At 66.2% G+C, this 225,017-nt stretch carries 203 protein-coding genes, 3 tRNA genes and 2 pseudogenes (1 of these 208 cut by a window edge); 115 read left to right on the top strand and 93 right to left on the bottom strand.

Going from position 1 to position 225,017, the window contains the following annotated elements:
* A protein-coding gene (locus tag DLM85_RS05640) for an Abi family protein (protein WP_111477064.1) crosses the window boundary here: on the top strand, nt 1–272 show its end. Its footprint begins 643 nt before the window's first position; the window shows 272 of its 915 coding nt (coding positions 644–915); its start codon lies beyond the left edge, outside the window; its stop codon occupies nt 270–272.
* 28 nt (nt 273–300) lie between these two features.
* On the opposite strand, the gene DLM85_RS05645 is transcribed toward DLM85_RS05640, so the two are convergent.
* From DLM85_RS05645 to DLM85_RS05655, 3 genes and pseudogenes are all read right to left on the bottom strand, one after another.
* Complete coding sequence (locus tag DLM85_RS05645) at nt 301–996, bottom strand: recombinase family protein (RefSeq protein WP_111477065.1); 696 nt, start codon at nt 994–996, stop codon at nt 301–303.
* Between the two features lie 371 nt (nt 997–1,367).
* A complete protein-coding gene (locus DLM85_RS05650; RefSeq protein ID WP_165822021.1) occupies nt 1,368–2,876 on the bottom strand; it encodes a Tn3 family transposase in 1,509 nt (502 codons plus the stop codon).
* A gap of 1,012 nt (nt 2,877–3,888) precedes the next feature.
* Nucleotides 3,889–4,338, bottom strand: a pseudogene (locus DLM85_RS05655) (DUF4158 domain-containing protein); the annotation flags it as partial.
* Between the two features lie 118 nt (nt 4,339–4,456).
* Here DLM85_RS05655 and DLM85_RS05660 point away from each other — a divergent pair.
* The 3 genes from DLM85_RS05660 (at nt 4,457) to DLM85_RS05670 (ending at nt 8,738) form a co-directional block, all read left to right on the top strand.
* Nucleotides 4,457–5,101 carry a recombinase family protein gene (locus tag DLM85_RS05660; protein WP_111477069.1) on the top strand — a complete coding sequence of 215 codons (645 nt, stop codon included), beginning with the start codon at nt 4,457–4,459 and terminating at the stop codon, nt 5,099–5,101.
* A 138-nt stretch (nt 5,102–5,239) separates the two neighbouring features.
* Nucleotides 5,240–5,788 (top strand): Riean_0653 family protein, encoded by a 549-nt coding sequence (locus tag DLM85_RS05665; RefSeq protein ID WP_111477071.1) that lies wholly within the window; start codon nt 5,240–5,242, stop codon nt 5,786–5,788.
* A 34-nt stretch (nt 5,789–5,822) separates the two neighbouring features.
* A complete protein-coding gene (locus DLM85_RS05670) occupies nt 5,823–8,738 on the top strand; it encodes a lipase family protein (RefSeq protein ID WP_111477072.1) in 2,916 nt (971 codons plus the stop codon).
* Nucleotides 8,739–9,332: 594 nt separating this feature from the next.
* Here the strand turns inward: DLM85_RS05670 and DLM85_RS05675 are convergent.
* Both DLM85_RS05675 and DLM85_RS05680 read right to left on the bottom strand, forming a co-directional pair.
* On the bottom strand, nt 9,333–10,904 hold the full coding sequence (locus DLM85_RS05675) for a T9SS type A sorting domain-containing protein (protein ID WP_111477073.1): 1,572 nt from the start codon (nt 10,902–10,904) through the stop codon (nt 9,333–9,335).
* Complete coding sequence (locus DLM85_RS05680; RefSeq protein WP_133256923.1) at nt 10,897–13,293, bottom strand: hypothetical protein; 2,397 nt, start codon at nt 13,291–13,293, stop codon at nt 10,897–10,899. The genes DLM85_RS05675 and DLM85_RS05680 overlap by 8 nt, the downstream gene beginning before the upstream one ends.
* 655 nt (nt 13,294–13,948) lie before the next feature.
* Between DLM85_RS05680 and DLM85_RS05685 the strand changes: the two genes are divergently transcribed.
* A complete protein-coding gene (locus DLM85_RS05685) occupies nt 13,949–14,335 on the top strand; it encodes a hypothetical protein (RefSeq protein WP_133256924.1) in 387 nt (128 codons plus the stop codon).
* A 116-nt stretch (nt 14,336–14,451) separates the two neighbouring features.
* Nucleotides 14,452–15,291 carry a mechanosensitive ion channel family protein gene (locus tag DLM85_RS05690; protein ID WP_243635870.1) on the top strand — a complete coding sequence of 280 codons (840 nt, stop codon included), beginning with the start codon at nt 14,452–14,454 and terminating at the stop codon, nt 15,289–15,291.
* A 74-nt stretch (nt 15,292–15,365) separates the two neighbouring features.
* Here DLM85_RS05690 and DLM85_RS05695 read toward each other — a convergent pair whose 3' ends face one another.
* A complete protein-coding gene (locus DLM85_RS05695) occupies nt 15,366–16,001 on the bottom strand; it encodes a response regulator (protein ID WP_111477077.1) in 636 nt (211 codons plus the stop codon).
* 165 nt (nt 16,002–16,166) lie between these two features.
* Between DLM85_RS05695 and DLM85_RS25720 the strand changes: the two genes are divergently transcribed.
* The 5 genes from DLM85_RS25720 (at nt 16,167) to DLM85_RS05720 (ending at nt 26,042) form a co-directional block, all read left to right on the top strand.
* Nucleotides 16,167–17,366: a hypothetical protein gene (locus DLM85_RS25720; protein WP_207890958.1), complete on the top strand. Its 1,200-nt coding sequence runs from the start codon at nt 16,167–16,169 to the stop codon at nt 17,364–17,366.
* Between the two features lie 213 nt (nt 17,367–17,579).
* Nucleotides 17,580–21,368, top strand: coding sequence for a glycine-rich protein (locus DLM85_RS05705; protein ID WP_111477078.1), 3,789 nt, complete (start codon nt 17,580–17,582; stop codon nt 21,366–21,368).
* Nucleotides 21,369–21,479: 111 nt separating this feature from the next.
* Complete coding sequence (locus tag DLM85_RS05710) at nt 21,480–23,291, top strand: histidine kinase (RefSeq protein ID WP_111477080.1); 1,812 nt, start codon at nt 21,480–21,482, stop codon at nt 23,289–23,291.
* 121 nt (nt 23,292–23,412) lie between these two features.
* Complete coding sequence (locus tag DLM85_RS05715) at nt 23,413–25,191, top strand: chloride channel protein (RefSeq protein ID WP_111477081.1); 1,779 nt, start codon at nt 23,413–23,415, stop codon at nt 25,189–25,191.
* Nucleotides 25,192–25,382: 191 nt separating this feature from the next.
* Entirely contained in the window at nt 25,383–26,042 is a 660-nt protein-coding gene (locus DLM85_RS05720) for a hypothetical protein (RefSeq protein ID WP_133256925.1), read from the top strand.
* Here DLM85_RS05720 and DLM85_RS05725 read toward each other — a convergent pair.
* Complete coding sequence (locus tag DLM85_RS05725) at nt 26,030–26,443, bottom strand: ribosomal maturation YjgA family protein (RefSeq protein WP_111477514.1); 414 nt, start codon at nt 26,441–26,443, stop codon at nt 26,030–26,032. The genes DLM85_RS05720 and DLM85_RS05725 overlap by 13 nt on opposite strands.
* 192 nt (nt 26,444–26,635) lie before the next feature.
* Between DLM85_RS05725 and DLM85_RS05730 the strand changes: the two genes are divergently transcribed.
* On the top strand, nt 26,636–27,415 hold the full coding sequence (locus DLM85_RS05730; RefSeq protein ID WP_111477084.1) for an oxygenase MpaB family protein: 780 nt from the start codon (nt 26,636–26,638) through the stop codon (nt 27,413–27,415).
* A 112-nt stretch (nt 27,416–27,527) separates the two neighbouring features.
* Entirely contained in the window at nt 27,528–30,386 is a 2,859-nt protein-coding gene (locus DLM85_RS05735) for a T9SS type B sorting domain-containing protein (protein WP_111477086.1), read from the top strand.
* Between the two features lie 90 nt (nt 30,387–30,476).
* On the opposite strand, the gene DLM85_RS05740 is transcribed toward DLM85_RS05735, so the two are convergent.
* The 3 genes from DLM85_RS05740 to DLM85_RS05750 all read right to left on the bottom strand — a co-directional run bounded on the left by DLM85_RS05740 (nt 30,477) and on the right by DLM85_RS05750 (nt 34,440).
* Nucleotides 30,477–31,604 (bottom strand): putative sensor domain DACNV-containing protein, encoded by a 1,128-nt coding sequence (locus DLM85_RS05740; RefSeq protein WP_111477087.1) that lies wholly within the window; start codon nt 31,602–31,604, stop codon nt 30,477–30,479.
* Nucleotides 31,605–31,763: 159 nt separating this feature from the next.
* Nucleotides 31,764–33,110 (bottom strand): sensor histidine kinase, encoded by a 1,347-nt coding sequence (locus DLM85_RS05745; protein WP_111477088.1) that lies wholly within the window; start codon nt 33,108–33,110, stop codon nt 31,764–31,766.
* The gene (locus DLM85_RS05750) at nt 33,100–34,440 is read right to left on the bottom strand and encodes a sigma-54-dependent transcriptional regulator (protein ID WP_111477089.1); all 1,341 of its coding nucleotides are present in this window, start codon (nt 34,438–34,440) and stop codon (nt 33,100–33,102) included. Before DLM85_RS05750 ends, DLM85_RS05745 begins: the two co-directional genes overlap by 11 nt.
* A 459-nt stretch (nt 34,441–34,899) precedes the next feature.
* Between DLM85_RS05750 and DLM85_RS05755 the strand changes: the two genes are divergently transcribed.
* The 3 genes from DLM85_RS05755 to DLM85_RS05765 all read left to right on the top strand — a co-directional run bounded on the left by DLM85_RS05755 (nt 34,900) and on the right by DLM85_RS05765 (nt 39,679).
* Nucleotides 34,900–36,153 carry an efflux RND transporter periplasmic adaptor subunit gene (locus DLM85_RS05755; protein ID WP_111477090.1) on the top strand — a complete coding sequence of 418 codons (1,254 nt, stop codon included), beginning with the start codon at nt 34,900–34,902 and terminating at the stop codon, nt 36,151–36,153.
* Nucleotides 36,154–36,435: 282 nt separating this feature from the next.
* Complete coding sequence (locus DLM85_RS05760; RefSeq protein WP_111477091.1) at nt 36,436–37,113, top strand: ABC transporter ATP-binding protein; 678 nt, start codon at nt 36,436–36,438, stop codon at nt 37,111–37,113.
* Nucleotides 37,114–37,240: 127 nt separating this feature from the next.
* Entirely contained in the window at nt 37,241–39,679 is a 2,439-nt protein-coding gene (locus DLM85_RS05765; protein WP_111477092.1) for an ABC transporter permease, read from the top strand.
* Between the two features lie 282 nt (nt 39,680–39,961).
* Here the strand turns inward: DLM85_RS05765 and DLM85_RS05770 are convergent, their stop codons facing one another.
* From DLM85_RS05770 to DLM85_RS05815, 11 genes are all read right to left on the bottom strand, one after another.
* The gene (locus DLM85_RS05770) at nt 39,962–40,915 is read right to left on the bottom strand and encodes an N-acetylornithine carbamoyltransferase (RefSeq protein WP_111477094.1); all 954 of its coding nucleotides are present in this window, start codon (nt 40,913–40,915) and stop codon (nt 39,962–39,964) included.
* A 91-nt stretch (nt 40,916–41,006) separates the two neighbouring features.
* A complete protein-coding gene (locus DLM85_RS24975) occupies nt 41,007–41,642 on the bottom strand; it encodes a hypothetical protein (RefSeq protein ID WP_133256926.1) in 636 nt (211 codons plus the stop codon).
* A gap of 33 nt (nt 41,643–41,675) precedes the next feature.
* Nucleotides 41,676–42,005 carry a hypothetical protein gene (locus DLM85_RS24980; RefSeq protein ID WP_133256927.1) on the bottom strand — a complete coding sequence of 110 codons (330 nt, stop codon included), beginning with the start codon at nt 42,003–42,005 and terminating at the stop codon, nt 41,676–41,678.
* Nucleotides 42,006–42,353: 348 nt separating this feature from the next.
* On the bottom strand, nt 42,354–45,602 hold the full coding sequence (gene carB / locus DLM85_RS05780) for a carbamoyl-phosphate synthase (glutamine-hydrolyzing) large subunit (protein WP_111477098.1): 3,249 nt from the start codon (nt 45,600–45,602) through the stop codon (nt 42,354–42,356).
* Nucleotides 45,603–45,663: 61 nt separating this feature from the next.
* Entirely contained in the window at nt 45,664–46,068 is a 405-nt protein-coding gene (locus tag DLM85_RS05785; RefSeq protein WP_133256928.1) for a hypothetical protein, read from the bottom strand.
* A gap of 107 nt (nt 46,069–46,175) precedes the next feature.
* Nucleotides 46,176–46,592, bottom strand: coding sequence for an Imm50 family immunity protein (locus tag DLM85_RS26335; RefSeq protein WP_111477100.1), 417 nt, complete (start codon nt 46,590–46,592; stop codon nt 46,176–46,178).
* Between the two features lie 97 nt (nt 46,593–46,689).
* On the bottom strand, nt 46,690–47,775 hold the full coding sequence (gene carA, locus DLM85_RS05795) for a glutamine-hydrolyzing carbamoyl-phosphate synthase small subunit (protein WP_111477102.1): 1,086 nt from the start codon (nt 47,773–47,775) through the stop codon (nt 46,690–46,692).
* 502 nt (nt 47,776–48,277) lie between these two features.
* On the bottom strand, nt 48,278–49,417 hold the full coding sequence (locus DLM85_RS05800) for an aspartate aminotransferase family protein (RefSeq protein ID WP_111477104.1): 1,140 nt from the start codon (nt 49,415–49,417) through the stop codon (nt 48,278–48,280).
* A 173-nt stretch (nt 49,418–49,590) separates the two neighbouring features.
* The gene (argC, locus tag DLM85_RS05805) at nt 49,591–50,571 is read right to left on the bottom strand and encodes an N-acetyl-gamma-glutamyl-phosphate reductase (protein ID WP_111477106.1); all 981 of its coding nucleotides are present in this window, start codon (nt 50,569–50,571) and stop codon (nt 49,591–49,593) included.
* 67 nt (nt 50,572–50,638) lie between these two features.
* Entirely contained in the window at nt 50,639–51,826 is a 1,188-nt protein-coding gene (gene argG / locus DLM85_RS05810; RefSeq protein ID WP_111477107.1) for an argininosuccinate synthase, read from the bottom strand.
* Nucleotides 51,827–52,051: 225 nt separating this feature from the next.
* Nucleotides 52,052–52,684 (bottom strand): GNAT family N-acetyltransferase, encoded by a 633-nt coding sequence (locus DLM85_RS05815; RefSeq protein WP_207890959.1) that lies wholly within the window; start codon nt 52,682–52,684, stop codon nt 52,052–52,054.
* Nucleotides 52,685–53,541: 857 nt separating this feature from the next.
* Between DLM85_RS05815 and argB the strand changes: the two genes are divergently transcribed.
* Entirely contained in the window at nt 53,542–54,324 is a 783-nt protein-coding gene (gene argB / locus DLM85_RS05820; protein WP_111477108.1) for an acetylglutamate kinase, read from the top strand.
* Nucleotides 54,312–55,382 (top strand): M20 family metallo-hydrolase, encoded by a 1,071-nt coding sequence (locus tag DLM85_RS05825; protein ID WP_111477109.1) that lies wholly within the window; start codon nt 54,312–54,314, stop codon nt 55,380–55,382. Before argB ends, DLM85_RS05825 begins: the two co-directional genes overlap by 13 nt.
* Before the next feature lie 53 nt (nt 55,383–55,435).
* Here DLM85_RS05825 and DLM85_RS05830 read toward each other — a convergent pair whose 3' ends face one another.
* Nucleotides 55,436–55,900 carry a VOC family protein gene (locus DLM85_RS05830; protein ID WP_111477110.1) on the bottom strand — a complete coding sequence of 155 codons (465 nt, stop codon included), beginning with the start codon at nt 55,898–55,900 and terminating at the stop codon, nt 55,436–55,438.
* Nucleotides 55,901–56,155: 255 nt separating this feature from the next.
* On the opposite strand from DLM85_RS05830, the gene argH reads away from it, so the two are divergent.
* The 3 genes from argH (at nt 56,156) to DLM85_RS05840 (ending at nt 58,568) form a co-directional block, all read left to right on the top strand.
* Entirely contained in the window at nt 56,156–57,382 is a 1,227-nt protein-coding gene (gene argH, locus DLM85_RS05835; RefSeq protein WP_243635893.1) for an argininosuccinate lyase, read from the top strand.
* Nucleotides 57,335–57,409 (top strand) — tRNA-Ser (locus DLM85_RS25365). The genes argH and DLM85_RS25365 overlap by 48 nt, the downstream gene beginning before the upstream one ends.
* 622 nt (nt 57,410–58,031) lie before the next feature.
* The gene (locus DLM85_RS05840) at nt 58,032–58,568 is read left to right on the top strand and encodes a TetR/AcrR family transcriptional regulator (RefSeq protein ID WP_111477112.1); all 537 of its coding nucleotides are present in this window, start codon (nt 58,032–58,034) and stop codon (nt 58,566–58,568) included.
* Nucleotides 58,569–58,651: 83 nt separating this feature from the next.
* Here DLM85_RS05840 and DLM85_RS05845 read toward each other — a convergent pair whose 3' ends face one another.
* Nucleotides 58,652–59,848, bottom strand: coding sequence for a cation:proton antiporter domain-containing protein (locus tag DLM85_RS05845; RefSeq protein WP_111477113.1), 1,197 nt, complete (start codon nt 59,846–59,848; stop codon nt 58,652–58,654).
* 115 nt (nt 59,849–59,963) lie between these two features.
* Here DLM85_RS05845 and DLM85_RS05850 point away from each other — a divergent pair, with 115 nt between their 5' ends.
* Complete coding sequence (locus DLM85_RS05850) at nt 59,964–61,190, top strand: BaiN/RdsA family NAD(P)/FAD-dependent oxidoreductase (RefSeq protein WP_111477114.1); 1,227 nt, start codon at nt 59,964–59,966, stop codon at nt 61,188–61,190.
* Between the two features lie 32 nt (nt 61,191–61,222).
* Here the strand turns inward: DLM85_RS05850 and DLM85_RS05855 are convergent, their stop codons facing one another.
* A complete protein-coding gene (locus DLM85_RS05855; RefSeq protein WP_133256929.1) occupies nt 61,223–61,477 on the bottom strand; it encodes a hypothetical protein in 255 nt (84 codons plus the stop codon).
* 223 nt (nt 61,478–61,700) lie between these two features.
* Between DLM85_RS05855 and DLM85_RS05860 the strand changes: the two genes are divergently transcribed.
* Nucleotides 61,701–63,152 (top strand): diadenylate cyclase, encoded by a 1,452-nt coding sequence (locus tag DLM85_RS05860; protein ID WP_111477116.1) that lies wholly within the window; start codon nt 61,701–61,703, stop codon nt 63,150–63,152.
* A 112-nt stretch (nt 63,153–63,264) separates the two neighbouring features.
* Here DLM85_RS05860 and DLM85_RS05865 read toward each other — a convergent pair whose 3' ends face one another.
* Both DLM85_RS05865 and DLM85_RS05870 read right to left on the bottom strand, forming a co-directional pair.
* Nucleotides 63,265–63,624, bottom strand: a complete 360-nt coding sequence (locus DLM85_RS05865) for a hypothetical protein (protein ID WP_207890960.1) — start codon at nt 63,622–63,624, stop codon at nt 63,265–63,267.
* A gap of 142 nt (nt 63,625–63,766) precedes the next feature.
* On the bottom strand, nt 63,767–64,765 hold the full coding sequence (locus tag DLM85_RS05870; protein WP_207890961.1) for an aldo/keto reductase: 999 nt from the start codon (nt 64,763–64,765) through the stop codon (nt 63,767–63,769).
* Nucleotides 64,766–65,003: 238 nt separating this feature from the next.
* Here DLM85_RS05870 and DLM85_RS05875 point away from each other — a divergent pair, with 238 nt between their 5' ends.
* The 6 genes from DLM85_RS05875 to DLM85_RS05900 all read left to right on the top strand — a co-directional run bounded on the left by DLM85_RS05875 (nt 65,004) and on the right by DLM85_RS05900 (nt 68,719).
* On the top strand, nt 65,004–65,516 hold the full coding sequence (locus DLM85_RS05875) for a DUF4112 domain-containing protein (RefSeq protein WP_111477117.1): 513 nt from the start codon (nt 65,004–65,006) through the stop codon (nt 65,514–65,516).
* Between the two features lie 68 nt (nt 65,517–65,584).
* On the top strand, nt 65,585–66,004 hold the full coding sequence (locus tag DLM85_RS05880; protein WP_111477118.1) for a hypothetical protein: 420 nt from the start codon (nt 65,585–65,587) through the stop codon (nt 66,002–66,004).
* A 56-nt stretch (nt 66,005–66,060) separates the two neighbouring features.
* On the top strand, nt 66,061–66,486 hold the full coding sequence (locus DLM85_RS05885; protein ID WP_111477119.1) for a hypothetical protein: 426 nt from the start codon (nt 66,061–66,063) through the stop codon (nt 66,484–66,486).
* A 4-nt stretch (nt 66,487–66,490) separates the two neighbouring features.
* Nucleotides 66,491–67,165 carry an SCO family protein gene (locus DLM85_RS05890; protein ID WP_111477120.1) on the top strand — a complete coding sequence of 225 codons (675 nt, stop codon included), beginning with the start codon at nt 66,491–66,493 and terminating at the stop codon, nt 67,163–67,165.
* Between the two features lie 3 nt (nt 67,166–67,168).
* Nucleotides 67,169–67,597, top strand: a complete 429-nt coding sequence (locus DLM85_RS05895; RefSeq protein WP_111477121.1) for a c-type cytochrome — start codon at nt 67,169–67,171, stop codon at nt 67,595–67,597.
* 84 nt (nt 67,598–67,681) lie between these two features.
* Entirely contained in the window at nt 67,682–68,719 is a 1,038-nt protein-coding gene (locus tag DLM85_RS05900; RefSeq protein WP_111477122.1) for an enhanced serine sensitivity protein SseB C-terminal domain-containing protein, read from the top strand.
* A 92-nt stretch (nt 68,720–68,811) separates the two neighbouring features.
* Here the strand turns inward: DLM85_RS05900 and DLM85_RS05905 are convergent, their stop codons facing one another.
* Complete coding sequence (locus DLM85_RS05905; protein WP_111477123.1) at nt 68,812–69,324, bottom strand: DUF2062 domain-containing protein; 513 nt, start codon at nt 69,322–69,324, stop codon at nt 68,812–68,814.
* A gap of 143 nt (nt 69,325–69,467) precedes the next feature.
* On the opposite strand from DLM85_RS05905, the gene DLM85_RS05910 reads away from it, so the two are divergent.
* Together DLM85_RS05910 and DLM85_RS05915 are read left to right on the top strand one after the other, a co-directional pair.
* Nucleotides 69,468–70,496 carry a YihY/virulence factor BrkB family protein gene (locus DLM85_RS05910; RefSeq protein ID WP_111477124.1) on the top strand — a complete coding sequence of 343 codons (1,029 nt, stop codon included), beginning with the start codon at nt 69,468–69,470 and terminating at the stop codon, nt 70,494–70,496.
* Nucleotides 70,497–70,724: 228 nt separating this feature from the next.
* The gene (locus DLM85_RS05915; protein WP_165822023.1) at nt 70,725–72,146 is read left to right on the top strand and encodes a DEAD/DEAH box helicase; all 1,422 of its coding nucleotides are present in this window, start codon (nt 70,725–70,727) and stop codon (nt 72,144–72,146) included.
* Nucleotides 72,147–72,226: 80 nt separating this feature from the next.
* Here DLM85_RS05915 and DLM85_RS05920 read toward each other — a convergent pair whose 3' ends face one another.
* Both DLM85_RS05920 and DLM85_RS05925 read right to left on the bottom strand, forming a co-directional pair.
* On the bottom strand, nt 72,227–75,820 hold the full coding sequence (locus DLM85_RS05920) for a gluzincin family metallopeptidase (protein ID WP_111477126.1): 3,594 nt from the start codon (nt 75,818–75,820) through the stop codon (nt 72,227–72,229).
* The gene (locus DLM85_RS05925) at nt 75,820–76,731 is read right to left on the bottom strand and encodes an ABC transporter ATP-binding protein (RefSeq protein WP_111477516.1); all 912 of its coding nucleotides are present in this window, start codon (nt 76,729–76,731) and stop codon (nt 75,820–75,822) included. Before DLM85_RS05925 ends, DLM85_RS05920 begins: the two co-directional genes overlap by 1 nt.
* Before the next feature lie 240 nt (nt 76,732–76,971).
* Between DLM85_RS05925 and DLM85_RS05930 the strand changes: the two genes are divergently transcribed.
* The 4 genes from DLM85_RS05930 (at nt 76,972) to DLM85_RS05945 (ending at nt 82,820) form a co-directional block, all read left to right on the top strand.
* The gene (locus DLM85_RS05930; RefSeq protein WP_111477127.1) at nt 76,972–77,280 is read left to right on the top strand and encodes a low molecular weight protein tyrosine phosphatase family protein; all 309 of its coding nucleotides are present in this window, start codon (nt 76,972–76,974) and stop codon (nt 77,278–77,280) included.
* A 347-nt stretch (nt 77,281–77,627) separates the two neighbouring features.
* Nucleotides 77,628–80,384: a glycoside hydrolase family 2 TIM barrel-domain containing protein gene (locus DLM85_RS05935; protein WP_111477517.1), complete on the top strand. Its 2,757-nt coding sequence runs from the start codon at nt 77,628–77,630 to the stop codon at nt 80,382–80,384.
* Between the two features lie 294 nt (nt 80,385–80,678).
* A complete protein-coding gene (locus DLM85_RS05940) occupies nt 80,679–80,930 on the top strand; it encodes a hypothetical protein (RefSeq protein ID WP_111477128.1) in 252 nt (83 codons plus the stop codon).
* Nucleotides 80,931–80,993: 63 nt separating this feature from the next.
* Complete coding sequence (locus DLM85_RS05945; protein WP_111477129.1) at nt 80,994–82,820, top strand: RICIN domain-containing protein; 1,827 nt, start codon at nt 80,994–80,996, stop codon at nt 82,818–82,820.
* Between the two features lie 228 nt (nt 82,821–83,048).
* On the opposite strand, the gene DLM85_RS25370 is transcribed toward DLM85_RS05945, so the two are convergent.
* Nucleotides 83,049–83,681 carry an IS5 family transposase gene (locus DLM85_RS25370; protein ID WP_341537758.1) on the bottom strand — a complete coding sequence of 211 codons (633 nt, stop codon included), beginning with the start codon at nt 83,679–83,681 and terminating at the stop codon, nt 83,049–83,051.
* Nucleotides 83,606–83,830, bottom strand: a pseudogene (locus DLM85_RS25915) (transposase); the annotation flags it as partial. The gene DLM85_RS25370 and the pseudogene DLM85_RS25915, both read right to left, overlap by 76 nt.
* A gap of 85 nt (nt 83,831–83,915) precedes the next feature.
* Between DLM85_RS25915 and DLM85_RS05960 the strand changes: the two are divergent.
* On the top strand, nt 83,916–84,854 hold the full coding sequence (locus DLM85_RS05960) for a M90 family metallopeptidase (RefSeq protein ID WP_111477131.1): 939 nt from the start codon (nt 83,916–83,918) through the stop codon (nt 84,852–84,854).
* 609 nt (nt 84,855–85,463) lie between these two features.
* Here DLM85_RS05960 and DLM85_RS25375 read toward each other — a convergent pair.
* Nucleotides 85,464–85,637: an SMI1/KNR4 family protein gene (locus tag DLM85_RS25375; protein ID WP_165822025.1), complete on the bottom strand. Its 174-nt coding sequence runs from the start codon at nt 85,635–85,637 to the stop codon at nt 85,464–85,466.
* A gap of 168 nt (nt 85,638–85,805) precedes the next feature.
* Here DLM85_RS25375 and DLM85_RS05970 point away from each other — a divergent pair, with 168 nt between their 5' ends.
* Nucleotides 85,806–87,656, top strand: coding sequence for a M2 family metallopeptidase (locus DLM85_RS05970; RefSeq protein WP_111477133.1), 1,851 nt, complete (start codon nt 85,806–85,808; stop codon nt 87,654–87,656).
* Nucleotides 87,657–87,738: 82 nt separating this feature from the next.
* On the opposite strand, the gene DLM85_RS05975 is transcribed toward DLM85_RS05970, so the two are convergent.
* Nucleotides 87,739–88,182, bottom strand: a complete 444-nt coding sequence (locus tag DLM85_RS05975) for a hypothetical protein (RefSeq protein ID WP_133256930.1) — start codon at nt 88,180–88,182, stop codon at nt 87,739–87,741.
* Nucleotides 88,183–88,444: 262 nt separating this feature from the next.
* On the opposite strand from DLM85_RS05975, the gene DLM85_RS05980 reads away from it, so the two are divergent.
* Entirely contained in the window at nt 88,445–89,290 is an 846-nt protein-coding gene (locus DLM85_RS05980) for an alpha/beta hydrolase (protein WP_111477135.1), read from the top strand.
* Nucleotides 89,291–89,382: 92 nt separating this feature from the next.
* On the opposite strand, the gene DLM85_RS05985 is transcribed toward DLM85_RS05980, so the two are convergent.
* The 6 genes from DLM85_RS05985 to recQ all read right to left on the bottom strand — a co-directional run bounded on the left by DLM85_RS05985 (nt 89,383) and on the right by recQ (nt 96,762).
* Complete coding sequence (locus DLM85_RS05985) at nt 89,383–90,102, bottom strand: pirin family protein (RefSeq protein WP_111477136.1); 720 nt, start codon at nt 90,100–90,102, stop codon at nt 89,383–89,385.
* A 457-nt stretch (nt 90,103–90,559) separates the two neighbouring features.
* Nucleotides 90,560–91,396: a LexA family transcriptional regulator gene (locus tag DLM85_RS05990; RefSeq protein ID WP_111477137.1), complete on the bottom strand. Its 837-nt coding sequence runs from the start codon at nt 91,394–91,396 to the stop codon at nt 90,560–90,562.
* A gap of 455 nt (nt 91,397–91,851) precedes the next feature.
* A complete protein-coding gene (locus DLM85_RS05995) occupies nt 91,852–92,718 on the bottom strand; it encodes a hypothetical protein (RefSeq protein WP_111477138.1) in 867 nt (288 codons plus the stop codon).
* A gap of 63 nt (nt 92,719–92,781) precedes the next feature.
* Entirely contained in the window at nt 92,782–93,570 is a 789-nt protein-coding gene (locus tag DLM85_RS06000; protein ID WP_111477139.1) for a hypothetical protein, read from the bottom strand.
* Nucleotides 93,567–94,280, bottom strand: coding sequence for a DUF2306 domain-containing protein (locus DLM85_RS06005; protein ID WP_111477140.1), 714 nt, complete (start codon nt 94,278–94,280; stop codon nt 93,567–93,569). Before DLM85_RS06005 ends, DLM85_RS06000 begins: the two co-directional genes overlap by 4 nt.
* 223 nt (nt 94,281–94,503) lie before the next feature.
* The gene (gene recQ, locus DLM85_RS06010; RefSeq protein ID WP_111477141.1) at nt 94,504–96,762 is read right to left on the bottom strand and encodes a DNA helicase RecQ; all 2,259 of its coding nucleotides are present in this window, start codon (nt 96,760–96,762) and stop codon (nt 94,504–94,506) included.
* A gap of 196 nt (nt 96,763–96,958) precedes the next feature.
* Between recQ and DLM85_RS06015 the strand changes: the two genes are divergently transcribed.
* The 4 genes from DLM85_RS06015 to DLM85_RS06030 are packed head-to-tail and all read left to right on the top strand — an operon-like array spanning nt 96,959 to nt 99,597.
* Nucleotides 96,959–97,360 (top strand): hypothetical protein, encoded by a 402-nt coding sequence (locus tag DLM85_RS06015; RefSeq protein ID WP_111477142.1) that lies wholly within the window; start codon nt 96,959–96,961, stop codon nt 97,358–97,360.
* 30 nt (nt 97,361–97,390) lie between these two features.
* The gene (locus DLM85_RS06020; RefSeq protein ID WP_111477143.1) at nt 97,391–98,110 is read left to right on the top strand and encodes an SIMPL domain-containing protein; all 720 of its coding nucleotides are present in this window, start codon (nt 97,391–97,393) and stop codon (nt 98,108–98,110) included.
* Between the two features lie 8 nt (nt 98,111–98,118).
* Entirely contained in the window at nt 98,119–99,150 is a 1,032-nt protein-coding gene (locus tag DLM85_RS06025) for a DUF4180 domain-containing protein (protein WP_111477144.1), read from the top strand.
* Between the two features lie 18 nt (nt 99,151–99,168).
* Nucleotides 99,169–99,597: a DoxX family protein gene (locus DLM85_RS06030; protein WP_243635872.1), complete on the top strand. Its 429-nt coding sequence runs from the start codon at nt 99,169–99,171 to the stop codon at nt 99,595–99,597.
* A gap of 118 nt (nt 99,598–99,715) precedes the next feature.
* Here the strand turns inward: DLM85_RS06030 and DLM85_RS06035 are convergent, their stop codons facing one another.
* A complete protein-coding gene (locus tag DLM85_RS06035) occupies nt 99,716–100,897 on the bottom strand; it encodes a THUMP domain-containing class I SAM-dependent RNA methyltransferase (protein ID WP_111477145.1) in 1,182 nt (393 codons plus the stop codon).
* Between the two features lie 115 nt (nt 100,898–101,012).
* Between DLM85_RS06035 and DLM85_RS06040 the strand changes: the two genes are divergently transcribed.
* The 3 genes from DLM85_RS06040 to DLM85_RS06050 all read left to right on the top strand — a co-directional run bounded on the left by DLM85_RS06040 (nt 101,013) and on the right by DLM85_RS06050 (nt 104,731).
* Nucleotides 101,013–102,419 (top strand): sugar MFS transporter, encoded by a 1,407-nt coding sequence (locus DLM85_RS06040; protein WP_111477146.1) that lies wholly within the window; start codon nt 101,013–101,015, stop codon nt 102,417–102,419.
* Between the two features lie 100 nt (nt 102,420–102,519).
* Nucleotides 102,520–103,560: a UDP-N-acetylmuramate dehydrogenase gene (gene murB, locus DLM85_RS06045; RefSeq protein WP_111477147.1), complete on the top strand. Its 1,041-nt coding sequence runs from the start codon at nt 102,520–102,522 to the stop codon at nt 103,558–103,560.
* A 127-nt stretch (nt 103,561–103,687) separates the two neighbouring features.
* Nucleotides 103,688–104,731 carry a hypothetical protein gene (locus DLM85_RS06050; RefSeq protein ID WP_111477148.1) on the top strand — a complete coding sequence of 348 codons (1,044 nt, stop codon included), beginning with the start codon at nt 103,688–103,690 and terminating at the stop codon, nt 104,729–104,731.
* 116 nt (nt 104,732–104,847) lie between these two features.
* Here DLM85_RS06050 and DLM85_RS06055 read toward each other — a convergent pair whose 3' ends face one another.
* The 3 genes from DLM85_RS06055 to DLM85_RS06065 all read right to left on the bottom strand — a co-directional run bounded on the left by DLM85_RS06055 (nt 104,848) and on the right by DLM85_RS06065 (nt 109,423).
* The gene (locus DLM85_RS06055; RefSeq protein WP_111477149.1) at nt 104,848–107,265 is read right to left on the bottom strand and encodes an endonuclease MutS2; all 2,418 of its coding nucleotides are present in this window, start codon (nt 107,263–107,265) and stop codon (nt 104,848–104,850) included.
* A gap of 181 nt (nt 107,266–107,446) precedes the next feature.
* Nucleotides 107,447–108,205, bottom strand: a complete 759-nt coding sequence (locus tag DLM85_RS06060) for a TIGR02757 family protein (protein WP_111477150.1) — start codon at nt 108,203–108,205, stop codon at nt 107,447–107,449.
* Nucleotides 108,206–108,367: 162 nt separating this feature from the next.
* Nucleotides 108,368–109,423 (bottom strand): LysM peptidoglycan-binding domain-containing protein, encoded by a 1,056-nt coding sequence (locus tag DLM85_RS06065; RefSeq protein WP_111477151.1) that lies wholly within the window; start codon nt 109,421–109,423, stop codon nt 108,368–108,370.
* A 213-nt stretch (nt 109,424–109,636) separates the two neighbouring features.
* Between DLM85_RS06065 and kdsB the strand changes: the two genes are divergently transcribed.
* Nucleotides 109,637–110,383 carry a 3-deoxy-manno-octulosonate cytidylyltransferase gene (gene kdsB / locus DLM85_RS06070; RefSeq protein ID WP_111477152.1) on the top strand — a complete coding sequence of 249 codons (747 nt, stop codon included), beginning with the start codon at nt 109,637–109,639 and terminating at the stop codon, nt 110,381–110,383.
* Nucleotides 110,384–110,437: 54 nt separating this feature from the next.
* Here the strand turns inward: kdsB and DLM85_RS06075 are convergent, their stop codons facing one another.
* The 3 genes from DLM85_RS06075 to gap form a co-directional block, all read right to left on the bottom strand.
* Nucleotides 110,438–110,776 (bottom strand): translation initiation factor, encoded by a 339-nt coding sequence (locus tag DLM85_RS06075; protein ID WP_111477153.1) that lies wholly within the window; start codon nt 110,774–110,776, stop codon nt 110,438–110,440.
* Nucleotides 110,777–110,876: 100 nt separating this feature from the next.
* Nucleotides 110,877–111,776: a diacylglycerol/lipid kinase family protein gene (locus tag DLM85_RS06080; RefSeq protein ID WP_111477154.1), complete on the bottom strand. Its 900-nt coding sequence runs from the start codon at nt 111,774–111,776 to the stop codon at nt 110,877–110,879.
* A gap of 133 nt (nt 111,777–111,909) precedes the next feature.
* Nucleotides 111,910–112,914: a type I glyceraldehyde-3-phosphate dehydrogenase gene (gap, locus tag DLM85_RS06085; RefSeq protein WP_111477155.1), complete on the bottom strand. Its 1,005-nt coding sequence runs from the start codon at nt 112,912–112,914 to the stop codon at nt 111,910–111,912.
* 346 nt (nt 112,915–113,260) lie between these two features.
* Here gap and DLM85_RS06090 point away from each other — a divergent pair, with 346 nt between their 5' ends.
* The 13 genes from DLM85_RS06090 (at nt 113,261) to DLM85_RS06150 (ending at nt 123,570) form a co-directional block, all read left to right on the top strand.
* On the top strand, nt 113,261–113,842 hold the full coding sequence (locus DLM85_RS06090) for a TetR/AcrR family transcriptional regulator (protein WP_111477156.1): 582 nt from the start codon (nt 113,261–113,263) through the stop codon (nt 113,840–113,842).
* Between the two features lie 85 nt (nt 113,843–113,927).
* On the top strand, nt 113,928–115,010 hold the full coding sequence (gene paaE, locus DLM85_RS06095) for a 1,2-phenylacetyl-CoA epoxidase subunit PaaE (RefSeq protein ID WP_111477157.1): 1,083 nt from the start codon (nt 113,928–113,930) through the stop codon (nt 115,008–115,010).
* Between the two features lie 208 nt (nt 115,011–115,218).
* Nucleotides 115,219–116,172 (top strand): 1,2-phenylacetyl-CoA epoxidase subunit PaaA, encoded by a 954-nt coding sequence (paaA, locus tag DLM85_RS06100; RefSeq protein WP_111477158.1) that lies wholly within the window; start codon nt 115,219–115,221, stop codon nt 116,170–116,172.
* A 205-nt stretch (nt 116,173–116,377) separates the two neighbouring features.
* Nucleotides 116,378–116,665, top strand: a complete 288-nt coding sequence (gene paaB, locus DLM85_RS06105; RefSeq protein ID WP_111477159.1) for a 1,2-phenylacetyl-CoA epoxidase subunit PaaB — start codon at nt 116,378–116,380, stop codon at nt 116,663–116,665.
* 11 nt (nt 116,666–116,676) lie between these two features.
* The gene (gene paaC / locus DLM85_RS06110; RefSeq protein WP_111477160.1) at nt 116,677–117,474 is read left to right on the top strand and encodes a 1,2-phenylacetyl-CoA epoxidase subunit PaaC; all 798 of its coding nucleotides are present in this window, start codon (nt 116,677–116,679) and stop codon (nt 117,472–117,474) included.
* Between the two features lie 111 nt (nt 117,475–117,585).
* The gene (paaD, locus tag DLM85_RS06115) at nt 117,586–118,095 is read left to right on the top strand and encodes a 1,2-phenylacetyl-CoA epoxidase subunit PaaD (RefSeq protein ID WP_111477161.1); all 510 of its coding nucleotides are present in this window, start codon (nt 117,586–117,588) and stop codon (nt 118,093–118,095) included.
* A 169-nt stretch (nt 118,096–118,264) separates the two neighbouring features.
* Nucleotides 118,265–119,461 (top strand): 3-hydroxyacyl-CoA dehydrogenase NAD-binding domain-containing protein, encoded by a 1,197-nt coding sequence (locus DLM85_RS06120; RefSeq protein ID WP_207890962.1) that lies wholly within the window; start codon nt 118,265–118,267, stop codon nt 119,459–119,461.
* Entirely contained in the window at nt 119,458–120,060 is a 603-nt protein-coding gene (locus DLM85_RS06125) for an acyltransferase (protein WP_111477162.1), read from the top strand. Before DLM85_RS06120 ends, DLM85_RS06125 begins: the two co-directional genes overlap by 4 nt.
* Before the next feature lie 388 nt (nt 120,061–120,448).
* Complete coding sequence (locus DLM85_RS06130) at nt 120,449–120,859, top strand: (R)-mandelonitrile lyase (RefSeq protein WP_111477163.1); 411 nt, start codon at nt 120,449–120,451, stop codon at nt 120,857–120,859.
* Nucleotides 120,860–121,031: 172 nt separating this feature from the next.
* On the top strand, nt 121,032–121,604 hold the full coding sequence (locus DLM85_RS06135; protein ID WP_111477164.1) for a sugar O-acetyltransferase: 573 nt from the start codon (nt 121,032–121,034) through the stop codon (nt 121,602–121,604).
* Nucleotides 121,605–121,643: 39 nt separating this feature from the next.
* Nucleotides 121,644–122,138, top strand: coding sequence for a (R)-mandelonitrile lyase (locus DLM85_RS06140; protein ID WP_111477165.1), 495 nt, complete (start codon nt 121,644–121,646; stop codon nt 122,136–122,138).
* A 12-nt stretch (nt 122,139–122,150) separates the two neighbouring features.
* Nucleotides 122,151–122,510 (top strand): cyclophilin-like fold protein, encoded by a 360-nt coding sequence (locus DLM85_RS06145; RefSeq protein WP_111477166.1) that lies wholly within the window; start codon nt 122,151–122,153, stop codon nt 122,508–122,510.
* A gap of 169 nt (nt 122,511–122,679) precedes the next feature.
* The gene (locus DLM85_RS06150; RefSeq protein ID WP_165822026.1) at nt 122,680–123,570 is read left to right on the top strand and encodes a helix-turn-helix domain-containing protein; all 891 of its coding nucleotides are present in this window, start codon (nt 122,680–122,682) and stop codon (nt 123,568–123,570) included.
* Between the two features lie 341 nt (nt 123,571–123,911).
* On the opposite strand, the gene DLM85_RS06155 is transcribed toward DLM85_RS06150, so the two are convergent.
* Both DLM85_RS06155 and DLM85_RS06160 read right to left on the bottom strand, forming a co-directional pair.
* Nucleotides 123,912–123,983 (bottom strand) — tRNA-Glu (locus tag DLM85_RS06155).
* Between the two features lie 21 nt (nt 123,984–124,004).
* Nucleotides 124,005–124,076 (bottom strand) — tRNA-Glu (locus DLM85_RS06160).
* A 528-nt stretch (nt 124,077–124,604) separates the two neighbouring features.
* Here DLM85_RS06160 and DLM85_RS06165 point away from each other — a divergent pair.
* From DLM85_RS06165 to DLM85_RS06185, 5 genes are all read left to right on the top strand, one after another.
* Nucleotides 124,605–124,931, top strand: a complete 327-nt coding sequence (locus tag DLM85_RS06165; RefSeq protein WP_111477168.1) for a hypothetical protein — start codon at nt 124,605–124,607, stop codon at nt 124,929–124,931.
* Between the two features lie 73 nt (nt 124,932–125,004).
* Nucleotides 125,005–126,822, top strand: a complete 1,818-nt coding sequence (locus DLM85_RS06170) for an ABC transporter ATP-binding protein (RefSeq protein ID WP_111477169.1) — start codon at nt 125,005–125,007, stop codon at nt 126,820–126,822.
* A gap of 343 nt (nt 126,823–127,165) precedes the next feature.
* Nucleotides 127,166–128,044 carry a M48 family metalloprotease gene (locus tag DLM85_RS25725; protein ID WP_207890963.1) on the top strand — a complete coding sequence of 293 codons (879 nt, stop codon included), beginning with the start codon at nt 127,166–127,168 and terminating at the stop codon, nt 128,042–128,044.
* 421 nt (nt 128,045–128,465) lie between these two features.
* A complete protein-coding gene (gene mutM / locus DLM85_RS06180; protein ID WP_111477170.1) occupies nt 128,466–129,281 on the top strand; it encodes a DNA-formamidopyrimidine glycosylase in 816 nt (271 codons plus the stop codon).
* Nucleotides 129,282–129,580: 299 nt separating this feature from the next.
* Nucleotides 129,581–130,087, top strand: coding sequence for a hypothetical protein (locus DLM85_RS06185; RefSeq protein WP_111477171.1), 507 nt, complete (start codon nt 129,581–129,583; stop codon nt 130,085–130,087).
* A gap of 115 nt (nt 130,088–130,202) precedes the next feature.
* Here DLM85_RS06185 and DLM85_RS06190 read toward each other — a convergent pair whose 3' ends face one another.
* The 8 genes from DLM85_RS06190 to phhA all read right to left on the bottom strand — a co-directional run bounded on the left by DLM85_RS06190 (nt 130,203) and on the right by phhA (nt 135,374).
* Nucleotides 130,203–130,481 carry a hypothetical protein gene (locus DLM85_RS06190; protein WP_111477172.1) on the bottom strand — a complete coding sequence of 93 codons (279 nt, stop codon included), beginning with the start codon at nt 130,479–130,481 and terminating at the stop codon, nt 130,203–130,205.
* A gap of 67 nt (nt 130,482–130,548) precedes the next feature.
* Nucleotides 130,549–130,824: a hypothetical protein gene (locus tag DLM85_RS06195; protein ID WP_111477173.1), complete on the bottom strand. Its 276-nt coding sequence runs from the start codon at nt 130,822–130,824 to the stop codon at nt 130,549–130,551.
* A gap of 48 nt (nt 130,825–130,872) precedes the next feature.
* Nucleotides 130,873–131,166 (bottom strand): hypothetical protein, encoded by a 294-nt coding sequence (locus tag DLM85_RS06200; RefSeq protein WP_111477174.1) that lies wholly within the window; start codon nt 131,164–131,166, stop codon nt 130,873–130,875.
* Nucleotides 131,167–131,169: 3 nt separating this feature from the next.
* Nucleotides 131,170–132,567 carry a radical SAM protein gene (locus tag DLM85_RS06205; RefSeq protein ID WP_111477175.1) on the bottom strand — a complete coding sequence of 466 codons (1,398 nt, stop codon included), beginning with the start codon at nt 132,565–132,567 and terminating at the stop codon, nt 131,170–131,172.
* Between the two features lie 33 nt (nt 132,568–132,600).
* Nucleotides 132,601–133,143: a YcxB family protein gene (locus DLM85_RS06210; protein WP_111477176.1), complete on the bottom strand. Its 543-nt coding sequence runs from the start codon at nt 133,141–133,143 to the stop codon at nt 132,601–132,603.
* Nucleotides 133,144–133,164: 21 nt separating this feature from the next.
* Nucleotides 133,165–133,719, bottom strand: coding sequence for a hypothetical protein (locus DLM85_RS06215; RefSeq protein WP_133256931.1), 555 nt, complete (start codon nt 133,717–133,719; stop codon nt 133,165–133,167).
* Nucleotides 133,720–133,737: 18 nt separating this feature from the next.
* Nucleotides 133,738–134,541 carry a prolipoprotein diacylglyceryl transferase family protein gene (locus DLM85_RS06220; RefSeq protein ID WP_111477521.1) on the bottom strand — a complete coding sequence of 268 codons (804 nt, stop codon included), beginning with the start codon at nt 134,539–134,541 and terminating at the stop codon, nt 133,738–133,740.
* An 89-nt stretch (nt 134,542–134,630) separates the two neighbouring features.
* Nucleotides 134,631–135,374, bottom strand: a complete 744-nt coding sequence (phhA, locus tag DLM85_RS06225) for a phenylalanine 4-monooxygenase (protein WP_111477178.1) — start codon at nt 135,372–135,374, stop codon at nt 134,631–134,633.
* Between the two features lie 464 nt (nt 135,375–135,838).
* Here phhA and DLM85_RS06230 point away from each other — a divergent pair, with 464 nt between their 5' ends.
* On the top strand, nt 135,839–136,663 hold the full coding sequence (locus tag DLM85_RS06230) for a helix-turn-helix domain-containing protein (protein ID WP_111477179.1): 825 nt from the start codon (nt 135,839–135,841) through the stop codon (nt 136,661–136,663).
* Between the two features lie 70 nt (nt 136,664–136,733).
* Complete coding sequence (locus tag DLM85_RS06235) at nt 136,734–137,192, top strand: nuclear transport factor 2 family protein (RefSeq protein WP_133256932.1); 459 nt, start codon at nt 136,734–136,736, stop codon at nt 137,190–137,192.
* Between the two features lie 157 nt (nt 137,193–137,349).
* On the opposite strand, the gene DLM85_RS06240 is transcribed toward DLM85_RS06235, so the two are convergent.
* The gene (locus DLM85_RS06240) at nt 137,350–138,405 is read right to left on the bottom strand and encodes an SDR family NAD(P)-dependent oxidoreductase (protein ID WP_111477181.1); all 1,056 of its coding nucleotides are present in this window, start codon (nt 138,403–138,405) and stop codon (nt 137,350–137,352) included.
* A gap of 179 nt (nt 138,406–138,584) precedes the next feature.
* Here DLM85_RS06240 and DLM85_RS06245 point away from each other — a divergent pair, with 179 nt between their 5' ends.
* The 3 genes from DLM85_RS06245 (at nt 138,585) to DLM85_RS06255 (ending at nt 140,574) form a co-directional block, all read left to right on the top strand.
* Entirely contained in the window at nt 138,585–139,073 is a 489-nt protein-coding gene (locus DLM85_RS06245) for a hypothetical protein (RefSeq protein WP_133256933.1), read from the top strand.
* A gap of 97 nt (nt 139,074–139,170) precedes the next feature.
* Nucleotides 139,171–139,722, top strand: a complete 552-nt coding sequence (locus DLM85_RS06250; protein ID WP_111477183.1) for an energy transducer TonB — start codon at nt 139,171–139,173, stop codon at nt 139,720–139,722.
* 222 nt (nt 139,723–139,944) lie between these two features.
* On the top strand, nt 139,945–140,574 hold the full coding sequence (locus DLM85_RS06255; RefSeq protein ID WP_111477184.1) for an HAD family hydrolase: 630 nt from the start codon (nt 139,945–139,947) through the stop codon (nt 140,572–140,574).
* 14 nt (nt 140,575–140,588) lie between these two features.
* Here the strand turns inward: DLM85_RS06255 and DLM85_RS06260 are convergent, their stop codons facing one another.
* Both DLM85_RS06260 and DLM85_RS06265 read right to left on the bottom strand, forming a co-directional pair.
* Nucleotides 140,589–141,008 (bottom strand): hypothetical protein, encoded by a 420-nt coding sequence (locus tag DLM85_RS06260; RefSeq protein ID WP_111477185.1) that lies wholly within the window; start codon nt 141,006–141,008, stop codon nt 140,589–140,591.
* A gap of 65 nt (nt 141,009–141,073) precedes the next feature.
* The gene (locus DLM85_RS06265) at nt 141,074–141,850 is read right to left on the bottom strand and encodes a sulfite exporter TauE/SafE family protein (RefSeq protein ID WP_111477186.1); all 777 of its coding nucleotides are present in this window, start codon (nt 141,848–141,850) and stop codon (nt 141,074–141,076) included.
* A gap of 436 nt (nt 141,851–142,286) precedes the next feature.
* Between DLM85_RS06265 and DLM85_RS06270 the strand changes: the two genes are divergently transcribed.
* The 5 genes from DLM85_RS06270 to DLM85_RS06290 all read left to right on the top strand — a co-directional run bounded on the left by DLM85_RS06270 (nt 142,287) and on the right by DLM85_RS06290 (nt 146,950).
* Nucleotides 142,287–142,523, top strand: a complete 237-nt coding sequence (locus DLM85_RS06270) for a hypothetical protein (RefSeq protein ID WP_111477187.1) — start codon at nt 142,287–142,289, stop codon at nt 142,521–142,523.
* A gap of 44 nt (nt 142,524–142,567) precedes the next feature.
* Complete coding sequence (locus tag DLM85_RS06275) at nt 142,568–143,641, top strand: hypothetical protein (RefSeq protein ID WP_111477188.1); 1,074 nt, start codon at nt 142,568–142,570, stop codon at nt 143,639–143,641.
* A gap of 149 nt (nt 143,642–143,790) precedes the next feature.
* Nucleotides 143,791–144,831, top strand: a complete 1,041-nt coding sequence (locus DLM85_RS06280) for a bile acid:sodium symporter family protein (protein WP_111477189.1) — start codon at nt 143,791–143,793, stop codon at nt 144,829–144,831.
* 101 nt (nt 144,832–144,932) lie between these two features.
* Nucleotides 144,933–146,312, top strand: a complete 1,380-nt coding sequence (locus DLM85_RS06285) for a T9SS type A sorting domain-containing protein (RefSeq protein WP_111477190.1) — start codon at nt 144,933–144,935, stop codon at nt 146,310–146,312.
* A 182-nt stretch (nt 146,313–146,494) separates the two neighbouring features.
* A complete protein-coding gene (locus tag DLM85_RS06290) occupies nt 146,495–146,950 on the top strand; it encodes an ankyrin repeat domain-containing protein (protein ID WP_111477191.1) in 456 nt (151 codons plus the stop codon).
* A gap of 245 nt (nt 146,951–147,195) precedes the next feature.
* On the opposite strand, the gene DLM85_RS06295 is transcribed toward DLM85_RS06290, so the two are convergent.
* Nucleotides 147,196–148,167 carry a DUF4886 domain-containing protein gene (locus DLM85_RS06295; protein WP_111477192.1) on the bottom strand — a complete coding sequence of 324 codons (972 nt, stop codon included), beginning with the start codon at nt 148,165–148,167 and terminating at the stop codon, nt 147,196–147,198.
* 118 nt (nt 148,168–148,285) lie between these two features.
* Nucleotides 148,286–148,741, bottom strand: a complete 456-nt coding sequence (locus DLM85_RS06300) for a hypothetical protein (RefSeq protein ID WP_207890964.1) — start codon at nt 148,739–148,741, stop codon at nt 148,286–148,288.
* A gap of 364 nt (nt 148,742–149,105) precedes the next feature.
* Here DLM85_RS06300 and DLM85_RS06305 point away from each other — a divergent pair, with 364 nt between their 5' ends.
* The 4 genes from DLM85_RS06305 to DLM85_RS06320 all read left to right on the top strand — a co-directional run bounded on the left by DLM85_RS06305 (nt 149,106) and on the right by DLM85_RS06320 (nt 152,116).
* The gene (locus tag DLM85_RS06305; protein WP_111477193.1) at nt 149,106–150,179 is read left to right on the top strand and encodes a sensor histidine kinase; all 1,074 of its coding nucleotides are present in this window, start codon (nt 149,106–149,108) and stop codon (nt 150,177–150,179) included.
* 178 nt (nt 150,180–150,357) lie between these two features.
* Nucleotides 150,358–151,041 carry a LytR/AlgR family response regulator transcription factor gene (locus DLM85_RS06310; RefSeq protein WP_111477194.1) on the top strand — a complete coding sequence of 228 codons (684 nt, stop codon included), beginning with the start codon at nt 150,358–150,360 and terminating at the stop codon, nt 151,039–151,041.
* 61 nt (nt 151,042–151,102) lie between these two features.
* Nucleotides 151,103–151,630, top strand: a complete 528-nt coding sequence (locus DLM85_RS06315) for a PPC domain-containing DNA-binding protein (RefSeq protein ID WP_207890965.1) — start codon at nt 151,103–151,105, stop codon at nt 151,628–151,630.
* 36 nt (nt 151,631–151,666) lie between these two features.
* A complete protein-coding gene (locus DLM85_RS06320; RefSeq protein WP_111477195.1) occupies nt 151,667–152,116 on the top strand; it encodes a hypothetical protein in 450 nt (149 codons plus the stop codon).
* Nucleotides 152,117–152,180: 64 nt separating this feature from the next.
* Here the strand turns inward: DLM85_RS06320 and DLM85_RS06325 are convergent, their stop codons facing one another.
* From DLM85_RS06325 to DLM85_RS24985, 3 genes are read right to left on the bottom strand one after another with little or no spacing between them, the layout of a single operon-like run.
* The gene (locus DLM85_RS06325; RefSeq protein ID WP_111477196.1) at nt 152,181–153,752 is read right to left on the bottom strand and encodes an ABC transporter permease/substrate-binding protein; all 1,572 of its coding nucleotides are present in this window, start codon (nt 153,750–153,752) and stop codon (nt 152,181–152,183) included.
* Nucleotides 153,749–154,699, bottom strand: coding sequence for an ATP-binding cassette domain-containing protein (locus DLM85_RS06330; RefSeq protein ID WP_207890966.1), 951 nt, complete (start codon nt 154,697–154,699; stop codon nt 153,749–153,751). The genes DLM85_RS06325 and DLM85_RS06330 overlap by 4 nt, the downstream gene beginning before the upstream one ends.
* 52 nt (nt 154,700–154,751) lie before the next feature.
* The gene (locus tag DLM85_RS24985; protein ID WP_133256934.1) at nt 154,752–155,177 is read right to left on the bottom strand and encodes a DUF3592 domain-containing protein; all 426 of its coding nucleotides are present in this window, start codon (nt 155,175–155,177) and stop codon (nt 154,752–154,754) included.
* A 232-nt stretch (nt 155,178–155,409) separates the two neighbouring features.
* Here DLM85_RS24985 and DLM85_RS24990 point away from each other — a divergent pair, with 232 nt between their 5' ends.
* Nucleotides 155,410–156,054, top strand: coding sequence for a YceI family protein (locus DLM85_RS24990; protein WP_133256935.1), 645 nt, complete (start codon nt 155,410–155,412; stop codon nt 156,052–156,054).
* Between the two features lie 103 nt (nt 156,055–156,157).
* Here DLM85_RS24990 and DLM85_RS06340 read toward each other — a convergent pair whose 3' ends face one another.
* The 3 genes from DLM85_RS06340 to DLM85_RS06345 form a co-directional block, all read right to left on the bottom strand.
* Nucleotides 156,158–158,638: a M1 family metallopeptidase gene (locus tag DLM85_RS06340; protein WP_111477198.1), complete on the bottom strand. Its 2,481-nt coding sequence runs from the start codon at nt 158,636–158,638 to the stop codon at nt 156,158–156,160.
* Nucleotides 158,639–158,845: 207 nt separating this feature from the next.
* A complete protein-coding gene (locus DLM85_RS24995; protein WP_133256936.1) occupies nt 158,846–159,139 on the bottom strand; it encodes a hypothetical protein in 294 nt (97 codons plus the stop codon).
* A gap of 21 nt (nt 159,140–159,160) precedes the next feature.
* Nucleotides 159,161–161,845, bottom strand: a complete 2,685-nt coding sequence (locus DLM85_RS06345) for an MGH1-like glycoside hydrolase domain-containing protein (RefSeq protein WP_111477199.1) — start codon at nt 161,843–161,845, stop codon at nt 159,161–159,163.
* Nucleotides 161,846–162,324: 479 nt separating this feature from the next.
* On the opposite strand from DLM85_RS06345, the gene DLM85_RS06350 reads away from it, so the two are divergent.
* Complete coding sequence (locus tag DLM85_RS06350; RefSeq protein WP_111477200.1) at nt 162,325–162,567, top strand: hypothetical protein; 243 nt, start codon at nt 162,325–162,327, stop codon at nt 162,565–162,567.
* A gap of 208 nt (nt 162,568–162,775) precedes the next feature.
* Here the strand turns inward: DLM85_RS06350 and DLM85_RS06355 are convergent, their stop codons facing one another.
* The 3 genes from DLM85_RS06355 to fdhD form a co-directional block, all read right to left on the bottom strand.
* Nucleotides 162,776–165,343 carry an FdhF/YdeP family oxidoreductase gene (locus DLM85_RS06355; RefSeq protein ID WP_111477201.1) on the bottom strand — a complete coding sequence of 856 codons (2,568 nt, stop codon included), beginning with the start codon at nt 165,341–165,343 and terminating at the stop codon, nt 162,776–162,778.
* A gap of 139 nt (nt 165,344–165,482) precedes the next feature.
* Entirely contained in the window at nt 165,483–165,824 is a 342-nt protein-coding gene (locus tag DLM85_RS06360) for a DUF7009 family protein (RefSeq protein ID WP_111477202.1), read from the bottom strand.
* Nucleotides 165,825–165,955: 131 nt separating this feature from the next.
* Nucleotides 165,956–166,819: a formate dehydrogenase accessory sulfurtransferase FdhD gene (gene fdhD, locus DLM85_RS06365; RefSeq protein ID WP_111477203.1), complete on the bottom strand. Its 864-nt coding sequence runs from the start codon at nt 166,817–166,819 to the stop codon at nt 165,956–165,958.
* A gap of 284 nt (nt 166,820–167,103) precedes the next feature.
* Between fdhD and moeB the strand changes: the two genes are divergently transcribed.
* Both moeB and DLM85_RS06375 read left to right on the top strand, forming a co-directional pair.
* Nucleotides 167,104–168,195 carry a molybdopterin-synthase adenylyltransferase MoeB gene (gene moeB / locus DLM85_RS06370; RefSeq protein ID WP_111477204.1) on the top strand — a complete coding sequence of 364 codons (1,092 nt, stop codon included), beginning with the start codon at nt 167,104–167,106 and terminating at the stop codon, nt 168,193–168,195.
* Between the two features lie 207 nt (nt 168,196–168,402).
* Entirely contained in the window at nt 168,403–169,566 is a 1,164-nt protein-coding gene (locus DLM85_RS06375; RefSeq protein ID WP_111477205.1) for a putative sulfate/molybdate transporter, read from the top strand.
* A gap of 109 nt (nt 169,567–169,675) precedes the next feature.
* Here DLM85_RS06375 and DLM85_RS06380 read toward each other — a convergent pair whose 3' ends face one another.
* From DLM85_RS06380 to moaA, 3 genes are all read right to left on the bottom strand, one after another.
* Nucleotides 169,676–170,101: a hypothetical protein gene (locus tag DLM85_RS06380; RefSeq protein ID WP_111477206.1), complete on the bottom strand. Its 426-nt coding sequence runs from the start codon at nt 170,099–170,101 to the stop codon at nt 169,676–169,678.
* Nucleotides 170,102–170,172: 71 nt separating this feature from the next.
* Nucleotides 170,173–170,976, bottom strand: a complete 804-nt coding sequence (locus tag DLM85_RS06385; protein WP_111477207.1) for an alpha/beta hydrolase — start codon at nt 170,974–170,976, stop codon at nt 170,173–170,175.
* 69 nt (nt 170,977–171,045) lie between these two features.
* Entirely contained in the window at nt 171,046–172,062 is a 1,017-nt protein-coding gene (moaA, locus tag DLM85_RS06390) for a GTP 3',8-cyclase MoaA (RefSeq protein ID WP_111477208.1), read from the bottom strand.
* 124 nt (nt 172,063–172,186) lie between these two features.
* Between moaA and moaD the strand changes: the two genes are divergently transcribed.
* The 3 genes from moaD (at nt 172,187) to DLM85_RS06405 (ending at nt 174,243) form a co-directional block, all read left to right on the top strand.
* Complete coding sequence (moaD, locus tag DLM85_RS06395; protein ID WP_111477209.1) at nt 172,187–172,429, top strand: molybdopterin converting factor subunit 1; 243 nt, start codon at nt 172,187–172,189, stop codon at nt 172,427–172,429.
* Nucleotides 172,430–172,585: 156 nt separating this feature from the next.
* Nucleotides 172,586–173,002 carry a molybdenum cofactor biosynthesis protein MoaE gene (locus DLM85_RS06400; protein ID WP_111477210.1) on the top strand — a complete coding sequence of 139 codons (417 nt, stop codon included), beginning with the start codon at nt 172,586–172,588 and terminating at the stop codon, nt 173,000–173,002.
* 200 nt (nt 173,003–173,202) lie between these two features.
* Complete coding sequence (locus tag DLM85_RS06405) at nt 173,203–174,243, top strand: RtcB family protein (RefSeq protein WP_133256937.1); 1,041 nt, start codon at nt 173,203–173,205, stop codon at nt 174,241–174,243.
* A gap of 98 nt (nt 174,244–174,341) precedes the next feature.
* Here the strand turns inward: DLM85_RS06405 and DLM85_RS06410 are convergent, their stop codons facing one another.
* Nucleotides 174,342–175,565: an XdhC family protein gene (locus DLM85_RS06410; protein WP_165822027.1), complete on the bottom strand. Its 1,224-nt coding sequence runs from the start codon at nt 175,563–175,565 to the stop codon at nt 174,342–174,344.
* A 264-nt stretch (nt 175,566–175,829) separates the two neighbouring features.
* On the opposite strand from DLM85_RS06410, the gene DLM85_RS06415 reads away from it, so the two are divergent.
* The 7 genes from DLM85_RS06415 to DLM85_RS06440 all read left to right on the top strand — a co-directional run bounded on the left by DLM85_RS06415 (nt 175,830) and on the right by DLM85_RS06440 (nt 181,119).
* Nucleotides 175,830–176,675: a class I SAM-dependent methyltransferase gene (locus tag DLM85_RS06415; RefSeq protein WP_111477213.1), complete on the top strand. Its 846-nt coding sequence runs from the start codon at nt 175,830–175,832 to the stop codon at nt 176,673–176,675.
* Between the two features lie 109 nt (nt 176,676–176,784).
* On the top strand, nt 176,785–178,488 hold the full coding sequence (locus tag DLM85_RS06420; RefSeq protein WP_111477214.1) for a tetratricopeptide repeat protein: 1,704 nt from the start codon (nt 176,785–176,787) through the stop codon (nt 178,486–178,488).
* A 122-nt stretch (nt 178,489–178,610) separates the two neighbouring features.
* The gene (locus DLM85_RS06425) at nt 178,611–179,366 is read left to right on the top strand and encodes a DoxX family protein (protein ID WP_111477215.1); all 756 of its coding nucleotides are present in this window, start codon (nt 178,611–178,613) and stop codon (nt 179,364–179,366) included.
* 97 nt (nt 179,367–179,463) lie between these two features.
* Nucleotides 179,464–179,802: a potassium transporter KefB gene (locus DLM85_RS06430; protein WP_111477216.1), complete on the top strand. Its 339-nt coding sequence runs from the start codon at nt 179,464–179,466 to the stop codon at nt 179,800–179,802.
* Between the two features lie 157 nt (nt 179,803–179,959).
* Complete coding sequence (locus DLM85_RS25380) at nt 179,960–180,118, top strand: hypothetical protein (RefSeq protein ID WP_165822028.1); 159 nt, start codon at nt 179,960–179,962, stop codon at nt 180,116–180,118.
* An 8-nt stretch (nt 180,119–180,126) separates the two neighbouring features.
* Nucleotides 180,127–180,474, top strand: a complete 348-nt coding sequence (locus tag DLM85_RS06435; RefSeq protein ID WP_165822029.1) for a hypothetical protein — start codon at nt 180,127–180,129, stop codon at nt 180,472–180,474.
* Between the two features lie 159 nt (nt 180,475–180,633).
* Complete coding sequence (locus DLM85_RS06440) at nt 180,634–181,119, top strand: hypothetical protein (protein ID WP_165822030.1); 486 nt, start codon at nt 180,634–180,636, stop codon at nt 181,117–181,119.
* Nucleotides 181,120–181,194: 75 nt separating this feature from the next.
* Here the strand turns inward: DLM85_RS06440 and DLM85_RS06445 are convergent, their stop codons facing one another.
* The 5 genes from DLM85_RS06445 to moaC form a co-directional block, all read right to left on the bottom strand.
* Nucleotides 181,195–183,432: a xanthine dehydrogenase family protein molybdopterin-binding subunit gene (locus tag DLM85_RS06445; protein ID WP_111477219.1), complete on the bottom strand. Its 2,238-nt coding sequence runs from the start codon at nt 183,430–183,432 to the stop codon at nt 181,195–181,197.
* On the bottom strand, nt 183,429–184,451 hold the full coding sequence (locus DLM85_RS06450; RefSeq protein WP_111477220.1) for an FAD binding domain-containing protein: 1,023 nt from the start codon (nt 184,449–184,451) through the stop codon (nt 183,429–183,431). The genes DLM85_RS06445 and DLM85_RS06450 overlap by 4 nt, the downstream gene beginning before the upstream one ends.
* 105 nt (nt 184,452–184,556) lie before the next feature.
* A complete protein-coding gene (locus DLM85_RS06455) occupies nt 184,557–185,078 on the bottom strand; it encodes a (2Fe-2S)-binding protein (RefSeq protein ID WP_111477221.1) in 522 nt (173 codons plus the stop codon).
* Between the two features lie 552 nt (nt 185,079–185,630).
* Nucleotides 185,631–186,788, bottom strand: coding sequence for an NTP transferase domain-containing protein (locus DLM85_RS06460; RefSeq protein WP_111477222.1), 1,158 nt, complete (start codon nt 186,786–186,788; stop codon nt 185,631–185,633).
* A gap of 159 nt (nt 186,789–186,947) precedes the next feature.
* Nucleotides 186,948–187,442: a cyclic pyranopterin monophosphate synthase MoaC gene (gene moaC / locus DLM85_RS06465; protein WP_111477223.1), complete on the bottom strand. Its 495-nt coding sequence runs from the start codon at nt 187,440–187,442 to the stop codon at nt 186,948–186,950.
* A 238-nt stretch (nt 187,443–187,680) separates the two neighbouring features.
* On the opposite strand from moaC, the gene DLM85_RS06470 reads away from it, so the two are divergent.
* Nucleotides 187,681–188,904, top strand: a complete 1,224-nt coding sequence (locus tag DLM85_RS06470) for a molybdopterin molybdotransferase MoeA (protein ID WP_111477224.1) — start codon at nt 187,681–187,683, stop codon at nt 188,902–188,904.
* Nucleotides 188,905–189,304: 400 nt separating this feature from the next.
* On the opposite strand, the gene ygiD is transcribed toward DLM85_RS06470, so the two are convergent.
* Complete coding sequence (ygiD, locus tag DLM85_RS06475) at nt 189,305–190,195, bottom strand: 4,5-DOPA-extradiol-dioxygenase (protein ID WP_243635873.1); 891 nt, start codon at nt 190,193–190,195, stop codon at nt 189,305–189,307.
* 276 nt (nt 190,196–190,471) lie between these two features.
* On the opposite strand from ygiD, the gene DLM85_RS06480 reads away from it, so the two are divergent.
* The 4 genes from DLM85_RS06480 (at nt 190,472) to eutC (ending at nt 193,792) form a co-directional block, all read left to right on the top strand.
* Nucleotides 190,472–190,927, top strand: a complete 456-nt coding sequence (locus DLM85_RS06480) for a carboxypeptidase regulatory-like domain-containing protein (protein ID WP_111477225.1) — start codon at nt 190,472–190,474, stop codon at nt 190,925–190,927.
* Between the two features lie 187 nt (nt 190,928–191,114).
* Complete coding sequence (locus DLM85_RS06485; RefSeq protein ID WP_111477524.1) at nt 191,115–192,500, top strand: ethanolamine ammonia-lyase subunit EutB; 1,386 nt, start codon at nt 191,115–191,117, stop codon at nt 192,498–192,500.
* 46 nt (nt 192,501–192,546) lie between these two features.
* Nucleotides 192,547–193,029, top strand: a complete 483-nt coding sequence (locus DLM85_RS06490) for a cupin domain-containing protein (protein WP_111477226.1) — start codon at nt 192,547–192,549, stop codon at nt 193,027–193,029.
* 1 nt (nt 193,030) lies between these two features.
* Nucleotides 193,031–193,792, top strand: a complete 762-nt coding sequence (eutC, locus tag DLM85_RS06495; RefSeq protein ID WP_111477227.1) for an ethanolamine ammonia-lyase subunit EutC — start codon at nt 193,031–193,033, stop codon at nt 193,790–193,792.
* Nucleotides 193,793–193,880: 88 nt separating this feature from the next.
* Here the strand turns inward: eutC and DLM85_RS06500 are convergent, their stop codons facing one another.
* The gene (locus DLM85_RS06500) at nt 193,881–194,480 is read right to left on the bottom strand and encodes a Crp/Fnr family transcriptional regulator (RefSeq protein WP_111477228.1); all 600 of its coding nucleotides are present in this window, start codon (nt 194,478–194,480) and stop codon (nt 193,881–193,883) included.
* A gap of 133 nt (nt 194,481–194,613) precedes the next feature.
* On the opposite strand from DLM85_RS06500, the gene DLM85_RS06505 reads away from it, so the two are divergent.
* From DLM85_RS06505 to DLM85_RS06515, 3 genes are all read left to right on the top strand, one after another.
* Complete coding sequence (locus DLM85_RS06505) at nt 194,614–195,645, top strand: LLM class flavin-dependent oxidoreductase (RefSeq protein ID WP_111477229.1); 1,032 nt, start codon at nt 194,614–194,616, stop codon at nt 195,643–195,645.
* A 230-nt stretch (nt 195,646–195,875) separates the two neighbouring features.
* On the top strand, nt 195,876–198,383 hold the full coding sequence (locus DLM85_RS06510; protein WP_243635874.1) for a TonB-dependent receptor: 2,508 nt from the start codon (nt 195,876–195,878) through the stop codon (nt 198,381–198,383).
* An 82-nt stretch (nt 198,384–198,465) separates the two neighbouring features.
* Complete coding sequence (locus DLM85_RS06515) at nt 198,466–199,764, top strand: PepSY-associated TM helix domain-containing protein (RefSeq protein ID WP_111477231.1); 1,299 nt, start codon at nt 198,466–198,468, stop codon at nt 199,762–199,764.
* A gap of 57 nt (nt 199,765–199,821) precedes the next feature.
* Here the strand turns inward: DLM85_RS06515 and DLM85_RS06520 are convergent, their stop codons facing one another.
* The gene (locus DLM85_RS06520) at nt 199,822–200,478 is read right to left on the bottom strand and encodes an outer membrane beta-barrel protein (protein ID WP_111477232.1); all 657 of its coding nucleotides are present in this window, start codon (nt 200,476–200,478) and stop codon (nt 199,822–199,824) included.
* Nucleotides 200,479–200,607: 129 nt separating this feature from the next.
* On the bottom strand, nt 200,608–202,218 hold the full coding sequence (gene dnaB / locus DLM85_RS06525; RefSeq protein ID WP_111477233.1) for a replicative DNA helicase: 1,611 nt from the start codon (nt 202,216–202,218) through the stop codon (nt 200,608–200,610).
* 548 nt (nt 202,219–202,766) lie between these two features.
* On the opposite strand from dnaB, the gene DLM85_RS06530 reads away from it, so the two are divergent.
* Both DLM85_RS06530 and DLM85_RS06535 read left to right on the top strand, forming a co-directional pair.
* Nucleotides 202,767–204,149 carry a UDP-N-acetylmuramate--L-alanine ligase gene (locus tag DLM85_RS06530; protein WP_111477234.1) on the top strand — a complete coding sequence of 461 codons (1,383 nt, stop codon included), beginning with the start codon at nt 202,767–202,769 and terminating at the stop codon, nt 204,147–204,149.
* 112 nt (nt 204,150–204,261) lie between these two features.
* Entirely contained in the window at nt 204,262–204,978 is a 717-nt protein-coding gene (locus tag DLM85_RS06535) for an alpha/beta fold hydrolase (protein WP_111477235.1), read from the top strand.
* On the opposite strand, the gene DLM85_RS06540 is transcribed toward DLM85_RS06535, so the two are convergent.
* The 4 genes from DLM85_RS06540 to DLM85_RS06550 all read right to left on the bottom strand — a co-directional run bounded on the left by DLM85_RS06540 (nt 204,950) and on the right by DLM85_RS06550 (nt 206,853).
* On the bottom strand, nt 204,950–205,231 hold the full coding sequence (locus DLM85_RS06540) for a hypothetical protein (RefSeq protein ID WP_111477236.1): 282 nt from the start codon (nt 205,229–205,231) through the stop codon (nt 204,950–204,952). The two genes, DLM85_RS06535 and DLM85_RS06540, sit on opposite strands and share 29 nt — an antisense overlap.
* Nucleotides 205,232–205,294: 63 nt before the next feature.
* The gene (locus tag DLM85_RS26170; protein ID WP_279387740.1) at nt 205,295–205,420 is read right to left on the bottom strand and encodes a hypothetical protein; all 126 of its coding nucleotides are present in this window, start codon (nt 205,418–205,420) and stop codon (nt 205,295–205,297) included.
* A complete protein-coding gene (locus DLM85_RS06545) occupies nt 205,417–206,043 on the bottom strand; it encodes a hypothetical protein (protein ID WP_133256940.1) in 627 nt (208 codons plus the stop codon). Before DLM85_RS06545 ends, DLM85_RS26170 begins: the two co-directional genes overlap by 4 nt.
* An 18-nt stretch (nt 206,044–206,061) precedes the next feature.
* Complete coding sequence (locus tag DLM85_RS06550) at nt 206,062–206,853, bottom strand: M48 family metallopeptidase (protein WP_111477238.1); 792 nt, start codon at nt 206,851–206,853, stop codon at nt 206,062–206,064.
* Nucleotides 206,854–207,108: 255 nt separating this feature from the next.
* Between DLM85_RS06550 and DLM85_RS06555 the strand changes: the two genes are divergently transcribed.
* From DLM85_RS06555 to DLM85_RS06565, 3 genes are all read left to right on the top strand, one after another.
* Nucleotides 207,109–207,723: a fumarylacetoacetate hydrolase family protein gene (locus tag DLM85_RS06555; protein WP_111477239.1), complete on the top strand. Its 615-nt coding sequence runs from the start codon at nt 207,109–207,111 to the stop codon at nt 207,721–207,723.
* 135 nt (nt 207,724–207,858) lie between these two features.
* A complete protein-coding gene (locus DLM85_RS06560) occupies nt 207,859–209,826 on the top strand; it encodes a M23 family metallopeptidase (protein WP_111477240.1) in 1,968 nt (655 codons plus the stop codon).
* Nucleotides 209,827–210,215: 389 nt separating this feature from the next.
* Complete coding sequence (locus tag DLM85_RS06565; RefSeq protein WP_111477241.1) at nt 210,216–211,925, top strand: glucose-6-phosphate isomerase; 1,710 nt, start codon at nt 210,216–210,218, stop codon at nt 211,923–211,925.
* 196 nt (nt 211,926–212,121) lie between these two features.
* On the opposite strand, the gene DLM85_RS06570 is transcribed toward DLM85_RS06565, so the two are convergent.
* Entirely contained in the window at nt 212,122–212,625 is a 504-nt protein-coding gene (locus DLM85_RS06570) for a cupin domain-containing protein (protein ID WP_111477242.1), read from the bottom strand.
* Between the two features lie 174 nt (nt 212,626–212,799).
* Between DLM85_RS06570 and DLM85_RS06575 the strand changes: the two genes are divergently transcribed.
* The 6 genes from DLM85_RS06575 to DLM85_RS06600 all read left to right on the top strand — a co-directional run bounded on the left by DLM85_RS06575 (nt 212,800) and on the right by DLM85_RS06600 (nt 218,444).
* A complete protein-coding gene (locus DLM85_RS06575; RefSeq protein ID WP_111477243.1) occupies nt 212,800–213,363 on the top strand; it encodes a lipocalin family protein in 564 nt (187 codons plus the stop codon).
* Between the two features lie 230 nt (nt 213,364–213,593).
* Complete coding sequence (gene bcp, locus DLM85_RS06580) at nt 213,594–214,043, top strand: thioredoxin-dependent thiol peroxidase (RefSeq protein WP_207890987.1); 450 nt, start codon at nt 213,594–213,596, stop codon at nt 214,041–214,043.
* Between the two features lie 172 nt (nt 214,044–214,215).
* Nucleotides 214,216–215,103, top strand: a complete 888-nt coding sequence (locus tag DLM85_RS06585) for a transketolase (protein WP_111477245.1) — start codon at nt 214,216–214,218, stop codon at nt 215,101–215,103.
* 219 nt (nt 215,104–215,322) lie between these two features.
* On the top strand, nt 215,323–216,729 hold the full coding sequence (locus DLM85_RS06590; RefSeq protein ID WP_111477246.1) for a vWA domain-containing protein: 1,407 nt from the start codon (nt 215,323–215,325) through the stop codon (nt 216,727–216,729).
* Nucleotides 216,726–217,454: a phytanoyl-CoA dioxygenase family protein gene (locus DLM85_RS06595; protein ID WP_111477247.1), complete on the top strand. Its 729-nt coding sequence runs from the start codon at nt 216,726–216,728 to the stop codon at nt 217,452–217,454. Before DLM85_RS06590 ends, DLM85_RS06595 begins: the two co-directional genes overlap by 4 nt.
* A gap of 33 nt (nt 217,455–217,487) precedes the next feature.
* Nucleotides 217,488–218,444, top strand: a complete 957-nt coding sequence (locus DLM85_RS06600; protein WP_111477248.1) for a transketolase family protein — start codon at nt 217,488–217,490, stop codon at nt 218,442–218,444.
* Between the two features lie 115 nt (nt 218,445–218,559).
* Here DLM85_RS06600 and DLM85_RS06605 read toward each other — a convergent pair whose 3' ends face one another.
* Entirely contained in the window at nt 218,560–219,006 is a 447-nt protein-coding gene (locus DLM85_RS06605; RefSeq protein WP_111477249.1) for a carboxymuconolactone decarboxylase family protein, read from the bottom strand.
* A 79-nt stretch (nt 219,007–219,085) separates the two neighbouring features.
* Nucleotides 219,086–219,661 carry a Crp/Fnr family transcriptional regulator gene (locus DLM85_RS06610; RefSeq protein ID WP_111477250.1) on the bottom strand — a complete coding sequence of 192 codons (576 nt, stop codon included), beginning with the start codon at nt 219,659–219,661 and terminating at the stop codon, nt 219,086–219,088.
* A 214-nt stretch (nt 219,662–219,875) separates the two neighbouring features.
* Here DLM85_RS06610 and DLM85_RS06615 point away from each other — a divergent pair, with 214 nt between their 5' ends.
* Nucleotides 219,876–220,613 (top strand): DUF481 domain-containing protein, encoded by a 738-nt coding sequence (locus DLM85_RS06615; RefSeq protein WP_111477251.1) that lies wholly within the window; start codon nt 219,876–219,878, stop codon nt 220,611–220,613.
* Nucleotides 220,614–220,681: 68 nt separating this feature from the next.
* Here the strand turns inward: DLM85_RS06615 and DLM85_RS06620 are convergent, their stop codons facing one another.
* The 3 genes from DLM85_RS06620 to DLM85_RS06630 all read right to left on the bottom strand — a co-directional run bounded on the left by DLM85_RS06620 (nt 220,682) and on the right by DLM85_RS06630 (nt 223,010).
* Nucleotides 220,682–221,338, bottom strand: a complete 657-nt coding sequence (locus DLM85_RS06620) for a zinc ribbon domain-containing protein (protein ID WP_111477252.1) — start codon at nt 221,336–221,338, stop codon at nt 220,682–220,684.
* A 161-nt stretch (nt 221,339–221,499) separates the two neighbouring features.
* Nucleotides 221,500–222,126 carry a hypothetical protein gene (locus tag DLM85_RS06625; RefSeq protein WP_133256941.1) on the bottom strand — a complete coding sequence of 209 codons (627 nt, stop codon included), beginning with the start codon at nt 222,124–222,126 and terminating at the stop codon, nt 221,500–221,502.
* Between the two features lie 107 nt (nt 222,127–222,233).
* Nucleotides 222,234–223,010, bottom strand: coding sequence for a hypothetical protein (locus DLM85_RS06630; RefSeq protein ID WP_111477254.1), 777 nt, complete (start codon nt 223,008–223,010; stop codon nt 222,234–222,236).
* 141 nt (nt 223,011–223,151) lie between these two features.
* On the opposite strand from DLM85_RS06630, the gene DLM85_RS06635 reads away from it, so the two are divergent.
* From DLM85_RS06635 to DLM85_RS06645, 3 genes are read left to right on the top strand one after another with little or no spacing between them, the layout of a single operon-like run.
* Complete coding sequence (locus DLM85_RS06635; protein ID WP_111477255.1) at nt 223,152–223,697, top strand: RNA polymerase sigma factor; 546 nt, start codon at nt 223,152–223,154, stop codon at nt 223,695–223,697.
* Nucleotides 223,698–223,727: 30 nt separating this feature from the next.
* Nucleotides 223,728–224,207, top strand: coding sequence for a hypothetical protein (locus DLM85_RS06640; RefSeq protein WP_111477256.1), 480 nt, complete (start codon nt 223,728–223,730; stop codon nt 224,205–224,207).
* A gap of 34 nt (nt 224,208–224,241) precedes the next feature.
* Entirely contained in the window at nt 224,242–224,721 is a 480-nt protein-coding gene (locus tag DLM85_RS06645; RefSeq protein ID WP_111477257.1) for a hypothetical protein, read from the top strand.
* Nucleotides 224,722–225,017: the final 296 nt, after the last annotated feature.

Below are 225,017 nucleotides of genomic sequence, written 5' to 3' on the forward strand. Positions count from 1 at the left end.
CCCGGTTGTGGAACCGCACCATCACAGCCACACCCCGCCACATCAAACGGATTCAACGTCCCGAGTTGCGGTACAATCCGATCAGCGACTCGCAGCGGCACAAGCTTTATGCGGTGCTGTGCGTGATGAACTACCTGCTGTATACCATCGAACCAGCGTACTCGCTGCGCCGTCACTTGGTGGAGTTGTTTGCTGAGTTCCCCGAAGTTGATACCGGCGCCATGGGTTTTCCAACGGATTGGCAGGAGCAGCCCTTATGGAAGAGCAGGTAGCATGAAGGGGTATGTGGCCAGTAGGGGCTTATGCTGCTGCAGTACCAACTACTACTGCCGGCTGCTCGGAGTCCAGTGGTAGTAACAAGCGCATCACCGTGGTCTTGTGGAACGACTTGCCTTGGCGCGTGCGGTAGCCGTGAGCGTTGAGTTCGGCCGCGATGGCGGCCAGTGTCAGGCCGTCCCGCCGCAGCAGCGTGGCCAGCCGGCGGGCCTGTTTATTGGGCAACGCCTCCTGCGCGTTACGCTGCACCACGGCCCGGCCCAGCGCCCGCGACGCAGCCGTAAAGTTCTCGGGCTTGCCGAGGGTAAAGCCGCGCGCCTTCTTGGCCGATAGCCCGCGCTTGGTCGACTCGGAGATGTCCTTGGCCCCTTTTTGGGCGACGGCCGCCAGGATGTTGATGGTAAATTCGTCGGCGTTGGGAATGTCGCAGGCCTTAAAGCGCACCCGCTCCTCCATCAGCTTGGAGGTGAAATACACGCTGCGCGCCAAGCGCGACATCTCCGCCACGAGCAGTGTCGCCCCGGCGGCCTTCGTCTCGGCAATAGCCTTGGCCATCTCCGGCCGGTTGTTCTTGCGGCCACTCTCCACTTCGATGTATTCGGCGACGATCCGGTCGCCCGGCTGCAGGAAACGGTGGGCAATCAGGCGCTGGCCTTCTAGGCCCAGGCCGCTCTGGCCCTGGCGCAGGGTCGAGGCCCGCAGGTAGAGAATGTAGTCCATTATATAAGGAGTCGACCCTGTAAACAGGCCCGTTGAATACCCAAGTTACATCCTAAAGACGACCGTTCTTAACTTGTAACCAGAGGTGCAAACGAACTCTGGTGCCTGCCAAGCTGACGTAGTGATGGGTGAGGTTAGGGCGTGAAGCCCAATGGCTAACTACTCTCGCCGTCCCCATTGGTGCCAATACCCATGATTTCCTCTTTCCCTTTGCATCCGGTTTGGCAATCCAAACTACTCTGTTACATTTATGTGAATATTTTCCAATAAAGTAGGAATGTGGTCTGATAGTGAAACCACCAATGATGGGGTTCTTCTTCCAACGGGGCGGATTTACACGCTAAGGAATTCGCCCGCTCTAGCCAAGGCTCTTACGGCCGGCGTAAGGGCCGGCGGTGCTGCGGGTCCACCTGGGCCGCATTCTCGAAGGAGTACTTGCCCAGCCGGTTGATGTGCTCGTAGCGGCTGGGCGAGAGGTACTCGAAATGAGTTTCGTCCACCGGGTAGCCCTCCGCTTGCAGCTGTTGCAGGGCCTCCTGCATGTAGACCGTGTTCCAGAGCACAACGCAGTTGGTGAGCAAGGTCAGGCAGCGGGCGGCCTCCGCCTGCTCTTCCTGCTGTTTGCGCCGGATCACGCCCTCGCTGCCGAACCAAAGCCAGGCCCGCAAAGCGTGCAACTCCTCGCCCTTGTTGAGTTGGGCATGAATGCGCCGCCGCAGCGGCTGGCTTTGCAGGTAGCGCAAAATGAAGTTGGTCTTGATGAGTTGGCCGTAAGCCTGCAGCACGTAGGTCAGGTGGTTTTGCCGGGGGTACGCCTGCAGCTTGCGGATGAAGAGCGAGGCCGTCACCCGGCCGGACTTGATCGAGCCGGCCAACCGCAGCAGCTCGTCCCAGTGCCGGCGGATGTAGTCCGGGTTAAGCGTGCCCGTGAACTTGAGGTCGGGATAGGTCCAGTCCTCGCCCCGGATTTTGTACAGCTTCTGGTCCGCCAGGTCGCGCATGCGGGGGCAGAAATACAGCCCCAGCAAATCAAACAGCGCGAAAATGATGTCCGAGTAGCCTGCTGTGTCGGTCGTGTGCTCGACGATGGCCAATTCCGTTTGGTTGTCGACGATTTCATCGAGCACGATGGTGGCGTCGCGCAAGGTGGCCGGCACGACCTTGCTGCCGTACTGCGCATATTGATCCGAGGAGTGCGTCTGCATGGTCACGCCCCGGCCCGTGCCGAAGTAGGTGGGCAGGGACCGGGCGTTGCGCACCTTGCCGCTGACGGCGAAGCGCTGCCCGTCCGAGGAGGAAAACGTGCCCCTGCCCCAGTACGCAGCCAGCCACTGCCGGTGGTGCTCGTTGACCAGGAGCGTATTGGCCGCTTTGAGCGTGTCGTCGCGCAGGTAATTGGCGGCCGTCCACCACAGCGACTGGTAGGGCAGCCCGGTGCTGCGGGCCATGTCGGTGAGCGGAATGTTGCAGCCCAGCGCGAGCACCCCGGCCAGCAGGCGCGTGTCGTGCCCGTCGCCGCGCGGGGCGTGTTCCAGCCCGGGCAGCTGGTCGGGGAAGCCCAGCCAGCCGTTGACCTCGACCAGGATGTCGGTCAAATCCACCACGGGCAGCCGGCGGCTGATTTCCTGCTGCAGGGCCTGGGCCCCGGCCGGCACCTCTTCCGCGCTGACCCGGCCCACGACCAGTTCCCCGTCCTCCAGGCGCACGTCGCCCCCGGCTTCCAGCAGTTGTTGCATCGGGGCCAGCAACTCCTGTAATTCCTGCAGGCGCTGCGTGAGGCGGTCGGTGGTCACCGGCGGCAGGTTCAACTGCGCGCATAGCTCCCCTTTTACCTGCTGCCATTCGAAGGGACCAATCAAATAGCTGCTCAGGATCGGCATATTGATGCGACGGGGCCACGTACACGTCGCCCGAGCGCAGCCGGTCGCGCAGGGTGGAGAGCACGCACAGCTCGTAGGCGTGGCGCACGTCCGGTTCCGGGCTGTCTTCCGCCACGACCAACTTGCGCCAGGTCGGTTTGAGAAAGCCCGTGGGCAGGGCCGCCGGCAATTTGCGGCGCCGGCCGGCCTGCAGGTCCGCGACCAGTTCCAACGCGGCCGGGAAGTCGTCGCCGGTAAAGCCGTGCCGGAAGTCCATCTGCGCCAGCAGCCGGGGCGTGAATTGCTTGAACAGGCTGTAGCGCTTGGCCAGGAACGTGAGGTGCGAATGGCGCGTCGGGTACAGCATGGTTTGCACGGCCTCCCAGGCCAGCACCAGCTGCTCGCGGGGAATGCGGGCAAACACGCTGGGGCGTACCTGCCCGGCCGGCGTCTGGTCCTCGTCCAAGACGATTGCCACGGCCTGGGCCAGCGTGCGCAGGGCCGTATCTTTGGCGGCGGCAATTTGCTGCTGGTACTGGTCGTGGGCACGGCGGGCTTTGGCCAGGCTGTGTTCCCAGTAAGCATCGAACAGGCCCAGCACCTCATCGGTCAGCGTCAGGTAACTCTCGCGCAGGAAGGCCACCAGCAGCGGGTAGCGTTTGGCTACGGGCAGGCGCTCGAGGTGGCGGTTGGAGCGGTTGCGGGCCAGCAACGCCAAGCGTTTCTGCCGGTTCGGGTGCAGGCTGCGCACGTCCCAGTCCGGCACGCCCAGTTCGCTCAGGTAGCGGAGTTTGTCCAGGGCCGTGGTGATGGCAGCCGGATTGCCGGCCGTGGCGGTCTGCACCAGCCAGCGGTGGCGGGTGATGCGCAGCGCCTCGTCCGGCACCAGCAACTGATCCAACTGCCGGCACACGTTTTCGCTCAGCAGCGGGGCCAACCGGCGGTAGGTTTCCTGGTGGGCCAGTTCGCTCAGGCTGCCGACCAGCCGCTCCAGTGTGCCGATGGCCGGGCGCACGATTTTCGCCTGCTGCAGGCGCAAGCAGGTCATGGCAAGCAGCCCCCGCTCGTCGTCGTGCTCCAGGGCCCGTTCCACCAGCCACGGTTCCAGCCACGCCAGGTCCAGCGGCTCCCACTTGCGAAAGCCCAGGTGCTTGAGCACCGCCAGAAAATGCTCGCTGCGGGTTTGCTGCCGGCGGCCGTACGCGCTCAGTTCCGGCGAGACCTCCTGCAACTGAGCGGCGACGAACGGCGGCACGTCGGGCGGCAGTTGCTCCCACCAGGTGTCGGGCAGAAAGCCCATCAGCCGCAACAGCCCCAGCTGCACCGCCACCCCCAGCCGGTTAGCCGCGCCGCGAAAGGCGGCGAGGAACAACCGGTCGGCCTCGGTGAGGTGGAAGTGTTGCCGCAGGTCGGCTTCGAGCAGGGCCGCGGGCACGGTCTGGTAGCGCGCCCGTTCCGGGGCGGAGAGGAAGTCGAGCGGCATGGGCGGCGGCCTATCGAAAAGGGTGTCCAAACGCACCCCGGTTTTTCGGGGTGTCCGGACCGATTTTACGCCTGAAAAAGTAGCTTTACAAAGGAGTTCCTTTTTGATAACCCTACCGATGCCTCTGAACCCGATTGCCCCGCCTCCGCGTGTGGCCCTCTACGCCCGCGTCTCCACCCTCGACAAAGGACAGGACCCGGAGACGCAGCTGCAACCCTTGCGCGAGTACGCCCAGCGGCGGGGCTTTGCCGTGGTCGAGGAATACGTCGACCAAGCCTCGGGCACCAGCGAGGAACGGACCCAGTACAAACGGATGATGGCCGCCGCCAAGAAACGGCAGCTCGACGCGGTGCTGGTCTGGCGCTACGACCGCTTCGCCCGCTCCACCCAGGCCTTGGTCAACGCCCTGAAGGAGTTCCAGAGCCTGGGCGTAGACTTCATCTCCTACCAGGAACACATCGACACGACCACGCCCATGGGCGAGTTGGTGTTCCACGTCATGGCTTCGCTGGCCCAGTTCGAGAGCGCGCTCATCAGCCAGCGCGTGCGCGCCGGCATGGCGCGGGCCAAGGCCCAGGGCAAACCCATTTCCCGGCCCGCGCTGCCGCTGCGCCAGCAGCGGGAAATTGCCCGCTTGCACGCGCAAGGCCTGTCGATGAACCAGATCAGCAAACAGGCCGCCATTGCCTACGGCACCGTGTACAAATACGTGCAGCTGCTCAAGGCCGAAGCACGGGCCCAGGAGGCATGCCGGGGCTCGTGAATGCCAAGGAATTACATCTATATTTGCTCGCCTCGCCCTTCCCGTCCTACCACTCCTTATTGCCAGCTGCCCTGCGTACCGCTCCCCGAGCCGGAGTGCGCCGGCTGCTGGCATTTGTATTTCACCACGTCCCTTACCATGAACCGCCTATATCTCTACGCGGCTTTGCTGCTGCTCACCCAATGTTCCAAGTGCAAAGACGACCCGCAGCCCAAGAATCCAGAGGACGCATTGCCCGCCGCCACGCAGGAAGGCAAGAACACCTTCGGCTGCCTCGTCAACGGGCAGGCTTGGACGCCCAAAGGCAGCCTAGGCGGCGTGCCCAACTTCTACGTCAGCTACGACCCCACCTACGCAGGGGGCACCATCGACATCCGTGCCTACCGTTTGCCTAACTCCGACGATAGTCGTAGGCAGCGCATTACCCTAGGTGGAGGTGATATAAGCCATGTAGGCACTTATGCCTTGGTTGTATCAGACGCAAGAGGCGCCTCTTTCTACGACGATTTCCGCCCCAGTAGCTGCCAAGAATACCGAAGCGCCGACCCTTTGGTGCATTGCCAGGGCACGCTGACGCTGACGCGCTTGGACGCGGCGGTGGCTTCGGGCACGTTCGAGTTCGTGCTGGCCAAGCCGGGCTGCGATACGATCAAGGTCACGCAGGGGCGCTTCGACCGCAAGCTCTGACCCTTCTTTTTTCATCCCGACTCCTTCGTCGCGTATGCGCAAAATCTACCTGTGTGTAGCCCTGCTCTGGCTGGGCCTTACTTCTGCGTGGGCCACCACCCCGCCCGACTCCTTGAGGCTGCGGCTAGATTACCTCTTCGCCCCGCTCGACAAAAGCCAGGTGCCCACCGGCTGCCTGGCCGAGTACGCCACGCCGCTGCTCACGCTCGCGCCCTTCGCCGGCGCGCTCACCGACAGCAGCCTGACCAACGCGCAGGCCTGGCGCATGCTCTACGCCACCTGGGGCAGCAGCCGCCTGGCGGGCAGCAGCGCCCTGCCCGGCCTGGAGGACGTCGACACCCGCTGGGACGCGGCCCAAACCGCTGCGCCTGCTAGCATCCCGGTGGCCGTGCAGCGCCTGGACTACGCTACGTTGCGGCCCGACGCGCTGACGGCCGGTCTGCTCACGGTGCAGAACGAGCAGTTCCACGACGTGGCCGGCCGTTCGCAAAGCCCCTACCTGCGCCGCACCCTCTTCGCCGCTGCCCCCCTGCGCAGCTACGACCGCGACGGCGTCCTCTCGCTGATTTTCCCCAGCAACCTGCACCTGCGCACCAGCGGCTACCCCACCGCCCTGCAGGTGGATTTCGGCGACGGCAACGGCTACGTGCCGGCGGCCCGGGACCAGCCCATCGAAGCCTCCTACACCACCGAGGGGGCCAAGCGCATCAAAGTGCGCGTGACCTACAGCAGCAGCGCGCCGCCCATGCCGGGCAGCATCCGGGTCGCGGCAGCAGCCCCGCAACCCACTTTTACGGTGCTGGAAAGCTGGTTCGACGTGCAACTCAACGGCATCGGCTGCGCCGGCTGCCGCTACGACTTGCGCGGTGATTCCGTCCTCTTTTCCCCTACCATCGACCGGCACGAAGGCGCCATCGCCTTCATTCGCTACGGCGGTAACCATACGCCAAACGCCCGGCCCATCCAGCTGGTCAAGCCGCTGATTGTGGTGGAAGGTTACGATGTATCCGGCATTGCCTCGAAATTCCCGAACCTTTCCATTCGGGACTTTTTGGATGATATAGATAACGATGGCCCTTTCAACCTTCGCAATGCGCTGGACAACGGCGCACTGGGCACCATCGGCAACTACGACATCGTCTACATCGATTTTTTGGATGGCACGGACGACATCCGCCGCAACGCGGCGGCGTTTGAGAAAGTCGTGCGCTGGGTGAATCAGCACAAAGTGCCCGCTACGCCGGGCGGGCCGCTGGAGCCGAACGTGGTGCTGGGCATCTCCATGGGCGGGCTGGTGGCCCGCTACGGCCTGGCCGAAATGACCAAGCGCGGCAACGACGATCCGCAGACGCGCCAGTTCGTGACCTGGGACAGCCCCCACCGCGGGGCCAACACCCCCCTGGGGGTACAGTCCTTTACCCGCGCCATGAATCATTTCCTGACGGCTTACACCATTGCCGGGCCGGCCGGCGGCATCGCCCTGAGTATTGTGTTTCCGCAGATTCGCCAGCTCAAAGACGTGCTGGAAGCGCCCCTGTCGCGGCAGCTGCTGCTGCAGTACGCCACCAACGCCAACGGCGGCTACGCGACCAACACCTTCCTCGACGGGGAGTACCGCTCGATGATTACCTTCGGCCCCGGCGACCCGGTGCCCGGCTACACCTTCAAGGCGGCCAGCCTCGGCTCGCAATGCGGCACCGACAACGGCTTGCAGTCCTACCACGAATTGGCCCGGCTGGAAAGCGGGATGTTTCTGACCCCGCTGCCCAGCATCGGCCGCAGCGACCTGCGCGTGCAGGCCATCATCAATTCGGTGCCGAACTTTGGGGGCGCCCAGCGCATTTCGCTGCTCAAGCTATACGCCAAGTACCGCATCCTTGGCGTCAGTGTACAGGCCAACCTGTTCCGCGAAGCCGCCGACTCGCCGCCCAACGTGCGCGACTGGGACCGGGTGCCGGGTGGCCTCTACAACGTAGCTGGTTATGCTGGAATTGAGCCAACCGCTCCTGATCCATTCAACTGGCGTAACCTGTTTGGGTTCGATTTGCGTCTGGACGCCGTCGACGCGTTCTGCTTCGTGCCCACCTTCAGCGCGCTGGACGTGCCGGAGCAGACCAACGCCAGCATCTTCGGCGTCTATGCCAACGGCGGTTCTTCCGCCCGCCGCCCGCTGGCCGAGCGGTTTATCGCCCAAGGGCCCTTGGGGGGACGTTTTAACCAGTTTCACCCCACCTTCAACGCCCGCAACAGCGAGTGGCTGTTCCGGGAAATCCAGAACCTGGGGCCGGCCGGCAACTTCTGCACCCTCGACTGCAACCCCTTCCCGGACCTGCGCATCGCCGGCGACGAGCTGATCTGCGCCAGCGGCCCGAACAGCGCGGGGCACTACACCATTGCCAACCTGCCGGCCGGGGCCACCGTGAACTGGTACGTCGACCCGCCCGGCGCGCTGACGCCCACCGGCCCCAGTACCGGGCCCGCGTTTGACGTGCAGTACGCCGGCCCCAGCGCCGCCGATGTCACCATCCGCGCGAACGTTGGGTTCTGCGGCACGCCGCTGGCTTTCCCCGTGGCCATCGGCCAGGGCCGCCTCGACATCGAGCCGATGGCGGACCCGGTGTGCGCCGGCGACAAAATCATTGCGGACGCGCGCACGGTGGGTGTCGGTTCCACCGCCCGCTATACCTGGAAGGTGGACGGGGTGGTCCGGGGGGCGCTGACCGGCAGCCACTTTGTGCACCAGCTCTACGACCTGAACGCCACCGGCTCGGTGCTGGTGGAGGTGAGCGTGGCCGATGACTGCGGTGGCCTCCTCACGGCCCAGCGCTACGTGCAGTTCGCGCCCTGCCCCGGGCCCACGGCCGGCCGTTACGCCGTCTACCCCAATCCCGCCGCCGACGACGTGACCGTGGAGGAAAGCCAGCAGGCCGCCTTCCAGGCCACCCTCTAGGACGCGCAGGGCCAGCCCCGCCGCCAGCACAGCGCCCCGCAGGGCCGCCTGCGCCTCGACACGCGCACGCTGCCCGCCGGCCTCTACCACCTGCAGCTGCGCCGCGGCCAGCAGGTGGAACACCGCCAGATTCAGGTCACGCACTAATGCGCAAAGGAAACGATCTGTTTGGCATACCCCAAGCCCGTCCCTCTCTGAGGGACGGGCTTTTTCGTGATGACTCCAGGTGCAGCAACCCACTAGGCATCGCTGGTCCACAGGTTATTCCAATGTGTTGTGCAGACCGGCTTGCCGGAGCAGCAAATGAGTCTGGCCCCGCACGGTTACGGCGGCGTGGTCTCCGGTCCGTTTGCGTTGATGGGCTACCGCTTCAGCCGCCGCTTGGCAGGCTAGCGCTTCTAGCGCCTGCAGAAGAGAACGATTGCGGCCCGCCCAATGAGCGAAGGCGCCGTATTGTCAGGGGTTCCACTAGAGTAGGAACGAAAACCGACGCTAAGCAATTCGGGCATTGGTAAAGGCACATGACTTCACCAAGACTGGGCGAGGCGGTCCCTTATTGGGTCCGCCTCGCCCAGCAAGCTAGTGAAAGGGCCGTTAGTGCGTGACGCTGAGTTTCTGGGTAGCCACGGGGCGGCCTTCCAACAGGAGCGAACAGGTATACAAACCCGCCGGCAGGCTGGCCAGCGGCACCGCTACCTCGGTCTGCCCTGCCACCACAGGGAATACGCGAATTGTGCGGCCGAGCGCGTCGCGCAGGGTAAGCGTGGCGCCGCGGCCCAGGCCGGGCGGCAAGACCACCTGCGCCGTGGCACCGGCGGCCGGGTTGGGGTACACGACCAACGCGCCCAGGCCAGTGGCGCCGCGCGCGGCGGTGACCTGGCGCGGGGTGGTGGCGCGCAGGCGCGCTATCCAGGCCGCGTTGGGCGTCAGCCCGCCCGCCGGGGCCGAGCCGCAGACCACGGCCACCGAGTCGCCGGCCACGGGCTGCCAGTCGTAAGCGCGCAGATAGGGCGTGCCCGCCGCGGCCGGCAGCTGGCGCCGGCTCAGCCACTGGCCCGTGGCCGAGAGCCGGTGCACGTACAGGTAAGGCGAGTACTGGGCCTCGGGGCGGTTGCCGCCGAACTCGTCGTAGGTGGCCGCCAGCAGCGTACCGTCGGCCTGCCGGTACACGCGCAAGCCAATGATAAGGGAGCTACGCCCGTTGGGCAGGCGCGTGCGCCAGAGCACGTTCAGGGCCGTGTCCACGGCCACCACCCACGCCTCGCTGTCGGTGGTGCCCGTGGGGCGGTTGGGCGCCTGCACGTCCACCCGGCAGTTGAGCACGTAGCCTTCGCCGTTGGGCAGCTCCAGGGTGCGGCCCCAGAGGCGGTTGTACAACTCCTTGCTGATTGAGTCCTTGAGGATAACCATCCGGCGGCGCCGCTCCCGGCCCAGCGAGTCGAGCAGCAGCAGCGTCGGGTGCGCGGCCACCTGCCGGTACTGCGTCGTGCCCGTGAGCAAGTAGCCCCCGCCCGGCCGGGCCAGGATGTCCGTGCCCACGGCGTTGCCATAAGATGTGAGCGAGTTGTAGGTAGCCTGCCAGCGCACGGCGCCGGCTGTATCGGTGCGCATCACCTGCATGCGTTGGGGGGTGATGCCGGAGCCGGCAATGCGCTCCAAGGCATAGCCCGCCAAGGTAAACCCACGCCGGTCGGGCAACACGCACGAGGGCAGAAAGCCGGCCGACGCGGCGTCACGATAAGTAATACCCGGCAGCGTGTCGCCGGTGGCCCGAATTTTCTGCAGAAAGGGCTGCGGATTGATTTGCCCGTTGACCGGCGGGCCGTGGCGGCTGCCGACGAACACCCAGCCGCCGCCCCAGGGCTGCACGTCCTGTTCGCCCGAAATCATTACCCGCCCGCGCCGCTGCCACACGACGTTGCCGGCCGTGTCGTAGCGGGCCAGCAGGTGCGGAAAGTTCGGGCTGGCCTGCGCGTTGCCGGTGGCCACGTAGCCACCCGCCGTCGGGCGCAGCCAGATGAAGAAGCTTTGCGTCACCGGCGCGGGCAGGCGGATGCTCTGCTCCCAGGGCGGCCCCACGCGCTGGGCAACCGCTTGGCCGCCGGCTAGCAGCCACAAGAACAGCGCGGGCAGCCACGCCGCCCGCGCCGGTAGGTACTTACTCATGGCCTACTTGCAACCGTTGTACGCTCACCGGACGGCCGCCGACCACCAGCGTGCAAACGTAGAGCCCCGGTGTTACCCCGGTCAGCTCCAAGGTCGTCTCCCGGCTGCCGGCGGCCAGTGGCAGCGTGCGCACGGCGTTGCCCGTGAGCAGGCTGCTCAGGCGCAGCTCCGCGCTGGCCACGCCTTTCGGCAACGCGTACGCCACCTGCACGCGCCGGCCCGCCGGGTTGGGGTATAGGTCCGTCAGCTGGCCTTCCACGGCCACGCGGCGCAGCCCGGCCGGGGCCGGCGCGGCTCGTTCGCTGGTCGGCAGCAGCTCCAGGCCGGGGCAGTAGTAGCGCAGCAGCACGGCCGCCGGCTCGGCCGCGCCCGTGCCGGTCAGGGCCACGTGGCGCAGGGCCAGGCTGTCGGCGGCGGCCAAGGCCTCGCCCGGCCCCGGCCGCACCGTGCGCAGGCGTTCCACCACGGCCAGGTAGCTGGCCCAAGCGCGGCTGTCGGCGGTGCCGTTGCTCACCAGATGCGCCCGCACGCGGGCGGCCCCGGCCACGTCGAGGCTTTCGTACGTGTAGTGGCGCAGCAACGGTAGCGCCAGCTCGTTGTACGCGGCGGCATTGGCCGTGGGCAGGCTCAGCGCGTAGGTTTCCAGAGCAGCCGTCAAGCCCAGCGCCAGGTGCTCCCGGGCAATAATGGCGGTGTATTGACGCAGGCGCTCGGCGGGCGCGGCCTGGCGGCGTACCGTATCCATCAGCGCGGTTACGTAGCTGCTGAGCGTGCCCGTGCCGCGGTTCACGCCTACCACGTCGCTGAAGCCGCGCCCCAAGCAGCCGTTGCCGGTGCCGCCGGGAGTAGGCGTAACGCCGGTATTGTTAACAAAACCGCTCGTACCACCATCAATGGCCAGGACCAATTCGTCACTTGAATTGTAACGATTGTATGTAAAGAAGCCATTTGTGCCATCATTGGTCACCTTCGAGAAGGTCCCACCCGAAGCAGGCACGAACTTATTGCCTGCCGGCACGGATGCCGTCCCCTGATCCTGCAAAAAGGCGCCGCTCTGAATCCAGAGGCCGCGCATGCCGTTGAGCGCGGGCGGGGCGATGGTGTTGCACTCCAGGGCAAAGTTGGCACTCACGCCGGGATTGGGCAGGATGCGGAAGCCATTGGCGCAGTTGCTGAGGACGTTGGTATTCACCGACACCGGCTGGCTCGTGCCGCGCAGGCTGATGCCGTAGGTCAGGTCGGTGAGCGTCTGGCCGGTGAGGTTGGCGGCCATGTCTTCCACCAGAATGCCCGTTTGGGCCCGTTTCTGATTAGTCAGTGTGTCCTGCCCCCCATCACCTTGCACCGTCACTTTCAGGAGCGGGTTGGTATGCCGGCGCAGTAGGGCGCCGTAGGCGGGCGTGGTGGCGCTCAGTTGGGGCGTGGTGACGTTGTTGGTGATCAGCTTCACCGAGCCGATCAGCCGGGAGGTCGGCGCTTCGTCCAGCCAATACCCCACTACCTGAATGCCTTCCAGCTGGTTTTGCTCGAAATCAATATCCGCCGACTTGGTCACGGTGTTGGAGATGCCGTACAGCGCGTTGTGAAGCAGGTTGTGGTCCACCTGCACGTCCGTGGCGCCGTCCAGCGGGCACAGCGCATTCAGACGCAGCCCTTCGTAGGTGAATATCAGGTTTGCCGCGCCACTGCCGGAGTTGCTGAAGGGCGCCAGCATGGGTTGGGAATCGGAATACAGCAGGTTGTAGGAAATGGTGCTGGCGCCTGGTCCGCCCGCGGCCCCGTCGTGGCGGCCTTCGTCGTACACGTGCTGGTAATTGCAATAGAAGACGTTGCGCTCCAGCTGGTAGTGGCTCACTTTGGAGCTGGGCAGCACGTAGACGGCGACGTAGGCTTGTCCGATCTGGCAATCCAGCAATTCCAGGCGCTGGCCCGCCACGTCCGGGTCGAGCTCGAAGCCGCGCCACATAAACGAGCACGCCGCCCGAAACTGCGCCTGCTCGGCGTGGAAGACGGCGTTCTTGCCCAGGCGCAGCTTCCGGCCGGTGACTTTGGCCGGCACGCTGCGCCCCAGCCCGTCGATGTAAAACACCGTGCCGGGCCGCACGTCGACGTAGCCGTTCTCAAACACCAGGTCGCCGACGACGTGGTACGTGCCCGAATACGTCTGGTTGCCGCTGATGACGGTGGTCGTCGTGGCGTTGCCCAATACCGGCACGTTGCTGGCGAACGTGCAGGGGCCGACGTTCCAGCTGACGTTACCGGGCACTTGCGCGGCCACCGGCGCGGTGCTTAGGTAGAGCAACCAGCCCAGCAGGCCAGCCAGCAGCCGTACCGAAACACGGGACGCGGTCTGCAGCCGCGTCGGGGGGGGGGTAATTCTGAAATGCATAAGCAGGAAAAAGATTGAGGGTGAAGACTAAATGCGGGCAAGCTAAGCGAAAAAAGATACCCAGCGTGCGTAAAAACGACTTGCGATCCCATTAAATCGCTCATTTCGGGCACAGTAATAAAACCGCCCGTTCCGTACGGTCTAGTGCGCTTACACGGGGCCGGGCAGTTCTCGTTTCCCGCTGCGGGACAGCAGCTGTCACCGCATTGTAAACGACGCACACAATCGCACCGCTCACCACGCGCCCTGTTCCGGCAACCAACCAGGAGGGGTTTACAATTGCGCCGCCATCGAGCGCATTATACAAGGGTAGGGTCGCCACGCCCAGGGACGTGTGTGGAGTATAGCCGGCACTGCTGAGCACGACTTCGCCAGCGAAGGTTGTCGTGTAGGGACAGCACCTGCCCACGCTGTGTGATGCGCTCTACGAGTGGCTTATGGCGTACCACCTGTAAACGAACCGGCCGCGTTTACGACTGTACGTTACCGGATCGCATTGCCGACGGGGACCTCCACCCGTTGCGCGACCCCGCCCGTTGGGAAGAACGCTTGGCCGAATTTCCTTAGCGTTGGTTTTCGTTCCTACTCTAGTGGAACCCCAGTACCTGGTGCGCGGCGGGCAGCTGCTGTTTGCGGCCACGGTGTCGTTTATCGTATGGTTTCTCACCGCGCTGGCCGGCTAGCCCTGGCCCCGCTGCGCCGTCCGCTGTTTGTGGCCGGCGCCGCCCTGTACGGGGGCTACCAGCTGCTCAGCCGCGGCCTGCACCAGCCGCTGCCCGGCTGGGTCACGAGCTGGCTGGCCGATGCGCTGGCCATGCCCGTCATTCTCACGCTGGCCCTGGTGGCCCAGCGCCTGCTGCGCCGCCGCCCGCGGTTTGTGCTGCCCGACGGCTGGCTGCTGGCGGCCTGGCTGTACGTGAGCGTGTGGTTTGAGCTGCTGGCGCCCTGGCTGCGCCCCGCCCGCTACACCGCCGACTGGCTCGACGTGCTGGCTTACGCCGCGGGCACCTGGGCCTTCCGCCGCTGGCTGAACCGGCCGTAAGTCCCGCGCCGCCTGCGCCCGGCCCAACCCCGGCCCCGGCCTTTGCCGTACAACCTTACTCCCGCCCGCCGCGCCCCGTGCGCGGCGGGCGGTTTGTTTCCCCCAATTCTTCACCCATGATTCTGACCGATTTGCACCGGGTCATCAATACTTACTGGACCCAGTTTCTGTACCTGCTGCCCAAGCTTGGCGTGGCGCTGGTGCTGCTCATCATTGCCATCTTCGTGGCCAACCGGCTTAGCCGCCTCATCGGCGGGCGGCTGCAAAACCGCTCCCACGACCCGCTGCTGGCCGAGTTTCTGACGCGCCTGACCAAGTGGGCCCTGCTGCTGGTGGGCCTGATGCTGGTGCTGCAGGTGCTGGGCATGACGGGCGTGGTGAGCGGGGTGCTGGGCGCGGCCGGCCTAACGGCCTTCGTGGTCGGCTTCGCCCTCAAGGACATTGCCGAGAACTTCCTGGCCGGCATGGTGCTGGCCTTCAACCGCCCCTTCCGCATCCACGACACCATTCAGATCAAAGACAACAAGGAGCTGATGGGCCGGGTGGCGGCCCTGAACCTGCGCACCACCGTCATTCAGACCTTCGACGGGCGCCACATCTACCTGCCCAACGCCATGGTGCTGCGCGAGGCGCTGATCAACTTCACCCGCGACGGCTACATCCGCCCCGATTTTCAGGTCACCGTCGACCTCGGGGCCGCGGGCAGCTCCGAGCAGGTGCAGCAGCAGATCATGCAGGTGGTGCGCGCCTCCCCCGACGTCATCGACGAGGAAGCGCACAAGTGCTACATCATTCTCGACAAGGCCGAGGGCTCCAAGCTGACGCTGCACGTGTATTTCTGGACCAGCGCCGAGGACTACCGCCGGGGCGTGCTGGAGCTGAAAAGCGAGCTGATGCAGGCCGTGCGCCAGCGCCTGGGCGAACTGGGCTACCCCGAACCGGCCACCGTGGGCTAAGCCCCGGCGGGCCAACGCACCCCGGCATTGTACCTCTGAACGTCAGCCCTTAACCACCGACAGCGGCGCCCGGCTCAGATCTGCCCGCGGGCGTGGCGGCTCACCAGCTCGGTGCGCGAGCTGACCTGCAGCTTGCGGTAGATGCGCTTGACGTAGGTGCGCACGGTTTCCACCGAGAGGTCGAGGCGAGTGGCCACCTGCTTGTCGCCGAGGCCGTCGACGATGGCCTGCACCACTTCCCGCTCGCGCTCCGAGAGCAAATCGGACTGCGTGGCGGGGCTGGGCTTGAAGTGGGCCAGCACCTTGCGGGCCACGGCCCGGCTCATGGGCGCACCGCCGCTCACCACTTCCAGCACGGCGGCCTTGATGTCGGCCAGGGGCGTGTTTTTGAGCACGTAGCCGGAGGCGCCGGCGCAGAGGGCGCGGTAGATACGGTCGGCGTCGTCGAACACGGTTTGCATCAGCACGTCGGCCTCGGGCAGGCGCTGCTTGATGATGGGCAGCGCGTCGAGCCCGCTCATGCCGGGCAGGTGGATATCGAGCAGGACAACCTGCGGGGCCGCCGCCAGATCGGGCAGCTCGGCCAGGAAGGCCTCCACCGAGTCGGCCACGAGCACGCAATTCAGCTCGGGCTGGCGGCAGAGGTAGCCGCGCAGCAGCTCGCGCACTTCGGGGTCGTCTTCGACCAGGGCCAGGCGGATGGGATTCATGGGGGCAAAGGACGGGGCTTCCAGGGGCGCAACCAAGCCGCGGCACGTCCCCAAATGCGGTACACGCGGGAGTTGCGAGTGGGATTTTGCCTTGCCAAGTTTGCACCGTCGACCCGCCCTGCCCCGGGCGCTTTCCCGGCTGCTTTTCTCCTTTCCCTCTCTTATATGAACCCACGCTTTACCCTGCTTCCCCTGGCCCTGCTGACGCTGCCGGCCCTGGCCCAGTCGCCCATCACGCTCACCCAGGCCACCTTCCCGGCTTCGGCCGCCACCGTGGAGCGCTACCAGGACGCGGCCCTGCCCGCGGGCCTGGGTGCCCCCACCACCGGCGCCAACCAGGCCTGGGACTACCGCGGTCTGACGCCCAGCGGCGCGGCCTACAACCTGCTCAACCTCTCGGTGCCGCCCAGCCCGGCCTTTGCCGGCGCGCAGTGGACGCGCGCCAACAGCAGCACCGTCGGCAACCTGTCCTACGTGCTGACGACGTACTTCAACCTGGCCGCCACCGGGCGCATGGCCCTGGGGCGCAGCATCATCCGCCAGCCGTTTTCGCTGGCCGCACGCACCGGGGGCGCCAACGACTCCATCGTGGTGAGCCGCCAGAACGTGCCCTACGGCGGGCCCGGCGGCATTGCCGACTTCCCGCTGCCGCTCACGGCCGGCAGCCGCTCGCAGCAGAGCTTCCGCGTTGGGGTGACGGGCACGCTGACGGTGGCCGCCGCGGGCCTGACGCGCGCCCCGTTTCGCCTGGTGCAGCGCTACACCTACGTCGACTCGGTGGCCGGCTGGGGCACGCTGCGCATCCCGGCAGCGGGCCGCCCCGCCGGCTCCGACCCGCTGCCGGTGCTGCTGGTGCGCAGCCGCACCATCCGGCAGGACAGCGTGTACCTGAACGGCCAGCCGGCCCCGGCCACGCTGCTGGCCGCCTTCGGCATGACCCAGGGCCGGGTGACCACCTTCTTCCTCGACCACTTCTGGCGCACGGGCTCGGCCCAGCCGCTGCTGGAGCTATTCTACCCCAACCGCCAGTACGCCACCCCGAGCTTCGCCGACTATTCCACCGAAAGCAACCTGCTGGCCGCGCAGGCCTCCTCGGCGCTGGCGGCGCAGTGGCAGGCCTGGCCCAACCCGCTCACGGCCGGCCAGCCGCTGCGGCTGGCCCTGCCCGGGGCCCAGGCCGCGCAGCCGGTGCTGCTGACGGTAGCTGACGCGCTGGGCCGCGTGGTGCTACGCGAGCAGCTGCCGCTGCTGCATGGCGGCGCTACGCTGCCGGCCGAGGCGACGGGGCAGCTGCGGCCGGGGGTGTACACCCTCACGGTACGGCAGGGCGCGCATCAGGCCCGCACGCAACTGCTGCGCCAATAGCAGGCGGCGGCAACCCGCGCCCTGCAAAGCCTCGCCGGACATCCGGCGAGGCTTTTTTGTGGGCCGGAGCCCACAGCGGGCCGGCCACGGACCGGATACCCCCATTTGCGGTACACCGAAAAATTGGCATTGACTTTCGCGGCGAGGAAGTTTGCGGCATCGGAGGCGGGCCGCAGCTGCTCGGCACCGGCCACGCACTTCTTCTCCACCTGTATGCAACGACTTTTACGATTCGCGTTTCCGCTGGCCGCGGCCCTGGGCTTGAGCTTCGCCGCGCTGGCCCAGACCGCGCCGGCCTCGGTGGGCATCGGCACGGCCGCGCCCGATGCCTCGGCCGTGCTGGACCTGACGTCGGTAACCCAGGGCCTGCTGGCCCCGCGCATGACGGCCAGCCAGCGCGCCGGTATCCAGGCGCCGGCCCCCGGGCTGCTGGTGTACCAGACCGACGGCCTGCAGATGGGCTTCTGGTACTACACCGGCGCGGCCTGGACCTACCTCAACCCCACCCCGGCCGGCGACAACCTGGGCAGCCACACCGCCACCCAGAACATGAACCTGGCCGATAAGCTGCTCGTGGGCAACGGCGGCACCCAGGGCCTGCGCCTCAGCAGCACGGGGCAGGCGGGCCTCGGCGGGGCGACGCCGGCCAACTGGCTGGACATCCAGGGGGCGGGGCGCACGGGGACGCACCCCAGCGGCCGGCCGCTGTACGTGACCGGGGACTTCGACCAGGCGGCAAACGGGGTGGAGTTCCGGCACTCCAACGCCACCCAGGGCGTGGGCATCGGCTACAACTCGCTCTACGCCGCCGGCACCAACACCGACCAGAACCTGAACCTGCTGCCCAAGGGCGCGGGCAGCATGGGCATCGGCACCGTGAGCCCGGCGGCTTCGGCGCTGGTGGACATGACCTCCACCACCAAGGGTTTTCTGCCGCCGCGCCTGACCTCGGCCCAGCGCGACGCCATCCAGAGCCCGGCGGCGGGGTTGACCGTCTTTAACCTCGAAACCCAGAAGCTGAACACCTATAACGCCGTGACGGGCCGGTGGACCGACGCGGTACAGAGCGTGACGCCGGGCACCACGGGCAACGCGACGTTCAACTACACCGGCGGCACCCAAACCTGGACCGTGCCCGCGGGCGTGACCAGCCTGCAAGTGGACATGGCCGGGGCGCAGGGCCGCTACTTTGTGCCGCGCTGCGGCAACTGCGCCGCCCCCGGCCTCGGCGGGCGGGTGCAGGCCACCTTGGCCGTGCAGCCCGGCCAGGTGCTCACCATTGAGGTGGGCGGGGCCGTGGTGAACGGCAGCGGCTGGCTGGCCGGCGGCTACAACGGCGGCGGCAGCGGTTCCTACCCCGGCGGCGGCGCCACCGACATCCGCATCGGCGGCACGGCCCTGACCAACCGGGTGCTGGTGGCCGGCGGCGGCGGCGGTGGCTTCAGCACCACCGGCCCCGGCGGGGCGGGCGGCGGCCTGACGGGCGGCAGCGCCGGCAACGCCACCGGCGGCAGCCAATCGGCCGGCGGCCAGCGGGCGGGCAACCCGGCCCAGTATTGCTATTGCACCTCCACCCCGGCCGACCTGGGCGTCGGCGGGGGCACCACGAGCACCCCGTGGGCCACGGCGGGCGGCGGCGGCGGCTACTACGGCGGCGGCGCCAGCCACTCCGACTACAGCGGCGGCGGCGGCGGCTCGTCGTACGCCGACCCCGGGCTGACCAGCAACGTGACGCACACCCAGGGCGCCCGCGGCGGCTCGGGCTTCGTCACTTTCAGCTTCAACGTGGGCCCCGAAGCGCCTTACCTCAGCCTCAGCAACGCCACTACTTCGCAGGCGGCGGGCAGCGTTATCTACAGCGACGGCGCGAAGCTGGCCGGCAACGCCGGGCAGCTGTATTGGGACGCGGTCGGCACCCGCCTGGGCATCGGCACGGGCAGCCCGCAGGCCAAGCTGCACGTGGCCGGCGAGGCCCGTATCAGCGGCCTGGCCGGCGGCGGCGCCCGCATGGTAACCACCGACAACAACGGCCAGCTCGCCGCCCAGCCCCTGCCGACGGACGCGCAGGCGCTGACGCTGAGCGGCCAGCAGCTGAGCATCAGCGGGGGCAACGCGGTGACGCTGCCCAACGGCGCGGATAACCTAGGCAACCACGCGGCGACGCAGAACCTGAACCTGGCCGGCAACAAGCTGGTCAACGGCGGCTCGGAGGGCCTGGGCGTGACCGGCACCGGCGGGCTGCTCGTGCCGGCCGGGGTGATTCAGCGCGGCGGGCCGGCCATTACGGCCACCTCCGACCTGGGCCTGTACTCGCGCCTGAACGGCAACTTCCTGCGCCTGGTCACCAACAACGCCCCCATCCGCTTTTACGCCGACGACGACGCGGGCACCACCGCCAACGTGAGCTTCGAGAGCAACGGCCACGTGGGCATCGGCACCGGCAACAACACGCCCGCCAACCGGCTCGACGTGCAAACCACCGCCGGGCGTTCCGGTAGCCACGCCTCGGGCCGGCCGCTGTACGTGACGGGCGACTTCGACCAGGCCGCCGGCGGCTCGGAGTTCCGGCACTACAACGGCACGCAGGGCGTGGGCATCGGCTACAACTCCCTCTACGCGGCCGGCTCCAACGCCGACCAGCCCCTGAACCTGATGCCCAAGGGCTCGGGCGGCGTGGGCATCGGCACCACCAGCCCCGCAGCCCTGCTCGACGTAAACGGCAGCCAGCTGGTGCGCGGCAGCCTGAGCTTCGGGGCCGCTACCCGGCAGATGATCAACCTCTGGAACCAGGATTATGGCATCGGCATCCAGGGCGGCACGCAGTACTTCCGCACCGGCGAAGCCTTTGCCTGGTACGCCGGCGGCAGCCACCACGACACGCAGTTCAACGCCGGCGGGGGCTCGACCCAGATGGTGCTGAAAAACAGCTTCCTGGGCATTGGGGCCGGTTACAGCAACAACTCCGGCCCGAGCGGACCGCTGGAAATCCGCCGCGACAACGCCAGCCCTTACCTCGTGATGCACGACCCGAACGACGCCTGGTTTTCGTTTGGCATGGACTTCAACGACGGCCGAAAAATCAAAATATCGGAGGGCAACGGCTTCGGCAGCACCAACTACATGACCTTCAGCGGCACGAACGTGGGCATCGGCACGACCAACCCCAGCTTCCCGCTGGACGTGCAGGGCACCGTGACGCCGGGCAACTACGCCTACGGCTGGTTTAACGGCAGCGGCGCCACCGGCTACTCGGGCAGCAACACCGGTCCGGTGAGTATCCGCGCCGCCGGCCGGGTGGTGGCCACCGAATTCAACGCCACTTCCGACCGCCGCCTCAAAACCGTCATCGGCCTCTCCGACAACGCCGCCGACCTGGCCCTGCTGAATCAGTTGCGCATCACCGACTACACCCTGCGCGACCGGGTGCAGTACGGCCCGCGCCGCTTCAAGAAAGTCATTGCCCAGGAAGTCGAGCAGGTCTTCCCGCAGGCCGTCACCCAGCACAGCGGCTTTCTGCCCGACATCTACGCCCAGGCCGCCCGGGCCACCCTGCTGCCCGGCGACTCGCTGCTGCAGCTGACGCTGCCCGCCGCCCCGGCCACGGCCCCCAAAGCCGGCCAGCGCGTGAAGCTCATCACCCAGACCGGCGAAGTCACGGCCACTGTAAAAGCCATCAACGGGCCCCAGCTCGTGTTGCGCGGCGCCCGGCAGCTGGCGGGCCAGCAGGTGTTCGTCTTCGGCCTGGAGCACCCGGACGTGCGCGCCGTCGACTACGAGGCCCTCTCGATGCTCAACGTGTCGGCCACCCAGGAGCTGGCCCGCAAGGTGGCCGACCTCGAAAAGCAGAACGCCCAGCTGCGCCAGCAAAACCAGGCCCAGGGCAGCCGCCTCGACCAGCAGCAGGCCTCGCTGCAAACCCAGGCCTCGCAGACGGCCGCGCTGGCCCAGCGCCTGAAAGCCCTGGAGAACCACCTGCTCGGCGCCCAGGCCCAGGCCCACTAATACCCGCTCAGCGGCGTTTTCCGGCGGCTGCCCCGGCTTCGGCCGGTGCGGCCGCTGTGTTTTTCCGGCGGCTCCCGGCTGCTTTGGCCGCTTCCGCCCTACCTTTCACTTATGTTGCCAATGCTCGGCTTCCTGTTGCGCCGGTTGGGCGCGGGGCGCGGCCGCCTGCTGCGGGTGGCCGGCCTGGGCCTGTGGCTGGGGCTGCTGGCCCCGCCGGCCCGTGCGCAGTACATCAGCCCGGCGCAGACCGACAGCCTGCGCCAGCTGCGGCGCTGGCCCCGGGCCACGCAGCACCGCCTGGCCCGGCTGCGCGCCTCCCGCCGCAGCGGCCCGGTGGCCCAGGCGCTGCTGCGCCGCCCCGAGCTGCCCCCGCCCCTGCGCGTCGATTTGCTGCTGCACCTGGCCGACTACTCCTTCCTGATGAACCGGCCCAGCAGCGTGGTGGTGCAGCTGCTCGAAGCCCGGCAGCTGGCCCTGGCCACCCCCGATTCGGCCCGCTGGAGCCGGCCCGCGGCGGGCCTGAGCTACGCCTACTCGCTGCTGCAGCAGCCCGAGCGGGCGCTGTTTTTCGGCCGCGAAGCCGTGCGCACCGCCGGTGGCCCCGACCGCCTGCACCTGCAGCTGCGCGCCTACGGCATGCTGGCCATTGCCGCCGAACAGGCCCGCGACTACACCCTGGCGCTGCGCTGCCACCGGCAGGTGCTGCGGCGCGCCCAGCTGCGCCGCGACTCGGTCAACGAGGCCATTTGCCGCAGCAACATCGTGCTGAACTACCTTCACCAGCAGCGCCTGCCCGAAGCGGCCCGGGAGCTGGACACCGTGCGGGCCCTCAGCCACGTGCTCGACGCGCCCGAGCGCGAGGGCATTCCGCTGCTCACCGGCATGCTGGCCCAGCGCCAGGGCCGCCACCAGGCTGCCGTGCAGGCGCTGCTGCCCACGCTGCGCGCCGCCCGCCGCTCCCACACCCAGTACCACGAGCTGGAGGTGCTGCGGGCGCTGATACCGGCCCTCTCGGGCCTGGGCCGCTACCGCGAAGCCCTGCAGCATCAGCAGCGCCTGACCGAGCTGCAGGACAGCCTGCACGAGGAGCGCACCCTGCGCCAGGGCCAGGAGCTGCAGACCCTCTACGAAACCGAGCGGCGCGAGCGGGAGCTGGCCCGCCAGCGCCAGCGCATCAGCTCGCTGCACGCCCGCGACCAGCAGCGCGAAGCCGAGCTGGACCGCCGCACCTTCCTGTTCGTGGCCGTGCTGGTGGGCGGTGGGCTGCTGCTGATCCTGGCCCTGGTGCGCCAGCGCGCCCGGCACCTGCTCAACTCCACGGCCGCCGCCCTGCGCATGCGCACCCGCATTGCCGCCGACCTGCACGACGAAGTGGGCACCCTGCTGACCCGGGTGAACCTGCAGGCCGAGCTGCTGCGCCAGACCCAGCCCCAGGCCGACGCGGCCCTGGAACGCCTGCTCGCCAACTCGCGCCACGCCGCCAGCACCATGCGCGACATCGTCTGGGGCATCGACGCCGAGGCCGATACGGTGGGCGCCCTGCTCGACCGCATGCGCGACCACCTCGACCAAACCGCCCCGCCCGCCGGGCTGGCCACCGAGCTGCACGTGCACGGCCTGCGCGACGAGGAATACCTGCCGCCCGAGCTACGCCAGCACCTGTACCTGATTTTCAAGGAGGCCGTCAGCAACGCCGCCCGCCACGCCCGCGGCGCCACCGAGCTGCGCGTCGGCCTGGAGCGCCTCGAGGGGCACCTGCGCCTGCGCGTGGCCGACGACGGGGCGGCCCCGGCCGTGCCCAGCGGCCGCAGCGGCCTGGGCCTGCGCAGCATGCAGCAGCGCGCCACCGCCCTGCGCGGCACGCTTAGCACCGGCCCCGGCCCCGAGCGGGGTTTCCTGGTGGAGCTGCTCGTGCCCCACTAAGCCGGGCCGGCCCGCCGTTTCGCCCCGCCGATTTCACCATTTCCGCAATTCCCCGTATCATGCGGGCAGCCCGCGACGTTAGGTGCCCTGTTGCCGCCCCGTCGCTCCTGCCGCGTACTGCATGTCCCAAAGCATTATTCACCGAATCCTGCGGCCCCTGCTGCTCTGGCGCCTGCGCCACGTCAGCGACCGGGTGTACCTGATTCTGGTGAGCGTGCTGGTGGGCGCCTTGGCGGGCCTGGCGGCGGTGCTGCTCAAAAATGCGGTGCACTGGGGCCAGGAGCTGCTCTACGGCTGGATTCCGGAGCAAAACCGGGTCTTCGCCCTCTTTCTCTACCCCATCATCGGCATCGGCCTGACGGTGCTCTTCGCCCGCTACGTGCTGCACGGCAACCTCGGCCGCGGCATCGGGCCCATTATCTACTCGGTGGCCCGGCAGAGCAGCATCGTGCCGCGCTCCAAGCTGTACTCGCAGTGGGTCAGCTCCCTGCTCACCGTCACCTTCGGCGGCTCGGCCGGTCTGGAAGCCCCGATTTCCGTCACCGGCTCGGCCATCGGCTCCAACGTGGCCCGCATTCTGCGCGTGAGCCGGCGCGAGCGGCGCCTGCTGGTGGGCTGCGGGGCGGCGGCGGGCGTGGCGGCCATCTTCAACTCGCCCATTGCGGGCGTGCTGTTCGCGGTGGAAGTGGTGCTGAGCGAGCTGTCGGCCCCGTTTTTCATTCCGCTGCTGATTTCCTCGGCCACGGCCACGGTGGTGTCCAAGCTGCTGTTTTCGGGCCAGCCCTTCGTGCTCATCACCACCCGCTGGGACGTCGACACCATCCCGTTTTACATCGTGCTGGGGTTGTGCGCGGCCCTGATGTCGGTGTACATGATCCGGGTGTACTTCGCCGCCGACAAGGTGTTTGAGCGGTGGAAGGGCACGTTTCGCAAGGTGGTGCTGGGCGGCGTGGGGCTGGGCGTGCTGGTGTTCGTGTTTCCGCCGCTCTACGGCGAGGGCTACAACATCGTGCAGGCCCTGCTCAGCGGCGAGCCGCGCCACCTGCTCGACGCGAGCATCTTCTCGGTGTACCGCGACGAGAACGTGTGGATTCTGCTCACCGTGGCCCTGTGCACCATGCTGCTGAAGGTGCTGGCTACCTGCATCACCATCGGGGCCGGCGGCAACGGGGGCATGTTCGGCTCCTCGCTGTTTTCGGGGGCGCTGCTGGGCTTTTTCATCGCCCGGCTCATCAATATCAGCGGCTGGTTTGTGGTGCCGGAGGTGCACTTCGTGGTGCTGGGCATGGCCGGGGTGCTGGCCGGGGTGGTGCACGCCCCGCTCACGGCCATCTTCCTCATTGCCGAAATTACCGGCGGCTACGCCCTGTTCGTGCCCCTGATGGTGGTGACGAGCTGCTCCTACCTCATCACGCGCTACTTCGAGCCCTACTCGGTGTACACGCGCAAGCTGGTGCAGCGCGGCGTGTACGTGCACCAGGACCGTGACCGGGGCCTGTTGGCCCAGCTCGACCTCTCCCGCCTGGTCGAAACCGACTTCGAGCCGGTGCAGCCCGAGGCCACCCTGGGCGAGCTGGTCGACATCTTTCGTCACGCCACCCGCAACCTCTTCCCGGTGGTCGACGACGACGGGGCCCTGGTCGGCATCATTTCGCTGGATCAGGTGCGCGACGCCCTTTTTGACGAGGAGCACTACACCACCACCCGCGTGCGCGACCTGATGACCGAGCCCCCGGCCACCGTCAACGTCGACGATACCTTGCTGGACACCTTGCGCTGCATGGAACAGCTGAACGTGTGGTCGTTGCCGGTGCTCAAAAACGGTCGTTACGTGGGCTTCCTGCTGAAATCGGCCATCCTGGCCAGCTACCGCAAGCAGCTTATCAAGGAAAGCGAGTAAGCCGGCTGGGCGCGCTGAAGTCTGATTGAACCGGCTGCCGCCAGCGCCAAAACCGGCCAAGCGGGTGCTGAACAGGCCCCGTCCCCGTCCCACCCACCGCCCGGCAAGGTCCGATCAGCTGCATTTATGACTGGCCTGGCAGCCGCGGAATAGGTTTATTGAGCCGTTGGTCAGCCCTTCCCCGTTGCCCTATGCTGTTGCTCGCGCCCGTTGAGGCCCCGCCCGCCGCCCCGTCCTTACCCCGCTGGAGCCTGGAGGTTGGGGGCTTGTATCAGCGCTATGCCCGGTTCGAGACGCCGTGGGGACGCGGGCGGCAGTCGGTGTTTTCCGTGCTGCCGGTGCACCTGCGCCTGGGCGTGCGCCTGAACGATGGCAACACCCTGTACCTGGGCTTGCAGTACCGGCATCGACGGACGCCCACGACGCTGCTGACAACCTACCCCGAACTGCCACGCTACTACTACTGGCAGACGACCCGGGAGGTAACCACCGTGGCCGTCCCGTTTGCCGTCGGCCTCCCCATTGCCTCCACCCGGCTGGCGCCTACTGCGTGGCGGGTGGAATTTCGGGCGGGCGTCACCCTGCTTGCGGCCCGGTACCGCCTGCGGGAGTATTCCACCACGACGAACAGACCCGAGCCGTACGAGCAGCACGCGGAAACCCCGGAATCCTCGGCCGATGTGACTTTCACCGCCGGTGGCCGAGTCGGCTACGGGCTGGGCAAGCACCTGGAGCTGACCGCTGACGGCGGCGCCAGCTTCTCGCCGCTGATCTTGCTGACCGTTGCGTTCGGGGCCGAAACGTCGCCTTTCGGCGGCGGCGGGTCCCTGGGTCTGACCTACCGATTCTGAGACGGGCGGCGGCGCAGCCAGCCATCCAACGCCCAGCCCAGCAGCACGCCCCCGGCGTAACACGCCAGATCAGACCACAGAAACCCGCGGCCCAGCACCAGCGCGCCCGGCGTGGTGCCCCGCAGTGCGTTCAGCCACGGCGCCTGCCACAGCTGGCTCAGCTCAATAACGAGGGCAAACGCGCTGGCTACCGCCGCTCGCCGCCGGGCCGGCCACGTCGGACGCAGCCCGCTCACCAGCCCGAACACCAGCAGGGCCCACAGCACGTCGCCGGCGTACAGGCCCACCCAGGCGGGCAGCCCCGCCCGAAACCGCCGCGACGCCAGCCCCAGCCCGAGCACCAGCCCCGAGAGGGCCGCGTAGCGGAGGCGGACGGCGCAGGCAGCGGGACGGACAAGCATGGTTTCTGAATCGATGGAAAACGCACCCGCCGCCCGCCCGGCGGCCGTTTGCATCGGCGGCGGGCCTGACGACCACGCGCGAAGCGGCTTCGGTAGTGGCACCGGCGGTTTTTAATAAACTTTGCATTACAAAGTTCTTTGATAACTTTGAATCACCAAACTTTCCTGGCTCCTTTTTCTGTTAGCTGCCATATGGATTACTTCGTCGCGCCGCACTCCATCGTGCGCACCATCTGGGGCAAGGCCGATACGGTCCTGTTCATTTTCGCCGGGGCCGCGGCCGAATTTGCCCTGAACAAAGCCGTCGATTGGCTGTACTTCACCGGGCGGCTGCCCGCCGACCCGCTGGGCCGGCTGTTTTCCACGGTCGAGTACGCCCGGCAGATCGTGTTTGCCGAGCGCGCCGGGGCCGAGCGCGCCATCGACACCATTGCCCACATTCACCGCGCGGTGGAAGCCAAGCGCGGCGCCCGCATCCCCGACTGGGCCTACCGCGACGTCCTGTTTATGCTCATCGATTACTCCATCCGGGCCTACGAGGCGCTGGAACGCCCCCTGACCCCGGCCGAGCAGGCCGAGGTGTTCGACGTGTTCGGGCGCGTGGGCCGGCGCATGGGCGTGCCCGACCTGCCCGCCACCCACGCCGAGTGGCAGCGCCAGCGGCAGCAGCACCTGGCCGCCGACCTGGCTCCCAGCCGCTACACCACCGACCTGTACCGCCAGTACCGCCGCCACCTCGGGCCGGTGCGCTACGCCCTGCTGCGGCAGGCCCAGGGGCTGGTGGTGCCGCCGCTGGTGCGCGCGCAGCTGGGCCTGGGCGCCGGCCACGCGCTGCGGCCGGTCATCGGCGTGTACCGCCGGGTGCAGCACCTGGCCCCGAGCCGCTGGGCCCGCACCAGCCTGCTGCCGGCCGCGTTTCGGGCCCAAATTGCGGCCCTCGATGTGCCATCCGTTCACTTCGTGCATCAATAGGCGGGGCGGCCCGAACTCCGGCCCGCCCCGTGCGTACGATTTTTGCGGGGGGCGGCGTAGGAATGTCGCCCTATCCTGCGTTCCTTTCCTGTTCTTACCCCCTGCAGTGCTTATGGAATCTTCCTTACTCCGCTATCTGCTGCGGCCCGCCCTGATGCCCCTGCTCCTGGCGCTGTGCCTGCTGGCCCTGCCCGGCCGGGCCAGCCACATCCGCGCCGGCGATATTCAGGCCAAGCCCGACACCACCCCGGCCCGTAACCCGTTGCGCATCTTCTTCAAGATGGTGACTTACACGGACTCCAATTCGCCGGCCGACACGCCCAGCCAGCAGTCGAGCAACGAGGCCACCATCTTCTTCGGCGACGGCACCAGCCTGGTGGCCGTGCGCCTGCCCCCGGTGCAGCTGGCCAACAACGTGCGCCGCAGCGTGTACTACTTCGAGCACACCTACAACGCGGCCGGCCTCTACGTGGTCAGCCACATCGGCGAGCTGCGGGCCACCGGGATTCGCAACGTGCCGCAGTCGGAAAACCGCAGCTTCTACATTCACACCCAAGTCAACATCAACCCCATTATCGGCATCAACCACTCGCCGGAGCTCAACGCCCCGGCCGTGGACCGGGCCGCCAGCGGGCAGGTGTACCTGCACAACCCCGCCGCCTCCGACGCGGACGGCGACTCGCTGGTGTACCGCCTGCGCGTGTGCCAGTACGAGCCGCGCACGGTGGCCTCCATCGTCTCGACCGACAATACCCCGCGGCCGGTGGACATTCCCGGCTACACCTTCCCGAACGTGTCGAGCGGGGGCAACCAGGTGCCTTACTCCGGGCCGCCGGTGAGCGGCAACGGCCCCTCCATCCTGGAAATGGACGTGCGCACCGGCCAGATGGTGTGGAATGCGCCCAACCTGACCGGCGACTACAACGTGGCCTTCGTGGTGGAGGAGTGGCGGCGCGACGCGTTCGGGGGCCGGCGCAAGATCGGGGAAGTGGTGCGCGACATGCAGATAACGGTGTTTGCCAGCAGCAACCGGCGCCCGGTCATCACCGTGCCGCGCGACACCTGCGTGGTGGCCGGCACCACCATTACGCGCACAGTCACGGCCACCGACCCGGACGACAACTTGCTGCGCCTCTCGGCCTACGGCGGCATGCTGCCCGCGCCGGCCAGCTTCCAGCAGATTGTCAACATCGCGGGCCGGGCGGTGGGCCGCTTCAGCTGGGCCACCAGCTGCGCGGACGTGGCCTCGGACCCGCAGCTGGTCGTGTTCAAGGTGGAGGACGTGCCCGCCTCGGGTCAGACGCTCATCGACGAGCGGCCCTGGCGCATCACCGTGGTGGGCCCGCCGCCGACGGGCCTGCGCGCCGTGGCCGCCGGCACCGCGGCCACGCTGACCTGGGACCGGTACGTGTGCCAGAACGCGACGCGCATCCTGATCTACCGCAAGGAAAACCAGTCGGGCTGGAGCCCGGGCAGCTGCGAGGCGGGCATCCCGGCCAGCGCGGGCTACACCCTGGTGGGGGAAGTGGCGGCCAACCTGCAGACCTATACCGACACCAACGGCGGGCGCGGGCTGGAGCGGGGCAAAACCTACTGCTACCGCATCTACGCCGAGTTTCCGCGCCCCGCGGGCGGGGCCAGCATTGCCTCCCAGGAAGCCTGCGTGCCGTTTGACGGCCGGGCCATGCTCTTCACCAACGTGACGGTGGAGCGCACCGACGCGGCCACCGGCCAGATCGGGGTGCGGTGGACGGCCCCGGCTCCGGCCGCCAATTTCGCCGCCCCGCTGGGCTACCGCCTCTACCGCGCCGAGGACCAGGGCTCCAACTACACGCTGGTACGCACGGCCACCAGCCTGACGGACACCACCCACACCGACACCAACCTGAACACCCGTGACCGGGCCTACACCTACCGCCTGGAGTTCTTCCGCGCCACGCCCGAGGTCGTGGAGCCCGCCGGGCCGGCCAGCTCCGTGCGCCTGACGGCCACGCCCAACCCGGGCGTGGTGCCCACCATCGGCGTCACCTGGGCGTACAACGTGCCGTGGAACAACAGCGGCAACGTGACGCGCGTCTACCGCAAAAACCCGGGCAGCGCCACATTCACCCTGATCAGCAGCACGGCCGCCGGCACCCGCACCGAGGGCTCGTACCTCGACAACGACCCGGCCCTGCGCCTGAACCAGACCTACTGCTACTACGTGGAAACCGTGGGCCGCTACGACTCGCCGCGCCAGCCGCAGAACCTCGTCAACCGCAGCCAGGAGCTGTGCGTGCTGCTGGCCCCGCGCCCCTGCCGCCCGGTGCTCAGCCTGCAGGGCCCCGACTGCGACCGGCTGGCCGAGCTGGCCCGGCAGTTTCCCTCGCCCCTGCCTCGCCCGCTCACCTTCACCAATAACCTGAGCTGGACACTGAGCAACCAGCCCGCCGGCTGCTCGCCCGACATCGTGGAGTACCGCGTGCTCTACAGCCCCGTCTGCGACAGTGCGGCCTTCCAGGAAATCGGCCGCGTGCCCGGCTCCTCCACCACGACCACGTTCACCTTCGCCCACACCAACCTGACCTCGGCGGCGGGCTGCTACCGCATTCTGGCCGTGGACGGGCAGGGCACCTCGGCCGCCAGCAACATCGTGACCAGCGACAACTGCCGCATCTTCGTGCTGCCCAACGTGTTTTCGCCCAACAACGACCAGCAAAACGACACCTTCCGCCCCATTTTCGCCAGCCCGGTAACGCAGGTCAACGTGAAAATCTTTAACCGCTGGGGCGCCCGCGTGTACGAAGGCAAGGCCAGCCAGGACCTGCGCCTCTGGGACGGCGGCGGCACCGGCACCCCCGACAGCGGCGGCCGCGACTCCGGCGCCAAAGCCACGGCCGGCACCTACTACTACCTGGTGGAAGTGGAGTTTGCCGACCAGGCCCGCACCCGCCAGACGTTCAAGGGCTGGGTGGAAGTCATCAGTCGCTAACCGCCTCTTCTGAACCACAAAAAACGCCCGGCCGCAGTCAGCGGCCGGGCGTTTTTTGTGGGCGGTGGGGAGTAACGGGCGCGGGCCGGCTCAGAGCAGCAGCACGTCGATGCGGTGGGCGTGCACCATGTTGTGCTTCGGCGACCAGGCAAACACCGTGAAGAAGCCGTCCTGCGAGGCCACCAGGGCCAGCGCGTCGCGCTGGTCGTGCACGAACTGGGCGGCGGCCAGGTGGCGGGTGCCCCCGTTCTGGGCCGGGTGCAGGCGGCGGGCCGCGCTGCCCACCACCGGCTCGGTTATCATCATCTCCTCCACGGCGGTGCTGCCCTTGGCCCGCGCCACCTTCGCCCCGAAGGCCAGCAGGTGGTAGTCCTGGGTGATAACCGTGGCCCCGTCGACGGAGGTGAAGCCGCCCACGATGCCGATGGCCCGGCGCAGGTCGCGGGGCCAGTCGGGGTCGTCGTGGCGCTGGGCCAGCACCTGGGCAATGGCCTCGTAGGCGGGCGTGACGGGGTACGACATGGGCTGCACGATGGAGTGCTGCCACTGCGCGGCCGCGGGCGGCACCACCAGCACCAGCCCGCCGCGGCCGTGGGCGCGCATCACGGCGGCCAGCTCCACCAGCACCTCGTCGGCCTCGTGGCCGGGCAGGCCGCTGCCGGGCAGAAAGCGGCGCAGGGCCTGGCAGTCGGCCACGCCGTGGTTTTCGGCATCGACCACCTGCAGCTGGTCGCCGCGCAGAATGGCCACGTTCACGAACTTACCGAAGCCGTCGACGCGCGGGTGCTTCACCACCAGCAGGCCCGGCTCGATGACTTCGAGCACGAAGCACAGCGGCGGCAGCTCCGTGACGGTGCCCCACACGTGCAGCCCGTCCTCGTCGGCCCACACGCCCAGGTGAATGCCGGGCTGCTCCACGGCCGGGGCCAGCTTGATCAGGCTTTGCGGGGTGAGGCGCTTGGGCTGCCCGAACACCAGCGGCTGCCGGGCCTGCCCGGGCGGCAGCAGGGCCAGGGTGATTTTGGGCGGATGGCCTTCCTCGCGCCGCAGGCTGGCCCAGAACGTAACGTCGATCAGGGCCTCAATGACGGCGCGCTCGGGCAGCGCGGCCAGCTGCAGCCGCTGCGGCGCGGTGGCCAGCAGGCGGTGGTCGGCAAAGTGCTGCGCGATGGTGGGCGCCGCCATGCGGGCGGCCAGGTAGGTAGGTTCGGAAAGCATGGCGGGGACGGGGGCGACTTGGAGCACGGGGCGCAACCTACGACGAGCAGGCGAGAAAGTGAGGGGCAGAATGCAACATCAACCGCCGGTGGCGCCGACTGTTTGCCGGCCGCGCCGGGCAGCCCGGCGCGGCCCCTTCCGCCCGCGGCCCGCGCCCGTTCAGCCCGGCTCCCCCGCGCTCAGCGTGAGCGTGATGACGGTGCCCACATCCGGGGCCGAGCGCAGCTGAATGCTGCCCTTGTGGAGCAGCATAATCTGCTTGCACAAGCTTAGGCCGATGCCGCTGCCGTTTTTCTTGGTGGTGAAAAACGGCACGAACACCTGCTCCTGAGTTTCGGCGTCCATGCCCGCGCCGTTGTCGGCCACGCTGAGCACGGTGCGGCCCGGCTCGGCGGCGCCCGTGAGCGTGATGCGTGGCGCGGCCCGGCCAGCCAGGGCATCGATGGCGTTGATAACCAGGTTGATCAGCACCTGCTCCAGCAGCACGCGGTCGGCCAGCAGGCGTAGCTGCGGGTCGGGCAGCACCACGTCCAGCCCGATGCCGCGCTCCTGCAGCCGGGGCAGCAGCAGGTGGTGCACGGTTTCGAACAGCTCGTACACCGGCAGGGGCTGGCGGTTGGGCGCGCTGATTTTGCTCAGGCTGCGGTAAGTGGTCGAAAACTGCAGCAGCCCGTCGCTGCGGCGCTTGATGGTTTCGATGCCCAGCTCCAGGTCTTCGCGCAGGTCGGGGTCGGCGGGGTCGGCGGCGTGCAGGCGCTGCTGCAGGGTGGCGGCCAGCGAGGCAATGGGGGCCACCGAGTTCATGATTTCGTGGGTGAGTACCCGCAGCAGCTTCTGCCAGGCGTCGGCCTCGGTTTCGTCGAGGGTGTCGCCCACGCTGTGCAGGGCCACCAGCTTGTACTGCCGGCCCTCGGTCTGAAACACGCTGGCGGCCACGAGCAGGCGCAGCACCCCGCTGCCCACGGCCACCGTGGCCACCTGCGCGGGCCCGGGCCGCAGCTCCGCCAGCTGGGCGGCCAGGGCGGGGTAGCGCCGGACCAGCCCGCTGAAGTGCTTCAGGTGCGGCAGGCGCAGCATTTCCTTCAGGGCCCCGTTCAGCCACCACACCGCCCCGGTGGCCGGCTCGTAGGACAGGATACCGGTCTGAATCAGCTCCAGGATGCTTTGCAGGTGCTGGTACTGGGTTTCCTTTTCCCGGCTGAGGCGGCGGAAAGCGGCGTTGATTTCCTGGAAGCCGGCGTGCAGCGCCTGCAGCTCGGGCCGGCCGCTGCGCCGCCCGTACTGCCGCGAAAAGTCGCCGTAGCGCACGGCGGCCGTGAAGTCCTGCAGCTCCTGCTGCAGCCGGGCCTGGCCGCGGTACAGGTCGGCCGCGGCCCAGAGCGCCGGCAGCAGCGCCAGCGCGGCCCCGCCCGGGCGCCCCAGCAGCAGCAGCCCGGCCGCGGCGCCCAGGGCCGCGGCCAGCAGCAGCACGGTGGCGGCCAGGCGGAAGCGAAAATCAGAGCGCATGCTTGTTGAGGCGGCGGTACAGGGCCGTGCGCGTGAGGCCCAGCTCCTGGGCCGCCCGGGTGATGTTGCCGCCGTGCTTCTCGATAACGCGCAGGATGGCGTTGCGCTCCACGGCGCTGAGCGTGAGGCCCTCGGCCGCGGCCGAAGCGGTGGACGCCGGCTCCAGCTGCGAGAACAGCAGGTCGTCGGGCTGCAGCTCGGCCGCGTCGGCCATGATGACGGCCCGCTCGATGGTGTACTGCAGCTCGCGCACGTTGCCGGGCCAGGCGTAGTGCTCCAGCTTGCGCAGGGCCGCCGGGCTGAGCGTGGGCGCGGGCCGGTGGTACTTGGCCGCGTACTGGGCCGCGAAGTGCCGGGCCAGCACGGCAACATCGGCCGGGCGGCTGCGCAGCGGGGGCACCAGCAGCTCCACGGTGTTGATGCGGTAGAGCAAATCCTTGCGGAAGCGCCGCTCGTCGGCCAGCTCGCTCAGCGGCACGTTGGTGGCGCAGATCAGCCGAATGTCCACCGGAATGGCCTGGTTGGAGCCCAGGCGCGTGACCTGCCGACTCTGCAAAGCGGTGAGCAGCTTGGCCTGCTGGGCCAGGCCCAGGTTGCCGATTTCATCCAGGAACAGGGTGCCGCCGTTGGCCGCCTCGAAGCGGCCGGCGCGGTCTTCGCGGGCGTCGGTAAAGGCGCCTTTGCGGTGGCCGAACAGCTCCGACTCAAACAACGAGGGCGTCAGCGCCCCGGCGTCGACTTTCACGAAGGGGCCGGCGGCGCGGCGCGAAGCCCGGTGCACGGCCTGGGCCACCAGGTCCTTGCCGGTGCCGTTTTCGCCCAGAATGAGCACGTTGGCGTCGGTGGGCGCGACTTTCTCCAGCGTGCGAAAAATCTGCTGCATGGCCGGGGACGAGCCCAATAAATCGGGGTCGGCGGGGGCCGCGGGGGCCGGCGCCGCCCCGGCGGGCCGCAGCGCGTCCTGAATGGTGGTGAGCAGCTTGTCGTTGTGCCAGGGCTTCACCACGAAGTCGGCGGCGCCTTCCTTGAGGGCGCGCACGGCCAGCTCGATGTCGGCGTAGGCCGTTATCATAATGACGGCCGCGGCGGAGCCCAGCTCCTTGATGCGCTTCAGCCAGAAAAAGCCCTCGTTGCCGGTGTTGACGGCGCTGTGGTAGTTCATGTCCAGCAGAATCACGTCGAACGAGCGGGCGGCCAGCAGGTTGGGCAGGGCCTCGGGGCGGCGCTCCACCGTCACCTCGCGCACCTGGGTCTTGAGCAGCAGCCGCACCGCCGTCAGGATGTCGGGGTCGTCGTCGAGCACGAGTACGGAAGCGGAGCGCAGGTTCATAGCGGAGCGGTAGTAAGAGCGGGAGCAGTGGCATGCCGGGGCGTTGTAGCGACGCGTATTGCGTCTTGCCGTCCGCATCACTTGGCGGTATGATCAAGAACGAGGCAATGCGTTCGAGCCTTCCGATTGAACGCCTGGGGCGGTAAACTCAACGAGGAGACGCGAGTACGCGTCGCTACGACGCCCCGACAACCCCAACAAAGCACGGCAATTTTCGAGGGCAAAATCAAGTCCCGCCGGAGCGGCTCCCGGCCAGTTTCGGCCGGGAGCTCCGCCCGCCGTCCGGACGACTGTATCAGCCCCGCACACTGATTGTATCAAAACCGAACACTGCCCGGAAACAGCTATTTAACAAGCTATTGAAAATAAGCCAATTGAATTTTCGGCACGGCGCTGGCAGCGCCCCAAGGGAAACCGGCTGAAAATATTTTCGGCCCGACGCAAAAAACTGCTGCCGCCGTGGACCGCGCTATTCCCCCCAAGAAATGGACAACCCGCAACGTGCTGCTGCTGGGCGGCCTGCCCCTGGCGGGGCTGCTGGCCGTGGGCGGCTACTACTACGGCGCCGGCCCCAGCCAGCTGAACGTGGACCCCGCGCGGCTGACGGTGAGCGAGGTGCGGCAGGGCAGCTTTCAGGAGTTTATCCCGGTGAGCGGGGTGGTATTGCCCGAAACCACCATCTACCTCGACGCGCTGGAAGGCGGGCGGGTGGAGGAAAAATACGTGGAGGACGGCGCCCTGATGAAGAAAGGCCAGCCCCTGCTGCGCCTCTCCAACGCCGACCTGGAGCTGAGCCTGGTGAACCAGGAAACGGCCGTGCTGAACTTGTTCACCCAGATGCAGATGTCGCGCAACGCGGCCCAGCAGAACACCAACGCCCGCCTCAACCAGCTGGCCGACGCCGACAACGCCTACCAGGAGGCCGAGCGGGTGTTCAAGCTCCAGAAAACGCTCTACGAGCAGAAGGTCATTGCCCTGCAGGACTTCCGGCAGGCCGAAAACGCCTACCACTACCAGACCCGCCGCCGCCGCCTGAGCCGCACCATGCTCCACCAGGACTCCGCGGCCACCCGCCAGGAAACCACCCAGGCCGCCCGCTCCTACGCCCGCATGCAAAACGCCCTGACCCTGATGCGCCGCAAAGTGGGCGACCTGGTGGTGCGCGCCCCCATCGACGGGCAGCTGACTTCGCTCGACGCCGAAATCGGGCAGAGCGTCAACAAGGGCGCCCGCCTGGGCCAGCTCGACGCGGTGACGGGCCACAAGGTGCGCGCCGACATCGACGAGCACTACATCTCGCGCATCTTCCCCGGCCTGCGCGGCGAGTGTACCGTGGCCGGCCGCGAGTATGCGCTGCAGATCCGCAAGGTGTATACCCAGGTGGCGCAGGGCCGCTTTCAGGTCGATATGATTTTTCCCGAGGCCGTGCCCAAGGCCATCCGCCGCGGCCAGTCGCTGCAGATTCGCCTGACCCTGGGCGACGAAACCCGGGCCCTGCTGCTGGCCAAGGGCGGCTTTTACCAGCAGACCGGCGGCACCTGGGTATACAAGCTCACCCCCGACGGCCGCCGCGCCTACCGCGCCGACGTGCGCCTGGGCCGCCAAAACCCCGACTACTACGAAGTGCTCGGCGGCCTGCAGCCCGGCGAGCGGGTCATCACCTCCGGCTACGACACCTACGGCACCATGCAGGAGCTGGTGCTCAGGCAGTAGCCCGGAGGCCTTCAGAACGGTCATCCTCACGAAGCAAGGCCCTGATTACTGAAGAACAACCTGGGCTGACCGGGCAAGGCCCTTGGCTCCGCCGGCCGCCGGCTCGCAATGCGCAGAATCATAGTCGAATAAACCCCAGCTCCCAAGGAACGCGCCGAAGCGGTGCTGCCCGGCAGTGACGCAGCCCCGAGTTGTGGTGAATGAGTGGCCCCGACCTTACCGGCCGCGCTGCTTCGCCGCTTTCCTTTTTTTTCCTTCTCTCTCAACCGCCACCTGACTCCGATGATCAAGATTACCAACCTGGAAAAAACCTACCGCACCGAGGACGTGGAAACCACGGTGCTGCACGAGCTGAACCTGCAGGTGCAGGAAGGCGAGTTCGTGGCTGTGATGGGCCCGTCGGGCTGCGGCAAATCCACCCTGCTCAACATCCTGGGCCTGCTCGACGACCCCGACGCGGGCTCCTTCGTCTTCGACGGCAAGGAAACCGTGGGCTACTCCGAGCGGCGCCGGGCCGAGCTGCGCAAGCACGCCATCGGCTTCGTGTTCCAGAGCTTCAACCTCATCGACGAGCTGACGGTGTACGAAAACGTGGAGCTGCCGCTGGTGTATACCGGCGTGCCCGCCGCCGAGCGGAAGCAGCGCGTGAAAGAAGTGCTCGACAAGATGCGCATCATGCACCGCCGCAACCACTACCCCCAGCAGCTCTCGGGCGGGCAGCAGCAGCGCGTGGCCGTGGCCCGCGCCGTGGTCAACCGCCCCCGCCTCATCCTGGCCGACGAGCCCACCGGCAACCTCGACTCCTCGAACGGCAACGAGGTGATGGACCTGCTTTCGGAGCTCAACGAGCAGGGCACCACCATCGTCATGGTCACCCACTCCGAGCACGACGCGCGCTACAGCCACCGCATCGTGCGCATGCTCGACGGGCAGACCGTGGCCGAGAACATCCTGACCTAGCCAGTACGGCGCCAACAGCACGTCCGGTCTCGCCAAGCCCGACAGGACGACCCACTAATTCCGCTGCTTTTTCCGCCCTGCCTTTCCGAGCTACCCGAAAACACGCTTCCCTCCTTCTCCAACCGCCATGCTCCGTCATTACCTCACCGTCACCGTGCGGAATCTGCTTAAGCACAAGCTGATAGCCGGCATCAACCTCTTCGGCCTGACCACGGGGCTGACTTGCTGCCTGCTGATTCTGGCTTACATCCTGCACGAAACCAGCTACGACCGCCGCGTGCCCGAGGCCGAGCGGATCTACCGCGTCACCCGCGACTTTTACAACCCCGACGGGGCCGCCACCCTGCAGCTGAGCGCGGTGGCGCCGGTGGTGGGCCCGCTGCTGAAAAACGACTTTCCGCAGATCGAGAAAATCACCCGGCTGCTCCTCTTCAGCCCGGTGGTGGTGCGCCACGCGGACCGCATCCTGACCGAGGACAGCCTGATGTTTTCCGAGCCGGCGTTTCTGGACATGTTCGCCGTGCGCATGCTCAGCGGCGACGCCCGCACGGCCCTTTCGGAGCCCAATTCGCTGATTCTGGAGCAGAGCGCGGCCCGCAAGTACTTCGGCGACCAGGACCCGATGAACCAGGAGCTGAAGCTGGACGGGCGCATTGCCTGCAAGGTCACCGGCGTGTACCAGGGCCTGCCCGAAAACAGCCACCTGCACCCGGCCGTGCTCGTGTCTTTCAGCACCCTGAACGACTCGACCGTGTACGGGGAGCGAAACCTGCGTACGAGCTGGAGCAACAACGCCTTTCACACCTACCTGCAGCTGCCCGCCGGCTACGACGCCCGCCAGCTCGAAGCCCAGTTTCCGGCCTTCCTCGACCGGCACCAGCCCCAGAACAAGCGCGCCACCGACTACGTGCGGCCCTCCAAGATGACCGCCCTGCAGCTGCAGCGCCTCACCGACGTGCACCTGCACTCCAACCGCGCCGACGAGCTGGAGCCCAACGGCGACGTGAACCGCGTGTACATCTTCGGCATCATCGCGCTGTTCGTGCTGCTGATTGCCTGCATCAACTACATGAACCTGAGCACTGCCCGGGCCGCCCTGCGGGCCAAGGAAGTGGGGGTGCGCAAGGTGGTGGGCGCGCAGCGCTCCGAAATCATCCTGCAGTTTCTGGGCGAGTCGGTGCTGATAACGGCCGTGGCCACGGGGCTGGCGGTGGGCTGCACGGTGCTGGCCCTGCCCTGGCTGAGCCGCCTGGCGGGCACGGCCCTGCCCCCGCAGTTGCTGTGGCAACCGGCGGTGCTGCTCGGGCTGCTGGTGCTGCCCTTGGTGGTGGGCGTGGTATCGGGGCTGTATCCGGCGCTGTTCATGTCCTCGTTCCAGCCCCAGCAGATTCTGAAGGGCTTCACCAAAATCAGCGGGGGCCTCGCGTTCCGGCGGGTGCTGGTGGTGGTGCAGTTCGTGGTGTCCATCGGGCTGCTGGTGAGCACCGCCGTGGTGGGCCTGCAGCTGCGCTACCTGCGGCAGGCCCCGCTGGGCTACGACCGGGCGCAGATTGTTACGCTGGCCTATCCGCTGCCCCTCAGGCCCCAGTACGAAGCCTTCGGCCAAGCCCTGCAGCAGCAAGCCGGCGTGCAGGCCCTGGCCCGCTCCTCGCGCATCCCGACGGGCCGCCTGCTCGACGCCAGCGACGCCGCGGCCGGCATCGGCGACTCGCTGCGGCCCACCTCGGCCAACGTGAAGTACCTCGGCATCGATGAGGGCTTTCTGCCCACCTACGGCATCAAGCTGGCCGCCGGGCGCAACTTCGACCCCAAGGCTTTCCCCACCGACACCCTGGGCTTTATCCTGAACGCCACCGCCGTGCGCATGATCGGCTGGAAGTCGCCGGCGGAAGCGGTGGGCCAGGCGTTTCGCTACGGCGGAGTGCTGGGCCGGGTGCTGGGCGTGACCCAGGACTACCACTTCGAGTCCCTGCACCAACCCATCGTGCCGATGGTGATGTTTCTGAGCTCGGCCACCTCCCGCTCGTCCTACAACTACGTGTCGGTGAAGCTGGCCGGGGGCAACGTCGCGGGTTCCTTGCAGCACCTGGAGCGCACCTGGAAGGAGTTTCTGCCCGACGAGCCCTTCACCTACACCTTCCTCGACGAGAGCTACGCCAAGCTCTACCAAGCCGAACTACGCCAGACCCTGCTCTTCAGCATCTTCGCCGGCATTGCCATCCTCATTGCCTGCCTGGGTTTATTCGGGCTATCGTCCTTCGCCATCACCCAGCGCGTGAAGGAAATCGGTATTCGCAAGGTGCTCGGGGCCAGCACCTCCACCATCGTCATGCTGCTCTCCAGCGACTTTATGAAGCTGGTGCTGGTGGCCGCGCTGCTGGCCTTTCCGCTCTCGTGGTACGTGATGCACCGCTGGCTGCAGGACTTCGCCTACCGCATCAATATGCCCTGGTGGGTGTTTCCGTTGGCCGGACTGGCCGCCGCCGGCGTCGCCCTGGCCACCATCGTGTCGCAGACGGTGAGCGTGGCCCGCGCCAACCCGGTTAAAAGCCTGCGCACGGAGTAGGCGGGCATCAGCTTTAGTTGCTGTTTTTACTTAAGAAAGGGTCGTCATCCTGAGCAGAGCGAACCGGAGGAAGGCGAAGCCAAGGAACTTCCTCCGAGCTAGCATCGCCGCTGAGGCCAACGAACAAGCGCTAATCCGCTGGAACAACAAAGCGCAGCCACCAACATCAAGGCGTTGGTGGCTGCGCTTTTCGCTTGTGCAGGGTCAGAGGAGGGTCCTTGGCTTCGCCTTCCTCCGGTTCGTCTGCGGCTCAGAATGACGGCCCTCTTTTCCGCTTAGCGCTTAGCCTTGCGGCTTCAGCATCTCGTGCAGCACCGTCTGCATGGAAAACACGCGGTTGCCGGCTTCCTGCACCACCAGGGAGTTGGGCGAGTCCAGCACCGCGTCACTCACTTCCACGTTGCGGCGCACGGGCAGGCAGTGGATGAACTTCGCGTCGTTGGTGAGGGCCATGTGGCGCGCGTCCACCATCCAGCTCGGGTCCTGGGTGATGACCTGCCCGTAGTTCTGGTAGCTGCTCCAGTTCTTGGCGTACACGTAGTCGGCGCCTTCCAGGGCCTTCTGCTGGTCGTACTCGATGCGGGCACCCTTGGTGAACTGCTCGGCCAGCTCATAGCCCTCGGGGTGGGTGATGACGAAATCCACCCAGTCGACTTCCGAGAACCAGTCGGCGAAGGAGTTGGGCACGCACTGGGGCAGAGCGCGCACGTGCGGGGCCCAGGTCAAGACCACTTTCACGCGCTCGGTTTTCTTGGTTTCGGCCACGGTGATGAGGTCGGCGAAGCTTTGCAGCGGGTGCAGGGTGGCGCTTTCCAGGCTGATGACGGGCACGGTGGCGTGCTGCAGAATCTTGTTGAAGACCACCTCATTATAGTCCTCGTCGCGGTCCTTGAGGCCGGGGAAGGTGCGCACGCCCAGCACGTCGCAGTACTGGCTCATCACGGCAATGGCTTCCTTGATGTGCTCCTGCGTGCTGCCGTTCATCACCGCGCCGTCGGCCATTTCCAGGGTCCAGGAGTCGGCACCGGCGTTGAGCACCCAGGCTTGGGCCCCGAGGTTGTAGGCGGCCTTGATGGAGCTGAGGCGGGTGCGCAGGCTGGGGTTGAAGAAAATCAGCCCGATGGTCTTGTTCTTGCCCAGGTGCTGGTAGCCGAAGGGGTTCTGCTTAATCTCCAGCGCCTGTTGCAGCAGGGCACGGTAGTCGGGTACGTCGGCGAACGAGGTAAATTTTTTCATGGGGTGTTCTACGGGATTTCAGAACGTCAGACGGCAAAGGCCGTCATCCTGAGCTTGTCGAAGCATCTCTACCGCTTCGTGGAACGCAGGGCTATTTCTGCTCTTTCTTGATTATTTCAACCTTGACATGATGCGTCCGACGGTTCTCATAGTACTGAAGGGCTTCCTTTTCAACCTCAGCCTTGGTCACGCTGGGCCGCCAAGATTTATCTAATGTGTAGCCGTCTTCTGAAACAGCGGGTTGCTCGAAGCTGACGGCGGCTTTCTCATCCTCTGGAATGAATTGATACAGCTGCCCCATCCGAATCATCGAATCCAGTGAGGTCAGTCCGTTTTTGTGCATTTCTTCCTCCGTCAACTCTTCACCGCAATTGTCACAGTGCTTTTCCTGCGCATTAAAGGCTATGTAGCCGCAGACTGGGCACGTGGAATATACAATACCGTCTTTGCTCATCACCTGGCCGGATTGCGGCATCAGAATAGTTGGTAGTGCCAATCCGATTACCAGAACTACTAGCACAACCACTCGGACGGTAACAGAACGCTTGCTGGTAAAATAATAACCGGCTACCCCTAATGCGCCAGCGACTAGGCCGGCTAGACCACTGTAAAGAACTTTCATGCCTTTATCAGTCGTGTATGCATCACCAAACTGCATAGCACTTATCAAGGGAAGCACTAGAAAGGCGACAAACCAGTACTGGTCTGTATTCAGTTTTGATTTCAAGATATGCGGCCGTTATGCTGGGAGATTCACCAATTACTTATCAGTACGTCTCGCTTGTGTCTGATACATGACTACAAACTCCTGCGCCTCCCGCATATTCTCCGGGTACTGGACATAGTTTTCAATCTTGGCATTTCGCACGGGGTTCTCATCCACATGATAGATGTGCTGATATGAAAAGCCGTTTTCAACAAGAAATTTCACGGTTTCCCATTTAGCCGTTTCCGTTTTCTTCGGCGGGCGAAACCGGTGTGGCAGTCGAATCATCTGCTGCCCACATTCTCTGCACGTCATTTCGCCAGTCACGCCAAAAGGCATATTGAATGCTTTGCGACAGTTCAGGCAGACGTTTTTGTGTCCCATAGCTGGTAAACAAGAATAAGAAGGTCAAACCTGGAAACGCGTGACGGCATGCTCCATCTGGCGTTCTTGTAAACACCGCTGACATAAGGTACACTGCGCTAAACTCGCGCCAACTTGGTTTCTGAGCACCTGTGAGGTCCCATGTGCTCAGAAACCATTGTTTTTAGGCACATAGGACGTCACACCTGCCCATAATCAATGGTTTTCGAGCACATGGGACCTTACACGTGCCTGAAATCAATGGTTTCCGAACACATGTGACCTCACACCTGGCAAAAAACGATGGTTTCCGAGCACATGTGACTTCACACTTGCCCGGAAACCATCGGTTCCTGCCGTAGGCCCCGCTTACAGCACCGGCTCGGTCTGCGCCTTGAACTCCTTCCAGCTCTTGATGCTCAAATCCTGCAGCTTCAGCGTGGTGAAGGCCTTGATAAAGGCTTTGGCCAGGCGGGCGTTGGTGATGAGCGGGATGTTGAAGTCGACGGCCGTGCGGCGGATTTTGTAGTCGTTGTCCAACTCGCCCTTGGTCAGGTTCTTGGGGATATTGATGACCAGGTCGATTTTCCGCTCGCGCAGGTAGGTCAGGGCGTTGGGCTCCTGCAGCTCGTCGGGCCAGTAGACCAGGGTGCTGGCCACGCCGTTTTCGGTCAGGAACAGGTGCGTGCCGTGGGTGGCGTAGATGGTGTAGTCCTTCTGCACCAGCAGCTTGGCGGCGCTGAGCAGGGCCACCTTGGAGAGCAGCGGGCCGCTGGACATCAGCACCGTCTTTTCCGGAATGCGGTAGCCCACCGACAGCAGGGACTTCAGCAGCGCTTCCTCGGCCGTGTCGCCCAGGCAACCCACTTCGCCGGTGCTGGTCATGTCCACGCGCAGCACCGGGTCGGCGCCCTGCAGGCGGGTAAAGGAGAATTGCGAGGCCTTCACGCCTACGAAGGGCAGGTCATATACCAGCTCGCTTGCGTCGCGCTCCACGTGCTGGCCCAGCAGCACCTTCGTGGCCTTCTTGATCAGGTTGTGGCCCGATACCTTGCTCACGAACGGGAAGCTGCGGGAGGCGCGCAGGTTGCACTCGATAACGCGGATGGCGCCGTTTTTCTCTAGGAACTGGATGTTGAACGGCCCGCTGATTTCGAAGCGCTTGGCAATCTTCTCGGCAATGACCTTGAGCTTGCGCACCGTGCCCACGTACACGCGCTGCGGCGGGTAGTACATGGTGGCGTCGCCGGAGTGTACGCCGGCAAACTCCACGTGCTCCGATATGGCGTACGACACGATTTCGCCCTTGTCGGCCACCGCGTCCAGCTCGATTTCCTTGGCTTCCTGGATGAACTCCGACACCACCACCGGGTACTCGGCGCTGACCTCCACGGCCAGTTTCAGGTACTCCTCCAGCTCCTGCGGGTTCGACACCACATTCATAGCCGCGCCCGACAGCACGTAGCTCGGGCGGATCAGCACCGGGAAGCCGACTTCTTTCACGAAGCCGTAGATGGCCTCCATCGTGGTCAGCTCGCTCCAGCGCGGTTGGGCAATGCCCAGCTCGTCCATGATGCTGCTGAACTTGTGGCGGTTTTCGGCCTCGTCGATGCGGGCGGCGGCGGTGCCCAGGATGGGCGCGCCGGCCTGCTCCAGGCGGGTGGCAATGTTGTTCGGAATCTGCCCGCCGGTGCTCAGAATCACGCCCTGCGGCGCCTCGAAGTCCAGGATGTCCATCACCCGCTCGTAGCTCAATTCCTCGAAGTACAGGCGGTCCGACACGTCGTAGTCGGTGCTTACGGTTTCGGGGTTGTAGTTGATGATGATGGACTTGTAGCCCTCCTCGTTCACCGTCTGGGCCGCGTTTACGCCGCACCAGTCAAACTCCACCGACGAGCCGATGCGGTACACGCCCGAGCCCAGCACCACCACCGACTTGTCGGTTTCGGGCGCCAGGTCGTTTTCGGTGCCGTGGTAGGTGAGGTAGAGGTAGTTGGTTTGGGCCGGGAATTCGGCCGCCAGCGTGTCGATTTGCTTGACCACGGGCAGTACGCCCAGGGCCTTGCGGCGGGCGCGCACCAGCATTTCGTTGGCTTTCACCTCGGCCGGGCCGAGCAATTGCACGGCCAGCTGCTGGTCCGAGAAGCCCGCTTTCTTGGCCTGGCGCAGCAGGTCGGTGTCGAGGGCATCGAGGCCGCCCTGCTGGCGCTTTTCGCCGAGCTGCAGGCCCAGCTGGTAGATGCCGTAGAGGCGCTGCAAAAACCATCGGTCGATGCGCGTCAGCTCGTACACGCGCTCCACGTCGTAGCCGGCCTGGAAGGCTTCGTTGATGGCGAAGATGCGCTCCTCGTTCGGCTCGCTCAGCAGCGTGTCGAGGTCCGAGAGGTCGATGGGCTCGGGCTTGTTGGCCACGAAGCCGCGGCGGCCTGTGTCGAGCATGCGCAGGCCCTTCTGCACGGCTTCCTCGAAGGTTTTGCCGATGGCCATAACCTCGCCCACGCTCTTCATGGCCGAGCCGATCTGGCGCTGCACGCCCGCAAACTTGCTCAAATCCCAGCGCGGCAGCTTCACCACCAGGTAATCGAGCGAGGGCTCGAAGAAGGCCGAGGTGGTCTGCGTCACGCTGTTTTTCAGCTCGGCCAGCGAGTAGCCCAGGCTCAGCTTGGCGGCCACGAAGGCCAGCGGGTAGCCCGTAGCCTTAGAAGCCAGGGCCGAGGAGCGCGACAAACGGGCATTCACCTCAATCACGCGGTACTCCTCCGAGTGCGGGTCGAGGGCGTACTGAATGTTGCACTCGCCCACGATGCCCAGGTGGCGGATGGTCTTGATGCCGATGCTGCGCAGCTTGTGGTACTCGCGGTTGCTCAGCGTCTGCGACGGAGCCACCACGATGCTCTCCCCGGTGTGGATGCCGATGGGGTCGAAGTTCTCCATGTTGCAGACGGTGATGCAGTTGTCGAACTGGTCGCGCACCACCTCGTACTCCACCTCTTTCCAGCCTTTCAAGGACTCTTCCACCAGAATCTGGTCGGAGGTCGAGAAGGATTTCTGGGCCAGGGTGCGCAGCTCGTCCATGTTGTTGGCGAAGCCGCTGCCCAGGCCGCCCAGCGCGAAGGCGGCGCGCACGATGATGGGGAAGCCAATCCGCTCCGCGGCCGCCAGCGCGTCTTCCATCGTCGTCACCGCTTCGCTGCGGGCCGTGAGCACGCCGATCTGGTCGAGCTTTTCCTTGAAGATGTCGCGGTCCTCGGTGTCGATGATGCTCTGCACGGGCGTGCCGAGCACGCGCACGTTGTACTTCTCGAACACGCCGGCGCGGTACAGGGCCACGGCGCAGTTCAGGGCCGTTTGGCCGCCGAAGGCCACCAGGATGCCGTCGGGCTGCTCCTTCTTGATGACTTCCTCCACGAAGTAGGGCGTCACGGGCAGGAAGTACACGTCGTCGGCAATGTCGTCCGACGTCTGCACGGTGGCAATGTTGGGGTTGATGAGGATGGTGCGGATGCCTTCCTCTTTCAGCGCCTTGAGGGCCTGCGAACCGGAGTAATCGAACTCACCGGCCTCCCCGATTTTGAGGGCACCGGAACCGAGGATGAGAACTTTCTGTGGTTTTTCCATTCTAGGAGTTAGCGTACCCGACCCGCGCGGGAGTCGTAGTGAAAAGTCTTGTGGAAGCTGACTACAGCTTGTTGAGTTCCGTGAGCGGCACGGTCCGCTCTTCGCGGAACAGCGTGTCGGTCTTAATCATGTCCCACTGCCCGGAGGGTCGCTTGACCATCCACATCTTGAGGGTGGCCTCGCCCCGCTCGCCTTGCAGCACAAACTGAAAAACGTTCGTGTCTTTCTTGGCCCCGAGCTGCTTCACCTTGAAGTTGGTGCCGCTTATTTCGCCGATGCGGTTGGTGATGCGCGGGGAGTATTTGGCCGACTTCATGGCCCGGGCCACCAAGTCGCCCGGCTCCCCGAGCACCGCTTTCAAAATGGTCTTCTGGCCCACGAACTTGCCGAACAAGTACACGGCCAGCACCAGGGCACCAGCTACGATAAACACCCAATTCGGCAGACCTCTACGTTTTTCTGGCATGTGGACAGTGCGGTTGAGGGAGCGAATTTAGAGGGTGAGTTTGTGTGGGGTGCAGACCGTCATGCTGAGCTTGTCGAAGCATCTCTACCGCTTCGTTAGACGCTCAACTAAGCTTGTTCTTTTTGGTAGCCCGATATGTTGTCGACATGTATCCAAGTAGCCGTTGCTTGAAAAACGACTCCTTGCGGCTGGGTGGTGAATGTTATCTGAAAGCGTGTCCCATCATGAATGATACTCAAGTCTCCTATGCCGCTTCCGCTAGGAATAGTGCACTGGATTAGCTCGGTTTGAATCAGGTTCAGGCTCAGTTGGACCGTATTGTACTTCCGCTGTACCCATTTGATTGGGGCATCAGTAGGAAAATCCTTCAAATCGAAGTGGAGCTTGCATTGTAGGTCACCGCCACAGACAATAGCCACCTCAGACAACTGCACTTGCGCTAACGAGGGCGGCTCTGCCGAGTAGATACTCGTTATCGTTTTGGGGTTTACAAGGTGCTCAATCCACATCGAGGCAGTGCTCATCAGGTTTAGCGGCTACAGGAAGCCAACGAAGCGGTAGAGATGCTTCGGCAAGCTCAGCATGACGTTCTTTTCCGTCGTGCTGAGCTTGGTCGTCCGGCTACTTACCAGCCTTGTATTTCTCTACCTCATCCAGGAACTGGTCGAACAGAAACTCTGTGTCCTGGGGGCCGCCGGCGGCTTCGGGGTGAAACTGGGTGGAGAAGAAGGGCTTGGTTTTGTGCTTGATGCCTTCGCAGGTACCGTCGTTGAGGTTCTCGAACAGCATGTCCCACTCGGCGGGCAGCGTGGCGGTGTCCACCGCGAAGCCGTGGTTCTGGCTGGTGATGTAGCTGCGCTGGGTGCCGGTGAGCTTCACGGGCTGGTTGTGGCTGCGGTGGCCGTACTTGAGCTTGAACGTGTCGCCGCCGGCGGCCAGGCCCATGAGCTGGCTGCCCAGGCAGATGCCGAAAATGGGCTTGTCCTGCTGCAGGGCTTTCTGCAGGTGCTCGATGGTGGGCACGCACATTTTCGGGTCGCCGGGGCCGTTGCTCAGGAACAGGCCGTCGTAGTCGAGCTGGGTGAAGTCGTAGTCCCAGGGCACGCGGATCAGCTCCACGTCGCGCTCCAGGAAGCAGCGGATGATGTTGGTCTTGGTGCCGCAGTCCACCAGCACGATTTTGTTTTTGCCGGTGCCGTAGTGCTGCACGCCTTCTGGGCTCACCTGCGCCACCAGGTTGTCCTGGTTGGGGTCGTGCATCGGAATGTCCTGCTCCGCCACGATTTTGCCGAGCATGGCGCCCTTCTCGCGCAGCTTCTTGGTGAGCATGCGGGTATCCACGCCGCAGATGCCGGGGATGTTGTACTCGGCCAGCCAGTCGCCGAGGCTCTTGGCGGCGTTCCAGTGGCTGTGCTCCTCGGAGTAGTAGTTGACCACCAGGCCCGCCACGTGAATCTTGTCCGACTCGAAAATTTTGGAAATCGACTCGTACAGCTCCTCGCCCGGCACGCCGTAGTTGCCCACGATGGGGTAAGTCAGCACCAGGATCTGCCCGGCGAAGGACGGATCGGTGAGGTTTTCGGGGTAGCCGGTCATGGCCGTGCTGAACACCACTTCGCCCGCGGCCGAGGTGAATGCGCCGAAAGATTGGCCCTGAATTTCGGTGCCGTCTTCCAGCACCAGCTTCACCGATTTAGCGTTTTCCACTCTGTTTTGCGAAAAAGGGTTTACTCTGTTGATTTTCTGCGGTGCGCCTCACCCCCCGGCCCCCTCTCCGAAAAGGAGAGGGGGAGCCTGACGGGAACTAGCGTCAGCCAAGGGAGCCAAGCGGCGGTGACCGGGCGCGGGGCGGCGGGTGTGCCGTGTGGCTACTGCCCGTTGTCGGAACCGCCCGGATACAATTTCGGCTGGAACAGAACCAAACATCAGGGGTCTATTCCAGCCGAACGAGGACTTAAGCCAAACGGGAGCGAAAGAAGGTAGATCAATCGGTCCCGCGCCCGGCCGCTCCCAGATGTCAGGCATCGGGAAATCGGGCGGGCAGGCCTGCTGGAAGAAAGGGGCTTGGGTGGCCGTTGTTTCAGGGAAAAAACCGGCCAGGGGCTGCGCAATTCCAGGAAACGGCAGCGTGCAGCTGATCAGAAGGTGAGCTTTGCTCGTGAACCTTGTGGTGCCACTCATTAAGGCCGCAAGTTAGGCCACAAGTCGCTTAACTCCTTACCTCCGCCGGAATAATTGCGTACAGCGCCCGCAAAAACTGGTCTACCTCCTCGCGTTTGATGTTCAGCGGCGGCAGCAGGCGCAGCACCCCGGGGTCGGAGGCGTTGCCCACGAAGATGTGGTAGTCGGTCAGCAGCTTGTCGCGCAACTCCTTGATAGGGAAGTCGTACTTGATGCCCACCATCAGCCCACGGCCGCGCACTTCCTGGGCGCCGGCATTGGCCAGCAGCTCCTGGCGCAGGTACTCGCCCATTTCCGTGGCGTGGGCCAGCAGATTTTCCTGCTCGATGACTTCCAGCACGGCCAGCGCGGCGGCGCAGGCCAGGTGGTTGCCGCCGAAGGTGGTGCCCAGCAGCCCGTACGAGGCCTGGAACTCCGGCGAAATCAGGATGCCGCCGATGGGAAAGCCGTTGCCCATGCCCTTGGCCACCGAGATGATGCCCGGCCGCACGCCGGCGTGCTGGTGGGCGAAGAACTTGCCGCTGCGCCCGTAGCCGCTCTGCACCTCGTCGGCGATGAGCACCGCGCCGTACTGCCGGCACAGCTGCTCTAGGCCCCGCAGGAACTCGTCGGAGGGCATGATGATGCCGCCCACGCCCTGAATCGGCTCGATGATGACGGCGCAGGTCTGACCCGCTTGCAACACCCGCTCCACGTCCGTCAGATCGTAGGGCAGAAAGCTGATCTGGTGCCCGGCGTTGAAGGGCGCCACGATTTTGGCGTTGTCGGTGGCGGCTACCGCGCCCGAGGTGCGGCCGTGAAACGCGCCCCGGAACGCAATAACGTGGCTTTTGCCGGTGTGAAACGACGCCAGCTTCAGCGCATTCTCGTTGGCCTCGGCACCCGAGTTGCAGAGGAACAGCGTGTAATCCTGGTAGCCCGATACCTCCCCGAGTTTCTGCGCCAACTCCCGCTGAATCGGGATGTGCACCGAATTGGAGTAGAACCCGATGTTCTGCAGCTGCTCGGTAATGCGCCGCACGTAATGCGGGTGGCTGTGGCCGATGCTGATGACCGCGTGGCCGCCGTAGAAGTCGAGGTACTGCGCGCCCTTGTCGTCCCAGAGCTGCGCCCCGAGGGCGCGCACCGGCGTGATGTCGTTGAGCGGATAGACGTTGAAAAGCTCCATTCTGTAGCGAGAAGTGAGACTGTGAGACATGAGAAGTGAGACGCGGCCGCCTCTACCGAACGTCATGCTGAGCTTGCCGAAGCATCTCTACCGCTTCGTCCGACTCCCCCTCTCCTTTTCGGAGAGGGGGCCGGGGGGTGAGGCGCAACAACTTGCATGATCGTGCTAATCCCTTAGAAAAGCACCGATTTGAGATTCAAACCCGTCGTTTCAGGCAGGCCGAACAGCAGGTTCATGTTCTGGATGGCCTGGCCCGAAGCGCCCTTCACCAGGTTGTCGATAACCGAGGTGATGAGCAGCTGCTTGCCGAATTTCTGCACGTGCAGCAGGCACTTGTTGGTGTTGACCACCTGCTTGAGGTGCACTTCCTTATCCGACACCGTGGTAAACGCGGCGTCGGCGTAGAACTGCTGGTACAGCGCCCGGGCCTCGTCCTGGGTCAAATCCGAGGGCGTGTAGACACTAGCGAAGATGCCGCGGGTGAAGTTGCCGCGGTAGGGCACGAAGTTGATGTCCAGCTCCAGCGGCGTCTGCAGCTGCGCCAGACTCTCCCCTATTTCGCCCAGGTGCTGGTGCGTGAAGGGCTTGTAAATGGACACGTTATTGCTGCGCCAGGAGAAGTGCACCGTGTCGGCCAGGCTCTGCCCCGCGCCCGTCGAGCCGGTAATGGCCGATACGTGCACATCGTCGGTGAGCTTGCCGGCCTGGGCCAGCGGCAGCAGCGCCAGCTGAATGGCCGTGGCAAAGCAGCCGGGGTTGGCAATGCTCTGCGCCTGCTGAATGCGTGTCCGGTTCAGCTCCGGCAGCCCGTACACGAACTCCCGGTCCTGGAACTCCCGGTCGGCCTGCAGGCGAAAGTCGTTGCTGAGGTCGATGACGTGGGTGGTTTCCGGCAGCGGGTGCTTCTCTAGAAACGCCCGCGAGTTGCCGTGGCCCAGGCACAGGAACACTACGTCCTCGTCGCCGCGGAGCTTGTCGGTGAAAATCAAGTCCGTGTCGCCCAGCAAATCGTCGTGCACGCTGCTCACGTCGTTGCCGGCGTTGGAGGAGCTGACGATGCTGGCAAACTCCACGAACTCGTGGCGGAGCAGAATGCGAATCAGCTCGCCCGCCGTATAGCCGGCCCCGCCGACGATGCCCACCTTGATTTTCACCCCGTCCGGCGCGGGCGCAGTGGTACCACGACTCTGAGTCGCAGTACCACTATCGTTGAACGACTCGTTATTCATCGAAAGAGGAGTGAATGCGCAGCTGGTTGCTGAAAATCTTGATGAAGCCCTTCGCGTCGCGCGAGTCCCAGGCGTTGTTCTCTTCGCCGTAGGTGGCCACCTTCGACTGCATCATGTCGAACTTCGACTCCACGCCCAGCAGCTCAAACTGGTAGGGCTTCAGCGTCACGTACACCGTGCCCGACACCCGCGCCTGCGACGAATCCAGGAACGCCTCCATGTCGCGCATCACCGGGTCGAGGTATTGGGCCTCGTGCAGCAGCGTGCCGTACCAGTTGGCTATGTAGTCCTTGTGCAGCAGCTGCCAGCGCGAGGACGTGTGCTTTTCCAGCAAATGGTGCCCCTTGATGAGAATCAGCGGCGCCGGGGCCTCGAAGCCTACGCGGCCTTTGATACCCAGAATCGTGTCGCCCACGTGGGTGTCGCGGCCGATGGCGTACTGCCCGGCCAGCTCGTTAAGCGCAATAATCAAATCCACCGGCTTCATCGCCTCCCCGTTCAGGGCCACCGGCTCCCCTTTCTCGAAAGTGATGCTGATTTCCTGCGGCTCGGTCTTCGTCAGCTGGGTCGGCCAGGCCGACTCCGGCAGGCCCTGCCGCGAAGTCAGCGTTTCGACGCCGCCCACGCTGGTACCCCAGATGCCCTTGTTGATGGAGTATTTGGCTTTTTCCCAGCTCATCTCCACGCCGTTCTGTTGCAGATATTCGATTTCCTGCTGGCGCGAGAGGCCCAGGTCGCGGATGGGCGTGATGATTTCGGTGTTCGGCGAAATCACCGAGAAGGCCACGTCGAAACGCACCTGGTCGTTGCCGGCGCCGGTGCTGCCGTGGGCAATGTAGTCCGCTTTGTTCTCGCGGGCGTACTCGGCCAGCGCCAAGGACTGAAACATCCGCTCCGCGCTGACGCTCAGCGGGTACGTATCGTTCTTCAGCACATTTCCCGCCAGCAGGTAGCGCAGGCACTGCTGGTAGAACCGCTCGGTTACGTCGATGACCTCGTGGCGCTTGGAGCCCATTTCGTAGGCGCGCTTTTCGATGCCGGCCAGCTCCTCCGCCGAGAAGCCGCCCGAGTTGACGATGACCGTGTGGACTTCCAGGCCCAGTTCTTTCGTCAGATACACGACGCAGTAGGACGTATCCAATCCGCCGCTATAGGCGAGAACTACCTTTTTTTGGGACATGAGACTATGAGAAGGTTCTTGAGAGAAGGTTTGCGTTGTTGGGTTGGGCCTTGAGGTTCAATTAGAACGTCATGCCGAGCGCAGCCGAGACATCTCGCGGGCTGATGACCGCCCTATCGATTGCCCAGGGTTTAACCCCTGAGCTACTGAGTCGTGCTATCGAAGCGGCAGAGCTACTTCCACTGCGCTCAGCATGACGTGCTGTTTTGAACGTCAGAAGCGACCCTAAATCGTGAAGTTCGAGTTCGAGGCCACGGCCGCTTCTGCCGAGCCGGGCTCGTCCTTGGGCTTATCGAGGAAGTCGATGGTGGCCTGGGCGCGCTGCCCGTACTCGTCGTTCAGGTTGTCGTACACCATGCCGGTGCAAAGGCACATGCGGCGCTGGTTTTCCTGCAGAATCGGGTAGTACTTGCACGAGGAGCAGCCCTTCCAGAAGTCGTCCGACTGCGTCAGCTCCGGGAAGGCCACCGGCCGGTAGCCCAACTCGGTGTTCATCTTCATCACCGGCCCGGAGGTGGTAATGCCGAACAGCTTGGCCTGCGGGTACTTCGAGCGCGAGAGTTTGAACACCTCGTTTTTGATGGCGCGGCCCAGGCCCTCCTTGCGCATCTGCGTATTCACGATCAGCCCCGAGTTGACGACGAATTTCTCGTCCTCGAAGGTTTCGATGTAGCAGAAGCCGGCCAGCTGGTTGTCGATGAAGGCGATGATGGCGTTGCCACTCTCCATCTTCTTCATCAGGTACTTAGGGTCGCGCTTGGCAATGCCCACGCCGCGCTGCTTGGCCGATTCCTCGTACCATTGGCAAAGCGTGTCCACATACTGCACGTCGGCAGCATCAGCAACTCGTAGGATCATCGGGAGGGAGACAATGGTGCCGGCCATTCGCAAGCGGACGCGGCAGGAAAGTCGGAAGGGTCAGGAAACAGCAGCAGATGTACGCGCGGGTACGCGGCGCGAAGCAGCCCCCGCACGGGGTTGTCGCAACGACCAGCCGGCTCCGAATGAGCGGCCGGTATCCGGGAAAAGTGCCAGTTGGGGAGGGTTGGCTGGGGCGGGCAACGCGCCCTCAGGGGCGTCGCGCAGGCGGGGACCAGGTCAACCCACCATCAGTACATGTACCGCGTCCTACACTCGTGCAGCCAGTTTGTGTCGTTAGAGTCCTCTCCGCTCGTGGGCCGCGCCGACATCGGCGCCGGGTACCACTCCTGAAATTTTTCGCAAACATACTCCTCAGTCGTTACAATGCAAACGTACGTTGGCGCCGCGCGGGGCGGGGGTACGCTGACTGGCCGGGCGCGCTTAGCCGGAAAGCTGGCTAACTTCTACGATTCCCGGGACTTCGTGACTGAAAAGCGACGGTGAAAAAAGCGGCGGTTAGCAAAAAATTAACGCAACCGGCCGGCTTCTCTCGTATCAAATGCGGGCTGAGGACCGCGACGGCTCCGCCCCCAACCGACGCACCCGCCTGGGGTACGAAAGCAGCGTAATATACGGGGGTCGTCGGAGCATGGCAGGTGCCGAATGGCAATTGGTCATTTTGCTGCCTTAATGCGTACCGGCCAAAAATCGTTTCAAAAACCTCGTAGAATTGCGGGCTGATTTCGGCCTGTCAGGCCGGCATGTAGAGATGCAGCCTGGCAGTGGCTGATTCATCGGATCTGCCCCAAACATCAGCAACGATTGAGACGCGAATACGCGTCTTTACAACGTTCATGAAACACATCCTCAAAGTATTCAAGATTGGCGGCGGCATCCTCGACGACGAGGCGCAGCTGCTCGCATTCGTGCGCGAGTTCAGCCGGGTAGCGGGCCGCAAAATCCTGGTGCACGGCGGCGGCAAGGGCGCCAGCCAGATGCTGCAGGATCTGGGCATTCAGCCCCAGATGGTGCAGGGCCGCCGCATCACCGACGCGGCCACGCTGGACGTGGTGACCATGTTCTACGCCGGCAAAACCAACAAGCAGCTGGTGGCCGCCCTGCAGGCCGCCGGCACCAACGCCCTGGGCCTCAGCGGCGCCGACGGCAACGTTATCCGCGCCGTCAAGCGCCCGGTCAGGGACATCGACTACGGCTTCGTGGGCGACCTGCCCGCGGGTAGCGTCGACACCGGCCTGCTGGGCACGCTGCTGGAAGCCGGCCTCGCGCCGGTGCTCTGCGCCATCACCCACGACGGCCGGGGCCAGCTGCTGAACACCAACGCCGACACCATTGCCAGCACCGTAGCCCGAGCCCTGGCGGCGCAGTACGAGGTGGAGCTGCACTTCTGCTTCGAGAAGGACGGCGTGCTGGCCGACATCCACGACGAAGCTTCGGTGATTCCGCAGATTGAGCCGGGGCAGTACCAGCAGCTTAAGGCCGCGGGCGTCATTGCGGCAGGCATGATTCCGAAGCTCGACAACGCCTTTGCGGCCCTGGAAGCCGGGGTGGAAAAAGTGGTTATCGAACACGCGCTGAAGATTAACGCGCCCGTCAAGACCGTGCTATGCCGGAGCTAACCGCTGCTTTAGGCGACGCGGCCATCGGGCTGCTGATTCAGCTGATTCGCACGCCTTCCTACTCGCGGGAGGAGGCGCAAACGGCCGCGCTGCTGGTAGATTTTCTGCGCCGGCACGGCGCCGAGCCGCAGCGCGCCGGCCACAACGTGTGGGCCCGAAGCCAGCACTTCGATCCGGCCAAGCCCACCATCCTGCTCAACTCCCACCACGACACGGTGAAGGCCGGTGCTTCCTGGACTTACGACCCGTTCGGGGCCGTGGTGGAGGGCGACCGGCTCACCGGCCTGGGCAGCAACGATGCTGGCGCCTCGGCCGTGAGCTTGCTGGCGACGTTTCTGCACTTTCACCAACGCCAGGATCTGGCCTATAACCTCGTCTGCGCCATCACGGCTGAAGAGGAAATATCGGGCGCGGGCGGCATCCGCAGCGTACTGCCGCTACTGCCCCCTATTGCCCTGGGCCTCGTGGGCGAGCCGACGCAGATGGACTTGGCCGTGGCCGAAAAAGGCCTGGTGGTGCTCGACTGCACCGCCCACGGCCGCACCGGCCACGCGGCCCGCAACGAGGGCGAAAATGCCCTCTACAAAGCCCTGGACGATATCAACTGGATTCGCGGCTATCAATTTCCGGACGTCTCGCCCCTGCTCGGCCCGGTGAAAATGACCGTAACGCAGATTCAGGCCGGCTCCCAGCACAACGTGGTGCCCGACCGCTGCCTCTTCGTGGTGGACGTGCGCACAAACGAGTGCTACTCCAACGAGCAGGTGGTGGCTCTGGTGCAGCAGCATATCAGTGCCGAAGTCAAGCCCCGCTCCACCCACCTGAACTCCTCGCGCATTGCCTTGGAGCACCCGCTGGTGCAGCGCGGCCGGGCGCTGGGCCGCCGCACGTTCGGCTCCGCCACGCTGTCGGATCAATCGATGATGCCCTTCGACACCGTGAAAGTGGGCCCCGGCGACTCGGCCCGCTCCCACACCCCCGACGAGTACATCCTGCTCAGCGAAATCCGCGGCGGCATTCAAGGCTACATTGAGCTGCTCGACGGCCTGGTGCTGTAGCGCGGGCTTCAGCCCGCGTCCGCCCGAACGATATTGTTCCGCGCTACGCCTCATCAGGCCTGCTCCAGCGCGGCAATGTCGATTTTGTGCATCCGCAGCATGGCCTGCATGCGGCGCTCGGCCTGCTCGGGGGTGTCGCCGCGCATCAGCGCGCCCATGTTGGCCGGCATGATCTGCCACGACACGCCGAACCGGTCCTGCAGCCAGCCGCACTGGTCTGGCCGGCCGCCGTCGGCCGTCAGCGCGGCCCACAGCCGGTCGATTTCGGCCTGGTTCTCACAGGCCACCGACAGCGACATGCCTTCGGTGAAAGTGAAATGCGGGCCGCCGTTCAGGGCCACGTACTGCTGGCCCGCCAGGCTGAATTCCACGGTCATTACCTGCCCCGCGGGCATGGGGCCAGCGGCGGGGTAACGGGTGACGCGGGTAATGGCTGAGTCCGGGAACAGACTGGTGTAAAGCCGCGCGGCGTCCTCGGCCTGGTCGTTGTAGGTAAGAAAAGTGGTGATTTTCTGCATGGGGGCGGGCGCTTGGTGTCGGCTCAAAAGTAGCGGCCGGGCGTAGCCGTGACCCGGGCCGTCTGCGTCAACTTCCGGGGCATTTGCGACCAAGCCCGCCCCCTCTCGCCGCGTCCACCGCGGGCAAAGCCCCGCCGCATCGTCCGCTCGTCGCCGCCGTGCGCTACTTTTGCGCCCATGAAGATTTGGGACAAAGGCATTGCCGTCGATAAGAAAATCGAGCAGTTCACCGTGGGGCGCGACCGGGAGCTGGATATGTACCTGGCGCAGTTCGACGTGCAGGCGTCGCGGGCGCAGGCCCGCATGCTGGCGCAGGTCGGGCTGATTTCAGCCGCCGAAAACGAGCAGCTGCAGCAGGGCCTCGCGGAGCTGGCCGCGCAGATCGAGGCGGGCACGTTTATTATCGAGGAAAGCTTTGAGGATGTCCACTCCAAAATCGAGTATTACCTGACGGAGAAGTTTGGTGACGCGGGCAAGAAAATTCACACCGCCCGCTCCCGCAACGACCAGGTGCTGACGGCCATTCAGCTGTTTCTGAAAGACTACACCGAACGCGCCGCCGCCCAAATCCTGCAGCTGGTGGACGTGTTGCTGCGCAAGGCCGAGCAGCACCAGGCCGACCTGATGCCCGGCTACACGCACTTTCAGGCCGCCATGCCCAGCTCGTTCGGGCTGTGGTTTTCGGCCTACGCCGAGCATTTGCTGCTGGACCTGGCCTTGTTCGAGGCCGCCCACACCGTGGCCGACCAGAACCCGCTGGGCTCGGGTGCCGGCTTCGGCTCCTCCTTCCCCATCGACCGGGCCCAGACCACCCACGACATCGGCTTCGGCAGCCTGGCGGTGAGCAGCGTGGGCGCCCAGATGCTGCGCGGCAAAACCGAGAAGACGGTGGCCTTTGCCCTGGCCGGCGCCGCCGCTACCCTCTCGAAGATGGCCTACGACCTGGTGCTCTACAACTCCCAGGACCTGGCCTTCGTGGAGCTGCCGGCGGCCTTCACCACGGGCAGCAGCATCATGCCGCACAAGAAAAACCCGGACGTGTTCGAGCTGATCCGGGCCCGTTGCAATGCCCTGCAGGGCGTGCCCAACACCCTCATCCTGGCCACCAATAATCTGCCCTCGGGCTACCACCGCGACTTCCAGATCCTGAAGGAGCTGCTGTTCGAGCCGCTGACGCAATTTCTCGATATTCTCGACATCGTGCTCTTTGCCCTGCCCGAGCTGAAGATCAAGCCCAATCTGGTAGAGCAGGCCAAGTACGACGCCATTTTCACCGTCGAAAACATCAACCAGCTGATTCAGGCCGGTGTACCCTTCCGCGAGGCCTACAAGCAGGTGGGCCGCGCCGTGGAAGACGGCAGCTACCAGCCCCACCGCGACTTTCAGACCACGCACCTGGGCAGCGTGCACAACCTGGGTCTGGCCGACATCCGGGCGAAAGTGGCGCAGTTCCGGCAGCGCAGCAGGCTGCTGCCCGGCTAGCCTGGCCGCCGGCCCCGGTTTTCCGCAATCCTTTGTGGCGGGGCCCCAACAGCCCGACCCAACAACAAACCCCGGCCAGATTGGCCGGGGTTTGTTGTTGGGCAAAACCGGTATTCCAGCCCGTCAGCGCCACTTCGGCCGATATATCAGCACAAAAAAACCACGCAACTTTAAAAAAATTTTCATTACGAAATCAACTTATAGCCAGGCGCTTATATTCTACTTCAGCACTGGTGAGTGGATACTCACAAAAAAAAGTAAGCTAACACTTACTTGGATCTGCAATCCTTTGCGTAATATTGCTCTCACTAACGGGCAATGACTCCCACTAGTTGCTAGTTAGCTTACTACCACGTTCTGTTCTACCGGCTGTTGTCCCACCCCAGCCGGAACCCTTTCGAGAATCAGCTCCCAAGCTGACTTATCGAGCCCCAAGACCGGCCGATTCGGAAACCCCGAGTCGGCCGGTCGTTTTTTGTATTGGGGCGGCCCGCTTTCCGGCGGGCGTCCAAGGCTGCTGACTTGTGGGAAGGGCACCGTAAAAAAATCGCGCAACGAACCGCATAATGGGTGAACTTGCGGCGTTTTGGCCATATTTGGCCGCCAATAACCCAGCGCGTCGGTTTTTTCGGCCGTACCACCAGCCTCCATGTCTACAGTCAACCGCAAACAGCACATCGCTCAGGTAGCCTTGCAGCTCTTTGGGGAGAAAGGCTTCGAAAACGCCTCCACGCAGCAGATTGCTAAAGCAGCCGGCGTTTCGGAAGCCCTTATTTTCAAGCACTTCGGCTCCAAAGATCAACTGCTCGACTTCGTCATTCGCAGCGGCTACAAGCGCATCATCGAGGAAAACCGCGGCTGGCTTTCCGAACAGGACCCGCTCACGTTCATCCACGCCGTCATCGATCTGCCGGTGAAGCTGGTGCAGACCGAGCCGCATTTCTGGAAGCTGCAGTACCGTCTGGCCAACGTGGAATCGGCGCGGCAGCAGCACGAGCGGTTTATGCAGCCGGTACCGGCCCTGCTGGAAAAGGCCTTCAAGGCCCTCGGCTACGACGAACCGGAAAAAGAATCCAGCCTGCTGCTGCTGCTCGTGGAAGCCCTCTGGAAAATCGAGGCCAACAAGACCGACGAGCACGTACGCGACATGCTCGACTTCATCAAGCGCAAGTACCAGCCGCAGTAGGTTCCTGGCGGCTACCAACGCCAAAAACGCCCCACGCAGCCGAGTACAACGGCTGCGCGGGGCGTTTGGCGTCTCTGCGCGGATCAGTACTCCCCGATCTGCGGCTGCGCCTTGCTGGGCAGCTGCAGCCCGACGAGCATGAGTACGCCGGTGAGCAGAATGACCACGAAAAGGATGTTTTCGCTGACTTCGCCGATGAGGTGCTTGGCCGGAATGCTGTAGAACAGCAGGATGGTAATCAGCCCCTTGGGCGCAATGAACACCTCCGGAATGAGGCTGGTGCGGGCCACGTAGCGCAGGTAGAAATAGCGGATGCCGGTGAGCACGGCCACGATGAGCACGCCCTGCAGCAGCAGGCGCGCGTCGAGGATGCCGCTGAGCGAAATGGAGTAGCCGAAGAGCAGGAAGAAGAACGTGCGGATCAGGAAAGCCGATTCGGCGGTGATGCTCTGCAGCTGGTGCAGCTCGTCCTGCAGGCGCTCCAGCTGAAACCAGCGCCGCAGCGGGCCGCGCAGAAACTGGTCGGCGTTCTTCACCACGAGGCCGAACACGAGCACCACCAGCAGCGAGGAGAGGTGCAGCTTCTTGGCCAGGGAGTAAATCAGGATCAGGAAAGCCAGGATCAGGAAAAACTTGACGTGCAGGCGCAACCGGTCGAGCAGAAAGGCCAGCACGGCGGTGGCCAGCACCGACACGACGAGGATGGCCAGCAGGTCGCGGCTGAAAGTGAGGGCCGACATGCCGCGGGCGAAGTTGTCCTGGGCCACGAAGTTGAAGAACATGATGCCCAGGATGTCGGAAAACGTGCTTTCGTACACGATAAACTCCTGCTTTTCGCCCCCCAGGCCGGCCACGCTCGGAATGGCCACCGCCGAGCTGATGACGGCCAGCGGCACGGCGTTGAGCAGGCAGCTCTGAAACGGTACCGTAGGCCCCAGGTACCACTGCAGCAGCCCGCCGATGGCGTAGGCCTGGCCCAGCAGCATCAGGGCGGCGGCGGCGAAGGCGCGGCGCACCAGCGGGCCCTTGTCGCGGCTGATTTTCAGGTTCAACGACTCCTCCAGCACAATCATGATCAGCCCCACAATGCCGAGCAGCTCCAGCGTGACGCGCGGCAGCACCACGGTGGCGTCGGCGTAGTCGACGGCCTGCTTGATGGCAATGCCGGTGAGCAGCAGCATGAGCACGGAGGGCACTTTGGTAGCCCGCGCCACGATGTCGAAGAGGTACGAGAGAATAACGGCGATGCTCAGGTAAATCAAGATGGAGTAAGGTCCCATGCAAGCAACATACGCAACCCAGCCGGAACGCGCTGCCCGCGGCCGGCGGCGGCGTGCTTACTTTTGCGGCCTGGCTGCCGACTTTTCAGGCCGCGCCTGCCGATTGCCTTCACCCATGCACCACCCTACCGTAGCCATCATCGGCGGCGGGCCCGCGGGCCTGCTGGCGGCCCAGCATTTGGCCGAGGCCGGCGTGCCGGGCGTGGCCGTGTACGAGGCCCGGGCCACGCCGGGGCGCAAGTTTCTGGTGGCCGGGCACGGCGGCTTCAACCTCACCAACGGGGAGCCGGTGGCCGACTTTGGGCCGCGCTACGGCGGCCACCAGGCCGAGTTTGAGCAGTTCCTGGCCGCGTTCGGGCCAGCGGACCTGCGCCGCTGGGCCACCGAGCTGGGCATCACGACCTACGTGGGCAGCAGCGGGCGCGTGTTTCCGACGGAGGAGCACAAGCCGGCCCAGCTGCTGCGCGCCTGGCTGCAGCGGCTGGCCGCGCTGGGCGTGGCGGTGCACCCGCGGCAGCGCTGGCTGGGCTTCAGCGGCCCCCGCGGCCTGCGCCTGCGCGACGAGCCCAGCGGGGCAGAATACGAGCTGCGGCCCCGGGCCACGCTGCTGGCCCTGGGCGGGGCCAGCTGGGCTAAAACCGGCTCCGACGGCCGCTGGGCCGCCGTGCTCACGCGGGAAGCGGGCGTGCCCGTCGTGCCCTTCGAGCCCAGCAACTGTGGGGCGGAAGTGGCCTGGTCGGCTTTCTTGCGGGAAAAAGTGGGCCGCGCCCCGCTCAAGAACGTGGCCCTGCGCTGCGGCGACGCGCAGGTGCGCGGCGAAATCCTGCTCACGGACTACGGCCTGGAAGGCACGCCGGTGTACGCCCTCACGCCCGCCATCCGCCGGGCGCTGGGGGCCGGCGTGCCGGCCCCGCTCCTGCTCAACCTCAAGCCCGACCTGCCACCCGCAGAAGTGTTACGGCGCCTGCAGCAGCCCCGCCGCGGCCGCTCCCTGCCCGAGCACCTGCGGCAGACGCTGCGCCTGGGGCCGCCGGTGCCCACGCTGCTACGCGAGCTGGCGCCCGCCGCGGCCCTGGCCGAGCCGGCGCCGCTGGCCGCGCTGCTGCAGGCCCTGCCGCTGCCCGTCACCGGCCTGCGGCCGCTGGACGAAGCCATCAGCACGGCGGGCGGGGTGCCGTTTGCCGAGGTCGACGGGTGGCTGATGCTGCGGCGGCGGCCGGGCACCTTCGTGGCGGGCGAAATGCTGGACTGGGAGGCGCCTACGGGCGGCTACCTGCTGCAGGGCTGCTTCAGCACGGGGGCCTGGGCGGCGCGGGGCATCGAACAGTGGCTGCGGGGCTGAGCGGCCCACCGGACTCCGGCTTGGTCAACCGGTTACTCGTGCGGCTCGACTTCGTGCGCTTCGGCTTCGGCCAGGATGCGCCGGGCTTCCTGCAGCAGGCGGTAGCCGGGGCTGCGCTGCTCGCGCCAGAGCAGGGCCAGCAGCACCACGAAGGAGAGGCCGGGCAGCGTCAGGCCGAGGGCAAACCACAGCCAGAATGATCGTTCGTAGCTGTACGCGCAGTAGCCGGTGACCAGCGGCAGCCACAGCAACGCGCAAAGCGCCCCAACCATCAGATCAAACAGCATAGAACCCGGTAGAGCATCAGCTCTTTAGTCTAAGGTACGACGGCCGCCGCCCCGACGCAAGCCCGGCCGGCGCCGCAGGCTGCGGGCGGGCCGCGGGGCGGCAAAAAAAAAGAGCCGCCGCCCCGGGTTCGGGGCCGGTATGTACCTTCCGGCGCGGCTTTGCCGTATGGAAAGCCCGACAACCGGCGGTCCTCCCTAGGCCGGCGGGCCTCTTCTGCTCCGCATGTGGGATTATCAAAGTCTGTTTCGGGTTTCGGCCCAGCTGTTCGCCGAGGGCGTTTTCAACCTGCTCGACCGCAACCTGCGGCCGGAAGTGCTGCTGGTGGGCCTTGCGGCCGCCCGCGAAGCCGACGTGCCCGGTGCCGTGCGCGTGGAGCCGGCCACGCACCGCTACAAGCCCGCAACCTTTGCCCACGTGAAGGACCGCGCCGCGGCCCTGGAGCTGGATGGCGCCCGGGAGCTGGTGTACCACCTGCAGCACGACGACGAGGACCGGTTTGAGAAGCTGCGCTGGTACAGCATGCTGCGCCAGGCCGTGGAGCTGGAGCTGACGCCGCTGGCCGCCGAGGAGGGCAAAAAAGCGTTCTGCGCGCTGCCGGTTCTCATCAACGGCTACCTGATCATGACGGTGCTGCAGCTCTCCACGGAGGCGCTCAAGAGCTACTACCGCCTGCCCGGCGAGGTCACCCACGAGTCCAGGGCGCAGTCGTTGCTGCACGCGGTGGTGCGCGAGTTTCTGCTGGAGTGCAGCAAGGCCCTGCGCGGCTCCGACCTCGACCAGGAAGAAGACCGGCCCATTCTCGACCGCGACTACAACGAGCTGCTGCGCTCGGCGGCCCGGCGCTTCATGCAGGGGCCGGCCGGCGGCAACCACGGCCTCTACGACGCCTGCAACGGCGTGGCCGGCCTGCGCCACGAGGGCTCCGAGGTGCACGGCACCATGCTCATCGCCCGGCGCAACCACCCGGCCGTGGTGCCGGTGCTCACGCTGGAGGCTCCGGTGCCGCTGCGCGACCATCGCAGCATCCGCAAGCTCCTGGAGATGAGCGAGGACCGCACCTCCCTGGTTTCCGACGCGGCCCACGTGTTTGGGCTGGGCTACCTGGCCGAGCCCACCGACCCGCTGTACGAGCCGCTGTTTACGGTGCGCTTCACCACCCACCACAACTGGGAGCTGAGCTACGCCGACCACATGATGATGCGCGTGGTATCGGGCACGCCGCGGCTGCCGAAGGGGCGCATCAACGAGCAGGCCTTTGCCGACACGGTGCGCCGCCTCTGGCCCGACCTGCACGACGCGGCCGTGGCCAACCTCTGGGAGCTGACCATGCAGGCCACCAACCAGACCCACGGCACCATCCTGGTGGTATCGGACAACGCCGGGCTGGAGGCCCAGCGCCTGACGCGGCAGAGCTTCCGGGTGGCGCCGCGCTACATGACGCCCTCGGTGCTGCGCCTGGTCACCAACATCGACGGGGCGGTGCTCATCGACCCGCAGGGCACCTGCTTCGCCATCGGCGCCATCCTCGACGGGCTGGCCACCGAAAAGGGCGACTCTTCGCGCGGCTCCCGCTACAACTCGGCCGTGCGCTACGTCGAATCGGCCCGTTACGCTACGCTGGCGGTGGTGGTGAGCGAAGACGGCTGGATTGACCTGCTGCCGTCGAAGAAGTAAATCCGAAGCGTCCTGTAACACGACAAAGGGCCGGCAAACCATGTGGTTTGCCGGCCCTTGCGGAACCTGCACCAGGGCCCGGCGCGGCTGAACGACGCGCCGGGACTTCAGGTTATTTCTGCTGCTCGGTGGGCTCGGCCAGCAGTTCGCCCACGTCGACGCTGTCACCGGCATCCCCTACTTCGGTGGTGACGCGGGTCACGGCGAAGGAGCCGGGGCCGGTCTGGATGACGGCAAACTGGCTGTAGGACGTGCCCGACGAGGTGTAAGGCGCGGCCTCAATCGACTGGTTGTTGACGGCTACCGTGGCCGTGATTTTGGTGACCAGGCAGACGCCGCGGCCGCCGGCCGTCCACTGCCCGTTGCCCGACATATTGTAGTTGTCGTCGCTGCAGAAGAACGTGGGATACGTAACGGTGCCCGAAACGGCGTAGGGCGTGGAATTGGTGATGTGAACGGGAGGGTAAGCCATGACTGGTATGGTGTGGGGGTTAGCGGCCGGAAGACCATTTTCCGGCCGCCACAAACCTGCGCCACCTTCGCTTACCGAACGCGGGCATAAATACCCGATTTGGCTTGCCCGTAGAAATACGGCCCAGCCCGGCGACCGGTCCCTACCGGTTCACGGCCTGCATCATTTCGGCCGGGTAGCGGGGCCCGGCGGCGGCGCCTTTCGGGGCTATTTCGTCGAGCTGGCGCAGGTCGTCGGCCGTGAGCGAGACCTGCAGGGCGCCCAGGTTTTCTTCGAGGTAGGCCACGCGCTTGGTGCCGGGGATGGGCACGAGGTCGTCGCCCTGGGCCAGCACCCAGGCCAGGGCCAGCTGCCCGGGCGTGCAGTTTTTCTGTTGGGCCAGCTCGTTGATGCGGGCCACCAGGTCGAGGTTTTTCTGAAAGTTCTCGCCCTGGAAGCGCGGGGTGAAGCGGCGGTAGTCGTCGGGCGCAAGGTCCTCAAACTGCTTGATCTGGCCGGTGAGGAAGCCGCGGCCCAGCGGGGAGTACGGCACGAAGCCGATGCCCAGCTCGCGTACCGTCGGCAGCACGCCGTCTTCCGGGTCGCGGCTCCAGAGCGAGTACTCCGACTGCAGGGCGGTGATGGGGTGCACCGCGTGGGCCCGGCGAATGGTGTCGGGGCCGGCTTCCGACAGGCCCAGGAAGCGCACTTTGCCCTCCTTCACCAGCTCGCTCATGGCCCCCACGGTTTCTTCGATGGGCGTATTGGGGTCGACGCGGTGCTGGTAGTAGAGGTCGATGTGGTCGGTGCCGAGGCGCCGGAGCGAGCCTTCCACCGACTGACGCACGTACTCGGGCCGGCCGTTGATGCCGCGCTTGGTGGGGTCGTTCGGGTCGCGCACGATGCCGAACTTGGTGGCAATGACAACCTGCTGGCGGCGGTCGTGCAGGGCCCGGCCCACCAGCTCCTCGTTTTTGTAGGGGCCGTACATGTCGGCCGTGTCGAAGAAGGTGAGGCCCAGCTCGGTGGCGCGGTGAATGGTGCGGATGCTTTCCTGGTCGTCGCGGCCGGCGTAGAAATCGGACATGCCCATGCAGCCCAGGCCGAGGGCCGAAACCTGCAGGCCCTGGCGGCCGAGGGTGCGCGTTGGGATAGTGCTCATGCGAAAAGGTGTTTGGAGAAGGATGGATGGAACAACGGCAGACAACCGCGCCGGCGGGCAAATTGATTGGCCGGTTCCGAAAAAACAGTAGCTCCGCGGAGCTGTCACAATTGTCCCTGTCACATTTTTAAAATGTGACAAGGACAATTGTGACAGCCACTCAGGCCTGCGGCGTAGCCGCTACCTATACCGCACGCGCTGGTTTGCGTAGAATTCTCAACCTCCTCTCTACTACCCCATGGAAACCGCTCTGCCCAACAAATACAGCCGCCTGCGCTCCACCCTCAGCCCGGCCGAAACCGATGCCCGCCTGCGCTGGGTCGACCACGTGGCGCAGCTGATGGACAGCCAGTTCCGGCTGCCCGGCACCAACTTCCGCTTCGGCCTCGACCCGCTGCTGGGCCTTATCCCGGTGGTGGGCGAGCTGGGCACCTTCGCCGTTTCGGCGGCCCTGGTGCTGACGATGGTGCGCCACGGGGCCTCGCGTAAGGTGGTGGTGCTGATGGTGCTCAACATCCTGCTCGACACCGTGGTGGGCAGCATCCCGGTCATCGGCAACCTCTTCGACTTCGCCTACAAGAGCAACGAGCGGAACGTGCGCCTGCTGCGCCGCCACTACGGCGAGGCCCGCTACCAGGGCAGCGGCAACGGCCTCATTCTGCTGGTGGTGCTGGCGCTGCTGGGCATTCTGGTGCTGGTGGGCTGGGCCAGCTACGAGCTGTTCCGCTGGGCCTGGGCGTATTTTCAGTAGGGCAACGCTCATCCCTGCCTCGTGGCCGCGTCGGCAGGTGGTTGCCGCGCCGCTACACTACGTTTTCGATGAAGGTGCTACTGGCGTTGCTTTTTGCGGGCCTCCTCTACTACTCGTTTTTTCGGCTGCCTCGTTACGTTAGCCGCGGGGCCCTCATTGGTGGCTCCCTGCTGATGCTGCTGGTGATGGTGCTGGGCGTGGCAGTGGCTGTTCGCTGGCTGAACGCCTCCCTGTCGCCCGGGTTAGGACAAGCCCTGTCCCTGCTCCAAACTGCGCTTGTGCTAACGCTAATGAATCAAGTCAGCCACTATATGGTCGATTACCAGCTAAGGTGGCACGAGGAAAACAATGCGGGAAATAGGCACCGCTTTCCCCTCAGCGTACTCATCGACTATCAACGGGGCATCAAAACAACCTTTACTGTTTTCTGGCTAGTGGGAGCAGCAATGCTTGCGTTCGGCATATTGACCGGGCCCCAGCCTGGCTAGCCCGTAGTACGAGCCCGACAACAACGTTCCGGCGTTTGGGGGCTACCTTTGCGGGCGTGAATACCCACCGTAGTACCCTGAGCGGGTGGCAGGCGCTGCCCTTACTGGCCTTGCTGCTCGCGCCCGGCTGCCTGCAGCTGCAGAGCGACCAGGAGCAGCAAGGCTTCGTCGAGGAAAAAGTGCTGAAGCGCCACGACGAGCTGATGGCCCGGATGGACGAGCTGTACCAGCTGCGCCAGCAGCTCGCGAAGCGCCCCGACTCGGCCGCCACCGCCCCGCGCCGCCGAGCCCTGCTCGCCGCCGATGCGGGCATGATGGCCTGGATGCACCAGTACCGCAAGCCCGCCGACACCACCCGGCACGAGGTGGCCATGGCCTACCTGAACCGCCAGTTCAAGCGCATCGACTCGGTGGGCGTGCTGATGGAGCGTAACATTGACTCGGCCCGCGCGGAGCTGTCTGCCGCCCCGGTCGCCCCCTGATTCCATGTCCCGACAAGCTTTCTTCCGCCCGCTGCTGGGGCTGGCCTGCGCCGCCCTGCTGCTGCCCGCCTGCCGCCCCGGCGGCAGCCCCGACACCGCCGACCGGCCCCTGCCCACGCTGGGCTTTCCCACCGTCGTGGCCCCCGGCGACACGCTGTTTCCGCGCATTCCCACCTTCAGCGTGCTCAACCAGGACAGCGTCGTGGTCACGCCGGCCACCTTCGCCGGCAAGGTGTACATCGCCGATTTCTTTTTCGCCACCTGCCCCAGCATCTGCCCCAAGATGCAGAGCCAGATGCTGCGCGTGTACGAGAAGTACAAGGATGACCCGCGCGTCGGCTTCCTGTCCCACACCATCGACCCGGCGCACGACACGCTGCCGGTGCTGCGCGACTACGCCCAGCGCCTGGGCGTGCCCACGGCCAAGCAGTGGCACTTCGTGACGGCCCCGCGCGACACCATTTTCCGCCTCGCCGGCCAGTACATGGTGGCCGCCCAGCGCGACAGCACCGCCCCCGGCGGGGCCGTGCACAGCGGCGCCTTCGTGCTGGTGGACCCGCAGCGCCACATCCGCGGCCAGTACGACGGGGTGAACGAGAAGGAAGTGGACCGGCTGCTGGAAGAGCTGCCGCGCCTGCTGAAGGAACTGGGCCCTGCCCCCGCCACGGCCCGTAAGTAACCGATGGCCGCCGTGGTTTCCCTGACGCTGCGCACAGCGGCCGCGCTGCTGGCCGGCGCGGCCGTGCTATCCGCCTGCTTCACCGACCGGCAAAACGAGGGCCAGCGCCTCTACGCCACGCACTGCGCCAGCTGCCACGGCGCGCAGGGCGAGGGCCTGCGCCGCCTGATGCCCCCGCTGGCCGGCTCCGACTACCTGCGCCGGCACCGCGACGAGCTGCCCTGCCTGATCCGGCGCGGGCAGAAGGGGCTAATCGTCGTCAACGGCGTAACCTACGACCAGGTGATGCCCGCCCACGAGGACCTGACCGACTCGCAGATAACCAACCTGCTGAACTACGTGCACAACGCCTGGGGCAACCAGGGGGCCAAGCACACCATCCGGGAGGTCAGCCAGCTGCTGGAGGCCTGCCAGGGCTCCGACGGGCGCTAAGCCGGCCGCCCGGGCTTTCCGGGTTTTTCGGCTGGTGGTTCGGCCAAACATCCGTAGTTTGCATCTTCATCCGCTTATTGCCTCATGGGTCTGTTTGACTTTCTAAAGAAAAAGGACGAGCCGGCTGCTACGCCGCCCGTTGCCCCCCAGCCTGCTGCCCCCGCCCCCACCGAAGGCAGCCCCGCCGCCGCCCAACCCGCCCCGGCCAAGCCCGAAGGCGGCCCGCGCTACCAGCGCCCGGCCTTCGCCGCGAAAAGCGCCGCCGATATTCAGCCCTCCTTCTCGTCGCAGGCGCCGGCCATGCCGCCCATGCCCGAGCCGCAGCCCATGCTGCCGCCCTTCGAGCCCAGCAACAGCCTGGAGCAGGTGCTGCTGCTGGCCGCCCAGGATCCGCAGTACCGCCTGGCCTTCTACCACGAGCTGATGCAGGCCGAGCTCTTCGTGCTCACCAACGCGCCCGAGGGTGCCGAGGCCGGCGAAGTAACCGTGGCCGAAGGCACCGAAGTGCAGCTGCACGTGCTCCACGACGGCCGCCTGCCCATCTTCTCCTCCGAGGACCGCATCTTCGAAGGCGGCGCCCAGCGCGGCGAGGTGTCGTACCTGCGCGTGCCGGCCCCGGGCTTCTTCCAGATGACCCAGGGCGCCGAGTGCGTGCTGAACCCCTTCTCGCCCTTCGGCAAGCTGCTGGTGGCCCCCGAAATCGAGGACATGGTCACCGGCCGCATCTTCGCCCAGCCCGAGGAAGGCCAGGAAGGCGGCCCGCAGGCCCAGCTGCTGCCCATGCCCGAGCCGCCCGAGGGCCTGGCCACGGCCCTGCGCGCCTTCTGCGCCCAGCACCCGCACATCATGACGGCCTACCTGGCCCAGGTGCAGATTGAGGGCGAAGAAGCCCCGTCGCGCCTGCTGCTGGCCTTCAACGTGGAAGGCGAAGACATGGACTTCCTGCAGGAAATGGGTCCGGCCATTCAGGAGCACCTCGACCAGACGGCCATCGACGTGGCCCGCCTCAGCCCCGACCCGAACGAGCCGCTGACGGCTTTCTTCACCCAGCAGGAGCCCGTGTACCTGCGCGCCGACCTGGCCGCCACGGCCGAGGACGCCGACGAGGACACCCTGGCCTAAGCTTCGGCCCTGGCTGCCCGGCTACTGACAGCAAAAACCCCGCGCCATTGAGTTGACGCGGGGTTTTTCGCGGTTAATCCGGCAACTGAATATCAGGCCTCAGCAGCCTGGGCAGCCTGCCGCCGCGCCACGCGCCGAAACAGGGGCAGCAGCAGAAAGTAGAGCACCAGTACCACCGGCACCGAGCCCAGCAGCCAGAGCAGCAGCGCCCCGGCCTCGGCCCGCCAGAACAGTTGCAGGGCGGCCTGCCAGTCGTGGCGAAGCAGGTACTGGAGGCGCTCCAGGGTCAGGTTGTGGGTGGCCCCGCCCAGCAGCTGGGCGCCGTAGCGCAGCAGGGGGAGCAAAATCAGCAGCTGCACCGGGCTCATCAGGTGGCTCACCAGCAGCAGGGCGCCCACGTTCAGGCGCAGCCACACGGCCACGGCCGTGCCCAGCACGGTGGTTACGCCCAGCAGCGGCACCAGCCCGAACGCGGCGCCCAGGGCCACGGTGAGGGCCAGCTGCCGGGGCGAGAGGCCCTTGCGCAGCTGCCCGAGCAGGGGCTCGACGAGACGGCGGCGGAAAAATCCGGGTTGGGGCGGGGCGGCGGCGGAGTCAGTCGACATCTATTCAGCAGGGGCCGCGCGAGGGCCCGGCGGTTGGAGCAGTGGCTAGCCCGGATAACTGAGCGGGGCCGCACCGCGTTTCACTCAACACTTTTACGGCCGGCCGGGTTAGGCCGGTCACGTCCCGTTCGTCGGGGTTCGGCATGACAAAAGTACGCCCCACCGGCCGGCTGCACCACCGCTGGCTTGATTTCTTTACGCTGCTGCGCCGCGCCGCCCGCGAGCTGTCGGCCCACGACCCGCTGCGGCTGGGCGCGGCCACGGCGTTTTTCACCACGTTTGCCCTGCCGCCCATCCTGATCCTGTTTATCAGCGTGCTCGGGGCCATTTACCCGGCTTCGCAGGTGCGGGCGCTGCTGCTGGAAAAAGTGGCCGACCTGATCAGCAGCACCGGGGCCGATTTGCTGGCCCAGATTGTGACCAACGTAACCAACGTGCAGCGCAGCCACTGGGTGACGGCCGCCGGCTTCGGCTTTCTGCTGTTCGTGGCCACCACGCTGTTCGTGGTCATTCAGAACTCGCTGAACGAGCTGTGGCAGGTGCGCCCGAAGCGCCAGACCGGCCGTTTCGGGCGGGTGCTGCGCGAGCGGGCCCGCTCCGGGGCGGCCCTGCTGGGCACGGCCGCGCTGGCCGTGGCCGCCATCCTGACCGATTCCATCCTGCACGTGTTCGGCGAAATGGTCACCGATTTCGACGCGACACTCGTGCTCATCCTCGTGCAGCTGCTCAACAACGTGGTGTCGCTGCTGATTCTGACGGCGTGGTTTGCCCTGGCCTTCCGCAACCTCAGCCACGCCCACGTGCCCCGGGCGGCGCTCTGGCGCGGGGCCCTGCTCACGGGCCTGCTGTTCGAGCTGGGCGAGCGGGTGCTGCACCTGCTGCTGGTGCCGCGCAACCTCGGCCCGATTTACGGCCCGGCCTCCAGCATCGTGCTGCTGCTGCTGTTCGTGTTCTACTCGGCCATGATGTTCTACTTCGGCGCCAGCTTCACCAAAGTCTACGCCCAGTACAGCGGCCAGCCGCTGCGCCCCAAGCCCTCGGGCGTGCGCTACCGCCTGGTGAACGTGCCCGAGCTGGCCGCGACCGAAGAACCCGCCGCCGGGGCGCGCCACCGCCGCGCGACCGTAAGCCGGTTGCAGCGGGCCGTGCGCGGGCTGCATTTTCCGCACTAAGCCGGCCGCCGCGCCGGAATGCGGCTGGTTTGCCCCGGGCGCTGGCAGGCGGAGGGTGCAGCCGGGCCGTAGGCGGGGAATTTTTGACTTGCGCCAACCCGCGCTGCTGAAATGAAAATCATCCGCTGCCCGTCGTTCAACGACAGCGGTAGGACGGCGCGGAGCCGTCCTACCGCTTTGCCCGGGCGGCCTTTCGTACCTTCGCGGTCTGCTTTTCGTTTTTTGATAATGTCCGATACCTCCGCCACGCCCGCTCCCGCCGCTGCCCCCGCCCCCGATTTCACCGCCCTCGGGCTTAGCGAGCCGCTGCTGCAGGCCCTGGCGGAGCTGCGCTACACCCAGCCCACTGCCATTCAGGAGCAGGTAATTCCGCTGGTGCTGGCCGGGCAGGACATTGCCGGGCAGGCCCCCACCGGCTCGGGCAAAACGGCTGCCTACGGCCTGCCCCTGCTCCAGCAAATCGACGTGACGCAGGAAGCGGTGCAGGCCCTGGTGCTGGTGCCGGCCCGCGAGCTGGCCCTGCAGGTGCGCGACGAGCTGAAGCGTCTCGGCAAGTTTCTGCCCAACCTGCGCGTGGCGGCCTTCTACGGCGGGCACAGCTTCCAGGAAGAAACCAAGAGCCTCAAGCAGGCCCCGCACGTGGTGGTGGCCACGCCCGGCCGCCTGTTCGACCACCTCGACCGCCGCACGATTATTCCGAATAAGCTGCAGATGCTGGTCATCGACGAGACGGACAAGCTGCTGGAGCTGAAGTTTCAGGAGGCGCTGGCCAACATCGTGCAGCGCCTACCGCGCCGCCGCCAGACCCTGCTGTTCTCGGCCACCATGCCCGACAAAGTGCTGGAGCTGGTGCGCAAAAACCTCACCCGCCCCCGCCACGTGCAGGCCGATGCCCAGGCCGACGCCTTGCCCGAGTCGCTGACCCTGCTGGGCCACGTGGGTACCACCGAGAAGAAGCCGGCCGCGCTGTTTCACATCCTGCAAAAGCCCGAAACCGGCCGCACGCTGGTGTTCTGCAACACCCGCCAGCGCTGCGAGGAGCTGGCCCGCTTCCTCACCAGCCGCGGGCTGGCCGCCGTGGCCCTGCACGGCAAGCTGCCCCAGCCCGAGCGCGACAAAGCCCTGCTGAAGCTGCGCAACGGCTCGGCCCTGGCCCTGGTGGCCACCGACGTAGCCGCCCGCGGCATCGACGTGACGGACCTCGACACGGTTATCCAGTTCGAAGTGCCCGAAAAGGCCGATACCTTCCAGCACCGGGCGGGCCGCACGGCCCGCGCCGGGGCCGCCGGCACGGCCCACATCCTGGCCACGCCCGCCGAACAGGCCCTGGTGCTGCGCTGGGCCGTGGCCAAGGAAATCAAGTGGAAGCCGCTGCACGCTCCTGCCCTGCCGCCGGCCGCCAAAACGCCCAAGCCCACTACCGTGACGCTGCACGTTTCGGCCGGGCGCAAGGAGAAAGTCAGTGCCCACGACCTGGTGGGGGCGCTGGTGAACGTGGCCGGCCTGGAGCGCGAGGCCATCGGCCGCATCGAGGTGTTCGACCACTACAGCTACATCACCGTGCCCCGCGAGGCCGGCCGCGCCGTGCAGGACAGCATGGCCGGCGCCCGCATCAAGGGCCAGAAAGTGCGCGTGACGGAGGTTCGGTAGAATTTCCGAGGAGAGGGTACCGCCCGGCTGCGCGATGAACTCTGCGCAGTCGGGCCGTAGTTGTTTACCGCCATTCCCCCCTAGCGCCCTGCCTCAAACCGCCGCTGGTTGTTGACCCGGTTCCGGTCGAGGTAGCGCACGGCGGGGTCGACCACCACGTACGCGGGGCGCTTCGGCAGCCGCAGCTGCAGGTGAATCTGGCTGCCGGCTACGCGCTCCTCGCCGTGGTACAGCCGCCGCCCGCGGCCGGGCGGGCCGTCCAGCACGGACACTTCTACCCGTTCGCCATCGGTGCTCAACGGCGTTTCGCGGCCGTTGCGGCTGTCGGTTTTGCGGGCGCTGATACGTATTTCGGCCTGAAACCGGCCGTCGGCCGCGGGCTTTACGAGGGCCGTGTCCACGCGCAGCTCGCGCACCACTTGCTGGGTCAGCCACTCGTCCACGGCGGCGCGGTCGGCGGGCGTTGTCGCTTCGGTGAGCAGGGCCGTCCACAGGTCGCGGGTGGTGGCCGCGCCGTGGGGGCCGCCGTACGCGGCCAGCAGCCGCCCCAGCGCCCGGTCGACGGCAGCCGGGCCGAGGCGGGCACGCAGGCTGTTCATCAGCACCGCGCCCTTGCCGTAGTACAGGTAGGCCTGGTCGTCGACGGCCAGCATGGCGGGCTCGGTGGCGGCTTCGTCGGTGCGGCCGGCCAGGTAGCGGTCCTCGTCGAAAGCCAGCACGGCGGGCAGGGCACCGGGGCCGTGGGCATCGGCCAGCACCAGCTGCTCGGAGTGCTTGGCCAGGGTCTCAATCAGGGTGCTGCCCCCGAGCACGTCGGCCGGGTCGAGGGTGTGGCCCCACCACTGGTGCGACACCTCGTGGGCCACGCGGCGCAGCAGCAGGTCGACATCGGCGGATTGCGGGGCGGCGGTGAAGCCGCGGTCTTCGGTGAAGAGCACCAGGCCGGGCAGCGCGTAGGCCCCGAACGGCGCCCAGGCCGGCACTTCGGCAATGCGCAGCGTGGCGTGCGGGTAGGCGCCGTACCGGGCGCTGAGCACCCGCAGGGAGTGGGTGGCGGCAGCCAGCACGCGCGCTGCATTGGCGGCGTGGGCCGGGTGATACCACACTTCCACCGTCACCGGGCCTTGCCGGGCGCGGTGCACGGCGTAGCGGGCCGAGAGGAAACCGAAGTTGGGCGTAGTGGGGCGCAGTTGCCGGTAATGGAAGTAGCGCCGGCCCGCCTGCGTCCAGCTGCGCACGAGCTGGCCGGGGCCGAGGGCCGTCTGGTCGAGGTCGGTGCCGACGGTGGCATCGAGGGTGTGCCAGGCGCGGCCGGGGCCGGCGGCGTGCACGGCGGCCAGCGCGGCGGCGGTGCGGGGCAGCGGCGCCGGGGCCGTGGGGGCCGCGCGCAGCCCCTGGCGGCGGCGGGCGGCGGGGTCGCTCAGCTCCCGGCCGGGGCGGTAGCCCAGGCTCGGGAAGACCTCGGCGCTCATCAGCATGGAGCCGTTGGCCGTCACGTCGTAGCTGAAGCCCTCGGCGCGGATGCCGCCGCGGTCGAGGGCCAGGCGGAAGTGCAGGCGCGTGCGGGCGCCGGGCGCCAGGGGCTGCGGCAGCCGCCACAGCTCCACGCCGAAGCGGGAGTCCTGGCGCAGGCGTTGGGCCCCGGGCAGCGTCAGGCGGGCCGTGGTCAGGGCTTCGGGCAGCTGCACCCACACCGTATCCAGGGGGCGGGCGGTCTGGTTTTCGAGCACGTAGTGGCCCCGGATGACGGCCCGGCGGGCCCGCGGGTACAGCTCGACGTGGGTACGCACGGCCACGATGCCGGGCTGCGGCCGGGCGGCCAAGGGGCGGTACTGCCGCTCGTAGTCGGCCTGCCAGGCTTCCTGCTGGCTTTGGCTTTGCCAGGGATGCTGCACCGAAGTCTGCCAGTACAGCCAACCAGCCACGGCAGCCAGCAGCCCGGCGCCGGCCAGCAGCCAGCGGCGGGTGTGCGGGCTCCATTGCGCGCCCAAGGTGCGCAGGCGGGCGCTCAGGCGGGCGTCGGTGCCGCGCTGCCACAGCCCCCCGCTTACGGCCGCCAGCAAGATGGCCAGCAGCGCCCAGTAGAGCATGAATGCGGCAAAGGAAGGCAGCACGGGGCCGAAGCCGTCCATTTCAGAGTAGGCGCCCGTGGGGCCGTTGCCGAAGTGCCACATGGGATGCTCCAGGCCCAGCACGCTGCCACGGTAAGCCACGAAGGCCAGCAGCAGCCCGGCCATCATGCCCAGCCAGCGGTTGGGGCTGATAACCTGCAGGGCCAGGGCGCCGAGGGCAAACAAGACCAACGGCAGGCCCGCAAACCAGAGCAGCGTGAGGTACAGGCCCACGTCGACGTGCGCGTAGCCCTGCGCCAGCTGCGTGACGGCGCCCACGGCCATGCCCGCCAGCGCCAGCAGCAGGGGCAGCGTGCTCAGGGCGGCGGCTTTGGCGAGGAAGAAGGCGGCGTTCGGGGCGGGCGTGGCATCGAGCAGGGCGGCCATGCCCAGCACCCGCTCGCGCCACACGACTTCGGCGGCGTAGTACACCACCACCACGGTGCCCAGCAGCAGCAAGGGCAGGCGGATGGCGTCGAGCATCAGGCCGGTGGTGGGTAGCAAGTGAATGCCATACTCCCCGCCGCCCGACTGGGCGCCGCACTCCATGCCCACCACGAACACCCACAGCAGCAGCAAGGTCAGAAACGGCCAGCCGCGCAGAATGTGGCCCAGCTCCCGGCGCAGCGCCCAGCCCAGGGTGCGGCGGAACGCAGCCGCCGAGCGGGGCGCCGGCGCCACGGGCTGATAAACCACGGCCAGCGGCACTGATTCGGCTGCCGGTTGGAGCGGCCGCGCCCGGCGGCGGGGCGTTGCGTCCGGCGAAAACCGGGCGTACGTCAGCCCCAGCACCGCGGCGGCTACGCTCAGCCAGAGCAGACGGTTGAACAGCAGGTGGCCCGACAGCGTGAGCAGGCGCGAGTCCCGCTCGGCGGGCGTCCAGTAGCGGGTTTGTTCGAAAAAGGCGGAGAGGCCGAAGGGGTCGAGCAGGGCGGCGCGGGCCAGGCCCTCGGGCGTGGGCGGGGCCGTGCCGGCCATCAGGGGCGAGTCGATGAGCAGGGCCGTGACCAGGTAGAGGGCGTAGATGGCCACAGCTCCGACGTAGGTGGCCAGGGTGCTGCGCGTGAGTGAGGCCACGGCAAAGAGCACCGCGCCCACCAGCAGCAGGTTGGGCAGGGCCAGCACCAGCAGGGCCCAGAGGTAGGCGGCGGGCTGCACCGCACCCAGGCGCTCGGGCGCCACGGGCAGCAGCAGCGGGGCCAGCAGCAGCACCAGCGCGGCCAGCGTGAGCACGGCCGCGCCGGCCAGCAGGGCCCCGCCCAGCCGGCTGAGCAGGTAGCGCGGCCGGCCCACCGGCGTGGCCCACACGATGCCCGTCATGCCCTGCTCGGCGTCGCGCAGGGCGGCCGGGGCGCAAAATACCGTCAGCACGAACACGCCGAGCAGGCTGAGCACGCCCAGGCTCTGGGCCACCGCGTAGGGCGAGTTGACGTGCACGTTGGCCGGGCCGTAGCCGGTCCCCACCAAAAACGCGCTAATCACGGCCAGCAGCAGCGCAGCCACCGCAAAAGTGGCGCGCCGGGTGTGGTAGCGCCACTCGAAACTCAACAAACCGAGCAGCATCAGTCGGCAAAGGCTAAGATGGGCGCCGGCACGCGGCCCTCGCCCTGGGCCAGGGCGTAGAAATACACGTCTTCCAGCTCGGGCTCCACCGGCGCGAAGCCGGGCGCGGGCGGCGCGTCGGCCAGCACCCGCAGGCGCGTCTGGCCCGCGTGCAGCTGCGCCGACAGCACCCACAGCCCGTCGGCCCGCAGCGCGGCACCACTGGCCCTGGGCACGGCCTTGCTCCACACCCGGCCGCGCAGCTCGTCCACCAGCGCGTCGGGGGCGCCTTCGCGCAGCACCCGCCCCCCGGCCAGAATGGCCATGCGCGGGCAGAGCTGGCGCACGTCCTCCACGATGTGGGTGCTCAGAATCACCACCACCTGCTCCCCTATCTCGCTGAGCAGGTTATGAAAGCGGTTGCGCTCCTCCGGGTCGAGGCCGGCGGTGGGCTCGTCGACCACCATCAGGCGGGGCTGGCCCAGCAGGGCCTGCGCAATGCCGAAGCGCTGGCGCATGCCGCCCGAAAAGCCACTGACGGCCCGTTTGCGGTGCTCCCACAGATTGGTTTGCACCAGCAGGCCCTCGATCTGGGCGCGGCGGGCGGCTTTGTCGTGCAGGCCCTTGAGCACGGCCACGTACTCCAGCAGGTCGAAGGCCGACACGCCGGGGTACACCCCAAAATCCTGGGGCAGGTAGCCGAGGCGGGCGCGGTGGGCCTCCGCGTCGGCGAAGATGTCGTGGCCGTCGAAGGTGATGCGGCCCGCGTCGGGCGCCTGCAGGGTGGCAATGGTGCGCATCAGGGTGGATTTGCCGGCGCCGTTGGGGCCCAGCAGGCCGTAGAGGCCGCGCGGAATGGTGAGCGTGACGCCGCGCAGGGCGGGCACGCCGTTGGGGTAGGTTTTGGTAAGGTTGTGCAGGACGAGGCTCATGGGCAGGAGCCGGACGGCGGAAGTCACGTCGCCGGGGCCTGCAATTGTATGAAAAGGTACTTTGTTTTGCAAGGTACCTTTGAAAATAACCAACCGAATGCTACCTTCGGCCCACCGGCCGATGTTTCCAGCCTGATCTTTCATATTTGCCGGACGCCGCCACGCCCCTACCCCAGTAGATTGCTTTTGCCCGATTCGCCAACGCCAACCGCCCCGCGCCAACTCCTGTTCATCTGCAGCATGAACCGCTGGCGCAGCCTCACCGCCGAGCGGCTGTTCGATGAGCACCCGCACTACGCAGCCCGTTCGGCCGGCACCGAGCCCGGGGCCCGCGTGCGCGTCACGGCCGGGCAGTTGGGCTGGGCGGAAGTGGTATTCGTGATGGAGAAACGCCACGCCGAGCGGCTGCGGGCCAAGTTTGCCGAGGCGCTGCGCGGCAAGCGCGTCGTCTGCCTGCGCATTCCGGATCAGTACCAGTTTCAGGACCCGCAGCTGGTGGCCCTGCTGCGCGAAAAACTGGCGGAGCACCTGCCGCTGGGCGGCTTTTGAGCGGAGGCGCGAAAGGATGCGCAAGACCAAACCGGACGTCCTGTCGAGCTTGGCGAGACATCTCGCGGGCTTCGTTGAACGACCATACTAGGCCGTCATGCTGAGCCTGAGCGAAGCATCTCTACTGAACGATTTCGTGCGAGAGAAGCGGTAGAGATGCTTCGGCTGCGCTTAGCATGACCCAGCACTTCATTTCCTCAGCCATTCTGAGCGAAGCTGTTGGCTAAAATCCTCCGTCCTCTCCCCCGCCCCGCAAACGTTTCCGTGAGTAATTCCGGCGCTTTGCTTGCTTGCCACGGCCGGGTTTCGGAAGCTTGAAGGCACTTCCCACCATCTCGCGCTCCATCATGGTTTTCTCCTGGCCCGTCGGGGCCGCGCTCCGGCCGTTGCGGGCCGCGGGGCGGCAGCTTGTTCTGTTGCTGCTGCTGGGGCTCGTGGCCACGGCCGGGCGGGCGCAGGGCCGGGTCACGCAGCGCCTAAACACAGGTTGGCTTTTTCGCAAGGACGCGGCGCGCCGCCTCAACCCCGCCGCGCCGCCCGCCGAAGGCTGGGAAGCCGTCAGCCTGCCGCACACCTGGAACGCGCAGGACGTGCTCGACGACGAGCCGGGCTACTACCGCGGCGCGGGCTGGTACCGCAAAACCCTGCACCTGCCCGCCGATTGGGCGCAGCACCGCCTGTACCTGCACTTCGAGGGCGCCAACCAGGAAACCGCGGTGTACGTGAACGGCCGGCTGGTGGGCCAGCACGCGGGCGGCTATACCGCTTTCCGGGTGCCGCTGAACGCGGCGCTGGCGGCCACCGGCGCCCCAGCCGGCACCGCCGAGCTGCTGGTGAAAGTCGACAACCGCCACAACCCGCGCATTCCGCCGCTGTCGGCCGACTTCACCTTCTACGGCGGCCTGTACCGCGACGTGTACCTGCTGGCGGCCCAGCCCGTGCACTTCGACCTCGACAACTACGCCTCGGCGGGTGTGTTCGTGACCACGCCGCAGGTATCGGCCGCGGCGGCCACGGTGCAGCTGCGCGGCGCGGTGCAGAACGACGCCGCTACGGCTCGCACCGTGCGGGTGCGCAGCCGCCTACTCGATGCGGCCGGGCAGACGGTGGGCGAGCACACCACCAAGCTGAAACTGAACGCCGGGCAGCAGGCGTCCTTCGCGCAGGCGTTCAAGCCGTTGCGGCAGCCGCGGCTTTGGTCGCCGGCCGCACCCTACCTGTACCGGGCGGTATCGGAAGTGCTGGACGAGCGGGGGCAGGCGCTGGACGAGGTGACCAACCCCGTGGGGCTGCGCTGGTTTCGGTTTGATGCCGCGCAGGGCTTCTTTCTGAACGGGCAGCCGCTCAAGCTCATTGGCACCAACCGCCACCAGGACCAGCCCGGCCTGGGCAACGCCCTGCCCGAGGCCCTGCACGAGCGCGACGTGCGCCTGGTCAAGCAGCTGGGTGGCAACTTCCTGCGCGTGTCGCACTACCCGCAGCACCCCGCAGTGCTGCAGGCCTGCGACCGGCTGGGCATCCTCGCCTCGGTGGAAATTCCCGTCGTCAACGCCATTACCGAATCGGAAGCCTTCTACCAGCGCTGCGACTCGATGCAGACGGAGATGATCCGGCAGAGCTACAACCACCCGTCGGTCATCATCTGGGCCTACATGAACGAGGTGCTGCTGCAGCTGCCGGCGGGCCTGAAAAAGGACAACGACGCCGGCCGCGCCTACCTGCAGAACGTGGCCCGCCTGGCCCGGCGCCTCGACAACCTCACCCGCCGCGAAGACCCCACGCGGGCCACCATGCTCGTCTGCCACGGCGCCTTCGAGCTGTACCGCGACGCGGGCCTGCTGCGGATTCCGACGGTGCTGGGCTGGAACCTCTACCAGGGCTGGTACTCGCCCCGACTCGAAGACTTTCCCGCGTTTCTGGAGCGTCACCGCCGCGAGCTGCCCGATAAACCTTTGCTGGTGACTGAGTACGGCGCCGATGCCGACATCCGCCTGCACAGCCCGCAGCCCCGCCGCTTCGACAAAACCAGCGAGTACGCCACGCGCTACCACCAATACTACCTGCGGGAAATCCTGGCCCGGCCCTTCGTGGCGGGCAGCGCGGTCTGGAACCTGGCCGAGTTTAACTCCGAGAAGCGGCAGGAAGCCGTGCCGCACGTCAACAACAAGGGCCTGATGACCGGGGAGCGGCAGCCCAAGGACGCCTACCTGTTTTACCAGGCCCGGCTGCTCGCCGCTCCTTTTGTGGCCATCGGTGCCCGGGGCTGGCGGCGGCGGGCGGGTGTGGCCGCTGGCCCCGATTCGCTGTACTGCGTGCAGCCGGTGGAGGTATTTACCAACCAACCCACTGTGGAGCTGCGGCTGAACGGCCGCGTGCTGGGTATGGAGCCGGCTGCGGAGGGTGTGGCGCGCTTCCAGGTGCCGTTTGGTCCGGGAGTTAATCAACTCACGGCCAGCGTGCCGGGCCAGGCCGTTACCGATCAGGCCGACGTCGACTTTCAGCTGCTGCCCACCAAGTTGGCGTCGGCGGCCCTGCCCTTCACCGAACTGAACGTGAGTTTGGGCGACGAGCGGCAGTTCAGCGACGAAGCCCGGCAGCAGGTGTGGCTGCCCGAGCAGGCCTACCAGCCCGGCGGCTGGGGCTACGTGGGCGGCCGCGCCTACAAGCAGGAAGGCAACGGCCAGCTGCCCTACGGCTCGGCGCGCAACATTCTCGGCACCGACTACGACGCGCTGTACCAGACCCAGCGCGTGGGCCTCAGCCAGTTTCGCCTCGACGTGCCCGCCGGTCAGTACGAGGTGACGCTGCACTTCGCCGAGCTGGAGCAGGCCCCACCCGCCGAAGCCCTGGCCTACAACCTCGAAAAAGCCGCTGCCGGCAGCGCCCCCGCCCCGGCCACCCGCCCCACCCGCAGCTTCGACGTGCGCCTCAACGGCCAGCTGGTGCTGCCCGCCCTGGGCCCCGACAACTACCTGACGCCCCTGCAGGCGGTCAGCTTCACGTTTCCGGTGACGGTGCAGGCCGCGCAGGGCATTACGCTTGAGTTTCAAGCGCTGCGCGGGGAAGCAGTGCTGAACGGTTTGCAAGTCAAACGGCTGTACTAGAGCGGCCTTCATTCATAGATGTTTTCTCGGACGGCAGCCCCAAAGGGGGCTTTGTTCATCGTGCCCGAACGGGTACGCCGACGCGCTGTGCCCCAAGCGCCGCACCCGGGCTCAACTGCCGCGCACTAAGTTCCGGGTTCGGCGCGCCGGCCCTATGCCGGTAGCCACCAGTCAGTTTCTGCCCTGGCTTGTCCGCGCCGCTTGCCGGCGCCGCTGCTCCTTCCGAATCAGCTCCCGCCGGCTTGGCTGGCGGGCTGAGTGCTTCCTTTTCCCACCACAACCAACCTTCCCACCATGCCCAACACCTTACCGCATTCCCGTTTGCTTACTCCCAAAGCCCTCGGCACGCCGCGCCGTTGGGGGCTTCTGCTGGTGCTACTGCTGCTGGCCGGTCCGGCCAAAATCTGGGCTCAGGCCATCAACGCCCGCTTTTTCGGGGTGAACTACTGGTACCCGGGCGCCAGCCTGACGCCCCTGCAGGCCAATCTGAAAGAGGCCGACCTGAAGTGGATGCGCATCGGCGGCAAGCTCTACGACGACACCTAGACCGCGCCCAGCCAGTACGACGCGGCCATTCAGTACGCCAAAGCCACCGGCTGTGAGCCCGTCGTGCAGGTGCCCATCACGCTCACGGCCGCCCAGCTCGACCAGTTCATCACCTACTTCAACACCACCAAGGGCTATAACATCACCTACTGGTCCATCGGCAACGAGGCCGACCCGGCCGACAACAGCGCTACTACCAACGTCAACGAGCCGCTGGCGTGGTCGGCGGGCACGTTGCAGAACCCCAAGGGCTACACCTACGCCACCTGGGTGGCGCAGTTCAAGGTGCTGGCCACGCGCCTGAAAACCACCGCGCCGGGCAGCAAGCTGGTGGGGCCGGATTTCCGGCTGTTCTACCAGCTGGTTATCAGCGACTACTACAAGAAGTTTCTGGAGGACGTGGGCGTGCAGAAGGTGGGCGCGGTGCCCATGCTCGATTACCTCGCCTTTCACTTCTACGGCGACAAAACCGAGTCGGAGCTGGACGCGCGCTTCGACGCGCTGCAGGCCCTCATCGACGCGGCCAACGCCACGCGCACCGGCCTGGGCATCGGCTCCCCGGCCCTGCGGCTGGCGTTGATGGAGGTGAATGCCGAGGCGGGCTCGGGCAGCGGGCAGCTCAAGCCCTGGGACTTTCGCGCCGGGCAGTTTGTGGCCCTGATGGCCAAGCAGGTGATGAAGCGCAGCGGCCTGGCCGTCACGCCCTGGAGCATCTACGAAAACTCGGGCAGCCAGGGCAGCACCGACTTTTCGCTGTTCAACCCGGGCGGCTCGCGCCGCTCCACCCTGCAGCACCTGGCCCTGCTCAGCCAGCACCGCCGCGACAACGTGATGAACGGCCAGCAGAGCGGCGAAGCTGACCGCGTGGTGTTCCTCGGCATGCGCGGGCAAACGGGCCCCGCGGCCGGCTACACCGTGCTGCTGATGAACCTACAGGCGGCCACCAGCTACACCTACCGCGCCTCCCTCGACAACCTCTACCACGGCGCGGAGCAGGTGCGCATCAAGCTGGAGGGTTACTCCGGGGTGACTACGCAGCTCCACGGCACGCTGGCCCCGCGCAGCACCCACCTCTACCACCTCGACGCCCAGGGCAAGGTGCTCAGCCAGCTCGTATACGCCGAGGGCGACGCGGCCCCGGTGGAGCAGCAGACCTTCCACGCCGTCGACAAGCTCACCGCAGGCTACCTGCGCCCCCTGGACGGGCTCGGCACCAGCAACCTCGTGCAGGACACCAGCCCCGACCTCACGCTCAGCTCCTTCGAATGGCGGCTGCAGCCGGCCGAGCCGGGCTACTTCTACCTCGTAAACCAGTACACCGGGCGCGCCCTGCGCCCCACCGGCACCAGCGCCGAGTACAACCTCGACGGGCGCCCCATCGGCCAAATCGTGCTCGACGCCACCAACCGCTACGACTACGTGAGCCAGTGGCAGCTGCAGCCCTCGGGCGACGCGGACTACTACTGGCTGAAAAACCGCTCTTCCGGCAAGTACCTGCGCCCCCAAAGCGGCTCCACGGCCGACAACGCCGCCATCGTGCAGAACGTGCTCGACCCCAGTCTCTCCTCGTTTAAGTGGCGCCTCAACGCCCAGGGCTTCGTGCCCGCCCCGGTGGCCCGCGCCAGCAACGCTACGGCTACAACCACCGAAACGGCGGGCGCCGGGGCCGACGTGCAACTGTACCCCAATCCGGTGCAGGACGCCTTGACGGTGGAAACCGGCGCCGAAACGGCCGAGCTGACCCTGCGCGACCTGACGGGCAAAGCCTGCCGCCGCCAAACCTTCGGCCGCCGCGGGCAGCTGGCCCTGCACGGCCTGCCAGCGGGCGTTTACACGCTGACGGTCAGCACGGCCGCCGGGCAGGTGCACCGGCGCGTGGTGAAGCAGTAGAGGCAGAGCAGAGGCGTTTCGCGGTGTAAAACGCCCGTCATCCTGAGCATGTCGCGCATCAAGCGAGGACGAAGGACCTTCCTCGAACCCTGCACCAACTACGAAGCGCAGCCACTAACGCCCAATCGTAAGCGTCTGCACTTCGTCGGTAGCGGCGAGGCAGGGTGCGAGAAAGGTCCTTCGGCTGCGCCTCAGGATGACGTTCTATTTCTGCCCTAGGATCTGTTCTCAATTGAGGTATGAGGTGCTGACGCGTAGTGCTACAAATGCGTTGTAGGAGCTATCCAATTTGTCGTAGCGCGTGGCCACCCGGCGGAAATGCTTGAGTTTGTTGATCGTTTGTTCGATGTGGTGGCGTTGCGCATAGGCCAGCGGGTCGAAGTGGGGCATGTGCTTGCGCCGCGGGTTGGGCTTGATGACTGCGACGGCTCCGGCCGCCGCGATTTGCGCCCGCAAGGCGTCGCTGTCGTAAGCGGCATCGGCCACCACTTGCTGCGCCGGGGCGGGCCACGGGGCCAGCAGGCCGGCCGCTTCCGGGCAGTCCCCCGCCGGGCCGGGCGTCAGCTGCCAGCCCAACACGTTGCCCGCCCCGTCCGTGGTCAAATGGAGTTTGGTCGTGTTGCCGCCCCGGCTGCGGCCAACGGCTTGTGCCCCCGCTTTTTTTTCGCGCCCGTACCCTGCTGGTGCACCCGCACGCTGGTCGAGTCGAGTTGCACCTGCCGCTGGCGGGCATGCGGCACCCGGCGCTTGTGGCGAATCAGCCACACGGCGGCCCGCTCCCAGACGCCCGCGTCCCGCCAGCGGGCAAAGCGCACATACACCCGGTGCCAGTGGCCCAGGTGGGCTGGCAGGTCGCGCCACGGCGCCCCCGTCCGGCCCAGCCAGAGGACGGCTTCCACAAACCCGCGCGTGTCACGGGCCGTCACCCCACGGCTGCCGGCTTGGCCTGGCAACAAGGGCGACAACTCCGCCCACATCGCGTCCGTCAACAAGGTCCTGTCTGCGTTCATGCACCTAAAACCAGCCCGCAATTGAGAACAGTTCCTACAGTGGCCCGGCCGCAACTATCCGCCGCGCCTGCCGTTCTTGCCCGCTATGAATTACCTCGTCGGCCTGGCCGTGCTGGCCCTGGTGGCCTTCCTGATTTACCGCTTCGCTACGGCCGGCGGGCGGCAGCGCGCCGCCATCCTGCGCCAGCCCTTCCCGGAGCCCTGGCGGCAGCTGCTCACCGAGCGCGTGGCCTTCTATTCGGCCCTCACCGACACCGAAAAGCTGCGCTTCGAGAAGCAGGTGCAGCTGTTTCTGGCCCGCACGCGCATCACCGGCATCAAAACCGGCATCGACGACGCGACCCGGCTGCTGGTGGCCAGCTCGGCCGTGATTCCCATCTTCGGTTTTCGTGGTGGCTGGGAGTACGACAACCTGGGCGAGGTGCTCGTCTTCCCCGACGCCTGGCAGCTGCCGCGCGACGAAAGCCGGGAAATTGCCCCGCTGGAAGGCACCCTGCTCGGCTCGGTGCAGAACTTCCAGACCGACCACTACATGCGCCTCTCGAAGGCCGCGCTGGAGCAGGGCTTCCGCGACGCGAAGGACAAGCAGAACGTGGGCATTCACGAGTTTGCCCACCTGCTCGACGAGGCCGACGGCCAAATCGACGGGGTGCCGCTGCTGCTGCTGCCGCCGGCGCTGGTGCCCGAGTGGCAGCGCGTGATGCACCAGGAAATCGAGCAGATCCGGGCCGGCAAGTCCAGCATCGGCGACTACGGCGGCACGAGCACGGCCGAGTTTTTCGCCGTGGTGCTGGAGTATTTCTTCGAGAAGCCCGAGCAGCTGGAGCAGCACCACCCGCAGCTCTACGAGCTGCTCACCCGCACCTTCCGCCAAGACCCCGGCCTGCGCTTCGCCCGCTTCGACCCGCGCCGCCTGCTGCGCAAAGCCCCCAAGCGCCTCGGCCGCAACGACCCCTGCCCCTGCGGCTCGGGCGAGAAGTTCAAGAACTGCTGCCAGCTCAAGCAAGAGGCGGAAGCGGCGTAGTACCACGTATTTTTGCCCGCATGAGCCTGCTGCGCACCATCCGGGAAGGTTGTGACTGGACGCCGCGGGTGCCGGCGTGGCGACAGTTGCTGGGAATTTTCCCCCCGCAGCTGGTTGGCCTGGGCTTCATCGGCTTGGGCCTGTGGCTACAGCTACGCGGCGCAGAGTCCGTCACCTATGTTGTTCACGGCCAGCCGCCCCGCCCTACTGGCGGCCCTTGGCTGCTCTACGTACTGGGAGGGGGCATCATGCTCCTTTCGCTGTCTTACACAGTGCAGACATTTAACTCATGGCGCCGACAGAAGCAGGTTCCGCCGGGTCGTTTGGGTCGTCGGCACCGGCTTGGGTAGCTGCGCAGCGGGCGTCCGGGTCCTGCCAGCTTCTACTAGCCGGCCGCAATGAACTACCAAGCGCCGGAAACCGACTACTGGGCACCGAAAACGGATTACTGGCCGCGGGAAACGAACTGCGGGGCACCGGAAACGAACTGCGGAGCGCCGGAAACCTTCTGCTAGCCAGCGAAACGGACTGCTGCCGGCCAGAAACCGATTGCTCGGCCCCAGAAATGACCTGCGGAGCGGTCCGGCTGCTCGCCGTACACTTTCTCGCTCACCAAGCCCCGCACGAATGTCTCGAAGTTCGGGGCCAGGAAGTGGGAAAGCAGGTGCTGCGCGGCATGGTGCCGTTGTGCTGGCGCATCTGGTCGACGTACAAGGCCGGGAACTTGTGGCCCAGCTCGGCCTGCACGGCGCGGATCAGCTCGTCGGCAGGCGCGGGCTCCACGTAGCTTTTCAGGGCGTAGGCGTTGTCGTCCCAGAAATCATGGAAATCGGCGGCAAAAAAGGCGGACTGGCTGGTGCAGGTAAGCGGCGGTTGGCCAAGGGACCGGCGTAGGGTTTACGGCCGGTTGCTACATTTGGCAACTCCGGCATCCCACGCCGCCCCAGCCCCATGCACAAACACCTCCTGCCCCTGCTCACGGCCACGCTGCTGGCCGGCTGCGCCCAGAAAGCCACGGCCCCGGCAGCCACCACCCCGCCGCCCGCTCCCGCCGCGCCGGCTACCCCGCCCGCGCCCAGCTACCAGCAGCAGGCCGACGAGTTTCTGCGCACCTACTCGGCCAAGTACCAGCAGCTCTACACCCAGTCGAGCGAGGCGGAATGGCGCTCCAACACCCACATCGTGGCCGGCGACACCAGCAACGCCGCCGCTACGGCCCGCGCCAACGAAGCCCTGGCGGCCTTTACCGGCAGCACCGGCAACATCCAGCGCCTGCGCGAGCTGCTGGAGCTGGAAGCGCATCTCACGCCCCTGCAGGTAAAGCAGCTGCGCACCGCCCTCTACAACGCCGCCGCCTCGCCCCAGACGGCCGCCGAAACGGTGAAGCTGCGCATCAAGGCCGAAACCCAGCAAACCGAAAAGCTCTACGGCTTCGAGTACAAGTACCAGGGCAAGTCGGTGACGACCAACGACCTGGACCGCGTGCTGCGCGAGGAAAAGAACCCGCAGAAGCGCCTGGCGGCCTGGCAGGCGTCCAAGGCCGTGGGCCCCACCCTCAAGGACGGCCTGCTGAACCTGCGCGGCCTGCGCAACAAGGTGGTGCAGGACCTGGGCTACCCCGACTACTTCACCTACCAGGCCTCCGACTACGGCGTGACCCGGCCGGAAATGATGGAGATGGTGCGCAAAATCAACCAGGAGCTGCGCCCGCTCTACCGCGAGCTGCACACCTACGCCCGCTACGAGCTGGCCAAAAAATACGGCCAGCAGCAGGTGCCCGACTACCTGCCCGCCCATTGGCTGCCCAACCGCTGGGGCCAGGACTGGAGCGCCATGGTCGACGTGAAAGGCCTCAACCTCGACCCCATTCTCGCCCAGAAAGGCCCCGAATGGCAGGTGCGGCAGGCCGAGCGGTTCTACCAGAGCCTGGGCTTCCCCAACCTGCCCGAAACCTTCTGGAGCAAGAGCAGCCTCTACCCGCTGCCGGCGGGGGCGGGCTACAAGAAAAACAACCACGCCTCGGCCTGGCACCTGGACCTCGACCGGGACGTGCGCAGCCTGATGAGCGTGGAGCCCAACACCGAGTGGTACGAAACCACCCACCACGAGCTGGGCCACATCTACTACTACCTCACCTACACCAACCCCGACGTGCCCGTGCTGCTGCGCAGCGGCGCCAACCGCGCCTACCACGAGGCCATGGGCAGCCTGATGGGCCTGGCCGCCACCCAGAAGCCCTTCCTGGCCGGCCTGGGCCTCATCGACCCCAAAGCGCAGACCAACCAGACCCAGCAGCTGCTGAAGGAGGCGCTGAACTACGTGGTGTTCATTCCCTTTGCCTCGGGCGTGATGAGCGAGTGGGAAAACAGCTTCTACGCCGACAACCTGCCCGCCGACCAGCTCAACGCCCGCTGGTGGCAGCTCACCAAGCAGTACCAGGGCATCGTGCCGCCCACCGCGCGGGGCGAAAACTACCTCGACCCGGCCACCAAAACCCACATCAACGACGACCCGGCCCAGTACTACGACTACGCGCTGTCGTACGTCATCCTGTTTCAGCTCCACGACCACATCAGCAAGCAGATTCTGAAGCAGGACCCGCACGCCACCAACTACTTCGGCAACGAGCAGGTGGGCCGGTTTCTGCGCGACATGATGTCCCCCGGCGCCTCGGCCGACTGGCGCACCTTGCTGCGCGAGAAAACCGGCGAAGACCTTTCCGCCCGCGCCATGGTCGACTACTTCCAGCCGCTGATGGCCTACCTCAAGCAGCAGAACAAGGGCCGCAAGTACACCATGTAGTACCCGGCCCGTACCGCCGCTTACCGCTCTCCCGCCAACGCAGCGGCCTTCCCACTGCCGGAAAGGCCGCTAACGTTGCTGCTTAGGGGTTGCGCCGGGCGTAGTGTTCTTCTTCGGCTAAGCGCCCGCTGCTGCGCTGGTATTCGTGGCGGATGGTCAACTCCGCGTCCGTCAGCTGCGTGATGGCGGTGCTGCTGGGGTTGCTGGTCCAAAACCCGTCGGCCGTGAGCGTGGCCCCCGCTCGGGTGTAGGGCGTGGGCGTGAGAAAAGCGGTACCGTCGGGCAGAAAATACTGCAGCGTGGTGGGCGTGACGGCCAGGACGCTGTGCCGCCCGTTCTGCAGCGGGAAGGTTTGCGTGTATTGCGAAGCGACCGTGCCGGTGCTGTTGTACACGAAGGTGGTGACGCTGAGGTAGTCCCAGCGGCCGGTGAAGGAGGGCTCGGGCCGGGGGGCGTCCTTTTTTCCGCAGGCACTGGCCGTTACCAACAGCGCGCCGACCAACACGGCGGGTAATGAACGAAGCATAGACAATGGCTAAAAATCAGAAAGCAGTCTTCCTCCCAGGTGGCCGTTTTGCGGCCTTTCCTTTGCAGCGCCGCCGCGACCGGGAGGGTACCGGCAGTTACGCAGGGGCAATGTCAGCCAGGGCGGGCAAAAAAACAACTTGCCCGCTACTTTGCACCGGCTTTGCCGTCGTCCGCGGCCCGCGCCGGGCTGCGGTGGGCCGGCCCCGGTAGCCCGGCGCGGGCGCTCTGCTTACATTTTTGGTCTCCTTACCCGTCCTGCCATGCGCTTTGGCTTGCTTAACATCTTGTTGCTGCTGTTCTGGCTGAGTGGCAGCCTGCGCGTGGCCGCCCAAACCGGCGGTGCGGCGGCCCCACTCGTCATCGGCGAGACGTTCACCGTCGACTCCAAGGTGCTCGGCGAAACCCGCCGCATCAACGTGTACCTGCCGGCCGGCTACGCCGAATCGGCCACGCTGCGCCTGCCGGTGCTCTACATGCCCGACGGGGGCATGAACGAGGATTTTCTGCACGTGGCGGGGCTGGTGCAGGTGTCCGTCGGCAACGAAACCATGCGGCCGTTCATGCTCGTCGGCATTGCCAACACCGAGCGGCGGCGCGACCTGACGGGCCCCACCGACGTAGCCGAGGACCGCAAAATTGCCCCGCGCGTGGGCGGCTCGGCCGCGTTCCGGCAGTTTATCCGCACCGAGCTGATGCCCGCCGTGCGCGCCCGCTACCGCACCACCGACGAAACCGCCGTGGTGGGCGAGTCGCTGGCGGGGCTGTTCGTGGTCGAGACGCTGCTGCTGGAGCCCTCCCTGTTCACTTCCTACGTGGCCATCGACCCCAGCCTGTGGTGGAACAAAAACGCCCTGGTGCGCCAATCAGCCCAGCTGCTGCAGGCCCAGGCCGGTAAGCTGAGCTCCAAAACCGTGTACCTGACCACCAGCAGCCAGGGCGACCTTGCGGCCATGCAGCAGCTCGCCGATGTGCTGACCACGACGGCGGCGCGCACCGGCCTGCGCAGCTACTACGAGCCGCTGCCCACCGAAACGCACGCCACCATTTATCACCCGGCAGCGCTGCGGGCCTTCCGGCTGCTGTTCAAGCCCGCCGCCTCGAAGTAGCGCCGATGCCCCGGCCCGTTAGAAAACCCAAAGCCCGCCCGGATGCTGCTGAAGCAACCGGGCGGGCTTGTTTTCGCCGGGCAGATGCGCGGCTAGTAGTTGGCTTCGGCCGCCGGCAGGTCCACCAGGATGAACTGCGCATCCTGCTCGGCGCGGAAATGGATGACGTGCTCGTCGGTCATGCGGGCCTGGTCACCGGGGCCCAGGCGGGTGCCGTTGATGAAAATGGCGCCCTCGCGCACGTACACGAAGGTCAAACGAATGGGAAAGGTTTTGAATTCCAGCTCCTTGTCGGCGCGCAGATTGCTCCAGTACACGGAGGAGTTGGAGTTGATGTAGACCACATCCTCCAGCACTTTCTGCCCCGATACCAGCGGCACCAGCTCGTTTTTCAAGTCCAGGAAGTCAATCTCCTTTTGCTCGTAGCTGGGGGCCAGCCCTTTCTGATTCGGGATAAACCACAGCTGGTAGAACTTCAGCGGCTCGTCCTGCTGGTTCATTTCGGAGTGCGCCAGCCCGGTACCGGCCGTCATGCGCTGCACCTCGCCCGCCTTGATGGTCGTCTTGTTGCCCATCGTGTCTTCGTGGGTGATTTCGCCTTCCAGCACGATGCTCACGATTTCCATTTCGTGGTGCGGGTGCTGCGGAAAGCCGGACTTGGCCGCTACCGTGTCGTCGTTGAACACCCGCAGCGGCCCGAAGTGCATGTTCTTGGGGTCGTAGTAGCTGGCAAAGCTGAAGAGGTGGTAGCTGTTCAGCCAGGCCACGGGCTGGGCGTGAAACCGGTCGTTGGCGGAAATGTAGGAGAGCATAGTTGTCGGGCGTGAGGTCGGGCTGGCGACAGAAAGCCAGCAGCGCTGCCCCGCATACGCGGCGGGGCGGCCGAAAGTTAAATCAGGGATTCGACGGATTTTTCGGTTTTCGCGGATTTCGTAGCCCATTCGGCACTGCAGCGCCCCGCCACCGCCGGGCCGTGGCCGCACCTACTTTACCCGCCCCCTGCCCGCCAGCCGGTTGAAACTACCCGGTGGGCCGGGCCGCTACCACCAAGCCCGGGGCGGGGCCACTGCGCCGCTGCCTCGTCGCGCAGCGAGTCGGCTACCCGCTGCGGCTTACCTAACGCCAGCAGCAGGCGTCAGTCCATTCCGGTAATCACGTGGCGGCGGTCATTTGCGCCATAAAAAAGCAGTGCCCCGGCTCAAAGCCGGGGCACTGCTTCGTTCGGACGGCAATCGTCCACAACATCCGGACAATCCGGCAAACCCGTCGTTAGGCTTTCTTCATCGTCGTCACCTGCTTCTGCAGATCGAGCACGATGCTGGCCAAGCGGTTCAGCGAGAGGTCGGCAATGGGGAAGGTGCTGCTGATGTAGCTCTTGGCTTCCCAGATTTCCAGCACGTCCTCCACGTCAATGTCGTAGGGCGAGTACACGGGGTTGTCGGAGTGCAGCGTGAGGGCGGCAGCGTCCTTCAGGCGGTTGAACACGCGCTTGAACACGATGCCTTCTTTCTTGCTGACCACGATGCAGGGCGTGCCGTCCTTCACCTCGTTCCAGTCGGCCACGTAGCGGCCCACGATAACGGTGCCCGAGGCAATGGGCAGCATGGAGTCACCGGCAATTTCGAAGGCGCGAAACGTGCCCGTCTGGCCCAGCATGGGCAGGCGGAACTTGGGCAGGTCTTCGATGTATTCCTGGTCGGCGTACCCGTTGAGGTAGCCGGCCGCGGCTTTCAGCGGCACCAGCTCGATGTTTTCCTGCTGATCCTGGCCCACGGTGAAGGCCAGCACGCGCAGGTTCTCACCTTTGGCGCGCTCGGGTTCGGCGACCGAGGCCCCGTCGGAGCCGGCGGCTTCCAGGGCGGGCGCGTTTTGCAGCTGGCGCAGCACGGCCGCCGCCTGGCGCTTTTTGGAGAAGTCCGTGGTGACCAGCGCGTCGAGCGAAATGCCGAAGAGGCGAGCCATTTTGACCAGCGTGGTCAGTTTTGGCTCGGCGCGGCCTTCCTCGTAGGCCCCGATCAGGGAGCGTTTGATGCTCAGTTTATCAGCCAGTTGCGCTTGCGTCAAGCTAAGCTCACGGCGCCAGAATTTCAGGTTGGTATTGATCATGGGGCGGGGTGGCCGGCTAACGTAATTCGCCCTCAACGGCTTGCCGGCTCGTGAAGGTACTAACGGCTTCCTGGTTTTACTAATTCATTTAGCAGAAAGTTTTTTTTCCAGGCCGAACATTTCACAACCCGGCCCATGCAGTGGGCCGCCCGCCCGGATTCGGCCACGGCAACGGCCCCGCCGCAGCCCCAACTGGCGGAGCCACGGCGGGACCGTGCAGTAGTAAGGGGCAGGTTGCTTGCCGGTTATCGGGCCGGTATGATTCGCCCCGTTCAGGCACCTCTACCATTGCTTAGGAGTCGCCGGCCCGTGGGTACCCTTGTCGGGCTTCTGGCGTTCTGCTTTCCCTGTTTCGGGCGCGATTGAGTGGGCCTTGCTGTGTGGTCCAGGAACACCCGCCGGGTATTTATCGGGCCGGCGGTCGGGGGTACATTAGCGGCTGCTCCCGGCCCCGCTCAGAGGCTGACGGTGGCGATTTTCGGCGTTTCGGCCCACCATTCGTCGTTTTCCCAGTAGGTATTCCAGCCCAGCCGGGCGTATTTCTCATTGATTTCGGGGCCCCGCTCGCCCACGTTGAAGTCGGCAAAAACGTCTTGGGCAATGGCAAACAGGCCGTTGCCGTCGGCCCAGAGCACAGGCTTGGTTTTGCGGGTCTGGTTGCTGATCCACTGGCCCTCGAAGCGGCTGCCGGCCCGGCGCGCCGCCATCGACTCCTCGGTGAAGCCCCAGGTGGCCAGCTCCAGTTTCTGCTCCGAGCCGCGGCCGAAATCCACGGCAAACTTGCCCCGGAACACCCCGCTCCCGTTGCCCTCAGCGCCTTCGCGCAGCTCAAACCGCCCGGTGCCAGCATAGGCGGCCGTCATGTCGCTGTTGGGGTAGTCTTTGAGTGGTTTCAGCGGCCGTAGCTGCGTCAGTTCGATGGTGCCTTCCAGCGGACTGACGCGCTTTTTGTAGCGGTCCTTGCCCCGGATGTGGTACAGCGCCGGGTTGTGGGCGTCGCGCTCCACGCGGGTGAAAACGAACTCAATGCGGTAATGATCCGAACCGAAAAAGCCGTTCATGGCCTGCCCGGCCTGCGGACCTCCTTCGTCTTCGTAGCTGGCGGGCAGCAGCAGCGGCGCCAGATCAAGCTCGCGGAGCACGGCCAGCTGCTCGGCCGGCAGCGCCGGAGCAGCCGGGGCTTCAGGCGCCGGTTTGGCCTGGTCAACGGCGTGGTTGACGGCTGTAACGGGCGCTGCTGTGGTAGGCGTTTCCGTTTCGGTGGCATGCTGGCAGGCCGCGAGCAGGCCAGCACCGAGCAACAGGTAAACGTGCGTTTTCATGGCAAGGGAGCTTGGTTGAGTTCAGATTGAAGTCAGTGAACTACGCGGCAGCGCGGCGCGGCATCAGAGGCTGAGGCGGGCGCTGGTGCCGGGCGTGTCGGCCCACCACTCGTCGTTGTCCCAGTAGCGGCTCCAGCCCCGCTCGGCGTACTTCGGATTGATGCTGGGCATCCGGTCACCTATCTCGAAATCCTGAAATATCTGCCCGGCCAGCGTCCGCCAGTTATCGGCCCACACCACGCGCTCCACTTCGCCCTCGGTGCTGCGCCACTGGCCCTCAAACTTGTAGCCGCAGAAGCCAACCGGGCTGCCCTCGATATTGGCCAGACCGAGGCGGCTGCCCTCCGGCGTCACGTCGGCGGCTACGGTGCCGCGGTAGGTGCCGGTGTTGCGGGCAATGCGCTGCTCCACGAACTCGAAGGTGCCCACGACGGTGTAGCGGGGCAGGGTGTTGGGTTCCATCGGGGCCTGGTACACCTGCTTGAGCACAATGACGCCCTGAAAGGGCACGGCCATGTTTTTCAGGCAGCGGCTTTTGCCCTCCACCCGGTAGATGTGGGGGTTGTCGGCGTCGCGCTGCACCCGCAGCAGGGCAAAGTCGATCCGGAAGCCGCTGCGGCCGAAAAAGCCGCTGCGGGCGCTGTTGCCCGACGACGACAGCTGCCACAGCGGCGCGCAGCTGTAGCGCCGCCAGAAGCTCTGCGCGGCCGTGGCCGAGAGCAGAACGCGGGTTTTGGCGGCGGGAACGGCGCGGCCAACGGGCGGGGCAGGTGCGGCGGGGCGCGCGGCCACCAGGGCCGTCAGCAGGGCCCAGCCGCCGAGGCCGGCCAGGCAAGTGGTGCGCGAAATCATACCAGTTGAGGCTTAGCGTTGGAGACGGAGGAGTGGGGGGCAGCGGCGGCCAGAGCCGTGCGCAGCAGGCGGCGGGTCACGCCGGCCTGAATGAGCACTTCGGCCAGCAGCAGGTTGCCGGTCCAGGAAAGCCAGGTGACGGTGAGGTAGGTTTCGATGGGCTTGGTCTGGAACAGGTAGAACAGCCCGAAGCTTTCCAGGCGCAGGCTCATGGCGGCCAGCGTGACGAGGTAGCTGCGCAGCATCCAGTCGGTGTGGGCCTGCCACTGGCGCTGCCGGGCGGTGCGGTAGGCCTGCCAGGTACTCAGCCACCACACGATGCACTGCAAGCTGAAGCCTACCTTGGCCACCAGCCCGCCGTTGGCGTACAGGGCCAGAATCAGCCCCGATGGCGCGGCCAGCAGCAGAATCGAGGCCACATACACCTTGCCCAGGGTGCGGTGCAGGGCGCGGCGCCCGGCCCAGAGGCGCGGGAAGAACTGCACCAGCCCGGTCGCCATTACCCAGAGGCTGCTGGTGATATGCACGTAGAAGCCCAGCCGAAACAGCGCGCTGGCGTTGGTTTCAGCGGCTTTGGTGGTCAGAAAGTCAATACCGGGCTCGAAGCTGAGGTACGGCACTACTTTGGTGAGCATCAGGCCCGTAAACAGCACCACGCCCAGGCCAAGCAGGCCCTGCACAAGGCGGGGAAAGGAGGTGGCAGCAGCCATAGAAAGCGGAAAAGCGAGCTTGACGTAAAGTAGCAATTTGCCACGAGCCGTTTGCATTTGCTGAACGGATTATTGCGGCGTCATTGTATAAAGCCCCCCGAATATTTTGAATGCGCAGCGGTGGCCGCCCTTCTGGCTGTGCAGCGGGGTAGCAGCACAACAAATCAGCCGGGCCCGCACCTTACGGCACCAACCCGGCTGACAATTGAATGGCTGAGGTTTCTTACTCCACCGGCGGCTGCGAGGGCAGCTCCCCGCGCAGGCGCTTGTCGTAGGTGAGAGCCACGCGCAGCTGGAAGTAGTCGTACTGCTCGCGCAGGTGGTCGAATAGGTCGCGCAGGCGGAAATCGGGGCCCAGCTCCTGCACGGCGGTTTTGATGCGGGCGTAGTCGTCCTGGCTGATAAACTCCTCGGTGCGTAGCTGGTAGCCCCGCTCGTACAAGGCCTCCAGGTGCGACTTGATGGTGCTGGCAGCCAGGCCGCGCTGCTCGGCCACCTGCTCCACCGAGAGGCCCTGCCGGTGCATCTTCCAGCTGTCGAGGGCGGTGCCGCTGGGCGTGCCGGGGCTGCGCTTTTTGGCCGGCGCGGGGGCGTCGTCCTCGTCGCTGGGCACGTCGGGCACGTCGTCGGGCGAGGGGGCGCCGGCGTGCTGGGTGATGAGGTCGATAAACCGCTCCCCGTAGGTTTCAAACTTCTTCATGCCCACGCCCGACACGGCCAGCATGGCGGTGCGGGTGCGGGGCCGCTCGATGGCCATTTCCTGCAGCGTGGCGTCGGAGAAAACCACGTAGGGCGGCACGCCCTGCTCGTCGGCAATCTGCTTGCGCAGCTGGCGCAGGCGGTCGAACAGCTCGTCGGCAATGGAGGGCAGGCGCTGGCCGGTGGCGGCTTTGGCGGCGCGGCCCTTGGGGGCTTTTTCGGCCTTCTGCGGCACCTGAAACTGCTTCAGGGCCTGCTTCCTTTCGCCTTTCAGCACCTGCCAACCCAGGTCGGTGAGCTTGAGGGCGTAGCCCTGCTCGTAGGCAATGTACAGGAGGCCGTCGTTCAGCAATTGGTGCAGGTAGCTCTGCCAGTCGAGAAACGAGAGGTTGCCGCCGGCGCCGAAGGTTTTGATCTGGTCGTAGCCGCGCGAGACGACGCCCTGGTTGCGGCGGCCCAGCAGCACGTCGCAAATCATCGTGAGCGGGGCGGCTTCGCGGGTGCGGGCCACGGCCGACAGGGCTTTCTGGGCCAGCTCGGTGCCGTCGAAGGTGGTGGGCGGGTTGCGGCAGATGTCGCAGTTGCCGCAGTCTTTTTCCAGTACCTCGCCGAAGTAAGCCAGCAGGATGCGGCGGCGGCAGGAAGCGGCTTCGGCAAACTGCTGCATGCGCTCCAGCTTGGTGCTATTCAGCTGGGCCAGGCGCGGGTCGGCGTCCTTGGTAATCATGTCGCGCAGCTGGGCCACGTCGGCGTACGAGTAGAACAGCACGGCCTCGGCGGGGGCCCCGTCGCGGCCGGCGCGGCCGATTTCCTGGTAGTAGCCCTCGATGTTCTTGGGCAGGTTGTAGTGCAGCACCCAGCGCACGTTGCTCTTGTCGATGCCCATGCCGAAGGCCACCGTGGCGCAAATCACCTGCAAATCGTCGCGCAGAAACTGCTCCTGCACGTCGGAGCGGCTGCGGTCGGTCATGCCCGCGTGGTAGAAACCGGCGCGGATGCCCTTTTCCTTAAGCTTGCCGGCCAGCGTCTCGCACTGCTTGCGCGAGAGGCAGTACACGATGCCGGCCTCGTTTTCGTGGGTCTTCAGAAAGTTCACCACCGCGTTGACGCGGTCCTGGCCCGGGCGCACGCTCAGCGAGAGGTTGGGCCGGTCGAACGAGGAGAGGAACACCTTGGGCTCGGTCAGGCGCAGCTGCTGCTGGATGTCGCGCTGGGTGAGGCGGTCGGCGGTGGCGGTGAGGGCAATGATGGGCACCTCGGGAAACTGCTCGCGCAGCACCCGCAGCTGGGTGTATTCGGGCCGGAAGTCGTGGCCCCAGGACGAGATGCAGTGCGCCTCGTCGATGGCGAACATGCTGACTTTGAGCCGGTGCAGAAAGCTCAGGAAGCCTTCGGACAGCAGCTTTTCGGGCGAGACGTAGAGCAGCTTCAGCATCCCGGCCTGGCAGGCGCGGCCGATGCTGCTCTGCTCGGCCTGCCCGATGCTGGAGTTGATGCAGGCGGCGGATATACCGTTGGCTTTCAGCGCCTCCACCTGATCTTTCATCAGGGCAATCAGCGGGGAGACGACCACGCACACGCCCTCCTGCACCATGGCCGGTATCTGGAAACACACCGATTTGCCGCCGCCCGTGGGCATGAGCACGACGGTATCCTGGCCGGAGAGAATCGACTGGATGATATCCTGCTGCATCGGCCGGAACTGGTCGTAGCCGTAGTACTGCTTCAAAACGCGCCGGGCCGATTCGAGCGTGGGCGTGAGGGGCTGGGTAGCTGCTAACATCGGGGTAAAAATACGGCGGTTTTTGCGGGAGTCCTAAGCTAATAAAACTAGAGAAAAGCTAAAATGGTGCGCCGACCGTGGGCAGCAATTTTCGGCTTTGCTTCTGCCCGGCCTCGAACGCGAGGTGGCCAGCGGCAGTCGCTCAGTATCTTGCCCGCCGGCCGCGCGTTGCCTCGCCCGGCCCGACTTCCCGCTAATGAAACTTGAATTGCTGGACGACCTCAGTGCCGGCGGCCGGTTTGCCGACGTTGTATCGGAGTGCCTGCTGCGCCTCTCCGACTTCGACGAAGCGCAGACAGCCGCGCTGATCGGCCTTATTGAAGCCCGCCTGCTGGGCGCCGGGCGGCCGCTGCCCTTGGCGGAAGTGCCGTTCATTCGGGCCGTAAACTGTCAGTTGACGCTGGTACTGGGCGCCGCGGATGCGGGCATCGTCGAAACCGGGCAGCCGCAGCAGTTCATTTGCCAGCTGACGCCGGAAGCCTACCACGTGCTGCTGGTGCGCCTGCGGGCCGTGGCCGCCGGCAGCGGTTACCACTGGCTTTGCGAAACTTCAGCCGCCGACATTGATTTTTTGTACTCGCCGGGCGGTGGCTGGTAAGCCCCGACCCGGTCCCTGCTGTTTTTTCCCATGAATCATCCGCAGCGGCTGTTCCTGGCCGCCTCCCTCCTGCTGACGGCCACGCTGGCCCAGGCCCAGTCCTCCACCCTCAAGGCCGACGACCTGCCCTACATTGAAGTGAGCGGGACGGCGGAAAAGGAGGTAGTGCCCGACGAAATCTACCTGCGCATCGCCATTCGGGAGCGGTACGCGGGCAAAACCAAGGTGACGCTGGAGGAGCAGGAAGAAAAGCTGAAGAACCTGGTTAAGGCGCTGGGCATCAGCCCGGCCAACCTGTACCTGGCCGACGCCAACGCCGACTACGTGAAGGTGCGCTGGCAGAAAAAAGACGTACTCACGCAGAAGGACTACACCCTCAAAGTAACCGATGCGGCCACGGTGGGCCGGGTGTTTCAGGAGCTGGAGAAGCTGGAAATTACCGATGCCGCCGTGGGCCGGGTCAGCCACTCGCAGCTGGAAAGCCTGCGCAGGGAAGTCAAAATTGCTGCTATCAAAGCCGCCAAGGACAAAGCCGAGTACCTGCTGACGGCCATCGGGGAGCATGCGGGCAAGCCCCTGATTGTGCGGGAGGAAAACAGCCAGGGCAACCCGACGCTGTCCAACGTTTCGGTCAGCAGCTACAAACTGCAGCGCAGTGGCCTGACCGAGGGCCCAGAAGAAGATGACGACCTGCAGTTTCAGAAGGTGCGGATTCAGTCGACTATCTACGTCAAGTTCGCCATCAAATAGCCCGAATCATGGACCTTAGCCTGCGCCCGGTAGACGGTACTAATCTGGCCGAAGTGGTGGCCGATACCGTCGTCATCAACTCGGCCACCGACGGCGCGGACCTGGTCGGCAACCTGTACTTCCAAGGCTTCGACGGCGTCATTTTGCTTGAACGACACCTCGTCCCGGCCTTTTTCGAGCTGAAAACCGGGCTGGCGGGTGAGGTGCTGCAGAAGTTTTCGACCTACCGGCTGCGGCTGGCCATTGTCGGCGACTTTAGCGCCGGTTCGGGCCGCAGCCTGCAGGAGTTTATCCGGGAAAGCAACGAGCGGGGGCAAGTCAGTTTTGTCGACTCACGGGCGGCGGCCCTGGCGCGGCTGGCTCCGCTAATATTCGGCAACGGCCAAGCCGCAACCCCCACCCCGATGGACCACCACGCCCTGAGCATTGCCGCCTTCGACCAGCTGGCCCAAGCCTACCAGGACAAGTTTATGGACCTGGACCTGTACGACGACAGCTACGACCGGCTCGGGCAGCTGCTGCCGCCCGCGGCGCGGGTACTGGAGCTGGGCTGCGGCCCCGGCAACATCACCCGCGCCCTGCTGCGCCGCCGCCCCGACCTACGCCTCCTGGCCACCGACCCGGCCCCAAACATGCTCCGGCTGGCCCGGCAGAATAACCCCACGGCCGAGTGCCGCGTGCTTGACGCACGCGCCCTCGACCAGCTGGCGCCCCGGCAGTTCGAGGCCGTGGTGGCCGGCTTCTGCCTGCCCTACCTCGCGCCGGCCGATACCGCCCAGCTGCTGCGCGCCGCTCACCGCCTGCTGACGCCCGGCGGCGTGGTTTACCTTAGCTTCATCGACGACGACGCGGCCCGCTCGGGCTTTGAGGCGTCGAGCAACGGGCAGGCCACGGCCTACGTGTATTATCACCCGGCCCCCGAGGTGCGGGCCGATCTGGCCGCGGCGGGCTTTGCACTGGTAGAGGAATTCCGCAAGCTCTACCCGCGGGCCGACAGGCCGGCGGATACGCACTGCATCCTTCTCGGGCGCCGGGCGTAACCTCTGTTTTTTTCACCCGTGCCCGCTCCCATTTCAGCTGCCTCACCGCGCCGACTACCCGGCCTCGGCCTGCTGGTCCTGGCTGGCTTATTCGGCACGGCTGGTGTGCTGCACTTCCTGCGGCCCCAGCCTTTTGTGCGCATCGTGCCGCCGCAGCTGCCCGCGCCCGAGGCGCTGGTGTATCTGAGCGGGGCGGCTGAAATCGGGCTGGCCTTGCTCTTGCTGCCGCGCCGTACGCGCCGGCCGGCGGCCTGGGGGCTGGTGGCACTGCTGGTGGCCGTCTTTCCGGCCAACGTATACATGGCCCTGCTGCCCGGCGGCGGTATTGGGGCGCCGCAGTGGCTGCTGTGGGCGCGGCTGCCGCTGCAAGGCGTACTCATTGCCTGGGCGGGGCGCTACACGCGGCGGCCAGCGCCAGCAGCCAATGCCGGTTCCGCGTTGCGCTGAAAGCCAGCACAACCGGCAGGCAGCGGCTTATGGTTTCGGCCTGAACCGCATCAGCGGCGGCAAAGCCACCGGAACGTAAACGCGGCCCCTGCTTCAACGGGGCACGGCTATTTCCCGGCTATTCCTCCTTCGGGCCTTTGCGCGTGCCGCGGTACAGCTCGTACTTCAGCAGGCGGCACTCGATGGGGCCGTTGTAGAGTGGGATGCGGCGCGAGGTGCGCAGCCCCACGCTCTTGGCCGCTTCCGCGTTGCCGGTGAAGATGTAGGCGTCGTAGCCCTGGAAGTTGGTTTTGAGCGTGTCGCCGATGGTTTTGTAGAGACCGGCCATTTCGGCTTCGGCCCCGATTCGCTCCCCGTAGGGCGGGTTCATCAGCACGATGCCGGGCTCCTCGGTCTTGGGCGGCTGGGCGTCGCGCACGTCGCGCACGGCCAGGCGGATGTAGTCTTCCAGGTCGGCGGCGGCCACGTTCTGGCGGGCCCGCTCCAGGGTTTCGGCCGAGAGGTCGGAGCCGGCCAGGTAGGCCTGGGGCTCTTCGAGGCGGGCCTGCTTGGCATCCATCAGCACCGAATCCCAGAGCGCCTGCTCGAAGTCGGGCCAGTGCTGGAAGGCGAAGTCGCCCTGGTGGTAGAGGCCGGGCGCAATGCGCTGGGCAATCATGGCCGCCTCGCACAGGATGGTGCCCGAGCCGCACATCGGGTCGATGAGGGGCCGGCGGCCGTCCCAGCCGCTGAGCAGGATGAGGCCGGCGGCCAGCACTTCGTTCATCGGTGCCTCGTTGGTGAGCTGCCGGTAGCCGCGCCGGTGCAGGGATTCGCCCACCGCGTCGAGCGAGAGGATGGCTTCGTTCTCGAACAAATGTAGGTGCAGGCGCACGTCGGGCTTCACCGGGTCGACGCTGGGCCGCTGGCCGGTGCGCGCCCGGAACTGGTCGACGATGGCGTCCTTCGAGAGCTGGGCGATGTAGAGGGAGTGCTCCAGGTTGGAGCGGTTGGTCACGGCCGTAATGGCGAAGGTCTGGTCGGGGCGCAGGTACTGGCTCCAGTCGATGCGGCTAACTTCGCGGTAGAGGCTCCGCTCGTCGGGGGCGGCGAAGCTGGCGAAGGGCAGCATGATGCGCACGGCGGTGCGGCACCAGAGCACGGCTTCGTAAAGCAGCTGCTTGTTGCCCTTGAATTCCACCACGCGGGTGCCCACCTGCAGGTCGGTGGCGCCCAGCTGGCGCAGCTCTTCGGCCAGCAATTCTTCGAGGCCAAACTGAGTGGTGGCGGTCAGGTACAATTCGGCGGCGCGGGAAGCCATACGCAAACGGGGAAAGGAAAACGGGGCTGCAAAGGTGCGCAAAAGCCCGCAGCAACCCGGCTTAGCGCGGCGGTTTCCTATATTTAAGGCCTTCTTCCCCGCTACCCCCGCCTCGATGGCCGCTCCCACTACGTCCTCCACTCCCACCACCGTCGCCGCCGGCCCCGCCCGCAGCTACGCGCTGCCCATGGCGGCCATGACCTCGCTGTTCTTCCTGTTCGGGGCCGTCACCAACTTCAACGACGTGCTGATGCCCTACCTCAAGGACGTGTGTCAGCTCACCGACCTGCAGTCTTCGCTGGTGCAGTTTGCCTTTTTCGGGGCCTACTTCCTGATGTCGTTGCCGGCGGGCTACGTGCTGCGGCGCCTGGGCTACCAGCGCGGCATCGTGCTGGGGCTGCTGGTGATGGCGGCGGGCGCGCTGCTGTTCGTGCCGGCCGCTAACACGCGCACCTTCGCCGTGTTTCTGCTCGGCCTGGGCGTGCTCGGCGCGGGCGTGACCTTGCTGCAGGTGGCCGCTAACCCCTACGTTTCGGTGCTCGGGCCGGCCAGCCGCGCCGCCAGCCGCGTGAGCATCGTGGGCGTGGCCAACAACCTCGGCGGCACCCTCTCGCCGCTGCTCGGCGGCATGCTGCTGTTCGGCGGCTCGGCCGTGCTCAAGGCCCGCCTGGCGGCCCTGCCCGCCGCCGAACGGCTGGCCGAAGAAGCCACCTTGGTGAAAGCGCCTTACCTGGGTCTGGCCGCGTTTCTGGCCGTGCTGGCCGGGGTGTTCTTCCTGCTGAAGCTGCCCGAAATCGAAGGCATGCAGGCCGACAACGAAGCCGACACCCCGGACCTGACGGCCGTCAGTGGCCGCAAATCGGCGCTGGACTTCCCCCACCTGCGCCTGGGCGTGGTGGCCATTTTCCTCTACGTGGGCGTCGAAGTGGGCCTGGGCTCCTTCCTGATCCGCTACGGCGAGGCCCAGGGCATCACCCAGCTCAGCGACTTCACCCAGGCGCTGGTGCGCGGGCTAAATGTGGCTACCAACTTCCTGGCCGTGCTCTTCGGGCAGGCCCCGGCCGCCATCGACACCACTGCCGGCTTCACCAAGGCCGTGGGCGCGGTGCTGGTAGCCTCGTACTGGTTTGGCTCCTTGGTGGGCCGGGTGGTGGGCATTCCGCTGCTTACCCGCATCAACGACCGGAAAGCCCTGGCGGCCGTGTGCGCCGCCGGGGTGGTGTTCGTGCTGGCCTCCATTGCGGTGCGCGGCGAAGCCGCCCTGTGGCTGGTGGTGCTCTGCGGGCTGATGAACAGCATCATGTGGCCGGTGATTTTCCCGCTGGCCATCAAGGGCCTCGGGCCGTTCACCAAGCAGGGGTCGTCGTACCTGATCATGGCCATCGTGGGCGGGGCCATCGTGCCGCTGCTGATGGGCTGGGCGGCCACCTACGCCGGCGGCCTGCGTGTGGCCTTCCTGCTGCCCGCCCTTTGCTACGCCTACCTGCTCTACTACGCCGTGAGCGGCTACCGCGTGCGGTAAGCCCTGCATTGCCCGGATTAATGCGCCGCGCCCGCTGCCTCTTCGGTAGCGGGCGCGGCTGTTTTCGCCGCTGGCGCGCCGGCCCCGCTATCTTTGCCCCATGTCTAGCGCTTCTCCCGCCCTGCAGCACGACGTGTCGCTGCGCGCCTACAATACCTTCGGCATCGACGCCAAAGCCCGCCTGTTTGCCCCCTTCCGCTCGGCCGAGGAGCTGCGCGCTCTGCTGCAGCTGCCCGAGGTGCAGCAGGCCCCGAAGCTGGTGCTCGGCGGCGGCTCCAACCTGCTCTTCACCCAGGACTTCGACGGCGTAGTGCTCAAAAACGAAATCCGCGGGCTGGAAACCCTCGACGAGCAGGCCGACGGCACCATGCTGGTGCGGGCCGGGGCGGGGGAATCGTGGCACGGGCTGGTGGAATACACGCTGGCGCAGGGCCTGTCGGGCATCGAAAACCTGTCCCTGATTCCGGGCACGGTGGGCGCGGCCCCGCTGCAGAACATCGGGGCCTACGGCGTGGAGCTAAAAGACGCCTTTGAGTACCTCGAAGCGGTAGAAATCAGCTCGGGCCAGCTGCGGCGCTTCTCGCGCGAGGAATGCGGCTTCGGCTACCGCGAATCGGTGTTTAAGGGCCCGTTGCGGGGCCAGTACATCGTGACGGGCGTGGTGCTGCGCCTGCACCGCCGCCCCCAGGCCAACACCTCGTACGGCGCCATCCGGACCACCCTGGAGGAAATGGGCGTGACCGAGGAGCCCACCCCGCAGCAGGTCAGCCAGGCCGTCATCAGCATCCGCCGCAGCAAGCTGCCCGACCCGGCCCAGATCGGCAACGCCGGCTCGTTTTTCAAGAACCCGGAAGTGTCGCAGGCCAAGTTCGACGCGCTGAAGGCCCAGTTTCCCGAGCTGCCCGGCTACCCGGTGCCCGGCGGCGTGAAGGTGCCCGCGGGCTGGCTGATCGAGCAGTGCGGCTGGAAGGGCCACCGCGCCGGCGAGGGCCGCTACGGCGTGCACGACCGGCAGGCGCTGGTGCTGGTCAACCACGGCGGGGCCACCGGCCACGAGGTGCGGGCCCTGGCCGAGGAAATCATTGCCTCGGTGCGCGAAAGATTCGGCATCGAGCTGCACCCGGAGGTCAACATTATGTAGCCCAAACAGGACTTAAATAGTAGAATTCTGGAATAGCTCCCCCTCTCATTGCAATAGTGTCAGGAACTAAGCCCAAATTTGTGTAGACCTTGCCGCCCTTATACCTATTGCTGCTCCTTTGCTTCCAATGAAAAAATTGACCTTTCTGGCGCTGCTGCTCAGCAGCGCCCTGATGACGGCCCGGGCCCAGCAGACCCGGACCACCAAGCGTACCACCACGACGACTACGACCACCAAGGCGCCCGCCACCCCCGCCGCGCCGGCGGCCCCGGCGGCTCCCGCCGGCCCGCCCACGCTGGCCTCGGTGCGCACGGCCGAGCCGGGCGCCACCGTCACGGTGCGGGGCGTGGTGGTGAACGGCCCGGAGCTGGGCAACATCCGCTACATCCAGGACAAGGAAGCCGGCCTGGGTTTGTTTTCCAACACGCTTGACGCGCTCAAGAACCTGATGCCCGGCGACAGCGTGGAGGCCACCGGCACCCTGAAAAACTACAACAGCCTGCTGGAAATGGATCCGGTGCAGTCGGTGAAGAAGCTGGCCTCGGGGCGCCGGTTCGCGGCCGTGACGGTGCCCGCCGCCGAGCTGACCAAGGTGCTGAGCGAAGCCTACGAAGGCCGCCTGGTGAAAATCACCGAAGTGGAGCGCCTGAGCACCACCGGCGGCCAGCCGGCCCCGGCCCTGGTCGGCAACGTGAACTACCTCATCAACGGGCAGGCCGGCGCCATCGTGCGCATCTCGGCGCCCTCTACCGGCCCCAACGGCCTGGTGGGCTTCACCCCGCCCGAGGGCAAGTTCGACCTGGTGGGCGTGGTGGGCCAGCACTCCCCCGCCGGCACCCCCACGGGCTACCAGCTGCTGCCCCGCCTGAGCACCGATTTCGTGGTGGCCGGCGGCCTGCCCGTCATCAAGGGCGAGCCGGTGCCCGTGGCCGTGACCAAGAACAGCATCACGGTGGATTTCAGCACGATAAACCCCGGCACCACCAAGATTGAGTACGGCGCCACCCCCGCCCTGGGCGGCATGGTGGAAGACAAAACGCCCGTCACCCAGCACCAGATGACGCTGACCGACCTGCAGGCCGGCACCACTTACTACATCCGCGTGTCGTCGGGCAACAGCCAGGGCATCAGCACCCAGCCGGCTGTGCCGATGATTACCCGCAAGAAGTAAGGCGGCACCCTGCCGCAAACGCACAACGGGGCGGCTCTTCCTGGTGAAGAGCCGCCCCGCTTGTTTAGGCTAGTTGCGTAGCGCGCACTTTCCGTTCGCGCTACGCAACTAGCTATTTACTTGAGCACGGCCACCGTCACGCCGTCGCCGCCGCGGTCGGCGTGCTCGTCGGCCACGCTGGCCACGGCGCGCTGGGAGTGGAGGTAGTCGCGCACCACCTGGCGCAGCACGCCGTTGCCGCGGCCGTGGATGAACTTCAGCTCCGGCACGCCCAGCATGATGGCGTCGTCGACGTAGTTCATCACGCGCTGCAGGGCGTCTTCGGCCCGCTCGCCGCGCAGGTCGAGAGTGGTGCTGAAGCCGGCCATGCGCCCGGTCACGTCCATGTTGCTGCCGCTGCGGGCTTCGGCGGCCGGGGCCTTGCGGGCGGCTTCCTTTTCCCGCTCCCGGATTTCCGAGCGCGTCACTTTTTCCAGCTGGGCTACCTTCACGATGGTTTTCAGCCCGCCAAACAGCACCTCGGCGGTATTGCCCTTCAGGCCCACCAGCTCGCCGTAGCCTTCCTGCCCGATCAGCGCCACCTTGTCGCCGGGCTTCAGGGCTTTGGGGTCGGCCACCTCGCGGGTGCCGCGGGGCTTGGGCAGTTCCGTTTTCAGCTCCTGCTGCACGAAGGCGTCGAGCTTCTGGCGGGCGGCTTTGGTTTGCTCCTTCTCGGCCCCGGCCGTGCGGATTTCCTGGATGGTGGCCTCGATCTGGGCGTTGGTGTCCTTGAGCAGCAGCTTGGCTTTCTGCTTGGCCTCGCGGATAACGTCCTGCCGGGTTTCCTCGACGTGGTTTTTCAGGTCCTGGTATTCCTGGGCCAGCTTTTTCATGCGCCGCTCGTTTTTCTCGGCTTCGGCGCTGCGCTTTTCCAGCTGGGCCTTTTCGGCTTCCAGCTCTTCCAGCAGCCGGTCGTAGCGCACTTTTTCCTTGCCCACGAGCTGCGAAGCCCGCTCCACAATGGTCTTGGGCAGGCCGATTTTGCGGGCAATTTCCAGGGCGAAGGACGAGCCCGGCTTGCCCGTTTCCAGCCGGTAGAGCGGCTGCAGGTGCTTCGGGTCGTAGCGCATGGCCCCGTTGACGAGGCCGGGCGTGCGCTCGGCCAGGTTTTTCAGGTTGGTGTAGTGCGTGGTGATGACGCCGAAGGCCCGCACCCGGTTCAGCTCCGACAGCACGGCCTCGGCAATGGCCCCGCCGAGCACCGGCTCGGTGCCAGTGCCGAATTCGTCGATGAGCACCAGGCTGCGCTTATTCGCCAGCAGCAGAAACTGCTTCATGTGCGTCAGGTGCGAGGAGTACGTGCTCAGGTCGTTTTCCAGGCTCTGCTCGTCGCCGATGTCGAGGAAGATGTCGTCGAACACGCCGGCTTCGGAGCCCTCGCGCACGGGGATGAGCAGGCCGCACTGCAGCATGTACTGCACCAGTCCCACCGTCTTCATGGCCACCGACTTACCGCCGGCGTTCGGCCCGGAAATGACCAGGATGCGCTGCTCCGGCGTCAATTCCAGATCCAGCGGCACCACTTCGCGGCCCTGCTCCGTGAAGTTGAGGTAAAGCAAGGGGTGACGGGCCTGCTCCCAGCGGATGAGCGGGCGCGGGTGCAGGCGCGGCAGCACGGCTTCGAGCTGCTGGGCCAGGCGGGCCTTGGCGCGGACGAAGTCCAGCAGGCCCAGGAACTGGTAGGCGCGGCGCAAGTCCGGAATGTGGGGGCGCAGCTGGTCGGTCAGGCTGATCAGGATGCGCACCAGCTCGCGGTGCCAGGCGTTTTCCAGGTCCTTGATGTCGTTGTTCAGCTCGAACACCGCTTCCGGCTCGATGTACACCGTCTGGCCCGTGGCTGATTCGTCGTGGATCAGGCCCTTGATGCGGCGCTTGTGCTCGGCCACGATGGGCAGCACCAGGCGGCCGCCGCGGATGGTGGGCTCGGCGCCCTCGGGCGTCCAGCCCTCGGAGCGCGCCTTGCGCAGCACGTCGGCAATGGAGCGGCGCAGGATGCCCTGGCGGTTGATCAGCTCCTGGCGCAGCTGCCGCAGCAGGGGCGTGGCGTCGTCGCGCACGTGGCCCTCGTCGTCCACCACCTTGTCCAGGGCCAGGAGCAGGTTGCGGTCGGCCTGCACGCCGATGCCGAGCAGGCGCAGCGTGGGGTACAGCCCCTCGGGCGACTGGGTGAAGAAGGTCAGTGCCTCGCGGATGGTGCGCAACGACATCTTGATCTGGAAAAACGCCGCCACTTCCAGGAAGGCGCCGGGCAGCTGCGCCCGCAGCAGGTGCGGGTGCACGTCGTGGTAGTACTGGCTGGGAAAGTCGGCGCCGGCGTTGAGCAGCTGGCGGAACTCGTCGGTCTGGAGCAGCAGCTTTTTCAGCTCGTCGGCGCGGGGCTGAAACTGCATCTTCTGCACGTAGTGGCGGCCCAGCTGGCTCAGGCACAGCTCACTCAGCCGCTCACGCACCTGCTGGAAGCCGATTTTCTGCTCGAAGGTTTGCGGGTAAATCAAAAGGGTATCGGGGGTACGGGGTAGTCGGAAGGAGGAACAAGGGCCAGCCGCGGACGGCAGCGGCAGCCTTCTCTAACAGCCGCTGGGGCAGAAAGATTCAGGCAAAGCTATACCATACCGGTTTCTTCGCCGGTGGCGGCGGATTATTAAATAAAGTTACGGTGCAGCTGGCCCTGCCGCCTCAGAACTTCTCATCGATGCCCAGCCCGAACAGGGCGAAGTCGTACTTCACCGGGTCCTGGGGGTCAAATTCGCGCAGGCGGGCGGTCAGCTCCGTGGCGGCCTGCCAGTCGGTTTGCTTGCGCTGGAGCAGGCCCAGGCGCCGGGCCACGCGCTCCACGTGCACGTCGAGCGGGCAGACGAGGTCGGCGGGCGAGAGGCGCGTCCAGAGGCCGAAGTCGACGCCGTACGCGTCGCGGCGCACCATCCAGCGCAGGTACATGTTCACGCGCTTGCAGGCCGAGTTGCGGGCCGGCGTGGCCACGTGCTTGCGGGTGCGCGCGGGCGCGTCGGGCAGGCTGAAGAACAGGTGGTGGAAGTTTTCCAGCCGCTCGCGCTGGGTCTGGCCGTGCAGGAAGGCGTCTTCCAGTGTCTCGTGCTGCCGGTAGTACTGGCTGAGCCAGTGCACGAAGTACAGCAGGTCGGTGTCGCAGAAGGTGCGGTGGCAGAACTTTTCGAGGCGGCGCAGGTCGTCGTCCTGGTGCCCGAGGATGAACTTGTGCGGCGCGTGGTCCATGCGCGCGAGCAGCTCGTCCATCTTCTTGAGGATGATGCTGCGCTTGCCCCAGGCCAGCAGGGCCGCAAACAGCCCGCTGATTTCGATGTCGGCCCGCGCGGAGTAGCGGTGTGGCAGGCTGATGGGGTCGGGCGCAATGAAGGCCGGCTGGTCGTAGCGCCGGTACCGGTCGTCGAGCAGGGCCTGAATTTCCTGGTGGGTCACTTGCTTTGAAGCTAATAGAACGTCATTCCGAGCGCAGCCGAGGAACCTCGCGTGCTGACGTCCGAGAGTAATTTCTTCGTTGAGCGGAGATTTTACTATCTGGCATCAGCACGCGAGATTCCTCGACTGCGCTCGGAATGACGTTCTGATTTGTTTCAGGCCCTACTCCGGCAGGTAGGACGTTTCGACGCGGAAGCGCTGGTCGGGCGTGTTCAGCTTGGCCACGGCCTTTTTGGAGAGGCGAATGAGCACCGCGCTGTTGTCGCCGGTGTCGGGCAGCTTGCCGATGACGCGCACGTACACCACCTGCCCGTTCATGATGTTGCGCACCATCATGATGGTGCCCACCGGGGCAGTTTTGTGCAGGGCCAGGTACTTTTCGGAGTTGCCGCCTTCGATGATGGCCGCCACCCCGCTTTCTGTCACCTTGCGCACGATTTCGCTGGCGCGGGTGGGCTCTTTCTCCTCGTCGGCCGTGGCTGCGGGGGCCGGAGCGGCCGGGCTGCTGGCCACCGGCGACGACGCCGGGGCGGCGGCCGTTTCGCGGGCTTTGTCGGCTTCGCGGGCGCGCTCGGCTTCCCGCTCGCGGGCCCGCTCCTTCTCGGCCTCGTCGTCGCGCTCGGGGCGACTGGTGGGCGGCGCGGGTTTGGGCGTCGGGGCGGCGGCTACGGTTTCGGCAGCGGCACCACCGGCAGCGGGCACGATGATGAGGGTCTGGCCGGCCTTCACGGCGCCGTCGGCGGGCAGCTGCTTGCTGTTGTACTTCTGCAGGGCGCTGGCGCTGACGCCGAACTTGCGGGCCACGGCAAACAGCGTCTGGCCCGGCTGCACTTTGTAGACGTGGTTGCCGGCCGCATCGGTGGGCAGGCTGCGGGCCGAGGCGCTGCTGGCGGGCGTGGCGGCCGGCTTGGCCGCCACGGTGCCCGAGGTGGCGGGCAGCACGGCCCGCACCCGCGGAATCAGCACTTCCTGCCCGGTGACGAGGGCGCCCTTGATGCCGGGGTTGGCTTCCATGATCTGCTCCACCGAGACTTTGTAGCGGCGGGCCAGGCCGTAGAGCGTTTCACCGGGCGCTACGCGGTGCCGGACAAAGGTCTTGTTTTGCTGCACCAGCACGCCCAGCGAATCGGGGGGCGTGGGCCGGAGCACGTGGGCCGGGGCAGCGAGGGGAAGCAGGAAAAAGCAAAAGGCGGAGAGAGTCGGCGAAATTCGGGGCATACGGAGGGAAGCGTACGGCAAGGAGCACGCGGGTTGCCAGGGTTAAAGAAGTGGTTCAGACCCGTCGGACACCGCGCTGCTTCGGCGAAAGATACGGAAAGTTGCCTGCGGCGCAGGATTTTGGCCAGCATCGTGCCAATTTTGCCGGCCTCAGTCCTACCCTCCCGTCCCGCCGCGGCGCGCCCACCGCCCGGCCTTTGTTTTTGCGCTTCTATGCACAGCATCGGCATCATTCCCGCCCGCTACGCCTCCACCCGCCTGCCCGGCAAGCCGCTGGTCGACCTCGCGGGCAAGTCCATGATTCAGCGCGTGGTGGAGCAGGCCCGCCTGGCCGCCCTCGACCGCGTGGTGGTGGCCACCGACGACCAGCGGATTCTCGACCACGTCCTTGGCTTCGGCGGCGAGGCCGTGCTTACCCGCCCCGACCACCCCAGCGGCACCGACCGCGTGTGGGAGGCCTACCAGCAGCTCGGGCAGCCGGCCGATTGCGTGGTCAACATCCAGGGCGACGAACCCTTCATCCAGCCCGCCCAGATCAATGCGCTGATTGATCTGTTTGCCGATGCCGACACGCAGATTGCCACGCTGGTGAAGCAGGTTATCAGCCAGGAGGAGCTGTTCAGCCCCCACCTGCCGAAAGTGGTGCTCGGCGCCCAGCGGGAGGCCCTGTACTTCAGCCGCCACCCCATCCCCTATCTGCGCCAGTACCCCAGCATGAGCTGGCTGGACCACCACCGCTTTCTGCGCCACATCGGCCTCTACGCCTACCGCCCCACGGTGCTGCAGCAGCTCACCCGCCTGGCCCCCGACGCGCTGGAGCTGGCCGAGTCGCTGGAGCAGCTGCGCTGGCTGGCCCACGGCTTCCGCATCCGCACCGCCGAAACCGACCTGGCCACCCACGGCATCGACACGCCCGACGACGTGCAGCGCGCCCTGCGGCAGCTGCAAAATGAATTCTGAATGCTGACTTAGGCATTAGCCCGGTGGCCCGATTCCTAATTCAGCAGTCCTCAACTATCCGCCGATTTTCTTGGCCTTGTAGCCCAGCTTGAGCAGCTCCGCCAGCACTTTTTCGCGGAAGTCGCCCTGGATTAGGATTTCGCCGTCCTTGGCATTGCCGCCCACCCCACACTTGGTCTTCAGGGTTTTGCCCAGGGTCTGCAGGTCCTCGTCGCGCCCCACGAAGCCGGTAATCAGCGTCACCTGCTTGCCGCCGCGCTGCTTTTTATCGAGCTGCACGCGCAGCTGCTGCTGCTGGGGCGGCAGGGTGGCGGCGGTGGGCTCGTCGTTGCTTTGGTACTCGAAGTCGGGGTTGGTCGAGTACACCACCCCGGTGCGGTTTTGCTTGCTCATCTTTTAAAATGACTGAATTGTTAAATGGCCAAATGGCTGGCTGTTCTGCCGTGTACAGTTCAAAACGGCCAGCCATTCAACCATCTGACCAGCTGACAATTTATCTGAACGCCGTGCCGACTACCACCGGCAGGGCCAGCGGCTCCAGTTCCACCTGAATTTCGCGGGCTTCGCCGGCAAAGTCGCCGTCGAGGTGGAAGCCCAGGGGATGCGGCGCCGTGACGCGCACGGTGCGGGCGGTGTGGTACACCACGGCCCCGGAGCTGGGCAGGGAGCCGGCGGCCAGGCCGTAGGCCACCCGGATGGCCCGGCTCAGCGGCATATGGTCGATCAGGCAGAGGTCCAGCAACCCGTCGCGGATGTCGGCCAGGGGGGCAATGTAGGCGTTGTTGCCGTACTGGGCGGCATTGGCGAAGGCCAGCATGTAGCAGTCGGACTGCAGCTGCTGCCCGCCCAGCTCGATGGTGACGGGCGTGGGGCGGTAGCGGCCGTACTCGCGCAGGGCCACGCGCACGTAGGTGGCCAGGCCACGGGTGCCGGCTTCGGCGAAGCAGCGGCTCACGTGGGCATCGAAGCCCAGGCCGGCGGTGCAGAAAAAAGGCCGCCCGTTCAGCCGGCCCACGTCGATGGGCAGCACCCGGGGGCGGCGCAGCAGGCTGACGGCCGCCGCCGCGTCCATCGGAATGCCCAGGTGCCGGGCCAGGCCGTTGCCGGAGCCCCGGGGCAGCACGGCCATAGCCGCGCCGGTGCCCAGCAGCCCGCGGCCCACCTCGTTCACCGTCCCGTCGCCGCCCACCGCCACCACGATGCCGAAGCCCTCCGCCGCGGCCGTGCGGGCCAGCTCCTCGGCATGGCCGGCGTACTCGGTGGGGCGGATTTCATAACTCAGGGCGTACTGCTTGCCCAGCTGCCGGTGCAGCAGCCCGCGCAGGTCAAAACGCCGGTTGGTGCCCGAAATCGGGTTGAAGATAAAGCACAGGCGCGACAGGTTGGCGGGCATAGGGCGGCAAAGATAGAAGGGGCTGGCGCCGGTTACACGACTTCGTCGCTAAACCGGCGCCAGCTTTGTCGCCAACAGCAAAAAAGCCAGCCCCGCCGAAACGGAGCTGGCTTTCAAATCAGCTAGGCGAAGCTTACTTCACCATGTTGCCGAGCTTCTCGATCAGGTCGGCGGTGCGGGTGCTGTAGCCGGTTTCGTTGTCGTACCAGCCCACCACTTTCACCAGCGTCCCGTTGGCCGAGGTCAGCTCCGAGTCGAAGATGCACGAGTGCGGGTTGCCCACGATGTCGATGCTCACCAGCGGGTCGGTCGAGTACTCCAGGATGCCTTTCAGCGGGCCTTCGGCGGCCTTTTTCACGGCCTCGTTGATCTGCTCCTTGGTTACTTCCTTTTTCAGGATAACCGTCAGGTCGGTGGTCGAGCCGTCCGGAATGGGCACGCGCATGGCCACGCCGTCGAGCTTGCCCTTCAGGTGGGGCAGCACCAGGCCCACGGCCTTGGCAGCGCCCGTCGAAGTCGGGATGATGCTGTAGGCGGCGGCGCGGGCGCGGCGCAGGTCCTTGTGGGGCGCGTCCTGCAGGTTCTGGTCGGAGGTGTAGGCGTGCACCGTGGTGATGTAGCCCTTCTCGATGCCGAAAGCATCATCCAGCACCTTGGCCATCGGGGCCAGGCAGTTAGTGGTGCAGGAGGCGTTGGAGAGGATGGTTTCGTCGCCGGTCAGGATGTCTTCGTTGACGCCCAGTACCACCGTGGGAATGTTGCCGGTGGCCGGAGCCGAAATAACGACCTTCTTGGCCCCCGCCGTCAGGTGCTGACCAGCGCCGGCCTCGTCGGTGAAGCGGCCGGTCGATTCCAGCACCACGTCCACGCCCATGTCGCCCCAGGGCAACAGCTTCGGGTCGCGCTCGGCCAGGGCGGCAATGCGCTGACCGTTGACGGTCAGGCTGTTTTCGTCGTAGGTCACGGTGCCGTCGAAGCGGCCGTGCACCGAGTCAAACTTCAGCAGGTGGGCCAGCGTCTTGTTATCGGTCAGGTCGTTGATGGCGACTACCTCCACGTTCGGGCGGCTCAGCAGCGACTTGAACGTCAGGCGGCCGATGCGGCCGAAGCCGTTGATGGCAACTTTGATTTTAGCCATAAAGGGGAAAGGAAACGGTTTGGGCCCCAAGCTCCGGGCCGATGGAGAGAATGCGCGGGCGAAGGTACACGGCTTAGGGAGAAATGCCAACCCAACTCTCCTGCACTGCCCCGGTGGGGCTTTGGTAAGCCGGATTGAGCCGGCGGCCCGGTCATTTTCCCCGCGAAGCCACCGCGGTTTCGCCCCTTATATAAAAAGGAGTCCCGGCCCCGCGGAGCCGGATTCTGCCGCTTAAACCGCCTGGCAGCCCGGCTTGTTTACCGAAATTTTCGGGCACCGGGCTCTTACGAACACTTGTTAGAAAAAGCAGTAACTTGCCTGCTCCGACCCGCACTTCCCTCCCTGCATGCTCACGACCAAGAAAACCATCAGGCGCCAGTTTATTCTGGACGAGGCGGCCAAGCTCTTCAAGGAGAAGGGCTACGGCGGCACGTCCATGCGCGACTTGGCCGGCAACGTGGGGCTGGAAGCGGCCAGCATGTACAACTACATCAAGTCGAAGGACGAAATCCTGGAGCTGATCTGCTCGCGCATTGCCGGCATCTACATCTCGCAGCTGCACGACATCGAGCAGACGGCCGCTTCCTACGCCGACAAGGTGAAGGCGCTGATCCGGCTGCACATCCGGCTGATGGTGGAGGAGGGCCCGGCCGTGTCGGTGGCCAACCACGACTGGAAATACCTGCCCGAGCCCCAGCTGACGGCGTTCAAACAGGCCCGTAAGGACTACGAAAAAGGCTTTGCGCAGCTAATTGAGCAAGGCATGGCGGCCGGCGAGTTTCAGCCGCTGAACGTGTCGGTAGCCTTGTTTACCATCCTCTCGGCGGTGCGCTGGGTAGAGCTCTGGTACCGCCCCGGCCGCGGGCTGTCGGCCGAAGAACTGGAAGAGGACATTATCACCATGCTGCTGAGCGGTTTGGCGAAATGAGTTGACAGTTTTTGAGTTGTCGGTTGTCAGTTTGTGCTGACGCCTGCCTGACAACTTGCAACTGACAACTGACAACTAAAACACCATGAGCCGTTTTCATAAAGTCAAGATTAAGAGCATTGTGCGCGAGACGCCGGACTGCGTATCGGTGGCGCTGGACGTGCCCGCCGACTTGCAGGACACGTTCCGCTTCACCCAGGGGCAGTACCTCACGTTTCGGCGCGAGCTGAACGGCGAGGAGCTGCGCCGCTCCTACTCCATCTGCAGCAGCCCGCTCGACGGGGAGTGGCGCGTGGCCATCAAGCAGGTGCCGGAGGGGCGGTTTTCCTCGCACGCCGTGCAGCAGCTGCGCGTGGGCGAGGAGCTGGAGGTAATGCCGCCGATGGGCCATTTCTACACCGACCTGCACCCCGGGCACCAGAAGCTGTACGTGGCCTTCGCCGCCGGCTCGGGCATCACGCCGGTCATGTCCATCCTGAAAACCATCCTGCTCACCGAGCCGGGCAGCCAGGTGTATCTGATTTACGGCAACCGGGGCCGCAACTCCATCATCTTCAAGGAGCAGATTGAGGCCCTGAAGAACAAGTTCGTGGACCGGCTGAGCGTGTACCACATCCTGAGCCGGGAGCACGGCGAGGCGGACCTCTTTTTCGGCCGCATCGACAAGCACAAGGCCCAGCAGTTTCTGCAGAAAATCATTCCGCCCCAGGAAATCGACGAGGCCTTCCTCTGCGGCCCGGAGGACATGATTCTGGGCGTGAAGGAAGCCCTGACCGAAGCCGGCGTGGCGCCCGAAAAGGTGCACTTCGAAATGTTCACCGCCGGCGAAGAAGGGCAGAAGCGGAAGGCGGAGCGGCAGCAGCAGCGTCCCGCGGGCGAAGACGACAAACACAGCCGCGTGACGGTGCAGCTGGAAGGCACGAAGTACCCGCTGGAAATGTCGTACTACGGCGACACGGTGCTGGACGCGCTGCTGGAAATCGGCGTCGACGCGCCCTACTCCTGCAAGAACGGCATGTGCAGCACCTGCCGCTGCCGCGTGACGGAGGGCACGGTGGAAATGGACGTAAACTACTCCCTCTCCGACACCGAAGTGGCCAAAGGCTACGTACTTAGCTGCCAGGCCCGCCCCACGTCGGAGAAAGTGAGCGTGGATTTCGACCAGTAGAACAGATTTGTTGGAACGCGTAGCAATGGCCGTCATGTCGAGCGAAGTCGAGACATCTCGCGTGCTGATGCCAGATAGTAAGCTCTTTGTTGAACGAGAGAATTACTATCAAGCCAGATTCTTCGCTCTGAATGACAGTTCTGGTAAGCCCAGCAGAAATATTTCCCACTTTTGCTAACGCCCGTTAGTAAATCTTTGTTAGCCTCCTATGGAAACGGCTGAACTCACCCAGGAAGAACAATTTCAGGCCCGCATCGACGCCGACGTGCGCATCGAGCCCAAGGACTGGATGCCCGAGGCGTACCGCAAGACGCTGATCCGGCAGATTTCCCAGCACGCGCACTCCGAGCTGGTGGGCATGCTGCCGGAAGGCAACTGGATTACGCGGGCTCCCTCGCTCAAGCGCAAATCCATCTTGCTGGCCAAGGTGCAGGACGAAGCCGGTCACGGCCTCTACCTGTACAGCGCCGCCGAAACCCTGGGCGCCTCCCGCGACCAGATGCTGGCCGACCTGCACTCGGGCAAGGCCAAGTACAGCAGCATCTTCAACTACCCCACCCTGAGCTGGGCCGACATGGGCACCATCGGCTGGCTGGTGGATGGGGCGGCCATTCTGAACCAGGTGCCGCTGTGCCGCACCTCGTACGGACCCTATGCCCGGGCCATGGTGCGGGTGTGCAAGGAGGAAAGCTTCCACCAGCGCCAGGGCTTCGAAATCATGCAGACCCTGTGCGAAGGCGCGCCGGCCCAGAAGCAGATGGCCCAGGAGGCGCTGAACCGCTGGTGGTGGCCCACGCTGATGATGTTCGGCCCCAAGGACGCCGACTCGCCCAACACCGAGCAGTCGATGAAGTGGCGCATCAAGCGCTTCACCAACGACGAGCTGCGCCAGAAATTCGTGGACATGATGGTGCCCCAGGCCGAGTTCCTGGGCCTCACCGTGCCCGACGACAAGCTCAAGTGGAACGAAACCAAGCAGGGCTACGACTTCGGTGACGTGGACTGGGCCGAGTTCTGGGACGTGGTGAAGGGCAACGGCCCCTGCTCCCGCGAACGGTTGCAGGCCCGCGTGCAGGCCCACGAAGACGGCGCCTGGGTGCGCGAAGCGGCCCTGGCCCACGCCGAAAAGCGCCGGCAGCGGGCCGAAACTGTTGCGGCGTAGTTGCCTGACGGACGCCTCGTTTCGCCTCACCCCTAGCCCCTCTCCGAAAAGGAGAGGGGAACTAGCAAGTAGTTTTAGCTTCCTCCTTTCCCCAAACCCTTAATACCTCTGCCACCTGGCATAGACATAGTTTCTAGACTAAAAACTAGAGCTAGTCCCCCCTCTCCTTTTCGGAGAGGGGGCTAGGGGGTGAGGCGACTACAACATGTCCCAGAAAGAATGGCCGCTGTGGGAAGTTTTCATCCGCAGCAAGCAGGGCCTCGACCATAAGCACGTGGGCTCACTGCACGCCGCCGACGCCGAAATGGCCGTCCAGAACGCCCGCGACGTGTACACCCGCCGCCTCGAAGGCGTGAGCATCTGGGTGGTAGAGTCCAAGCACGTGCACGCCTCCAACCCCGACGACGCGGCCGCCTTCTACGAGCCGGCCAACGACAAAATCTACCGCCACCCCACGTTCTACACGGTGCCGGACTCCATCAAGCACATGTAATCCGGCTGACCATGCAGGAAACCCACACCATCGTCGTGCCCGACGTGTCGGCCGAAGTGCGCCAGCAGCTGCTTGACTACGTGCTGCAGCTGGCCGATACCAGCCTGATCCTGGCCCACCGCCTCTCGGAGTGGTGCGGGCACGGCCCCATTCTGGAGCAGGACCTGGCCATGGCCAATATCTCGCTCGACCTGCTGGGCGAGGCGCGCAGCTACTACCAGTACGCCGCCGAGCTGGAAGGCCGGGGCCGCACCGAGGACGACCTGGCCTACCTGCGCAGCGCTGTGGAGTACCGCAACCCCTTGCTGGTGGAGCAGCCCAACGGGGACTTCGCCCACACCATCGTGCGGCAGTTTCTGTACGACGCCTTCCACTACCACCTGCTGCTGCAGCTGCAGGCCGGCCCCGATCAGCAGCTGGCCGCCATTGCCGAAAAATCGGTGAAGGAAGCCGCCTACCACGTGAAATGGAGCGCCGAGTGGATCATCCGCCTCGGCGACGGCACCAACGAAAGCCGCCGCCGCGTGGAAGCTGCCATCAACGCCCTCTGGCGCTACAGCGGCGAGCTGACCACGCCCTCGGCCACCGAGCAGGCCCTGCAACAGGCCGGCTTCGTGCCCGATTACGCCGCCATTCAAGGGCAGATCGACGAGCACGTGGCGCGGGTATTCGCGGAAGCCACGCTGCCGGTGCCGCAGGGCGTATTTATGCAGAAGGGCGGCAAAACCGGCCGCCACTCCGAGCACCTGGGCTACCTACTGGCCGAGCTGCAGTACCTGCAGCGCACCTATCCGGGCCTGACCTGGTAGAGCCCGAACGCTAATCCATTCTGAACGTCATGCTGAGCGAAGTCGAAGCATCTCTACTGATAGTAATTTCTTATTCAACGAAGCGGGAGAGATGCTTCGACTTCGCTCAGCATGACGCCCAATAACAACTCACCCTTCCCCACCGAGGACCGCATCTGGCAGCTGCTGGAAGAAGTATCCGACCCCGAGGTGCCGGTGCTCAGCATCCTGGACCTGGGCATCGTGCGCGGGGTGCGGCTGGAGGGCGAGGAGGTGCACGTGACCATCACGCCGACGTATTCGGGCTGCCCGGCCATGAACACCATTGCCACCGATATCCGGCTGCGGCTGCTGGCCGAGGGCATCACCAAGCTGCACATCCATAACCAGCTCAGTCCGGCCTGGACGACGGCCTGGATGTCGGAGGCCGGCAAGCAGAAGCTGGAGGCCTACGGCATTGCCCCGCCCCAGGACGCCACCGGCCACGTGCTGAACCTGTTCGGGCAGGACCCGGTGCTGCGCTGCCCGCACTGCCAGTCCACCAACACCCGGCTCATCAGCCAGTTCGGCTCCACCGCCTGCAAAGCGCATTACCAGTGCAACGACTGCCTGGAGCCTTTTGATTACTTCAAGTGCCACTGATTGGCCTTCAGCCCGTCATGTCGAGCTTGCCGAGACATCTCGCGTGCTGACTTCCACAAGTAACTTCTGTTCAACGAGCAGAATACTATCAGGCGAGATGTCTCGGCTGCGCTTGACATGACGGGCTAATGACCTGACTCCTGACCCTTCCCTCCTACCTTATTCCCGCATGGAAAAGATTACCATCGGCATCATCGGCAGCGGCGCCATGGGCGCGGGCATTGCGCAGGTGGTAGCCCAGGCCGGCCACCCCGTGTTCCTGTTCGACCTGAACGCCGCCGCCCTGCAGCGCGCCACCGTCGGTATCGGCACCAACCTGCGCAAGCTCGCCGAAAAGGGCAAGCTCGATTCGGCCGACGCGGAGGCCGCCATTGCCCGCGTGCGCACCTGCTCCGAGCTGCAGTGCTTCGCCGCCTGCGGGCTGGTCATCGAGGCCATTGTGGAGGAATTGGGCGTGAAGCAGGCCGTGTTCCGCGACGTGGAGGCGGTGGTACCGGCCAGCTGCGTACTGGCCACGAATACCTCGTCCCTCTCCATTGCCAGCATTGCCGCGGCCTGCCAGCGGCCCGAGCGGTTTATCGGCATCCACTTCTTCAACCCTGCCCCGCTGATGCAGCTGGTGGAAGTTATTCCGGCGGTGCAGACCCGCGCCGGGCTGGCCGACGAAACCAAGGCGCTGGTGCAGAGCTGGGGCAAGCTGCCGGTGGTCTGCAAGGACACGCCGGGCTTTATCGTCAACCGCATTGCCCGGCCCTACTACGGCGAGGCCATCCGGCTGCTGGAAGAAGGCGTGGCCGACGCGGCCACCATCGATTGGGCCCTGACCGAGTTGGGCGGCTTCCGCATGGGCCCGTTCGCGCTGATGGACTTCATCGGCCACGACGTGAACTACCGCGTCACCGAGTCGGTCTTCACCGCTTTCTTCTTCGACCCGCGCTTCAAGCCCTCGTTCACCCAGAAGCGCCTGTTCGAGGCCGGCTACTACGGCCGCAAATCGGGCCGCGGCTTCTACGACTACCGCGACGGCGCCACCACGCCCGAGCCCACCCGCGACCCGGCCCTGGGCCACCAGATTCTGCAGCGCGTGCTGGCCATGCTCATCAACGAAGCCGTGGACGCGCTGGCGCTGAACGTGGCCTCGCAGGACGACCTGGAGCTGGCCATGACCAAGGGCGTGAACTACCCCAAAGGCCTGCTGCGCTGGGCCGACGAGCTGGGCCTGCCCGCCGTGCTCCAAACCCTCGACGCACTCTACGACGAATACCACGAGGACCGCTACCGCGCCAGCCCGCTGCTGCGCCGCCGCGTCAGAGCCGGTCAGACGTTCTTTCCCGCGCCGGTAGCCGCCGGCACCCACTCCGCATGATTTATTCCTTCAACGGTATCGTACCGGTCGTGCACGAAACGGCCTTTGTGCACCCGCAGGCCACGGTGACCGGCAACGTTATCATCGGCCGGCAGGTGTACATCGGTCCTGGCGCGGCCATTCGCGGCGACTGGGGCCAGATTATCATCGAGGACGGCTGCAACGTGCAGGAAAACTGCACGTTGCATATGTTTCCGGGCACCACCGTGCGCCTGATGGAAATGGCCCACATCGGGCACGGGGCCATCATTCACGGCGCCACCGTGGGCCGCAACGTGCTGGTGGGCATGAACGCCGTCGTCATGGACCGCGTGGTCATCGGCGACGAAAGCATCATCGGCGCGCTGAGCTTTATCCGGGCCGACGAGGTGATTCCGCCGCGCAGCCTGGTGGTGGGCAATCCGCACAAGATTATCCGCCAGGTGAGCGACGACATGCTGGCCTGGAAAACCGAGGGCACGCAGGTATACATGCAGCTCCCGGCCGACCTGCACGCCACCCTGCAGCCCTGCGAGCCGCTGCGCGAAGTGCCCGCCGACCGCGCCGTGCAGGCCGGCGGCTACGGCACCTGGGCCGAGCGCAAGGCTCAGTCGGAATAACCACGGCCGGCCCGAACGGCAGTGCTTTCATCAGCCGATGCAACAACCAAAGGCCGCTCAGCTTGCTGAGCGGCCTTTTTCGTAACCTTTAGGCAGCTATTATCCGCCCTTGCCGTAGTCAGTGCTTTTGCGTTGAGAAACCTCTGGCCAGGCCCTTATCAATCTGCTGGCCGCGTCACGTTGTCGAATCCAGCCTGATTATTTGAAATTCTTACTGGTTGCTTTGATTGTCGTTACCCGCTCCGCTGCAAGGCAGGGGACCTTTGTGTTGTGCTTTTCGAGTCGGCGGCACGCATTGCAAGTCACCTTAGCTGGCGCCGATGGTATTGCTTAAGCATCTGGCCTTAAGCCAGCCGCCGATGCGCCCTCCTACTCGTATTTACCTCTTATGAGCAACCCAACCAACACTCCTCAGTCGCTGGCCGGCACCAAGCGCGGCCCGGCCGAATACTTCACCGGCACCGCCTGGGTGACCATGCTCGTCGGGGCCAACCCCACCGACTGCACCGTGGGCGACGTGACCTTTGAGCCAGGGGCGCGCAACAACTGGCACGCCCACCCGGCCGGGCAGCTGCTGGTGGTGACGGCCGGCCGGGGCTACTACCAGGAGCAGGGTCAGCCAGCCCGCCTGCTACGGCCCGGCGACGCGGTGAGCATTGCCCCTGGCGTGGTGCACTGGCACGGCGCCACCGCCGACAGCCTCTTTACTCACCTGGCCGTCAATCCTGGCGTCGGCCAGGGCGTGGCCGACTGGCGGCAGCCCGTCACGGACGAAGAATACCGCGCCGCACACCAGTAAGGCCCTCTTAAGAACGCCTCGCGCGCAGCTGCCGCTTCAGTTCACCTCAGCATCGGACTTCCCGGCGGGCAGAGCACTCCGCAGCGGGTACCACCCATCATAGCGAAACGGCGGTGGGTGAGCCGCAGACCGACGCGGCGCGTGCTGAAGCAATACCCTACCAGCCGAACCCATGGAACCCCAAGCCCGAACCATTTTTGAGCGGGAGCTGGCCGGCGAGCTTATTTCCCTCGACGACCCGGACTACCCGCTGATTTACGCCGTCATCCGTAAGGCCATCCGGCTCACCTCGGAGCTGAACGCCATGCCGGTGGACGACAACGCGCAGGTTAACCGCGCGTTCAGCCAGCTCATCGACCGGCCCGTCGACGACACGTTCTTCCTGATTCCGCCCTTCTACACCGACTTCGGCCACAACATCCGCATCGGCCGGAACGTGTTCGTGAACCACGCCTGTACCTTCATGGACCGCGGCGGTATCACGCTGGAAGACAACGTGCTGATCGGGCCGAAGGTGAACCTCATCACCACCAACCACCCCACCGAGCCGGGGCAGCGCCGCAGCACCTATTCCAGGCCCATCGTCATCCGGCAGGGCGCCTGGCTAGGGGCCAACGCGACGGTGATGCCCGGCGTGACCATCGGCGAAAACGCCATTGTGGGCGCTGGCGCGGTGGTGACCAAGGATGTGCCGGCCGGCTGCATCGTGGCGGGCGTACCGGCTCGGGTGGTTAAGCACCTGTAAGCAGCCGACCCTACAGAACGCACCACTTAATCCCCGACCATGAAACGCATTGCACTGACTTCTGTCCTGGCCGTAAGTACCGGCCTGGCCACTTTCGCCCAGACCACTCCGCCGGCGCCCGCCGCCAAATCAGCCGCGGCCCCGGGCGCCATCTTTCCCAAGGGCGAGCGGGCGCCGGCCCAGAATTTCACCGGTGAGGTGCACGTGTATCCGCTGGTGAAGGACGAGCCGGCTTTCAACTGCACGAGCAGCAGCGTGAGCTTTTCGCCCGGCGCCCGCTCGAACTGGCACCGGCACCCGGCGGGCCAGATTCTGATGGTGACCGGCGGCGTGGGCTACTACCAGGAAAAGGGCCAGCCGGTGCGGCTGCTGCGCCAGGGCGAGGTGGTGAAGGCCCGGCCCGGCGTGGAGCACTGGCACGGGGCCTCGCCCCGGCAGGCCATGACGCACATTGCCCTCAACGTCAACACCGAACAGGGCGTCGTGACCTGGGGCCGGGCGGTGACCGACCAGGAATACAATAGCTACAAGTGACTGTCCAGCCCGATGGAGCCGCCCAAACTGCGCATTAGCGTGGGCGCGCAGGTGCTGACCGCCACGCTGTACGACAACGCCGCGGCCCGCGACTTTGCCGCCCTGCTGCCGCTCACGCTTACCCTGCAGGACTACGCCGGCACCGAGAAAATCAGCGACTTGCCCGCGCGGCTCTCAACCCAGGGCGCCCCTGCCGGGCACACGCCCGCGGCCGGTGAACTGGCCTACTACGCGCCCTGGGGCAATCTGGCCTTGTTTTACCGCGACTTCCGCTACTCCGCCGGCTTAGTGGTGCTGGGCAAGCTGGAGGGCGACGTGGAGGCGTTTCGCGCGGCCGGCCCGGTGACGGTGAAGCTGGAATTGCTGCCTTGACGCGGCGGCTCGGCAGGGCCAGGCGCCTGTTCCCACTGCCCGCCTGGTAAAAGCCATTGTTCCCCTTCTCCTTTCGTTTGCGCTTATGTCGGCAACAAAACCCCAGCTGCCCGCGTCTGTTATAGGCTTACAGCAACGCCGCCGGTTGGCCAAAGCGCTGAGCAACCCCATGACCACGTCACGCGCCTTCTCGCAGCCGGCTACGGACTTCGCCACCACGGACATCGAAGTGCTGACCATGCACGAAGCCCGCTGCGGCATGAGCAACTTCGACCGCCGCGACATGTTCAAGGTGGTGCTGGTGGTGGAGGGCGCCAATGAGCTGCACTACACCACCCGTAGCTACGCCGTCGACCGGCCCGCGCTGGTGTTTACCAACCGCCTGATTCCTTACGCCTGGGAAGTAGTCGAAGGCTCCACCGACCAACAGGGCCACCTGTGCTGCTTCTCCGAGTCATTTCTGCATTCGGCCATGCGCGGCGTGAGCCTGAAAGACACCGTGCTCTACAAGGTGGAAGGCAACCCGGTGTACTTTCTCGACGCGGAGCAACTGCGCTACTTCACCGACGCCTTCACCCGCATGCGCCGGGATTTGCAGTCGGACTACGCCCACAAGGACGATTTGCTGCGCAACCAGCTTTCCATCATCATTCACGAAGCGGCCCGCCTGCAGCCGGCCACGGCCCAGCACGCGCCGGCTAATGCAGCCGAGCGCATCACCTCGCTGTTTCTGAACCTGCTGGAGGTGCAGTTCCCGGTCACGGCGCAGCTGCGGGAGCCGGTGCTGAAATCCGCCAGCGACTACGCCGACCGCATGGCCGTGCACGTCAACCACCTGAATGCCATGGTGAAGGAGGTGACGGGCAAGTCGACCACCAGCCACATCAACGAGCGGCTGGTAATGGAAGCCAAGCTGCTGCTGGCCCACACTGCCTGGAGCGTGGGCGAAATTGCCTACAGCCTGGGCTTTGAGTACCCCACATACTTCAACAACTTCTTCAAGAAGCACACCGGCATCACCCCACTCACTTTCCGCCGCGCCCACCTGGCCGTGGCCTGACGAGCCTTTTCGGCGGGCGTTTCACCCGTAGCTGGCGCGGCCAGCACGGCCCGTCGTCGGCCCCTCGCTCGAAATGACAGGGGCCGTCTGTTCGTCGCTGCGCTGCTCCAGCCCTGCTGGTACCGGCCAGATCCGTTGACCAGAGCCTAGCGGCTATCCAAGCGCCGGCCGGGCAGAATGCGCCGCCTGCACGGGCGCGGTTTGGTGCCGGCCCGCCAGTGCGGCTGGCAGCAATTGGGCGGAGTGCCCAATTACCGCATTTCGTCTCCTTCTTTCTGACCCGGAGGCTATAAAAAGAAACCACCCTGCAAATGCTTGCAGGGTGGTTTCTTTTGTTGAAGTAGTCCGTAGGGGAATCGAACCCCTGTTGGCAGAATGAAAATCTGCAGTCCTAACCCCTAGACGAACGGACCAGGTTCAAACGGCAATCGGAGTAGTCCGTAGGGGAATCGAACCCCTGTTGGCAGAATGAAAATCTGCAGTCCTAACCCCTAGACGAACGGACCAGATAACCAGCCGCTGCCGTTTGATGGTGCAAAGATAGACAGACCGACTTTCACCGCAATACCATGCCGTAAAAAAAGTGCCTTTGCAGATAAATTGACCTGATTTTCAGGCTGAAATTTTTCCAAGGGGCGCAATACCCCGCTCCACGGCCGTACCAGCGGCCCCGCAAGCCGGGCCGGCGCCGGGGACAAACCGGGCCAGTCGTAAAAAAAGCAGGCTGCCTGTCATGACGTGACACCACACCTGAGGCCACGTCAGTTGCCGCATTTGACAGGCAGCCCACTCCGGCAAAGAACGGCGCCGGGGGCGGCCCCGCGGCGGGCGCCGATACGGATTTGGGGCCGCAATAAATACGGATTTTGCAGTCGACGAGTCCCGGCTTGCCAATCCGGCAAAGCGGCACTTACCCAGCCACTGATTTCGCAATCAAAGGCTTATCTTTTCTGAAGCTTCGTGCGTATCAACCGTACCGGTTGCTTCCCGCGGCCGGCATTGCCTCCGCTCACTTGCTCCGCCCCTTCCCACCCATGGATGTCTACCACGAAATTCTGCCCGACCGCTACGTCCTGCTGCTGACGGACAGCGCCTCGCCCGCCGCCGGCTCGGCCGCCGACAACCTCGCCCGCTGCCTGCTGCAGGCCTACCGCAGCGGCAAGGCCAGCGTCTGGATTGACTGCAGCCGCCTGCACCACCTGCCCGCCGCCGCCCGCGACCTGCTGCTGCGCTACCAGAAGCGCCTGGGCCGCCAATCGGTGCGCCTCGTGCTTGGCCCGGCCTCCCTGGCCGTGCGCCAGGCCTTTGCCGACGTGGCCCCGGAAGCCCGGCCCGAAATGGCCGAGGAGGAGCCGGCCTGAGCACGCCGGCCGCGGGAAAACTTCTACCGGTGCGGCTGGTTGTTGGGGGACCGTTCTCCCCTACCTTCCTCCCATGAAACTGCTGTTTGGTTACCTGCGCCACTACTGGGGCTTGTTGGCGCTGGCGTTGCTGCTGGCGGCCATCAACCAGGTTTTCTCCCTGCTCGACCCGTATATTTTTCGGCAGATCATCGACCGGCACGTGACGCCCGCGCTGGGCAGCCCGGTGCTGCCCACGCTGAGCGCGTTTCTGCTGGGCGGCGCGGGCCTGCTCGTGCTCAAAGCCATGGGCGTGGCCATGGTATCGCGCATTGCCAAGAACTTCCAGGACTACTACGTCAACGTCATCACCCAGCGCCTGGGCGCGCAGCTCTACGCCGACGGGCTGAGCCACTCGCTGGATCTGCCCTACCAGGTATTCGAGGATCAGCGCTCGGGCGAGACGCTGGGCAAGCTGCAGAAGGTGCGCACCGACGTGGAGAAGCTCATCCAGAACTTCGTGAACGTGCTGTTCACCTCGCTGGTGGGCATCATCTTCGTGATGTGGTACGCCGCTACGGTGTACTGGCCCATCGCGCCGGTGTACTTCCTGACGATTCCGCTGCTGGGCACCGTCAGTTCCCTGCTGAGCAAGAAAATCAAGGTGGTGCAGAAAACCATCGTGGCTGAAACGACGGCCCTGGCCGGCTCGACCACCGAAAGCCTGCGCAACATCGAGCTGGTGAAAAGCCTGGGACTGGCCCAGCAGGAAACACAGCGGCTGAACAATACCACCGACCGGATTCTGCAGCTGGAGCTGAAAAAGGTGCGCTACATCCGCTCCCTGTCGTTCGTGCAGGGCACCTTCGTGAATCTGCTGCGCAGCGTGATTCTGCTGATGATGCTGTTTCTGGTGGCGCAGCACAAGCTCACGCTCGGGGAGTTTTTCTCCCTGTTTATCTACTCCTTCGCCATTTTCGGACCGTTGCAGGAGCTGGGCAATATCATCAACATCTACCGCGAAACGGAAGCCTCGCTGGCCAACTTCCAGCAGATTCTGGACACGCCGCGCGACGTGAGGCCGCAGGCGCCTGCGGCCATCGGGCCGCTGCGCACGCTGGCGTTCGACGACGTGCATTTCCGCCACCTCACGGCCAACACGCCCGCGCTGGACGGCATTTCGTTCCGCACCGAGCTGGGCCAGACGGTAGCTTTTGTGGGGCCTTCGGGCTCGGGCAAAACCACGCTGGTGAAGCTGCTGGTGGGCCTCTACCCGCCGGCACAGGGCCAGATCCTCTACAACGACGTGCCCGGCGCCCAGCTCGACCTCGACGCCCTGCGCGAGCAAATCGGCTTCGTGACCCAGGACCCGCAGCTCTTCGCCGGCAGCATCCGCGACAACCTGCGCTTCGTGGCGCCCCACGCCACCGACGAGGAGTGCCTGCGCGCCCTGCGCGAAGCCGCCGCCGACTCTTTGCTGCGCCGGGCGCCGCAGGGGCTCGATACGGTTATCGGGGAGGGCGGCGTGAAGGTATCGGGCGGCGAAAAGCAGCGCCTGAGCATTGCCCGGGCCCTGCTACGGCGCCCCACGCTGCTGGTGTTCGACGAAGCCACTTCGGCCCTGGACTCGCTCACCGAGGAGGAAATCAGCCGCACGGTGCGCGAGCTATCGGCCACGCGGCGCCACCTGACCATCCTCATTGCCCACCGCCTGAGCACCATCCTGCACGCCGACTGCATCTACGTGCTGGAGCGCGGCCGCATTGTGGAGGCCGGGCGACACGAGGCGCTGCTGGAGCGCAAGGGCCTGTACTACGCCATGTGGCGGCAGCAGATCGGGGAGCGGCAGCGGCCGGCTTCGCTGGTGGCCGCCGCCGACGGCGTGGCACGCCCGGCCCCGCTGCCGGCTTAGGCCAAAGGCCTCGTTCTCAACACCAAAAACAACCCGCCATGCTGCTTTCAGCATGGCGGGTTGCGTTGCGAGGGGCCAGGTGGGCTTCGGCTGTCCGGCGCGGCCAGCACCGAGGCGCATCGTACCAGCGGCTTTGTACTTGAGCGGGAAGGCGCCCGCACCAGGACGGCCGGACCCTGCATAAAACAAGTTATCCTGGGGTTATGACCAGCAAATATTGCTCTTGAGAATAAACGAAAAACGGGTCACCTCACGTTATACTAATGCCAGATGACAGCACGGCTTCGTGTTGACTTTGGCAGCATTCTTGCAAAACTCCACGCTGAAACAAAAGGATTTTTTCATGAACCGCACCCGCACTTTCCGCCAGCTGCTGACCAGCGCGCTCCTCTTCGTAGGGCTGCTGACGAGCGGCGTGGCCCAAGCCGCCCAACCGGCGCCGCAGCGTGACGTGCTGCGTGAAATCACCGACGTCGTTGGCCTGAAGCCCCGCTTCGAGCTGCGCGCCACCACCCAGGTGGAAAACGCGGCGGCCGTGGTATCCGGCGGCAAGCGCTACCTTCTATACAACCCCAGCTTCGTGGCGGCCGTGAACCGCGCCAGCCGCACCGACTGGGCCGGCGTGAGCATTCTGGCCCACGAAATGGGCCACCACCTGAACGGCCACACCCTGCAGGGCGGCGGCTCGAACCCCACCGACGAGCTGGAGGCCGATGAGTTTTCGGGCTTTGTGCTCCGCAAGATGGGCGCCAGCCTGGCCGAAGCCCAGACGGCCCTGGCCGTGGTGTCGCAGGAATACGACTCGCCGACCCACCCGGGCCGCAGCACGCGCCTGGCGGCCATCAACCGCGGCTGGCAGCAGGCCAGCGGACAGATTGCGGCCAGCAACCGCTCGTCGGTGCCCTCGGCCCAGCCGGTGGCCATTACGCCGCGGCCGGTGCAGGCCCAGCCGGTGGCCCAGCAGCAGATCAGCTTCGTGGGCAAGCTCACCTTCCGCGACAACCCCGCCCAGCCGCTGTACGTGACCAAAGGCCTGAACATTGTGCGCGTGGACCAGGACGAGCGCACCGCCGCCGTGGTGGGCCGCCTCACGCGCTCCAACAGCGCCGACTTTCCCTTCGTGCTCATCGACGGGCAGCAGCGCCGGCTCTACGTCAGCGCCCAGGGGGGCATCTTCAATCCGCAGGGCCAGCAGATCGGCCGCCTGACCGACCCGTCGTAACCGCGTCATCAGATATAAGGCACTCCGTCGTCGGACCGTTTAACCGCCCGTTGCCCTTGTTGGCAGCGGGCGGTTGTCGTTTGGGACTGCCTGGGTTCAGGGAGAAGCCGTTTTGATGGTCAGCCCCAAGCAGCTTGAGCTTTATGCTTGACCACGTCGACGTGCGGGGCGCTGCGCGGGGGATGATGCCCTTTTAGAGCGAGGTTTGGAATTTCAGGTTTTGGTCCTGCTTCGGCAAGCGGACGCCAGATGAAGCAGGACGCCCTGAAGGCACTTTTAGCGTAAATCCAAACGCAGTCTTAGCGGTGCATCGGAGGCCAGAGAATGTTTGGCAGCGAATGAGATTTAAGCTGGAGCGTTGCTGTTATCGTAGACCTTGGATTGACTGCTTTCCAATCTGTCACGCAGAAAATTTTATCGAATGCCCGAACTACCCGAAGTCGAAACCTACCGGCGCTTTTTGGATGAACTGCTGCTGCACCAGACCATTGTGCAGCTCGACGTATTCGACGCCCACGTGCTGGCCGAACCCGAGGCCGCGCTGCGCCAGGCCGTGGTGGGCGCCACCGTCACGGGCACCCGGCGCCTGGGCAAAAACCTGTTTCTCGAACTCTCCACCGGCCGGATGCTGGTCCTGCACTTCGGCATGACCGGCGACGTGGGTGCCTACCGCGACGAGCCCGACCGGCCGCGCTTTACCCGCGTGGCCTTCGAACTGGCCGACGGGCTGCGCGTGGCCTTCATCGACCCGCGCAAGTTTGGCCGCCTCCGCCTGGCCGACAGCGTGGCCGACTTCCAGCGGCAGAAAAAGCTGGGCCCCGACGCGCTGGATTTGACGCTGGCGGAGCTGCAGACGGCCCTGCGCGGGCGCAAAACCCTGCTCAAGCCCCTGCTGCTCGACCAGCGCCTGGCCGCCGGCCTTGGCAACTGGATTGTGGACGAGGTGCTGTTTCAGGCCCGGCTGCACCCCGAGCGGGTGGCCGGCTCGCTCACGCCGGCGGAAGTGGCGCAGCTGCACGCCGCCATCGGGCTGGTGCTGACCACGGCCATCGAGGCGGAGGCCCGTTACCGCCAGTTTCCGACCTCGTTTCTGATTCATGCCCGGGAGTGGGACGCGTACCCGGTGCCGGGCTCGGAGGCGTATAAGCATTGCCCCACGGACCAGCAGGCAATTGTAAAAAAATACGTCGGCGGGCGGGCCACCTATTATTGCCCGGTGTGCCAGAAAGAACAATAACGCATACTTCTCCAAACCGCACTTAACTAAAAGCCGCTCTGCAAGTTCTGCGGGCGGCTTTTGCATTTTGCCTACATTCAAAAGTACAAATATAAATTGCATTGAATTTTTCAGATATAATGTTTGAATTATTGACTTTTTCCGCGAAAACCCGAACTATCCGCAGTAGCTTAGCATTGTGACGACAACGCAGGGCCAGCCACCTTGGCCTCAGACGTGAAGTTGGAATGTGTACTGAAAGCAAAACGCCGACCGAGCGAGGAGCTCGATCTTCTTCACCAAACCATTTACCCGTTTTCATGAAGAAACTGACCGTTTACCTGAGCCTGGCGCTGACCCTTGCTGGTTTGGCATCGTGTGAGAAAGAAATTGATGAAGTAGCCCAGCCCTCGGCCCAAGCGGCGGCTGATGCGAAGACCCAGCAAACCCCGCTGCAACTGCTTTCGGGCGGCCAGTGGCGCCTGACCGACCTGAAAACCACCAGCAAAGCCGCCGGCTCGCCCGACGCGGTGACGGTGAGCATCTTCGGGCAGCTCAAACCCACCATGCGCGACAACCTGACCCAGTTTACGGCCGATGGCCGTTACATTCAGGACGAAGGCGCCACCAAGCTCAACCCGGCTATGGCCCAGCAGAAAGCTGGCAGCTACAAGCTGAGCGACGACAACAAGACCCTCACGGTGACGCTGCCCAACCTGGAGCGCGTGTACTCGGTGGAGGAACTCACCGCCACCCAGCTGCGCCTGAAGCTCACCGAGGGCACGGACGACAAGGCCGTGAGCTACGAAAGCACTTTCGCGCACTAAGCGCGCTGTTGATTTCCCAAGTCCCGCTGGCTCCACCCAGTGGGGGCGCCCGGCCACTGTGTGGTCGGGCGTTTTTTTGTTCTGGGCTGCCGGCTCGTGCGGGAATATTATGGCGCTATTGCACAAGAGCCGCGGCTACGCCGCAGGAGCCGGGTCCGATGATGAGTACCAGCAGCGCGCTCAGCCAGTAACCGGCCGCCGTGCCCTGGGACTTACCGAAGCTGTGCACAAGGCCCAGTGCCGCGTTGACCAGCGCCTGCAACACGATCAGGACACCGAAAAAGACGAAGACGCTTCCGTCATTCAGTTTGGCCAGCATTCCGAACGCCGCGGCGCCGGCTAGCACAATCAGCAGGTTGGTGCGTACGACGCGGCGGTTGTACTCGGAGAGCATGGCGCAACAAGGGTTAGCGAATCCGCCGGCCCCGGGCGGGCGGCGTATCGGGGCGGGAGTTTACCGGTTAGCCGTTTACGAAGGCCAGCCCGCAGGCGCCCAGCCCGATAATAGGCAGGATAAGGCAGGCCAGCAGGAAGCCCTGGAAGTAGGGTTTGCTTTCGGGCAGCTTGAACAGCGAAACCAGCCAGGCCAGCCCGTTGAGCAGCCACAGCGGCACGGCCAACCAGAACAGAGCGAAAGCCGCGGCGGCGTGGTCGTTGCTCTGCGCCAGCGCCACGACGCCCAGCAGCAAAACGAGCAGGAGGTTGATGCCGAGAATAGTGGCCGTGGTGCGGTGCATAAAACAACCGGGGCAAGCTGGAGAATATACGCGGGAGCCGGGTCCGCGTCAGTGCATCGAGCCCAGCTTCAGGTGGGTGGCGCAGTCGCCGAAGCCGATGACGAACATCAGCAGGCCGCTGAGCACGAAGCTCAGGCCCAGGCGCGAGCGGCCCGTGGTAATCAGCACCAGAAACGCCAGCCCGTCGAGGAAAGCCAGGCCGAAGAGGATGAAGAAGATGCCCTCGTCGTCGTCGAGCCACTGCCGGCCCAGGTGCAGTACGAGCACCAGGCCCAGATGAACGAGCAGCACCCGGCCGAGATGGCCGGGCGGCTGGGGCGGCGCGGGCGGCGGCGTGTACATGGGCTAGAGCACGGGAATGTCGCGCAGCACCTCCAGGCGTTCCTGCTTGGGCTGGTCGCGGTAGAAGATGTTCATCGTCTCGAAGGGAATGATCTTGTTGTCCTTCGACACGATGTGGACGCAGGACTTCTTCACGGCGCGCACGTCGAAGTTCCAGGCGTCCATAAACTGCAGGATGATAACGCGGAACAGGTTTTCGTAGCGCAGCGTGGGCGCCTGCACCAGCGGCAGGCAGCACAAGAGCTGATTCAGCTCGGGCGTGACGGTATCCACCGTGTTGGCGGTGCTGAACATGCGCATCAAATGGCCCTGCAGGCGCGGGTCGCGCTCAAACACGATGGTGTTGCGCGAGTTCTGCAGCAACTCGGCGGGCTTGATGTAGCGCGTGAGCGGGTACACTTCGCCGTCGAGCTTGAGGGCGTAGGCCATGGCCAGCGCGTCGGGGTTGCAGGGCACCGGCAGCAGGTCGTCGGCCGAAAACACCGGGCTCTGCTCCAGGATGGCCGTGCGCACGTCGGTGAGCGAGATGCGGCCCTCGTCGGAGAAATGGTCGAGGCGGCCGGCGGCCTGGGTGGGCTGGAACGTGACGCCGCGCACGCACCGCTGCTGCAGGGCAAAGTCGATGAGCTGGCCCACCTCGTCGTCGTTGAGCCCCTTCTGCAGGGTGGCCACCAGCGTGGTGCTCAGGTTGTGCTTGTTCAGATGTTCTAGGGCGTCGAGGCGCACCTGGCGCAGGTCGCGGCCGCGCATCTGGCGCAGGGCCTCTTCCTTAAAGGAGTCGAACTGCAGGTACACCTCGAAGGCGGGCATGTAGGTGGCCAGCCGGGCCACGAATTCCTCGTCCTTGGCCAGGCGCACGCCGTTGGTATTCACCATCAGGTGCTTAATGGGCTTGCGCTTGCACAGGTCGAGGATTTCCCAGAACTGCGGGTGCAGGGTGGGCTCCCCGCCCGAAATCTGCACCACGTCCGGCTCGCCCTCGTTGGCCACCAAGGTGTCAATCATCTGCTCGACCTCCTCCAGGGTACGGTGCCGGCCGTGGGTGGGGCTGCTTTCGGCGTAGCAGGTGGGGCAGGTCAGGTTGCAGCGGTCCGTTATTTCGATGACCGTGAGGCAGCTGTGCTGCTCGTGGTCGGTGCAGAGGCCGCAGTCGTAGGGGCAGCCGTAGTGGGTGGCGGTGTTGAAGCGGCGCGGCACCTCGCTCTGCTTCACGTAGTTGCGGATCTGCTTGTAGTATTCGATGTCGGAGGCAATGCGCACCTTCTGCCGGCCGTGCTCGGGGCAGCGCTTGAGCATGTAGACGGCCTCGTCCTGAAAGACGATTTTGGCCTCCACGCGGCGCAGGCAGTGCGGGCAGAGGCTCAGGGTGAAGTCGTAGTAGGTATAGGGGCGTTCGGGCATGGCGGCGGCAGCATCGTGGAGGTCAACTGGCAGTTACTTCCACTGCCAGGATTGGTCGTCAACATACTCTATTCCGTTCAGATTGGCCAACCGGTGCAACTCGCTTGCCAGAGCCGCGACGTCGACCTGGTTTTTTGGCACAATCACCGCCCCCGCAGGGTTGTAGCGCAGCAGAAAGGCCTGGCTGGTTTCCACAATCTGGTACAGCTCACGCAATTGCAACTCATTGCGACTGGCTTTATCCACCGACCTGAGCAGGGAATCGGTTAACTCCAGAACGACCGTCGCCCCGATTTGACCTTGGTAGTTGGTTTCAATGTGCTTGCGGTAATGCCGTTTGTAGCGCCAGCGCGAATAGAGCGGATACAGCGCGGCGCTGGCTACCGCCAACAGCGCAAAATATACCATCAGGCTCGTGACGTGCTCCTGGTAAAATATATAGGCCAGGCTAACAAAAGCCAACGTTATAATAATCCAGCTGCGTAGGCGGCTGCGCCGAACCACCGGCGAATGACTGGCCGCATATAGTTGATAGTGCAGGAAATCGTCGGCTTGCAGGGAGTAGGATAAATGCATGCGAAATTGATAAAGTGCTTGTTACTGGCTCTTGGCCGGCAGCACGATTTCCCGACTCAGGTTGGGCACCAGCCGCCGCACCGCTTCCCAGTCCTTGCCGGCCGTATCGAGGAAGGCCCAGGTCCTGCCGCCGTCGCTCGACACGGCCAGCAGGGTCGACTGGGTGGTTTTGGTAGCGGCGGCCAGCTGAAACTCGGTGGTTTGCGGCAGGGTGCACTGCAGCTGCCGGTCGACGGCGACGATGCGCGTAGGCGCGCCGTGCGTGACGTTGCTGACCTTGCCGCCCTGGGCGCTCATGTCCTCCAGGCCCTTGCGCAGCTGCCGGGCCAGCACGTCGGGGCCACCGGCCAGGCGCACCACGTCGGGGTGCATAAAGTCGGCGAAGGTTTCAAAGTCTTCCTTCAAAAAGGCCTGCTCCATGGCCGTAACCTGGGTTTCGAGGTTGGCGCGGCGCACTTCGTCGGGCAGGGGCTTGGCTTGGGCCAAGCCAAGGGCGGGCAGCAGCACGGCCAGCCACAGAAAAATCAAAGGCAGCCACTGACGGTCAGGGCGTGGGGCAATTTGCAAAGCAGGCATGGGCAACTTTAGAACGACTTAATCAGAAAACGAAGAAACGCGGGCCGGAACGGGAAATGCCGGCGGGCTACCCGCCCGAGGCCGGCGGGCGTCTTGCCCCCACAGCCAGGCGTAGTACAGCAGCCCGGCTACGCAGGCCCACTGAATGCTGGTCAGCAGCAGGCCCGGCAAGGGCGGCGTGGGCTTGATGAACTCCACCAGCAGGCGAAACAGCAGGTAACAGCTCAGCAGCAGCCGGAAGCGCCAGCCCTCGGGCAGCGGACGGCGGCGCTCCAGCAGCCACAGGGCGGCGCCGAGCAGCAGCCAGAACAGGATTTCGTAGAGGTTGGTGGGATGCCGCGGTACCCCGTCGCCCAGGTTCATTGCCCAGGGCAAGGTGGAGGGCGTGCCGTAGGTGCCGTCTTCGAGGCCCGACAGGAAGCAGCCGGTGCGGCCCAGCACCATGCCCAGGATGATGGGAAACACCATCAAATCCCCCGAGGAAGCCGTGACGCCGAGACGCTTCTTGGTCCATTCCACCCCGATCAGCCCGCCGAGCAGGCCGCCGACGATGGTTTTGTTGGTGAAGTAGTACAGCGGGCCGCCGGGCGGGTGCAGCAGCAGCGGCGGATGCTCCAGCAGGCCCAGCGCCCGGGAGCCCAGCAAGGCCCCGGCAGCGGCGCCGATGAAAATCCACAGCCGATGGTCGGTGCTGATGCGGTCGGGGGTACGGGCGCGCAGGTAGCGGTAGTAGCGGTAGCCCAGCGAGTAGGCCAGCACCTCAAAGAGCAGGTGGGCGGGCAGAACTACGGGGCCGAGCTGAAGCTGAACGGGAAACGTCACGGCGGGCAAGATAGACAGCCGGCCGCAACTCCCCCGCACCACCCGCGCCCCGCCTGGCTACGGGCGGGACGCGGGTTGGGGTAGCCGCTTCAGACCTCCGCTCCTACCGAGGCCGCGCGCAGCTGGCGCTGCACCTCGGGCAGGGTATCGAAGAGCTGGTCGAGCGAGTCGAGCACGAAGTAATCGGTCTGGAACACGTCCTTGCGGAAGGCGGTGGCCAGCACGGCGTCGGTGCCGAAGGTGTGCCGCCGGGGCTCGGGGCCGAGGCTGTAGCGCGTCTCGCCGGCGGAGGAAAGGATGCCCGCCCCGTAGATGCGCGCCTGCCCGCTGCCCGCGTCGCGGATCAGGCCAAACTCCACCGTAAACCAGTACAGCCGGGCCAGCAGCTCCACGGCGGCCGGGTCGGCGGCGTGGCGCAGGCCGATGTGGCCGAGCTGGTGCAGAAAGCGGGCAAACGCGGGGTTGGTGAGCAAGGGCACGTGGCCGAACACGTCGTGGAACATATCGGGCTCTTCCAGGTAGTCCAGCTCGGCGAGCTTGCGCAGCCAGGTGGTGGCCGGAAACTGCCGGGCCGCCAGCAGCCCGAAAAACACTGCGTCGTCGACGATACCGGGCACGGCCACCAGCTCCCAGCCGGTGAGGCGGCGCAGCACCTGGTTGGTCTGGCGGAAGTCCGGAATCTGGTCGGCCGTAAAGCCGATGCGGGCCAGGCCCTCCATAAACGCGGGGGCGGCACGGCCGGGCAGGGCCTGCAATTGACGTTCGAAGAGCAGCTGCCACACGTGGCGGTCCTCGGCGGTGTACTGGTCGTAGTGTTGTTGGAGCAGGGTCATGGCTCGGAGGAGTTAGAAGGGGTGAAAAACAAAAAGCCCCTCTCCGGCTATCGGAGAGGGGCGAGTATGAAGCGGTTCCTGGCGGCGACGTTACGTCGTCTGCTCGGGTGCCGTCGCGCATACACGACCACTGCCGAAGCCGGTGGGCTGGCAGGAGCGGTAATAATAATAGCGCGACGAAAAGCGGGTGAGCATGGGGCAAAGATGGGGCTTTTTTTGGCAACCCAAGCCGGCGGCGTGCGGCGCGCAGCTCCGTTGGCCCGCCGCCGGCGGTTGCCCAGCGGCTTGATGCTACGCCCATACGGCGGCCGTAGGCGTTGAGTTGGCTTCTGGTGCCCGCCCTTGGGCTTGGCGGGTGCCGAGGCCGGCGCCACTACCGCAGCAACTCCCTGCGGAACATACATTCTCAGCGTAAGTCTTAGCTTGTCAGCACCCTGTTTCGGCAGCCAACTGCCCCCTGCGTCATGAGTGCCAGTTATTATCCGGTTCATCCCTGCCTGCGCGCCGCCGTGAGCCACATCATGGTGGTGGACCTGCACTTGCCCGGCCCGGCCTACGGCCGCAGTGCCCCCTTTCCGCCCACGCCCCAGCACAGCCTCAACTTTTACCCCGGCGACGCCACCCGCAGCCGAATCGGCCAGCAAAGCTTCGCCGAGCTGCCGGCCTGCACCATCATCGGCCCGCAGACCCGCAAGGTGGACCTGGCCATGGGCACCCACCACCGGTTCGTAACGGTGGCGTTTCACCCCGGCGGGCTGTTTCGCCTGCTGCGCCTGCCCATGCCGGAGCTGCTCGACCGCCCGCTCGACGCGGCCGACGTGCTCGGCCGCGAGATACGCCAGGTGAGCGAGCAACTGCAGGAAGCCCGGCACCCGCCGGCCATGAAGCACATCGTGGAGGCCTACCTGCTGCGCAAGCTGGGGCCCGGTACGCCGGCGGGTCCGCTGGAGCACAGCGTCCGGCTTATGCTGCAGGGCAATCCGGCCGATACCATCGACAATATGGCCGCGCAGTCGTGCCTGAGTCTGCGGCAGTTCGAGCGCCGCAGCCGGGAAATCCTCGGCTATTCGCCCAAGTTCTTCGCGCGCGTCATCCGGTTCTCGCGGGCGTACCGCCTGAAAGTGCACCAACCCCGCGCCACCTGGACTACCATCAGCCACCACTGCGGCTATTACGACCAGATGCACCTGATCCGCGACTTCAAGGAGTTTACGGGCACTACGCCCAAGCTCATCACCCAGGAAATCCTGGCCGCGCCGCTGACGCTGCAGGACGATTTGCGGCTCTAGAAGTCGTCGTTTTTATACTATTTCCCGGGTTGCGGGACCGGTAGGTTTGGGCCAACTCAACCCCATGCCCATGAAAGCCCCCCTGCTAAGCGCCCTACTCCTGCCGCTGGCCACGGCCGCCTACGCCCAGATGGATACGCTCAGCTACCCCGCCGAGCGGCAGCAGATCCGCGCACTGCTGCACCAGCCCGGTGGCTACCACCCCACCACAGCCTGCCGCGACATGGTGGCCGTGGGGCCCAAAGGCGACATTTCCTTTTCGGAAGCGGAGTGGCGGGCCGCGCAGGCAAAGGAAAAGCTGGTTTTCAAATCCATCAGCATCGTGCCGGGCAGCGAGATTATCCGCGTCTACAACGCCAGCTCGGCGGTGGTCAACTGGCTGGCCGATGTGCGCCTGACCGTGGCCGGCCAGGATGTTGCCCTTAAAGTTCGGCGCCTGGAAGTGTACATCAAGCAGGGCGGCAACTGGTGCCGGGTGGCCGGGCAGGGCACGCAGGTCAATGAGCAGCTGTTTCCCGTGAAGCCCTGAACAGCTAGCGTAGCCCGTCATTCAGAGCAAAGCGCCGAATCCCGCGGGCTGACGCCGGATAGCCTTTTCTCGGCTTGAGTTTACCACCGGACGAAACCAGGCGAGATTCGGCGCTTTGCTCTGAATGACGGCCTTTTTGGCATCGTAGCCGCCCGTGCTAGGCCGGGTACGGCGGGTGGTTGTTCAGCTGGTTGTTGTCGCGCTCGGCCTGGCGGGTGAGGCCCGTCAGCCACGAGTCCGTCACCTCCGACTCGCTCTCGAAGCCGCGGCGGCGCACGTCGCCGGCGGGGCCGGTGGCGTCGGGCAGGGTACGGTTCACCCAGCTCATCAGGTTGGCCACGGTGCCGGGCGCCACGCCGTGCAGCAGCGAAATCAGCTTGGCGGGCACGCCCAGAATCAGCTCGGCGTCGCCGCGGCGGGCGGCGTTCCAGATCTGCCGGGCGGCGTATTCAGCGCTGACGGTGAGGGCCGGCAATGAGTCGGAGAGCATAAACCAGGCGAATTCCAGAATGTGCTGGCCCTTCACCACCGCGTGCCGGGCCGAGCCGGTGCGCATCAGCCCCGGGCAGACGGTGGTGACGTACACGCCGTAGCGCAGCAGCTCGGCCCGGAAGCCTTCGGAGAGGCCGACCAGGGCGAATTTGCTGGCGCAGTACGGCGCCAGGTGCGGCACCGACACCTTCCCGCCCACCGAGGCAATGTTGATGATGCGGCCCTCGCGGCGCTTTTTCATCTCGGGCAGCACCGCGTACATGGCGTGCAGGGCGGCCCAGAAATGGATGTCCATGGTTTCCTGGTAGTCGCGCACGTCCATGTGCTCCAGCGGGCCGCCGGTGATGATGCCCGCGTTGTTGATGAGCACGTCGATGGGGCCGAGCTGCTGGCGCACTTCGCTCACCAGGGTGCGCACGGCGGTTTCGTCGGCCAGGTCGCGCACGAAGGTGAGTACCTCGGCGGCGCCGCTGCCGGCCACTTCCTGGCGGGCGCGCGCCAGCTCGTCGGCGTCGCGGGCGCAGAGGGCGAGCTTGGCGCCCTCAGCGGCGGCCTGCCGGGCCAGCACCAGCCCGAGGCCGCGCGAGCCACCGGTGATGAGCACGACGCGGCCGCGCAGGTCGTAGGAGCCGCGGCGGTTGGCCCAGAGCGCGGCGGCGGCCACGGCGGCGCCGATGCCGGCGGCCTTCAGCCAGGTGGAACGGGAGGATGCTTGCTTCATGCTGCTTTCTATGAGGCCCGCACCGGAAAGGTTGCGCCCGCGCCGCGAAATGCCGCCGAATCGGGGAATATTCCGGGCGGCGGCGGCGTTAGGGCATCACCGAGCGGGTTGGCACGCTATTTTCGTGGCCCCGACTCGCCCGTGCCGCCCGTGCGGCGCTACCGCTGATGCCGAACCCCATGCCTACTTCCCCCCGTTTCCTTGTGCTGGCCGGCCTGCTGCTGGCCGCCCCCGCCGTCTGGGCCCAGACGACGACCGTCAAGACCAAGACCAAAACGAAAACCGCTGCCCCCGCCCCGGCGGCCCAGACGCCGGCGCCGCCAATCGACGAGGCTAAGATTGAAGCGCAGGCCCGGACGCTGACCCAGAACCTGAAGCAGGCCCTGGGCCTGACGCCCCTGCAGGAAGAGAAAGTGCTGCAGATCAACCAGCGCAGCATCCGGCAGGTCGAGGTGGCCCGCCTGCAGTACCGTCAGGACTTGCGCAAGCTCAACGGCATCATCGACGACATCGGCGGCTCGCGCCTGACCCTGCTCAAGGACGTGCTCACGCCCGCGCAGTTCAACAAGTATCAGCAGGCCCGCGAAAAGAAAATGGGCGTGCCCAACGTGCAGGGCAACCAGGGCAACGCCGTGCCCGGCCTGCCGCCCGGCCGCGGCGAGGAATAAGCCCCCCGGTCAGTTGCATTTGATAGGAGTTTTTGTATATTGAAGGAGAACTGAGTGGTTACTCACCTTCCTTCGTTTCACCAAAAAATTCCTGCGTATGCGACTGATCCTATTGGGCCTTCTGCTGCTGAGTTCCGTCGCGGGACGGGCCCAGACAATTGGCAAGCACTACACCTTCGAGGCCATCGACCGGCAGATCGAGGGCAAGGTGCAGGTTAGCTACGCGCTGGACCGGCAGGGCCGCGTCATCCCGGATTCGACGCGGGTGCTGCAGGGCCTGGGCTACGGCCTCGACGCGCGGGCGGTGCAGGTCATCAACGACCCGGCCACCCTGGTGATACCGCCCACCGCACTGGCTCTGGCCCGCCGCAGCGAGCAGCCCGCCCGCTTCACGGCCCCGGTGGTGTTTGCCCTGAAAGACCTCAGCCCGCGCGACTGGTCGGATTACTACGTGCTGAAGGGCGACAAGGCCCTGGCCGAGGCCAACCCCGCCCGCGCCCTGAGCTACTACGACCTGGCCCTGGGCCGCTACAAGAAAAACGGGCAGGCCTGCGCCGGCATGGCCAAGGCCTTCACCAGCCAGGGCAAGCCCGAAGAAGCGGCCAAATACACCGAGTTGGCCAACAAGTACAGCATGGCCGTGCGCTGAGTCCGGCCGCCGAAGTAACGTTGAGAAGCCGCGGGCTGCCCTACTTCGGGGCAGCCCGCGGCGTTTTGCGGGCCGGGGCTGCGGCGGGCAGCCGGCCCCCCCCCCCGGGCGCGGCGACGCCGCCCTGAATTCAGCCGCCCGGCAACAAAGCGCGTACTCAGGAAGTTGCCCCTTGGAACGGCCGGCGCCACCCGGCCCGTGTTGCACTTCGTTTCCACCCTTATGCAGCTACACCTCGACAGCCTCATTTTCGACCTCGACGGCACGCTCTGGGATGCCTCGGCCACCGTCGCGCAGGGCTTCCGCCAGGCCCGCCAGCGCGTCAGCTACGTGCACAGCGACATCACGGCGGCGGCGGTGCAGGCCGTCACGGGCCAGCCCTACCCGGTGGTGTACGAGCGGCTGTTTCCGTACCTGACGGCCGAGCAGCGCGAGGAATTCCGCCACATCTGCGCCCGCGAGGAGTTGCTCAGCGCCCGGCAGCAGGGCGGGGAGCCGTACCCGCAGCTGCAGCCCACGCTGGAGTACCTGGCCGCCAAGTACCGCCTGTTCATCGTCAGCAACTGCCAGCAGGGCTACATTGAAGCGTTTCTGGCTCATACCCAGACGGGCCGCTACTTCGAGGGCCACACCTGCTTCGGGGCGCGGCAGCAGCCCAAGGCCGACAACGTGCGCGCCCTCATCCGCCACTTCGGCCTGCGCCACCCGGCCTACGTGGGCGATACCGAGGGCGACTACCTCGCCGCCCGCGCCAACGACATTCCCTTTGTCTTTGCCGCCTACGGCTTCGGGGAGGTGCCCGGGTTTGAGGCCCGCATCGAGCAGCTCGGCGACTTGCAGCAACTGCTGTAGGGCGGAGCTGCCCGTTACGCAAACCAGGATAGCCCGTAGCTGAACCACAGTTTCTGCCCGTCGACAAGTTGCAGCAGGTTTTTCAGCGCTTCGGACACGAATACGTCATTTTCGGGCCCGCTGCTCCGGATGAGCGGGCGGGGTTCTTTGCTTTGCCAGATTTCCGCCGCCGAAGCTTCGTCGCGGATGGTGGCTTCGAGGTACTGGTGCCACTGCCGCTGGCGTACCTGGTCGGCAATGACTACCGGGGTCAGTTGCAGCTGGGCCCCGGTGCTCCGCAGGGCGCCTTCGTATTTGCGGTGGATGAGCACGTAGTCGGAGTTGGTGAGCAAGTCGCCCGGTTCACCCGCTTCCACCACCCGAAATGCATAAGCGCCGGTGCGCCAGAGGCGCAGGCCGGATGCGTTGCGGGCGGAAACGTGCCAGAGGGCCATACGATGGGGTAGTTGAGCGCCGTGAAAGTAGCGGCGGCCTACATGCACCGCCCGCAGGGCGGCTGTTACTGCGCTTTGAACGTCTCCCAGCCCAGCTTCAGAATGATGGCGCAGACGACCACCAGGAACAGTACCCGCACGAAGCCCACGCCCTGCCGAAGCGCCAGCCGGGCCCCGAGGGCCGAGCCGAGCATGTTGCAGGCGGCCATGGGCAGGGCCACGGGCCAGATTATCTGGCCCGTGTAGGCGAAATAGGCCAGGCTGCTCAGGTTGGTGGCCAGGTTCACCAGCTTCGACGAGGCCGAGGCGCTGAGGAAGTTGTAGCCGAACAGGCCGACGAAGGCGAAGAGCAGAAACGAGCCGGTGCCGGGCCCGAAAAAGCCGTCGTAGAAGCCGATGACCAGGCCCACGGCCACCCCGTAGAGCGGCTCTTTGCGCTCCGGCAGGCGCGGGGCGTGAATGGCGCCGAAATCCTTGCGCCAGAAGGTGTAGATGGCAATGAGCACCAGCAGCCCGAGCACCAGCGGCCGCAGCAGCTCGGTGGGCAGCAGGCTCACCACCCGCGCGCCCAGAAACGAAAATACGCCCGCCGTGACGGCCGCCGCGCCCACCGCCCGCCAGCGCACCGGCACCTGCCCGGCGTAGCGCCGCAGGGCCACCGCCGTGCCCGCCGCCGACGACACCTTGCCCGTGCCCAGCACCGTGGGCACCGGTACGCCCGGCAGCAGCAGCAGCATGGCCGGCAGCTGAATCAGCCCGCCGCCGCCCACTATCGAATCAATAAACCCGGCCAGAAAGGCAAAAGCGCACAGCAGCGCCAGCGTCGCGTCAAGAAACTCCATAAGAGGCGGCGAAGATAAGCGCTGACGCAGGTGGTGAGGTGGTGAGGTGGTGAGGTGGTGAGGTGGTGAGGTGGTGAGGTGGTGAGGTGGTGAGGTGGTGAGGTGGTGAGGTGGTGAGGTGGTGAGGTAAGGGTACTTGCTGGTTCGGGTTGGGTTTCGTTTGCGCAGCGCGGGGCCCGATTAATGGCTTCAGGATGCGGGGAAGCTGTTTGAGTTAATCATTGTCAGCGGCCAGCGTGGTGCCAAGCTGCCTACACCTGCGTCTGCTCGTTGAGCGAAACCGGCCAACGACGAAACGTGGGGTTGCGTCGCTACAGCTTGCTGACCCATTTTGCACAAACTCAAACCGCGGGGCGGCCCCCGGCGGGCGGTGACGTGCCGGAATGGGTTTCTCTGCTTTCTTTGCCGGATGCCTCGTCCTTTTCTCCCTAGCGGTTTGCTGTATTGGCTGGCGGCTCTGGCTTCGGCCGTGGCGCTGGGACTGGCCGTGGTCAATGGCGCCGCCTGGTCGCGCGTGCTCATCTTCGCCTCGCTGGTGGTCATTTTCGGGGTGCTGGGCCGGTTTCCGGTTACGGCCGGGCGGCCGCGCTGGGCCACGCTGCTGGCCGGCGCCCTGATGCTGCTGGCCCTGGGCCTGCTGGTGCTGCGCCTGACGGGGCAGGTAAGCGCGTAGGCGCCGTATTTTTACCGGCCGCCGGTACCGGGCGGCTTCTCCGCATGCGTTACCTGCTCTGCCTGCTGCTCAGCGCGGCCATTCTCCCGGCGCGGGCGCAGCGCCGCCTGCCCGGCGACACTTCCGACGAGCCGACCATCCGGCCCTACCAGCCGGCCGACCACGCCGTGCGCGGCCCGGTGGCCGCCGTGACCGTGCGCGACTCGGCCCTGACGGCCGAGCAGACGTTCTACAACTCCCTCGGCCTGACCCGCTACACCTTCGACCGCCGCGGCCGCCTGCGCCGGCGGGAGGCGCTGCGCCGCGACACCCGCCGGCCCACGGCCGAATGGCGCTACGACGCCCGCGGCCGCCTGCTGCAGCGCCGCCTCGTGGCCGATCAGGGGCACTTCACCCGCTATCAGTACCTCGACCGGCAGCGGCGGCGCCTCACGCTGCTGTACGCGCCCGATTCCACGGCGCTCAGCCGCACCGTGGATACCTTCGACCGGCACGCGCGCCTGCTGCGCTCCGAAACCTTCCGGGCCGACGGGCAGCTGACCAGTTCGACGACTTACCGCTACGACCAGGCCGGGCAGCTGGCCGAACAGCTGTTCCGCAACACGGCGCGGGGCGCGGGCCTCACGAATGCCCTCGGGCCGACGCCGACGTTTACGCCCTGGCCCAACGATACGCTGCGCTACTACACCACCTACGACTGGCACCGGCGGCCCGTCAGCCAGGCCTGGTACCGCAACGGGCAGCTGCAGCGGCTGCTGGCCTACTCCACCCACGGCGACACCAGCCTGGTGCGCAGCGTGCGCCTGGCCGGGCCCCTGCTCGACGCCCACCCGCCCATCCGGGAAGTGTATACCGCCGGTGCTACCCGCCTGGAGCGCAACCACTACTTCGGCCCGCGCCACCCGGCCGACAGCGTCCGGGCCCACCAAATCCACTGGACGCGGGTGCAGGACGACGTGCTCCGGGAGTCGGGCTACCTGCTCGACGGCGTGGAGCAGGAACGCCGGCGCTACAGCTACACGGAGGAGCACGACGCCCGCGGCAACTGGGTGCGGCGCACGTTCCTGGTCGACGGCCGGCCGCGGCGCCTGCAGCTGCGCACCATCGAGTACCGCTGAGGCCGGGCGCCCGGCGGGCCCGATCAAACAAAAGCGGGGCGCTGCCGGTCATTCCTACTGTTTCGGTGCTGATACCACCGGCCAGACCGCCCGCTGCCGCGGCGGCCCGTATGTGCTTACCGGCCCGTTCACCGGCCATTCTGCCTGCTATGCCCCACCCTTCCGCCCCGGCGGCTTCCTCCCGCCTCGTGGCCCTGCTGGCCCGCGTCGGCATCGACTGGTTTTTGCTCGGCCTGATCCTGGCCGTTACGCTGGCGTACCTGCGCCCCGGCATCGGCAGCGACGCCAGCCCGGTGCCCTGGGACCGGCTGCTGACCTTCGGGGTAGCGCTGGTGTTTTTCTTTTACGGGCTGCGCCTGAGCCCCGAAAGCCTGCGCACCGGCATGCGCAACTGGCGGCTGCACCTGCTGGTGCAGGCCAGCACCTTTCTGCTGTTTCCGCTGATCGGGCTGGCCATCCGGCCGCTGTTCGGGGCCGATGCGGCGAGCGTGACGCTGTGGAGCAGCATTTTCTACCTCTGCACGGTGCCCAGCACGGTGTCTACCTCGGTGGTGATGGTGTCGGTGGCGGGCGGCAACCTACCGGCGGCCATCTTCAACGCCAGCATTTCCAGCCTGATCGGCCTGGTGATGACGCCGCTGTGGGTGAGCCTGGTGCTGCACACCGGCGCGGCGGGCGGCGGCCACCTCGGCCCCCTGGTGCTCGATCTGGTGCTGCAGGTGGTGGCGCCGGTGGGCCTGGGGTTGCTGCTGCACCGCCGCTTCGGGGCCTGGGCCGAGGCCCGCAAGGGCCAGCTGCGCAAGTTCGACCAAGTCATCATCCTAGTGCTGGTGTACACCTCGTTCTGCGAGTCCTTTGCCCGCAACGTGTTCCGCGACTACAGCTGGGGCGACCTGCTGGGCCTGGCCGCGGGCATGGTGGCGCTGTTTTTGGCCGTGCTCGGGCTTATTACCCTGGCCAGCCGCCTGTTCGGCTTTGCCCCGGAAGACCGGGTCACGGCCGTGTTCTGCGGCTCCAAGAAGTCCCTGGTGCACGGCTCGGTACTGGCCAAGATTCTCTTCGCCGGCACTGTGGCCTCGGGCGCGCTGCTGCTGCCGCTGATGCTCTACCACGCCCTGCAGATCATCCTGGCCAGCATCATTGCCCAGCGCGTGGGGCAGCGCATGGCGGCCCGGCCGGCCGCGGCCTGAATTGCCCGCCGGCGCTGGCCCCGGCACCACATGTACATGCGGTAGCGGCGCGGGCAGGCACGCGGTAGCTTTGTCCTACCGCTCCTTCTGCCTGCTCCGCTATGTTCAAACTTACGCTCCCGTTTCCCGCGCGCCGCTGGCTGCTGGCGCTGCTCTGGCCGCTGCTGCACCTGGCCCCGGCGGCCCAAGCTCAGCGCTTCTGGCTGACCACCCCCGCCTTTCCCGAAGGCCCCAAAACCGGCCTGGTCGCCCTCAGCGACTCGGTGCTGTGCACGGCCGTGGGCCCAGGCATCCTGCGCACCGCCAGCCAGGGGCGCTCCTGGACGCTGGCGTTGCGTGCCCGCGGCATCACGGCCTTTTACACCACCCGTAGCGGCCTGCTGCTGGCCGGCGGCCTGGGCCGAATCTACCGCAGCCCCGACGCCGGCCTGAGCTGGGACTCCGTGGCGCTGCCCTCGCCCTACCCCGTGGCGGCCTTCGTGGAAACGCCCGCCGGCGGGCTGCTGGCGGGCGTGGGCGTGCTCGATGCCATCGACGGCTTTCTGGGCGGGGGCGTGTTCTTCTCGGCCGACCACGGCCAGAGCTGGGCGGCCCGCAACAACGGCCTGGGCGCCGGGCGGTTCGTCAACCAGCTGGCGGCCGACCGCACCGGGCGCCTGTTCCTGAGCGTGGCCGACGACGATGCGGCCAACGGGCCCGGCCTTTACCTTTCCGCCGACAACGGCCTGAACTGGCAGCGGCTGGCCGTGCACGTCGGCCGCGGCTTCGCCCCCCTGACGGTGTACCAGGTGACGGCCCTGGCGGTGCGCCCGCAGCAGGACTCGCTGCTGCTGAGCTTTACCGGCTCCGGCGGCAACTTCGGGGTGGCGCTGAACCTGACCAAAAGCCTGGCCGACCTGACCAACGGGGCGGCCCTCTGGACGGTGCAGCCCGCCCTGTTCAGCTCGTGGTGGTGGGACGGCACGGTGCTCAACCGCGTCCACTTCGCCCGCAACGGCGACTGGTACAGCTCCTGCACCGGCAGCGTCAACACCGGCGGCACGCTCGTTTCGCAGGACCAGGGCCGCTCCTGGAAGCGCGTGCGCCAGGGGCTGGGCCTCGACGCCGGCGGCCGCCGCGGCCCGCAGTTTTTCGCCGAAGCGTCGGACGGCAAGCTGCTGATGGTGCAGCACCGCGACGAGCGCGTGTACTGGACCGACGCCAGCCTGGTCACGGCGGCCCGCCCGCCCCGCGCCGCCGGGCCGCCGCTGACGCTCTACCCCAACCCCGCCGGCGACGTCGCGCACCTCGCCCTGCCGGCCGGCCCGGCGCTGCGCACGCTCACCCTGTTCGACCTCGAAGGCCGGCGGGTGCGCGCATTTCCGCTGCCCACCCGCCCCCCGTCGGCCCTCGACCTGCGCGGCCTGGCCGCCGGCGTGTACGTGGTGGCCGCCACCCGGGCCGATGGGCAGGTGCTGCGCCAGCGCCTGGTGAAGCACTAAGCGGCGCGTCCCGTTTTGCACTGCGCTGCTCGCCTCGCCGGGCTCGGCCCGGCCGCCCTCGGCCCGAAACCGTTGTGGCTGAGTTAGCGCCACTTACCCGACCGGGCCTGGGCACGGCTTGGACACTTTCGCGGCATTTGGTACTTTTACGGTCTTTCCCCTCTGCCATTTCCGGTTTTCCCATGAAGCATTACCTGCTCCTGCTGGCCCTCACGCTGGGCCTGCTCGGCACCGCCGCCGCCCAGACGCCCACCAAGGATTTGTTTAAGGCCGTGATGAAAAACGACGCGGCTTCCGCCGAAACCCTGCTGGCCGGGGGCGCCGACGCTAACGCTGCCATCGAGGTGATGCCCGGTTTTCGCACTACCTTCCTTATCACCGCTGCCACCAACGGCAATTTGAACATTGTCAAGTCGCTGGTGCAGCACAAAGCCCAGGTAAACGCCAAGGACGCTGGCAACGAAACGGCCCTGATTGCCGCCGCCACCCTCGGCAACAAGGCCATTGTGGAGTACCTGCTGCAGAACGGGGCCGACGTAAAAGCCGCCGACGGCCAGGGTGCCACGCTGCTGGCCGCGGCCAAAGCCGGCGGCAACAAGGACGTCATTACCCTCATCGAGCAAAAGCTGAAAGGCTAAGCGCCGCCCTGCGGACTGCTGCCGGCAACGGCCGGGCCACTCTGGCCCGGCCGTTTTGCGTTGGGGCGGCAGCCCCGGGTGTCCGGCCGGCGCGCATTTTCTTCCCGCCGCGCGCTGCTTCCTCCGGCCCGAGGCGCTGCAACGGCAGCGCGGCGGCCGTTGCGCGGGCACCCGCCGCGGGCGGGGCAGCTTTTCCAGCGCCTCTTCTTCCAGCGCAGCGCCGCCGGGCGCCGTGCCGGGCGCGGCTACTGCGCCTTGCGCCCGGCTTTCACCTGCTCGTAGGCCACGCGCTGCAGCTGCCGGGCCACGTCGGGGCTCAGGCCGAGGTCGGCGGCGGCCTGTTCCCGGGGGCCGAGGCGGCGCGGGTCGCGGCCGGTAATCTGGGCGAAGAGCACGCAGGCATTGAGGTAGGCGCCCGCGTTGCCGGGGTGGTAATGGTCGGCGCCCCAGAGGTCGACTTTGCCGGCTTCGGGCGCGTAGGGGTTGCGCTGGGCCACGCCCTGCTGCACGGCGCGCAGCCAGGCGTCGCCGGCCGGGGCCACGGCCTTGATGCGGCGATTCTGCCGGGCCAGGGCGTAGTAGCCGCGGTGCAGGTCCCGGGTCATCGAATCCAGGGGCAGGCCGTAGTAGGGCGCGGCGGCGGGGTACACCTGGTCGGCGCGGGGCCAGGTCTGGTAGAGGAACACCCGGGCCCGGGGGTTGCGGGCGTGCACCAGCTGCTCCAGGCGGGTGGCGTAATCGGCAAACAGCGCGGGCTGGCCGCGGCGGCGCACGGGCAGCGGGCGGGTGCTGTACTCCTGCAGCACCACCGCGTCCCAGCCAGCGGGCCGGTCGATAACGCTGCGGGCGCTGTCGTGGTGAAACTGCAGCGTCTGCCCGCTGACGGCTTCCAGGTGCACCTCGTAGCGCAGGCCGGCTTCGGCGGTGAGCCGCTGGAAAATGCCCGCAATGCCGCCCCAGGGCCCGGGCTCGTGGGCGTAGCGGGGGCGGCGCGGGTTGCCGGCGGGCAGGTTGTGGTTTTCGTCGGTGACGCCGGCCGCGTTGTACTGCAGCACCGGCTGGTACTTGCCGTGCGTGAAGCTGTTGCCCACGAAGAGGATGACCACCGGCCGCGGCGGGGCGGCGGGCGCGGCGGCCTGCCCCGGCCAGCTGGCCAGCAGCCCCAGGCCCCCCAGCCAGCGGCTCAGCCGCCGCCCTCGACCAAAAAACTCAAGCATACGTGCGGGAATAAGTGGAGCGCAAGTAAGCCAAAGCCGGCTGCTTTCCGGCCCGGGGCGGCGGGTGCCGGCTGTTGCTGCCCCGCGCCGGGCCCATCCGGGGCCGCCGCCCGGCCGCTCAGGCCCGGCTTTTGCGCCGGCGGGTGCCGGGCCGGGGCGCCGGAGCCGCGGGCGGCCGGGGTGGTTGCGGATTGGTGAGCAGGCCCGCTATTTCGATGACCTCGCACGCGGCCACGCGCCGGGTGCCTTCCATAAAATACCCCTTGGTGCCGAGGCTGATTTTGCCCTGGTGCAGGTAGCGGTTGGCCGCGTTGATGATCCACATGCGCGCCGTTCCGCTTGCGGGCACCGGCTCCGTTTTATCCCGTATCACAGCGCCCGTTTCGTCCTCAAGCTCCGGCCAGATCATCCAGACCGACGGGCCGTTCAGGGCTTTATCGGCGTAGGTGAAATCGAAGCGCACGCCCTGCACCGGCAGCTGCCAGCGGCCGCCTTCTTCCGGGGTATAAAAGCGGTAGCGCACCACAAAATCGGGGGAATGCCGCAAGACGTCGGCGTAAGGCTGGTGCTGCACGTGTGGCTGATGAAGCCCGAATATAAGCCGTTTTGGCGCTCCATTGGCAGCCTGCCGCCCGCGGGCCGCGGCGCTTCGGCCGGCGCCGGTGGCGCGTGCAGCTGCCAGATTGTTGCAGCCGGCCGCGCGGCCGGGGCACGCGCCGAATTCCGGGAAGCGGCGCCCCGGCCGCGCGGCCGGTAGTTCGGCCAGGCGCCGCCGGGGCTGCTGCGGCCGGCGCCAGCCTGGCCAGTCGGCTATTCGTCCCATTTTCGCGGCTGTTCGTCCCAGCGGGTTTCGGCCGGGCCGGGGCGGCCGTATCCTTGCCCCCGAAAGGCCCCGAGTGCCGGGGCCGGCTGCCGTTTCGCCCGTTTTTTCCCGTCCCATGTCGGCCTTGTCCTTCCCCGCCAGCTTCCACGACCTGTTTGCCCCCGGCCCCGACGCCCCGCCCAGCGCCCCGCGCCCCATTGCCCGCGACCTGCTGCTGGGCCTGGCGCTCTGGTTTATGGCTTTGTTGTTTCTGGTCGCCATCGGCGCGCCCCACGAGCCGCAGCTCTACGGGGGCACACTGCTGGCCGTGGCGGTGCTGTTTCACGCCGTGGCCAGCCGCTGGCTGATTCCGGCAGCGCTGGCGTGGCCGCGGCCGTTCGGCAGCTACTGGCTGAAGGCTTTCCTGGTGCTGGTGGCCTCGGTGGTGCCGGTGGGGCTGGTGGTGCTCATCCTCACCGGCGACCCGGAGGTGATGGTGGGCTTCAGCGTGTTTCAGGTGTTTTTTCACCTGCTGCTAACGGCGCCGCTGTCGTGGCTGATTTACCGCCGGCGGCTGCGGCGCCACCAGGCCGTGGCCGGGCTGCAGCAGGAGCTGGGCCACTCCACGGCCTCGCTGGATTTGCTTCGCTCCCAGATCAACCCGCATTTCCTCTTCAACGCCCTGAACACGCTCTACGGCACGGCCCTGCAGGAAAACGGCGAGCGGACGGCCCACGGCATTCAGCTGCTGGGCGACATGATGCGCTTCATGCTCCACGAAAACCACCAGCCCTTCATCCCGCTCGCGCGCGAAGTCGAGTACCTCGGCAACTACATCGAGCTGCAGACCCTGCGCACGGCCACCTCCCCCGCCATTCGCATCACCACCAGCCTGAGCGAGGCTCCCCCGGCGGCCCAGATTGCGCCCATGCTGCTGATTCCCTTCGTGGAAAACGCCTTCAAGCACGGCATCAGCCTGCAGCATCCGTCGTGGATCAAGGTGACGCTGCACGTGGAGCACGGCACGCTGTACTTCGACGTGTACAACAGCGTGCACGCCCGCCCGGCGCCCGGCCCGGCCGACGAGCCCGGCGGCATCGGGCTCCGCAACGTGCGCCAGCGTCTGCTGCTGCTCTACCCCGAGCGGCACGAACTCATCATCCGCCGCAGCCTCGACGAGTATTTCGTGCACCTGACGCTGCAATTGTAAACCGGTGATTCTGCCGCTTGCAGAGAGGCGTATGTTCCTCTCTGCGAGCGGCAGAACGGTCGTGGTTGGCTGCTCGCCCCATCTTGCCGCCACTCCCAGCAACGATTGAGGCGCAATCAGGCGTTTTTACCCGGCGGCCGGATTGTCGCTGCTTACTCCGCTCGTTACCTTGCCGCCCATGAAAGCCATTGCCATCGACGACGAGCCCATTGCCCTGGACGTGGTGCGCGCCCTGGCCGCCAAGGTGCCCTTCGTGGAGCTGGCCGCCGGCTTCACCGACGCCTTCCAGGGCTTGGCTTACCTGCAGCGCGAGCCGGTGGACGTACTGTTTCTCGACATCAACATGCCCGATATTTCGGGCCTGGAGCTGGTGCGCACCCTGCCCACGCGCCCGCTCATCATCTTCACCACCGCCTACGCCGAGCACGCCGTGACGGGCTTCGAGCTCGACGCGGTGGATTACCTGCTGAAGCCCTTCGCGCTGGCCCGCTTCGTGCAGGCCTGCAACCGCGCCCAGGAGCGCCTGCTGCTGCGCCAGGCCCCTGCCGCCCCGCCCCCGCGCGACTACCTGTTTCTGAAAACCGGCTACGAGCAGGTGAAGGTGCACCACGCCGACATCCTCTACGTGGAGGCGGCCGGCAACTACGTCACCTTCGCCCTGACCGCCGGGCGCCGCCTGCTCGCCCGCCTCACCATGCAGGAGGTGCTGGCCCTGCTGCCGCCCGGGCAGTTTGCGCGCGTGCACCGCTCCTTCGTGGTGGCCACCGGCCACGTCGACCGCATCGAGCGGCACCAGGTGCGCGTGCAGGGCCACACGGTGCCCGTGGGGGCGGCCTACCACGACCAACTGCGCCTGGGCTGAGCGGCAACCTTTGCGCGCGGCAGAGCAGTATACCCCCCGGCTCTGCTTTACCCGCCGCCCCATGCGTCACCTGTTCCTGCTGCTCGGCCTCAGCGGCTGCCTCGCCGGGGCCGCCCACGCCCAAACCGCCCGCCCCATGCCCGCTACGTCTGCCGCCCCGGCTGCCCACCCGAAATACACCCGCACGCCCACCGGCTTTCTGCTGGTGCTGCGCCAGGGCGACGACGTGCTGCGCGAGCTGGAGCAGCTGGCCCTGCGCGAAAACATTCCCAGCGCCAGCCTCACCGGCCTGGGCTTCGGCCACCCCACCTTCGGCTTCTGGAACGCCCAAACCAAAACCTACGCGCCCAAAGCCTTCCGCGACTTGGAGCTGGCCAGCCTCACCGGCAGCATTGCCTGGAAAGACGGCCAGCCCGCCCTGCACCTGCACGGCGTGGGGGCCGATAAGAATTTCGTGCCCGTGGGCGGCCACCTGCTGGCCCTGGAGGTGGGCACCGGCTCGGTGGAGCTGACCATCGTGGTGCACGACAAAAAGCTCAGCCGCGCCGAGGACCCGCGCAACGGCGCCACCGTGCTCGGGGTGGAATAGCGCCCGCGTCCGGGACTTTTGCGCTTCCTTTAGGGCATGCTGCTACCTGTATTCCGCTTGCTCGCCTATCCGCTGATTGCCCTGCTGCGCCCCGAGCCGGCCCCGCCGCCCCTGGTTGCCGAGGGCAACAAGCTGCGGCTGCTGAGCCTGGACCGGCCGGCCTGCCTGAAGCCCGCCTCGCTGCTGACGGCGAAACTGGCTTACCGCCTCGGCCCCCGCGAGCAGTCGGCCTACGGCTACACCGTATCGATCAAATTCGCCACCACCAACCCGGGCCGCACGTTTTCGCGGGGCCTCGACGGGGAGCGGGCCGTCACCCAGCGCCGCGACACGCTCACGCTGAGCTACTCCATGACGCAGGTTCTGGGCAACGCCAGCCTCAAGCGCCCGATTACCTGCTACTTCTACCTGCACCGCAACACCAGCGCCACCAGCAGCGAGGTCATTGCCAGCACGCCGCCCATCGTGCTGCCCGAATGCCCGTGAGGGCGCAGCGGCCGGCGGCCGCGCTTTTTTCGGCCGGCAGGAAAACATAACCGGGCCGGCCGGCTCAGCGCCCCAGGTACGCCCCCAGCTCCGACAACGAGCTGATGCCCAGTTGGCGGGCCTGCCGGCGGCGCATCAGCAGGGCGTAGGTGTTGTTGAAGCCCAGCGGCGGCAGCCACTGCAGCCCGTAGCGCCGCCGAAACTCCCGCTGCACGTACTCGAACACCGCCGCCGGCCGGCCGCCCAGGGAGTCGAGCACGGCGGGCGGAGGCTGCAGCAGCACCTGCAGGCCGGTGCCGGTGTACTCCGGGTACATATCGATGGCGCCGGAGCGCAGGGCCTCGAAGCAGATGGTGGTGCCGCCCAGGCCGGTTTTGGTTTGCACCTGCAGGTCGGTGTGGCCGCGAATGAGGGCCGCGTACATTTCCGCCAGGATGTACTGCTCGCCGAAGATTTTGGAACCCAGCCGCACCGTGGCGGCGCCCGGCACGCCGGGGCGCGGGGCCCGCCAGAGGCCGCGGCGGCGCAGCCAGGCTTCGGCCACGGCCCGGGGCTCCTCGTGCCGGTAATCGACGCGGTAGTTCAGCTCGGTCATGGCCGAATCGGAGAGCTGCCCGCTGAGCTGGCTGAGCACCGGCAGCAGCTCGGGGTGGGCCCGCAGCAGCGCCGGCCGCAGCACCGGGGCGGCGTAGTAGGGCGGAAACACGCGCCTATCGTCGCGCAGCACCAGCAGGCCGTAGGCCCGGATGCGCCCGTCGGTGCTGTAGCCGTCGATGACGTCCACGTCGGCCGCGCGGGCGGCTTCGTAGACCAGGGCCGGGGCCAGCACCACGCTGGGCAGGCGGCGCAGGCCGTAGGCGCGCTGCAGGCCGGGCAGCCCATCGGCACGGCCCACAAACTCGGGGCTGAAGCCGGCCCGCAGCCGGCCCGCGGCGCCCGGCAGCAGGTACAGGGCGCCCAGCAGCGGCAGCAGCCCCAGCAGCGTCGCTCCCACCCGCGGCAGGCGGCGCAAACTCAGGCGCTGCACGGCGGCCAGGGCGCCGTCGAAGGCCAGGGCCAGCGCGGCGGCAGGCAGGGCCCCGGCCAGAATCATCACCGGATTGTTTAGGGCAATGCCGCCGAAGATGAACTCGCCCAGGCCGCCCGCCGCCACGTAGGCCGCCAGCGTGGCCACCCCCACCCCGATAACCGCGGCCGTACGGATGCCGGCCATGAGCACCGGCAGGGCCAGCGGCAGCTCCACCCGGCGCAGCACCTGCCCGTCGGTCAGGCCCAGGCCGCGGGCGGCTTCCACCACGGCCGGGCTCACCCCCCGGATGCCGGCGACGGTGTTGCGCATGATGGGCAGCAGCGAGTAGAGCAGCAGGGCCACGATGGCCGGCGCGGCCCCGATGCCCAGCCAGGGAATCAGAAAGCCGAGCAGGGCAATGCTGGGCACCGTTTGCAGGGCGCCGGCCACGCCCAGCACCAGCGGCGCCCAGCGCGGCCGGCGCGTGAGCCAGAGGCCCAGCGGCACGCCCAGGGCCACGGCCAGCAGCACGGCGGCGGCCGTCAGGCCGATGTGCTGCAGGGTTTGCGCGGCCAGCTTATCGGCCTGCAGGCGCCAGAAGTCCAGCAGTTCGCTCAGTAGGTTCATGCGGAAGCGGCTTGCAGGGCGTGGTGAAAGGCATGCATCAGCGGGCCGACGGCGGCGCCCCCCGGGTCGGCGGCGGTGAGCTGCTCCAGCGCCGCCTGCACCGAGGTGTGGGCCGGCAGCTGATGCAGCGCGGGCAGCGCCGGGGCCGCGGGCAGATACGGTTGCACCTCGGCCAGGGTGAAGGTGCGCAGCTGCAGCGCCAGCCGCTCGGCGGCGAAGAAGCGGCGCACGAAGTCGTTGGCGGGGCGCAGCAGCAGCTCGCGCGGGCGGCCCAGCTGCTGCACCCGGCCGGCGTCGAGCAGCAGGATGCGGTCGGCCAGCTCGAAGGCCTCCGCCACGTCGTGGGTGACGAGCACCGCGGTTTTGCCGCGCAGCTCGGGCAGCTCGCGGAAGTCGCGGCGGATGCCGGCGCGCACCACCGGGTCGAGGGCACCGAAGGGCTCGTCGAGCAGGATGATGGGCGGATCGGCGGCCAGGGCCCGGGCCAGCCCTACGCGCTGCTGCTGCCCGCCCGACAGCTCGTGCGGAAAGCGGCCCGCGTACTCGGCCGGGGGCAGGTGCAGGCGGGTGAGCAGCTCGCGGGTGCGGGCCTCGATGGCGGCCGGCGCGTGGCCGAGCAGGCGCGGCACCACGGCCACGTTGTCGGCCACGGAGTAGTGCGGCAGCAGGCCCACCTGCTGAATCACGTAGCCCATACCGCGGCGCAGCTGCTCGGGGCGCTGCCGCCGCACGTCCTGCCCGTTGATTTCCACCGTGCCGGCGTCGGGCTCCACGAGGCGGTTGAGCATTTTGAGCAGAGTGGTTTTGCCGCAGCCCGAGGGGCCGAGCAGCACCAGCGTTTCGCCGGCAGCCAGCTCGAAGGATACGTCGTCGACCACCCGCCGCGGGCCGAAGCGTTTGGTGAGGCCGCGGACGCGGATGACGGGCGGGGTTGAAGTGTCGGGCATGATGCGGGGCAAGGTACGGCCAGCGGCACATACGGCGCCGGCTGCCTGCTCCTCAGGCCCCGGGCCGTAGCGCGCTGAGCAGGAACAGCAGCACGCTCAGCCCCAGCAACCCCGCCCCGACCAGGCAGAACACGACAACCCGGAAGGTGCGCCGAGCGGCCTCGACGGTGGGCATGACCACCGGCCGGGAATTGGCCGGGTGGTAGCGCCCCGCTACCCGCGGCCCGCGGCAGAAAGGCGGCTGCCCCCAGAATCTTCCTCCCGCTGCCGCCCCGATGGTGTGTCCGGCCGCCGTGCGAAAGCGCACCAGTACGCGCGTGCCGAAGGGGCCCGCGTCCGGGTCGTGCTCGTGTTCTGTGAAGTTCAGCACTTCGCCCTCGGTCGGAACCGCCCCGGCGCCGCGGCCGGCCCGGCGCAGCAACAGGGGCAAGCCCCCAAACAGGCCCAGCAGGCAGGCCGCGCCGCACAGGATAAACACGTTGGGGTTTAGGAAAAAAGCCAGAAAAACAGCATCAGGGCGGCGGAATGCGGGAATTGCCTGTAACGCCGGCAGTCGGCGGGAGTTACGGTGCAGCACCTTCCTGGCCCCGCCAGGCAACCAGGTGAGCCCGGCGCTCCGAGTGCGGCGGAGAAACCGCCGGAGGTTGAGCCCGCTGGTTTATCTTCGCCGACAATCCCGACGTTTCCCTTCTCACATCCCTCTACCCCGCATGAAAAACCTGGTACTCCCCCTGTTGACCGCAGCCGCTCTGCTCACGCTGCCCTCGTTCACCACCCCGCTGGCCCCCGCCGGCTCCGCCGTAAGCCGCAAAGACGCCGCCGAAACCTACGCCGCACAGCCGCAGCTGAGCACCCTGGGCTGGGTGGCCAAGAAAGTGGGCGGCCAGCACAACGGCGCGGTGCCCCTGAAAGAAGGCGCGGTGCAGGTGAAGGGCAAGCAGATTGTGGGCGGCACGTTCACCTTCGACGTGGCCGGCCTGACGGTGGCCGACTCCCAGAGCCCGCGTCTGCTGGCCCACCTGAAGTCCGACGACTTTTTCAGCACCGAGAAGAATCCCACGGCCACCTTCGTCATCACCAGCCTGAAAACCACCAAGCCCGACGCCGCCGGCAACAACGCCGAAGTGACGGGCAACCTCACCATCAAGGGCATCACCCAGGCCATCAGCTTCCCGGCCAAGGTGGGCGTGAAGGATGGCGTGGCCGCCGCCTCGGGCACAGCCACCGTCGACCGCACCAAGTTCGACATCAAGTTCCGCTCGAAGTCTTTGCTGGACACCGCCGCCGACAAGGTCATCGACGACAACTTCACGCTGAACTTCAACGTGGTGGCCAAAAAGGACGCCCGCAGCTAAGCCCGCCCCGGGCGCGCCGCGCTAGTACCGCGTGCTCAATGAAAAGCCCGATCCTGCCGGCAGGATCGGGCTTTTCATTGAAAAACAGCTTCGGCAGCCGGCCTTACTTGGTTTGTTCGATGGCGCGCACCACCTCGTCGATGGCCTGCCGGGCCGGGGCCGCAACGGGACTGGCGGCCATCTGGGTGCGCAGGTTCTGCAGCATGGTCAGGATTTGGGGGCCAATGAACGGCTTGTACTCGATGCCCATCTGCTGAAACGGAGCCAGCCCCGCCCGAAACGCGGCCTCATCGGGCGCGCGGACGAGCAACTGGGCCAGGCTGGGCAGCATATTCAGGCGGGCCAGGGGCGCGGCGGCCTGCACCTGCGCCAGCACGAAGGGCAACCGGGCTACTTCGCCGGCTTGGGCGTACACGGCCACCAGGGCCGCGCTCAGGGGCGCGCGGTGGTCGGCCTGCAGCACCGCGGCCCGGCGCACGGCCTGCGGCAAATCCACGGCGGCCAGGGCCTGCAGAGCGGCCCCCTGCACGGTGTAGGAGCGGTGGTCGAGGGCTTTGGCGAACAGGCGGGCGTCGCGTTTCTCGCCCAGTTTCCCGAGCACCTTCAGCGCCTCGGCCTGCACCTGCGGGCTGGGGTCGTGGGCGGCGAGGCGGCGCACGGTGGGCAGCACCGTGGCGCGTAGGGCGGGCTGCTTTACCAGGTCCAGGTTTTCCAGCACCGTCCAGCGCAGGGCGTAATACTTGTCGCTGAGCGCGGCCAGCAGGGTTTGGCGGGCCGCCGCGTCTTCGGGGTGCGCCGCGCAGGCCAGGATGGCTTCGAGGCGGTCGAGGTAGCGCGGGGCGTGCCGGTACTGGTAGACAAAGGCGCTGAGCGGCTTGTTGTCGGTTTTCTGCCAGACGAGCACGTTCTCGGCATCGACGTTCACCAAATCGGCCCGCACCGGGGCTGGCAGCTGAAAGGTCTGCGTGGCCTCGCGCAGCCGCAGCCGGTGCCGCTGCGGGGCGCCCGGGCCGGCGTACACGTCTACGTCCAGCGGCAGCTCGTAGGGCGTGCCGCCCTGGGTCTGGCGCAGGGTCACCGGTTGGGTTTTGGTAGCCGCGTCCCAGGGGCCGTAGTCGACGCTGACGACGGGGTGGCCGGGGCGGTAGTACCACTGCTGGAAGAAGTTGGTCAGGTCGCGGCCGGAGGCGTCTTCCAGGGCCAGGCGCAGCTGTTCGGCTTCGCCGGTGCCCAGGGCCTGCCGGGTCAGGTAGAGGTTGAGGCCGCGGAAGAACACGTCCTCGCCCAGCTCGTGGCGCAGCAGCTGCAGAATGCGCCCGCCCTTCTGGTAGGTCACGGCGTCGAATACGTCCTCCTGGTCGGCGTACTGGCGGCGCACCAGCGGCTTGGTGAAGTTGGCAGGGTTGGCCAGGTAGGTGCGCAGGGAGCGGTAGGCCTGGCGGCCGGCGGCGTCGGGGCCCAGCTTGTGCTCGGCCCAGAGCACTTCGCTGAAGTTGGCGAATGACTCGTTCACCGTCAGCTGGCCCCAACTCTCGCAGGTCACGTAGTCGCCGAACCACTGGTGAAACAGCTCGTGGGCAATTTCGCGCTCCACCAGCGCGTATTCCCAGTCGAGCAGCTCGCGGGCCGAGCCCTGGGCATGCTCCCCGAATAGCGAGGCACTGGTATTTTCCATGGCCCCCGACACGTAGTCGCGCACCACCACCTGGGCGTACTTGGCCCAGGGAAATTCCACGCCGAGCTTCTGCGAGAAAAACTCCAGCATCTCGGGCGTGCGGCCAAAAATGGCCTGAGTCTGGGCGGCGTACTGCGGCTCCAGGTAATAGCTGATTTCCTTGCCGCGCCACTGCTCCCGCCGGATGCGGAAGTCGCCCACGGCCAGCATGAACAGGTAGGGCGCGTGGGGCTGCGCCTGCTGCCACTGGTCGGTGCGGGTACCGTCGCCGTTGGTTTTCTGACCGACCAGCAGACCGTTGCTCAGCGTCACGTAGCGAGCCGGCACCGTCAGGCTGATGTCGGCGGTGGTTTTCTGGTTGGGCCTATCGATGGTCGGAAACCACACCGAGGAAGCCTCCGTCTCGCCCTGGGTCCAGATCTGCCGGGGCTTGCCGGCCACCGCGCTGTCGGGGTTGATGAAGTACAGCCCCTTGGCGTCGCGGATGGCGGCGCTGCCCTTGGCGCCCAGCTCGTCGGGCCGGGCCACGTAGTCGAGAAAGACGGTGTACGCCTCCCCGGGCTTATACGCCCTATCCAGCCCGATGCGCAGCTGCCGGCCGTTGTAGTGGTACTTGAGCGGCTGCTGGCCCGCACCCTGCACCAAAGCCACGGCCTTGATATCCATGCCCTTGGCGTCGAGCAGCAGCGAGTCGGTGGCGTAGGCGTGCGGCCGGAGCGTCACCCACTCCTGCCCGTAGGCGTAGCGCCGGGCGTAGTCGAAGCGCAGGGCCAGGCGGGTGTGCACCAGGTCGTTGAGGCGCGGCGGGCTGTCGTGGATGGGCAGGGCCGGCGGGGCGGCCGAGGATTGAGCCAGCACCACGGCAGGCCCTAGCAGAGCGGTGAGCTGACAGAGCAGGAATAGGCGCACTGGCGAAACAAATGAATGACCGAAGCGGCACTCGCAGCCGCCTTTCGGGACGCAAGATGCAGCCGTTTCAGTAGCCGTTGCCCAAAGCCCCGGCGCTATTTATTGCCTGAAAAGCTTACGCCGCCACGCATTCGAAATCATGTTCAATCCCCGCACTTGTACTCCGCGGCGGTTGATAACGGTGTCGATGCGCACCTTAATTACCAGCTAGCCCGAGCGGTACAGTTTTTCGCCCACGTAATCAATGGGGCGAAACAGCAGCGTGTCATTGGCAGTGACGACTTGCAGCCAGCAGTAGTCGTAGGTGTCATCGACGGCCACCGTTCGGGTAAGCTGACCAGGCCATAAGGAGTCAAATGCAAAGACTTGACCCATCAAGTTTGCCTGCATGCGGACGAACGTTTCCGGGGAATCGTTTTTGAAGCGCACGTAAACCGGCCGCCGCGCACAAGACCCCAAAGCAAGGCCCCCAAACACCGAGAGGACAACAAGTGGCTTCATCCTCTCGAAGGTAACAGCTCGCTACCGCCGCACGCTCTCCTGCTGCGGCTGAGGCCGCTCGATGGCCCCGCCGATGGGCGCCAGCGGCTGCAGCAGGCGCATCACCAGGCCCGTCCAGCCGGTTTGGTGGCTGGCGCCGAGGCCGTGGCCGTCGTCGCCGTGGAAGTACTCGTGGAAGAGCAGGTAGTCCTTGAAGTGCGGGTCGCGCTGCAACAGCTCGTAGTGGCCGAAGGCGGGGCGGCGGCCCCGCTCGTCGCGGCGGAAGATGCTGGTCAGGCGCGCGGCCAGGGCATTGGCCACGCCATTCAGGTTCAGGTACTGGCCCGAGCCGGTGGGGTATTCCACCGTCAGCGAGTCGCCGTAGTAGAAGTGGAAGCGCTGCAACGACTCGATGATGAGGTAGTTGATGGGAAACCACACCGGCCCGCGCCAGTTCGAGTTGCCGCCGAACAGGTCGGAGCTGGACTCGCCCGGCTCGTAGCGCACCTCGAAGTCGGCTTCGGGCGTGTTGTACACGTAGGGGTGCTCCTCGTGGTGCTTCGACAGCGCCCGGATGCCGTGGTCGGAGAGGAATTCGGCTTCGTCGAGCATGCGGGTGAGCAGCTTTTCCAGGCGCTGCCGGCGCAGCAGGCTCAGCAGGTGCCGCTCGCCCTTGCCCGGCTCCTGCCAGCGCGACACCAGCGCCGAGAGCTGCGGGCGGTTGTCGAGCAGCCAGCGCAGGCGACGGGTGAAATCGGGCATGGCCTCCAGCATTTCCTCGTCGAGCACCTCCACCGCGAACAGCGGAATCAGCCCCACGATGCTGCGCACTTTCAGCTTGATGCGCTCATCGTCGGGCAGGTGCAGCACGTCGTAGAAGAAGCCGTCGTCCTCGTCCCAGAGGTTGAACGACCCGTCGCCGGCGCGCGTCATGGCCTCGGCGATGTAGAGGAAGTGCTCGAAGAACTTGGCGGCCACGTCCTGGTACACCGGGTTGGTTTTGGCCAGCTCCAGCGCGATGCGCATCAGATTCAAGGCGTACATGGCCATCCAGCTGGTGCCGTCGGCCTGCTCGATGTAGCCGCCGGTGGGCAGCGGGGCCGAGCGGTCGAACACGCCGATGTTGTCCAGGCCCAGGAAGCCGCCCTCGAAGATGTTGTGGTTGTTGCGGTCCTTGCGGTTCACCCACCAGGTGAAGTTCAGCATCAGCTTGTGGAACACCGACTCCAGAAACACGGTGTCGCCGTGGCCGTTGTGGAGCTTTTTGTCCATCTGGTACACGCGCCAGGTGGCCCAGGCGTGTACGGGCGGGTTCACGTCGGAGAAATTCCACTCGTAGGCCGGCAGCTGCCCGTTCGGGTGCATGTACCAGTCGCGGGTGAGCAGGCGCAGCTGGTTTTTGGCAAATTCCGAGTCCATCACGGCCAGCGGCACGCAGTGGAAGGCCAAATCCCAGGCCGCGTACCACGGATACTCCCACTTGTCCGGCATCGAAATGATGTCGGCGTTGTGCAGGTGAGGCCAGTTGCTGTTGCGGCCCTGGCGGCGGCCGGTGGGCGGCGGGGTGAAGCTGCCCGGGTCGCCCTGCAGCCACTGCGTCACGTCGTAGTAGTAGAACTGCTTGCTCCACATCATGCCGGCCAGGGCCTGGCGGTGAATGTTGCGCGCGTCCTGGTCGGGCAGCTGCTCCTGCAGGCAGTCGAAAAACTCGTCGGCCTCGGTGTGGCGCTGGGCAAACAGCTGGTCGAAATCGGCGAAGGGCTGGGCCAGCTCGGCCCGGCTCAGGCGCAGGCGCAGCTGCTGCGAGGCGCCGGCGGCCAGCTTGAGCTGGTAGTGGGCGGCGGCCTTGGTGCCGCGGCGGGCGGGGTTCACGGCCCGGCGGCGCCCCTGCACCACGTAGTCGTTGATGCCGTCCTTGAAGTACTCGTCGGGGCCGGCTTCCAGCTCGTAGAGCACGGTGCCGTTGGTGTCGTTGTCGCAGAACAGCAGCTCCCCGGCCTGCTCGCAGTAGAAGTGGTAGCGGCCCAGGTCGCGGTGCTCGGCCCGGATTTCGCCCGGGCCGGCGGCGCGCAGCTCGGGGCGGTAGCTGTCGTAGCCCCAGCTCCAGGTGTTGCGAAACCAGAGCTGCGGCAGCACGTCGAGGCGGGCCGTTTTGGGGCCGCGGTTGTGCACCGTCACGGTGATGAGCAGGTCGTCGGGGCCGGCCTTGGCGTATTCCAGGAACACGTCGAAGTAGCGGCCCTGGTTGAAGATGCCGGTGTCGAGCAGCTCATACTCCGGCTCCTGCCGCGAGCGGCGGGCGTTTTCCAGCAGCAGCTGCCGGTACGGAAACGCCCGCTGCGGGTACTTGTAGAGCATCTTCATGTAGGAGTGCGTGGGGGTGCTATCGAGGTAGTAATAGCACTCCTTCACGTCCTCGCCGTGGTTGCCCTGTCCGTTGGTGAGACCAAACAGGCGCTCCTTCAGGAAGGGGTCCTGCCCGTTCCAGAGGCCCAGCCCGAAGCACAGCAGCTGTTGGTCGTCGCTGATGCCGCCGAGGCCTTCTTCGCCCCAGCGGTAGGCGTAGCTGCGGGCCATGTTGTGCGACACGAAGTCCCAGGCGTTGCCGTGGGCGGAGTAATCCTCGCGCACGGTGCCCCACTGGCGCTCCGTCAGGTAGGGCCCGAATTTCAGCCAGGCGGCTTCCCCCGTCTTGGAAGCGGCTAAGCGTAGTTGTTCCTGCGTCATGAACTGTATGGCGAAGCCCGGGCCGGGGCCGGGGCTTGAGCGTAAAGGTTGAGAGAGGGCGCAAGGGCAGCCGAGAGGTTGGAAGGCGCGTGCTCATATCCAATAGTCGTTTGGTCCCTGGCGCGAGTTGGTTTTCGGGCTTCTACGTAAGCTACCCCGCCGATAGTTAGGTGGCTAAGTAGTTTGGACTCAGCCGTATCGGAGCGCAAACGTTTGTTGCCCGCTCAATTGTGCAGCTTCTGCGGGTCGCTAAAACCGGGCCAGCTGCCCGGTATGCCCGACCGCCTTCGGAGCCAACCGCCTTAGCGGCAGCGCCTAAGCCCGCCGGTACGGGCAGGGGCGCCAGCCGGCCGCGGGCCCGCAAAGGACCAGCCGGCTTCGCAGTAGGCGCCGTCTAAAATAAGTGTTTTACTATTTATCTGAGTTGGAACTATATAGGAACGGAATATGCTTGTGGCTCCGAACATTTCCCCCACCCTATGCTTGATAACTACCTCGTCGCCACCGGCTTTTACCAGATTTCCTGGCCCGATGGTCCCGACGCCAAACCGGGCATCACCTTCGTGCGTCCCGGCGCCCGCGAATCCCTGCGGGTGTTCTTGTGCGCCGCCGCCCCGGAAATGGAAGTCTACACCGGCGAGTTGCAGAACGGCCGCCTCGTGTACCGCGGCCCCGCCGAAGTAGTGGAGCAGCTGCGCAACCTGGCCGAACGGCAGAACTAACGGCCCGCCCGATTCAACCAAAAAGCCCGCGTGCAAGCTGCACGCGGGCTTTTTTTATGCGCCGAAAATCATGCAGGCCTTAAAACCCGGAACGTCATGCTGAGCTTGCCGAAGCATCTCTACCGCTTCGTTGAACGAGCCCGGACGAAGCGGCAGAGATGCTTCGCGGAGCTCAGCATGACCAAAACCTCTAATCCCAAATACGTTCTTACCGACTGCTGACGGCAGCGGCCTGCAGCGGATGAGCCTTGGTTTCGCCTTCGGGCAGGGTTTCGGGCAGGGGCACCACCGTTATTACCACGAACTTGGAGGTGGGCGTATTGCTCACGTCGGCGACGCTGGCCACGGGCACCAGCACGTTCATTTCGGGGTAGTAGGCGGCGCAGTTGCCGCGGGGCAAATCGTAGGGAATGGCTACGAACCGCTCGGCGTGGCGCTGCTGTCCCTCGAAGTGGCTGGTGATATTGACGAGCTGCCGCGGCTGAATGCCCCGGGCCTGCATGTCTTCGGGGTGCAGGAAGATGACGCGCCGCTCGCCGAACACGCCGCGGTACCGGTCGTTGTAGTCGTAGATGATGGTGTTGAACTGGTCGTGCGAGCGGATGCTGAAGAGCACCAATTGATCGGGCAGCAGCTGGTGCTTTTTGAACGCGGTGACGGTGAAGTTGGCCCGGCCGTTGTCGGTGGTGAATTTCCGCTCGCGCGGGCCGTTGGGCAGGTAGAAGCCGCCCGGCCGGCGCACTTTCTGGTTGAAGTCCTCGAAGCCCTTGATGGTGCGGGCAATATGGTCGCGGATGACGTCGTAGTTTTCCATCATGGCCACCCAATCGGTGGTGGTTTGCTCGCCCAGGGTGGCAATGGCCATGCCGCACACGATGGCCGTTTCGCTCAGCATCTGGCCTTCGAGGGGCTGCAGCACGCCGTGCGAGGCTTCCACCACGCCCATGGAGTTTTCGCAGGTCACGAACTGCTTGCCGTTGCGCTGGGTGTCGATTTCGGCGCGCACCAGGCAGGGCAGCAGCAGGGAAGTCTCGCCCGTGACGAGGTGGCCCCGGTTGAGCTTGGGCGCCACGAACACCGTCAGCTCCTGCCGGCGCATGGCCTCGGCAATGAACTCGGTGTCGCTCATGGCCGAGAGGAAATTGCCGCCCATGCTCACGAATACTTTGACGCGCCCGTCGTGCATGGCCTTGGCCGTTTCCACCGAGTCGAGGCCGTGCGCCCGCGGGGGCTGGAAGTCAAACTCGTTTTCCAGCGCGTCGAGAAACACCTTGCTGGGCCGCTCCCAGATGCCCATGCTTCGGTCGCCCTGCACGTTGGAGTGCCCGCGCACCGGGCACAGGCCCGCGCCCGCAATACCGATGGCGCCCTTCATCAGGTGCAGGTTCACGATTTCGCCGATGCTGTAGACGGCGTTTTTCTGCTGCGTGAGGCCCATGGCCCAGCAGGTGATAATCTTCTTTTTCGGCCCGATGATGTTGGCCGCTTCGAGCAGCTGCGCCCGCGGCACCCCGCTCATCTGCTCGATGTCCTCCCAGCTGGTGTTGTGCAGCTCGGTGAGGAATTCTTCGTAGTGCGCCCCGTACTCGCGGATGAAGTCGTGGTCGATGACCTGGCCGGGGTTGCGCTCCTCGGCTTCGAGCAAATACTTCATGATGCCGCGCAGCACCGCCTGGTCGCCATTGACGCGCACCTGCAGCCAGAGGTCGGTTATCTGGGTTCCGTCGCCGAGCAGGGCGCCCAGGGCCCGCAGCGGGTTCAGGAAGTCCTGGGGGTTGCGGAAATGGTTCAGCCCGGCTTCCATCAGCGGGTTGATGCTGATGATCTGGGCCCCGTTGCGCTTGGCTTTCTGCAGGGCCGTGAGCATGCGCGGGTGGTTGGTGCCCGGGTTCTGCCCCATGATGAGGATGACCTCGGCCTCGTAGAGGTCGTTGAGCGTGACCGAGCCTTTGCCGAGGCCCACGGTGTTGGTCAGGGCCGAGCCGCTCGACTCGTGGCACATGTTGGAGCAGTCGGGCAGGTTGTTGGTGCCGAACTCACGCACGAATAGCTGGTAGGCGTAAGCCGGCTCGTTGGGCACCTTGCCGGAGGTGTAAAACGCCGCCTCGTTGGGCGACTTCAGCCCGTTGAGCTTCTCCCCGATCAGCTTAAAGGCTTCTTCCCAGGCAATGGGCGCGTAGTGCGTGGCGCCGGGGCGCAGCACCAAGGGGTGGGTGATGCGGCCGGCGTTGTTCAGGTCGCGGTCGGTGAAGCGCGAGAGGTCGGCCACGCTGTGCTGGGCGAAAAAGTCCGGCCCGATGGTGCGGTGGTCGGCATCGGAAGCCGTCGACTTGGCCCCGTTTTCGCAGAACTCGGCCACCGAGCGGTGGGTGTCGGGGTCGGGCCAGGCGCAGCTGCTGCAGTCGAAGCCGTCGGTCTGGTTGAGCTTGAGCAGGGCGTGGGTGCCGCGGCCCAGGCCGGCCTCGCCCCAGCTGAACTCCATGCTTTTGATGACGGCCTGCAGGCCCGCGGCCACTTTGCTGGGCTTGGTGAGGGTGAGGCCGGTGAAGTCTTCGGGCGGCTGGGCCAGCACGGGGTATTTGTGCTTGGCCCCAAGGGTATCGGGGGCTTCCATAATGCGCTTATCGGCGTCGGGCTTGCCGCCCGGGTCCTCGTGGTCGGCTACGGGTGCGGTGCCCTGGCTGGGCCGCTCGCCGCTTCTGGGCACGTTGCTGGCCGCGTGCTGCTCGTTGGATTTGCCGGATTGGCTGGGGTCTTGGGCGGGCGACTTTTCCATGGTGGGAGCCTCACCCCCCGGCCCCTCTCCAGGGGGAGCGGGGAGCCTGACGACTGCGGGAGGCTTTTATTTCGGTGGATGGGAATGGATTACGAAATGGCCGGCTACCGTCGGTGACGACGGGTCACCTGTCACCTCTTCAGTGACGGCAGCCGAGGTCTTTCTCGACCAGTATACGCAGCTCCTGCCCGTCCGTCATATCAACGGTACCCGCGAGGCTGATTTCGGCCGGTTCCAGCCAGGCCTGGGCCAGCGCGGCGGGCACCAGCACGGATAAGGAACCGGGCGTGTAGGCCACGCGCAAGGCCTGCGCGGCGGCGGTAGAATCGTCGTCGGTGAGCTGCAGGGCGTAGGTGAGCTGACCATCGGGGCCGGGCGCCAGCGGCACCGCGGCGGCCACCCGGCCAGCCCGGGCAAACTGCGCCACCTCCTCCTCGGAAAGGCGCAGGCGCAGGGTGTTGTCTTCGATGCGGAGTTTCACGGAGCTACGGGTGGGCGATGATGCGCAGTGGCGTGTAGCGCGGGCCTTAGCCCGCGTCAGCGCGCACGATTGTCGTTGAACGATTGGGAAGTATTATCTGCCGGACGCGGGCTAAAGCCCGCGCTACCGTCCTACGTAATCCGCCACGGGTGCGTGTAGATATTGTACCGCTGCTGGCGCACGAAGCCCAGCAAGGTCATGCCGAAATCCTGGGCGGCCTGCACGGCCAGGGAGCTGGGGGCGCCCACAGCGGCCAGCACGCCGATACCGGCCACGGCGGCCTTCTGCACCAGCTCGAAGGAAGCCCGGCCGCTCACCAGCAGCACGTGCCGGTGCAGGGGCAGCTGCCCGGCCAGCAGGGCCGCGCCGATGAGCTTGTCGAGGGCATTGTGGCGGCCTACGTCTTCGCGCAGCAGCAGCAATTCGCCCTCGGGCGAAAACAGCGCCGCCGCGTGCAGCCCGCCGGTTTGCTCGAACACGGCCTGGGCCTCGCGCTGCCGCTCGGGCAGCTGGTGAATCACCGGGGCCGCAATCAGCGGGCCGTCGGCGGGCAGCACCGGGCAGGCGGCCGCGTGCACGGCTTCGATGCTGGTTTTGCCGCACACGCCGCAGCTGCTGCTGGTGTAGAAGTGCCGCTCCAGGCGCGGCAGGTCCAGGGGCAGGCCGGCGGCCAGTTCGGCGCGCACCACGTTGCCCTGCTCCTCGGGCTTCTGCACGTCGGGGCAGGGCCGCACGCCCAGCAGCTCCTCGCGGCGCCGGATCAGGCCCTCGGTGAGCAAGAAGCCGGCGGCCAGCTCTTCGTCGTGGCCGGGGGTGCGCATGGTCACGGCCAGGGTGCGGTGCTCCCGCTGCCCGCTCGGGCCGTAGCCCAGGCGGATTTCCAGCGGCTCTTCGGCGGCCAGCACGTCGTCGGCCGGAGTGCGGGCCTCCCCTTGCACGCGCTGCACGCGGGCGTATTCGTAGCTGGTGGGCGGCAGAAAAACGGGAGCAGGCATGGTGAGGTGACAGGTGACAGGTGACAGGTGACAGGTAGGCAACGGCAGCCTGCTGATTGGGGTTTGGCGGCGCCTGCCGGGTTATTCGGCAGCTCAGGCCCGGGGGCGAATCGGCGCAGCAACTGGTCGGCGGCACCTTCTGCCAACCTGCGGCGGCGGGCATATGTTATCCGCCGCGCCAACCTTTCCCCGCGTCCGGCAGTTCAGCACGTACGCCGGCCCGTACATTTCCGCCCTTCCACCGAGCCTGTCACGAGTTACCTGTTACGTGTCACCCCACCACCATGCTTACGCCCGATGAACGCCACCGCTACCGCCGCCACCTCCAGCTGCCCGAAATCGGCGAGGCGGGCCAGCTGAAGCTGCGCGCGGCCCGGGTGCTGGTGGTGGGTGCAGGCGGCCTGGGCTGCCCGGTGCTGCAGTACCTGGCCGCTGCCGGCGTGGGCACCCTCGGCCTGGCCGATGCCGACCAGGTGGAGCTCAGCAACCTGCAGCGCCAGATTCTCTACGGCCCCGCCGACCTCGGCCAGCCCAAAGCCGCCACCGCCGCCCGCGAGGTGCAGCGCCTCAACCCATTGGTGCGCTGCGAGGTACACGCCGTGCGCGTGAGCCTGGCCAATGTGCTGGAGCTAGTGGCCGCCTACGACCTCGTGGTCGACGCCTCCGACAACTTCCCGACCCGCTACCTGCTCAACGACACCTGCGTGCTGCTCGGCAAACCGTTGGTGTCGGGCGCCATCTACAAGTTCGAGGGCCAGGTATCGGTGTTCAACTACCGCGGCGGGCCCACGTACCGCTGCCTGTTTCCCGAGCCGCCGGGTGCCGCCGAGGCGCCCAACTGCGACGCCACCGGCGTGCTGGGCGTGCTGCCCGGCCTCATCGGCACGGTGCAGGCCTCCGAGGCGCTGAAGGTGGTGCTCGATTTGGGCGAAGTGCTCAGCGGCCGCCTATGGGTGCTCGACGCGCTGACCATGCAGACGCGCACCCTGCGCTTTGCCCGTCACCCCGAGCGCAGCCTGATAACGACCGACACCGCCAACCCCGCCGACTACCACGACCCCGGCTGCGCCGCCCCGCCCACCAACGGCATCACCGCTGCCGAGCTGCGGGCGTGGCTGCACTCCCCCACCCCGCCCTTCCTGCTCGACGTGCGCGAACCGGCCGAATTCGAGGCGCAGCACCTGCCCGGCGCCCGGCTGCTGCCGCTGGGCCAGCTGGCCGCCGGCGTGGCCGCCCTGCCCCGCGAGCAGCCGGTGGTGGTGTACTGCCGTTCCGGCGCCCGCAGCCGCCGCGCCATTCAGCAGTTGCAGACGGAGTTTGGCTTCCGCAACCTGCAGAACCTGGAAGGCGGCCTCCTGGCCTGGACGGAGGCCTGAGCCCGTAGCAGCTGGGTAGCGGCCGGTGTCGGTTTAGCCGCGCAGCGGCGGAATCCGTGCCGGAAATAAAGCAGGTTTTCAGCCTGCGTAAAGGCCCTGCTCGTATGCCAGGGCTGTTTGTGCTCAGCCGCAGGCCGAAACCCGGCCTTATGTTGGGCCCTGGTTGCGCCGCTTTCCGTTGCCAAACCAGCGCCAGTTCACTGCCTTATGCCCGAAACCGCTACGCCACCCGCCCGCCCCCGCATCCGCTTCGACCGCAACGAGCTGGCCGGCGCCTTCGGCGACCTGGGCACCGACCTGCCCCTGCTCATCGGCATCATCGCCGCCTCCGACGTCGACGCGGCCGGGGTGCTCATCATGTTCGGGCTGATGCAGGTGTTTTCGGGACTGTGGTACGGGCTGCCCATGCCGGTGCAGCCGCTCAAGGCCTTTGCCGCGCTGGTCATTGCCCAAAAGCTGCCGGGGCGCCTCATCTTCGGCGGCGGGCTGGCCATTGGCGCGGGTATGCTGCTGCTAACCGTAACCGGCCTGATCGACGCGCTGGCGCGGCTGGTGCCCAAGCCGGTGGTGCGTGGCATTCAGCTGGGGCTGGCCCTGCAGCTCGCCACCCTGGCCCTCAAGGAATACGTACCTGCCGACGGGCTGGGCGGCTACGTGCTGGCGGCCGTGGCCTTTCTGATTACGGTGGTGCTGCTCGGCAACCGCCGCGTGCCGGCGGCGCTGCTGGTCATCGGCCTGGGCGTGACCTACGGCCTGCTGTTCAAGCTCGACCTTGGCACCGCCCAGCGCGCCCTCGGCCTGCACCTGCCTACCCCGCACGCCCCCACCTGGCCCGATGTGGTGGCCGGCGCCGTGCTGCTGGCCCTGCCGCAGATTCCGCTTTCCCTCGGCAACTCCATCCTGGCCACCCGGCAGGTGCTGCACGACCACTTTCCGGAGCGCGCCATCACGGTGCGCCAGATCAGCTTCACCTACGCCCTGATGAATTTGGTGAACCCGCTGCTGGGCGGCTTTCCGGTGTGCCACGGCTCGGGCGGGCTGGCCGGACACTACGCCTTTGGGGCGCGCACGGGCGGCTCGGTGCTGCTCTACGGCGGCCTGTTTCTGGTGCTGGGGTTGTTCTTCAGCCAGGGCTTTCAGCAGGTAGTGCAGATTTTTCCCCTGCCGGTGCTGGGCGTGCTCCTGCTCTTCGAAGCCCTCACGCTGGCCGCGCTGCTGCGCGACGTGGCCGACACCCGCGCCGGCCTGCTGCTGGTGCTGCTGGTGGGCCTGCTGTGCTGGGGCCTGCCCTACGGCTACCTGGTGGGCCTGGCGGTGGGCACCGCGGTGTACTACGCCATGCGGCGCGGCTGGGTGGGCCTGGGCAAATAACCATTTGAACCGAATTGCCAGCCATTGAGCCCTTTCTGAAACCGCAAACGCCCAACGCCCGCAGCGTTACCGCGGGCGTTGGGCGTTGGTTTAGGCATTGCCGAATAGCTTAGGCCGACTGGGCCGGACTGACGTCGGGGCTGGGGGCCGGGGCGGCGGCGGGCGCCGCGTGGTGGTAGCGGATGTGGCGCCCGAGGCACTGGGCCACGTCGGTAGCCAATTGCTCGGGGGTGGAGTTGACGGCGTAAATCGTCTGCCCGGCCCGGCGCAGCATCAGCTGGGCCGAGGTACCGTGCTCGGCCGACACGCGGGCAGCTACCACCAGCGCGTGCGTATCGGGCCAGGAGGCTTCGAAAGCCAGCGCCGTCCCCTCCCAGGGCGCCTTTACCAGTCGCACGCTCAGCGGGCGAAACGACTTTACTTCTTCGAATGCCGTCAGCAGCGGATTGCTCAGTACAGCAAGCTCCGCGGACTCAGCATCGGCAGCGGACGCGTGCAGCGCGGCTGCAAACTCGTGAACGGTTGGAATAGGCATGGCAACGGGACGGAAAGGTGACGCCCCCGCAAAATGCGGATTTTTTCGGTTTGAACGGCGGCGCCCCTCTTCTATTGCCCGGCCAGCAGCCCGCGCAGCGCCTGCCGGTAGCGCGGGTTGTCGGTCATGCCGTTGTGCCCGGCGCCGGGCAGCACGATCAGCCGGTCGGTGGGCCGGAGCAGGGCCCGCAGCCGCTGGGAAGAGCCGGGGTAGATAACCTCGTCCCGGTCGCCGTGGAAGAGCACCACCGGCGCCGCCACGCGCGGCAAGACCTCGTAGGTGCGCAGCGGGTAGCGCACCAGAAAGCCGGGCACCCAGGGATAGTGGCTGCGGGCCATGTCCTGCATGCTGTAGTACGGGGCCTGCAGAATAAGCAGCCGCGGCCGGTGCCGGGCCGCCAGCCAGGCTGCCGGGCCCGTGCCCAGCGAGTAACCCAGCACCACGGTCTGGTCTTCGGGGTACTCAGCCACCAGCTGCCGGTACGCGGCGTCGGCGTCGGTCAGCAGCTCGTTTTCCGTGCTGATGCGGCCCTGGCTTTTGCCGTAGCCGCGGTAATCAAGCAGAAACACGTCGTAGCCCAGCGCGGTGAAGAGCGGGGCCACTTCGCCCCAGCTGTCGAGGGCGCCGCCGTTGCCGTGCAGGTAGAACACCAGCCCCCGGCGCGGCGCCTCGGTATGAAACAGCAGGCCGTGCAGGCGCGTGCCGTCGGGCGCCGTGGTCCACCGCTCCTCCCAGCGGCCGGGAAAGCGGAAACGGTAATCGGCGGGCAGCTTCGCGGGGAAGAACAGCAGGCGCTCCTGCTGAAAGTAGAGCAGCAGGCAGACCAGCACGTACAGGCTCAGCGCCGCGCCGAGCAGGATAAGCAGCAGTTTCATCAAGCTAAACCAAATGGCCCGGAAATCGGGCCCGGCAAGCTACGCACGGCGGCCGCGGGATTCGTCCCTCTACCCCCCAATCGTCGACATCGACTCGAAGCTGAGCTGGTGCAGGGGCCGGCGCTGCTCGGCCTCGAAGCCGTTGGCGGCGCGCTGGTAAAAGGCCTGGCGCAGGGCGGCGCGCACCTCCTCGTCGGAGGCGCCGCCGCGCAGCAGGGCCCGCAGGTCGAGGCCGCCCTGGTCGTAGAGGCAGGTTTTCACGCTGCCCTCGGCGGTGAGGCGGATGCGGTTGCAGGTGCCGCAGAAGGTGCGCGAGTAGGCCGCGATGATGCCCAGCCGGCCCGCGTGGCCCGCTACCGCGTAGTGCGAGGCCGTGTCGCCGGGGCGGGTGGGCTCGGGCAGGAGCGCGCCGAAGTACTGCTCCAGGTGCTCCCGGATGCGGCGGTGATTCCACGGCAGCGTGGCCGCGGTAGCCTCGTGCGAGCCGCCGTTGAAGGGCATTTCCTCGATAAAGCGCACGTCGACGGGCAGCTCCCGCGTTAGCTCGGCCAAGGGCAGCAAATCCTCGGTGTTCTGCCCATCCATCACCACCGCGTTGATTTTGACGCGAATACCGGCCGCCAGCAGGGCGTAGAGCGTGTCGAGCACCCGCGGCAGCTCGTCGCGGCGGGTGATGCGTGCGAAGCGGCTGCGGTCGAGCGTGTCGAGGCTGAGGTTGACGGCGCGCACGCCCATGCGGGCCAGGGCCGGCACGTGCGGGGCGGTGAGCACGCCGTTGGTGGTCAGCGTCAGCTCCGTGATGCCCGGCAGCTGGCTCAGGCGCTCCATAAAAGGCACCAAGTCGCGGCGCACGAACGGCTCCCCGCCCGTCAGGCGCACCTTGCGCACGCCCAGCCCAGCCAGGAGGCCGACCAGCCGCTCCATCTCCTCGTAGCTGAGCAGCTGCTGCTTGGGCACGTACTCAATGCCTTCGGCGGGCATGCAGTAGAAGCAGCGCAGGTTGCAGCGGTCCGTCACGGCCAGGCGCAGGTACTCCAGGGGGCGGCCGTGGCTGTCGAACAAAACGGGCGAAGCGGATTCAGTCATGGATGCAGAAGCGGGGCGGGCGCCGGGGCAGCGGCCGCGTGCTCCCAACAACGGCCGGGCGGCATTTGTGTTCGATTTCGGCGAATTTCGCAACCCAACCGGCCGCTTTTCCGGTTAAGGCCCCATGAAGTTAACCATTGCCCTCTTCGGCATCACCCGCGAAATCGTCGGGAGTCCCCAGTTGGAGCTGACCGTGCCCGCGGGCCAGTCGGTGCAGGAGCTGCTGGCCGGGCTGCACCAGTCCTTCCCCGCTTTGGGCCAGCTGCGCAGCCTCGCCGTGGCCGTCAATAACGAATACGCCCAGCCCGACACCCAGCTGCACGAGCGCGACGAAATTGCCCTGATTCCGCCCGTCAGCGGTGGGTGAGGTAATTAGTAATTGAGAATGAAGAATTAATAATTGGTGGGGTTCCGATTTGTCGTTCCCGGAAGGCACTGCTTCCAAACACTACCGGCTTGATACCCACCGCAAAAAGGCTTCATTCTTAGTTATTAATTCTTCATTCTTAATCATTAATTGGAAATGCTCATTCAGCTCACCGACCAGCCCATCGACGTGGCCGCCGTGCTCCAGGCCGTGCAGGCCGACGGCGCCGGGGCAGTCAACGCCTTTATCGGCACCATTCGCAACCGCAGCACCGGCCGCCGGGTGGTGCGCCTGCACTACGAGGCCTACGACCAGATGGCCGTGCACCAGCTGCGCAAGGTGGCCGAGCAGGCCGTGGAAAAGTGGCCCATGCTGCAAGAGGTGGCCGTGGTGCACCGCAAAGGCACGCTCGACATCGGCGACGTGGCCGTGGTGGTAGCCGTATCGACGCCGCACCGCGCCGAGTCGTTTGCCGCCTGCCAGTACATCATCGACACGCTGAAAGAGGTGGTGCCCATCTGGAAAAAGGAGGAGTACGAGGATGGCACCGTGTGGGTGGCCGCGCACCCGTAGGGTGGGTTCGAAGCATAGCAGAATTGTTCTCATCCTCCCATCCTGAGCGCAGCGAACCGCAGGCGGCGGGTGCCCCTGTTTCCAATCCTCTGTCTTTTCTACCTTTGCCCCCGGCCTATTGCTGAGGCCCTGATTTCGCGCGCATTTATGCGGCTGCTTCCCGGCGCGCGCCTTTTATTCACATCGTAAAAGCAGACAACGTGAAAACGGTCTATTTTACGGATCGTAGCGGCGTGGAGCAGAACGCGCTACAGTCCCTTCTCGCGTTCGAGGAAAAACCCACCATCGGGCGAATCGCCGTATTCCCCGATATCCATTACTGCTCCGAGCGCGCCATCCCGGTGGGTGTGGCTTTCCGTACGACCGAGGTTTTTTTCCCGCTGGTCACGGGCAAGGACATGGGCTGCGGGGTAGCCTACCTGCGCATTCCCCGGCCGGACGTGTTACGCCCATTCGACAAAGCCCGGCATTACCGCGCCTTCGAGCGGGAGGCCCACGGCATGACCAACGAAGGCCTGGGCGGCGGCAACCACTTCCTGTCGCTGGAGGAATCGGCCGACTACCTCTACCTCATCGTGCATACCGGCAGCCGCAACCTGGGCATTTATATGTACCAGGAAAACTCCCGCCTGCTGCAGCAGCACAACCCCGGCCACGACTGGCTGCCCATTGGGCTGGCGACGCCGAGCTACCGGCAGGAGTATGAGCGGGTGTTGGCGTATGCGGCGAGCCGGCGGCGGGAGTTCCTGCTCAAAACCTACGAGTTCCTGCAGCGCAACCAGTACGTGGCGGCCGGCACGCCGGTGTTGGCCGACAGCTGCCACAACCTGCTGGAGTTTCGGCCGGATGGGGTGATTCACCGCAAGGGCAGCACGCAGCTGGCGGCCGATGGCGAGGTGGTCATTCCGCTTTCGATGAGCCGCGGCTCCCTGATCGTGAAGCCCAACCGCTGGGCCGCCGCGCTGGAGCAGGCGCTGTGGAGCTGCGCGCACGGCGCCGGCCGGCGCTACAGCCGCACCGATACGCTCAAGCACTGGCACTCGCTCAAAAAAGCCGACAAGGAAGCCTACCGACAGCGCTTTGCGGAGCTGCTCAACCGCCAGGGCGACTTCGATAGCAGCATTCTGCAGGAGTTTGATTTTGCGTACAAAGACTCCGCCGCGTTGCTGGCTACCCAGCCTTACCTGATCTGCTGCGACGAAACCCGACCCATCGTGACGGTAAAGTTCACGGGGGTGTAAGCGCAACTAAGCAATGGAAAGCCCGCACCGGAGAAGCCGATTTCCGTTGCGGGCTTTCCTGTATAGCGCACCAACCCATCACCCGGCCGTCCGTGAATTTAGATGCCGCAGCTCGGCTCCGTCACCACCACGTGGCGGTAGCGGGGCTTCCCGCCCCCCGTTTCGGCGGCCGAATCGGGGGCGGCGACGTGGGTGGGGCGGGCGTGGATGGGGTCTTGGGAATGGGTGAGCATGCCGCCAGGCCGGCCCTGGCGCACGGCCTGAATTTCGGCTACGATGGACAGGGCAATTTCCTCCGGCGTCTCGGCGCCCAGGTTCAGGCCGATGGGGCTGTAAAGGCGGCCGGCGAGGCGGGTTTCGGCGTCGGGCACTTCCTCGCGCAGCTCTTCGAGCAGGCGGGCGGCTTTCTGGCGCGGTCCGAGCAGCCCGATGTACGAGGTGGGCGCCCCCAGCAGGCGCTGGAGCACGGCCAGGTCGTAGGCGTAGTTGTGGGTGAGCAGCACGGCATAGTCGGCGGTGAGCGGCAGGGCGGGCACTTCGCCCAGGGTCACCACGCGCACGTCGGCGGCTTCCGGAAACCGCTCCGCAGCGGCCTGACGCGGGCGGCCGTCGACCACCGTCACGTGCCAGCCGAGCCCGGCGGCGAGGCGCACCAGCGGCTGGGCGTCGTTGCCGGCCCCGTACACCGCCAGGCGCAGCGGCGGGCGTAGCACTTCCAGGAACACGCGCACGGTGCTGCCGGGGGCGGCGGGGTACTCGCGAATCAGGGACTGATCCTGGGCCAGGGCCTGGTTGGCGTCGGCGCGGAGCTGGGCGGTCAGGGCGAGGTTGTCGAGTGCGGAGCCGCGCACCTGGCCGCCGGGCATCAGCAGCAGGCGCTGACCGAGGTCGGCCACGGCCTGGCCGGCGGCGCAGCGAAACACGGTGGCCAGCACGGCCGGCTCGGGGTGGCGGGCAAAGCCGCGCAGCAGCTCCAGCGGGTTGTCGGCGTCTTCGAAATCGAGCGGCTCGAGCAGAATGCGCACCACGCCCTGGCAGCCGGGGCCGAGGCCGTGGCGGGGGTCGTCTTCGTCCGAGGTGTCGTAGGTGACCAGCGCGGGCTGGCGGCGCTGCAGGGCCTGCCGGGCGCGCTGGCGGGCGTCGCCTTCGAGGCAGCCGCCGCTGATGGCGCCGGTCAGCTGGCCGTCGTCGGTGACGAGCATGCGGGCACCGGGGCGGCGGTAGGCCGAGCCTTCCACTTCGACCACGGTGGCCAGGGCGCAGGCCCGGCCGGCGGCGCGGTAGTCGTCGTAGGCGGCAAGCAGGCGTTGGAGTTCGGTCATGGAAAAGCGGCAAAAAAGAAACCGCCCCGGCGGCGGCGGGCGCGGCGTAAGGAGGCAGTACGCGCCGCGGCGGCGGCTGGTTATCAACCCGCCCGCCCCGATCTTGTTCGGGGCCAGCGGCGCGGCCCACCGCCGGCGTATTGCGGCGAAGCTGCCTTTTTGCGAGTGACAATATTGTATATTCGCTATAGTCGCCGCCGGCACCGGGCCCGGCCCCATTGCACCGCTGCTGCTCCCCGCTCCCACATCCCAATTCCCAAGGCTATGAACGCAGAACTCGAAACCATCCGTGAACAGCAAAAAGCCACCTGGAACAAGTTTTCGGCCGGCTGGCGCAAGTGGGACGATTTCACCATGGACTGGCTGCGGCCCATGGGCGAGGAAATCATCCGCCGCCTGCAGATCCGGCCCACCGACCTCGTGCTCGACGTGGCGGCCGGCACCGGGGAGCCGGGCCTGAGCATCGCCGCGCTGGCCCGGGACGGGCGGGTCGTCATCACCGACCTGGCCGAGGGCATGCTGGCCGTGGCCCGCGACAAAGCCGCCGACCGGGGCATCAGCAACTACGAAACCGTGGCCTGCGACGTGAGCGAGCTGCCTTTTCCCGACGACACCTTCGACGCGGTGAGCTGCCGCTTCGGCTTCATGTTTTTCCCCGACATGGCGCTGGCCGCCCGCGAGATGCACCGCGTGCTCAAGCCCGGCGGGCGCCTGGCCGCGTCGGTGTGGGGCGGCCCCGCCCAGAACGCCTGGATTACCACCATCATGGGCACCATCAGCCGCCACCTGCAGTTGCCGGCCCCGCCGGCCGGGGCCCCGGGCATGTTTCGCTGCGCCGGGCCCGGCTTCCTCCCCGAGCTGCTGCGGCAGGCGGGCTTCGACCACGTGCACGAGGCGGAAATAACCGGGCAGCTGCGCAGCAGCAGCAAGGAGGCCTACTGGCAGTTTATGAACGAAGTGGCCGCGCCCGTGGTGGCCGCCCTGAGCCAGGCCGACGCCGCCACCCGGGAAAAAATCCGCACCGAGGTCTTTGCCCGCATCGACGAGCAGTGCTCCGACGGCTCGACGGCCCTGAACTACGGCACCGTGGTGGCCTACGGCCAGAAATGACGCCCAACGCCTCGCGGGGCCGCTGCGGGCGGCCTCGGTTGTGCTGCGCGGCCGCAAGCGCCTGCCCGATGGGCCATAACGGCCACCCGTCCACTGCTCCCTCCCGGCTATGAACACGTCCTGCCTGCCCCTGCTGCTCGTTTACGGCCTGAGCCTGCTGCCCTCGGCGTGCCGGCAACACAACCAAGCCGCCCCCGCCGGGACGCTAACCGAGCTGAGCCTGAAGCGCGGCAACCTCTCGGTGTGCGGCCCGGCCGAGCAGCAGTTCGGCCGCGTGGCCTTCGAGGTAAGCGGCCCGCAGTCGGTGCAGGCCGATGTTGCCCTGGCCGTGTCGCTGCTGCACTCCTTCGAGTACGACGAGGCGGAAAAGGTCTTTGCCCGCGTCATCGACCAGGCACCCGACTGCGCCATGGCCTACTGGGGCGTGGCCATGTGCAGCTACCACCCGCTCTGGACGCCCCCCACGCCCGCCGAGCTGGCCAAGGGTGCCCGGGCCGTGGCCCTGGCCCAGCGGCTGCCGAAAAAAACCGCCCGCGAAGCGGCTTACATCGATGCGCTGGCCGCGTTTTACCAGGACCACGCGCACGCCGACCACCGCACCCGCAGCGGGCGCTTCGAGCAGGCCATGGCCCGCGTAGCCGCCCGCTTCCCCACCGATCCGGAGGCGGCCATTTTCTACGCCCTAGCCCTCGACGCGGCCGCCGACCCGGCCGACAAGACCTTCCGCAAGCAGCGCAAGGCGGGGGCTATTCTGGAGGGCCTGCAGCCGCAGGCGCCCCGGCACCCGGGCATCGTGCACTACCTCATCCACACTTACGACTACCCCGAGCTGGCCGCGCTGGCCCTGCCGGCGGCCCGGCAGTACGCCGCGGTGGCGCCCTCGTCGGCCCACGCGCTGCACATGCCCTCGCACATCTTCACCCGCCTGGGGCTGTGGGACGAATGCATCAGCTCCAACCTGGCCGCGGCGGCTTCGGCCCGCTGCTACGCCGAAAACGCGGGGCTGAAGGGCCACTGGGACGAGGAGCTGCACAGCGTGGACTACCTCGCCTACGCCTACCTGCAGCAGGGCGACAACCGGCGGGCCCGGGAGCAGCAGCGCTACCTGGCGGCCGTGCGCGAGGTATCGCCGGTCACGTTCAAGGTGGCCTACGCCTTTGCGGCCGTGCCCGCCCGCTACGTGCTCGAAAACAAGCAGTGGGCCGCCGCCGCCCGGCTCCGGCCGCAGCGCGCCCACCTCGACTGGGCGCAGTTTCCGTGGCAGCGCGCCATCACGCACTTTGCCCGCGCCCTGGGCCACGCCCGCACCCAGCAGCCCGACTCGGCCCAACGCGAAATCGACCACCTGGCGGCCCTGCGCACCACCCTGAGCGGGCAACACAACGACTACCAGGCCCGGCAGGTGGAAGTGCAGCTGCTGGCCGCCGAGGCGTGGCTGGCCCTGGCCCGCGGGCAGTCGGCCGAAGCCCTGCGGCGCATGCAGCAGGCCGCCGACCTCGAAAACCGCACCGAAAAGCACCCGGTGACGCCCGGCGAGGTGGTGCCGGCCCGCGAGCTGCTGGCCGATATGCTGCTGCAGCTGCGGCAGCCCGCCCCGGCCCTGGCCGCTTACGAAGCCGACCTGCAGCAGCACCCTAACCGGTTTAACGGCCTGTACGGGGCGGCCGGGGCGGCCGAGCAGGCCGGCCAGCCCGCCAAAGCCGCGGCCTACTACCAACGCCTGACCGAGGTGGCCCGCGCCGCCGCGCCCGCCCGCCCGGAAGTAGTGGCGGCCCGGGCCTTCCTGGCCAGGCACCCGGCAGCCAGCCTCTAACCGCTGCCCCGGCGCCGTACGGGACGGCCGAATGATTTAATGGGCCGCGCTTACTTTGAAATTCAAAGAACTTTATACATTTGCAATCAATACTAGCCTCCTGACCTCCTTCAGCTTCTGCCATGAGCCTCCCCGCTACCCTGGACCGCCTGCATGCCCAGGCCAGGCAAAACCGCTGGCTGCGCTACTTCGCGGTGTTCAACCGGCTGGCGCTGGCGGCGGGGTTTATTCCGTCGGGGTTCGTGAAAATCATGGGGGAGCGGTTTACCTCGCTCTCCAACAATCACCCGATGGGCCACTACCTGGAGGCGCTGCACCACACCGGCTACTACTACCCTTTTATCGGGGTGCTGCAGCTGACGGCGGCCCTGCTGCTGCTGATTCCCGGCACGGCGGCGCTCGGGGCCGTGCTCTACTTTCCCATCATTCTGAATATCTGCATCCTGTCTTTGGCCGTGCGCTTCGATGGCTCGCTGCTCACCTCGCCGCTGATGGTGCTGGCCAATCTGTACCTGCTCTGCTGGTACTACGACCGACTGAAGTTCCTGCTGCCCTTCCAGCCGCCGCCCGCACCGGCCGCTCTGCCCGCACCGCCACCCAGCAGCAAATTCCCGACGGGCTTCTTTGCCGGAGTGGCCGCCGCCGTGGCGCTGGTGGTCGTGGGCATCACCTCCTTCGACGTGAAGCCCTACAACACCTTGGCTGATTGCCGACGGCAGTTTGAGGGCAGTACCCGCACCACGGCGGGCTACCGTTTCTGCGCGTGCATTCACCAGCAGGGCCTGCCGCTCGACCAAGCCCTGGCCGAGTACCGACAACGCCCCGACGACTCAGCGGCCACGCCGTTGCCGACGGCAAGCACATCGGCTGGCCGGTAGCCCTTCCCGCTGAGGCGGCAAGCGGGGGCGTCGTTTGAAAAGCCGGCTCCCCTCGACCTCGCACTTTACATCGTCAACCCCCATAAACCAGAAAACCATGCCTGCTCAATCCTCTCTTTCGCCAAACCTGCATCCCAGCCCCTGGGGCAAACGCGTCGCGCAGGGCGCCGGTATTGCCTTTATCCTGGCCGCTGTTTTCATGGTCTTTTTCGCCAGCGGGGCGCGCTTGGCATTTGGCCTTTGGACCGTGCTGCCGCTACTTACCGTGCCGGTGGCGGGGGCTTTCGGGGGGTTGCTCTACTACCTGCTGGATCATCTGCGCTACCAGGGCGGCTGGCAGAAAATAGTGGCTAATGTGGTCAGCCTGGCGGTGTATGGCGTGCTGCTGTGGCTCAGCCTCGTGGCAGCTTTTGCGGCTACGGGCCTCTGGGATTAACCGCTATACTGGGGGCAGTGGAAGGCAGCAAGCCCGCCGGGCCCTAAACCCCACCACGGCTGGCCTCGTCATTTAGCAGTGTGTCAACGCAATAGCGCTGGCTCACTATCTTTCCGAACGGACTGATCCGAAGCCAAGCCTTGAAAAGAGTAGTCAGATGAAGCGTTACCCCTCTTTTAAAAGCCTGAAAAAGGTATCTGATTCGCACAGCAACCCGGCCGCCGCTAAGCCGCAGGCCGAAGAGAAAATTATTGCGTTTCTGAATCTGGTCCGGGAATCTGTAAAGACGGCGGATAAGCCGGAAGCGCATGACTGAATCGGCGAATGAGACGCTGCTGCAGCTCTGCCGACTTATTGCACAAGCATGCGGTAGAATATCTGATTGTGGGTGGTGCGGCGGTGGCTATTTACGGGCACTACCGAATGAGCATGCTGCCGTCTGGAGAGATGTCCAATAAATATGATTTTGACTTCTGGTATAATCCCAGCTACGCCAATTACTATCGGCTCCTGGAGGCATTGGAAGAGTTTGGTATCAATGTCGATTCCTATCGGAACGAACTATCACCGAACCCGAAGAAGTCATTTTTCAAACACAGTTTCGAGGATTTCACGGTAGATTTTCTACCCAAAATCCTGGGCCTTGGCAGATTCAATGACGCTTTCCGTTGAAAGACGGTTCCCAAACTGGATGGCTTCAATATTTACACCGTTGCGCTGGCAGACCTTATTCTGAGCAAACAGGCCACGAATCGGGCGAAAGTCCAGGAGGATATTCTAGCCCTCAAATCAATTAACAAGCAAAATGACGCGGATAAAAACCCATAACTGATGCATCAGACTATGATTGAAAATGAAAAAAGAAGCCGTGCCTTACTTATTCTATCTGATGCCTTACAGGGAAATTTTATTTCCGGCTTTAGCGTCGGTGATTGGTGGGTTTTGTATCTGGGTGGCTATTATTTGGTGGCGCAGGAAGTTGTTTCGGAAGACGAAATACAGCTTAATCAATGGTATCAGGCCAATTACCCTCCTTTTGCTGACTGTGTCGATAAAGAATTTATCAGCAAAACCACTGTCATGACCGCACACCGGCAGCGGTTGATTACGGAGGTGGCCTTGGATGATGCTTATAATCTGACCCTGAGCTTCGATAATAACAGCAAGTTGACCTTATCAACGGATGCAGATATCGTCGACTGGCAATGGACTTTGAATACGAGTGGCAACGACCCTTATATGGACTGCCTAGTGGGCTGTTTCTGGAAGGGAGAAATCGTAATACACGAGGCAGATGCCTTGCCAGAGCACGAGTAGAAGCCTGCATTAGACATAAGAACGCCCCGAAACCAGTCCGGTTCCGGGGCGTTGCCGTTGAGGCTCCAGCCGAGGCTAGAGCAGCTTATCAATCGTCAGCGGGAGGCTGCGCACGCGCTTGCCAGTGGCGTGGTACACGGCGTTGGTAATGGCGGCGGCCACGCCCAGCAGGCCCACTTCGCCGATGCCTTTCACGCCCAGCGGGTTCACGTGCGGATCTTCCTCCTCCACGAAATGCACCTCGATGTCGCGCACGTCGGCGTTGACGGGCACGTGGTACTCGGCGTAGTTGTGGTTCATGTAGCGGCCGTAGCGGTGGTCCATCACGGTTTCCTCCATCAGGGCCATGCTGATGCCCCAGACCACCGAACCGAGCACCTGCGAGCGGGCAGTTTTCTGGTTGATGATGCGGCCAGCGGCTACCACGTTCACCACCCGCGTGACGTGGATGGTGCCCAGGTCCTCATCCACCTGCACCTCCACGAACACCGCGTTGTGGGCGTGCATCGAGTACTTCTGCATGTTCAGCGGGTTGGGCATCACCGAGGAGTCGGCCTCGATTTCCCGCTCCCCGCTCACCTGCAGCACGTCGCGCAGCACCACCGATTGCCGGGGCTCCTTGCGCAGCCGGATCAGGCCGTTGACAAATTCCACGTCCTCGGGCTTGGCGCCTTTCAGCGGGGAGTCGTCCATTTTCTGGGCCAGCTTCAGCAGCTTTTCGCCCAGGGCCTCGCACACGCTTTTCACGGCCGAGCCGACGGTAGCAGCCGTCCAGGAGCCGCCCTGTACGGGGGCTTCGGGCAAGGTGGTGTCGCCGAGCTTGGCGGTGACGGCTTCCATGGGCAGGCCCAGGGTTTCGGCCGCAATCTGCGTCATCACGGTGTAGGTGCCGGTGCCGTTTTCGCCGGCGGCGCTGCTCACCGTGAGCTTGCCGTCGGCGGTGATGCTGGCTTTGGCGGCGGCTTTCTGCATGGAAGCATCCCATACGCCCCCGGCCATTCCCCAGCCCACCAGCTTGTTGCCTTCGCGCATGGAGCGGGGCTCCATCTTGCGCTGGTCCCAGCCGAAGCGGCGGGCGCCTTCGTCGTACACTTCGCGCAGCTTTTTGCTGCTGAAGGGCTTGTCCTCGTTCTGGTCGCGGTCGGCGTAGTTGCGGCGACGGAATTCCAGCGGGTCGATGCCGGCTTCGTAGGCCATTTCATCCATGGCCACTTCCAGGCCGATGGAGCCGGTGGCCGCACCGGGCGCCCGCATGTCGAGCGGGGTAAACACGTCCAGCGGCACCACTTCGTACTCCAGGTGCACGTCGGGGCACTGGTAGAGCATGCCCGACCAGTTTACCACGTTTTCGGTGTACTCCTCGAAGCGCGAGGTTTCGTGCACGGCCTTGTGCTTGAGGCCCAGCAACTCCCCGCCGGGACCGGTGCCCAGCTCTACCGTCTGCACGGTGTGCGGGCGGTGGCCCAGGCTGAACATCTGCTGGCGCGTGAGGCTCAGACGGATGGAGCGTTTCAGCTCCAGCGCGGCCAGCACCGAGAGGAACAGCTCGTACTGGGGCCGCAGCCCCGCCCCGAAGCCGCCGCCCATGAACAGGTTCACCACCCGGGCCTTGTCGGCGCTCAGCCCGAACACCTTTTTCAGGTACTGCTGGCAGTTGTATACGCCCTGGGTTTTGTCGTACACCGTCAGCTTGCCGTCGGGGTGGTAGTGCACCGTGGCCCCGAAGATTTCCATCGGGTTATGGTGCTGGGTGCCGTGGATGTACTCCTGCTTGATGCGGTGCTCGGCCTTGCTGAGCCCCTTGTCGGCGTTGCCGCGGCGCACGGGCGGCTTGTAGCCGGTTTTGCCGCTGCCGGGCTCCTGGCCCTTTTCGCGCAGGGCTTCCACGTCGGTTGCGTGCTTCTCCTGCTCGTACTCGATTTCGAGGACGGAAGCGGCGTAGCGGGCCAGCTCGAACGTTTCGGCTACCACCAGCGCCACGGGCTGCTGGCTGAACTTGATTTCGTCGTCGTGCAGGGGGCGGAAGGGCGAGCCGCCGGGGGCCACGTCGTCCTTGTAGCTGCGGTCGAACCAGGCCAGTGTAGGCACGTTTTCGTGCGAAAACACCTGGATGACGCCGGGTAGAGCCAGGATTTTGTCGGCGTGGATTTTCCGGATCTTGCCCTTGGCCACCGGGCTGCTCACCACGTAGCCGTACACGAGGTCGGGCACGCTGAACTCGGCCGAGTACTTGGCCTGGCCGGTCACCTTCAGGGGGCCTTCGACGCGGCTCGGGGCCTTGCCGACGTATTTGGTATTGCTATCGGTGCTCATGGATTGCTGTTGGTAAAGACGTCGGATGCTTTCTGCTCCCCGGCCGCAGCCTGCGTGAGGGCGCGCACGATGGCGCGCTTGGCCAGCTCGATTTTGAAGTCGTTGGTGCCCTGCCCTTTGGCTTCCTTCAGCACCGCCTCGGCGGCCTTGCGGAAAGTGGCTTCGGTGGCGGGCTGCCCTTTCAGCAGGTGCTCGGCGGCTTTGTCGCGCCAAGGTTTGTGGGCCACGCCGCCGAGGGCCAGCCGGGCTTCCTTGATGGTATTGCCGTCCAGCTCCAGCCCCACGGCCACCGAAACCAGTGCAAAGGCGTAGCTCTGCCGGTCGCGCAGCTTGAGGTAGGCGAAGTTTTCGGCGAAGCCCTGGGCGGGCAGGTCGATGCTGGTAATCAGCTCCCCGGCTTGCAGGGTGTTGTCGCGCTCGGGCGCGTCTTCGGGCAGGCGGTGGAAGTCCTCGAACTTAATCTGCCGCGACCCGTCGGGGCCCTGCACCTGCACCACGGCCTCCAGCGCGGCCAGGGCCACGCACATGTCGGAGGGGTGGGTGGCAATGCAGCTATCCGAAGTACCCAGGATGGCGTGGATGCGGTTGTAGCCGCCGATGGCCGCGCAGCCCGAGCCGGGTTCCCGCTTGTTGCAGGGCGTAGCCGTGTCGTAGAAGTAGTAGCAGCGGGTGCGCTGCATCAGGTTGCCGGCGTTGGTGGCCATATTGCGCAGCTGCGGCGAGGCCCCGGCCAGAATGGCCTGGCTGAGCAGCGGGTAGCGCTGCTGGACTTCCGCATGCCAGGCCGTATCGGCGTTGGTGGCCGTAGCGCCCAGGCGCAGCCCGCCGCCGGTGGTGCTTTCGATGGATGACAGCGGCAGCTTATTGAGTCCGACGAGGTGCTGTGGGTGCGCCACGTTTTCCTTCATCAGGTCGAGCAGGTTGGTGCCGCCCCCGATGTAGGCCGCGGCCTCGTGGCCGCTGAAGTCGCGCACGGCAGCATCCACCGACGCGGCGCGGGTAAGAGTGAAGGGGTTCATCTGGTGAGTTGGTGAGTTGGTGAGGTGGTGAGATGGTGAGTTGCGAGGCGTGAAATGGTGGCGAGTCGTTGAACAGCCAACTCACCATTTCACTAGCTCACCATTTCACCGCTTCGCGTCGACTACTTCCTTCACGGCGGCCAGGATGCCCACGTAGGCGCCGCAGCGGCAGACGTTGCCGCTCATCAGCTCCCGGATTTCGTCCTCGGTCTGGGCTTTGCCCTCGTTGATGAGGCCCTGCGCCGAGCAGATCTGACCGGGCGTGCAGTAGCCGCACTGAAAGGCGTCGTGGTCGATAAAGGCCTGCTGCAAGGGGTGCAGCGCGTGCTCGGAGCCCAGGCCTTCGATGGTCGTTATGTCGGCGCCTTCCTGCAGCACCGCCAGCGTTAGGCAGCTGTTGATGCGCTTTCCGTCGACGAGCACGGTGCAGGCGCCGCACTGGCCGTGGTCACAGCCTTTTTTAGTGCCCGTCAGGCCGGCGTACTCGCGCAGGGCGTCGAGCAGGCTGGTCCAGGGCGCGAGCTGCAGGGTGTGGTCCTGGCCGTTGATGCGCAGGGTGACGGGGCTGGGTGGCACCAGGGGCCGGAGCTGGCCGTCGGCGGCGCTGGTTGTGGAAACGGTACTCATAGAGGCGCTTGGGTTGGAATAGAGGGACAAGACGGGCGGGAACCCCGGCGGCCGACTCCGCAGAGCCGGACCGCCGCTGGTTAAGCCCTACGCTTGCCCCGGCGCCGGAGTTGGCCGAAGCGTTTGGTTTGTTGAACTACAACGCCTCGGTATCGGGATGAAAGCTCAATAAATAAAGCACTGATATAAACACCCTTCACTCAAGTAGGCGGCTCGGTTTCGCGGCTGCTTCTTTCTGCTCCGCGGCTGCTTTCCAGTGCAGAGCAGTGCTGAATCAAGCCGCAGAGCAGCGCCACATCAATAGAAAAGGGAGCCGACAAGAACGACCGAGCTCCGGAGGAGCGGCACCTCAACCGCGCGGGTCGGGTGCCGCTCCTCCGGAGCTCAAGACGTTTAGGCGTTGGTCGTTCTATTGACTTGGCGCTGCTCCGCGGCTGGGGTATTGCTGATTACAGGGCTTTGCAGCACGCACACTGAACCCACATGGCCCAACATCAGCAACGATAGTGGTACCACGACTTCGCTGCGCTCAAGTCGTGGTACCTCACCGGGTCAGCCACCCGCCAGTTCCTGCTGCGCCGCTTCGCGCTCCGTCGGGGTATTCACGTTGCGCAGCTCCTGAGGCGCGGGGGCAGGCAGCAGCTCGATGTCGGAGTTGATGAGGACCTTGCGGGGGCAGGAGTAGCCCAGGGCCAGAAACTGCAGCAGCACCGGGTAGCTGCGCGGCTCCCAGATGGTGATGAGCGGCTCGGGAAACGCGTTGTCGGGGCTCTGGAAGGCGGTGGCGACGCGGCCAGGGTGGCGGTGCTGCACCAGGTGCTGCAGCGTAGCTTCGGTCAGGAACGGCAGGTCGCAGGCCACCACCAGCCAGGCGGCGTTGGGGTCGTGGCGGAAGGCGGTGAGCAGGCCGCTCATGGGCCCCAGGTCGAGGAACTGGTCGGGCAGGGCGGTGAGGCCGGCGGGCACCTCGGGGGCCTGGTCGGGGCGGCAGCTGATGAGCACGTCCTGGCAGAGCGGGGCCAGCAGGGCGGCGGCGTGCTCCTGCTGCTCCTGCTGGTGGTAGCGCAGGCGGCTTTTATCCTGCTGCATCCGCTGACTGCGGCCGCCGGTCAGCACCAGGCCGCGCAGCGGGGGCTGCTGCTCGCGCAGCCACTGCTGCGTCCAGGCGGCAATAGCGGCGGTAGCGGCCAGGGGCAGCACGGGCACGGCTTTTTCGCCCAGGTGCGCCTGCAGCACCGCGGGCAGCTCCGTCTGGCCTTCCGAGAGCAGCACCAGCCGCACGTCGGTCAGGCGGTCCAGCTTTTTGTCGAGCGGCTTGCGCGGGTCGATGATGACGATTTGCTGCCGGGCCGGGAAGTGGTTGCCGTTGACGAGCACCAGGCTCTGCTCGTTCAGCCACTGGGGCTGGATGAACTTGTCCATCCCCCGGCGCACATCGAGGCGGCGGAAGTGAATTTTATCGGTCAGCTCGGCCGCGGCGCCGGCCTGCAGGATGGCATCGGCCCCGCCCGCGCCCCCGTCGGCCGCCTCGTCGCCGGCGGCGTGGTCGGCGTCGACGTAGGCCACGCGCAGTGCGGGCGTGAGCAGGGGCAGCAGGCGGGCCGCCAGGTCCTTGATGACGCCGCAGGGCGCGCCGAGGATGCCCAGCTCGTGGCGGCCGAATTCGCCGAGGGCGGGGCGGGCCAGGGCGGCGTGTTTCTGGTGAGTCATGGGGGGTCTTAAATGTAGCGCGGAGCGGTGCCCGGCGCGGGCGGCGAAGACGCCAAAGGAAAATTGGGTTGGCTGCAGAACGGCGGGCATGGCGGATGCGGCCGGACGGCCCGGTTCCGCCTTGGCGCGTTCCGCGCCAGCACCGAGCACCGCTCCGCGCTACTCCACGTGCTGAAAGTCGCTTTTGCCGCCGGTTTTCGACAGCAGCCGCGTTTCCTGAATGACAATGTCGTGCGAGAGGGCCTTGCACATGTCATAGATGGTGAGGGCGGCCACGCTGGCGCCGGTCAGGGCTTCCATTTCCACCCCGGTTTTGCCCGTCACAGTGGCCGTGCACTCGATGACCACCGCGGCGGGCGGGGCCACGGTCACGGTCACCTGGCAGTCGTCGAGGCCCAGGGGGTGGCAGAGCGGGATGAGGTCGGCGGTTTTCTTGGCGGCCATGATGCCGGCCAGGATGGCCGTCTGGAACACCGGCCCCTTGCGGGTGGGCAGGTCGCCCTGCTGCACCAGGGCCAGGATATCGGCCCCGAGCACGACGCGGCTGCGGGCCCGGGCCACGCGGCGCGTCACGGCTTTCAGGCCGACGTCGACCATGGCCGGCTGCCCGGCGGCGTTCAGGTGGGTGAGTTTCTGGGAATCGGTATCAGGCATGAGTCAGGTCAGTAAAGGGGGCGTCCGCGCTGTTAGCGTCGCCAGCGTCGTAGCGCGAAGCCCTGCTTGGCGTATCCCGGACGGTTATCGTTGACGGGTAAACAACGATTATCGTTCAGGATACGCGAACTACAACCGAAGGTCGGCGCAGCCAAAGTTCGCGCTACGATGCTTACGGCGCTAATAACGCCACGACTCCTACAACAGCAACGACGCCGCAGCCGGTTACCTTCGCCGCATGATTTCCGTCGAAGAAGCTACCCGCCTCGTCCGGGCCACCGCCGCGCCCCTGCCCGCCGAGCGCGTGCTGCTCACCGAAGCCCCCGGCCGCGTGCTGCGCGAAGCCGTGCACGCCGACCGCCCCTTTCCGCCCTTCGACCGGGTCACGATGGACGGTATTGCCCTGCGCTTCGCCGCCGTGGCCACCGGGCAGCGGCAGTTTATAATCGAACAGACGCAGTTTGCCGGCCAGCCCCCTACCCCGCTCCGCGACGCTACGGCCGCCATCGAAATCATGACCGGGGCGGTGCTGCCGCCCGGCACCGATGCGGTGGTGCGCTACGAAGACCTGCTGATCGAGCAGCAGCCCGACGGCCGCCGCGTAGCCACGCTGCAGGTGCCGCCGCCCGCCGCGGGCCACAACGTGCACCGCCGGGGCTCCGACCACCCGGCGGAGGCGCTGCTGCTGCCCGCCGGCACCGTGCTCGGGCCGGCCGAAATTGCCGTGGCGGCCACCGTGGGCGCCACGACCTTAAGCGTGGCGCGGCGCCCCCGCGTGGCCGTGGTGAGCACCGGCGACGAGCTGGTGGACATCAGCGAGGTGCCCGCCGCGCACCAGATTCGCCGCTCCAATGCCTACATGCTGCTGGCGGCCGTGCAGCAGGCCGGGGCCGCGGGCAGCCTCTTCCACTTCGACGACGACCCGGCCGCGCTGGCCGCCGGCCTGCCCCCGCTGATGCGGGAGTACGACGTGGTGCTGCTCAGCGGGGGCGTGTCGATGGGCAAGGCCGACTACCTGCCCCAGGCCCTGCGCGGGGCCGGGGCCGAGCAGCTGTTTCACCAGGTGCAGCAGCGGCCGGGCAAGCCGTTCTGGTTTGGCCGTCACCCCGCCGGCGCGGTGGTTTTCGCCCTGCCCGGCAACCCCGTCTCGACGTTCATCAACTACTACCGCTACGCCGCGCCCTGGCTGCGAGCCGTGCAGCTGCCCGCGCCGCAGTTTGCCGCGCCGGAGCCCGCCGTGCTGGCCGCCGACGTCACGTTTAAGCCGAATCTGACGCACTTTCTGCTGGTGAGCCTGCGGCGCAGCCCCGACGGCCGCCTGCTGGCCCGCCCCGAGCGCGCCCACGGTTCCGGCGACCTGGCCAGCCTGCTGCCCTCCGACGGATTTGTGGAGCTGCCCGCCGAACGGCAGGCGTTTCAAGCCGGCGAGGTGCTGCCGGTTTGGCGGTTCCGGGGGCAGTAGCAGCAACCGGTCCTGCTGAGTTGGGCCGGTCTTTCCGAATTTCGGAAAGAGAGAAAAAACGTTTTGGCGGCCGTTCCAGATTCTGGAATGAGCGAAAAGTTGTTTCGGAGGTCATTCCGCAATGCGGAATGGGCAAAAAGTTGTTTCGGAGGCCGGTCCGGATTTCGGAATGACCAAAAAAACGTTTCGGCGGCCATTCTGAAATGCAGAATGGCCGCCGAAACACTCCAGCTGTTTGGGAAGTCAGCCTATTGGACGTTATCTATCATCCCTATCACGCTCGAACCACCTGTGCGGACGGGACAAGGTCCTTCGCGTTGCGGACGCCAGATAAAGGATAACAGATGCTTGCTTGGTGGTTCATTGTACCGGAGCGGAGCTTCTGCGGCAGTTCCGGCCTCTACCCAATGGCCACCGTGCGCATGCTCAGCCCGCCGAAGCTGACTTCCTCAAAGGCGTGGCTGATGGGCTCGTCCCGGTCGGCCAGGGCCAGGGAGTAGAGCAGCGGCCAGTAGTGGTCGGGGGTGGGCACGGCGAGCGGGCCGCTGGCGCCGGCCTGCTGCACGTCCAGCAGGGCCCGGAAGTCGCGCTGGTCGATGCGCGTTTTCACCCACTCGTCGAATTCCACGGCCCAGTCGTAGGCCGAGGCGTCGCCGGCCATCAGCTTCTGCATGCTCAGGCGCAGGTTGTGCACCACGTTGCCCGAGCCGATGATGAGCACGCCGCGGCGGCGCAGCTCCTGCAGCTGGGCGGCCAGGGCGAAGTGCTGGGCGGGCGTTTTCTGCACGTCGAGGCTGAGCTGGAACACGGGCACGTCGGCGGCGGGAAAGAGGTGGTGCAGCACCGTCCAGGTGCCGTGGTCGAGGCCCCACTCGTCGGAGCCGTGCAGGTCGGGCACCAGGGCCAGGGCCTGCCGGGCGTACTCCGGCGCGCCGGGCGCGGGGTACTGCATGGCGAACAGCTCCTGCGGAAAGCCGCCGAAGTCGTGGATGGTTTCGGGCCGCTCGTTCAGCGTCACGAAGGAGCCGCGCGTGAGCCAGTGCGCCGACACCACCAGGATGGCGTTGGGCTTCTGGCGCTGGCGCACCTCCTCGCCCATTTTCCTCAGGGCGCGGGTGAATTTATTGTCTTCCAGCGCGTTCATCGGCGAGCCGTGCCCGATGAAGAGCACCGGCATTTTGGCGCTGGTCTGGAAGGCGGAGGATACGTTGTGCAGGTCTTGCAGATTCATGGCAGCAACGGAGGCGAAGGGCAGCAGGGCCAGGGTTTTGAGGAAGGCTAGGCGGTCCATCGGGGCCTCCGGTTAAGTACAGGGCAAAGGTACCGCCGCGGGCCGGGGCCGGGCATTGATGTATGGTAAGAAATGGGGACCCGACCGGACGCAACCAAGGCCGGGCGGCGGCGGTCGGCAGAGGAAATCGGGCCGTTCGCACAGGCCGGGCCGCCCGTGGGCAAATAAGCCGGGCCGGGGGCCGGCGGCCGGCGTAGGTTTGCCTCAGATCCAACGCTCAAGCCGGGTTGCCGCCCGCTGGCCCAGGTCTTCACTGCTAACCCACACCTACCCACCATGCGCCACTTCCACACCTTCTTCGCCGCGCTGCTCTTCACCGTTGCTTCGTTTGCCTCGGCCTCGGCCGCCACCGGGGTACCGGCCCGCCGCGCCGGCACGGTGAAGCCCGCCGCCAAGGGCGCCGCCCGGCCCGCCGCCGCCGCCCCCACGCGCATCAAAACCCAGCTGGTGGCCCCCAGCACCGACGTTCTGCACGCCCACTTCCCCGTGCGTGTGGCCGGCACCATCACCGCCCCCGACGGCCAGCCGCTGCCCGGCGCCACCGTCTGGAAAACCAACACCCGCGAAATCCTGGCCGTGACCAACTCGCAGGGCGAGTTTACCCTCACCCTGCCCACCAACGCCCGCCTGACGCTGACCTGCGGCTACGCCGGCTTCGAGGACCAGTTGCTGCTGCTGAGCCAGCCCGAGCGCACCAACCTGTTCGTCATCAGCCTGGAGCACCAGAAGTAATTTCTACGCCACATTCTGGCCCCGCTCGGCCCCCAGCGGCGCTGCTCCGGCAGCGCCGCTGGGGGCCGAGCGGCGTTGGGCGGGGTGCGTTGGGCGGGTTTGTTTGATATCTTCCGCGGCCCGCCGCGGCCGCGCGGGCGTTGTTGCCCGACACCCGGGCGCCCTTCCGCCCAATCCGCCCTTGCCCGTGAGCTACCGGCACACCATCCGCCAGCGCGTCTACGCCTTTGCAGACCTGAAAACCCTGCTGGCCCGGGCCTCGCCCCGGCGCTCCGGCGACGAGCTGGCCGGCCTGGCCGCGGGCACCTACGAGGAGCGCGTGGCCGCCCAGTACGCCCTGGCCGACGTGCCGCTGCGCCGGTTTCTGCAGGAGGCCCTGGTGCCCTACGAGCAGGACGAAGTCACCCGCCTGATCATCGACTCGCACGACGCGGCGGCCTTCGCCCCGGTGGCGCACTTCACCGTGGGCCAGCTGCGCGACTGGCTGCTCTCGGATGCGGCCGACCCGGCGGCCCTGCGGGCCCTGGCCCCCGGCCTGACGCCCGAAATGGTGGCGGCCGTGTCCAAGCTCCTGCGCAACCAGGAGCTGATCAGCGTGGCCCGCAAGTGCGTGGTCGTCACCCGCTTTCGGAACACGCTGGGGCTGCCGGGCCGCCTGAGCACCCGCCTGCAGCCCAACCACCCCACCGACGACGCCCGCGGCATTGCCGCCAGCCTGGTCGACGGGCTGCTCTACGGCAGCGGCGACGCGGTGCTCGGCATCAACCCCGCCACCGACTCGCCCGCCGCCGCCGCCGCGCTGCTGCGCCTGCTCGACGAGGTACGCGCGCAGTTTCAGATTCCGACCCAGACCTGCGTGCTCGGCCACGTCACGACCACGCTGGAGCTGATCCGCCGCGGTGCTCCCGTCGACCTTACCTTCCAGAGCATTGCCGGCACCGAGGCGGCCAACCGCAGCTTCGGCGTGAGCCTGCGCCTGCTGCAGGAAGCCCACGAAGCCACCCTCGGCCTGGGCCGCGGCACGCTGGGCGACAACGTGATGTACTTCGAAACCGGCCAGGGCAGCGCCCTTTCGGCCCGGGCCCACCACGGCCTCGACCAACAAACCTGCGAGGCCCGCGCCTACGCCGTGGCCCGGCGCTTCCGCCCGCTGCTGGTCAATTCCGTCGTCGGCTTCATCGGCCCCGAGTACCTGTACGACGGCAAGCAGATCATCCGGGCGGCGCTGGAGGACCATTGCTGCGGCAAGCTGCTGGGTTTGCCCATGGGCGTGGACGCGTGCTACACCAACCACGCCGAGGCCGACGAGGACGACATGGACGCGCTGCTCACCTTGCTCGGGGTGGCCGGCTGCACCTACATCATGGGCGTGCCCGGCGCCGACGACATCATGCTCGGCTACCAGTCCAGCTCCTTCCACGACGCGCTGTATTTGCGCCGGGTGCTGGGCCTGCGCCCGGCGCCCGAGTTCGAGGCCTGGCTGCAGCAGCAGGGCCTGTTCGACGCGGCGGGCCGGCAGCTGCCGGCCCCCGCCACGCACCGGCTGCTGGGGGCCGCCCCGCCGCCCGCGTAGCCCGGCCGTATCTTCCCCGCTTCCTTCAGCTCCGCCTTTTTCTCCCATGACTGCCCAGGACATCATCCGCCACCTCCAGCTGCTGCCCCACCCGGAGGGCGGCTACTACCGCGAAACGTACCGCGCGGCGCAGGCCCTCTCGACCGACGCGGGCCACCGCCGCAGCGTGAGCACGGCCATTTATTACCTGCTCGAAAACCAGGACAAATCCCACTTCCACCGCATCCAGTCCGACGAGCTGTGGTTTTTCCACCAGGGCCAGGCGCTGGAAATCGTCGTATTGAGCGACGGCCAGGCCCGCAGCATCGTCCTGGGCCCGGATTTCGCGGCCGGCGAAGTGCCCCAGGCCGTGGTGCCGGCCGGCGCCTGGTTTGGGGCCCGCCTCCAGGAGGGTGCGGGCTTCGCCCTGGTCAGCTGCACCGTGGCGCCGGGCTTCGATTTTGCCGATTTCGAGCTGGCCCAACGGGCGGAGCTGACGGCGGAATTCCCGCAGCTGCGGGAGCTGATTGCGCAGTTTACAATGGCCTGACATGACTGAGCTACCCGCCGAGCCAGCTGCCCCCGACCCCTGGGCCGGCCTGCGCGCCTTCACCGCCGCCCGCATTGCCCTGGGCCGCACCGGCAGCAGCGTGCCTCTGCGCGAGGCCTTGGCCTTCCGGCTGGCTCACGCCCACGCCCGCGACGCGGTGTACTCGGCGCTGGATCTGGAGCCGCTGCTCACCGCCCTGCAGCCGCTGCAGCTACCCGTGTGCCGGGTGCGCAGCCAGGCCCCCGACCGCTCCCAGTACCTGCACCGCCCCGACCTGGGCCGCCGCCTCGGGGTAGCAAGCGGGCCGGAGCTGGCCACCCACGCCACTGAAGCCCCCGACATCGTGCTGATCCTGGCCGACGGGCTTTCGGCCGAAGCCGTAAACCGGCACGCCGCGCCGGTACTGGCCTTGCTGGTGCCGCCCTTGCAACGGGCCGGCTTCCGGCTGGCGCCCATCGTGGTAGCCGAGCAGGCCCGCGTGGCGCTCAGCGACGAAATCGGGGCGGCGCTGGGGGCCCGGCTGGCTCTGATGCTTATCGGGGAGCGGCCCGGGCTGAGCGCCCCGGACAGCCTGGGCGCCTACCTGACCTTCGGCCCGCGCCCCGGCCTGACCGACGAGGCCCGCAACTGCGTGTCGAACATTCGGCCCGAGGGCCTGCCCTACCCGGCCGCCGCCGACAAGCTGCAGTGGCTGGTGCAGGAGGCCCTGCGGCGGCAGCTCTCGGGCGTGCCGCTCAAGGACGAAATGGATTTGCTGGGGTGAAACGAGCGGCCAAGCGTCGTCGCGCGAATCGTCTGCGCCGTAGCGCGAACCGAAGGTCGGCGCGGACGATGCGGGCGGTTCTTCGGCCTCAGTGCCCGGCCAACTCGCGGCGGATGCGGCTCAACGACTCCGGAGTGACGCCCAGGTAGCTGGCAATCATGCGCTGGGGCAGGCGGCGGGCCAGCGTGGGGTAAGTCTGCAGAAAATCCACGTAGCGCTGCTCGGCCGAGGCGCTGAGCGTGAGCACCAGCCGGCGCTGCAGGGTGCGCACGTTGTTCTGGAGCAGGCGGTGGAAGAACTCCGTGAAGGCCGGCGTGATCTGGCTGAGCTTGCGAAAAAACGTGGCGTCGAAGAGCAGCACCTCGGACGCCTCTACCGCGTCGATGGTGAACTGGGCGGGCTCGTGGCGGTTGAGGCTGTTCTGGTCGCTGATCCACCAATTCTCGGGCGCAAACTGCACGATGTGCTCCTTGCCCCGGGCGTCGACCACGAAGGAACGCAGGCACCCGCGCGCCACGAAGGCGCCCACGCGCGCGACTTCGCTGGCGCGCAGCAGCACCTCGTGCCGGGCCAGCTGGCGCCCCTCGAACAGGCTGCCGATGGCCGCCAGCTCCGCGGCACTGGCCCCGGGCAGGTGGCGGCGAAAGTACTCGAGCAGGACGGTCTGGGCGTCGGCGGGCGGGTTCATGGGCGCAATATCGGCGGTAGACTGGCCCGCTGGCGGGTATGGGAGGTGGCCGGCGGGTATCGGCGAAGGTACCGCACGGGCCGAACCGCCGCCCCGGGCGGCCGGTTATACGGGCCACATCCACCCCACCTCCATGGAAACCACCCCGCAAATTCGCCTGAGCATGCTCGACCAGTCGCCGGTGCGGCCCGGCGCCACGCCCCGGCAGGCCGTGCTCGAAACCGTGCAGCTGGCCCAGCTGGCCGACCGCCTTGGCTACTCGCGCTTCTGGGTATCGGAGCACCACAACACGCCGTTTCTGGCCGGTACCACCCCGGAGGTGCTCATGGCCCACCTCGCGGGCCAGACGCAACGCATCCGCGTGGGCTCGGGCGGGGTGATGCTGCCGCACTACTCGGCCCTGAAGGTGGCCGAAAACTTCCGCATGCTCGAAACGCTCTTCCCCGGCCGCATCGACCTGGGCATCGGCCGCGCCCCGGGCTCCGACCGCTTCACCGCCCACGTGCTCAACCCCGGCAACCAGTTCAGCGACGAGGAATTTGCCGAGCAGCTCATGGATCTGAAGGCTTTCCTCTTCGACGAGGAAGTACCCGACACCATTCACGCCAAGGTGAAGGCCATGCCCCAGGCGCCCACGGTGCCCGAGCCCTGGCTGCTGAGCTCCAGCGGGCAGAGCGGGCTGTACGCGGCCCACCTGGGCATGGCGTTTTCCTTTGCCCAGTTCATCAACCCCAACGGCGGCCCCAAGCTCATGCAGCTCTACCGGGACCGGTTCCAGCCCTCCGCTTTCTTCCAGCAGCCCACCGCCAACGTGGCCGTGTTTGTGCTCTGCGCCGGTACCGAGGACAAGGCCCACCAGCTGCGCGCCGCCATGGAGCTGCAGATGCTGCGCATCGAGCAGAACCGGCGCGGGCCCTTCCCTACTTATGAGGAAGCCCGCGACTACCCCTACACCGCCGAGGAGCGCGGCCGCCTGGCTTACAACCGCGGCCGCATCCTGAGCGGCACGCCCGCCCAATTACGCGAGCAGCTTACCGACGTGGCCCGCAGCTACCAAGTTGATGAAATTGTGGCCGTCACCATCACGGCGGAGTTTGAGGACCGCCTCCGCTCCTACGAGCTGCTGGCCGAAGCCTTCGAGCTGACGCCCGCGGCCACCGTATAACCTGCGCAACCTTTTCGGTTAAGCCTAAACCGCGCCGAGCCAGCTGGTTCCAGCGCGGTTTCTTGTTACGCCCGGCCGCCGACGGGCACCTTTCGGCGGCTTATTTAGAAAAGTTTCATTTTGTTTTAATGTTTGTTTGGACGGAATCTAAACAGTGCGTTGCTTTGCACCACTTTTGAATCAGTCTAAATAGCTGAATGACCCGCTCCCTACCTTTCCTGCTCCTTGCCGTGGCTCCCCTGACCGCCTCGGCGTACGCCAATCTGAGCTATGCCCCCCTTCACTCCGGCGACGAGCCGACCAACCCCCAGCCGGCCCACGGGCAGGTAGTCGGCCGCGTAGTGCTGGCCGACGGGCAGTCGGCCGAACAGGTGTCGGTGATGGTGAAGGGCACGACCATCGGCACGAGCACGGAAGCGGACGGGTCGTTCCGCCTGCGCCTGCCGGCCGGCAAGCAGACGCTGGCCGTGGCCTACCTGGGCTACGTGACGCAGGAAATCGAGGTAGAAGTGGCGAACCGCAGCACCACCAGCGTGCCGACGGTAACGCTGATCAAGAGCACCAGCCAGCTGTCGGAGGTGAAAATCACCGAGACGCGCACCATCAACCAGCGGCCCACCGGCGTGAGCAAGATGCCCATTCGCCCGCTGGACCTGCCCCAGGCGGTGGTGACGGTGAACCAGCAGACGCTGGAGCAGCAGCAGGTGCTGCGCCTGAGCGACGCGCTGGCGAATACGCCCGGCTTATACGTGACCAGCACTACCGGCGGCACCCAGGAGGAACTGGGCAGCCGCGGCTTCGCCTACGGTTCGAACAACACCTTTAAGAACGGGGTGCGCTTCAACAACGGCGTGATGCCCGAGACTTCCTCGCTGGAGAGCATGGAAGTGCTGAAGGGCAGCGCGGCTATCCTGTACGGCAACGTGGCCGCCGGCGGGGTGCTGAACCTGGTAACCAAGAAGCCCAAATTTGAGCAGGGCGGCTCGGTGGGCCTGCGCGTGGGCTCGTTCGGCTTCTGGAAGCCGATGGTGGACGTGTACGGCGCCGTGGGCAAGAGCGACAAAGTAGCGTTCCGCCTGAACGGCACCTACGAGCAGGGGAACAGCTTCCGCGACCAAGTGGAGTCGGACCGCTTCTACGTCAACCCCTCGCTGCTCTTCAAGCTCAGCCCCAAGACCGACCTGCTGGTGGAGGGCGACTACCTGCGCGACAACCGCACGCCGGACTACGGCATCGGCGCGGTCGACTACGTGTTTCAGCCCTCGCGCAGCCGGTTCCTGAACGTGCCCGACGCGCTGAACGCCACCTCGCAAACCAGCGCCACCGCCACGCTGACCAGCCGCCTCAACGATACCTGGCAGGTGCGCGCGGTAACGGGATTCCAGCGCTACGACAACGAGCTGCGCACGGCTGGCCGCCCGACCGGCAGCACCGTCCAGGGCGCCAACTACGGCAACTGGAACCGCACCCTGCAACGCAGTGAAACCGGTGAGAACTACTTCCTGGCGCAGCTGGATCTGACCGGCAACTTCCACACCGGCTTCCTGGGCCACACCCTGCTGGTGGGCGCCGACGCTGACCAGTACCTGACCAACACGCTGCAGTACACCAACCCGGCCAATCCGACCAACGCCAACCAGGCGGTTTCGACCTACGACGCCCTCAACCTGCTGGACCCGAGCCGCGAGGTAGCCGTAACCGGGCCGCGCCTGACTGGCTTCAACGATTTGGTGCGCAACACCATCACCGACGCGGGCACCCGCCGCGCGGGCATCTACGTGCAAGACCTGCTGAGCTTCAGCGAAAAGATCAAGGCGCTGGTGGGCCTGCGCTGGAGCTACCAGGAGACGCCCAGCGACATTTATTACTATAAAACGGTGGCCAACCGCAACGCCAATCCGCCAGTGGACGGCAACTTGGAACAACGCCGCCGCTACGACGACGCCTTCTCGCCCCGCCTGGGCCTGGTGTACCAGCCTATCAAGACCATGTCGGTCTTTGCCTCGTACTCGAACTCCTTCTCGCCCCAGGCCAACACCGCTACCGACCTCGACGGCCAACCGCTGCCCCCGTCCATCATCGACCAGTACGAAGTGGGCGTGAAGAACGACCTGTTTAACGGCGCGCTGTCGGCCAACCTGACGGCCTACCGCATCGTCAACAGCAACCAGATTCAGAGCGTGCTGCTCAACGACCCGCGCATCCAGACGGCCGTCAACAAGACGAACCCGCAGGAACTGGCCGGGGAAGTAACCAGCAAGGGCGTGGAAGTGGACGTGCAGAGCAAGCCTTACCTGGGCTGGTCGCTCATCGCCGGCTACAGCTACAACAACACGGCCTACACCAACAGCAACATCTACAAGAACGGCAGCCGCCTGCGCTATAACCCCGCCCACACGGCCAACATGAGCCTGTTCTACACCGTGGAAGCCGGCGCCCTGAAAGGCATTAGCGCCGGCGTGACCGGCTACTACGTGGGCGACAAGCTGGCCGGCCGCAACCCGCGCGAACTGCAAGGCAGCGGGCAGCCCTTCCCCAACGGCGACACCAACAAGTTCATCTCCATCCCCGACTACCTGCTGTTCGACGCCTCCCTGGGCTACGTTCACAACCGGTTTGCGCTGCGGGTGAAAATGGCCAACCTGCTGAACGAGTTGAGCTACAACATGCACGACGACAACAGCATCAACCCCATTGCCCCGCGCAACTTCTCGGCCACCGTCAGCTACAAGCTCTAACCACCCCCAATTTTCCTTGCCGCCAACCCATCGGGCCACCTGGTCCGGTGGGTTCGGCGTACCTAGCCCCCGCTCACCGGTCATGAAGATTTTCTTCCGCAACATTCACCTCTACCTCAGCCTCGTCGCCGGGCTGATCATTGCCGTCGTGTGCTTTACCGGCGCCGTGCTCGTGTTCGAAAAAGAGCTGGAGCAGGGCCTGCACCCCGAACGGTACTACGTGACGCCCCCCGCCGCCGCCCAGCGCCTGAGCGTGGAGCAGCTGGTAGCCGCCGTCAAGGCAAAGGCGGGTCCCAAGGCCAAGGTAGCCGGTGTGAAAATCTACGCCGACCCGGCCCGCACCGTTGAAGTCAGCCTGGCCGGTGGCCCGGGCGGCCCCGGCGGCAAGGAAGGCGGCCGCGAGGGGAGCGTGCGCGGCGAAGGTGGCCAGCAGCGCGAAGGCCGGCCCGAGCAAGGCGGCCCGGGCGCCCGCGGCGGCCGCGGCGAAGGCCAGGGTGCCAAGGAAGGTAAAGGAGAAAAAGGCGGCAAAGGCGGCGGCGAAGGCGGCCGCGGCCCGCAATACTTCGTGAACCCCTACACCGGCGCCGTGGTGGGCCCCTACGTGTACCGCGACACGTTCTTCTTCACCATGATGGCCCTGCACCGCGGCATGGTGGGCGGGCCGGTGGGCAAGCTGGTGGTGGGCGTGAGCACGCTCATGTTCCTCTTCATCATTGCCACCGGCCTCGTGCTGTGGTGGCCGGCCTCGAACAAGATTCTGAAGCAGCGGCTGACGGTGAAGTGGGACGCGAGCTTCAAGCGCCTCAACCACGATTTGCACATCGTGCTCGGCTTCTACTCGGCCCTGTTCCTGTTCGTGTTTGCCTTCACCGGCCTGGCCTGGTCGTTTGAGTGGTTCAACAACGGCATCTTCGCCGTCACCAGCTCCGACCCGAAAGGCCCCGAAGCGCCCAAGTCCGAGCTGGTAGCCTCCGGCCAGAAGCTCGGCTTCGACCAGGCGCTGGCCGTGGCCCGGCAGCAGGTGCCCGGCGCCCTCTCCTACGCCGTGTCGCTGCCCAAGGACTCCGCCGAGGCCGTGCGCGTGATGACCACCACGGCCCACGCCGCCTACGAGGGCGCCACCGACGAGCTGTACCTCGACCAGTACACCGGCCGGCCGCTGGGCAAGCTGGCTTTCGAGGACCGCAACCTCGGCCAGCGCGTGCGCCGCACCTTCAAGCCGGTGCACACCGGCGCCATCTTCGGCACGCCCTCCAAAATCATTGCCCTCATCGTGTGCGTGCTCGGCGTGACCTTCCCGGTGACGGGCGTGATTATGTGGCTGAACCGCCTGAAGAAAGAGAAAAAGAAGGCGCGCAAGCTCAGCTACGCCACGCGCTAGCCCCCCGCCAACGGCCGCCGGAGCAAGCTCCGGCGGCCGTTTTTCTTCGGCAGGGCTTCAGGGCCGCGCCGCGCCCAGGCTGTAGCCAACGCCTACCGCCAGCAGACCCGTGGGCAGCAGCTCGTAGTACTGCGTCCGCTCGCCGCCCAGCCGGGGGTTGAGGGTCACGTCGGCCAGGGCGGCCCAGCGCGGCGTTGCCTGGTAACGCAGCCCCGCCCCCACCGCCAAAAACACGTCCAGGCGGTTTTCCAGCTGGTTGCTTTGAAACGTGCCGCCCGCCGCCCCCGGGTAGTAATAGGTTTCCTGATCCACCAGGTCGGAGTGCCGGAACGCGAGGCCCCCCAGCAGCGCAACCTGCACTTTGTGCCGCGGCTGGCCCAGCGCCACCCGCAGCAGCACCGGCACCACCGTCGACCGGAGCACCTTGTGCTGCACGTAGCGCTGGGCCGTGCTGCTCTCGTCGCGGTCCGTGGTTTTCTTCTGGTAGGCCACCCCGCTCTGCAGCGCCAGGCGGCTGCTCAGCGCAAGCCGGGCGTGCAGGCCCGGAGCCAGCCGCACCCCGTCCAGCGACTCGTTGGTGCCGATGTAGTAGCCCGACATGGACGTCAGCCCGAGCCCGATCAGCCAGGGCCGGTCCGCCGGGGGCGCGGCGGTCTGCGCCCGGGCGGCTCCGGTCAGCAGCAGGCCCGCGGCGAGCAGTAGGTTTGCCTTCATGGCACTGGAAACACCTCTGAGTGGATAAATACCGGAGCAAGCTAGGCTATTTCGGCGGCCTTACCGCCTAAAACGCCGCGAGGCCCGGCAGTTGCCGGGCCTCGCGGTAATAACGGGCTGCGCCAGGGCCTAAAACGGCGGGTCGTCGTTGCCGAAAGTGCTCTTGGGGAAGGGCTGGGGCGAGGGCGCGGCGTCGTTCATGCGCGAGCCCAGCCGGATGGTGTTCGGCGCGAAGCCCGGGTCGGGCTCGTCGAAGGTGCTGGCCGGCAGCTGGCCGGTGTTGTAGCTGGCCTCGGGCGCGAAGCCGCCCTGCCCGTCGAGGTCCATGAACTTGGTGAAGCGCCCGATAAACTTCAGCGGCACGTTGTCGAGGCCGCCGTTGCGGTGCTTGGCAATGATAACCTCGCCCACGCCCTGGGTGGGGTTGCCCATTTCGTCCTCCGTAATGCCGTAGTACTCGGGGCGGTAGAGGAACATTACCATGTCGGCGTCCTGCTCGATGGAGCCGGATTCGCGCAGGTCACTGAGCTGCGGGCGCTTGTCGCCGCCGCGGGTTTCCACCGAGCGCGAAAGCTGCGAGAGGGCAATGACGGGAATGTTCAGCTCCTTGGCAATGCCTTTCAGGGCCCGCGAAATCGAGGCAATTTCCTGCTCGCGGTTGCCACCGGGCTTCCCGTCGCCGTTGCCGGTCATCAGCTGCAGGTAGTCGATGATAATCATCTGAATGTCGTGGTGCGACTTCAGACGGCGGGCCTTGGTGCGCAGCTCGCGGATGCTCAGGCCGGGCGTGTCGTCGATGAAGATGGGCGCGTTCGAGAGCGTGGCAATCTTGTGGTTGAGCTGCTGCCACTCGTAGTCGGCCAGGTTGCCCTTCTTGATTTTCTCGGAATCCAGCTCGGCCTCGGCCGAAATCAGGCGGTTCACCAGCTGAATCGAGGACATTTCCAGCGAGAAGAAGGCCACGGCTTTGTTGTCCATCACCGCCGCGTTGCGCATGCACGAGAGTACGAAGGCCGTTTTGCCCATGGCCGGGCGGGCGGCAATAATCACCAGATCCGACTTCTGCCAGCCCGAGGTGACGCGGTCCAGCGCCATCATGCCGGAGGTGACGCCGGTCAGGCCGCCGGTCTGCTTGCTTTTCTCTTCCAGCTCCTTGATGGCCTTGCCCATCAGGCTGCGCATGTCGTCGAAGTTCTTGCGAATGTTCGATTCCGACACTTCAAACAACGCCTGCTCGGTCTGATCGAGCAGGTTGAACACGTCCTGGGTGTCCTCGTAGGCGTCGCGGTGGACGTTGGAGGCAATGGCAATCAGCTCGCGCTTGATGGCGTGCTCGGTAATGATGCGGGCGTGCGTCTCGATGTTGGCCGCCGACTGAATGCGGTAAGTCAGCTGGGCCACGTACTGCGGGCCGCCGGCCATTTCCAGCGTGCCCATGCTGCGCAGCTCCTGCGTCACCGTCAGAATGTCGATGGGCTCGGTTTTGTCGAACAGACTCAGGATGGCCTGAAAAATCTGCTGGTGGGCTTCCTTGTAGAAGCTCTTGGGCTTGAGAATGTCGATAACGCTGGTCAGCGCGTCTTTTTCCAGCATGAGTGCCCCGAGCACGGCCGCCTCCAGGTCGAGGGCCTGCGGGGGCAGCTTGCCGGTAGGCGCGGCGGGCATCACCGGACGGTTCCAGGCCTTGTGGGCTCTGGCGGCCAGTTGTTTAACGCGGCTGTTGCTATCTTCCGTCGACATTTGCTGCTCCTCTCCGTTCCGAAAATACGGAATGGGGTGTCAAAAATACGGCTGAGCCGCTGATTTATTGGCGTTGATTGCGGACGTTGTTTTCGCTACCTTGACCGACCACTGATTGCGGTGATGGGTCGGGGATGAGAATAGCGCAGCGGTAAGCGGTAACGCTGGCCGTCATTGCGAAGGAAGCGCGGCAACCGTAGGAAGGCGTAGCCAATCCTTTCTCCAGCAGCCCCGCCGTTACAATCCTTTACTACCCGAAAAGCTACCTGAACGAAATTTCAGGACCGACACCTGGCGTCTGAAGGTTTTGGGGAATACTAGCTTTACCCAGTCTACCACGAGGGGAACGATTGGCTGCGCCTTCCTACGGTTGCCGCGCTTCCTTCGCAATGACGGCCAGTGGCTACCCGAGCCGTTTGCATCAGTGCACTCAGCGCGGCATCACTGCCATCTGCGGTCTATCTTTGCCGCCCGGCTGTTTACGGCCGGCCCGGCTTTTCGGCCGGGTCTTTCCTGATAAAGTAGCGTCCCCCCCCCCGACTGCCCGCATGGCTTACCCCCCGTACCGGCGCGTCCACCTGATTGCGGTGGGCGGCAGCATCATGCACAACCTGGCCCTGGCCCTGCACCAGCAGGGCGTGCACGTCACCGGCTCCGACGACGAAATCTTCGACCCGGCCCGCACCCGCCTGCACCACGCCGGCCTGCTGCCCGCGCAGCTGGGCTGGGACGCGGCCCGCATCACCCCCGACCTCGACGCGGTCATCGTGGGCATGCACGCCCGCCCCGACAACCCCGAGCTGCACCGCGCCCAGGAGCTGGGGCTGCGCATCTTCTCCTTCCCGGAGTTTATCTACGAGGCTTCGAAGGACAAGCAGCGCATCGTCATCGGTGGTTCGCACGGCAAAACCAGCATTACCTCGCTGATTCTGCACGTGCTGCGCTACCACGGGCTGAAGTTCGACTACGCCGTGGGCGCCCAGCTCGAGGGCTTCGACCTGATGGTGAAGCTCACCGACGACGCGCCGATTATCATCATCGAAGGCGACGAGTACCTCTCCTCGCCGGTGGACCGCCGCCCCAAGTTTCACCTCTACCAGCACCACATCGGGGTGATTTCCGGCATCAGCTGGGACCACATCAACGTGTTTCCGACCGAGGAAATCTACCGCGAGCAGTTCGCCATTTTTGCCCGCATGACGCCCAAGGCCGGCGTGCTCATCTTCGATCAGGACGACGAACAGGCCCAGCTGGTGAGCGTGCCCTCCAACCCCGACGTGAAGTACGTGGGCTACGGCCCGCACGAAAACGTTATCCGCAACGGGCAGACTTTCCTCATCACCAAGAAGGACGAGCTGGTGCCCATTCAGGTGTTTGGCGAACATAACCTGCGCAACATCTCGGCCGCTCGCGAGGTGTGCAAGCAGCTCGGTATCAAGGGCAAGGACTTCTACGAGGCCATTGCCTCCTTCAAAGGCGCCGCCCGCCGACTGGAGCTGGTGCAGCAGGGCCCTACCTCGGTGGTCTACAAGGACTTCGCTCACGCGCCCAGCAAGCTCAAGGCCACCTCGGCCGCGCTGAAGCGGCAGTTTCCGGACCGCCGGCTGGTGGCCTGCCTGGAGCTGCACACCTTCAGCTCGCTCAACCCCGAGTTTCTGCCCCAGTACGCCGGCACCTTCGACGCGCCCGACGTGGCCGTGGTATACTTCAACCCGCAGGTGCTGGCCCACAAGCGTCTGCCCCCGCTGAGTGAGGTGCAGGTGGCCGAAGCCTTCCACCGCCCCGACCTGCGCGTGTTTACCGACAGCCGGCAGCTGGCTGAGTATCTGCACGAGCAGGACTGGCAGCACGCCAATCTGCTGATGATGACCAGCGGCACCTTCGACGGGCTGGACCTGGTGCACCTGGCCGCGGAGGTAGTGGGTAAGTAGCGCGAACGTTTGGTTCGCGTATCGTTGCACGCCTTTATTGAACGATTGTCGTTCTGAGATACGCGAACTGAACCGCAGGTCGACATAGTCAAAGTTCGCGCTACATTCCGCTATGAAACCTACCCTGCTTCTTCTGCACGGCGCGCTGGGCTCGGCCCGGCAGCTGCAGCCGCTGGCCGAGCGCCTCGCGGCGGATTTTGAGGTGCACACGTTTTCCTTCGGCGGGCACGGCGGGCAGCCGCTCGACGCGGCGCGCTTCACCATGACGCACTTCGCGGCCGAAATCAGCTACTTCCTGGCCGAGCACCGGCTGGACCAGGTACACGTGTTCGGCTACAGCATGGGCGGCTACGCGGCCGTGCTCAGCGCCGCCTCCGACCCGGGCCGCATCCGCAGCATCACCACCCTGGGCACCAAGTTCGACTGGTCGCCGGAAACGGCAGAGGCCGAAACCCGGTTGCTCGACGCGGCGAAGATGCAGGCCAAGGTGCCGCAGTTCGTGGAGCAGTTGCAGCACACCCACGCCCCCACCGAGTGGACGGCCGTGGTGGACGCCACCGCCGCCATGATGCGCGAGCTGGGCAGCACGCCGGTGCTCAACGAGCTGAACCTCTCGCAGCTCACCATTCCGGTGCAGGTGCTGGTGGGCGCGCTGGACAAAACGGCCGGCGTGGAAGCTTCGCGGCAGTTTGCCGCCTACCTGCCCAACGCCACCTTCGAAGTGCTGCCCGATACGCCGCACCCGCTGGAGCGCGTCGACGCGGCGGCGCTGGCCCTGCGGATTCGGGAATTTGTCGGGGCTACTGATTTCGCCTCGCCCACCCGCTAGTCAACCGGCGCTTCAGCGCGTAGCTTAGCACATACAGCCCGCTGGCCCAAATGGCCCCGTTCAGGGCCGCCGCCCAGAAAAAATAACGCCCAAATGCGTCCAGGTCGTAAGGCAAGCCGACCAGCAATGCTGCCCCGGCTAGCCACGCGGGTTTGGGGGCACCCCACGTGACGCCGAACAGCGAAACGACGAGCAGCAGCCCGCAGTTGAAGAAGCCAGCCAGAAGGGCAATCAGCAGGAGTTTGCGCAGCATGAGCAGCAGTGGAGTGCGCAGTAATAACCAACAACGGCCCGCTTCGGTTGAAGCGGGCCGTTTTCATTTGGCGTCCGGCTGGTCATCCGCCGGCCGGGGCGGCGCGGGGGCGGACCGGCGGCGCCGGTCGGTGGTCACGAGCAGGGCCAGGGCCGTCAGGCCAAGGCGCAGCAGCCATTTGCGGCTCATTGTTTGGGGGGAAAGAAGGTGTTGCTGTCGACCACGGTCAGGGTGCAGGTGCCGCCGCCGGAGTTGTCGTCGCAGAGCGTGCCGGTGATTTTGTCGCCCTCGAAATTGAAGTAGCACATCTGGCAGCCGCGGCCTTCGAGCACGTACCGCTCGGCGGTGGTGCTCAGGTACAGCTCGTTGTCGGTGCTCAGCTGCAGCGGCAGGGCCATGGCCCGAAACATGCCGTTGCGCAGGCCCATGCCCACCAGGTAGTACACGGGCTTCTCCTTGGTTTTGGCCTTGCCCTGAATGGGGCGCACCAGGGCTTTGTCGACCACGGTGCCGTCGTCGAACTGCCGGTTGAACTGCTGCATCAGGATTTCGCGCGGCACCTTGTACTGCACCTTGCTCTCCACCACGCTGGCCACCAGGCGGTTGGGCGAGTCCACGATGCGCAGCTCGGCGGTTTCCTTTTGCTCTTTGCGCTCAATGCGGGTGCTGCGGCGCGTTGGCTCGGAGGTGCCGGTGCCGTCGTCGGGGTTGGCGGTTTCGCGGGTGCGCCGGGAGGTTTCGCAGGCGCTCAGCAGAATGGCCCCCAGCAACAGCGCCGGGGCCAGGAATCGGGTTGAGAGAAGTCGGAGCACGGGCAGGGGGGCCGCTGATTAGCGGGCAGTATAGTATTTACGCGCCTCGGGCAGCTCCTTCTGGATGTTGGCAATGCGCGTGGCGTCGGAGGGGTGAGTCGAGAGCAGCTCGATGTTGCCGCCCTGGTTTTTGGCCGCCATCCGCTCCCAGAACGGCACGGCCGCATCGGGGTTGTAGCCGGCCATGGCCATGAAAATCAGCCCCAGGTGGTCGGCCTCCGACTCCTGGGTGCGGCTGAACTTGAGCAGCCCTACCTGCGAGCCGACGCCCACGGCCTGCAGGAAAATGTTCTGGGTGGCCGAGGGATTCTGCCCCACTGCCGCCGACAGCACCCCGCCCAGGCCCTGGGCGGCCATCTGCTGGCTGATCCGCTCGTTGCTGTGGCGGGCCACGGCGTGGGCAATTTCGTGGCCCATTACCACGGCCAGGCCGCTTTCGTCCGCCGTGATGGGCAGAATACCGGTGTACACGGCCACCTTGCCGCCGGGCATGCACCAGGCATTTTCCTGCGGGTCGTCAATCAGGTTGAACTCCCACTGGTAGCCCTCCAGCTGGCTGGACTGATTTTGCTGGCGGAAGTAGGTTTCGACGGCCTGCTGAATCCGCTGGCCCACCCGGCGCACCATGGCCGTTTGGCTGGCATCGGTGGATAGCTTGCTGGTTTGCAGCACTTTCTGGTATTCCTGCGCCGCCATGGTATTGATTTCCTGGTCCGACACGAGGCTGATCTGGTTGCGGCCGGTTATCGGCACCGAGGCGCAGCCGGCGCTGGCCGAGAGGGCTACGGCCAAGAGGAATTTTTTGAACATGAGCGGGAAGTGGCTAGGTGAACGAACGGGCCCAGGGCCGCCTGGCAGCGCGAGAATACGCCATTTGGGGCGACTGGGCCGGGTGCGTGCTATACGACGCAGGGCGGGCAAAATGTTGTGCCGCCGCTAACGCCCTCGGCCGCTGCGCCGTAAGGCAGGGCGGCCGGGGCCCGGTTTTTCGGCCTGAGCCAATCCCTTACTTTTGCTCAGGGCCGCTACCGCCCCGATTTTTGTTCTTCCCTGATTCCGCCTTCCATGAAAATACTTTGCATCGGTCGCAACTACGCCGAGCACATTGCCGAGCTCCAGAACGAAGTCCCCGACGCGCCGGTCATCTTCGCCAAGCCCGATACGGCGCTGCTGCAGCGCAACCAGCCCTTCTTCTACCCCGATTTCACCCAGGACATTCACCACGAGGTGGAACTGGTGCTGCGCATCAGCAAGAACGGCCGCCACATCGAGGAGCAGTTCGCCCACACTTACTTCGACGCCATCGGCCTGGGCCTGGACCTGACGGCCCGCGACCTGCAGAGCAAGCTCAAAAGCAAGGGCCTGCCCTGGGAGCTGGCCAAGGGCTTCGACGGCTCGGCCCCGCTGGGCGCCACCTTTAAGCCGGTTTCAGAATTCCCGGACCTGAAAAACATCAACTTTCGCCTGGAAGTCAACGGTGAGCTGCGCCAGCGGGGCAACTCCGCCATGATGCTGCACGACTTCAGCAAAATCATCAGCTACATCTCGCAGTTTATCACCCTGAAGATGGGCGACCTGATTTTCACCGGCACGCCCAGCGGCGTGGGGCCCATCAAGGTGGGCGACCGGCTGGTGGGCTACATCGAAGACGAGCCGTTCTTCGACGTGAGCGTGAAGTAAAAGTCAATAGAACGTCCTGTCTCGGCTGCGCTCGACAGGACGTTCTATTGACTTTTACTTCACGCTGTTTCTGCTTTTTCTTTCCGGCGGCGCCACCCCTGCGGCCGCCCCAAGCCCGTTGTTGTCCCTGTGTTGTTGAACCACCTCCTTGTCAAGCTGCTGCTGCTGGCCGCGCCGGCCCTGCCCTTCTCCTGCTCTGCCGACCCCGACGCGCAGACCGACCCGCCGAAAGCGACCAAGCCGGCCGCGGCCGCCCAGGATACCACCGCCGGCGCGCTGAAGGGCTACTTTCTGTTCCCGATTCAGCCCGGCCGGCCCAACCTACTGGCCGCCAGCATGGGCGAGCTGCGTCCCAACCACTTCCACGGCGGGCTCGACATCAAGACCAACGGCGGGGTGGACTTGCCGGTGTACGCCGCCGCCGACGGCTACATCTCGCGCATGAAGCAGAGCAGCTTCGGCTACGGCAACGTGCTCTACATCACCCACCCCAACGGGCTAGTGACGGTGTACGGGCACCTGAACCACTTCCGCGGGCCGGTGGCCCAGGAGATGCTGCGCCGCCAGTACGAGAAGCGCAGCTACGAGCTGGAGCTGTTCTTCGAGCCCAACCAGTTTCCGGTGAAGCGCGGCGAAGTGGTGGCCCTGTCGGGCAACACCGGCGGCTCGGCGGGCCCGCACCTGCACTGGGAAGTGCGCGACGCCAAAGACCGGCAGCTCAACCCCTTGCAGTGGGGCGGCTTCCCGGAAATTCAGGACCACGTGGCCCCCACCGTGGTGGGCGCGGCCGTGGAGCCGCTCAGCATCGACGGGCGGGTGCAGGGCCGCTTCGAGAAGCGCCTGTTTACGCCCGTGGGCGCGCCCGGCGCCGGCTTCAGCGTGCCCGATACCATTGCGGCCTACGGCACCGTGGGGCTGCTGCTGCAGGCCTTCGACCGCTTCGACAATGCCTGGAACAAAAACGGGCTGTACCGGGTGGAGGTGCGCGTGAACGGGCAGCCGCTGTATTCGCACGTCATCAACGGCATCGGCTTTCCGGAGGAGACGCGCGTGGTCAACCAGCACATCGACTACGAGTACCTGATGACCTCGCGCCGCACCTTCGAGAAGCTGTGGGTGGACGACGGCAACGACCTCTCGATTTCCCGCACCGGCCCCACGAAGGGCAAGCTGCGCGTGGAAGCCGGCCAGGTGTACGACGTGGAAATGCGTCTCTTCGACGCCTACGGCAACCTCACGCCCCTGCGCATGGTGCTGCGCGGCGAGCAGCCCGCCTACTGGCAGACGCGCGCGGCCGCGGTGCGCAAGCCCGCCCTGCGCTACGACGTGCTGCGCAACATCCTGCGCGTGACCGTGGACGACTCGGCCCGCCAGGCTCCCAACCTGACCCTGCTGCGCAACGGCCGCCAGCTGCAGCTGCGCCCCAGCTACACCGATCAGGGCCGCACGGTGTACCTCTTCGACCTGCGCGCCGGCCTGCCGGAGTTTCTGCGCTTCCCGGGCCTGGCCGCCGACCAGCGCTTCGACCGGGTGGCGGCCATTCCGGCCGGCCAGGAGCAGCTGTTTGCCAACAACCTGGTGAACCTGGTGTTTGCCCCGCGCACCAACTACGACACGCTCTACCTGCAAACGAGCTTCAAGGACAAGACCTGGACCATCCAGAACCCGCGTACGCCCATTCAGCAGGCCATGCGCGTGACCCTGAAGCCCGCCGGGCCCGTGGCCGACAAAGCCCACGCGGCGGCCTACCTCATCCGGGGCGCCACGGCCAGCTGGGCCGGCGGCACCTGGGACGGGGAGCTGCTGACCTTCAGCACCCGCAACTACGGGCAGTTCCGCATCCTCACCGACACGATTCCGCCCTCGGCCCGCCTCATCAGCCGCGCCGGCGGGCTGGTGTTCAAGGTCAGCGACAACCTCTCGGGCCTGAACCGCTACGAGCTGGAAATCAACGGGCGCTTCCGCCTGCTGCGCTTCGAAAACAAAAACGCCACGCTCTTCACCGAGCGCACCGACACGCTGGGTCCGGCGCTGCGCGGCCCCGCCACCCTGCGCCTCACCGATCAGGCCGGGAATGAGAAGGTGATTAAGCTGCAGCTGTAATGGCCGCTGGCCCGCTCAGGCAAACGCCCTGCTGGCCTTGCGCCGGCAGGGCGTTACGTCTTGGCACTAGGCGCGGCACCTTCGGCAGACATTGCCCTGCTACTCCCGCACCCTGGCCCCGACGTGTGACCGGCAGGCAATACATAAATAAACAACGCAACTTACCCGCATAACCAAGCGGGCAGCTAAAGTAAGCCCCGTGATAATAGGCTTTGGCTGTCAGTATTTTGCCCTGCCTCGAAGCAGCTTTTCCGCGGAAAGTTGCTTTTTCCACCCCGCCTTTTCGGAAAGGAGGTGCATTTTTACCGCCGCAGCCGTTCCGACCCGTCCCGGGCCTTGGCGCAGCGGCGGCCCCAAACCTGATTCACTCCACACTACCGCAACCCCCGATGGGAGAAACGCAACAATCCGTGCCCGCCGCCGCGCTGCACCTGGGCCCGTACCAGGCCACCGTCGACGCCAAAATCGCCGAGTTCAACGCCAAGAACTTCACCGCCGGCTTCTGGCAGAAGCAGGCCGACTTGTGGGTGCAGGACGCCGCGGCCCAGGCCGAGCTGCGCGCCTACATGGGCTGGCTGCGCGTGGCCGAAACCATGCAGCAGGCCGTACCCGAAATCAACGCCTTCGTGCAGGAAGTGAAAGCCGCCGGCTTCACCCACGTCATCGTGATGGGCATGGGTGGCTCCTCGATGGCCCCGATTGTGTTCGAGAAGTCCTTCCCCAAGTCGGCCGAGGGGCTGGAAATGCTGGTGCTCGACACCACCGACCCCGGCACCGTGCAGCAGATTGAACAGGCCGTACCGCTGGAAACCACGCTGTGCATCGTGGCCAGCAAATCGGGCACCACGGCCGAGCCGCTGGCCTTCGGCGACTATTTCTACGACCGGCTCAAGGCCCTGAAGGGCGAGCGGGCCGGCGAGAATTTTGTGGCCATTACCGACCCGGGCTCCAAGTTCATTGCCACCGCCGACAGCCTGGGCTACCGCCGCGTGTTCCTGAACTTCACCGAGGTGGGCGGCCGCTTCTCGGCCCTCTCCTACTTCGGCCTGGTGCCCGCCGCCCTCTACGGCATCGACATCGAGGAACTGCTGCGCCGCGCGGTGGGCATGATGGAGGCCAACGGCGCCAGCGGCGACGTGCAGCACAACCCCGGCCTGGAGCTGGGCGTGGCCCTGGGCGTGCTGGCCCAGCAGGGCCGCGACAAGCTCACGCTCGTCACCCCGCCCTCGCTCAGCGACCTGGGCCTGTGGCTGGAGCAGCTCATTGCCGAAAGCACCGGCAAGCACGGCGTGGGCATTCTGCCCGTGGCCGGCGAGCCGCTGGCCGACCTCTCGCTCTACGGCCCCGACCGCGTGTTCGTATACGTGGGCTACGAGGGCGACGCGGATGCTGACAACCAGCAAAAGCTGCAGGCCCTGCAGGCCGCCGGCCACCCGGTCATCAGCATCCGGATGCACGACGCGCTGGACCTGGGCCAGGAGTTTTTCCGCTGGGAAGTGGCCACGGCCGTGGCCAGCGCCGTGCTCGAAATCAACCCCTTCGACCAGCCCAACGTGCAGGCGGCCAAAACAGCTACCGACAAGCTGATGAAGGAAGTGGCCGAGAAAGGCAGCCTGCCCCAGGAAGCGAAAACCCTGGCCGCCGACGGCCTGAGCTACTACGGCGGCGCGGCCGGCAGCCCCGACGCCCACGCCCTGCTCGACGGCTTCTTCCAGGCCCGGCCCGGCGACTACGTGTCCATCCAGGCTTACCTCACGGAGACGCCCGAGCTGAACGCGGCCATCGACGAGCTGCGCGCCACCCTGCAGCAGCGCCTGCACGCGGCCACCACCTTCGGCTACGGACCGCGCTTTTTGCACAGCACCGGCCAGTACCACAAGGGCGGGCCCAACACCGGCCTGTTCCTGCAGCTCACCGCCGACAACCAGCCCGACCTGCCGCTGCCCGGCCGCAGCTACACCTTCGGCACGCTGAAGAACGCCCAGGCCCAGGGCGACCTGGAGGCCCTGCGCAGCTACGACCGCCGCACCCTGCGCGTGGACCTCGGCGCCAACGCGCTGGAAGGCGTGCGGAAGCTGACCGCCGCGCTGAAAGGCTAGACATGGGATAGTGAGACATGAGAAGTGAGACGGACGTCGGCTTTTCGCGTTAGCCCGACCAAAACGAAAAGCCCCGCCGGATTGCTCCGGCGGGGCTTTCTGCTTCTAGTTAGGCGACAGGTCAGCGTGTAGGCCGACAAAGACCAAGAAGTCGTCTGTCGCACTTCTCATGCCTCACCATCCCATGTCTAATTCTCTACCGCCCGAAGTCGTCCTGCACGCGCACGATGTCGTCCTCGTCGGAGGGCTGCTGGGCGTCGGTGTGCTGCCAGATTTCGGCCAGGATGCCCCAGCCGTCGAGGCCCACGAGGCGGTGCCGCTCGCCCTGGCGCAGGGTGATTTGCTCGCCCACCTGGTAGGTTTTCAGCGCGCCTTCCGCGTCGGTGTCGCTGGTGACGACGCCCACCGGGCCCTGCACCACGCGCCAGATTTCGGCGCGGCGGTGGTGGTACTGCCACGAAAGGCGCTGGCCGGGGGCCACGATGAGGATTTTGGGGCTGAGCTTGCCCGAAATGCGCAGCTCGTCCACCGAGAGGCCGTCGAAGTAGGTGTCGGCAAACTGCTGGGCCTGGCCTTCGTCGATGACGAAGAAGCCGCCCCAGGGGCGCGTCTGGTCCTGGCGCTCGATGCCGAAGCCCTGCTGGCGGAGTTGTTGCTCGGTGTGCGCGAAAAGCTGCTGTTTATCGGGAGGGGTGCTCATCAAGGAAGGGCTGGTGAAAAAAATCCGGACCGAGGCGGCGCCGGCAGCGGCGTTTGGGCGGCCCCAGACCGGCAAAGGTAAGCAGCCCGGCGCATTCCCGAAACGGGGCGGCGGACCGGCCGAACGTGCGCCCCGCGCGCTGCGTACAGGCGTTACGCACCCCACACCTTTCGCATGGCAACTCCTCGCATCCGCAAACCCAGCTTCTGGCCCGCCGCCGCGGCCGTTTTGGCCACCAGCGCCGCCGTGTACGCCCTCACCCGCCGCCGTCGACCCAAGCTGACCACCGTTCCCCACGTCGACCTGCACCGCTACGCCGGCCGCTGGTACGAAATTGCCCGCCTGCCCCAGCGTTTCGAGCAGGGCTGCACCCACGTCACGGCCGAGTACCGCCCCCTGGCCGACGGCAACATCGAAGTGCACAACACCTGCCACCAGGACTCGGTGAACGGCCCCGCCGAAACCGTGCGCGGCCTGGCCCGGGTGGTCGACCCCAAAACCAACGCCAAGCTCAAAGTGCAGTTTCAGTGGCCCTTCGAAGGCGACTACTGGATTCTAGCCCTCGATGAGCACTACCGCTTTGCCCTCGTCGGCACCCCCGACCGCAAAGGCTTGTGGATTCTGAGCCGGGAGCCGCAGCTCAGCCACCCGGCCCTGGCCAACCTGACGGAAATGGCCCGGCAGAAAGGATTTGCGGTGGATAAGCTCATCTACACCCAGCAGCCCGAAGCGGAATAAAAATCAGCACGGGCCCTGGTTACGCCATTTGTAGTAGCGTAACCAGGGCCCGGCAGCGGGCAGGCTTTCAATCTGCGTGGGTGCTCAGCCATTGCGCCCGCAGCCGTTGGCAACGTTCGACGCCGGGTGAAAACCTGCTTTACTTCCGGCGCCGGTTACGCCGCTGCGCGGCTAAACCGGCGCCCGCGGGGTAGCACATCCGGGCCAACCGTTTACCTTTGGGGCCGATGATTACGCTCAACCCCGGCGACCAAGCCCCCGACTTCACGGCTCAGGACCAAAGCGGCCAGACCCGCCGCCTCGCGGATTACCGCGGCCAGCGCGTGGCCCTGTACTTCTACCCCAAGGACGACACGCCCGGCTGCACGGCCCAGGCCTGCTCCCTGCGCGACGGCGAAACCCAGCTGCGCGCCGCCGGCCTGCAGGTGCTCGGCGTGAGCCCCGACGACGTGGCCTCGCACCAGAAATTCGCCGACAAGTTCGAGTTGCCCTTCCCCCTGCTGGCCGACCCCGAACGCACCCTGGCCGAAGCCTACGGCGTGTGGCAGGAAAAGAAAAACTACGGCCGCACCTACTGGGGCGTGGTGCGCACCACCTTCCTCCTCGACGCCGAGGGCCGCGTGGAGCGCATCATTCGCCGCCCCGACACGAAGAACCACGCCGAGCAACTGCTCAAGTAGCCCTGGCCGCCGGCGGACCCGCATTGAGGGCCCGCCGGTTTCGTTTTCGGTAGGATTCACTGCCGCCGGGTTTGGCGCAAGCCACCCCGAGGGCCGAACTTAGCCGGCCGCGCCGCCGCGGGCTACCACGGCCGGCGCCCTCTCTCTTTCGCTCATTCACTTCCTTTCCCCTATGTCCGCATCTACTTCTCCCGCCGCCGAAGCCACGGCCACCCGCTCCGTTGCCGAGCTGAAACAGATTGCCGCGCAGGTGCGCCGCGACATCGTGCGCATGGTGCACGCCGTCAACTCGGGCCACCCCGGCGGCTCGCTGGGCTGCACCGATCTGCTGGTGGCCCTCTACTTCAAGGTGATGAAGCACCAGCCCGAGCCCTTCGACATGAACGGCGTGGGCCAGGACCTGTTCTTTCTCTCCAACGGCCACATTTCGCCGGTGTTCTACTCGGTGCTGGCCCGCTCGGGCTACTTCCCGGTGAGCGAGCTGAGCACCTTCCGCAAGCTAAACTCGCGCCTGCAGGGCCACCCCGCCACCCACGAGCACCTGCCCGGCATCCGCGTAGCCTCCGGCTCGCTCGGCCAGGGCCTGAGCGTGGCCATCGGCGCGGCCCAGGCCAAGAAGCTCAACGGCGACGACCGCAGCGTGTTCGTGCTGATGGGCGACGGGGAGCTGGAAGAAGGCCAGGTGTGGGAAGCGGCCATGTACGCCCCGCACCACAAAGTCGACAACCTGATTGCGGTGGTGGACCGCAACGGCCAGCAGATCGACGGCCCGACCGACAAAATCGGCGGCCTGGGTGATTTGCGCGCCAAGTTCGAGGCCTTCAACTGGGAAGTGCTCGAAGCCAACGGCAACGACCTGGAGCAGCTGCTGCCCGCCCTGGAAGACGCCCAGGCCCGCCTGGGCAAAGGCCGGCCGGTGATGATCCTGATGGACACCCAGATGGGCTTCGGCGTGGATTACATGATGGGCAGCCACAAGTGGCACGGCGTGGCTCCGAACGACGAGCAGCTGGAAAAAGCCCTGCAGCAGCTCAGCGTGGAAAAGGCGTCGGATTACTAGACCGGAAGCAGAACGTCGTTCAGAGCGCGGCGAGGCATCTCGCGTGCTGATGCTAGGCAGTATATCCTACTCGTTCAGCGAAGGAATTACGCTTGGACGGCAGCACGCGAGATGCCTCGGCTCCGCTCGACATGACAACCAATCAAACACATTGCCTCCTCGCCTGCTGACGCCAGGCTCCCCTCTTCTTTTCGGAGAGGGGTCGGGGGCGAGGCGCCCATGGCACGACTCGCACGCACGTTCTGGCTGTTGCTGCTGACCAGCTTGGTGGTCAGCCAGCCGCTGCGTGCCCAGCAGGGGACGCCGTCGAGCCAGCCCAAGACCACGCGCATCCTCTTCGTGCTCGACGCCTCGGGCTCGATGAACGCGCCCTGGGAAGGCCAGCCGCGCTGGAACGTGGCCAAGGCGCTGCTGGCCAAGATGGCCGACTCGCTCAACGCCTACCCCAACCTGGAACTGGCCCTGCGCGCCTACGGTCATCAGCACCCCAACACCGAGAACAACTGCGAGGACTCGCGCCTGGAAGTGCCCTTTGCCCGCAAAAACGCCGCCGCCATCAAGCAGAAGCTGCAGGACCTGCGGCCCCAGGGCAACACGCCCATTACCTACTCGCTGGGCCAATCGGCCAACGACTTCCCGGCCGACCGCAACGCCCGCAACGTGCTTATCCTGATAACGGACGGGCTGGAATCGTGCAAGGGCGACCCCTGCGCCACGGCCCTGGCGCTGCAGCGCAAGCGGGTGTTTCTCAAGCCATTTGTTATCGGGATTGGGGCGGAGCGGGAGTTTGGCGAGCAGCTCAAGTGCCTGGGCCAGTACTACAACGCCGCCGACGTGAAGACCTTCCGCACCATCCTGAGCGACGTCATTGCCCAGACCCTGGCCAAGACCACGGTGGCGGTGAATTTGACCGACGAGGCGGGCCGGCCGGTGGAGTCGAACGTGAACCTGACCTTCATCAACAACGTGACCGAGCAGCCGGAGTACAACTACGTGCACTGGCGCGACGCCAAGGGCCAGGCCGACGTGCTCGACATCGACGCGCTGCAGAGCTACGACCTGGTTATCAACACGGTGCCGCCGGTGCGCCAGGCCAACCTGGTGATTAAGCCCGGCAAGGCCAACGTGCTGACCTACAAAACCCCGCAGGGCACGTTGAATCTGCAGAGTCCGCCCATCACCACCAACCCCTACGGCACGGTGCAGGCGGTGGTGCGCGCCCAGGCTTCGCCCGCCACGGTGCTGGCCCGGGCTTTCGGCTCGAAGCAGAAATTGCTGGCCGGCAACTACGAGGTGGAAATCCTGACGCTGCCGCGCCTCGTCCGGCGCGTCACGGTGAAGCAGGGCCAGGAAACCACCGTCACTTACGATGCGCCCGGCACCCTGAACATCATCAGCGACCTGAAAGGCTACGGCAGCATCTACCGCCTCAACCAAGACGACTCGCAGACCTGGGTGTACGATTTGCCGCCCGGCGGCTCCTCGAAAATCAACCTGCCCATGCAGCCCGGCCCCTACCGCCTGGTGTACCGCACCGCCACGGCCACCGGCAGCAAGTTCACCGACGTGCGCACGTTCACCATCCGCAGCGGGCAAACCTCTTCGGTCAGCATCTTCGGCAAATGATCCAGACCGCGCAACATACCTTGCTGGATTACCAGCGCGACGGATTTGCCGTGGTGGAGCAGGTGTACGCCCCGGCCGAAATCCGGGCCCTGCTGGCCGTTATCGAACAAGCCGGCGCACAGGGCGGCAGCTTCCGCCGCACCGCTGACGTGTTTGCCATCCGCAACCTGCTCGCGGAGCTGCCCGCGTTGCGCCCGCTGATCTGGAACGAGCGGTTTAAGGAGCTGCTGCACGAGCTGCTGCCCGCGCCGCAACACCTCGTCAAGGCCATTTACTTCGACAAGCCCGCCGGCTCGAACTGGGTAGTGGCCTGGCACCAGGACCTGATGGTGGCTGTGGACCGCCGCGCCGAGCTGCCGGGCTTCGGCCCGTGGAACGTGCGGCCCGAGGGCGTGAACGTGCAGCCCCCCCGCCAGTACCTCGACGGCATCTGCACGCTGCGCATCCACCTCGACGCCTGCGACGCTGGTAATGGGGCCCTGCGCGTGGTGCCCGGCTCGCACCGGCACGGCGTAATTCCGGCCGCCGACATTGCCGATTTCACCCCGCACGCGCAGGTTTGCCCGGTGCCGGCCGGCGCGGTGATGCTGATGAAGCCCCTGACCCTGCACGCCTCGCACCGCAGCCTCGACGAGCGGCCGCGGCGCGTGATTCACCTCGAATTTTCTTCTCAGCGGCTGCCCGCCGGCCTGCGCTGGCGCGAAGACGCCGCCCCGGCGTCATAGCTGCTTTTTTCACTGAAACCTCTCCCTTTTCCTATGAAAGACTTCCCCTACACCGAGAAAAAAGACACCCGCAGCGGCTTCGGCGCCGGCCTGCACCAGCTGGGCCAGACCAACCCGAACGTGGTGGCCCTCTGCGCCGACCTCATCGGCTCCCTGAAGATGGACGCCTTCGTGAAGGACTTCCCGGAGCGCTTCTTCCAGGTGGGCATTGCCGAAGCCAACATGATGGGTTTGGCCGCGGGCCTGACCATCGGCGGCAAAATTCCCTTCACCGGCACCTTCGCCAACTTCTCGACCGGCCGCGTCTACGACCAGATCCGGCAGAGCATTGCCTACTCGGGCAAGAACGTGAAGATCTGCGCCTCGCACGCCGGCGTGACCCTGGGCGAAGACGGCGCCACTCACCAGATTCTGGAGGACATCGGCCTGATGAAGATGCTGCCGCACATGTGCGTCATCAACCCCTGCGACTACAACCAGACCAAAGCCGCCACCATTGCCATTGCCGACTACGAGGGCCCGGTGTACCTGCGCTTCGGCCGCCCGGTGGTGCCCGTCTTCACCCCCGCCGACCAGAAGTTCGAAATCGGCAAGGCTGTGATGCTGAACGAGGGCACCGACGTGAGCATCTTCGCCACCGGCCACCTGGTCTGGAAAGCCATCCTGGCTGGCAAGCTGCTGGCTGAGAAAGGCATCAACGCCGAAATCATCAACATCCACACCATCAAGCCCCTGGACGTGGAAGCCGTGCTGACCTCGGCCCGCAAAACCCGCTGCGTGGTGACGGCCGAAGAGCACCAGATGAACGGCGGCCTCGGTGACAGCATTGCCCAGCTGCTGGCCCGCGAGGAGCCGCTGCCCCTGGAAATGGTGGCCGTCGACGACTCCTTTGGCGAATCGGGCACGCCCGACGAGCTGATGGAAAAGTACGGCCTCAACGAGCAGGCCATTGTGGCCGCCGTGGAGAAAGTAATGGCCCGCCGGAAGTAGTTTCTGCGCTAGGCTCGTAACACGACACCGCCCCGGTTGCCAGCTGGCAGCCGGGGCGGTGTCGTGTTTTAGTGGGTATCGGGATGGTCGTTTCAGATGCGCTGCGCTGCCCCGCTTACGCGGCCTTCGCCACGGGCAGCTGGGTGCTGACGGCAATGCGGTTCCAGGTGTTAATCAGCACAGCCGCTACAATGATCTGAGCCACGACTTCGGGGCCGAACAGCTGCGCCGCTTGCTGGTACGTGGCATCCGAAACCCCGTGCTGGTGAATCAGCGTCACTTCCTCGGCCACGGCCAGGATGGCTTTTTCCTCGGCCGTAAACAGATCAGTTTCCCGCCAGGCATTCAGCAGCAGGAGCCGCTGCGGCGTTTCCCCGATTCTCAGGGCCTCTTTGCTGTGCATGTCGAGGCAGAAGGCACAGCCGTTGATCTGCGACACCCGAACTTTAATTAATTCCTGCTGCACGGGCGTCAGGCTGGTCTTGGCCATGCTGATGGACAGGTTGTACATGGCTTTCCAGACGGTGGGCAGGGCGGCCTCGATGTTCACGCGCTTTTCCATGGGGTTTATTGCTCTGTGATTGAATGAGTTGATGCTCACAAAGCTCGGGCGCCACCGCGGCCAGAATCCTTAAACTGGTTTAAGAATGCCGCCGCCCGCGGATTTCGCTCAGGTACTCGGGCGTGATACCCAGGTACGAAGCCAGCAGGTACTGCGGCACCCGCTGCACAAACGCAGGTTGGCGCTGATGGAACTGCCAGTACCGCTCCTCCCCCGACAGGGTGTAGAGACTCTTGATGCGGAACTGGGCCGCGGCGTGGGCCCGCTGGTGAATCAGCCGGAAGTAGCGTTCCAGACGCGGAAACCCATGCAGCAGCTGCTCCTGCCCGGCAAAGGAAATGGCCAGTACTGTCGATTTCTCCACGGCCTGAATGCCGAAGGCGGCGGGCGCGGGCGTGCCGAAGGCGGCGTAGTCGGTCAGCCACCAGCCTTCCAGGGCAAACTGCGTGGTTTGCTCCGTGCCTTTGTCGTTCACGAAAAACAGCCGTAGGCAGCCTTGGGCCACGAAGTAGTGCGCCTGGCACAGCTCGCCCTGCACCAACAGGTTGGCTTTCTTGCCGACGTCCAGCGGCTGAAAGAAGCGGCGGATGCCCCGCCATTCTTCCTCCGGCAACTCAATAAACCGGGCAATGTGCGCCCGCAGCATTTCCATCATAGCCAGTAGTAGCCCAGGCCCCGGCGGGCCGCAGCCTACCGACCAGCCGTCCGGGTCGGGCCGAACCTAAGCAATTGCGACTACACGACCACGATGAGGTGGTGGTGGCCGCGCACCGGGTGGAAGCTGCCACTCCGGTTTCTGCGGTTGCGGGCCGGGCCGGTACCTTTGCCGGGCCGTGTTGCCGTCCTTTGTGCCACCCCTACCGCTGTTGATGCTGACGATTTGCCACCGCTTTTTCCTGTTTAGCCTCCTGCTGCTGGCCGGCCACAGCGCCCAGGCCCAGCGCCCCGACACCACCATCATTCACTACGCCGGCACGCTCACCGGCGCGCTGTCGGCCGGCGGGGTGTACCGCACGCTGCTCACCACCACGCACTCGGTGAGCTTCAGCCGCGGCCTGCACTTCGGCCTCCCGCTGACGGGCACCTTCACCTACGGCAAGCAGGACCGGCAGCTCAAGGAGCGCGAGGCGCTGCTCAACGCCACGCCCTACTACTGGAAGGGCCGCTTCCGCGCCTACGGCCTCGGCGGCTACGAGCGCAGCAACCTGCGCGGCATTGCGGACCGCTGGCAGGTGGGCGCGGGCCCCGGCTGGTCGTTCTACCGCGACTCGCTGGGCACGCGCGAGGTGGCGCTGAGCAACCTCGTCATTCGCGAAGCCACGTACTACATCGACGGCAGCTGGCGCCTGGTCACGCGCAACTCGCTGCGGCTGAAGCTACTCTACACCCTGCGGCAGTTCACCGTGTCCACCTTCACCTATTACCAGCCTTCTATCCCAACGGTATCAGATTTCCGGGTAAGCCAGCTGGCGACGGTAACCTTCAAAGTGACCAAGCGCCTGGCCGTGAATGCCACCAGCAACTACACCCACGAAAGCCGGGTGCTGGCCGGCAAAAACCCCGACAACTACAACATGACGGTGGGCTTCAGCTACGCCACGCCGTAGGCTATTCGCAACCGCGCCCGGCCGCCGTATTGGCAGCCGGGCGCGGTTGTTGAAAAATGGGAAGGGAGCTACTGCTTCGAGCCGCACTCGGCGCAGAATTTCTGCTCGGGCTTCATGCCGGCGCCGCAGTTGCCGCAGAACCGGTCCTTGGCCTGGGCCTGCGCGCCGGGGTTGGCGGTGCCGCAGCTGGGGCAGAACTTCTGGCCGGCGGCCAGCTTGGTCTGGCAGCTGGGGCACTGCTGCAGGCCACCCTTGTTCAGAAAGTCGAGGCCCTGGGTGTAGTCCTGCTCACGGGTTTTGGTGTAAATCTGGTCGCGGGCGGCCAGGCGCTGCTGGGCGGCCAGCTCCTCCTGCTCGTCGGGGGCGCAGTCTTCGCAGAGGCCGGCCTGGTGGTTCCAGCACACGTCGGGGCACACCCAGTGGCCGCAGCGGGTGCACTGCTTGAAGTAAGTTTTGCCCTCCTGCACAGCTTTTTCCAGGGCGTCGTCGTGGGCCTTGCCGCCCACGGCGCGCTGCACGTGGTAGGCGGCGCTGCCGGCATCGGAGAAGTAGCCGCCGAACAGGCTGCCGGCGGCGCGCATCAGCTCCCCGGCAATGCCCACGGCGTTGGGCTGGAAGCGCGACATGTGGCCGTTGCGGCACTTGTCGCAGTGGAACTTGAACTGGAAGCCTTTATCGGTGCTCAGGTCGTCGTAGTTGGCGACGAATTGGATCAGGTTGCTCACGGGGTTCTGGCGGATGGTTGGGGTCTGGCGGTAAAAATACGGTTCTGCCCGACCCGGGCGCCACTGCCCGCCGGCGGGGTTGCCTTTTCCCAAGCCGAATCCGCTGCCGCGCGGTATTTTTCCGGTCGCAATAGCATGTATATGTGAGGCGCCAACGTCTCTTACTCCGCCGCAGCGGTCATAATCAGCTGCAGCAGCCCGTGGCGCACTGCGCTGAGCAGGGCTTGCTGGTAGAGCTCCTCCAACACGCTCTGGCGGGCGTCCAGGCTGCGGCGGGTTAGCCGCTGCTGGCCAGTGGCGGTCCGCAACAGTTCGCCCTGGGCGTCGAGTAGCTCCAGTGTCACCCGCGCGCCCGCTCCCACGTTTTCGTCTTCGGTCGTGGCGAAAAACGTCTGGTAGGCATCATCGAGCTGGCAGCGCAGCGTCACGGCGGGCTTGGTAGAATCGGCCGAAAACGGCGCCCGCAACACCCGCTGAATGCCGGCGCGCTGCTCGGGCGTGAGCATCGGCCACACCTTGTCCATTTGCCCGGGTCGCGAAAACGCCGGCAGCTTGATAGCCCGGCTCGACGTCAGCGGCCGGGCGTCGTCGATGGTTATGGCCGCGAGGCGGTACTGCGCGGCCGCGGGCACGCTGGTCAGCTTGGGCAGCGGCGCGCCCGGAGGCGGCGCAGGCGCCGGGGCCACCGGCAGGCTGTTCAGCTCGAATTGCTGCGCGGCGGCGGGCCGGGCCAGCAGCCCTACGCCCAGCACGGCCAGCCACCGGAAGCGGAAGAAAGTAGTAGACATAAGCAGGAGTGCGGCGCCGCCACGGCCGGGGAGCAAGCCAAAGGCCCGGCCGGAAGCCCGAAAAAGGGTTATAAAGAAAAAGCAGAAGCGGCGCAGCTGCGCGGCCGTTACCGCCACCACGCCGCTTGTTCCAGCCGCTGCGCGGCCGGGTCCTGCCCGGTCCAGGCCTGCCGGTATTGCTGCCAGCCGTAGGCCAGGTACTTGTCAGTCGGGCTGAACTCGCCCGCGCCCTGGTCCAGGTCGCCGCTGTTCGGGATGCGGTGGCGGCCCCAGTTGCAGCGCTTCACCTGCTTGCTGCGGTAGGAGGTCCAGGTGCCCACGCCCTGGTTGTTGGCGTAGCTGTCGGCAAAGCTCAGCAGGTCGTCGTAGTAAATCCGGCCCCGGGCGTCCTTGTACCATTTGGCGTGCAGCACGCCCCGAAATACGCCGGTGCCGGGCTGCGCTTCCCGCTCCCGCAGTTCGTATTCGGCCAGCACGATGCCCGATTTTACGGCAATGGCAGGCTCGTTGTCGAGGGTGCGGGGCCGGCCGCGGTTGACGCGCACGTGCAGCACCCGCAGCGTGCCCTGAAAGGCCGCCACGTTGGTTTTCACCCTGGATTTACCCGTCACGGCGTACTGCCCGGGCTGCCCGGCGGTGGGCGTCACGGTCAGCAGCTTCAGGTCCAGGCGCTGGTAATTCGGGCCGATAAAGCCCAGGGCGGCGTCCTTGGGAGGCAGCCACACGGGCGCGAAGGAGCGGCCAGCGTACTGTGGCAGTAGTTCCGTGGGCAGCAGGGCCGGATCGGCCAGCACGCGGCGGCGGTAGGTTTCGCTTTCGGGCGGCAGCGCGGCGGCGCTCAGGGCCAGCCAGCAGGTAGCTATAAGTGGAAATACGGATATCATTGGGCAATAATAGGATAGGCTTGGAATACTAACTACTCTGGCCCAGGATGAAAAGGTTTTTCGGCAAGCTCGTTAAACTCGGCCCCGCCCGGGCGCTCTAACCCCCACGCACCCCGCTCCACCTCACCTCCTCCCCGCTGCTTGGAAGATCAGGACATCCTCCTCAAGTTCCGCGACCCGGCCAGCCGCAACCTGGCCTTCAACCAGCTGGTGCGCAAGTACCAGAGCAAGGTGTACTGGCACGTGCGCAAGATGGTAGTGGACCACGCCGACGCCGACGACCTCACCCAGGACGTGTTCATCAAGGTGTGGAGCCACCTGGACAACTTTCGCCAGGACGCCTCGCTCTACACCTGGATCTACCGCATTGCCACCAACGAGTGCCTGAACTTCCTCTCCAGCAAGCGGCGCAAGTTCTTTTTGCCCCTCAACGACGTGGGCGCCGAGCTGGCCCAGAAGCTGGAGGCCGACGAGCAGCTGGCCGGCGACACGGTGGAGCTGAAGCTGCAGAAAGCCATTCTGCGCCTGCCCGACAAGCAGCGCCTGGTGTTCAACCTGCGCTACTACGACGAGATGCCCTACGAGCAGATGGCCGAAGTGACGGGCACCAGCGTGGGCGCCCTCAAGGCCTCGTACCACCACGCCGTCAAGAAAATCGAGCAGTACGTAAACCAGGAAACCGATTAAACCTGCGGCCCCTGCGGCCCTCCAACCGATATGAAAACGCCCTTCCGCCTCGATGAGCACCCACGGCGGCCCCAGCCGCCGCTGGCCCCGCCCGCCGCGGAGTACTTCGATCAGCTGCCGCGGCGCGTGATGCAGCGCGTGCGCCCCGCCGCCGAACCGGCTCCGTTGTGGGGCTGGCTCGCCCGCCTGAGCGCCCCGGCGCGCACGGCCCTGGCTTCTGTGGTGCTGCTGCTCACTTTCGTGGGCAGCTTCTGGCTGACGTCGCGCCCCAGCGGCCGGCCCGCGGCCGGCATCACCCGCCGCACCAACGCCGCCCGGGCCCTGGCCGCCGTGCCCCGCGCCGAGGCCGTGCAGTACCTGCTTTCCGACGCCGCCCCGCGCGTGACCCTGGCCGACCTGGCCGACACCCACGTGGCCGAGCGCGCCCTGCCCACCGAGTTTCTGCCCGGCACCGACGCCGAAATCCAGGCCGCCCTCGACGAGCAGCCAAGCCTGGATGTGTATTTGTAGTGTTACTTCGCCCCCGATGTTTGTTTTTCCCCGCATGACTCGCTTCCTCGCCCGCCCCGTGTTGCTGGTGGCGCTGTTGCTGCTCGGCAGCCTGGGCGCCCGGGCCCAGTCCGGCGTCCGGCAGCGCCCCAGCCAGCGCCTCGAAAACGCGCGCATTGCCTACATCACCGACAAAATTGCGCTGACGCCCGAGCAGGCCCAGCGCTTCTGGCCGCTCTTCAACGAGTTTACCGACAAGCGCCGCGACCTGCGCAAGCAAACCAAGATGGGTTTGCGCGGCCAGGACTTCAGCGCCATGAGCGACAAGGACATCCGCGCCGCCCTCGACGAGCAGTTCAAGCTCCGCCAGGGCGAAATCAACCTGGAAAAAGAGTACGTCGACAAGTTCGCCAAGGTCATCAGCCTGCGCCAGGTGGCCCAGCTCATGCAGGCCGAGCGCGACTTCACCCGGGAGCTGATTCAGCGCCTCGACAACCGCCGCGCCGCCAGCGGTGCCCTGAGCGGCCAAGAATAGGCCGCGTTGCCCCTGAACGACCCGAGGCGGCCCCGCAAAGGCCGCCTCGGTTGTTTTTTGGCCAGGTTCTCCGGTGCTAATTGGCCGTCCTGTCGCGCTTGCCGAGACCTCTCGCGTGCTGATGTCCAATAGTAAAATCTTCGTTGAACGAAAATAATGCTAGCCAGCGTCAGCACGCGAGATGTCTCGACAAGCTTCGACAGGACGGGCTGTAGCCTTTTTATTTCGACTTTAGCCACAGCCCCGGTTTCGTCCCCGGCGCGGTACTTTTGCGGCTGATTTCAGCCTACTGCAGT

Origin of the sequence: Hymenobacter edaphi, from assembly GCF_003258365.1 — a bacterium.
GTDB classification, from domain to species: domain Bacteria; phylum Bacteroidota; class Bacteroidia; order Cytophagales; family Hymenobacteraceae; genus Solirubrum; species Solirubrum edaphi.

Excerpts from the sequence above, each read along its gene's own strand:
- DLM85_RS05645 (WP_111477065.1), bottom strand. The coding sequence starts at position 996 with ATGGACTACATTCTCTACCTGCGGGCCTCGACCCTGCGCCAGGGCCAG.
- DLM85_RS05650 (WP_165822021.1), bottom strand. The coding sequence starts at position 2,876 with ATGCCGATCCTGAGCAGCTATTTGATTGGTCCCTTCGAATGGCAGCAG.
- DLM85_RS05660 (WP_111477069.1), top strand. The coding sequence starts at position 4,457 with ATGCCTCTGAACCCGATTGCCCCGCCTCCGCGTGTGGCCCTCTACGCC.
- DLM85_RS05665 (WP_111477071.1), top strand. The coding sequence starts at position 5,240 with ATGAACCGCCTATATCTCTACGCGGCTTTGCTGCTGCTCACCCAATGT.
- DLM85_RS05670 (WP_111477072.1), top strand. The coding sequence starts at position 5,823 with ATGCGCAAAATCTACCTGTGTGTAGCCCTGCTCTGGCTGGGCCTTACT.
- DLM85_RS05675 (WP_111477073.1), bottom strand. The coding sequence starts at position 10,904 with ATGAGTAAGTACCTACCGGCGCGGGCGGCGTGGCTGCCCGCGCTGTTC.
- DLM85_RS05680 (WP_133256923.1), bottom strand. The coding sequence starts at position 13,293 with ATGCATTTCAGAATTACCCCCCCCCCGACGCGGCTGCAGACCGCGTCC.
- DLM85_RS05685 (WP_133256924.1), top strand. The coding sequence starts at position 13,949 with ATGGTTTCTCACCGCGCTGGCCGGCTAGCCCTGGCCCCGCTGCGCCGT.
- DLM85_RS05690 (WP_243635870.1), top strand. The coding sequence starts at position 14,452 with ATGATTCTGACCGATTTGCACCGGGTCATCAATACTTACTGGACCCAG.
- DLM85_RS05695 (WP_111477077.1), bottom strand. The coding sequence starts at position 16,001 with ATGAATCCCATCCGCCTGGCCCTGGTCGAAGACGACCCCGAAGTGCGC.
- DLM85_RS25720 (WP_207890958.1), top strand. The coding sequence starts at position 16,167 with ATGAACCCACGCTTTACCCTGCTTCCCCTGGCCCTGCTGACGCTGCCG.
- DLM85_RS05705 (WP_111477078.1), top strand. The coding sequence starts at position 17,580 with ATGCAACGACTTTTACGATTCGCGTTTCCGCTGGCCGCGGCCCTGGGC.
- DLM85_RS05710 (WP_111477080.1), top strand. The coding sequence starts at position 21,480 with ATGTTGCCAATGCTCGGCTTCCTGTTGCGCCGGTTGGGCGCGGGGCGC.
- DLM85_RS05715 (WP_111477081.1), top strand. The coding sequence starts at position 23,413 with ATGTCCCAAAGCATTATTCACCGAATCCTGCGGCCCCTGCTGCTCTGG.
- DLM85_RS05720 (WP_133256925.1), top strand. The coding sequence starts at position 25,383 with ATGCTGTTGCTCGCGCCCGTTGAGGCCCCGCCCGCCGCCCCGTCCTTA.
- DLM85_RS05725 (WP_111477514.1), bottom strand. The coding sequence starts at position 26,443 with ATGCTTGTCCGTCCCGCTGCCTGCGCCGTCCGCCTCCGCTACGCGGCC.
- DLM85_RS05730 (WP_111477084.1), top strand. The coding sequence starts at position 26,636 with ATGGATTACTTCGTCGCGCCGCACTCCATCGTGCGCACCATCTGGGGC.
- DLM85_RS05735 (WP_111477086.1), top strand. The coding sequence starts at position 27,528 with ATGGAATCTTCCTTACTCCGCTATCTGCTGCGGCCCGCCCTGATGCCC.
- DLM85_RS05740 (WP_111477087.1), bottom strand. The coding sequence starts at position 31,604 with ATGCTTTCCGAACCTACCTACCTGGCCGCCCGCATGGCGGCGCCCACC.
- DLM85_RS05745 (WP_111477088.1), bottom strand. The coding sequence starts at position 33,110 with ATGCGCTCTGATTTTCGCTTCCGCCTGGCCGCCACCGTGCTGCTGCTG.
- DLM85_RS05750 (WP_111477089.1), bottom strand. The coding sequence starts at position 34,440 with ATGAACCTGCGCTCCGCTTCCGTACTCGTGCTCGACGACGACCCCGAC.
- DLM85_RS05760 (WP_111477091.1), top strand. The coding sequence starts at position 36,436 with ATGATCAAGATTACCAACCTGGAAAAAACCTACCGCACCGAGGACGTG.
- DLM85_RS05765 (WP_111477092.1), top strand. The coding sequence starts at position 37,241 with ATGCTCCGTCATTACCTCACCGTCACCGTGCGGAATCTGCTTAAGCAC.
- DLM85_RS05770 (WP_111477094.1), bottom strand. The coding sequence starts at position 40,915 with ATGAAAAAATTTACCTCGTTCGCCGACGTACCCGACTACCGTGCCCTG.
- DLM85_RS24980 (WP_133256927.1), bottom strand. The coding sequence starts at position 42,005 with ATGGGACACAAAAACGTCTGCCTGAACTGTCGCAAAGCATTCAATATG.
- carB (WP_111477098.1), bottom strand. The coding sequence starts at position 45,602 with ATGGAAAAACCACAGAAAGTTCTCATCCTCGGTTCCGGTGCCCTCAAA.
- DLM85_RS05785 (WP_133256928.1), bottom strand. The coding sequence starts at position 46,068 with ATGCCAGAAAAACGTAGAGGTCTGCCGAATTGGGTGTTTATCGTAGCT.
- DLM85_RS26335 (WP_111477100.1), bottom strand. The coding sequence starts at position 46,592 with ATGAGCACTGCCTCGATGTGGATTGAGCACCTTGTAAACCCCAAAACG.
- DLM85_RS05800 (WP_111477104.1), bottom strand. The coding sequence starts at position 49,417 with ATGGAGCTTTTCAACGTCTATCCGCTCAACGACATCACGCCGGTGCGC.
- argG (WP_111477107.1), bottom strand. The coding sequence starts at position 51,826 with ATGTCCCAAAAAAAGGTAGTTCTCGCCTATAGCGGCGGATTGGATACG.
- DLM85_RS05815 (WP_207890959.1), bottom strand. The coding sequence starts at position 52,684 with ATGATCCTACGAGTTGCTGATGCTGCCGACGTGCAGTATGTGGACACG.
- argB (WP_111477108.1), top strand. The coding sequence starts at position 53,542 with ATGAAACACATCCTCAAAGTATTCAAGATTGGCGGCGGCATCCTCGAC.
- DLM85_RS05825 (WP_111477109.1), top strand. The coding sequence starts at position 54,312 with ATGCCGGAGCTAACCGCTGCTTTAGGCGACGCGGCCATCGGGCTGCTG.
- DLM85_RS05830 (WP_111477110.1), bottom strand. The coding sequence starts at position 55,900 with ATGCAGAAAATCACCACTTTTCTTACCTACAACGACCAGGCCGAGGAC.
- argH (WP_243635893.1), top strand. The coding sequence starts at position 56,156 with ATGTACCTGGCGCAGTTCGACGTGCAGGCGTCGCGGGCGCAGGCCCGC.
- DLM85_RS05840 (WP_111477112.1), top strand. The coding sequence starts at position 58,032 with ATGTCTACAGTCAACCGCAAACAGCACATCGCTCAGGTAGCCTTGCAG.
- DLM85_RS05845 (WP_111477113.1), bottom strand. The coding sequence starts at position 59,848 with ATGGGACCTTACTCCATCTTGATTTACCTGAGCATCGCCGTTATTCTC.
- DLM85_RS05850 (WP_111477114.1), top strand. The coding sequence starts at position 59,964 with ATGCACCACCCTACCGTAGCCATCATCGGCGGCGGGCCCGCGGGCCTG.
- DLM85_RS05855 (WP_133256929.1), bottom strand. The coding sequence starts at position 61,477 with ATGCTGTTTGATCTGATGGTTGGGGCGCTTTGCGCGTTGCTGTGGCTG.
- DLM85_RS05860 (WP_111477116.1), top strand. The coding sequence starts at position 61,701 with ATGTGGGATTATCAAAGTCTGTTTCGGGTTTCGGCCCAGCTGTTCGCC.
- DLM85_RS05865 (WP_207890960.1), bottom strand. The coding sequence starts at position 63,624 with ATGGCTTACCCTCCCGTTCACATCACCAATTCCACGCCCTACGCCGTT.
- DLM85_RS05870 (WP_207890961.1), bottom strand. The coding sequence starts at position 64,765 with ATGAGCACTATCCCAACGCGCACCCTCGGCCGCCAGGGCCTGCAGGTT.
- DLM85_RS05875 (WP_111477117.1), top strand. The coding sequence starts at position 65,004 with ATGGAAACCGCTCTGCCCAACAAATACAGCCGCCTGCGCTCCACCCTC.
- DLM85_RS05880 (WP_111477118.1), top strand. The coding sequence starts at position 65,585 with ATGAAGGTGCTACTGGCGTTGCTTTTTGCGGGCCTCCTCTACTACTCG.
- DLM85_RS05890 (WP_111477120.1), top strand. The coding sequence starts at position 66,491 with ATGTCCCGACAAGCTTTCTTCCGCCCGCTGCTGGGGCTGGCCTGCGCC.
- DLM85_RS05895 (WP_111477121.1), top strand. The coding sequence starts at position 67,169 with ATGGCCGCCGTGGTTTCCCTGACGCTGCGCACAGCGGCCGCGCTGCTG.
- DLM85_RS05900 (WP_111477122.1), top strand. The coding sequence starts at position 67,682 with ATGGGTCTGTTTGACTTTCTAAAGAAAAAGGACGAGCCGGCTGCTACG.
- DLM85_RS05905 (WP_111477123.1), bottom strand. The coding sequence starts at position 69,324 with ATGTCGACTGACTCCGCCGCCGCCCCGCCCCAACCCGGATTTTTCCGC.
- DLM85_RS05910 (WP_111477124.1), top strand. The coding sequence starts at position 69,468 with ATGACAAAAGTACGCCCCACCGGCCGGCTGCACCACCGCTGGCTTGAT.
- DLM85_RS05915 (WP_165822023.1), top strand. The coding sequence starts at position 70,725 with ATGTCCGATACCTCCGCCACGCCCGCTCCCGCCGCTGCCCCCGCCCCC.
- DLM85_RS05920 (WP_111477126.1), bottom strand. The coding sequence starts at position 75,820 with ATGCTGCTCGGTTTGTTGAGTTTCGAGTGGCGCTACCACACCCGGCGC.
- DLM85_RS05925 (WP_111477516.1), bottom strand. The coding sequence starts at position 76,731 with ATGAGCCTCGTCCTGCACAACCTTACCAAAACCTACCCCAACGGCGTG.
- DLM85_RS05930 (WP_111477127.1), top strand. The coding sequence starts at position 76,972 with ATGAACCGCTGGCGCAGCCTCACCGCCGAGCGGCTGTTCGATGAGCAC.
- DLM85_RS05935 (WP_111477517.1), top strand. The coding sequence starts at position 77,628 with ATGGTTTTCTCCTGGCCCGTCGGGGCCGCGCTCCGGCCGTTGCGGGCC.
- DLM85_RS05940 (WP_111477128.1), top strand. The coding sequence starts at position 80,679 with ATGCCCAACACCTTACCGCATTCCCGTTTGCTTACTCCCAAAGCCCTC.
- DLM85_RS05960 (WP_111477131.1), top strand. The coding sequence starts at position 83,916 with ATGAATTACCTCGTCGGCCTGGCCGTGCTGGCCCTGGTGGCCTTCCTG.
- DLM85_RS05970 (WP_111477133.1), top strand. The coding sequence starts at position 85,806 with ATGCACAAACACCTCCTGCCCCTGCTCACGGCCACGCTGCTGGCCGGC.
- DLM85_RS05975 (WP_133256930.1), bottom strand. The coding sequence starts at position 88,182 with ATGCTTCGTTCATTACCCGCCGTGTTGGTCGGCGCGCTGTTGGTAACG.
- DLM85_RS05980 (WP_111477135.1), top strand. The coding sequence starts at position 88,445 with ATGCGCTTTGGCTTGCTTAACATCTTGTTGCTGCTGTTCTGGCTGAGT.
- DLM85_RS05985 (WP_111477136.1), bottom strand. The coding sequence starts at position 90,102 with ATGCTCTCCTACATTTCCGCCAACGACCGGTTTCACGCCCAGCCCGTG.
- DLM85_RS05990 (WP_111477137.1), bottom strand. The coding sequence starts at position 91,396 with ATGATCAATACCAACCTGAAATTCTGGCGCCGTGAGCTTAGCTTGACG.
- DLM85_RS05995 (WP_111477138.1), bottom strand. The coding sequence starts at position 92,718 with ATGAAAACGCACGTTTACCTGTTGCTCGGTGCTGGCCTGCTCGCGGCC.
- DLM85_RS06000 (WP_111477139.1), bottom strand. The coding sequence starts at position 93,570 with ATGATTTCGCGCACCACTTGCCTGGCCGGCCTCGGCGGCTGGGCCCTG.
- DLM85_RS06005 (WP_111477140.1), bottom strand. The coding sequence starts at position 94,280 with ATGGCTGCTGCCACCTCCTTTCCCCGCCTTGTGCAGGGCCTGCTTGGC.
- recQ (WP_111477141.1), bottom strand. The coding sequence starts at position 96,762 with ATGTTAGCAGCTACCCAGCCCCTCACGCCCACGCTCGAATCGGCCCGG.
- DLM85_RS06015 (WP_111477142.1), top strand. The coding sequence starts at position 96,959 with ATGAAACTTGAATTGCTGGACGACCTCAGTGCCGGCGGCCGGTTTGCC.
- DLM85_RS06020 (WP_111477143.1), top strand. The coding sequence starts at position 97,391 with ATGAATCATCCGCAGCGGCTGTTCCTGGCCGCCTCCCTCCTGCTGACG.
- DLM85_RS06025 (WP_111477144.1), top strand. The coding sequence starts at position 98,119 with ATGGACCTTAGCCTGCGCCCGGTAGACGGTACTAATCTGGCCGAAGTG.
- DLM85_RS06035 (WP_111477145.1), bottom strand. The coding sequence starts at position 100,897 with ATGGCTTCCCGCGCCGCCGAATTGTACCTGACCGCCACCACTCAGTTT.
- DLM85_RS06040 (WP_111477146.1), top strand. The coding sequence starts at position 101,013 with ATGGCCGCTCCCACTACGTCCTCCACTCCCACCACCGTCGCCGCCGGC.
- murB (WP_111477147.1), top strand. The coding sequence starts at position 102,520 with ATGTCTAGCGCTTCTCCCGCCCTGCAGCACGACGTGTCGCTGCGCGCC.
- DLM85_RS06050 (WP_111477148.1), top strand. The coding sequence starts at position 103,688 with ATGAAAAAATTGACCTTTCTGGCGCTGCTGCTCAGCAGCGCCCTGATG.
- DLM85_RS06065 (WP_111477151.1), bottom strand. The coding sequence starts at position 109,423 with ATGCCCCGAATTTCGCCGACTCTCTCCGCCTTTTGCTTTTTCCTGCTT.
- kdsB (WP_111477152.1), top strand. The coding sequence starts at position 109,637 with ATGCACAGCATCGGCATCATTCCCGCCCGCTACGCCTCCACCCGCCTG.
- DLM85_RS06075 (WP_111477153.1), bottom strand. The coding sequence starts at position 110,776 with ATGAGCAAGCAAAACCGCACCGGGGTGGTGTACTCGACCAACCCCGAC.
- DLM85_RS06080 (WP_111477154.1), bottom strand. The coding sequence starts at position 111,776 with ATGCCCGCCAACCTGTCGCGCCTGTGCTTTATCTTCAACCCGATTTCG.
- gap (WP_111477155.1), bottom strand. The coding sequence starts at position 112,914 with ATGGCTAAAATCAAAGTTGCCATCAACGGCTTCGGCCGCATCGGCCGC.
- DLM85_RS06090 (WP_111477156.1), top strand. The coding sequence starts at position 113,261 with ATGCTCACGACCAAGAAAACCATCAGGCGCCAGTTTATTCTGGACGAG.
- paaE (WP_111477157.1), top strand. The coding sequence starts at position 113,928 with ATGAGCCGTTTTCATAAAGTCAAGATTAAGAGCATTGTGCGCGAGACG.
- paaA (WP_111477158.1), top strand. The coding sequence starts at position 115,219 with ATGGAAACGGCTGAACTCACCCAGGAAGAACAATTTCAGGCCCGCATC.
- paaB (WP_111477159.1), top strand. The coding sequence starts at position 116,378 with ATGTCCCAGAAAGAATGGCCGCTGTGGGAAGTTTTCATCCGCAGCAAG.
- paaC (WP_111477160.1), top strand. The coding sequence starts at position 116,677 with ATGCAGGAAACCCACACCATCGTCGTGCCCGACGTGTCGGCCGAAGTG.
- paaD (WP_111477161.1), top strand. The coding sequence starts at position 117,586 with ATGACGCCCAATAACAACTCACCCTTCCCCACCGAGGACCGCATCTGG.
- DLM85_RS06120 (WP_207890962.1), top strand. The coding sequence starts at position 118,265 with ATGGAAAAGATTACCATCGGCATCATCGGCAGCGGCGCCATGGGCGCG.
- DLM85_RS06125 (WP_111477162.1), top strand. The coding sequence starts at position 119,458 with ATGATTTATTCCTTCAACGGTATCGTACCGGTCGTGCACGAAACGGCC.
- DLM85_RS06130 (WP_111477163.1), top strand. The coding sequence starts at position 120,449 with ATGAGCAACCCAACCAACACTCCTCAGTCGCTGGCCGGCACCAAGCGC.
- DLM85_RS06135 (WP_111477164.1), top strand. The coding sequence starts at position 121,032 with ATGGAACCCCAAGCCCGAACCATTTTTGAGCGGGAGCTGGCCGGCGAG.
- DLM85_RS06140 (WP_111477165.1), top strand. The coding sequence starts at position 121,644 with ATGAAACGCATTGCACTGACTTCTGTCCTGGCCGTAAGTACCGGCCTG.
- DLM85_RS06145 (WP_111477166.1), top strand. The coding sequence starts at position 122,151 with ATGGAGCCGCCCAAACTGCGCATTAGCGTGGGCGCGCAGGTGCTGACC.
- DLM85_RS06150 (WP_165822026.1), top strand. The coding sequence starts at position 122,680 with ATGACCACGTCACGCGCCTTCTCGCAGCCGGCTACGGACTTCGCCACC.
- DLM85_RS06165 (WP_111477168.1), top strand. The coding sequence starts at position 124,605 with ATGGATGTCTACCACGAAATTCTGCCCGACCGCTACGTCCTGCTGCTG.
- DLM85_RS06170 (WP_111477169.1), top strand. The coding sequence starts at position 125,005 with ATGAAACTGCTGTTTGGTTACCTGCGCCACTACTGGGGCTTGTTGGCG.
- DLM85_RS25725 (WP_207890963.1), top strand. The coding sequence starts at position 127,166 with ATGAACCGCACCCGCACTTTCCGCCAGCTGCTGACCAGCGCGCTCCTC.
- mutM (WP_111477170.1), top strand. The coding sequence starts at position 128,466 with ATGCCCGAACTACCCGAAGTCGAAACCTACCGGCGCTTTTTGGATGAA.
- DLM85_RS06185 (WP_111477171.1), top strand. The coding sequence starts at position 129,581 with ATGAAGAAACTGACCGTTTACCTGAGCCTGGCGCTGACCCTTGCTGGT.
- DLM85_RS06190 (WP_111477172.1), bottom strand. The coding sequence starts at position 130,481 with ATGCTCTCCGAGTACAACCGCCGCGTCGTACGCACCAACCTGCTGATT.
- DLM85_RS06195 (WP_111477173.1), bottom strand. The coding sequence starts at position 130,824 with ATGCACCGCACCACGGCCACTATTCTCGGCATCAACCTCCTGCTCGTT.
- DLM85_RS06200 (WP_111477174.1), bottom strand. The coding sequence starts at position 131,166 with ATGTACACGCCGCCGCCCGCGCCGCCCCAGCCGCCCGGCCATCTCGGC.
- DLM85_RS06205 (WP_111477175.1), bottom strand. The coding sequence starts at position 132,567 with ATGCCCGAACGCCCCTATACCTACTACGACTTCACCCTGAGCCTCTGC.
- DLM85_RS06210 (WP_111477176.1), bottom strand. The coding sequence starts at position 133,143 with ATGCATTTATCCTACTCCCTGCAAGCCGACGATTTCCTGCACTATCAA.
- DLM85_RS06215 (WP_133256931.1), bottom strand. The coding sequence starts at position 133,719 with ATGCCTGCTTTGCAAATTGCCCCACGCCCTGACCGTCAGTGGCTGCCT.
- phhA (WP_111477178.1), bottom strand. The coding sequence starts at position 135,374 with ATGACCCTGCTCCAACAACACTACGACCAGTACACCGCCGAGGACCGC.
- DLM85_RS06230 (WP_111477179.1), top strand. The coding sequence starts at position 135,839 with ATGAGTGCCAGTTATTATCCGGTTCATCCCTGCCTGCGCGCCGCCGTG.
- DLM85_RS06235 (WP_133256932.1), top strand. The coding sequence starts at position 136,734 with ATGAAAGCCCCCCTGCTAAGCGCCCTACTCCTGCCGCTGGCCACGGCC.
- DLM85_RS06240 (WP_111477181.1), bottom strand. The coding sequence starts at position 138,405 with ATGAAGCAAGCATCCTCCCGTTCCACCTGGCTGAAGGCCGCCGGCATC.
- DLM85_RS06245 (WP_133256933.1), top strand. The coding sequence starts at position 138,585 with ATGCCTACTTCCCCCCGTTTCCTTGTGCTGGCCGGCCTGCTGCTGGCC.
- DLM85_RS06250 (WP_111477183.1), top strand. The coding sequence starts at position 139,171 with ATGCGACTGATCCTATTGGGCCTTCTGCTGCTGAGTTCCGTCGCGGGA.
- DLM85_RS06255 (WP_111477184.1), top strand. The coding sequence starts at position 139,945 with ATGCAGCTACACCTCGACAGCCTCATTTTCGACCTCGACGGCACGCTC.
- DLM85_RS06260 (WP_111477185.1), bottom strand. The coding sequence starts at position 141,008 with ATGGCCCTCTGGCACGTTTCCGCCCGCAACGCATCCGGCCTGCGCCTC.
- DLM85_RS06265 (WP_111477186.1), bottom strand. The coding sequence starts at position 141,850 with ATGGAGTTTCTTGACGCGACGCTGGCGCTGCTGTGCGCTTTTGCCTTT.
- DLM85_RS06275 (WP_111477188.1), top strand. The coding sequence starts at position 142,568 with ATGCGTTACCTGCTCTGCCTGCTGCTCAGCGCGGCCATTCTCCCGGCG.
- DLM85_RS06280 (WP_111477189.1), top strand. The coding sequence starts at position 143,791 with ATGCCCCACCCTTCCGCCCCGGCGGCTTCCTCCCGCCTCGTGGCCCTG.
- DLM85_RS06285 (WP_111477190.1), top strand. The coding sequence starts at position 144,933 with ATGTTCAAACTTACGCTCCCGTTTCCCGCGCGCCGCTGGCTGCTGGCG.
- DLM85_RS06290 (WP_111477191.1), top strand. The coding sequence starts at position 146,495 with ATGAAGCATTACCTGCTCCTGCTGGCCCTCACGCTGGGCCTGCTCGGC.
- DLM85_RS06295 (WP_111477192.1), bottom strand. The coding sequence starts at position 148,167 with ATGCTTGAGTTTTTTGGTCGAGGGCGGCGGCTGAGCCGCTGGCTGGGG.
- DLM85_RS06305 (WP_111477193.1), top strand. The coding sequence starts at position 149,106 with ATGTCGGCCTTGTCCTTCCCCGCCAGCTTCCACGACCTGTTTGCCCCC.
- DLM85_RS06310 (WP_111477194.1), top strand. The coding sequence starts at position 150,358 with ATGAAAGCCATTGCCATCGACGACGAGCCCATTGCCCTGGACGTGGTG.
- DLM85_RS06315 (WP_207890965.1), top strand. The coding sequence starts at position 151,103 with ATGCGTCACCTGTTCCTGCTGCTCGGCCTCAGCGGCTGCCTCGCCGGG.
- DLM85_RS06320 (WP_111477195.1), top strand. The coding sequence starts at position 151,667 with ATGCTGCTACCTGTATTCCGCTTGCTCGCCTATCCGCTGATTGCCCTG.
- DLM85_RS06325 (WP_111477196.1), bottom strand. The coding sequence starts at position 153,752 with ATGAACCTACTGAGCGAACTGCTGGACTTCTGGCGCCTGCAGGCCGAT.
- DLM85_RS06330 (WP_207890966.1), bottom strand. The coding sequence starts at position 154,699 with ATGCCCGACACTTCAACCCCGCCCGTCATCCGCGTCCGCGGCCTCACC.
- DLM85_RS24990 (WP_133256935.1), top strand. The coding sequence starts at position 155,410 with ATGAAAAACCTGGTACTCCCCCTGTTGACCGCAGCCGCTCTGCTCACG.
- DLM85_RS24995 (WP_133256936.1), bottom strand. The coding sequence starts at position 159,139 with ATGAAGCCACTTGTTGTCCTCTCGGTGTTTGGGGGCCTTGCTTTGGGG.
- DLM85_RS06345 (WP_111477199.1), bottom strand. The coding sequence starts at position 161,845 with ATGACGCAGGAACAACTACGCTTAGCCGCTTCCAAGACGGGGGAAGCC.
- DLM85_RS06350 (WP_111477200.1), top strand. The coding sequence starts at position 162,325 with ATGCTTGATAACTACCTCGTCGCCACCGGCTTTTACCAGATTTCCTGG.
- DLM85_RS06355 (WP_111477201.1), bottom strand. The coding sequence starts at position 165,343 with ATGGAAAAGTCGCCCGCCCAAGACCCCAGCCAATCCGGCAAATCCAAC.
- fdhD (WP_111477203.1), bottom strand. The coding sequence starts at position 166,819 with ATGCCTGCTCCCGTTTTTCTGCCGCCCACCAGCTACGAATACGCCCGC.
- moeB (WP_111477204.1), top strand. The coding sequence starts at position 167,104 with ATGCTTACGCCCGATGAACGCCACCGCTACCGCCGCCACCTCCAGCTG.
- DLM85_RS06375 (WP_111477205.1), top strand. The coding sequence starts at position 168,403 with ATGCCCGAAACCGCTACGCCACCCGCCCGCCCCCGCATCCGCTTCGAC.
- DLM85_RS06380 (WP_111477206.1), bottom strand. The coding sequence starts at position 170,101 with ATGCCTATTCCAACCGTTCACGAGTTTGCAGCCGCGCTGCACGCGTCC.
- DLM85_RS06385 (WP_111477207.1), bottom strand. The coding sequence starts at position 170,976 with ATGAAACTGCTGCTTATCCTGCTCGGCGCGGCGCTGAGCCTGTACGTG.
- moaA (WP_111477208.1), bottom strand. The coding sequence starts at position 172,062 with ATGACTGAATCCGCTTCGCCCGTTTTGTTCGACAGCCACGGCCGCCCC.
- moaD (WP_111477209.1), top strand. The coding sequence starts at position 172,187 with ATGAAGTTAACCATTGCCCTCTTCGGCATCACCCGCGAAATCGTCGGG.
- DLM85_RS06400 (WP_111477210.1), top strand. The coding sequence starts at position 172,586 with ATGCTCATTCAGCTCACCGACCAGCCCATCGACGTGGCCGCCGTGCTC.
- DLM85_RS06410 (WP_165822027.1), bottom strand. The coding sequence starts at position 175,565 with ATGACCGAACTCCAACGCCTGCTTGCCGCCTACGACGACTACCGCGCC.
- DLM85_RS06415 (WP_111477213.1), top strand. The coding sequence starts at position 175,830 with ATGAACGCAGAACTCGAAACCATCCGTGAACAGCAAAAAGCCACCTGG.
- DLM85_RS06420 (WP_111477214.1), top strand. The coding sequence starts at position 176,785 with ATGAACACGTCCTGCCTGCCCCTGCTGCTCGTTTACGGCCTGAGCCTG.
- DLM85_RS06425 (WP_111477215.1), top strand. The coding sequence starts at position 178,611 with ATGAGCCTCCCCGCTACCCTGGACCGCCTGCATGCCCAGGCCAGGCAA.
- DLM85_RS06430 (WP_111477216.1), top strand. The coding sequence starts at position 179,464 with ATGCCTGCTCAATCCTCTCTTTCGCCAAACCTGCATCCCAGCCCCTGG.
- DLM85_RS25380 (WP_165822028.1), top strand. The coding sequence starts at position 179,960 with ATGAAGCGTTACCCCTCTTTTAAAAGCCTGAAAAAGGTATCTGATTCG.
- DLM85_RS06435 (WP_165822029.1), top strand. The coding sequence starts at position 180,127 with ATGAGACGCTGCTGCAGCTCTGCCGACTTATTGCACAAGCATGCGGTA.
- DLM85_RS06440 (WP_165822030.1), top strand. The coding sequence starts at position 180,634 with ATGCATCAGACTATGATTGAAAATGAAAAAAGAAGCCGTGCCTTACTT.
- DLM85_RS06445 (WP_111477219.1), bottom strand. The coding sequence starts at position 183,432 with ATGAGCACCGATAGCAATACCAAATACGTCGGCAAGGCCCCGAGCCGC.
- DLM85_RS06450 (WP_111477220.1), bottom strand. The coding sequence starts at position 184,451 with ATGAACCCCTTCACTCTTACCCGCGCCGCGTCGGTGGATGCTGCCGTG.
- DLM85_RS06455 (WP_111477221.1), bottom strand. The coding sequence starts at position 185,078 with ATGAGTACCGTTTCCACAACCAGCGCCGCCGACGGCCAGCTCCGGCCC.
- DLM85_RS06460 (WP_111477222.1), bottom strand. The coding sequence starts at position 186,788 with ATGACTCACCAGAAACACGCCGCCCTGGCCCGCCCCGCCCTCGGCGAA.
- moaC (WP_111477223.1), bottom strand. The coding sequence starts at position 187,442 with ATGCCTGATACCGATTCCCAGAAACTCACCCACCTGAACGCCGCCGGG.
- DLM85_RS06470 (WP_111477224.1), top strand. The coding sequence starts at position 187,681 with ATGATTTCCGTCGAAGAAGCTACCCGCCTCGTCCGGGCCACCGCCGCG.
- ygiD (WP_243635873.1), bottom strand. The coding sequence starts at position 190,195 with ATGGACCGCCTAGCCTTCCTCAAAACCCTGGCCCTGCTGCCCTTCGCC.
- DLM85_RS06480 (WP_111477225.1), top strand. The coding sequence starts at position 190,472 with ATGCGCCACTTCCACACCTTCTTCGCCGCGCTGCTCTTCACCGTTGCT.
- DLM85_RS06490 (WP_111477226.1), top strand. The coding sequence starts at position 192,547 with ATGACTGCCCAGGACATCATCCGCCACCTCCAGCTGCTGCCCCACCCG.
- eutC (WP_111477227.1), top strand. The coding sequence starts at position 193,031 with ATGACTGAGCTACCCGCCGAGCCAGCTGCCCCCGACCCCTGGGCCGGC.
- DLM85_RS06500 (WP_111477228.1), bottom strand. The coding sequence starts at position 194,480 with ATGAACCCGCCCGCCGACGCCCAGACCGTCCTGCTCGAGTACTTTCGC.
- DLM85_RS06505 (WP_111477229.1), top strand. The coding sequence starts at position 194,614 with ATGGAAACCACCCCGCAAATTCGCCTGAGCATGCTCGACCAGTCGCCG.
- DLM85_RS06515 (WP_111477231.1), top strand. The coding sequence starts at position 198,466 with ATGAAGATTTTCTTCCGCAACATTCACCTCTACCTCAGCCTCGTCGCC.
- DLM85_RS06520 (WP_111477232.1), bottom strand. The coding sequence starts at position 200,478 with ATGAAGGCAAACCTACTGCTCGCCGCGGGCCTGCTGCTGACCGGAGCC.
- dnaB (WP_111477233.1), bottom strand. The coding sequence starts at position 202,218 with ATGTCGACGGAAGATAGCAACAGCCGCGTTAAACAACTGGCCGCCAGA.
- DLM85_RS06530 (WP_111477234.1), top strand. The coding sequence starts at position 202,767 with ATGGCTTACCCCCCGTACCGGCGCGTCCACCTGATTGCGGTGGGCGGC.
- DLM85_RS06535 (WP_111477235.1), top strand. The coding sequence starts at position 204,262 with ATGAAACCTACCCTGCTTCTTCTGCACGGCGCGCTGGGCTCGGCCCGG.
- DLM85_RS06540 (WP_111477236.1), bottom strand. The coding sequence starts at position 205,231 with ATGCTGCGCAAACTCCTGCTGATTGCCCTTCTGGCTGGCTTCTTCAAC.
- DLM85_RS26170 (WP_279387740.1), bottom strand. The coding sequence starts at position 205,420 with ATGAGCCGCAAATGGCTGCTGCGCCTTGGCCTGACGGCCCTGGCCCTG.
- DLM85_RS06550 (WP_111477238.1), bottom strand. The coding sequence starts at position 206,853 with ATGTTCAAAAAATTCCTCTTGGCCGTAGCCCTCTCGGCCAGCGCCGGC.
- DLM85_RS06555 (WP_111477239.1), top strand. The coding sequence starts at position 207,109 with ATGAAAATACTTTGCATCGGTCGCAACTACGCCGAGCACATTGCCGAG.
- DLM85_RS06565 (WP_111477241.1), top strand. The coding sequence starts at position 210,216 with ATGGGAGAAACGCAACAATCCGTGCCCGCCGCCGCGCTGCACCTGGGC.
- DLM85_RS06570 (WP_111477242.1), bottom strand. The coding sequence starts at position 212,625 with ATGAGCACCCCTCCCGATAAACAGCAGCTTTTCGCGCACACCGAGCAA.
- DLM85_RS06575 (WP_111477243.1), top strand. The coding sequence starts at position 212,800 with ATGGCAACTCCTCGCATCCGCAAACCCAGCTTCTGGCCCGCCGCCGCG.
- DLM85_RS06585 (WP_111477245.1), top strand. The coding sequence starts at position 214,216 with ATGTCCGCATCTACTTCTCCCGCCGCCGAAGCCACGGCCACCCGCTCC.
- DLM85_RS06590 (WP_111477246.1), top strand. The coding sequence starts at position 215,323 with ATGGCACGACTCGCACGCACGTTCTGGCTGTTGCTGCTGACCAGCTTG.
- DLM85_RS06595 (WP_111477247.1), top strand. The coding sequence starts at position 216,726 with ATGATCCAGACCGCGCAACATACCTTGCTGGATTACCAGCGCGACGGA.
- DLM85_RS06600 (WP_111477248.1), top strand. The coding sequence starts at position 217,488 with ATGAAAGACTTCCCCTACACCGAGAAAAAAGACACCCGCAGCGGCTTC.
- DLM85_RS06605 (WP_111477249.1), bottom strand. The coding sequence starts at position 219,006 with ATGGAAAAGCGCGTGAACATCGAGGCCGCCCTGCCCACCGTCTGGAAA.
- DLM85_RS06610 (WP_111477250.1), bottom strand. The coding sequence starts at position 219,661 with ATGATGGAAATGCTGCGGGCGCACATTGCCCGGTTTATTGAGTTGCCG.
- DLM85_RS06615 (WP_111477251.1), top strand. The coding sequence starts at position 219,876 with ATGCTGACGATTTGCCACCGCTTTTTCCTGTTTAGCCTCCTGCTGCTG.
- DLM85_RS06625 (WP_133256941.1), bottom strand. The coding sequence starts at position 222,126 with ATGTCTACTACTTTCTTCCGCTTCCGGTGGCTGGCCGTGCTGGGCGTA.
- DLM85_RS06630 (WP_111477254.1), bottom strand. The coding sequence starts at position 223,010 with ATGATATCCGTATTTCCACTTATAGCTACCTGCTGGCTGGCCCTGAGC.
- DLM85_RS06640 (WP_111477256.1), top strand. The coding sequence starts at position 223,728 with ATGAAAACGCCCTTCCGCCTCGATGAGCACCCACGGCGGCCCCAGCCG.
- DLM85_RS06645 (WP_111477257.1), top strand. The coding sequence starts at position 224,242 with ATGACTCGCTTCCTCGCCCGCCCCGTGTTGCTGGTGGCGCTGTTGCTG.